General features: G+C 57.0%; 165 protein-coding genes and 4 pseudogenes. 73 read left to right on the top strand and 96 right to left on the bottom strand.

Translation table 11 applies throughout. The annotated features are described in order from the left end of the window. The 9 genes from EKN38_RS18150 to fkpA form a co-directional block, all read right to left on the bottom strand. Positions 1-111: GTP-binding protein (locus EKN38_RS18150; protein ID WP_001336758.1), on the bottom strand; the 111-nt coding region annotated here is incomplete at its 3' end. Between the two features lie 69 nt (positions 112-180). Continuing rightward, positions 181-2,295 carry an elongation factor G gene (gene fusA, locus EKN38_RS18145; RefSeq protein WP_013099032.1) on the bottom strand — a complete coding sequence of 705 codons (2,115 nt, stop codon included), beginning with the start codon at positions 2,293-2,295 and terminating at the stop codon, positions 181-183. A gap of 96 nt (positions 2,296-2,391) precedes the next feature. After that, a complete protein-coding gene (gene rpsG / locus EKN38_RS18140) occupies positions 2,392-2,862 on the bottom strand; it encodes a 30S ribosomal protein S7 (RefSeq protein WP_003861706.1) in 471 nt (156 codons plus the stop codon). Positions 2,863-2,958: 96 nt separating this feature from the next. Next, the gene (gene rpsL, locus EKN38_RS18135; protein ID WP_126522502.1) at positions 2,959-3,333 is read right to left on the bottom strand and encodes a 30S ribosomal protein S12; all 375 of its coding nucleotides are present in this window, start codon (positions 3,331-3,333) and stop codon (positions 2,959-2,961) included. Between the two features lie 124 nt (positions 3,334-3,457). Then, positions 3,458-3,745: a sulfurtransferase complex subunit TusB gene (tusB, locus tag EKN38_RS18130; protein ID WP_013099033.1), complete on the bottom strand. Its 288-nt coding sequence runs from the start codon at positions 3,743-3,745 to the stop codon at positions 3,458-3,460. 7 nt (positions 3,746-3,752) lie between these two features. Then, positions 3,753-4,112 carry a sulfurtransferase complex subunit TusC gene (gene tusC / locus EKN38_RS18125; RefSeq protein ID WP_014833519.1) on the bottom strand — a complete coding sequence of 120 codons (360 nt, stop codon included), beginning with the start codon at positions 4,110-4,112 and terminating at the stop codon, positions 3,753-3,755. Then, the gene (tusD, locus tag EKN38_RS18120) at positions 4,112-4,498 is read right to left on the bottom strand and encodes a sulfurtransferase complex subunit TusD (RefSeq protein WP_014833520.1); all 387 of its coding nucleotides are present in this window, start codon (positions 4,496-4,498) and stop codon (positions 4,112-4,114) included. Before tusD ends, tusC begins: the two co-directional genes overlap by 1 nt. After that, entirely contained in the window at positions 4,498-5,220 is a 723-nt protein-coding gene (locus tag EKN38_RS18115) for a transcriptional regulator (protein WP_003861697.1), read from the bottom strand. The genes tusD and EKN38_RS18115 overlap by 1 nt, the downstream gene beginning before the upstream one ends. A 165-nt stretch (positions 5,221-5,385) precedes the next feature. Further along, complete coding sequence (gene fkpA, locus EKN38_RS18110; RefSeq protein WP_013099036.1) at positions 5,386-6,207, bottom strand: FKBP-type peptidyl-prolyl cis-trans isomerase; 822 nt, start codon at positions 6,205-6,207, stop codon at positions 5,386-5,388. 238 nt (positions 6,208-6,445) lie between these two features. On the opposite strand from fkpA, the gene EKN38_RS18105 reads away from it, so the two are divergent. Next, positions 6,446-6,664 (top strand): protein SlyX, encoded by a 219-nt coding sequence (locus tag EKN38_RS18105; protein ID WP_003861693.1) that lies wholly within the window; start codon positions 6,446-6,448, stop codon positions 6,662-6,664. 51 nt (positions 6,665-6,715) lie between these two features. Here the strand turns inward: EKN38_RS18105 and slyD are convergent, their stop codons facing one another. The 4 genes from slyD to kefG form a co-directional block, all read right to left on the bottom strand. Next, entirely contained in the window at positions 6,716-7,306 is a 591-nt protein-coding gene (gene slyD, locus EKN38_RS18100; protein ID WP_014833521.1) for a peptidylprolyl isomerase, read from the bottom strand. Between the two features lie 94 nt (positions 7,307-7,400). After that, positions 7,401-7,601: a YheV family putative zinc ribbon protein gene (locus tag EKN38_RS18095; protein ID WP_010436300.1), complete on the bottom strand. Its 201-nt coding sequence runs from the start codon at positions 7,599-7,601 to the stop codon at positions 7,401-7,403. Between the two features lie 13 nt (positions 7,602-7,614). Then, a complete protein-coding gene (kefB, locus tag EKN38_RS18090) occupies positions 7,615-9,420 on the bottom strand; it encodes a glutathione-regulated potassium-efflux system protein KefB (protein WP_014833522.1) in 1,806 nt (601 codons plus the stop codon). After that, the gene (kefG, locus tag EKN38_RS18085; protein WP_014833523.1) at positions 9,420-9,971 is read right to left on the bottom strand and encodes a glutathione-regulated potassium-efflux system ancillary protein KefG; all 552 of its coding nucleotides are present in this window, start codon (positions 9,969-9,971) and stop codon (positions 9,420-9,422) included. The genes kefB and kefG overlap by 1 nt, the downstream gene beginning before the upstream one ends. A 138-nt stretch (positions 9,972-10,109) precedes the next feature. Here kefG and EKN38_RS18080 point away from each other — a divergent pair, with 138 nt between their 5' ends. After that, positions 10,110-12,014, top strand: coding sequence for an ABC transporter ATP-binding protein (locus EKN38_RS18080; RefSeq protein ID WP_014833524.1), 1,905 nt, complete (start codon positions 10,110-10,112; stop codon positions 12,012-12,014). Between the two features lie 14 nt (positions 12,015-12,028). Then, on the top strand, positions 12,029-12,961 hold the full coding sequence (locus tag EKN38_RS18075; protein WP_014833525.1) for a LysR substrate-binding domain-containing protein: 933 nt from the start codon (positions 12,029-12,031) through the stop codon (positions 12,959-12,961). 39 nt (positions 12,962-13,000) lie between these two features. On the opposite strand, the gene mdcH is transcribed toward EKN38_RS18075, so the two are convergent. The 8 genes from mdcH to mdcA all read right to left on the bottom strand — a co-directional run bounded on the left by mdcH (position 13,001) and on the right by mdcA (position 20,047). Continuing rightward, the gene (gene mdcH / locus EKN38_RS18070; RefSeq protein WP_014833526.1) at positions 13,001-13,897 is read right to left on the bottom strand and encodes a malonate decarboxylase subunit epsilon; all 897 of its coding nucleotides are present in this window, start codon (positions 13,895-13,897) and stop codon (positions 13,001-13,003) included. Beyond that, the gene (locus EKN38_RS18065; RefSeq protein WP_014833527.1) at positions 13,897-14,514 is read right to left on the bottom strand and encodes a malonate decarboxylase holo-ACP synthase; all 618 of its coding nucleotides are present in this window, start codon (positions 14,512-14,514) and stop codon (positions 13,897-13,899) included. Before EKN38_RS18065 ends, mdcH begins: the two co-directional genes overlap by 1 nt. Positions 14,515-14,516: 2 nt before the next feature. After that, the gene (locus EKN38_RS18060; protein WP_014833528.1) at positions 14,517-15,476 is read right to left on the bottom strand and encodes an AEC family transporter; all 960 of its coding nucleotides are present in this window, start codon (positions 15,474-15,476) and stop codon (positions 14,517-14,519) included. Positions 15,477-15,599: 123 nt separating this feature from the next. Next, a complete protein-coding gene (gene mdcE, locus EKN38_RS18055) occupies positions 15,600-16,400 on the bottom strand; it encodes a biotin-independent malonate decarboxylase subunit gamma (protein ID WP_014833529.1) in 801 nt (266 codons plus the stop codon). Next, complete coding sequence (locus tag EKN38_RS18050) at positions 16,400-17,233, bottom strand: biotin-independent malonate decarboxylase subunit beta (protein WP_014833530.1); 834 nt, start codon at positions 17,231-17,233, stop codon at positions 16,400-16,402. The genes mdcE and EKN38_RS18050 overlap by 1 nt, the downstream gene beginning before the upstream one ends. Then, positions 17,226-17,525: a malonate decarboxylase acyl carrier protein gene (gene mdcC / locus EKN38_RS18045; RefSeq protein WP_014833531.1), complete on the bottom strand. Its 300-nt coding sequence runs from the start codon at positions 17,523-17,525 to the stop codon at positions 17,226-17,228. Before mdcC ends, EKN38_RS18050 begins: the two co-directional genes overlap by 8 nt. Positions 17,526-17,534: 9 nt before the next feature. Continuing rightward, a complete protein-coding gene (locus EKN38_RS18040) occupies positions 17,535-18,392 on the bottom strand; it encodes a triphosphoribosyl-dephospho-CoA synthase (RefSeq protein WP_013099049.1) in 858 nt (285 codons plus the stop codon). Next, a complete protein-coding gene (mdcA, locus tag EKN38_RS18035; protein ID WP_013099050.1) occupies positions 18,392-20,047 on the bottom strand; it encodes a malonate decarboxylase subunit alpha in 1,656 nt (551 codons plus the stop codon). The genes EKN38_RS18040 and mdcA overlap by 1 nt, the downstream gene beginning before the upstream one ends. 228 nt (positions 20,048-20,275) lie before the next feature. On the opposite strand from mdcA, the gene EKN38_RS18030 reads away from it, so the two are divergent. The 3 genes from EKN38_RS18030 to EKN38_RS18020 are packed head-to-tail and all read left to right on the top strand — an operon-like array spanning position 20,276 to position 22,413. Then, positions 20,276-21,298 carry a hydrolase gene (locus EKN38_RS18030; RefSeq protein ID WP_014833532.1) on the top strand — a complete coding sequence of 341 codons (1,023 nt, stop codon included), beginning with the start codon at positions 20,276-20,278 and terminating at the stop codon, positions 21,296-21,298. After that, entirely contained in the window at positions 21,295-21,513 is a 219-nt protein-coding gene (locus tag EKN38_RS18025; protein WP_014833533.1) for a YheU family protein, read from the top strand. Before EKN38_RS18030 ends, EKN38_RS18025 begins: the two co-directional genes overlap by 4 nt. Positions 21,514-21,543: 30 nt before the next feature. Then, the gene (locus EKN38_RS18020; protein ID WP_013099054.1) at positions 21,544-22,413 is read left to right on the top strand and encodes a phosphoribulokinase; all 870 of its coding nucleotides are present in this window, start codon (positions 21,544-21,546) and stop codon (positions 22,411-22,413) included. Between the two features lie 66 nt (positions 22,414-22,479). Here the strand turns inward: EKN38_RS18020 and EKN38_RS18015 are convergent, their stop codons facing one another. After that, positions 22,480-22,884 (bottom strand): OsmC family protein, encoded by a 405-nt coding sequence (locus tag EKN38_RS18015; RefSeq protein ID WP_010436331.1) that lies wholly within the window; start codon positions 22,882-22,884, stop codon positions 22,480-22,482. Positions 22,885-23,194: 310 nt separating this feature from the next. Here EKN38_RS18015 and crp point away from each other — a divergent pair, with 310 nt between their 5' ends. Further along, the gene (gene crp, locus EKN38_RS18010) at positions 23,195-23,827 is read left to right on the top strand and encodes a cAMP-activated global transcriptional regulator CRP (protein WP_000242758.1); all 633 of its coding nucleotides are present in this window, start codon (positions 23,195-23,197) and stop codon (positions 23,825-23,827) included. Between the two features lie 57 nt (positions 23,828-23,884). Then, entirely contained in the window at positions 23,885-25,972 is a 2,088-nt protein-coding gene (locus EKN38_RS18005; RefSeq protein ID WP_014833534.1) for a YccS/YhfK family putative transporter, read from the top strand. Here EKN38_RS18005 and EKN38_RS18000 read toward each other — a convergent pair. The 4 genes from EKN38_RS18000 to ppiA all read right to left on the bottom strand — a co-directional run bounded on the left by EKN38_RS18000 (position 25,969) and on the right by ppiA (position 29,132). Continuing rightward, a complete protein-coding gene (locus tag EKN38_RS18000) occupies positions 25,969-27,189 on the bottom strand; it encodes an aspartate aminotransferase family protein (protein ID WP_014833535.1) in 1,221 nt (406 codons plus the stop codon). The two genes, EKN38_RS18005 and EKN38_RS18000, sit on opposite strands and share 4 nt — an antisense overlap. Positions 27,190-27,275: 86 nt before the next feature. Beyond that, positions 27,276-27,839, bottom strand: a complete 564-nt coding sequence (gene pabA / locus EKN38_RS17995) for an aminodeoxychorismate synthase component 2 (protein WP_014833536.1) — start codon at positions 27,837-27,839, stop codon at positions 27,276-27,278. A gap of 30 nt (positions 27,840-27,869) precedes the next feature. Next, on the bottom strand, positions 27,870-28,454 hold the full coding sequence (locus tag EKN38_RS17990; RefSeq protein ID WP_014833537.1) for a putative adenosine monophosphate-protein transferase Fic: 585 nt from the start codon (positions 28,452-28,454) through the stop codon (positions 27,870-27,872). A gap of 105 nt (positions 28,455-28,559) precedes the next feature. Next, the gene (gene ppiA, locus EKN38_RS17985) at positions 28,560-29,132 is read right to left on the bottom strand and encodes a peptidylprolyl isomerase A (protein WP_014833538.1); all 573 of its coding nucleotides are present in this window, start codon (positions 29,130-29,132) and stop codon (positions 28,560-28,562) included. Positions 29,133-29,410: 278 nt separating this feature from the next. On the opposite strand from ppiA, the gene tsgA reads away from it, so the two are divergent. Continuing rightward, positions 29,411-30,595: an MFS transporter TsgA gene (tsgA, locus tag EKN38_RS17980; RefSeq protein WP_014833539.1), complete on the top strand. Its 1,185-nt coding sequence runs from the start codon at positions 29,411-29,413 to the stop codon at positions 30,593-30,595. Positions 30,596-30,598: 3 nt separating this feature from the next. Here the strand turns inward: tsgA and EKN38_RS17975 are convergent, their stop codons facing one another. After that, a complete protein-coding gene (locus EKN38_RS17975) occupies positions 30,599-31,915 on the bottom strand; it encodes a cytosine deaminase (protein ID WP_014833540.1) in 1,317 nt (438 codons plus the stop codon). Positions 31,916-32,156: 241 nt separating this feature from the next. Between EKN38_RS17975 and nirB the strand changes: the two genes are divergently transcribed. The 4 genes from nirB to EKN38_RS17955 all read left to right on the top strand — a co-directional run bounded on the left by nirB (position 32,157) and on the right by EKN38_RS17955 (position 36,848). Then, positions 32,157-34,700 carry a nitrite reductase large subunit NirB gene (nirB, locus tag EKN38_RS17970; protein WP_014833541.1) on the top strand — a complete coding sequence of 848 codons (2,544 nt, stop codon included), beginning with the start codon at positions 32,157-32,159 and terminating at the stop codon, positions 34,698-34,700. After that, positions 34,697-35,023, top strand: coding sequence for a nitrite reductase small subunit NirD (gene nirD, locus EKN38_RS17965; protein WP_014833542.1), 327 nt, complete (start codon positions 34,697-34,699; stop codon positions 35,021-35,023). The genes nirB and nirD overlap by 4 nt, the downstream gene beginning before the upstream one ends. 135 nt (positions 35,024-35,158) lie before the next feature. Continuing rightward, positions 35,159-36,532 (top strand): siroheme synthase CysG, encoded by a 1,374-nt coding sequence (gene cysG / locus EKN38_RS17960; RefSeq protein ID WP_013099066.1) that lies wholly within the window; start codon positions 35,159-35,161, stop codon positions 36,530-36,532. Between the two features lie 145 nt (positions 36,533-36,677). Next, positions 36,678-36,848, top strand: coding sequence for a YhfL family protein (locus tag EKN38_RS17955; protein ID WP_008503029.1), 171 nt, complete (start codon positions 36,678-36,680; stop codon positions 36,846-36,848). 144 nt (positions 36,849-36,992) lie between these two features. Here EKN38_RS17955 and trpS read toward each other — a convergent pair whose 3' ends face one another. The 12 genes from trpS to EKN38_RS17890 form a co-directional block, all read right to left on the bottom strand. Beyond that, positions 36,993-37,997, bottom strand: a complete 1,005-nt coding sequence (trpS, locus tag EKN38_RS17950) for a tryptophan--tRNA ligase (protein WP_013099067.1) — start codon at positions 37,995-37,997, stop codon at positions 36,993-36,995. After that, positions 37,990-38,751 carry a phosphoglycolate phosphatase gene (gene gph, locus EKN38_RS17945; protein ID WP_014833543.1) on the bottom strand — a complete coding sequence of 254 codons (762 nt, stop codon included), beginning with the start codon at positions 38,749-38,751 and terminating at the stop codon, positions 37,990-37,992. Before gph ends, trpS begins: the two co-directional genes overlap by 8 nt. Continuing rightward, positions 38,744-39,421, bottom strand: coding sequence for a ribulose-phosphate 3-epimerase (rpe, locus tag EKN38_RS17940; RefSeq protein WP_008503032.1), 678 nt, complete (start codon positions 39,419-39,421; stop codon positions 38,744-38,746). The genes gph and rpe overlap by 8 nt, the downstream gene beginning before the upstream one ends. Positions 39,422-39,462: 41 nt before the next feature. Then, positions 39,463-40,275 carry an adenine-specific DNA-methyltransferase gene (gene dam / locus EKN38_RS17935; RefSeq protein WP_013099069.1) on the bottom strand — a complete coding sequence of 271 codons (813 nt, stop codon included), beginning with the start codon at positions 40,273-40,275 and terminating at the stop codon, positions 39,463-39,465. Positions 40,276-40,342: 67 nt separating this feature from the next. Next, positions 40,343-41,650, bottom strand: a complete 1,308-nt coding sequence (gene damX / locus EKN38_RS17930; RefSeq protein ID WP_014833544.1) for a cell division protein DamX — start codon at positions 41,648-41,650, stop codon at positions 40,343-40,345. 92 nt (positions 41,651-41,742) lie between these two features. Next, positions 41,743-42,831: a 3-dehydroquinate synthase gene (gene aroB, locus EKN38_RS17925; RefSeq protein ID WP_014833545.1), complete on the bottom strand. Its 1,089-nt coding sequence runs from the start codon at positions 42,829-42,831 to the stop codon at positions 41,743-41,745. 57 nt (positions 42,832-42,888) lie between these two features. Further along, positions 42,889-43,410, bottom strand: coding sequence for a shikimate kinase AroK (gene aroK / locus EKN38_RS17920; RefSeq protein WP_003861630.1), 522 nt, complete (start codon positions 43,408-43,410; stop codon positions 42,889-42,891). A 286-nt stretch (positions 43,411-43,696) separates the two neighbouring features. Then, complete coding sequence (hofQ, locus tag EKN38_RS17910; protein WP_043951704.1) at positions 43,697-44,932, bottom strand: DNA uptake porin HofQ; 1,236 nt, start codon at positions 44,930-44,932, stop codon at positions 43,697-43,699. Continuing rightward, positions 44,847-45,239 carry a HofP DNA utilization family protein gene (locus EKN38_RS17905; RefSeq protein ID WP_014833547.1) on the bottom strand — a complete coding sequence of 131 codons (393 nt, stop codon included), beginning with the start codon at positions 45,237-45,239 and terminating at the stop codon, positions 44,847-44,849. The genes hofQ and EKN38_RS17905 overlap by 86 nt, the downstream gene beginning before the upstream one ends. Further along, complete coding sequence (locus EKN38_RS17900; protein ID WP_052314913.1) at positions 45,229-45,684, bottom strand: hypothetical protein; 456 nt, start codon at positions 45,682-45,684, stop codon at positions 45,229-45,231. The genes EKN38_RS17905 and EKN38_RS17900 overlap by 11 nt, the downstream gene beginning before the upstream one ends. A gap of 9 nt (positions 45,685-45,693) precedes the next feature. After that, a complete protein-coding gene (locus tag EKN38_RS17895; protein WP_014833549.1) occupies positions 45,694-46,182 on the bottom strand; it encodes a PilN domain-containing protein in 489 nt (162 codons plus the stop codon). Next, complete coding sequence (locus EKN38_RS17890; protein WP_014833550.1) at positions 46,179-46,955, bottom strand: hypothetical protein; 777 nt, start codon at positions 46,953-46,955, stop codon at positions 46,179-46,181. The genes EKN38_RS17895 and EKN38_RS17890 overlap by 4 nt, the downstream gene beginning before the upstream one ends. Before the next feature lie 120 nt (positions 46,956-47,075). Here EKN38_RS17890 and mrcA point away from each other — a divergent pair, with 120 nt between their 5' ends. Next, positions 47,076-49,628, top strand: coding sequence for a peptidoglycan glycosyltransferase/peptidoglycan DD-transpeptidase MrcA (mrcA, locus tag EKN38_RS17885; protein WP_014833551.1), 2,553 nt, complete (start codon positions 47,076-47,078; stop codon positions 49,626-49,628). 88 nt (positions 49,629-49,716) lie between these two features. On the opposite strand, the gene nudE is transcribed toward mrcA, so the two are convergent. After that, positions 49,717-50,277, bottom strand: a complete 561-nt coding sequence (nudE, locus tag EKN38_RS17880; protein WP_014833552.1) for an ADP compounds hydrolase NudE — start codon at positions 50,275-50,277, stop codon at positions 49,717-49,719. 326 nt (positions 50,278-50,603) lie between these two features. Between nudE and EKN38_RS17870 the strand changes: the two genes are divergently transcribed. From EKN38_RS17870 to hslO, 4 genes are all read left to right on the top strand, one after another. Then, positions 50,604-52,742 carry an intracellular growth attenuator family protein gene (locus EKN38_RS17870; protein WP_014833553.1) on the top strand — a complete coding sequence of 713 codons (2,139 nt, stop codon included), beginning with the start codon at positions 50,604-50,606 and terminating at the stop codon, positions 52,740-52,742. A 62-nt stretch (positions 52,743-52,804) separates the two neighbouring features. Then, positions 52,805-53,488 carry a GMP/IMP nucleotidase gene (yrfG, locus tag EKN38_RS17865; protein ID WP_014833554.1) on the top strand — a complete coding sequence of 228 codons (684 nt, stop codon included), beginning with the start codon at positions 52,805-52,807 and terminating at the stop codon, positions 53,486-53,488. Then, positions 53,485-53,886 (top strand): ribosome-associated heat shock protein Hsp15, encoded by a 402-nt coding sequence (hslR, locus tag EKN38_RS17860; RefSeq protein ID WP_013099083.1) that lies wholly within the window; start codon positions 53,485-53,487, stop codon positions 53,884-53,886. The genes yrfG and hslR overlap by 4 nt, the downstream gene beginning before the upstream one ends. A 24-nt stretch (positions 53,887-53,910) precedes the next feature. Beyond that, positions 53,911-54,789: an Hsp33 family molecular chaperone HslO gene (gene hslO / locus EKN38_RS17855; RefSeq protein WP_014833555.1), complete on the top strand. Its 879-nt coding sequence runs from the start codon at positions 53,911-53,913 to the stop codon at positions 54,787-54,789. Between the two features lie 34 nt (positions 54,790-54,823). On the opposite strand, the gene EKN38_RS17850 is transcribed toward hslO, so the two are convergent. Then, positions 54,824-56,572: a DUF4153 domain-containing protein gene (locus EKN38_RS17850; RefSeq protein ID WP_014833556.1), complete on the bottom strand. Its 1,749-nt coding sequence runs from the start codon at positions 56,570-56,572 to the stop codon at positions 54,824-54,826. 335 nt (positions 56,573-56,907) lie between these two features. Here EKN38_RS17850 and pckA point away from each other — a divergent pair, with 335 nt between their 5' ends. Then, the gene (pckA, locus tag EKN38_RS17845) at positions 56,908-58,527 is read left to right on the top strand and encodes a phosphoenolpyruvate carboxykinase (ATP) (RefSeq protein WP_014833557.1); all 1,620 of its coding nucleotides are present in this window, start codon (positions 56,908-56,910) and stop codon (positions 58,525-58,527) included. Positions 58,528-58,623: 96 nt separating this feature from the next. Here pckA and envZ read toward each other — a convergent pair whose 3' ends face one another. Beyond that, entirely contained in the window at positions 58,624-59,970 is a 1,347-nt protein-coding gene (gene envZ / locus EKN38_RS17840; protein ID WP_014833558.1) for a two-component system sensor histidine kinase EnvZ, read from the bottom strand. Next, on the bottom strand, positions 59,967-60,686 hold the full coding sequence (gene ompR / locus EKN38_RS17835; RefSeq protein ID WP_006177890.1) for a two-component system response regulator OmpR: 720 nt from the start codon (positions 60,684-60,686) through the stop codon (positions 59,967-59,969). The genes envZ and ompR overlap by 4 nt, the downstream gene beginning before the upstream one ends. Positions 60,687-60,918: 232 nt before the next feature. Here ompR and greB point away from each other — a divergent pair, with 232 nt between their 5' ends. The 5 genes from greB to feoC all read left to right on the top strand — a co-directional run bounded on the left by greB (position 60,919) and on the right by feoC (position 66,935). Next, a complete protein-coding gene (greB, locus tag EKN38_RS17830) occupies positions 60,919-61,392 on the top strand; it encodes a transcription elongation factor GreB (protein ID WP_013099090.1) in 474 nt (157 codons plus the stop codon). An 86-nt stretch (positions 61,393-61,478) separates the two neighbouring features. Next, the gene (locus tag EKN38_RS17825) at positions 61,479-63,809 is read left to right on the top strand and encodes a Tex family protein (RefSeq protein WP_014833559.1); all 2,331 of its coding nucleotides are present in this window, start codon (positions 61,479-61,481) and stop codon (positions 63,807-63,809) included. 301 nt (positions 63,810-64,110) lie between these two features. After that, entirely contained in the window at positions 64,111-64,338 is a 228-nt protein-coding gene (gene feoA, locus EKN38_RS17820) for a ferrous iron transporter A (protein ID WP_010436417.1), read from the top strand. A 30-nt stretch (positions 64,339-64,368) separates the two neighbouring features. After that, positions 64,369-66,687, top strand: coding sequence for a Fe(2+) transporter permease subunit FeoB (gene feoB / locus EKN38_RS17815; protein WP_014833560.1), 2,319 nt, complete (start codon positions 64,369-64,371; stop codon positions 66,685-66,687). A gap of 8 nt (positions 66,688-66,695) precedes the next feature. Beyond that, on the top strand, positions 66,696-66,935 hold the full coding sequence (gene feoC / locus EKN38_RS17810; protein ID WP_013099093.1) for a [Fe-S]-dependent transcriptional repressor FeoC: 240 nt from the start codon (positions 66,696-66,698) through the stop codon (positions 66,933-66,935). On the opposite strand, the gene bioH is transcribed toward feoC, so the two are convergent. After that, complete coding sequence (gene bioH, locus EKN38_RS17805; protein WP_014833561.1) at positions 66,907-67,689, bottom strand: pimeloyl-ACP methyl ester esterase BioH; 783 nt, start codon at positions 67,687-67,689, stop codon at positions 66,907-66,909. The genes feoC and bioH overlap by 29 nt on opposite strands. Before the next feature lie 35 nt (positions 67,690-67,724). On the opposite strand from bioH, the gene gntX reads away from it, so the two are divergent. From gntX to gntT, 3 genes are all read left to right on the top strand, one after another. After that, positions 67,725-68,408: a DNA utilization protein GntX gene (gntX, locus tag EKN38_RS17800; RefSeq protein WP_014833562.1), complete on the top strand. Its 684-nt coding sequence runs from the start codon at positions 67,725-67,727 to the stop codon at positions 68,406-68,408. A gap of 61 nt (positions 68,409-68,469) precedes the next feature. Continuing rightward, positions 68,470-69,045, top strand: a complete 576-nt coding sequence (gene nfuA, locus EKN38_RS17795; RefSeq protein ID WP_013099096.1) for a Fe-S biogenesis protein NfuA — start codon at positions 68,470-68,472, stop codon at positions 69,043-69,045. A gap of 389 nt (positions 69,046-69,434) precedes the next feature. Further along, positions 69,435-70,751 (top strand): gluconate transporter, encoded by a 1,317-nt coding sequence (gntT, locus tag EKN38_RS17790; RefSeq protein ID WP_013099097.1) that lies wholly within the window; start codon positions 69,435-69,437, stop codon positions 70,749-70,751. A gap of 86 nt (positions 70,752-70,837) precedes the next feature. Here the strand turns inward: gntT and malQ are convergent, their stop codons facing one another. Then, complete coding sequence (gene malQ / locus EKN38_RS17785) at positions 70,838-72,919, bottom strand: 4-alpha-glucanotransferase (protein WP_126522500.1); 2,082 nt, start codon at positions 72,917-72,919, stop codon at positions 70,838-70,840. 9 nt (positions 72,920-72,928) lie between these two features. Then, the gene (gene malP / locus EKN38_RS17780; RefSeq protein WP_014833565.1) at positions 72,929-75,322 is read right to left on the bottom strand and encodes a maltodextrin phosphorylase; all 2,394 of its coding nucleotides are present in this window, start codon (positions 75,320-75,322) and stop codon (positions 72,929-72,931) included. A 585-nt stretch (positions 75,323-75,907) separates the two neighbouring features. Between malP and malT the strand changes: the two genes are divergently transcribed. Beyond that, positions 75,908-78,613, top strand: a complete 2,706-nt coding sequence (gene malT / locus EKN38_RS17775) for an HTH-type transcriptional regulator MalT (protein ID WP_046889450.1) — start codon at positions 75,908-75,910, stop codon at positions 78,611-78,613. A 62-nt stretch (positions 78,614-78,675) separates the two neighbouring features. On the opposite strand, the gene EKN38_RS17770 is transcribed toward malT, so the two are convergent. The 3 genes from EKN38_RS17770 to glpE are packed head-to-tail and all read right to left on the bottom strand — an operon-like array spanning position 78,676 to position 80,661. Then, on the bottom strand, positions 78,676-79,434 hold the full coding sequence (locus tag EKN38_RS17770; protein ID WP_014833567.1) for a DeoR/GlpR family transcriptional regulator: 759 nt from the start codon (positions 79,432-79,434) through the stop codon (positions 78,676-78,678). Between the two features lie 16 nt (positions 79,435-79,450). Continuing rightward, positions 79,451-80,281: a rhomboid family intramembrane serine protease GlpG gene (gene glpG, locus EKN38_RS17765; RefSeq protein ID WP_014833568.1), complete on the bottom strand. Its 831-nt coding sequence runs from the start codon at positions 80,279-80,281 to the stop codon at positions 79,451-79,453. Positions 80,282-80,328: 47 nt separating this feature from the next. After that, a complete protein-coding gene (glpE, locus tag EKN38_RS17760; protein WP_014833569.1) occupies positions 80,329-80,661 on the bottom strand; it encodes a thiosulfate sulfurtransferase GlpE in 333 nt (110 codons plus the stop codon). A gap of 250 nt (positions 80,662-80,911) precedes the next feature. Between glpE and glpD the strand changes: the two genes are divergently transcribed. Continuing rightward, positions 80,912-82,420: a glycerol-3-phosphate dehydrogenase gene (glpD, locus tag EKN38_RS17755; protein ID WP_014833570.1), complete on the top strand. Its 1,509-nt coding sequence runs from the start codon at positions 80,912-80,914 to the stop codon at positions 82,418-82,420. 95 nt (positions 82,421-82,515) lie between these two features. Here glpD and glgP read toward each other — a convergent pair whose 3' ends face one another. From glgP to asd, 6 genes are all read right to left on the bottom strand, one after another. Next, positions 82,516-84,963, bottom strand: coding sequence for a glycogen phosphorylase (gene glgP / locus EKN38_RS17750; protein ID WP_014833571.1), 2,448 nt, complete (start codon positions 84,961-84,963; stop codon positions 82,516-82,518). An 18-nt stretch (positions 84,964-84,981) separates the two neighbouring features. Beyond that, the gene (gene glgA / locus EKN38_RS17745) at positions 84,982-86,415 is read right to left on the bottom strand and encodes a glycogen synthase GlgA (RefSeq protein ID WP_014833572.1); all 1,434 of its coding nucleotides are present in this window, start codon (positions 86,413-86,415) and stop codon (positions 84,982-84,984) included. Beyond that, complete coding sequence (glgC, locus tag EKN38_RS17740) at positions 86,415-87,710, bottom strand: glucose-1-phosphate adenylyltransferase (RefSeq protein ID WP_013099110.1); 1,296 nt, start codon at positions 87,708-87,710, stop codon at positions 86,415-86,417. Before glgC ends, glgA begins: the two co-directional genes overlap by 1 nt. Before the next feature lie 17 nt (positions 87,711-87,727). Beyond that, positions 87,728-89,701 carry a glycogen debranching protein GlgX gene (glgX, locus tag EKN38_RS17735; protein WP_014833573.1) on the bottom strand — a complete coding sequence of 658 codons (1,974 nt, stop codon included), beginning with the start codon at positions 89,699-89,701 and terminating at the stop codon, positions 87,728-87,730. Continuing rightward, complete coding sequence (glgB, locus tag EKN38_RS17730; RefSeq protein WP_014833574.1) at positions 89,698-91,884, bottom strand: 1,4-alpha-glucan branching enzyme; 2,187 nt, start codon at positions 91,882-91,884, stop codon at positions 89,698-89,700. The genes glgX and glgB overlap by 4 nt, the downstream gene beginning before the upstream one ends. Before the next feature lie 231 nt (positions 91,885-92,115). Then, positions 92,116-93,219 (bottom strand): aspartate-semialdehyde dehydrogenase, encoded by a 1,104-nt coding sequence (gene asd, locus EKN38_RS17725; protein ID WP_014833575.1) that lies wholly within the window; start codon positions 93,217-93,219, stop codon positions 92,116-92,118. Positions 93,220-93,396: 177 nt separating this feature from the next. Between asd and yhgN the strand changes: the two genes are divergently transcribed. Continuing rightward, positions 93,397-93,990: an NAAT family transporter YhgN gene (gene yhgN / locus EKN38_RS17720; protein WP_014833576.1), complete on the top strand. Its 594-nt coding sequence runs from the start codon at positions 93,397-93,399 to the stop codon at positions 93,988-93,990. A 79-nt stretch (positions 93,991-94,069) separates the two neighbouring features. On the opposite strand, the gene gntU is transcribed toward yhgN, so the two are convergent. From gntU to EKN38_RS17695, 5 genes and pseudogenes are all read right to left on the bottom strand, one after another. Next, positions 94,070-95,410, bottom strand: a complete 1,341-nt coding sequence (gntU, locus tag EKN38_RS17715; RefSeq protein ID WP_014833577.1) for a gluconate transporter — start codon at positions 95,408-95,410, stop codon at positions 94,070-94,072. A gap of 3 nt (positions 95,411-95,413) precedes the next feature. Beyond that, positions 95,414-95,941, bottom strand: coding sequence for a gluconokinase (gene gntK, locus EKN38_RS17710; RefSeq protein ID WP_014833578.1), 528 nt, complete (start codon positions 95,939-95,941; stop codon positions 95,414-95,416). A gap of 126 nt (positions 95,942-96,067) precedes the next feature. Next, a complete protein-coding gene (gene gntR, locus EKN38_RS17705) occupies positions 96,068-97,063 on the bottom strand; it encodes a gluconate operon transcriptional repressor GntR (RefSeq protein WP_014833579.1) in 996 nt (331 codons plus the stop codon). 101 nt (positions 97,064-97,164) lie between these two features. After that, entirely contained in the window at positions 97,165-97,860 is a 696-nt protein-coding gene (locus EKN38_RS17700; RefSeq protein ID WP_014833580.1) for a pirin family protein, read from the bottom strand. A gap of 123 nt (positions 97,861-97,983) precedes the next feature. Next, positions 97,984-99,007: pseudogene (locus EKN38_RS17695) on the bottom strand (oxidoreductase). A 256-nt stretch (positions 99,008-99,263) separates the two neighbouring features. On the opposite strand from EKN38_RS17695, the gene yhhY reads away from it, so the two are divergent. Further along, positions 99,264-99,752: an N-acetyltransferase gene (gene yhhY, locus EKN38_RS17690; protein ID WP_014833581.1), complete on the top strand. Its 489-nt coding sequence runs from the start codon at positions 99,264-99,266 to the stop codon at positions 99,750-99,752. A gap of 54 nt (positions 99,753-99,806) precedes the next feature. Here the strand turns inward: yhhY and ggt are convergent, their stop codons facing one another. Next, a complete protein-coding gene (gene ggt, locus EKN38_RS17685) occupies positions 99,807-101,552 on the bottom strand; it encodes a gamma-glutamyltransferase (protein ID WP_014833582.1) in 1,746 nt (581 codons plus the stop codon). Positions 101,553-101,674: 122 nt separating this feature from the next. Here ggt and EKN38_RS17680 point away from each other — a divergent pair, with 122 nt between their 5' ends. Next, complete coding sequence (locus tag EKN38_RS17680) at positions 101,675-102,052, top strand: DUF2756 family protein (protein WP_014833583.1); 378 nt, start codon at positions 101,675-101,677, stop codon at positions 102,050-102,052. Here EKN38_RS17680 and ugpQ read toward each other — a convergent pair. The 10 genes from ugpQ to livK all read right to left on the bottom strand — a co-directional run bounded on the left by ugpQ (position 102,036) and on the right by livK (position 112,113). After that, on the bottom strand, positions 102,036-102,782 hold the full coding sequence (ugpQ, locus tag EKN38_RS17675; protein ID WP_014833584.1) for a glycerophosphodiester phosphodiesterase: 747 nt from the start codon (positions 102,780-102,782) through the stop codon (positions 102,036-102,038). The genes EKN38_RS17680 and ugpQ overlap by 17 nt on opposite strands. Beyond that, the gene (locus EKN38_RS17670) at positions 102,779-103,849 is read right to left on the bottom strand and encodes a sn-glycerol-3-phosphate import ATP-binding protein UgpC (protein WP_014833585.1); all 1,071 of its coding nucleotides are present in this window, start codon (positions 103,847-103,849) and stop codon (positions 102,779-102,781) included. Before EKN38_RS17670 ends, ugpQ begins: the two co-directional genes overlap by 4 nt. A gap of 1 nt (position 103,850) precedes the next feature. After that, positions 103,851-104,696, bottom strand: a complete 846-nt coding sequence (ugpE, locus tag EKN38_RS17665) for a sn-glycerol-3-phosphate ABC transporter permease UgpE (RefSeq protein ID WP_013099125.1) — start codon at positions 104,694-104,696, stop codon at positions 103,851-103,853. Then, a complete protein-coding gene (gene ugpA, locus EKN38_RS17660; protein WP_014833586.1) occupies positions 104,693-105,580 on the bottom strand; it encodes a sn-glycerol-3-phosphate ABC transporter permease UgpA in 888 nt (295 codons plus the stop codon). The genes ugpE and ugpA overlap by 4 nt, the downstream gene beginning before the upstream one ends. A gap of 114 nt (positions 105,581-105,694) precedes the next feature. Further along, entirely contained in the window at positions 105,695-107,011 is a 1,317-nt protein-coding gene (gene ugpB, locus EKN38_RS17655) for a sn-glycerol-3-phosphate ABC transporter substrate-binding protein UgpB (protein WP_014833587.1), read from the bottom strand. Positions 107,012-107,277: 266 nt separating this feature from the next. Continuing rightward, positions 107,278-107,991 carry a high-affinity branched-chain amino acid ABC transporter ATP-binding protein LivF gene (gene livF / locus EKN38_RS17650; RefSeq protein ID WP_043951706.1) on the bottom strand — a complete coding sequence of 238 codons (714 nt, stop codon included), beginning with the start codon at positions 107,989-107,991 and terminating at the stop codon, positions 107,278-107,280. A gap of 1 nt (position 107,992) precedes the next feature. Beyond that, positions 107,993-108,760, bottom strand: a complete 768-nt coding sequence (gene livG / locus EKN38_RS17645; protein WP_014833589.1) for a high-affinity branched-chain amino acid ABC transporter ATP-binding protein LivG — start codon at positions 108,758-108,760, stop codon at positions 107,993-107,995. Beyond that, entirely contained in the window at positions 108,757-110,034 is a 1,278-nt protein-coding gene (gene livM, locus EKN38_RS17640; RefSeq protein ID WP_014833590.1) for a branched chain amino acid ABC transporter permease LivM, read from the bottom strand. Before livM ends, livG begins: the two co-directional genes overlap by 4 nt. Continuing rightward, entirely contained in the window at positions 110,031-110,957 is a 927-nt protein-coding gene (livH, locus tag EKN38_RS17635) for a high-affinity branched-chain amino acid ABC transporter permease LivH (protein WP_013099131.1), read from the bottom strand. The genes livM and livH overlap by 4 nt, the downstream gene beginning before the upstream one ends. Positions 110,958-111,003: 46 nt before the next feature. Then, on the bottom strand, positions 111,004-112,113 hold the full coding sequence (gene livK, locus EKN38_RS17630) for a high-affinity branched-chain amino acid ABC transporter substrate-binding protein LivK (protein ID WP_014833591.1): 1,110 nt from the start codon (positions 112,111-112,113) through the stop codon (positions 111,004-111,006). A gap of 424 nt (positions 112,114-112,537) precedes the next feature. On the opposite strand from livK, the gene panM reads away from it, so the two are divergent. Next, positions 112,538-112,921 carry an aspartate 1-decarboxylase autocleavage activator PanM gene (panM, locus tag EKN38_RS17620; protein ID WP_014833592.1) on the top strand — a complete coding sequence of 128 codons (384 nt, stop codon included), beginning with the start codon at positions 112,538-112,540 and terminating at the stop codon, positions 112,919-112,921. A gap of 117 nt (positions 112,922-113,038) precedes the next feature. On the opposite strand, the gene livJ is transcribed toward panM, so the two are convergent. From livJ to ftsY, 6 genes are all read right to left on the bottom strand, one after another. Next, positions 113,039-114,139: a branched chain amino acid ABC transporter substrate-binding protein LivJ gene (gene livJ, locus EKN38_RS17615; RefSeq protein WP_014833593.1), complete on the bottom strand. Its 1,101-nt coding sequence runs from the start codon at positions 114,137-114,139 to the stop codon at positions 113,039-113,041. Between the two features lie 196 nt (positions 114,140-114,335). Then, positions 114,336-115,601 (bottom strand): 4-aminobutyrate--2-oxoglutarate transaminase, encoded by a 1,266-nt coding sequence (locus EKN38_RS17610; RefSeq protein ID WP_014833594.1) that lies wholly within the window; start codon positions 115,599-115,601, stop codon positions 114,336-114,338. A 136-nt stretch (positions 115,602-115,737) separates the two neighbouring features. Beyond that, complete coding sequence (gene rpoH / locus EKN38_RS17605) at positions 115,738-116,595, bottom strand: RNA polymerase sigma factor RpoH (protein WP_008500093.1); 858 nt, start codon at positions 116,593-116,595, stop codon at positions 115,738-115,740. A 251-nt stretch (positions 116,596-116,846) separates the two neighbouring features. Then, positions 116,847-117,902, bottom strand: a complete 1,056-nt coding sequence (ftsX, locus tag EKN38_RS17600) for a permease-like cell division protein FtsX (protein ID WP_126522497.1) — start codon at positions 117,900-117,902, stop codon at positions 116,847-116,849. Next, a complete protein-coding gene (gene ftsE / locus EKN38_RS17595) occupies positions 117,889-118,560 on the bottom strand; it encodes a cell division ATP-binding protein FtsE (RefSeq protein WP_008500091.1) in 672 nt (223 codons plus the stop codon). The genes ftsX and ftsE overlap by 14 nt, the downstream gene beginning before the upstream one ends. Before the next feature lie 2 nt (positions 118,561-118,562). Further along, positions 118,563-120,020, bottom strand: coding sequence for a signal recognition particle-docking protein FtsY (ftsY, locus tag EKN38_RS17590; protein ID WP_014833596.1), 1,458 nt, complete (start codon positions 120,018-120,020; stop codon positions 118,563-118,565). Between the two features lie 127 nt (positions 120,021-120,147). Between ftsY and rsmD the strand changes: the two genes are divergently transcribed. Both rsmD and EKN38_RS17580 read left to right on the top strand, forming a co-directional pair. Beyond that, a complete protein-coding gene (gene rsmD / locus EKN38_RS17585; protein ID WP_014833597.1) occupies positions 120,148-120,750 on the top strand; it encodes a 16S rRNA (guanine(966)-N(2))-methyltransferase in 603 nt (200 codons plus the stop codon). Beyond that, complete coding sequence (locus tag EKN38_RS17580; protein ID WP_013099143.1) at positions 120,734-121,015, top strand: DUF1145 family protein; 282 nt, start codon at positions 120,734-120,736, stop codon at positions 121,013-121,015. The genes rsmD and EKN38_RS17580 overlap by 17 nt, the downstream gene beginning before the upstream one ends. 54 nt (positions 121,016-121,069) lie before the next feature. Here EKN38_RS17580 and EKN38_RS17575 read toward each other — a convergent pair whose 3' ends face one another. Further along, the gene (locus tag EKN38_RS17575; RefSeq protein ID WP_014833598.1) at positions 121,070-121,426 is read right to left on the bottom strand and encodes a DUF2500 domain-containing protein; all 357 of its coding nucleotides are present in this window, start codon (positions 121,424-121,426) and stop codon (positions 121,070-121,072) included. A gap of 129 nt (positions 121,427-121,555) precedes the next feature. Here EKN38_RS17575 and EKN38_RS17570 point away from each other — a divergent pair, with 129 nt between their 5' ends. The 5 genes from EKN38_RS17570 to EKN38_RS17550 all read left to right on the top strand — a co-directional run bounded on the left by EKN38_RS17570 (position 121,556) and on the right by EKN38_RS17550 (position 127,419). Beyond that, complete coding sequence (locus EKN38_RS17570; RefSeq protein ID WP_014833599.1) at positions 121,556-122,182, top strand: lysoplasmalogenase; 627 nt, start codon at positions 121,556-121,558, stop codon at positions 122,180-122,182. A 76-nt stretch (positions 122,183-122,258) separates the two neighbouring features. Next, on the top strand, positions 122,259-124,433 hold the full coding sequence (gene zntA, locus EKN38_RS17565) for a Zn(II)/Cd(II)/Pb(II) translocating P-type ATPase ZntA (protein WP_014833600.1): 2,175 nt from the start codon (positions 122,259-122,261) through the stop codon (positions 124,431-124,433). Positions 124,434-124,629: 196 nt separating this feature from the next. Continuing rightward, complete coding sequence (locus EKN38_RS17560; protein ID WP_014833601.1) at positions 124,630-125,601, top strand: TRAP transporter substrate-binding protein; 972 nt, start codon at positions 124,630-124,632, stop codon at positions 125,599-125,601. 11 nt (positions 125,602-125,612) lie between these two features. Continuing rightward, complete coding sequence (locus EKN38_RS17555; RefSeq protein WP_013099148.1) at positions 125,613-126,122, top strand: TRAP transporter small permease; 510 nt, start codon at positions 125,613-125,615, stop codon at positions 126,120-126,122. A 10-nt stretch (positions 126,123-126,132) separates the two neighbouring features. After that, positions 126,133-127,419, top strand: coding sequence for a TRAP transporter large permease (locus EKN38_RS17550; RefSeq protein WP_014833602.1), 1,287 nt, complete (start codon positions 126,133-126,135; stop codon positions 127,417-127,419). A gap of 5 nt (positions 127,420-127,424) precedes the next feature. On the opposite strand, the gene tusA is transcribed toward EKN38_RS17550, so the two are convergent. Beyond that, positions 127,425-127,667 (bottom strand): sulfurtransferase TusA, encoded by a 243-nt coding sequence (tusA, locus tag EKN38_RS17545; RefSeq protein WP_014833603.1) that lies wholly within the window; start codon positions 127,665-127,667, stop codon positions 127,425-127,427. A 167-nt stretch (positions 127,668-127,834) separates the two neighbouring features. Here tusA and EKN38_RS17540 point away from each other — a divergent pair, with 167 nt between their 5' ends. Together EKN38_RS17540 and EKN38_RS17535 are read left to right on the top strand one after the other, a co-directional pair. Next, on the top strand, positions 127,835-128,500 hold the full coding sequence (locus EKN38_RS17540) for a 7-cyano-7-deazaguanine/7-aminomethyl-7-deazaguanine transporter (RefSeq protein WP_013099151.1): 666 nt from the start codon (positions 127,835-127,837) through the stop codon (positions 128,498-128,500). A 72-nt stretch (positions 128,501-128,572) separates the two neighbouring features. Then, positions 128,573-129,130, top strand: a complete 558-nt coding sequence (locus EKN38_RS17535; protein WP_013099152.1) for a DcrB family lipoprotein — start codon at positions 128,573-128,575, stop codon at positions 129,128-129,130. Between the two features lie 4 nt (positions 129,131-129,134). Here EKN38_RS17535 and EKN38_RS17530 read toward each other — a convergent pair. Then, positions 129,135-130,387: pseudogene (locus EKN38_RS17530) on the bottom strand (MFS transporter). A gap of 109 nt (positions 130,388-130,496) precedes the next feature. Between EKN38_RS17530 and EKN38_RS17525 the strand changes: the two are divergent. The 18 genes from EKN38_RS17525 (at position 130,497) to acpT (ending at position 145,776) form a co-directional block, all read left to right on the top strand. Beyond that, positions 130,497-131,546 (top strand): AI-2E family transporter, encoded by a 1,050-nt coding sequence (locus tag EKN38_RS17525; RefSeq protein WP_013099154.1) that lies wholly within the window; start codon positions 130,497-130,499, stop codon positions 131,544-131,546. A gap of 150 nt (positions 131,547-131,696) precedes the next feature. Continuing rightward, entirely contained in the window at positions 131,697-132,419 is a 723-nt protein-coding gene (locus EKN38_RS17520; RefSeq protein WP_014833605.1) for a beta-ketoacyl synthase chain length factor, read from the top strand. Continuing rightward, a complete protein-coding gene (locus EKN38_RS17515) occupies positions 132,416-133,231 on the top strand; it encodes a lysophospholipid acyltransferase family protein (RefSeq protein ID WP_014833606.1) in 816 nt (271 codons plus the stop codon). The genes EKN38_RS17520 and EKN38_RS17515 overlap by 4 nt, the downstream gene beginning before the upstream one ends. Next, a complete protein-coding gene (locus EKN38_RS17510) occupies positions 133,212-133,469 on the top strand; it encodes a phosphopantetheine-binding protein (protein ID WP_010436544.1) in 258 nt (85 codons plus the stop codon). Before EKN38_RS17515 ends, EKN38_RS17510 begins: the two co-directional genes overlap by 20 nt. Positions 133,470-133,481: 12 nt before the next feature. Beyond that, a complete protein-coding gene (locus tag EKN38_RS17505) occupies positions 133,482-133,733 on the top strand; it encodes an acyl carrier protein (RefSeq protein ID WP_014833607.1) in 252 nt (83 codons plus the stop codon). Further along, the gene (locus EKN38_RS17500; RefSeq protein ID WP_046889474.1) at positions 133,705-134,301 is read left to right on the top strand and encodes a hypothetical protein; all 597 of its coding nucleotides are present in this window, start codon (positions 133,705-133,707) and stop codon (positions 134,299-134,301) included. Before EKN38_RS17505 ends, EKN38_RS17500 begins: the two co-directional genes overlap by 29 nt. Further along, complete coding sequence (locus EKN38_RS17495) at positions 134,294-135,643, top strand: acyl-CoA synthetase (protein WP_126522495.1); 1,350 nt, start codon at positions 134,294-134,296, stop codon at positions 135,641-135,643. Before EKN38_RS17500 ends, EKN38_RS17495 begins: the two co-directional genes overlap by 8 nt. After that, positions 135,630-135,983: a hydroxymyristoyl-ACP dehydratase gene (locus EKN38_RS17490; RefSeq protein ID WP_014833610.1), complete on the top strand. Its 354-nt coding sequence runs from the start codon at positions 135,630-135,632 to the stop codon at positions 135,981-135,983. The genes EKN38_RS17495 and EKN38_RS17490 overlap by 14 nt, the downstream gene beginning before the upstream one ends. Continuing rightward, the gene (locus tag EKN38_RS17485; protein WP_014833611.1) at positions 135,974-137,665 is read left to right on the top strand and encodes a glycosyltransferase family 2 protein; all 1,692 of its coding nucleotides are present in this window, start codon (positions 135,974-135,976) and stop codon (positions 137,663-137,665) included. The genes EKN38_RS17490 and EKN38_RS17485 overlap by 10 nt, the downstream gene beginning before the upstream one ends. A gap of 3 nt (positions 137,666-137,668) precedes the next feature. Next, complete coding sequence (locus tag EKN38_RS17480) at positions 137,669-138,091, top strand: acyl-CoA thioesterase (RefSeq protein ID WP_014833612.1); 423 nt, start codon at positions 137,669-137,671, stop codon at positions 138,089-138,091. Then, on the top strand, positions 138,088-138,693 hold the full coding sequence (locus tag EKN38_RS17475; protein WP_014833613.1) for an outer membrane lipoprotein carrier protein LolA: 606 nt from the start codon (positions 138,088-138,090) through the stop codon (positions 138,691-138,693). The genes EKN38_RS17480 and EKN38_RS17475 overlap by 4 nt, the downstream gene beginning before the upstream one ends. Next, a complete protein-coding gene (locus EKN38_RS17470) occupies positions 138,662-140,983 on the top strand; it encodes an MMPL family transporter (RefSeq protein ID WP_043951707.1) in 2,322 nt (773 codons plus the stop codon). Before EKN38_RS17475 ends, EKN38_RS17470 begins: the two co-directional genes overlap by 32 nt. Continuing rightward, entirely contained in the window at positions 140,983-141,561 is a 579-nt protein-coding gene (locus EKN38_RS17465; protein ID WP_126522492.1) for a DUF3261 domain-containing protein, read from the top strand. Before EKN38_RS17470 ends, EKN38_RS17465 begins: the two co-directional genes overlap by 1 nt. 1 nt (position 141,562) lies before the next feature. Further along, the gene (locus EKN38_RS17460; protein ID WP_014833616.1) at positions 141,563-142,732 is read left to right on the top strand and encodes a beta-ketoacyl-[acyl-carrier-protein] synthase family protein; all 1,170 of its coding nucleotides are present in this window, start codon (positions 141,563-141,565) and stop codon (positions 142,730-142,732) included. Further along, the gene (locus tag EKN38_RS17455) at positions 142,729-143,202 is read left to right on the top strand and encodes a 3-hydroxy-fatty acyl-ACP dehydratase (protein WP_014833617.1); all 474 of its coding nucleotides are present in this window, start codon (positions 142,729-142,731) and stop codon (positions 143,200-143,202) included. The genes EKN38_RS17460 and EKN38_RS17455 overlap by 4 nt, the downstream gene beginning before the upstream one ends. Then, positions 143,199-143,930: a 3-ketoacyl-ACP reductase FabG2 gene (locus EKN38_RS17450; protein WP_014833618.1), complete on the top strand. Its 732-nt coding sequence runs from the start codon at positions 143,199-143,201 to the stop codon at positions 143,928-143,930. The genes EKN38_RS17455 and EKN38_RS17450 overlap by 4 nt, the downstream gene beginning before the upstream one ends. Beyond that, positions 143,927-145,156: a beta-ketoacyl-ACP synthase gene (locus EKN38_RS17445; protein ID WP_014833619.1), complete on the top strand. Its 1,230-nt coding sequence runs from the start codon at positions 143,927-143,929 to the stop codon at positions 145,154-145,156. The genes EKN38_RS17450 and EKN38_RS17445 overlap by 4 nt, the downstream gene beginning before the upstream one ends. A 2-nt stretch (positions 145,157-145,158) precedes the next feature. Next, the gene (gene acpT / locus EKN38_RS17440) at positions 145,159-145,776 is read left to right on the top strand and encodes a 4'-phosphopantetheinyl transferase AcpT (RefSeq protein WP_014833620.1); all 618 of its coding nucleotides are present in this window, start codon (positions 145,159-145,161) and stop codon (positions 145,774-145,776) included. On the opposite strand, the gene arnF is transcribed toward acpT, so the two are convergent. The 8 genes from arnF to EKN38_RS17400 all read right to left on the bottom strand — a co-directional run bounded on the left by arnF (position 145,709) and on the right by EKN38_RS17400 (position 153,931). Further along, a complete protein-coding gene (gene arnF / locus EKN38_RS17435) occupies positions 145,709-146,113 on the bottom strand; it encodes a 4-amino-4-deoxy-L-arabinose-phosphoundecaprenol flippase subunit ArnF (protein WP_043951708.1) in 405 nt (134 codons plus the stop codon). The two genes, acpT and arnF, sit on opposite strands and share 68 nt — an antisense overlap. Then, a complete protein-coding gene (gene arnE, locus EKN38_RS17430; protein ID WP_043951709.1) occupies positions 146,110-146,448 on the bottom strand; it encodes a 4-amino-4-deoxy-L-arabinose-phosphoundecaprenol flippase subunit ArnE in 339 nt (112 codons plus the stop codon). The genes arnF and arnE overlap by 4 nt, the downstream gene beginning before the upstream one ends. After that, positions 146,445-148,100 carry a lipid IV(A) 4-amino-4-deoxy-L-arabinosyltransferase gene (gene arnT / locus EKN38_RS17425; RefSeq protein ID WP_014833623.1) on the bottom strand — a complete coding sequence of 552 codons (1,656 nt, stop codon included), beginning with the start codon at positions 148,098-148,100 and terminating at the stop codon, positions 146,445-146,447. Before arnT ends, arnE begins: the two co-directional genes overlap by 4 nt. Beyond that, complete coding sequence (arnD, locus tag EKN38_RS17420) at positions 148,097-148,999, bottom strand: 4-deoxy-4-formamido-L-arabinose-phosphoundecaprenol deformylase (RefSeq protein WP_014833624.1); 903 nt, start codon at positions 148,997-148,999, stop codon at positions 148,097-148,099. Before arnD ends, arnT begins: the two co-directional genes overlap by 4 nt. Next, complete coding sequence (gene arnA / locus EKN38_RS17415; protein ID WP_014833625.1) at positions 148,996-150,978, bottom strand: bifunctional UDP-4-amino-4-deoxy-L-arabinose formyltransferase/UDP-glucuronic acid oxidase ArnA; 1,983 nt, start codon at positions 150,976-150,978, stop codon at positions 148,996-148,998. Before arnA ends, arnD begins: the two co-directional genes overlap by 4 nt. Beyond that, the gene (gene arnC / locus EKN38_RS17410; protein WP_014833626.1) at positions 150,975-151,958 is read right to left on the bottom strand and encodes an undecaprenyl-phosphate 4-deoxy-4-formamido-L-arabinose transferase; all 984 of its coding nucleotides are present in this window, start codon (positions 151,956-151,958) and stop codon (positions 150,975-150,977) included. Before arnC ends, arnA begins: the two co-directional genes overlap by 4 nt. Position 151,959: 1 nt before the next feature. Continuing rightward, positions 151,960-153,099, bottom strand: coding sequence for a UDP-4-amino-4-deoxy-L-arabinose aminotransferase (gene arnB, locus EKN38_RS17405; protein WP_014833627.1), 1,140 nt, complete (start codon positions 153,097-153,099; stop codon positions 151,960-151,962). Between the two features lie 325 nt (positions 153,100-153,424). Next, a complete protein-coding gene (locus tag EKN38_RS17400) occupies positions 153,425-153,931 on the bottom strand; it encodes a phenolic acid decarboxylase (RefSeq protein WP_014833628.1) in 507 nt (168 codons plus the stop codon). A gap of 99 nt (positions 153,932-154,030) precedes the next feature. On the opposite strand from EKN38_RS17400, the gene EKN38_RS17395 reads away from it, so the two are divergent. Both EKN38_RS17395 and EKN38_RS17390 read left to right on the top strand, forming a co-directional pair. Beyond that, positions 154,031-154,912, top strand: coding sequence for a LysR family transcriptional regulator (locus EKN38_RS17395; protein WP_043951710.1), 882 nt, complete (start codon positions 154,031-154,033; stop codon positions 154,910-154,912). Between the two features lie 32 nt (positions 154,913-154,944). Continuing rightward, positions 154,945-155,739 carry an SDR family NAD(P)-dependent oxidoreductase gene (locus EKN38_RS17390; protein WP_014833630.1) on the top strand — a complete coding sequence of 265 codons (795 nt, stop codon included), beginning with the start codon at positions 154,945-154,947 and terminating at the stop codon, positions 155,737-155,739. 4 nt (positions 155,740-155,743) lie between these two features. Here EKN38_RS17390 and EKN38_RS17385 read toward each other — a convergent pair whose 3' ends face one another. Beyond that, positions 155,744-156,271: an NlpC/P60 family protein gene (locus EKN38_RS17385; RefSeq protein WP_043951711.1), complete on the bottom strand. Its 528-nt coding sequence runs from the start codon at positions 156,269-156,271 to the stop codon at positions 155,744-155,746. Positions 156,272-156,511: 240 nt separating this feature from the next. Between EKN38_RS17385 and EKN38_RS17380 the strand changes: the two genes are divergently transcribed. After that, positions 156,512-157,174 (top strand): HAD family hydrolase, encoded by a 663-nt coding sequence (locus EKN38_RS17380; protein ID WP_014833632.1) that lies wholly within the window; start codon positions 156,512-156,514, stop codon positions 157,172-157,174. Between the two features lie 60 nt (positions 157,175-157,234). Here EKN38_RS17380 and EKN38_RS17375 read toward each other — a convergent pair whose 3' ends face one another. Further along, positions 157,235-158,260 carry a TerC/Alx family metal homeostasis membrane protein gene (locus tag EKN38_RS17375; protein ID WP_014833633.1) on the bottom strand — a complete coding sequence of 342 codons (1,026 nt, stop codon included), beginning with the start codon at positions 158,258-158,260 and terminating at the stop codon, positions 157,235-157,237. Between the two features lie 329 nt (positions 158,261-158,589). Between EKN38_RS17375 and EKN38_RS17370 the strand changes: the two genes are divergently transcribed. Then, entirely contained in the window at positions 158,590-159,924 is a 1,335-nt protein-coding gene (locus tag EKN38_RS17370; RefSeq protein WP_043951712.1) for an MFS transporter, read from the top strand. A 35-nt stretch (positions 159,925-159,959) separates the two neighbouring features. On the opposite strand, the gene EKN38_RS17365 is transcribed toward EKN38_RS17370, so the two are convergent. Continuing rightward, positions 159,960-160,697 carry an IclR family transcriptional regulator gene (locus tag EKN38_RS17365; RefSeq protein WP_014833635.1) on the bottom strand — a complete coding sequence of 246 codons (738 nt, stop codon included), beginning with the start codon at positions 160,695-160,697 and terminating at the stop codon, positions 159,960-159,962. 169 nt (positions 160,698-160,866) lie between these two features. Between EKN38_RS17365 and EKN38_RS17360 the strand changes: the two genes are divergently transcribed. Together EKN38_RS17360 and EKN38_RS17355 are read left to right on the top strand one after the other, a co-directional pair. Continuing rightward, on the top strand, positions 160,867-161,559 hold the full coding sequence (locus EKN38_RS17360) for an RraA family protein (protein ID WP_014833636.1): 693 nt from the start codon (positions 160,867-160,869) through the stop codon (positions 161,557-161,559). Next, complete coding sequence (locus tag EKN38_RS17355; protein ID WP_014833637.1) at positions 161,559-162,512, top strand: hydroxyacid dehydrogenase; 954 nt, start codon at positions 161,559-161,561, stop codon at positions 162,510-162,512. The genes EKN38_RS17360 and EKN38_RS17355 overlap by 1 nt, the downstream gene beginning before the upstream one ends. 16 nt (positions 162,513-162,528) lie before the next feature. Here EKN38_RS17355 and EKN38_RS17350 read toward each other — a convergent pair whose 3' ends face one another. Beyond that, entirely contained in the window at positions 162,529-163,725 is a 1,197-nt protein-coding gene (locus EKN38_RS17350; RefSeq protein ID WP_014833638.1) for an NAD(P)/FAD-dependent oxidoreductase, read from the bottom strand. Between the two features lie 228 nt (positions 163,726-163,953). On the opposite strand from EKN38_RS17350, the gene pitA reads away from it, so the two are divergent. Next, positions 163,954-165,453 (top strand): inorganic phosphate transporter PitA, encoded by a 1,500-nt coding sequence (gene pitA, locus EKN38_RS17345; RefSeq protein WP_014833639.1) that lies wholly within the window; start codon positions 163,954-163,956, stop codon positions 165,451-165,453. 54 nt (positions 165,454-165,507) lie between these two features. On the opposite strand, the gene uspB is transcribed toward pitA, so the two are convergent. Next, complete coding sequence (gene uspB, locus EKN38_RS17340) at positions 165,508-165,843, bottom strand: universal stress protein UspB (protein ID WP_003861224.1); 336 nt, start codon at positions 165,841-165,843, stop codon at positions 165,508-165,510. 282 nt (positions 165,844-166,125) lie between these two features. Between uspB and uspA the strand changes: the two genes are divergently transcribed. Beyond that, positions 166,126-166,563 (top strand): universal stress protein UspA, encoded by a 438-nt coding sequence (uspA, locus tag EKN38_RS17335; RefSeq protein ID WP_003861223.1) that lies wholly within the window; start codon positions 166,126-166,128, stop codon positions 166,561-166,563. Positions 166,564-166,629: 66 nt separating this feature from the next. Here the strand turns inward: uspA and rsmJ are convergent, their stop codons facing one another. Continuing rightward, entirely contained in the window at positions 166,630-167,394 is a 765-nt protein-coding gene (gene rsmJ, locus EKN38_RS17330; protein WP_043951713.1) for a 16S rRNA (guanine(1516)-N(2))-methyltransferase RsmJ, read from the bottom strand. A gap of 7 nt (positions 167,395-167,401) precedes the next feature. After that, the gene (prlC, locus tag EKN38_RS17325) at positions 167,402-169,444 is read right to left on the bottom strand and encodes an oligopeptidase A (protein ID WP_014833641.1); all 2,043 of its coding nucleotides are present in this window, start codon (positions 169,442-169,444) and stop codon (positions 167,402-167,404) included. A gap of 213 nt (positions 169,445-169,657) precedes the next feature. Here prlC and EKN38_RS17320 point away from each other — a divergent pair, with 213 nt between their 5' ends. The 3 genes and pseudogenes from EKN38_RS17320 to EKN38_RS17310 all read left to right on the top strand — a co-directional run. Beyond that, a complete protein-coding gene (locus EKN38_RS17320) occupies positions 169,658-170,500 on the top strand; it encodes a 23S rRNA (adenine(2030)-N(6))-methyltransferase RlmJ (protein WP_014833642.1) in 843 nt (280 codons plus the stop codon). A gap of 71 nt (positions 170,501-170,571) precedes the next feature. Continuing rightward, complete coding sequence (gorA, locus tag EKN38_RS17315; protein ID WP_126522489.1) at positions 170,572-171,927, top strand: glutathione-disulfide reductase; 1,356 nt, start codon at positions 170,572-170,574, stop codon at positions 171,925-171,927. A 294-nt stretch (positions 171,928-172,221) separates the two neighbouring features. Further along, positions 172,222-172,358: pseudogene (locus EKN38_RS17310) on the top strand (IS3 family transposase); the annotation flags it as partial. Between the two features lie 16 nt (positions 172,359-172,374). Here EKN38_RS17310 and EKN38_RS17305 read toward each other — a convergent pair. Next, a pseudogene (locus tag EKN38_RS17305) lies at positions 172,375-172,530 on the bottom strand (IS3 family transposase); the annotation flags it as partial. An 81-nt stretch (positions 172,531-172,611) separates the two neighbouring features. Here EKN38_RS17305 and tnpA point away from each other — a divergent pair. Together tnpA and tnpB are read left to right on the top strand one after the other, a co-directional pair. Next, positions 172,612-173,019, top strand: a complete 408-nt coding sequence (gene tnpA / locus EKN38_RS17300; protein WP_126522487.1) for an IS66-like element accessory protein TnpA — start codon at positions 172,612-172,614, stop codon at positions 173,017-173,019. After that, the gene (tnpB, locus tag EKN38_RS17295) at positions 173,016-173,366 is read left to right on the top strand and encodes an IS66 family insertion sequence element accessory protein TnpB (RefSeq protein WP_126522484.1); all 351 of its coding nucleotides are present in this window, start codon (positions 173,016-173,018) and stop codon (positions 173,364-173,366) included. Before tnpA ends, tnpB begins: the two co-directional genes overlap by 4 nt. Positions 173,367-173,447 lie beyond the last annotated feature (81 nt).

Below are 173,447 nucleotides of genomic sequence, written 5' to 3'. Positions count from 1 at the left end.
AGCCAGAACGGTAGTGATTGCAGCAGTCAGGGTAGTTTTACCATGGTCAACGTGGCCGATAGTACCAACGTTGACGTGCGGTTTTGTACGTTCAAATTTTTCTTTAGACACGGCTATATTCCTTACTATAGTGCTCTCCCCTCAGGAGAGAGCACGGGACTTAGGTTTTAATCCTGTGGATTACTTACCACGGGCTTCAATAACGGCCTGAGCAACGTTGTTAGGCGCATCATCATACTTCAGGAATTCCATGGTGTATGATGCACGACCTTTGGTCAGAGAACGCAGCTGAGTTGCATATCCGAACATTTCAGACAGCGGAACTTCAGCATGGATCTTAACGCCAGTTACTTCGGATTCCTGACCGCGCAGCATACCGCGACGACGGCTCAAGTCACCGATAACGTCACCGGTGTTCTCTTCAGGAGTTTCTACTTCAACCTTCATGATTGGCTCAAGCAGAACTGGTTTTGCTTTCTTAAAGCCTTCTTTAAAGGCAATAGACGCAGCCAGTTTAAACGCCAGTTCAGAGGAGTCAACGTCGTGGTAAGAACCGAAGTGCAGACGGATACCCATGTCAACAACCGGATAGCCAGCCAGAGGGCCCGCTTTCAGCTGTTCCTGGATGCCTTTATCAACGGCAGGGATGTATTCGCCAGGAATTACACCACCTTTGATGTCGTTGATGAACTCGTAACCTTTCGGGTTAGAGCCCGGCTCCAGTGGGTACATGTCGATCACAACGTGACCGTACTGACCGCGACCACCAGACTGCTTAGCGTGTTTACCTTCAATATCGGTAACTTTCGCGCGAATCGCTTCGCGGTAAGCAACCTGAGGTTTACCCACGTTCGCTTCAACGTTGAATTCGCGTTTCATACGGTCAACGATGATGTCCAGGTGCAGTTCACCCATACCTGCGATGATGGTCTGGTTAGATTCTTCATCAGTCCATACGCGGAATGATGGGTCTTCTTTCGCCAGACGACCCAGAGCCAGACCCATTTTTTCCTGGTCAGCTTTGGTTTTTGGTTCAACCGCGATGGAGATTACCGGCTCAGGGAATTCCATACGCTCCAGAATGATCGGGTGATCCGGGTCACACAGGGTGTCACCAGTGGTCACGTCTTTCAGACCGATAGCTGCAGCGATGTCGCCCGCACGAACTTCTTTGATCTCTTCACGTTTGTTAGCGTGCATCTGTACGATACGGCCAAAACGTTCACGCGCCGCTTTCACGGAGTTCAGGATGGTGTCACCGGAGTTAACCACACCAGAGTATACGCGGAAGAAGGTCAGGTTACCCACGAATGGGTCGGTAGCAATTTTGAACGCCAGTGCAGAGAACGGCTCGTCGTCGCTTGCGTGACGCTCAGCCGGAGTATCTTTACCGTCGTCCAGGATGCCGTTGATCGCAGGAACGTCAACCGGGGATGGCAGGTAGTCAACTACCGCATCCAGCATCGCCTGAACACCTTTGTTCTTGAACGCAGAACCACAGGTTACCAGGATGATTTCGTTGTTCAGAACACGCTGACGCAGAGCTTTTTTGATCTCTTCTTCAGTCAGTTCTTCACCACCCAGGTATTTCTCCATCAGCTCTTCAGAAGCTTCAGCAGCGGATTCGATCAGGTTCTGGTGCCATTCGTCAGCCAGGTCCTGCATCTCAGCCGGGATATCTTCGTATTCGAAGGTAACGCCCTGGTCTGCATCGTTCCAGTTGATGGCTTTCATTTTCACCAGGTCGATAACGCCGGTGAAGCCTTCTTCAGCACCAATTGCCAGCTGCAGCGGAACAGGGTTCGCGCCCAGACGGGTTTTGATCTGACCAACAACTTTCAGGAAGTTAGCACCCATACGGTCCATTTTGTTAACGAACGCGATGCGTGGAACTTTATATTTGTTCGCCTGACGCCATACGGTTTCAGACTGTGGCTGAACACCACCAACTGCGCAATAAACCATTACCGCGCCGTCAAGAACACGCATGGAACGTTCTACTTCGATGGTGAAGTCAACGTGCCCTGGGGTGTCGATGATGTTTACGCGATGCGGTTCGTACTGCTTAGCCATACCTGACCAGAATGCAGTAGTCGCTGCGGAGGTGATAGTAATACCACGCTCCTGCTCCTGTTCCATCCAGTCCATGGTGGCTGCGCCGTCATGAACTTCACCGATTTTGTGGTTTACACCGGTGTAGAACAGAATACGTTCGGTAGTAGTGGTCTTACCGGCGTCGATGTGCGCACTGATACCGATGTTACGGTAGCGTGCGATGGGTGTTGTACGAGCCATTTGATTCCTCGTTTGTTTCTTTAGGCGTTCAGTTAAGTAACCCAGAGCGGGCGGCTTCTCTGAAGCGCCCGCCTGGTGACTAATACTCCGAAGGGATTACCAACGGTAGTGTGCGAACGCCTTGTTGGCTTCTGCCATACGGTGAACGTCTTCACGTTTCTTAACTGCAGTACCTTTGTTTTCTGCAGCATCAGAAAGTTCGTTCGCCAGACGCAGAGCCATGGATTTATCACCGCGTTTACGAGCAGCTTCAACGATCCAACGCATTGCCAGGGCATTACGACGAACCGGACGAACTTCAACTGGAACCTGATAAGTAGAACCACCAACGCGGCGGGACTTAACTTCTACAGTTGGGCGAACGTTGTCGAGAGCGACTTCGAAAGCTTCCAGTTCATTTTTACCAGAACGCTGAGCCAGGGTCTCCAGCGCGCTGTATACGATTGCTTCTGCAGTAGATTTTTTACCATCTACCATCAGGATATTTACAAATTTTGCCAGCAGTTCTGATCCGAATTTCGGATCTGGAAGAATTTTACGCTGACCAATGACGCGACGACGTGGCATGGGAATACTCCGTTGTTAATTCAGGATTGTCCAAAACTCTACGAGTTTAGTTTGACATTAAGATAAATCAGTTTGGCCTTACTTAACGGAGAACCATTAAGCCTTAGGACGCTTCACGCCGTACTTGGAGCGAGCCTGCTTACGGTCTTTAACACCTGAGCAGTCCAGCGCACCACGAACGGTGTGGTAACGAACACCCGGAAGGTCTTTAACACGACCGCCACGGATCAGGATCACGGAGTGCTCATGCAGGTTGTGACCTTCACCACCGATGTAGGAAGTCACTTCGAAACCGTTAGTCAAACGCACACGGCATACTTTACGCAGTGCGGAGTTTGGTTTTTTAGGAGTGGTGGTATACACACGAGTACATACACCACGTTTCTGCGGGCATGCTTCCAGCGCAGGCACGTTGCTCTTTGCAACTTTGCGTGCACGTGGTTTGCGTACCAGCTGGTTAACTGTTGCCATTAAATAGCTCCTGGTTTTAGCTTTTGCTTCGTAAACACGTAATAAAACGACCTCATACAATATGAGGACGCGAAATTTTAGGGCTACGTCGAAAAGGTGTCAAGAAATATACAGCGATCTCAAATCACCAGTTCATTTGACTGGCGTGCGTCACAGTAAGATTGACGAAATCAGTATAGCCAACCACGTCAATTTTGGCTGAAATTTGACCAGAAAGACCCCGCGCATCCAGATCGTCCTTTAGCGCAGAGACAGTTATGGGGGCATTCGTGAGGATTTCAACGAAACGGCTGCCTTCCAGCGCAGCAAGTACGCCATCCTGAATCAGCAGCAGGTCATCACCTTCGCGCAGCATGCTCAGTAACGTGTCGATATCACATTGCCACGGTGAGCGGCTCAGGGTATGGAGCATGGTGGCCTCAGAAAGTCAGAACAGTGTCGTAGTGGGAGAGTTGTTCGCGCAGCGCAGCAGAAGGTAAGATCGTCACGTCCAGCACGAAAGGGGTCTTATCGCTCAAACCGCGCGCAGTTAAAGAGTCGGCACAGACATAGCAGTTTTCAATATCGTAAAGCGGAAGCACTTTGAAGGTTGCGATATAGTCGCGCGCCAGAATGGCTTGCGGCTGTTGCCCCGCCAGCAGTTGAAACACACCGTCCCCTAAAAAGAAGACGCCGATATCTTCTGTTAATGCCGATGTTGCAAGCAGCGCATCCAGACCTTCGCGGCCTGAGGCGCTTCCGTGCGGCGCAGAAGTAAAAACAAATGCCACACGCTTCATCAGAATTGCACCACTCTGTCGCAGGTTAACGCCGCCTGGGCCAGCGCGCCAAGACCACTCAACGAAAAACCAGGCTGCAGGTTAGCGCCCGGCAAACCCAGGCGTTCAGCTTCGGCTGCATCCGTCACACCGCGACGCAGGGCCGCTGCCACACAGATATGCAGTTCAACACCCTGCGCCTCATTTAACGCCTGCCAGGCGCGCACCAGATCAAATTCATCGCTTGCCGGTGACGTAAACTGGTTCGCGTTATAGACCCCTTCCCGATAGAAGAAGACGCTCACCAGTTCATGTCCGGCTTGTAGCAGCGCCTGGGCAAACTGCAGCGCGCTGCTGGCCTGCTGAGTACCATACGCCGGGCCTGTCACCATTAACGCAAAACGCATTACTTATCTTGTCCCAGGAAATCACCGCTTTTGAACTGGCGAATGTAGAGATAAACCGTATGTTTGGAGATGTTCAGACGATCGGCCACCTGGTTAATCGCGTCTTTGATATCAAAAATGCCTTTTTCATAGAGATTCAGCACGATCTGACGGTTCTTGGCGTTGTTCGATACGTTGCGATCGGCATTCACTTCTTCAATCGTGAACTCGAGAGTCTGCGTCACGAGATCTTCAACAGAGGAGGCAAAGTTAACAGAAGAGCCCACGTCTGGCGTTTCTGGCGGAATAAAGGTGCTCATGATTTGCGAGAATGGCACATCAAGGTTCATGTTGATGCACAGCAGTCCAATCACACGGTGCTCGCGGTTTCGAATAGCAATGGTTTCTGATTTCATCAGCACGCCGCTTTTGGCGCGAGTGAAATAACATTTGGAGACGCTGCTGTCCGCGCCGGTCATGTCATGCAACATGCGCAATGCAAGGTCGGTGATTGGCGAACCAATTTTACGGCCAGTATGCTCACCATTAGCAATGCGGATGGCGGAACACTTCAGATCTTGCAGGGAGTGCAATACGATTTCGCAGTGGGACCCAATGAGCATCGCTAACCCGTCCACCACCGCTTCGTAGGATTTCAGAATATCGAAGTCGGTCTGGTCGAAAGGACGTTGATCCAGCAAATCAAGTTCACTGGTTTCGTTGGTTAAAAGCGACCTGGACATGAAAAAAACACTCCTTTTCAGGAGCCTGTCGTTAGGTTTTCAGGGCAGGCTCATTATCTACACGGACAACTAAATTAATACAGCGTGCCTAACGCTTTCCAGTGTTAATTATATCTGCCCCACAATAAAAAAACCGCCGCCTTAAAGGCGGCGGTTTTCATACGATTACTTCTTCGCGTCTGCGGCAGCTTTCTGATCTGCCTGCGCTTCTGGTTTCGCATCGGCTTTCGGTGCCGGTTTGATGTCCAGCAGCTCTACGTCAAACACCAGCGTAGAGTTGGCAGGGATACCCGGAACGCCGGTTTTGCCATAGGCCAGATCCGGTGGAATAACCAGCTTGATCTTACCGCCTTTCTTGATGTTTTTCAGGCCTTCGGTCCAGCCTGGGATCACACCATCCAGACGGAAGGAGAGCGGCTCACCACGGGTGTAAGAGTTATCGAACTCTTTACCGTCAATCAGCGTACCTTTGTAGTTCACCACGACAGTATCGCTGTCTTTCGGTGCGTCACCGGTACCTTCTTTCTCAACTTTGTATACCAGACCGGTAGAAGAGGTTTTTACGCCCTTCTCTTTAGCAAAGGTATCGCGGTAGGCTTTGCCTTTCGCTTCGTTGTCTTTAGCGTCCGCTTCCATCTTCGTCTGAGCGGCACCTTTCACACGCGCTTCAAACGCCTGCAGAGTCTGTTCAATTTCCTGGTCAGACAGTTTGCTCTTATCAGCAAATGCATCCTGAACACCCGCGATCAGCTGAGCTTTGTCCAGTTTGATACCCAGTTTCTCTTGTTCTTTCAGAGAGTTTTCCATGTAACGACCCAGAGATGCGCCCAGTGCGTAGGCAGATTTCTGGTCGTCATTTTTGAACGCCGCTTTGCTGTCTGCAGTTGCAGCAGGCTTCGCAGCAGTATCAGCAGCGAAGGACAGCGGCGCGTTCAGCGCAACAGCCATCGTCGTCGCCAGCAGCGTTACTTTAAACAGTGATTTCATCCATATCTCCAGGGCCTGGGGACTCTCACCCCAGCATTAAACGTAAATGAGCTACGTACTATAAAACGTTGTGGAAGAAATCTACAGACAGACTCTCCCGATTCTCGCCACTTTTCAGACTATTTTTGTTTAAATAAGTTTCTTGCCAAAGGGATGGATACTGCACGAAGGGACAAACTCAGTTAAACTTCGCCGCCGCTGGCCCACTATGGCGAATCAGAAACAGACGAGGTGAATGATGAAGGACACAACGATTGAAGCGAGACTGGCTGAACTGGAAAGCCGCCTGGCTTTTCAGGACATCACCATCGAAGAGCTTAACCAGACCGTGACCGCGCATGAACTCGAAATGGCGAAACTGCGGGATCATATGCGCCTGCTGACGGAAAAGCTGAAGGCAACGCAGCCGTCAAACATCGCCTCACAGTCTGAAGAGACGCCACCGCCTCATTATTGAGGCGTAAAAAAAGCGGGATTATCCCGCTTTTTTATTTTCCGTCATACGGAATCAGTGGCAACCGCAGCCGCCGTTACCGCAACCACCTTTACCGTGGTCGTGACCATGGTCGTGGTCGTGGCCGTGACCACCGCAGCAGCCGTCGTGGCCGTGATCGTGGTCATGGTCGTGACCGTGCGCACCGTGAACGTGGCCATGAGCCAGCTCTTCTTCCGTTGCTTCACGGATAGCGACAACTTCTACGTTGAACTTCAGGTTCTGGCCAGCCAGCATGTGGTTGCCATCAACCACAACGTGGTCGTCTTCAACTTCAGTAATTTCAACCGGAACCGGGCCCTGGTCAGTTTCAGCCAGGAAGCGCATGCCAACCTGCAGCTCGTCAACGCCCATGAACACGTCTTTAGGAACGCGCTGAACCAGGTTGTCGTCATACTGACCGTAAGCGTCGTTCGCGCCTACAGCAACGTCAAATTTATCGCCAACTTCATGACCTTCCAGCGCGTTTTCCAGGCCGGAAATCAGGGAACCGTGACCATGCAGGTAGTCCAGCGGCGCACTCACCGGAGACTCATCAACCAACACACCGTCTTCTGTACGTACCTGATAGGCCAGGCTGACCACCAGGTCTTTTGCTACTTTCATGATATCTCCTGAGCGTGGGAAAATTGCTGGCGCAGATTGTAGCGGAAATCTGCACCCGTGTACCCTTTAGCTTAAAAAAACTCAGGGCATATCGCTAGTCCGGATGAAAAATGCCGATCACTTGCTCTTCTTTGCGCACGTGATCGCGTGCTTCTTTGTCGGCCTCACGCATCTGGTGACCGCACTTAACGCACTCAACAACATCAATATTATTCTCACGCCACATCGCCAGGGTATCTTGTGCCTGGCAGGTCGGGCATTTTGCGCCCGCGATAAAGCGTTTACGTACAGCCATATTTGGTTACCCTTTATTCAAATTCGTCCCAGCCGTCCAGCTGGCGTCGTTCCTGCTGCATCTCGCGCTGGAAAATCTCCTCCAGCTCACGACGCGCTTCCCGCACGCGGGAGATCTGCGCCATATCCGTGTGCACGGGCATCAGCTCGCGCAGCATACGCATATCCAGCCGGCGGAAGTGCATCTGGGCACGCTGCGCCTGATGCGGGTGCATGCCCAGCGAAATCAGCGCTTTTCGCCCTAACTCAAGCGCACTGGAAAACGTCTCACGCGAGAAGTGTTTCACCCCCGCCTGCAACAGTTCGTGCGCTTCCACACGTCCCCGCGCACGCGCCAGGATATGCAGATGCGGGAAATGCTGCTGACAAAGTTCTACCAGCTTCATCGTGTCTTCCGGATCGTTACAGGTAATGACGATCGACTCCGCCGCCTCCGCGCCTGCGGATCGCAGCAGTTCGAGCTGCGTCGCATCACCGTAATAAACCTTATAACCGTATTTGCGCATCAGGTTGACCGCGCTGATATCCCGCTCCAGCACCGTGATGCGCATTTTGTTCGCCATCAGCAGACGACCAATCACCTGCCCGAAGCGGCCAAACCCCACCACAATCACCTGCGGCTTATCGTCTTCCACCCACGGGGCTTCATCTTCATCGTCAGCCGGGTTTAAGCGGCGCGACAGCAGTTTATCCACCAGCTTCATCAGCAGCGGCGTGGTCATCATCGACAGCGTGACCGTCACCAGCAGAAGCGCCATCTGATCGTCTTTGAACAGTTTCTGGGACGACGCCGTAGAGAACAGCACAAACGCGAACTCTCCCCCCTGGCTAAGCACGCTGGCAAACTGCATGCGTTCCGAACTGCGCAGCCCGGATATACGCGCCATGACGTACAGCACCAGGGTTTTCACCGCCACCAGCACAGCCACGCTCACAATAACCCACAGCAGATGGGTATAGAGCACACCGAGATTGAGCGCCATGCCGACCGAAATAAAGAACAGCCCTAACAGCAGCCCTTTAAAGGGTTCGATCGCAATTTCCAGTTCGTGGCGGTATTCGCTCTCGGCGAGCAGCACCCCGGCGATGAACGTACCGAGCGCCATCGACAGCCCCAGCGCGTCCATAAACAGCGCAGAGCCCAGTACCAGCAGCAGCGTTGCGGCGGTAAACACCTCACGCACGCCTGACGCGGCGATAAAGCGGAACACCGGGCGCAGCAGGAAACGCCCCCCAATCAGCATGCCCGCAAAGGCCAGCACCTTCATGGAGACTTTTGCCCAGTCGAAATGATCGTCACCGGGCCCGGCCAACAGCGGCACCAGCGCCAACGCCGGGATCACCGCTAAATCCTGAAACAGCAGCACCGAAAAGCCCAGTTGCCCCGACTCACTGCGGTTCATGCCCTTGTCACGCATCAGCTGCAATGCCATCGCCGTTGAGGACATGGCAAGGCCAATACCGCCGATGGTCGCCGCCTGCCACGAAAAGTCAGTGAGCATCAGCAGCCCGGCCAGAATGGCTGCGCTGAACACCACCTGCGCCGCGCCAACGCCAAAGATTGAGCGCCGGAGCTGCCAGAGCTTTGACGGGTTTAGCTCCAGGCCAATGATGAACATCAGGAACACCACGCCCAGCTCGGAGAAATGGAGAATTTCATCGACATCGCTGATGAATCCCAGCCCCCAGGGGCCAATTGCAATCCCCGCCAGCAGATACCCGAGCACCGCGCCAATACCGATCCGTGCGGCCAACGGTACCGCCACCACCGCGGCAAACAAAAACAGCACCCCGGCGAGGAGTAAATTCGATCCTTCCATTAACGTCCTCCTGCCGGAATCGGTGATGCCAGCCATTCACCATACGCTCTGGCGTGGCTCGCCAGCTCCTTCGGATCCTGACGCCGCGCCCAGTAGATAATAATTGGGCTCATCCAGTGCATACGGCACATCGCCGCCGTCAGCTCGAAGGGCCGCAGGATATCGCTCATCGGATAACGGTTAAGGCCATCGTAGCGGTAAGCGCTCTCCGGCTCACCGGTGGTAATCACGCTACGCCAGTACTTTCCCGCCAGTTGGTTGCCCCCCACCCCGCTGGAAAATCCCCGACTCAGCACCCGATCCAGCCACTCTTTCAGCAGGGCCGGACAGCTATAGGTATAGAGCGGATGCTGGAACACAATCACGTCATGCTGACGCAGCAATTCCTGCTCGTACGGAATATCGATAAAGAAATCAGGGTAGTGCGCGTAGAGATCGTGCACCGTCACGTTACTGAGCTGAGTAGCCGGCTTAAGCAGGACGCGGTTTGCCACCGAGTCCTGAGATTCCGGATGGGCATACAGCAGCAGCACTTTTGCTGTCTGAGACATCACTCCCCTCCCGGTTCTGTTTCTGTTTTTGTGTATCGTCGTTGTTTTGGGCTACCATGGCGGCCCGGTGCGGAAAATGGCCCACACCTTACATTATCATAATGACAAATTAACATAGTCGGAACATACGGCGCTTCTATGATTGTTTTCTCCTCGTTACAAATTCGTCGCGGCGTGCGCGTCCTGCTGGATAACGCCACCGCCACCATTAATCCAGGTCAAAAAGTGGGTCTGGTCGGCAAAAACGGCTGCGGTAAATCCACCCTGCTGGCGCTGCTGAAAAACGAGATTAGCGCGGATGGCGGTAACTTTACGTATCCGGGAAACTGGCAGCTCGCCTGGGTAAACCAGGAGACGCCCGCCCTGAGTGAGCCGGCGCTCGACTATGTTATTGATGGCGATCGTGAATACCGTAAGCTGGAAGCGGAACTGAACGCCGCCAACGAGCGCAACGATGGCCACGCCATCGCCACCGTCCACGGCAAGCTGGACGCCATCGACGCGTGGACCATTCGCTCCCGCGCCTCCAGCCTGCTCCACGGCCTGGGGTTCAGCAACGAACAGCTTGAACGTCCCGTCAGCGACTTCTCCGGTGGCTGGCGTATGCGTCTTAACCTGGCGCAGGCGCTGATCTGCCGCTCCGATTTGCTGTTGCTCGATGAACCGACGAACCACCTCGATCTCGATGCGGTCATTTGGCTGGAGAAGTGGCTCAAGAGCTATCAGGGCACTCTGATTCTGATCTCCCACGACCGCGACTTCCTCGATCCGGTGGTGGATAAAATCATTCATATCGAACAGCAAAATATGTTCGAGTACACCGGTAACTACAGCTCTTTCGAACGCCAGCGCGCAACGCGCCTCGCTCAACAACAGGCGATGTACGAAAGCCAGCAGCAGCGCGTGGCGCATCTGCAGAGTTTTGTTGACCGCTTCAAGGCCAAAGCCTCGAAGGCCAAGCAGGCCCAGAGCCGCATCAAGATGCTGGAACGCATGGAGATGATTGCCCCGGCGCATGTGGATAACCCGTTCCACTTCAGCTTCCGCGCGCCGGAAAGCCTGCCAAACCCGCTGCTGAAGATGGAAAAAGTGAGCGCCGGATACGGCGATCGCATCATCCTCGACTCCATCAAACTCAACCTGGTGCCGGGTTCGCGCATTGGTCTGCTGGGACGTAATGGCGCCGGTAAATCAACACTCATCAAACTGCTGGCGGGCGAGCTTAACCCGGTAAGCGGCGAGATCGGCCTGGCAAAAGGTATCAAGCTTGGCTACTTCGCCCAGCATCAGCTGGAATTTTTACGCGCGGATGAATCCCCTATCCAGCACCTGGCGCGTCTGGCACCGCAGGAGATGGAGCAAAAGCTACGCGACTACCTCGGCGGCTTTGGCTTCCAGGGCGATAAGGTCACCGAAAACACCGAGCGTTTCTCTGGCGGCGAAAAAGCCCGTCTGGTGCTGGCGCTGATTGTCTGGCAGCGCCCTAACCTGCTGCTGCTCGATGAACCGACCAACCACCTCGATCTCGACATGCGTCAGGCGCTGACCGAAGCGCTGATTGAGTTTGAGGGCGCGCTGGTTGTGGTCTCGCACGACCGCCACCTGATCCGCTCCACCACGGACGATCTCTATCTGGTACACGACGGTAAAGTCGAGCCGTTTGACGGTGACCTGGAAGACTATCAGCAGTGGCTGACGGACGTGCAGAAGCAGGAAAACCAGCCGGAAGAGTCGGCGAAAGAGAACGCCAACAGCGCCCAGGCGCGTAAAGATCAGAAGCGCCGTGAAGCTGAACTGCGTACGCAGACTCAGCCACTGCGTAAAGAGATTGCCCGTCTCGAAAAAGAGATGGAGAAACTCAACGCCACGCTTGCAGACGTTGAAGAAAAACTGGGCGACAGCGGTCTGTACGACCAGAGCCGTAAAGCGGAGCTGACCGACTGCCTGCAAACCCAGGCGAAGACCAAATCCAGCCTCGAAGAGTGCGAAATGGCATGGCTGGATGCCCAGGAACAGCTGGAAGCGATGCTGCAGGCTGACTGACCGCCGGGAGGGTTATGGGGTTCGATATCACGAGCGAAATTACATTCCGTAAGCTCAGCATCTTCATGACGTTTATGGAGAAGGGCAATATCGCGCGTACCGCCGAAACGCTGGGTCTGAGCGGTGTCAGCGTGCATCGTGCGCTGCATACTCTGGAAGAGAACGTCCGCTGTCCGCTCTTTACCCATAAGGGACGTAACCTGATTGCCCTTCCGTCCGCCTGGACGCTGCTGGAGTATTGTCAGGAAGTTATGCAGGTGATGGAGCGCGGGCTGGAAGAGTCCCGTAAAATCGCCGGTATTGGTCAGGGGCGGTTGCGCGTCGGCACGCTCTACTCGCTGACGCTGGAAACCGTGCCGCGCCTGATCATGGGCATGAAGCTGCGTCGCCCGGATCTGGAGATGGACCTGACCATGGGCTCCAACGATACGTTGCTGCATATGCTGGACGAGGGTTCGCTGGATGCGATCCTCATCTCGATTTCCGAAAGCGACATCGACCGCAACAGCCTTGAAGTCCTGCCCCTGTTTCATGATGACATATTCCTGGCCGCACCTGCCTCTGCCACGCTGAATACCAGCGGGCTGGCAGATTTACGCGATTATAAAGATCAGAAATTTGTCTCGCTGGCAGAAGGGTTTGCCACCTATGCGGGGTTCCAGGAAGCATTTCATATCGCCGGATTTGAACCGGAAATTGTCACCCGCGTGAATGACATTTTCTCAATGCTCAGCCTGGTTCAGGCGGGCGTCGGCTTTACGCTGATGCCGGGCAGGATGAAGAAGGTGTATGAGAACTCGGTGCAGCTGTTAAAGCTGGCGCAGCCGTACCAGATGCAGCAGTTAATCGCGATTGTCTTTGCCCGCAACCGCGAACAGGACCCGAGTCTGCGGGCGCTGGCCGCCGAAGGGCGAATGTATGCCCGCAGCCTGCAGGACGGAGTCTGATGTATTGCCCGGTGGCGCTACGCTTACCGGGCTAAAAACTCACGCACGAAGCCTTCCTGCCAGATGCACCGCCACATCCACCCCGCTGCGTTCCAGTGAAAGGGTCTCCCCTTCCCACGCCGCCTGTCGCGTCAGACAGGTCAGTACGCCGCCGGGCGGCATTTCGATCGCCAGCCGGGCTTCGCGTTCGTTCGCGGAAATCATCGCCTCCTGCCAGCGCACGGTGCGCGCCATGTTCATGGCAAGATCGTCCGCGATTCTCTCCGGTTGCCAGAGCACGCGCCCGGTGCTGCCGCTCAGATACGCACAGCGCGGTCGGGAAAGGGTGACCGCTTCAAACGCCGAGACCAGCTTTCGTGCCGGCTCCGCCAGCAGTTCACAATGGGATGGCACGCTGACTGCCAGCCTTTGCGCTTTGCTCGCCCCCTTTTCCAGGGCGCGTTTTGCCACCTGCGCCATCCCTTCATCGGATCCGGCAATGACGATCTGCGTTTCGGCATTCAGGTTAGCAATATACGTTCCGGTGCCTTCGATAAGCTGCTCCACCTGCGGCAGGGTTAAGCCCATGATGGCCGTCAGGCCATAGCCGTGGGGCCAGGCCTGTTCCATCAGATCGCCACGCAGCGCCACCAGCTTAAGGGCGTCCGTAAATTCCAGCGCGCCAGCCACGACCGCCGCGGGATAGGCACCAATCGATAAACCGCTCACAATGTCAGGCGACACGCCACGTCGCTCCAGCTCGTGCGCCCATGCGACGCCAGCAATGAGCAGGGAAAGCTGAACCGCACGGGTATGGATTAACGAGGCGGCACTGTCCAGCGTATCAACTTCGGCACCCAGCACCTCACGCGCCTGAGCCAGTTCCGTTCCCGGCAGGTTTTGCAGCATACCTTCATGCTGCGCACCCTGCCCCGGAAAGGTAAACAGTATTTTCATCACTCCTCCCTGCGCCATGGGTCTGCCACCAGGCGTGGCCCACGGCGGGTTTTCAGCAGCGTTTTGCCATCGCGCAGCCACTCCGCCAGCGCGAATCCACCCTCTGGCGTATCCACCTGGGTATCAGCCCGGCACAGCGCACCACTTAACTGCGACTGCCAGGCGGTAAACGCGTCGGGTGATATCGGCTGCGGGGCGCGGATCAGCAGATCAAGATCGCTGTCGGCATGGATCACCGGAATACCGGTCGCCAGCGCATAGCCGGTGCTGCCGGTAATGCCCCACGTCCACGGCCACGACTGCTGCGCAAGCTGTAACGCCACCTGAACCGGTGGCTGAGTGACAAACGGCGAACGCAGCAGACCGGCGGTGACGCACAGCTCTTCAGGTGACACCACGCGGCGTACGTTTTCCTTCTTCACCCATCCGGCCGCCCGCTGGTCGCGGCGCAGTCCGCGAACGCCAACCGGGATTCGGCCATCGTTATCAACATCACGCCGCACCACCACCGGCAGGCCGGTATGCCAGGCGGCATCCACCCAGGTTTCAGTGATCCCTTCCAGCGCGTCGCGCGAGGTAAGCCAGATGAGGTCGTGGGGGCGTAATGTTGTGGTCATGATTACATTCCTGACGTCAATGAGATAAACAGCGGCAGCGACAGGATACACAGGACTGAGCTTAACAGCAGTACCGCTTCTGCATCCGGTGACTGCACGCCAAAGCGGTTACCAAACACTACCCCGAAGAAACCCGCGGACAGCGCAATCATCAGGATAGCGGTGATCGCCACGGAGCCGTGCAGACCGAAGATTAAAACGATACCCCAGGCAATGGCTGGCTGGATAAGCAGTTTGGCGATGGTCGAGGTGATCACCATGGTGTTGATCTGCAGCTTACGGGCAGAGAGGATCACCCCGGTCAGGAACAGCGCGGCGGCGGTGGCGGACAGTCCCAGCGGTTTAATCGCAGCGAGGACCAGATCCGGCATTTTGATGCCGATAGCGGATAAAATCACACCGAGCAGCGGACCCATCACGATCGGTTTTTTAATGGATCGCCACATCAGCACCGGCAGCATAGAGAGGGTTGAGCCGGAGGTATTGCCTTCGGAACGCGCTTTTTCTCGCTCCAGAATAAGCAGACAGAACGGCGTCATCAGCACGGAACCGCAGGCAATAGAGACCGCCACAGACAGCGAGGTGGATGAGCCTTCTCCCAGCACGCTGCCCAGGATCGGCAGACCAAGCGCCGCATAGTTTGGCAGCGCGACGGTGAGTGTCAGCACGGCCGCATCCTGAGGGGATTTTTTAAAGACCTTCGTGGCAAGGAAATAGATGGCTGCGTAGGTGATCCACATCGCCAGAGTCAGTACCAGGATTAGCGGCGACTGCGCCACGATACCGGTCCACGGGGTTTGCACGGTCGCGCTGAACAGCGCGGCAGGCAGGGCAAAATCCATCACGAAGATATTGAGCAGGGAAACGTTTTTGTTATCGACCATCTTTGCCTTACCGGCCCAGAATCCCAGCAGCATGATGACGAAAATCGGTGCGAGAGCATGAACAATTACGTAAGTCATAAATCACCTGTGATTAAAAAGAAGTAGCACTGGCGCGATGATTATTATTTTCAGGATGCAGCTTCCCGCACGGGCGTAACGGATACGCCCGCGAGGTTGTGCATCTGGCAGGTCTCTTTTTACTTACCAGCTGGCGCGCATACGTTCGCGTACGAGCGCCGAGCTGCGGCGATTGTCAGCACCCAGACGGTTTTTCAGCGTGGTGTCCTGACGAGCGTCACTGATGGCCTGTTGCAGGGTGGTTTTCACCAGCGTCAGGTCGTTATCGGATGGGGCATCCGGGTTGCTGATGTCCAGCAGACTGGAGAGCAGCCCCAGCGTGGCGTAGTTGCTGATGTCATAGGCCATTGGCGGAATGGTTGCCGCCAGTTTTTCCAAGGCCTCCACGGTACGCAGCGTAATGCGCGCCGCAGACTCTTTGCCCATGGCGTGGATGAGCACGCCTTTGTCGTTAAAGGCAATCAGGCGGTTGGCCTGGTAGCCGTGCGCCAGGAATGCGCCGGACATCGCCTTGCCGACGATAAGCCCAATCACCGGGTGACCGGCCAGACGCGCGTTCGCATACGCGGCAGCGGCTCCCGCCAGCGCCTGATGAATACCAAACGCCTCCTCACGACGGCCATAGGCCTGGCTTGGGACGTCAATCACCGCCACAATCGGGCGCTTAACGGCCTTATCGACATCCGCCGCGACGGTTTCGCTGACCACTTTCGCCAGGGTCCAGCCTTCCAGCAGACCGACTTCACCTTTCGCGGCGCGCGGGAAGTGGTTGTTGGCATCCGGCACCACGGCCACAAAGCGCACCGCTTCACCATTAAGCTCGCCGTCTGCCGCCTGCACGGACGGGCACAGCCCCTCAATACGTTTGGCGTTCGGGGCGAGGGTTTCCAGCCAGCGTTCGCCACGGCTCATTGCGTTACTCATCATTTCACCTCCCGGGCAAAAAGCGCGTTAATCTGTTCGGCATCGGCCTGCTTGCGGGTGTCGAAATTCATCAGGCGGTTCAGGTAATCGTCGTAGTTATCGGTACGATGTTTTGCCGGTACGCCTTTGGCGATGGCCTCGTTCATCGCGGCTTTCACCGCATTCACGCCGTCGCCGACCAGCGCGTCCACCAGCCCGCTCTTATAGCGCACCTCACCGCCGGTCATGCTCCAGATAAACGGACGGTCGCGGGAGTCGTACTCTTCAATGCCCGCTTCCTGCTCAATTACCTGTGGACCGTTTAGCCCCAGACGCGCTTCGCGGGTCACAATCAGGTAGCTGCAAAGCGCCGCCGCGATGGACATCCCGCCGAAGCAGCCCACGGTCCCGGCCACAATCCCGATAACGGGCGTGTAGCGACGCAGGTCAACAATCGCCGCGTGGATATCGGCAATCGCCGCCAGGCCGAGGTTGGCTTCCTGCAGGCGTACGCCGCCGGTTTCGAGGCACAGCACCGCCTGAGTCGGAATGCCGTTGCGGTTATCTTCCGCCGCCAGCTCCAGCGCTGCTGCCATTTTCGCGCCGGAGACCTCGCCCATGCTGCCCCCCTGGAACGCGCCTTCAATCGCCACGACGACCGCAGGCTGACCGTTGATAGTCCCTTTCGCGACCACCATGCCATCATCGGCCTGCGGCACAATGCCCTGTGGCCCCAACCACGGAGAGATAATGCCTGCAAACGGATCCAGCAGTTCGCGGTAGCTGCCCTCGTCGAGCAGCGCCTGCGCACGCTGGCGCGCTTTTAATTCGATAAAGCTGCTGTCATCACGCATGGCTCACCCCTTCAAAAACCTGTTCGATACGAATGCGTGCCACGCCCGGCGTCGCGCCAAAGTCGTGGATGGTCAGTTTGCCTGCGGGCAGACTGCTGACGGTCTCCAGGCGGTTGAATAACGCCTCCCAGCGCCCACGACTGTTGTCGACGGAGGTGGTGATATCAATGGTTAAGGTCTGGCCCGGTTCGGCGGTGAACAGCACCTCCATATCCCCGGATCCAACTACCCCTGCCAGCGCCCGGCCGCTTAACGTGCGGCTGGCTGGCATAGTCAATGTGATTTTTTCCATAACATCCTCTTAATGCTTTGAATAGGGCGTTTCGACACGGTCAAGAAACAGCGTGGCGGCGAGCAGGTCGGCGGCACCGCCCGGTGAGGCATTGAGCGTCAGCATCTGGCGATCTAACCGCGCCAGCGCCTGCTGCCCCGCGAGCGTTGCGCATCCTCCGGCGTTCAGTACCGCCCGGGCGCCGTTCTGCATAGCGTCCAGCCCCTCCATTCCGGCGCGCGACAGCACGCAGGTATCGGTGAGTGAGGTCATGATTGCCATCAGCGCGTCGAGTCTGGCGTTCGTTTCGCTGCTGCCGTTGAGACGGCTCAGGCGAAGCTGCGGCAGCGCGCGCTGCATGATGTGCGGAAACGCCTGCTGAGCCTCTTCCCGCGCGCCCGGCACGCGGTAGCGGTGCGTGGCGCGTAACCCCTTGCTGAACACCTTCGGTGCAGCGTCGTCCGGGAGTTTCGCCAGCTGTGCAGCGGTGTTAGCGACGGTTTGCGCGCGGGCGTCGCCGCCCAGCATCGCCACCGCGCTCACCAGCAGCCCCAGCGCCCAGATTGCGCCACGGTGCGTATTCACGCCGTCGGTGGCGATCATCATCTGCCGTTCACCTTCGCGGCCAAGGCGGCCAACGGTTTGCCTGAGGGCAATATCCGCCGGACGCTGCCAGCTCTGCTGCGCCAGCGCCTGAAACGTGGAGGTCAGGCTGTGCGCAGAGCGCTCCATCAGCGCAAGCGATAAATCGTGGTGCGCGCCGTTTCCCCGACTGTCCACCAGACCGGGTTTCGGGCTTAAGCGTGCTTCGTCAATCAGACACTGCGTGGCGGTTCGCGCCAGCCATTCGGCACCGCCTTCAACCTGAATCTGGGGCAGAAGTGTCATTACCAGCTCCGGAATTTCGCAGGTGGGTTGTAGAGACCGCCGGACCACTCAACGAGGTCAGCCACGCTGCCCGCCGCCAGCAGAGAGCGGGTGGCATCGGTACGACGAATCCCCATGTCTTCCGGGTACACGACTTTGCCGCTCTGGCGCAGTTCCGCCACGCGTCTGGCATCCACGCCCAGACCGATATCGGTGATACCGGCCACGGCCGCGACCATGGCGCGACGCTCTTCCAGATCTTTTGCCCGGTAGAGGTAGGCAATCCCCTCTTCCGTCAGCACGTGGGTGACGTCATCACCGTAAATCATCACCGGTGCCAGCGGCATGCCGGAGGCTTTCGCCACGTCAACGGCGTCCAGTTTTTCCACGAAGGTAGGCTTCACGCCCGCCTGGAAGGTTTCCACCATCTGCACAACCAGTTTTTTACCACGCTGCATCGGGTCGGGTTCGGTGATCATGTTCAGCCAGGCCGGGGTGGCGTGGCGACGGCCGTGTGGATCATGGCCCATGTTTGGCGCGCCGCCGAAGCCGGAGAGACGACCGCGGGTCACCGTTGAGGAGTTGGCGTAACCATCCACCTGCAGGGTGGAGCCGATAAACATATCCACGGCGTACTGGCCCGCCAGCTGGCAGAAGGCGCGGTTGGAGCGCATGGAGCCGTCAGCACCGGTGAAGAACACGTCCGGACGGGCGCGGATGTACTCTTCCATCCCCAGTTCGCCGCCGAAGCAGTGCACACTCTCCACCCAGCCGCTTTCAATCGCCGGGATCAGTGTCGGATGTGGGTTCAGCGTCCAGTGTTTACAGATTTTGCCCTTCAGGCCGAGCTGTTCACCGTAGGTGGGCAGCAGCAGTTCAATTGCCGCGGTGTTAAACCCGATCCCGTGGTTCAGGGACTGCACCTGATGTTCAGCGTAGATGCCTTTGATCGCCATCATCGCCATCAGGATATGTTCCTGTTTGATCAGGCGCGGGTCGCGGGTAAACAGCGGTTCAATAAAGAATGGCTTGTCGGCCACCACCACGTAGTCAATCCAGGAGCCAGGGATATCGACGCGCGGCAGGTCGCATTCGTCGTCCACCAGCTCGTTAACCTGTGCGATGACGATGCCATCGTGGAACGCGGCGGCCTCCACCAGCGCCGGGGTATCTTCGGTACTTGCCCCAGTGTAGAGATTGCCTTTGCGGTCTGCTTTAAACCCGGCGATCAGCGCCACGTTTGGTGAAAGGTCGACGTAGAGACGTGAATACAGTTCGATATAGGTATGAATGGCGCCGATTTCGAGTTGACCATCCTCCAGCAGTTGGGAGATGCGCAGGCTCTGCGTGCCGGAGAAGGAGAAGTCCAGCTTACGGGCAATGCCCTTCTCAAAGATATCCAGATGTTCACTGCGGCCAACGCTTGGCATGATCATGTGCAGGTCATGCACAATTTGCGGGTTCACTTCGGCCAGCGAGCGGGAAAGAAAATCCGCCTGCTTCTGGTTGTTGCCTTCCAGAACGACCTTATCGCCTGGTGCGATCAGCTTTTCCAGCATGGCGACAAGGTCGCCGGTTGGCAGAACCTTGCCCTGCACCGGTACGGAGGCCAGACGACGCGCTTTTTCGCTGCGTCGGGTGTTCCATTGCCGGGTGGGTATTTGCCCAGATAACATTATTAACCTCCTGATTCAGCACATCATTTTGATTTGCTTAACGCTGAGTAAAGTCTGCACCCAGGCGAGAAAGGCATCAATTAAGCGTAGAGTGGAATCATTAGCCTGAGAGTAATAATCAAGGTAAATATTTGTGATCGGGATCAGTTCATGGTTCGGCAAACCAGGCTAAACGGGGTACAATTCGGAAAGTATCGTAAATTTCCGACAAGAATCAGCATCACCCTTATGACCCAAATCATTCCATCAGACTTCGACCTCACCGCCGAAGACAGCACAGAGTTCGTGCCCATGCGCGGCGTGGCCAACTGCCACCTGCAGACCATGCTGCCGCGCCTGATCCGCCGCAAGGTGCAGTTCACCCCGCACTGGCAGCGGCTGGATTTGCCGGACGGTGACTTTCTGGATCTCGCCTGGAGCGAAGCTCCCGAACAGGCGCGCCACAAACCCCGTCTGGTGGTGTTTCACGGTCTGGAAGGCAGTCTGCACAGCCCGTATGCACATGGGTTAATTCAGGCAGCAAAAGCGCGCGGCTGGCTGGGCGTGGTGATGCACTTTCGGGGATGCAGCGGCGAGCCGAATCGCCAGAAACGCATCTATCACTCCGGCGAAACTGAAGATGGCACCTGGTTTTTGCACTGGCTGCGGGAGAATTTCGGTACCGTGCCGACGGCGGCGGTGGGCTATTCGCTCGGCGGAAATATGCTGGCCTGTCTGCTGGCTAAAGAGGGTGACGCGGTGCCGCTGAATGCTGCGGTGATTGTCTCTGCCCCCTTTATGCTGGAGCAGTGCAGCTACCACATGGAGAAAGGCTTTTCCCGGGTCTATCAGCGCTACCTGCTCAACCTGCTGAAAGCCAATGCGGCGCGTAAGCTGAAGGCCTATCCGGATACCCTTCCGGTGAGCCTGCGTCAGTTGAAAAAGGTCCGCCGCATTCGTGAGTTCGACGACCTGATCACCGCCAAAATTCATGGGTTCGCCGATGCCATTGACTACTATCGTCAGTGCAGCGCCATGCCGCTGCTCAGCAAGATCACTCAGCCAACGCTGATCATTCACGCGAAAGATGACCCGTTTATGGATCATCACTCCATCCCTGCACAGGAATTTCTGCCCGACAACGTTCACTATCAGCTGACCGAGCACGGCGGCCACGTGGGGTTTGTCGGCGGAACGCTGCGTCGCCCGAAAATGTGGCTGGAGACGCGCATTCCTGACTGGTTAACCCCTTACCTGGACGGTGCAACATGATTATCCCCTGGCAGGATCTGGCGCCCGACACGCTCGATAATCTGATTGAAAGCTTTGTCTTGCGTGAAGGCACCGATTATGGTGAACATGAACGCTCGCTTGAGCAAAAGGTCAACGATGTTAAACGCCAGCTTAAAAGCGGCGACGTGGTGCTGGTGTGGTCTGAACTGCATGAGACGGTCAATATCATGCCCCGCAACGCGTTTCACGGCTGATCTTTCAACCTTTCCAGTCAGGGAGTTGCTATGTCTGCCAGACATCCGGTTATTGCCGTTACGGGGTCGAGTGGTGCGGGAACCACCACCACCAGCCTCGCGTTTCGCAAGATTTTCGCCCAGTTGAATCTCCGTGCGGCGGAGGTCGAAGGCGACAGCTTTCACCGCTATACGCGCCCGGAGATGGACATGGCCATCCGCAAAGCGCGCGATTTGGGCAAACACATCAGCTACTTCGGCCCGGAGGCCAATGACTTCGGCCTGCTGGAGCAAACGTTTCAGGAGTACGGCCTAAGCGGCAAAGGCCAGTCCCGCAAATATCTGCACACCTACGACGAAGCCGTTCCCTGGAACCAGGTCCCGGGCACCTTTACTCCCTGGCAGCCGCTGCCGGAACCTACCGACGTGCTGTTTTACGAAGGATTGCACGGCGGCGTGGTGACGCCGCATCACGACGTGGCGCGACATGTGGATCTGCTGGTCGGCGTGGTGCCAATCGTTAACCTGGAGTGGATCCAGAAGCTGACGCGTGATATCAGCGAGCGCGGCCATTCGCGTGAGGCGGTGATGGATTCGGTTGTGCGCTCAATGGAAGATTACATCAATTATCTGACGCCACAGTTTTCCCGCACCCACATCAACTTCCAGCGTGTGCCGACGGTGGACACCTCCAACCCGTTCGCGGCCAAAAGTATCCCGTCGCTGGATGAGAGCTTTGTGGTGATCCATTTCCGTAATCTTGACGGCATCGATTACCCCTGGCTGCTGGCGATGCTGCAGGGTTCGTTTATTTCTCACATGAATACGTTAGTGGTGCCCGGCGGAAAAATGGGGCTGGCGATGGAGTTGATCATGACGCCGCTGGTGCAGCGGTTGATGGAAGGGAAACAGATCGCATAATCATATTCCCTCTCCCGGTGGGAGAGGGTTAGGATGAGGGCATCAACACGCACGATGCCCCATCAATCACGCCTCGATCACTTCATACGAATGGGTAATTTTTACCGCCTTCTCCAGCATCAATGCCACAGAGCAGTATTTCTCCGCTGACAGATCGACCGCGCGTGAAACGGCCGCATCTTTCAGTTCTTTCCCGGTGACAATAAAGTGCAGGTTGATGTGGGTGAACAGGCGTGGCGCCTCTTCGCGACGTTCAGACGTGAGCTTAACTTCGCAATCCGTCACATCATGACGGCCCTTTTGCAGAATCGACACCACGTCAATCGCGCTGCATCCCCCAGCCGCCATCAGCACCATCTCCATTGGGCTGGGTGCTTTATCGCCGGAGTTACCGTCCATCAAAATCTGGTGTCCTGAAGCGGACTCGCCCAGGAACGTTAAACCTTCTACCCATTTCACGCGCGCTTGCATATTCATTAACTCCAACGTTGCATTTTTGGTGACAGATTACGCGTGCGTTACATTTCTCGCAATGGAAGGCGACCTGCGTCATGCTGAAGCGAGACACCAGGAGACACGCGGCGAAAGCTATGCTAAAACACTCTGGATGCTACAGTAATACATTGACGTTACACATGTATGCAGAGGACATCAAACTTTACTGGCTGCGAAACGTTACGACAGCCGACTTCCCAGGTATGGGTAAGAATTCGATTGCAACCCCAGAGTCCGGATGCATCTTATGACTCTGGTGACAGCTTATAACAGAGGATAACAGCGCATGGTGCTTGGCAAACCGCAAACAGACCCGACTCTCGAATGGTTCTTGTCTCATTGCCACATTCATAAGTACCCATCGAAGAGCACGCTGATTCACCAGGGTGAAAAAGCGGAAACGTTGTATTACATCGTCAAAGGCTCGGTGGCAGTGCTGATCAAAGATGAAGAAGGGAAAGAGATGATCCTTTCTTATCTGAACCAGGGCGATTTCATCGGCGAACTGGGCCTGTTTGAAGAAGGCCAGGAACGTAGCGCCTGGGTTCGTGCAAAGACAGCATGTGAAGTGGCTGAAATTTCCTACAAGAAATTCCGTCAGTTGATTCAGGTTAACCCTGATATCCTGATGCGTCTTTCTTCGCAGATGGCTCGCCGTCTGCAGGTCACATCAGAGAAAGTGGGTAACCTCGCCTTCCTGGACGTGACCGGCCGTATCGCGCAAACGCTGCTGAACCTGGCGAAACAGCCAGACGCCATGACCCACCCTGACGGCATGCAAATTAAAATTACCCGCCAGGAAATTGGTCAGATCGTCGGTTGCTCCCGTGAAACAGTGGGCCGTATCCTGAAAATGCTGGAAGATCAGAACCTGATCTCCGCCCACGGTAAAACCATCGTGGTTTACGGAACCCGTTAATCCCGATAAAACGGCGTGCCATCGCAAGGTGTCACGCCGTTTTTGTCTCTACTCCTCATGTGGCGCAGGCTGATTTATCACCCGGAAGTTAACTACGCACTGCGACAAACGCTGGTGTTGTGCCTTCCTGTGGCCGTGGGCCTGATCCTTGGACATCTTCAACAAGGGCTGCTGTTCTCTCTCGTACCTGCCTGCTGCAATATTGCCGGTCTCGACACCCCGCATAAGCGTTTTTTCAAACGACTGATTATTGGCGGTTCGCTGTTTGCCGGGTGTAGCCTCGCCGTGCAACTGTTGCTGGCCCGCGATATTCCGCTGCCGCTGATCCTGAGCGTGCTGGCGATGACGCTGGGGGTGACCGCCGAAATCAGTTCGCTGCACGCGCGTTTACTGCCCGCCTCACTCATTGCGGCCATCTTTACCCTCAGTCTCGCAGGTAACATGCCGGTATGGGAGCCGCTGCTGATCTACGCCCTCGGTACGCTATGGTATGGCCTGTTTAACTGGTTCTGGTTCTGGCTGTGGCGGGAACAGCCGCTGCGTGAATCCCTGAGCCTGCTCTATGTCCAGCTCGCAGAGTACTGCGAAGCCAAATACACGCTGCTGACTCAGCATACCGACCCGGAAAAATCGCTGCCGCCGCTGCTGACGCGCCAGCAGAAGGTGGTGGATCTGATAAGCCAGTGCTACCAGCAACTGCACATGCTGGCCGCCAACAAGAACCACGAATACAAACGGCTGCTGCGCACCTTCCAGGTGGGGCTGGATCTGCAGGAGCATATCTCTGTGAGCCTGCACCACCCGCAGGAGGTGCAAAAGCTGGTGGAGCGCAGCCATGCCGAAGCGGTGATCCGCTGGAACGCGCAGACCGTGTCCGCACGTCTGCGGGTACTGGCCGACGACATCCTTTATCACCGCTACCCCACGCGCTTTAACATGGACAAACAGCTCGGCGCACTGGAGAAGATCGCCCGCCAGCACGAGGATAACCCGGTAGGTCAGTTTGCCGCCTGGCACTTCAGCCGTATTGCCCGCGTGCTGCGAACCCAGCGCCCGCTCTATCCCCGTGACCTGATGGCGGATAAGCAAAAGCGCCTACCGCTGCTGCCTGCGCTTAAAAGCTATCTCTCGTTTAAATCTTCCGCCCTGCGCAACGCCGCCCGGATTAGCGTGATGCTGAGCATCGCCAGCCTGATGGGCATGGCGCTGCATCTGCCCAAACCCTACTGGATATTAATGACGGTTCTGTTTGTTACTCAGAACGGCTACGGCGCCACGCGGGTGCGTATTCTGCACCGGGCGGGCGGAACCATGGCGGGGTTGATTATCGCGGGCGTAACGCTGCACTTCCACGTGCCGGAAGGCTATACGCTGGCAGGCATGCTATTGATTACCCTGGTGAGCTACCTGATCATCCGCAAGAACTACGGCTGGGCGATGGTGGGCTTTACGGTCACGGCGGTATACACCCTGCAGTTGCTTACGCTCAATGGCGAACAATTTATTGTCGCCAGGCTTATCGATACCCTGATTGGCTGCCTGATTGCCTTTGGTGGAATGGTCTGGCTGTGGCCACAATGGCAAAGCGGCCTGCTCAGGCAGAACGCCCACGACGCGCTGGAGGCCGACCAGCAGGCTATCCGCCTGATCCTGAGCGACGATCCGCAGCCCTCCCCGCTGGCGTATCAGCGGATGAAGGTCAACCAGGCGCATAACGCCCTGTTCAACTCGCTGAATCAGGCGATGCAGGAGCCCGGCTTTAACTCGCACTATCTGGCGGATATGAAGCTCTGGGTGACGCACAGCCAGTTCATCGTCGAACATATTAACGCGATGACCACGCTGGCGCGTGAACATACCATGCTGACACCAGACCTGGCGCAGCGCTATTTGCAGTCGTGTGAGATTGCCCTGCAGCGGTGTCAGCAGCGTCTGGAGTATGACGCACCGGGTGAATCGGGGGATTCGAACATTCTGGAAGCGCCGGAAACGCTCACCCACGGGCCAATGAGCACCCTGGAGCAGCATCTGCAGCGTATTCTGGGGCATCTGAACACCATGCACACCATTTCGTCGGTGGCATGGCGTCAGCGTCCGCATCACGGCATCTGGTTAACGCGGCGGTTAAAGCGAACCGAATATTAGCCTTTAACGATCTTCGCCACCGCCGCGGCAAAGCGGGTTAATCCATCTTCAATATCGTTCTCTTCGACCACCAGCGACGGCGCAAAGCGCATCACGTCCGGGCCAGCGTTGAGCACCATCACCCCTTCGTGAGCAGCGGCGTGCAGGAAATCGCGTGCGCGGCCTTTGTACTGCGGCTTCAGCTCTGCACCAATCAGCAGTCCCATACCACGGATCTCGCTGAAGACGTCGTACGTTTCGTCGATCTGCTGCAGATGTTTCACGAACAGCTCGCGCTTCGCCTGAACGCCGCTTAACACCTCCGGCGTATTGATGATATCAAACGCCGCACCGGCGATGGCGCAGGCCAGCGGGTTTCCGCCGTAGGTGGAGCCGTGAGAGCCAACGTGGAAGGCGGAGGCGATCTCCTGGGTGGTGAGCACCGCGCTGACCGGGAAGCCGCCGCCGAGCGCTTTGGCGCTGGTGAGAATATCCGGCGTCACGCCGTAGTGCATGTAGGCGAACAGGGAGCCTGTACGCCCCATCCCGCTCTGGACCTCATCAAACACCAGCAGCGCCTGATGCTGATCGCACAGCGCGCGCAGCCCTTTGAGGAATTCCGGCGTTGCCGCCGTCACGCCGCCTTCCCCCTGAATCGGCTCAACCACGACCGCGCAGGTATGGTCATCCATCACTGCTTTCACCGCATGCAGATCGTTAAACGGTACATGAATGATATCGGCGGGTTTCGGACCAAAACCGTCGGAATACTTCGGCTGGCCGCCAACGGAAACGGTAAACAGCGAACGACCGTGGAAAGCGTTATGGAAAGCGATGATTTTGGTTTTGTACGGGCTGTGGCGCGTTGAGGCGTAGTAACGCGCCAGCTTGAAGGCGGTTTCGTTGGCTTCCGTACCGGAGTTCATAAACAGCACGCGCTCGGCGAAAGTCGCGTCAATGATCTTGCGCCCCAGGCGCAACGCCGGTTCGTTGGTAAAGACGTTGCTGGTGTGCCACAGGGTTTCGCCCTGGGTTTTCAGCGCCTCGACCAGTGCAGGATGGCAATGCCCCAGCGCCGTCACCGCAATCCCCCCGGCGAAATCCACGTACTCTTTCCCCTGCTGATCCCAGACGCGGCTGCCTTTTCCCTTTACCGGGATAAACTCGGCCGGTGCATAAATCGGCAGAATGACTTCATCGAATGTCGCGCGGGTAATTGCAGATTGTTCAGTTGCCATGTCATGACCATCCATTTTATGTCACAGTGATTGTGAAAATATAATCACAAAATATGCATAAAAAATCACAACAAGGCAACAGATATTCAGCGATTGAGGAAATTAGCCAGCAGTTGGTGTCCCTGTTCGCTGAGAATACTCTCCGGGTGGAACTGCACCCCTTCGAGATCCCATTCACGATGGCGAATGCCCATGATCTCCTGCGTCTCGCTCCAGGCGGTCACCTCAAAGCAGTCGGGCAGCGTCGGCGGGTCAATCACCAGAGAGTGATAGCGCGTGACGGTTAACGGGTTATTTAACCCACTAAACACGCCCGTGCCGGTGTGGGTAACCGGTGAGGTTTTACCGTGCATCACCCTGGCAGCACGGACGATGGTGGCGCCAAACACCTGCCCGATGGCCTGATGGCCAAGGCAGACGCCAAGGATCGGCAGCCTGCCGGCGTAGTGGCGGATCACATCCAGAGAGATGCCCGATTCCGATGGAGTACACGGCCCCGGCGAGATAACGATTTTCTTTGGGGCCAGCGCGTCAATCCCGGTCAGGCTGATGTCGTCGTTACGGCGGACAACCACCTTTGCACCCAGCTCACAAAAATACTGGTAAAGGTTCCAGGTGAAGGAATCGTAGTTATCAATCAGCAGAATCATGGCGGCTCCCGAAAAAAATGCCGCCCTATTCTACTCAGATTCCCGCGCTTCGCTCACTACTTTGGCAAAGATAGCGTTCAGGGCGGACAAACCTCCCGTTGCGCCGCTCTGGTTAGCCGCGACCCACTGCTCAGGATCGATATCGCGCCAGTCCAGCAGGTAACCCGCATGGATCGCCAGCTGTTCAAAGAAAACGCGCTGCGCAATGCCATTACCACTCGCAAAAGGATGCAGCATATTGATTTCACAATAGTAATGGCTTATCCGCTCGATAAACTCCTCTTTCTGAAGACCCACCAGGTACCGGTCGCTTTCCAGTGCCGACATCAATTCATTGCCCATCTTCTCAATGTATTCGAAATGGCAAAAAGGGATGTCCCCTTTGAAAATATCGTCCGTACGGTATTCACCTGCCCGTTTCATCTCTCTGCGATACAGATGGCGGTGGATAAGGCGCAGATGGGGCAACCCAGGCGCTGAAGGCCCAAGTTCCAGTGTCTCAATCTGGGGATCTGAAGGGCCATGACCCTTTTCAAGGAGACAACTGGCCTGAAAATTGACGTTACGCTGCTGCTCCCAGAGACGGGATTTTTGCTTATCGGTGAGTTTTTTCACTTAACGCCTCCCTGAATATGTCCGTTTGCCAAAGTATAAGCAGCAAAACGCGCTTTCGCAGGGAGGGCTAACAACACGGGCGAGACACGCCCGTGTCAAAGAGGATTACGGCAGTACTTTTGCAGAGAGGATCACGACCGGTTTGGATGGCACATTCTGGTATGGCCCAACGTCGTGGGTCTGTACCTGAGAAATCTTGTCCGCCACGTCCATCCCTTTTACCACTTTACCAAACACCGCATAGCCGAAGTCACGCTGGCCGTGGTCGAGGAAGGCGTTATCCGCCACGTTGATAAAGAACTGGCTGGTGGCGCTGTCTTTATCCGCCGTACGCGCCATGGCGATGGTGCCGCGGGTGTTCAGCAGGCCGTTGTCCGCTTCGTTTTTGATCGGGGGGTTCGGCTGTTTCTGCTGCATCTGCTCGTTGAAACCGCCGCCCTGCACCATAAAGCCTGGGATCACGCGGTGGAAGGTGGTGTTGTTATAAAAGCCGCTGTTTACGTAGTCGAGGAAGTTTTTCACAGAAACCGGGGCTTTCTGGCTATTCAGTTCCAGCTCAATATTCCCTGCGGAGGTGGTCAGCAGAACATGAGGGTCCCCTTTTGCTGCCAGCGCGGCCGGGGAAACGGCAGAAAAAGCAAACACAGCTGCGACAGCCGCCAGTGTTGATTTGAGCATGAGAATTCCTTAACAAAGCGCAGTATAAAAAGCGAATGGCTTGATTCTAAAGAGCAGTATGAACGGAGACCAGCCTTTTACCTAATTTTACGAAATTGAAACAGTTGTTACCGCGCAAACGATTGGTTACGGCGCTATTTTATGTGATCGTTATCACATAAAACCCTGCAATGAAGCCCATATTTTCTTTAAAAGATATGAATGGATCACTTTCGCGACTAAAATCTGCCCGCTCTCAGCGCCCATCCGGCGCTTTTCTTTTCCTGAACAGGCCAGACATGACTAACAGCAATCGTATCAAGCTCACATGGATCAGCTTTTTCTCCTACGCCCTGACCGGCGCGTTGGTGATCGTCACCGGGATGGTGATGGGAAATATCGCAGACTACTTCCATCTGCCCGTTTCCAGCATGAGTAACACCTTCACCTTCCTCAACGCGGGGATCCTGATCTCCATTTTCCTGAATGCCTGGCTGATGGAAATTGTTCCGCTGAAAACGCAGCTGCGTTTTGGTTTTGTGCTGATGGTCGCCGCCGTGGCGGGTCTGATGCTGAGCCACAGCATCGCCCTGTTCTCCGCCGCCATGTTCGTGCTCGGTCTGGTCAGCGGGATCACCATGTCGATTGGTACCTTCCTGATTACCCATATGTATGAAGGCCGTCAGCGCGGCGCGCGCCTGCTGTTTACCGACTCCTTCTTCAGCATGGCCGGGATGATTTTCCCGATGGTCGCGGCCGTTCTGCTGGCGCGCAGCATTGAGTGGTACTGGGTCTACGCCTGTATCGGCCTGGTTTACGTGGCCATCTTCATCCTGACCTTCGGCTGCGAATTCCCGGTTCTGGGTAAAAAAGCACAGACCACGGCAGAGCCTGTGGTGAAAGAGAAATGGGGTATCGGCGTACTGTTCCTCTCCATTGCCGCGCTGTGCTACATCCTGGGTCAGCTGGGCTTTATCTCCTGGGTGCCGGAATACGCCAAAGGTCTGGGCATGAGCCTGAACGACGCGGGCAAACTGGTGAGCGATTTCTGGATGTCTTACATGTTCGGCATGTGGGCGTTTAGCTTCATCCTGCGCTTCTTCGATCTGCAGCGCATTCTGACCGTGCTGGCAGGCCTGGCTACCGTGTTGATGTATATGTTCATCAACGGTTCCCCGGAGCATATGCCGTGGTTCATTCTGACCCTGGGCTTCTTCTCCAGCGCCATTTACACATCGATCATCACCCTGGGCTCCCTGCAGACCAAAGTGGCCTCGCCGAAGCTGGTGAACTTCGTCCTGACCTGCGGCACCATCGGCACCATGCTGACCTTTGTGGTGACGGGGCCGATCGTCGCCCACAGCGGTCCGCTGGCGGCGCTGCACACCGCTAACGGTCTGTACGCTGTGGTGTTCATTATGTGCTTCATCCTGGGCTTTGTGACCCGCCACCGCCAGCATAACGCGGCAGCGGCGTCTCATTAATCCCTACGCCCCTTTGCGCTCGGCAGAGGGGCTGTTTCTGGCAAAGCTCACCTCTTCTCCCCCGATATCCATCTGGATCCAGGTCTGCGCCAGCTGCGTGGTGGCAATCACGCGCCCCTGCCGAATGGACCAGCGCACCGGCACCTGACAGCGTACCGCCTCAAACCCACTTTCTGCAGGCAAAATCACCAGGTTCGCCGGGTTACCCGTCTCAATACCGTAATCGCTCAGGCCAAACGTGCGGGCGCTGTTATGGGTGATCAGGTTCAGGCCGCTGTCAATTTGCGGGTAGCCCATCATCTGACAAACGTGCAGCCCCATATGCAGCACCTGCAGCATATTGCCGGTACCGAGCGGATACCATGGATCAAACACATCATCATGTCCAAAGCAGACGTTAATGCCCGCCGCCTGCAGTTCCTTCACGCGGGTGATGCCCCGACGCTTCGGATAGTCGTCAAAACGCCCCTGCAGGTGGATATTCACCAGCGGATTCGCCACGAAGTTAATGCCCGACATCTTCAGCAGGCGGAACAGCCGGGAGGTATACGCGCCGTTGTAAGAGTGCATGGCGGTGGTGTGGCTGGCCGTGACCCGCGCGCCAATGCCAGCTTCATACGCCAGCGTGGCGACCGTCTCCACAAAGCGGGACTGCTCATCGTCGATTTCATCGCAATGAATATCCAGCGGACGGTCGTATTTCTTCGCCAGGTCAAAGGCGATATGCAGGGACTGCACGCCGTATTCCCGGGTGAATTCGAAGTGCGGGATGGCACCCACCACATCCGCGCCCAGCGTTAATGCCTCTTCCAGCAGCGCCGCGCCGTTCGGGTAAGAGAGAATGCCTTCCTGCGGGAATGCCACGATTTGCAGCGTCACCCACGGCGCGACCTCCTGTTTAACCTCCAGCATCGCCTTCAGGGCGGTAAGCCTCGGGTCGGAGACATCCACGTGGGTGCGGACAAACTGGATCCCGTTGGCAATTTGCCACTTCAGCGTTTTCCATGCGCGCGCTTTGACATCGTCATAGCTGAGCAGCGCCTTACGCTCCGCCCAACGTTCAATCCCTTCAAACAGCGTGCCGGACTGGTTCCAGTTGGGTTCGCCCGCTGTCTGGGTGGTATCCAGATGAATGTGCGGCTCGATAAACGGTGGAATGGCCAGTCCGCCGCGGGCATTTAAGACCTCATAGCTTTCGCTGTGGGTCTCGTCCATGGGCGAGATATCACCAAAACGACCGTTCTCGATGGCGATCTGCCACAGCCCTTCGCGATCCGGTAAACGAACATTCTGCACAAGCCAAAGCGGTGTTGTAGACATACCTTTCCCCTGAAAAACGTGGCTGAAATTAAGGAGTACCTGTTTTTCCAAAAATAGCCACTTTTTTTGTACATAAAATCGACGACAACGAAAAGCCAGCGATTTCCATAACTTATAAAAATCCTGACAAATCATACATCTACCACCTAGGGAGTAGGCGAAGGCGTATTTGATTTGCATCAATAAGTGCCCCTGCTGAATCGTTAAGGTAGGCAGTAATAGAAAAGAAATCGAGGCAAAAATGAGCAAAGTCAGACTCGCTATCATCGGTAACGGCATGGTCGGCCACCGCTTTATTGAGGATCTTCTCGATAAAGCCAGCGCTGAGCAGTTCGATATTACCGTGTTCTGTGAAGAACCCCGCAAGGCGTACGACCGTGTGCACTTGTCTTCCTACTTCTCCCATCATACCGCCGAAGAGCTCTCTCTGGTGCGTGAAGGTTTCTATGAGAAGCATGGCGTAAAAGTGCTGGTGGGCGAACGCGCTATCACCATCAACCGTCAGGAGAAAGTGATCCACTCCAGCGCTGGCCGTACGGTTTTTTACGACAAGCTGATCATGGCGACTGGCTCATATCCGTGGATCCCGCCTATCAAAGGTTCGGAAACGCAGGATTGCTTCGTTTACCGTACCATTGAAGATCTCAACGCCATCGAATCCTGCGCACGTCGCAGTAAACGCGGCGCGGTGGTCGGGGGCGGCCTGCTGGGTCTGGAAGCAGCCGGAGCGTTGAAAAACCTCGGCGTTGAAACGCACGTCATCGAATTTGCCCCGATGCTGATGGCCGAACAGCTGGACCACATGGGTGGCGATCAGCTGCGCCGTAAGATTGAAAGCATGGGTGTGAAAGTCCACACCAGCAAAAACACCAAAGAGATTGTGCAGGAAGGCACCGAAGCGCGTAAAACCATGCGCTTTGCCGACGGCAGCGAGCTCGAAGTCGACTTTATCGTCTTCTCCACCGGTATTCGTCCACGCGACAAGCTGGCCACCCAGTGCGGTCTGGCGGTTGCCCAGCGCGGCGGGATCATGGTGAACGATACCTGCCAGACCTCCGACCCGGATATCTATGCTATCGGCGAATGCGCCAGCTGGAATAACCGCGTATACGGTCTGGTGGCGCCGGGCTACAAAATGGCGCAGGTCGCCGTTGACCATATCCTCGGTAACGAAAACGCCTTCGAAGGCGCGGACTTAAGCGCCAAGCTGAAGCTGCTGGGCGTGGACGTGGGCGGCATTGGCGATGCGCATGGCCGCACGCCGGGCGCACGCAGCTACGTTTATCTCGACGAAAGCAAAGAGATCTATAAACGCCTGATCGTCAGCCAGGACAACAAAACCCTGCTCGGCGCGGTGCTGGTGGGCGACACCAGCGACTACGGCAACCTCCTGCAACTGGTGCTGAACGCCATCGAACTGCCGGAGAACCCGGACGCGCTGATCGTCCCGGCGCACGCCTCCAGCGGCAAGCCGTCTATCGGCGTCGATAAACTGCCAGACAGCGCGCAGATCTGCTCCTGCTTCGACGTCACCAAAGGCATGCTGATCGCCGCCATTAACAAAGGCTGCCACACCGTTGCGGCGCTGAAAGCGGAAACCAAAGCCGGGACCGGCTGCGGCGGCTGTATTCCTCTGGTCACTCAGGTGCTGAACGCCGAACTGGCGAAACAGGGCATCGAAGTGAACAACAACCTGTGCGAGCACTTCGCGTACTCTCGTCAGGAGCTGTACCACCTGATCCGCGTGGAAGGCATCAAATCCTTCGACGAACTGCTGGCCAAGCACGGCCAGGGCTATGGCTGCGAAGTGTGTAAACCGACCGTCGGCTCCCTGCTGGCCTCCTGCTGGAATGAGTACATCCTCAAACCCGAACATACGCCGCTGCAGGATACCAACGACAACTTCCTGGCGAATATCCAGAAAGACGGGACTTACTCCGTTATCCCACGCTCCGCGGGCGGTGAAATCACCCCGGAAGGGCTGGTGGCCGTGGGCCGTATCGCGCGTGAATTTAACCTCTACACCAAAATCACCGGTTCCCAGCGTATCGGCCTGTTTGGTGCGCAGAAAGATGACCTGCCGGAAATCTGGCGTCAGCTGATTGAGGCGGGCTTCGAAACCGGTCACGCGTATGCCAAAGCGCTGCGCATGGCGAAAACCTGCGTGGGCAGCACCTGGTGTCGCTACGGCGTGGGCGACAGCGTGGGCTTCGGCGTCGAGCTGGAAAACCGCTACAAAGGCATCCGTACCCCGCACAAAATGAAGTTCGGCGTCTCCGGCTGTACCCGTGAATGTGCCGAAGCGCAGGGGAAAGACGTGGGGATCATCGCCACCGAGAAAGGCTGGAACCTGTACGTCTGCGGTAACGGCGGGATGAAACCACGCCACGCTGACCTGCTGGCGGCCGATCTTGACCACGACACGCTGATTCAGTATCTCGACCGCTTCATGATGTTCTACATCCGTACCGCCGACAAACTGACCCGTACCGCTTCCTGGCTGGATAATCTGGAGGGCGGCATCGACTACCTGAAATCGGTCATCATCGACGACAAGCTGGGGCTTAACGAACATCTGGAAGCCGAGATGGCGCGCCTGCGCGCGGCGGTGATTTGCGAGTGGACGGAAACCGTCAACACGTCAGCGGCACAGACCCGCTTCAAACACTTCATCAACAGCACCCAGCGCGACCCGAACGTGCAGGTAGTAGCAGAGCGCGAACAGCATCGTCCGGCGACACCTTATGAACGTATTCCGGTGACGCTGGTGGAGGAAAACGCATGAGCCAGTGGGTAAACATCTGCAACATTAACGACATTCTGCCGGCAACCGGCGTCTGTGCGCTGCTGGGAAACGAGCAGGTCGCGATTTTCCGCCCTCGCCACGACGAACAGGTTTTTGCCATCAGCAATATTGACCCTTTTTTTGAGGCCAGCGTCCTCTCCCGCGGGCTGATTGCCGAGCATCAGGGTGAACTGTGGGTCGCCAGTCCGCTGAAAAAACAGCGTTTCCGTTTAAGCGACGGACTGTGCATGGAAGATGAAAGCTACTCGGTGAAGCACTACGACGTTCGCGTGAAGGACGGCCTGGTGCAGTTAAAAGCCTAACCCCCCGCCTTTCCTATAGGAAAGGCTTATGACCCCTTATGGGTAACGGCAGGAAAAACCGTATGTTTCCGGCGATTCCTGCTGTTATTCTGACGTCAATTCTTACCCCCTCCATGAATGCTGTGAGGTAATGTCGTGGACCACCTGCCGATTTTCTGTCAATTACGCCATCGCGACTGCCTGCTTGTGGGTGGCGGCGATGTGGCTGAACGTAAAGCCCGCTTGCTGTTAGAGGCTGGTGCCCGTCTTACGGTTAACGCCCTCGCCTTCGCACCACAGTTTGAAGCCTGGGCGAAAGAAGGGATGCTCACGCTGAATCAGGGAGAGTTTAACGAGTCCCTGCTGGATACCTGCTGGCTGACTATTGCCGCGACGGATGACGATGAAGTGAATCAGCGCGTCAGCGATGCCTGCGAAGCGCGCCGTATATTCTGCAACGTGGTGGATGCGCCGAAAGAAGCCAGCTTTATCATGCCGTCGATTATCGACCGGTCACCGTTGATGATTGCGGTGTCGTCAGGTGGCCGCTCACCGGTTCTCGCCCGCCTGCTGCGGGAAAAACTGGAAGCGCTGCTGCCGCAACATCTTGGGCAAATTGCCCACTATGCAGGGCAATTGCGTTCCCGGGTGAAGCAAACCTTCGCGACCGTGGGCGAGCGCCGTCGCTTCTGGGAAAAATTCTTCGTCAATGACCGGCTGGCCCAGTCGCTGGCCAATCAGGACGTGAAGGCGGTTGAAGAGACGACCGAGCAGTTGCTCTCTGAACCGCTGGATCATCGTGGCGAGGTGGTGCTGGTAGGCGCAGGCCCCGGCGATGCGGGATTACTGACGCTGAAAGGTCTCCAGCAGATCCAGCAGGCCGATACCGTTGTCTATGACCGTCTGGTCTCCGATGAGATCATGAATCTGGTACGTCGCGATGCGGACCGTGTGTTTGTGGGTAAACGTGCGGGTTATCACTGCGTGCCGCAGGAAGAGATTAACCAGATCCTGCTGAGAGAAGCGCAAAAAGGAAAACGCGTGGTGCGCCTGAAGGGCGGGGATCCGTTTATCTTTGGTCGCGGCGGCGAGGAACTGGAAACCCTGTGCAACGCAGGTATTCCATTCTCTGTGGTGCCTGGCATTACGGCAGCATCCGGCTGTTCGGCATACTCCGGTATTCCATTGACCCATCGTGATTACGCGCAGAGCGTGCGTCTGGTGACGGGGCACCTGAAAACTGGCAGCGAACTGGACTGGCATAATCTGGCCGCCGAAAAGCAGACGCTGGTCTTCTATATGGGGCTGAATCAGGCCGCTACGATCCAGGCGAAATTACTGGAACACGGCATGGAAGCGGATATGCCCGTCGCGCTGGTGGAAAACGGCACCTCCATTAAGCAGCGCGTGGTAAATGGCGTGCTGACACAGCTGGGTGAGCTGGCGCAGCAGGTTGAAAGCCCGGCGCTGATTATTGTCGGCCGCGTGGTTGAACTGCGCGATAAACTCAACTGGTTCTCAAATCACTAGCGCATATTCTCCCTTCTTCGAGTAGTCCTTAACCGGACTACTCCCCTGTTACTGCTGTCGATAACATACCTCCCGCGAAATGGAACTTTTCCATTTATTCCCTCGTGTTACATCCAATTTAGTTTTTTTAAGACAAGGAATGCGTATGTTCAAACTGGCTAAAGCTGCCGTTCTGGTAGGCCTGTTATCGACTCTGACGGCCTGCACCGGCCACGTGCAAAACACCAAAAACAACTGCAGCTACGATTACCTGCTGCACCCGGCGATCTCCATTTCGAAGATCATCGGGGGTTGTGGCCCGGCGGCACAGCAGTAAGCGTTTTACAGGCGTAAAAAAACCGGGGATTCCCCGGTTTTTTTGTTTTGAAAAGTGCGGCGTGATGCCCTCACCCTGGCCCTCTCCCACAGGGAGAGGGTACAAATCCTAAAAACGGTAACGCCGTTACCGTTTTGCTTTTACCTACGGCTTACCCACAAACCCAATTGCTTCGTACACCGCCTTCAGGGTTTCTGACGCGCGCGCGCTGGCTTTTTCAGCGCCCTCTTTCATCACCTTCTGCAGGAAGGCTTCATCGTTACGGTAGCGGTGATAACGCTCCTGCAGCTCGGTCAGCATACCGGAAACGGCATCCGCCACTTCGCCTTTCAGGTGGCCGTACATCTTGCCTTCAAAGTGCTGTTCCAGCTCAGGAATGCTCTGGCCGGTCACACCGGAGAGGATATCCAGCAGGTTGGAAACCCCCGCTTTGTTCTGCACATCGTAGCGCACAACAGGCGGCTCGTCGGAGTCGGTCACGGCACGCTTGAGCTTTTTAACCACCGATTTCGGATCTTCCAGCAGGCCGATAACGTTGTTGCGGTTATCGTCAGACTTGGACATCTTTTTGGTCGGCTCCAGTAGCGACATCACACGCGCACCGGATTTCGGAATAAATGGCTCTGGCACTTTGAACACTTCGCCATAAAGCGCGTTAAAGCGCTGGGCGATATCGCGGCTCAGTTCAAGATGTTGCTTCTGGTCTTCACCCACCGGCACCTGGTTAGTCTGATACAGCAGAATGTCAGCCGCCATCAGCACCGGATAGTCAAACAGACCGGCGTTGATGTTTTCAGAGTAGCGCGCGGATTTGTCCTTGAACTGCGTCATGCGGCTCAGTTCACCAAAGTAGGTGTAGCAGTTCAGCGCCCAGCCAAGCTGCGCGTGCTCCGGCACATGGGACTGAACGAAGATGGTGCTCTTTTCAGGATCGATCCCACATGCCAGATACAGCGCCAGAGTGTCCAGCGTGGCTTTACGCAGCTTCTCAGGATCCTGACGGGCGGTAATAGCATGCAGATCCACGATGCAGTAAATGCAATGGTAGTCATCCTGCATGCTAACCCACTGACGTAACGCACCCATGTAGTTACCAATGGTCAATTCACCTGACGGCTGGGCGCCACTAAAAACGATGGGCTTAGTCATTTTTCAATTCCTGATGTTCACTGTATGAAAGCCCGAGTGCGGGCAACAAATCTTTGAAGCGATCGAACACGACGTCCGGCTCACTCAGGGTAATGGCCTCACCGTAGTTGTAGCCATAAGTTAACCCCACGGAGGGACAACCCGCCGCTCTGGCAGCCAGAATATCATTGCGTGAATCACCGACAAAGAGCAGCTCCGCAGGTGTTAAGGATAATTTTCCTGCCACCAGCAACAGCGGTTCCGGGTGCGGCTTTTTATTCTGTACGTCATCACCACCCACTATCACGGTGAAGTATTTCGCGATATCCAGCGCCTCCAGCAATGGCGCAACGAACGGCGTCGGCTTGTTAGTAACCAGCCCCAGCGGAATGCCTTTCGCATGCAGCGCGCTCAGCGTTTCCGCGACATCCGGGAACAGGAAGCTGCCTTCTTCAACGGTTTCTTCGTAGAAACGGTCAAACAGTTTGCGTAGAATACGCAGCTGTTCTTCCTGCGGGATATCCGCGTGATCAACGCTCGGTTTACCCTGTGCGGAACGTTGTGACGCACGCTCCTGGCGAGCCCACGTCAGGGCGCGCTCCATCAGGACATCTGCGCCATTACCAATCCACGTCACGACGCGATCTTCGCCCGCGACGGGCAGTTCAAGGGCGTACAGCGCCTGGTCGACGGCGCTCGTTAAGCCCGGCGCGCTGTCAACCAGCGTGCCATCGAGGTCAAATGCAATACCCCGGGTTGCCTGCAATTTATCCATGACTTACCTTCGCCAGTTCGCGGCGCATTTCATCTATAACTTTTTTGTAATCCGGTTGGTCGAAAATTGCCGAACCTGCAACAAACATATCCGCGCCCGCAGCCGCAATTTCGCCAATGTTATTCACCTTCACGCCGCCATCCACTTCCAGACGAATGTCGTAGCCTGACTCATCAATACGACGGCGCACTTCACGCAGTTTATCCAGGGTGTGAGGGATGAAAGACTGTCCGCCAAAGCCCGGGTTAACGGACATCAGCAAAATAACGTCCAGCTTATCCATCACATAGTCGAGATAGCTCAGGGGCGTTGCCGGGTTAAAGACCAGACCCGCTTTACAGCCGTTCTCTTTGATCAGCTGGAGCGTGCGGTCAACGTGTTCCGACGCTTCCGGATGGAAGGTGATGATACTGGCGCCCGCCGCGGCAAAATCAGGCACGATGCGGTCAACCGGTTTCACCATCAGATGGACGTCAATGGGCGCGGTAATACCGTAGTTACGCAGCGCCTTAAGCACCATCGGGCCGATGGTCAGATTGGGAACGTAGTGGTTATCCATAACGTCGAAATGGACGACATCCGCACCCGCGGCGAGCGCGTTAGCAGTGTCTTCGCCCAGGCGGGCAAAATCGGCCGACAGAATTGAGGGAGCAATCAAAAACTGTTTCATCCGCATCTCCTTGAAATGTGTTTACCGGCGGGCAAAACGGCTCAGGGGCGATAAAGAGCCAGGAGTTCGTCCACCTTTTTACGTGTGCCGCCGTTGCTGCTAATGCTACGCCGCACTTTGACCTGAAAATGCTTCGCGGCTTTGTACCATTCGCGCGTATCAGGGGTATCGTGATTCGAAATTAACACCGGAATTCTTTTGCTGACCAGCTTTTCCGCCATCTCCGCCAGACGGGCCTGCTCGGCCGGGCTGAAGCTGTTGGTGTGATAGGCGGTAAAATTCGCCGTCGCCGACAGCGGGGCGTACGGCGGATCGCAGTAAACCACCGAGTCTACGCCCGCCAGCTCCATACACTCTTCATATGAGAGACAGTGGAATTCGGCATTCTGCGCTTTTTCAGCAAAGTGATACAGCTCGTCCTGCGGGAAATAGGGGCGCTTATAGCGGCCAAACGGCACGTTAAATTCCCCACGCAGATTATACCGGCACAGGCCGTTGTAGCCATGGCGGTTGAGATAGAGGAACAACAGTGCCCGGCGGAACGGATCCTGGCTCTGGTTAAACTCAGTGCGCAGCTGGTAGTAAACATCCGGGTGATTGTTCTCGGGCGTAAACAGCTTGCGCGCCTCTTCCACATACTCATCGGTACGCAGTTTGACGATGTTATAGAGGCTGATGAGATCGCTGTTGATATCCGCCAGGATATAACGAGAAAAATCGGTGTTCAGGAACACCGATCCTGCGCCCACAAAGGGCTCGATAAGACACTCGCCTTTTGGCAGGTGCTTTTTAATATCATCGAGCAGGGGGTATTTCCCCCCTGCCCATTTCAGAAAAGCGCGATTTTTTTTCATGCTGACTAACTGATTACACCTTCTCCGGCTGTGGAGAAAGCTCCGACAGCATCCTGCGCTTTAAACATTACTTAAGATCGGCCTGAACCTGATGAATGGGCTTCGCCCACGGGTTTTTCGCCTGAACGTCTGCTGGCAGTGTCGCCACGGCACGTTTCGCTTCATCTTTGGAAGCATACACACCGCTCACCAGCACATACCACGGCTGTCCGTTACGGGTCGTCTGATAAACTACGTAGTTTTTCAGATTCGATTTCTTCGCCCAACCGTTGAGGTTGTCATAGTTAGACGAACTGCTCAGTTGCAGCGTGTAATTACTGGACGGTGCAGATTTCAGTGAACCGACATTACCCGTCGTTTTACCCGCTGTGGTAGCCGGTGCTGTGGCGGTTGCAGCTGGAGCCGTTGTCGCCGCAGGCGCCGTGGTGGTCGCCGTGGCCTTCGGTGCAGTCTGCGTCACTGGCGCTTTTGCGGGCTCGCTTGCCGCAGCGGTTTCAGTGCGTTTCGGCTGCGCCGGTGCAGCTTTGACTTCAGGCGCTTTTACCACGGCCTGAGGTTTGGTCTCACGCTTAGGTTCAATGACCGCCTGCTTACGTTCCTGACGTGGTGCCGTCTGGGTCTGGGTCTGACGCGGTTTGGTTTCCGTTGCCGCGGTTTGTGGCTGAGCGTTGCCACCGCGAACAGGCGCAACGGTTGCAGGTTCAGTTGGCAGCGTAGAGTTAACCACCACGTTATCCACCTGCTGCTGGTTTTGCGGCTGCATCAGCGCGTTGTTCAGATCGCCCTGAACCTCTACACGCTGCTGGCCTTCTGGCGTGACAGGTGCCTGATTCTGAGCAGGCGTGGAAGAAACTGGCGGCAGGGAAACATCCTGCGGCGTCGTTGTGTTACTGGCGGTCTGCTCTGCGGAGGTCGTACCCGGCGCTGGCTGTGCGCCATTTGCCTGGTCTGTCGCATCGTTACCGGAGAGGTTGATGCTCTTCTCAGCGGAAGCCGTTTGCTCGCCAGAATTCGTTGAAGGTGCTTTCAGCGCGGAGCCAATGCCGACAATCAGCAGCACAAGCACCAGAACGCCGAGTCCCATCATGATGTACTGGCGGGAGGCCGGTTTCTGCGCGGCCGCTTTTTTACGTTTACGCGGGCGACGCTCTACTGGCTGTTCGTCCATTGAATCTTCTTCGGACTCATAATCCTCTTCTTCTCGCTCATCACGCGCATTACGGCTACGTGAAGGGCGACGATCGTCTGCATCCAGATCAACATCGTCAAAGTTGATCTGCGGCTCGTTATCACGTTCTGAAGATTGACGAGAACGACCAGTACGACGATCGCTGGGATCGGGTTTCAGCTCGTCTTCTGGTTTGAATTCATCCATTTAACACCCCACTCAAAGGCTTATGCCAACGACTTTGCATTTCGCCTGAAGCTAAACGACCACCGGTACCAGTGGCCTGACCTTTCTAGTTGTTACGCCTGCTGACAATCAGCGATAGCGCCAAGAACGACATCGTGCGGCACTCCGCCGCGCACTTCACTCTTCCCTATTGCAAGCGGGAGTACAAGACGCATCTCACCTGCCAATACTTTTTTATCGCGCATCATGTGGGGTAAATACGCTTGCGCCGACATCTCCTGCGGCCCGGTTACCGGCAAGCCTGCACGTTCCAGCAGTGCGATGATACGCGCCGTCTCTTCTGGTTTGAACTGACCCAGACGTTCGGAGGTGCGGGCAGCCATCACCATACCAGCCGCGACAGCTTCACCGTGGAGCCAGTTTCCGTAACCCATTTCGGCTTCAATCGCGTGGCCAAACGTATGCCCAAGATTCAGTAAAGCACGTAAGCCCGTTTCACGCTCGTCTGCTGCAACAACTTCTGCTTTCAGCTCACAACAACGGCGAATGCAGTATGCCAGTTTAGCCTCATCCAGGCGCACCAACGCATCCATATTCTCTTCCAGCCAGTTAAAGAACTCGCCATCAAGAATAATGCCGTATTTGATCACTTCAGCCAGGCCAGAAGCCAGTTCGCGTGGTGGCAGGGTTTTCAGACAGTCGAGATCCACCACCACCGAAGCGGGCTGGTAGAACGCGCCAATCATGTTTTTGCCGAGCGGATGGTTGACTGCAGTTTTGCCGCCAACGGAAGAGTCGACCTGAGACAGTAACGTGGTTGGAATCTGAATAAAACGGACGCCACGTTGATAACTTGCCGCCGCAAACCCCGTCAGATCGCCCACAACACCGCCGCCCAGGGCAAGCAGTGTCGTATCGCGACCGTGCGGTTTTTGCAGTAATGCGGTAAAGACGGTATCCAGTACCGTCAGGCTTTTATACTGCTCGCCATCGGGCAGAATCACACTGTCGACCTTCACGCCGGCCTGCTCAAGCAGGTGGCGAACGCGGTCAAGATAAAGCGGAGCCAGCGTCTCATTGGTGACCAGCATCGCCTGATCACCCGCTTTCAGTGGTAAAAAGGAAGCTGGGTCGTTAAACAAACCAGCCGCGATGGTGATAGGGTAACTACGTTCCCCGAGAGTAACTGTAATCCTCTCCATGACGCGACATCCACCTTTAATGCTTTTACCCGCAGGCGAGTGTATATAAAGCCAGAATCAGTTGCTTTCCAGCATATGAATAATCTGGTTTGCAACCACTTTAGCGCTCTGATCATCAGTACGAATGGTCACATCAGCAATCTCTTCGTACAGAGGATTGCGTTCATCGGCCAACGCTTCCAGAACTTCCCGTGGTGGCGTTTCAACCTGCAGCAGCGGGCGCTTTTTATCGCGCTGCGTACGTGCCAGCTGTTTTTCGATGGTCGTCTCAAGATAGACCACTACGCCACGGGCGGAGAGACGGTTGCGGGTTTCGCGAGATTTTACAGAACCGCCGCCGGTCGCCAGCACGATGCCCTGTTTTTCCGTGAGTTCGTTGATCACTTTTTCTTCTCGGTCACGGAAACCTTCTTCGCCTTCTACATCGAAGACCCAGCCCACATCAGCTCCGGTTCGTTTCTCAATCTCTTGATCAGAATCGTAAAATTCCATATTGAGTTGTTGAGCTAACTGACGCCCAATAGTGCTTTTGCCGGCACCCATAGGCCCAACCAGAAAGATATTGCGTTTCTCTGCCATTTTTTCGGTACTACTAAGACTATTCGTTAATGGTAATCCCCGCTTCGCAGACACCCGGCGTAGCAGGACATGAACTGAAACCTCATATGCAATAGAGCGAGAGTCAGACTAAAAATTATCTCAATACTCCGGCTTGTTTGGCAACTGATTAAATCGCCGCGCCAGACGCATAAGACAACAAGACGTCAGTCCAACTCAAATCGGTACTCCTTGTATGCTAATTCATGCCCCACGTCAAACATCTGCAACAAACTGAATGCAAAATCATTGCGGGGATCGTTACCCGTCAGCGAATAGCCACCAGACGTGGCGTAATAAACACCACTAACTCACGCCGTTCGTTGTCTTTTCCATCATGGCGAAAAAGCTGCCCAAGCCAGGGGATTTTACCGAGCCCGGGTACGCTATCACTCCCGGTTTTATTCTTTTGCGAGAAAATCCCGCCCAGCGCCAGCGTTTCTCCACTTTTTACCTCCACCTGGGTTTCTATCTCCTGTTTGTCGATAGCCAGCGTTTCGCCATCGGCCTGTTGCAACACCTGCCCCGGCATATTTTCGCTGATGTGTAATTTCAGGCGCACGCGACCGCCCGGTAGCACCACCGGCGTGACCTCCATGCCTAATACCGCCTCTTTGAACTCCACAGAGGTTGCCCCACTCTCACCGCTGGAGACCTGATAAGGGATTTCGCTGCCCTGTTTGATACTGGCCGGTTGCATATGTGAGGCCAGCAATCGCGGGCTGGCGATGATGTCGACCTGCTGTTTTTGCTCCAGCGCCGACAACTCCAGATCCAGCAGCCTGCCGTTAATCCGCCCGATATTAAACCCCACGTGGGTAGTGGCGCTGGCAACGGACAGATCGCTGCCAAGGGCAGTCACCTGCCCCACCTTGCCCGTCTCCGTGGCCTCGGCGAGGCTCCATTTCACGCCCAACTCCCGCAGGCTTTTTTCATTGATGGTCACGATATGCGCCGCCAGTTCGACCTGCTCGACGGGAATATCCATCTGTGTTGCCCAGTGCTGTAGCGTCTCCAGTACGGCCTTATTATCCCGGACCAGCAGGCGGTTGGTGCGCTTATCGAGCGATAAACTGCCCTTCGGACTGAGCAGTTTTTCCGCAGTTTTTTGCAGTTCCCCAGCATCGGCGTAAGAAAACGCTATGCTCTGCGAGAGCAGCGGAGCATCCAGTTCACGGCGGGCCCGAGCCTGCGCTTTACGCTCCTGCTGTTCGCGCTGCCAGGCCGCCGTATGGACATAAAAAATGCCACCCTCTTCATGCAGCACGAGCCCTGCACTGGTGATAACCGTCTGCAGCGCCTGTCGCCACGGAACATGTGTCAGATTGAGCGACAGCGTGCCGCTCACGTCGGGTGACACCACCAGATTACGGTTCGCCTGAGCAACCAGCGCCTGCAGAACCTGGACCACAGGAACATCATCCACCACCAGCGTGACCGGTTTCGGTGCGGCGGCCAGCGGAGTGACGATCGTTAGTAACAGCAGCGTTATCCTTAAATTCATTTTTCTTCGTTCCTTCTCGTTGCCACGACCATTGCGTTGGCTCACAGGTTTCACCAACATCTACGACGAGTTGCGTCTCATTCATTGCGCTGATCCGCCAGCCCGCCGGTAAACGTTCCTCTAAGTGCAGGCGATACCAGCGCTGTTTCCCGTCCTGCAACAGGCCAACCCCGCCGACCATGCCGCGATAGTGCCACTGCGTCAGCTCGCCAACGGCACAGGGATCGTCGGGCGGATGAAACGGATCGCGCATCCCGGTGAGTAACAGCACTGAGCAAACCAGCAGGTAGCGCAGGCTATTTCGCATGGTCTTGCTCCAGCTGCACTCGCAGACGTAACGCCGCGCCCTGGGGCGCAAGCGTAAAGGCGGCAATCCGGACATCTTGCTGCGCCAGCCGGGTGAATACCGTCAGGATTGCCGGCCAGTCGGCATCCAGCGCCAGCTCCCCACCGCCCGGAAGGGGTTTCCAGTGCACCAGCGTTGCGCCATCAGCCTGAAAGTCCAGCGGGGAAAAGCGCACCACCGTGCGTACGTCAGACTCTGGTGTCCGGCGAGGCCCGTTGCTGGCGACACGCCACAGCGCCGCATGGCGCTGTACGGCGTCGGCCATTTGCATCTGAAGTGCAGCAAGCTGTGAATTAAGCGGCCTCAGGAATACGCCCCATGCGGTCCCCCACAGAAAGGCAACGCCCAGCCCACCGCACAGGACCCGGTACCGGCGACGGCTCTCACACCAGCGTTCCAGTATCATGTTCACGCGTTACCCCTGGTCTGTGAGCTGAAAAGTGAACATCCAGCGCCCGTGACCATCCTGCCGTATCTCTCCTGCTGGCCCGGAGGTAAACCCCGCTATGTGCCGGAGAACATCACCCATTGCCGACAGGGCGGGCAGTGCTGAGGCATAGCCGCTGATTGTCACAGAAGGGTGTTGATAACGAAGCTCCGTGAACCAGGCCTGCGCCGGAATGGCATCGGAAAGAGACGTCAGCACCGGCTGCCACGCCCTACGCCGGGGCTGGCGCGTGGGCGCCGGTGTGGCAAGAGGCAGACGTGAAGACAGCACGCGCTGCACGGTCTGCATGCCCGCCAGTTCAGCCTGCAGGGCGTGCTGTTTCAGGTTGGCGTGCATTCTCAGGCTGAAAACCGTTATCAGCGTCAGAACAGACGCGGCTGCAGACAGCCCTCCCCAGAATCGCAGGCGGCGCGCGCGTCGTTGCTGTCGCCACGGAAGAAGATTGGTCATGCTCATTCAGGCACCTCGCTCATGGCCAGCGCCAGCGCGACGGTATAATCGGCACCGCATTCCGGCAGCGGGGGCTGAGTGCGAGAGAGGGTCTCCCACGGATCGCGCTGGCTATCAAACAGCACGATATCGTCCGGCGCGAGGGCCAACAGTGCCGCCAGTTCAGCCACGCTTTTGGCCTCGGTAGCAAAGCGGCGCCCCCACTGGTGGCGCATTGCCCACAACCACTGATGCTCGTCTCGCCACGCGACACACTGCGCCGGCGCCACCGCAGGAAGAAGGTTTGCCAGCGCGCTGGCATCCGGGGTAATCGTCACCAAACGTAAATGCAGCGTTTTCGCGAGCGTCAGAAGTGTTTCAACCTCTTTGTTTTGCGCTGCGGTGACATGAAATGTGTTGCTGAACGTGTCCTGTGCGTAATCGAAGCACAGCGCGTCAGGGGACATCTCCAGTTCACGCGAGAGCGTAGCCCCCAGCCAGGAGAGCTGTTCGCTGTCGCAAAGGGCGATAGCCGGGCGGGGCAGCGATCGTTGCAGGGTACGCGCGGCCGGAAATGAGAGGAACACCCGGTGCTGATGCGGCAATGTACGCCGCCAGTCGCGTAATGCGTCAACCAGTTGTTCTGGCTGACAAATTTTCCCGTCGAGGATGATGCCTTCCGTCAGCGGTATCGCCCACCAGCGGCGCAGACACCAGCTGAGACGCTCGCGAACCAGCGCGACAATCAGCACCCTATCTTGTTGAATATGAACGCCCGTTTGCCATGTTTTGAAAGCCATGCTTCACGATCTCCTTATCGCCCGTCGCCGTGACGGCTATATCAATGAATCAGGCTTGCCTTTATACTACCGCGCGATTGTTTAGAAACTGCCCAAGTGAAACCAGATGGGAAATCTCCGGTGAAGTTCGTAAAGTATTTATTAATCCTTGCAGTGTGTTGCATTCTGCTGGGAGCAGGCTCGATTTATGGTTTGTACAAATATATTGAGCCGCAGCTACCTGATGTCGCTACGCTTCGTGATGTGCGACTCCAGATCCCAATGCAGGTCTACAGCGCCGACGGCGAGCTGATGGCGCAGTACGGCGAAAAGCGCCGTATCCCGCTGACCTTAAATCAAATTCCCCCGGTGATGGTGAAGGCCTTCATCGCCACTGAGGACAGCCGTTTTTACGAGCACCACGGTGTTGATCCGGTGGGGATTTTCCGCGCCGCAAGCGTCGCGATGTTCTCCGGGCATGCCTCTCAGGGGGCAAGTACCATCACGCAGCAGCTGGCACGTAACTTCTTCCTCAGCCCAGAAAAGACGCTGACACGTAAGATAAAAGAGGTGTTCCTCGCGATCCGCATTGAGCAGTTGCTGAGTAAAGACGAAATCCTTGAGCTTTACCTCAACAAGATCTATCTCGGTTATCGCGCCTATGGCGTGGGTGCCGCGGCTCAGGTGTACTTCGGTAAACCCGTGGAGCAGCTGACCTTAAGCGAAATGGCGACCATTGCTGGCCTGCCTAAAGCCCCGTCCACGTTTAACCCGCTCTACTCACTCGATCGCGCCACCGCACGTCGCAATGTCGTCCTGTCACGTATGCTGAGCGAAGGCTACATCAGTCAGAGTGAATATGAGCAGGCACGCAACGATGTCATCGACGCCAACTACCATGCGCCGGAGATCGCCTTCTCTGCCCCGTATCTGACCGAAATGGTGCGCCAGGAAATGGTCAGCCGGTATGGCGATAAGGCCTATGAAGATGGTTATCGCGTGTACACCACGGTCACCCGCAAAGTGCAGCAGGCGGCACAGGAAGCGGTGAGAAATAACGTGATGGACTACGATATGCGCCACGGCTATCGCGGCCCATCCAACGTACTCTGGAAGGTGGGTGAAAGCGCCTGGGACAGTAAAAAAATCACCAGTACGCTGAAAGCGCTGCCAACCTATGGCCCGTTGCTGCCTGCAGTGGTCACGCAAGCCGACCCTCAGGAAGCCATTGCGACACTGGCAGACGGCACATCAGTCTCCCTGCGCATGGAGGGTATCCGCTGGGCGCGTCCGTATCGCTCTGACACCCTGCAAGGGCCAACACCACGCAAGGTGACCGATGTAGTACAGACCGGACAGCAAATCTGGGTGCGTCAGGTGGGCGATGCCTGGTGGCTGGCGCAGGTGCCAGACGTGAACTCCGCGCTGGTCTCCATTAACCCGCAAAACGGTGCCGTGCTGGCGCTGGTCGGTGGGTTTGATTTCAACCAGAGCAAATTTAACCGCGCCACTCAGGCGCTGCGTCAGGTCGGCTCTAATATCAAACCGTTCCTCTACACGGCGGCGATGGATAAAGGGCTGACCCTTGCCAGTATCCTCAACGACGTGCCGATCTCTCGCTGGGATGCCGGTGCCGGTTCCGACTGGCAGCCGAAGAACTCCCCTGCGGAATATGCTGGCCCTATTCGTCTTCGTCAGGGTCTGGGACAGTCGAAAAACGTGGTGATGGTGCGTGCGATGCGTGCCATGGGCGTCGACTACGCGGCAGAGTATCTGCAACGCTTTGGCTTCCCGGCACAGAATATCGTGCGTACCGAATCGCTGGCGTTAGGCTCGGCTTCGTTCACGCCGCTGCAGGTGGCGCGTGGGTATTCGGTCATGGCTAACGGCGGCTTCCTGATTGACCCGTACTTCATCAGTAAAATCGAGAATGACCAGGGCGGTGTGCTGTTCGAAGCGAAGCCTAAAATCGCCTGCGCGGAGTGCGATATTCCGGTAATTTACGGCAATACGCCGAAATCTGAGGTGCTTGAGAACAAGGACATGGAAGACGTTGCCGTGTCGCAGGAGCAGCAGAACGGTGTGGTGCCACAGCCACAGCTGGAACAGGCAAACCAGGCGCTGGTCGCACAGACCGGTGCGCAGGAATATGCCCCGCATGTGATCAACACCCCGCTCTCTTTCCTGATTAAGAGCGCACTGAACACCAACATCTTCGGTGAACCGGGCTGGCAGGGTACCGGCTGGCGTGCAGGGCGTGATTTACAGCGCCATGACATCGGCGGTAAAACCGGGACCACCAACAGCTCGAAAGATGCCTGGTTCTCCGGCTACGGTCCGGGCGTGGTGACTTCGGTCTGGATCGGCTTTGACGATCACCGCCGCGATTTAGGCCGCACCACGGCGTCTGGCGCGATTAAAGATCAGATTTCCGGCTACGAAGGCGGGGCGAAGAGTGCGCAACCGGCCTGGGATGCCTATATGAAATCCGTTCTTGAGGGCGTGCCGGAACAACCACTGACGCCGCCTCCAGGTGTGGTCACGGTCAATATCGACCGCAGCACCGGACAGTTAGCTAACGGTGGCAATAGTCGTGAGGAGTATTTCATCGAAGGTACGCAGCCTACCACGCAGGCGGTACATGAGGTGGGTACAGAGATTATTGATAACGGCGAGACGCACGAGCTGTTCTGACAAAAAAGCAAAACGGCAACCTCGGGTTGCCGTTTTTGTGTTTGCTCCCTCTCCCGTGTGAGAGGGTTGGGGTGAGGGCATCAGGCCACTACAGTCGCCCCTGCCCCTTCAGCCATTCCCGTACCAGGAACAGCGCGCTCACGTTACGCGCCTCGTTGAAGTCAGGATCTTCCAGCAAATCCATCAGGTGCGCCAGCGGCCAGCGAACCTGTGGCAGCGGCTCCGGCTCGTCCCCTTCCAGTGATTCAGGATAGAGATCTTCAGCCACCACAATGTTCATTTTGCTGGAAAAATAGGAGGGAGCCATGCTCAGTTTTTTCAGGAACGACAGCTCATTCGCGCCAAAACCGACCTCTTCTTTCAGCTCGCGGTTTGCCGCTTCAAAGACCGTTTCACCCGGGTCGATAAGGCCTTTCGAGAAACCCAGTTCATAAGATTCCGTGCCCACTGCATATTCGCGGATCAAAATCAGATGGTCGTCGACGATGGGGATAATCATCACCGCTTCGCGCGACGAGGGGCGCATACGCTCATAAACGCGACGCACACCGTTGCTGAACTCCAGGTCCACACTTTCGACATTAAACAGCCGCGATTTCGCGACAGTTTCAACATTGAGAATGGTGGGTTTTTGTAGTGGTTTGCTCATCTTGATGGGTCTTTGCAGTGTGAACTGACTTTATTGTGCGATACGCCGCACGGTTTCGGCAATGTCAATTGTTCTTTATTTACATTTGTGCAACCTGACAGGAATCAATCCTCAATTCAAAACAAATGTCAAGAGGTTGAAATGTTTCCAGGAATTTGCTGATATCGCGCCATCACAGGCTTTGCTATCATCATCGGTCACTGGGATGCGCTGCAGAATGCTCAAGTTCGACTCCATGCTTGCCGATAGCCAACCACAGACTCTCATTCATTGTTAAAGGTGCTACTGACTACACCTGTAAGAAGATAAAGTAAGATGGGGAAAGCATGAGCACCATTTTGATCGTTCTCGCTGCTATGCTGGCCGGCGCGTTGGTTGCAGGGTGGTTATACAGGCGTCGCGTACAGCGGCGTTTTCGGCTGCCCTTTTTAAATGCCTTTGCTGGCGCCACAACGCGTAAACTCACGCAAGAAGAGCGTGATGCCGTTGAAAACTACCTTGAGACCCTCAACCGTTCCCAGTTAACGCCTGGGCCAACGGGGGCCACTGCTGCGCCGGTAATCCTCAATCTGAACGCGCAAAGCGACACGGTGCTCTGCGTGACGCGCTCCATTACCCGCTATGGCATCACCACTGACGATCCCAATAAGTGGCGTTACTATCTGGATTCCGTCGAAGTGCATCTGCCTCCGTCCTGGGAACAGTACATTAACGATGAAAACAGCGTCGAGCTGATCCATACCGATTCGCTGCCGCTGGTTATCTCGCTAAACGGCCATACTCTGGGCGAATACCTTCAGGAAGCGCCGCGCTTTGCTCTGGAACGCGCGAGTTCAAAGCAGGCTTCCATCCGTGGCGAAGAGACCGAGCAAATTGAACTGCTGAACATTCGTCAGGAGACGCATGAAGAGCACGCCCTGAGTCGCCCGGATGGCATTCGCGAGGCGGTCCTGATTGTGGCCGCCTTCCTGCTCTTTTTCTTCTGCCTGCTGACGCCGGATGTCTTTGTCCCCTGGCTTGCTGGCGGTGCAGTGCTGCTGTTGGCCGCCGGGCTGTGGGGGCTGTTTGCGCCTCCTGCCAAAACCTCTTTGCGTGAAATTCACTGCCTGCGCGGTACGCCAAAACGCTGGGGCCTGTTTGGTGAGAACGATCAGGAACATATCAACAACATCTCCCTCGGGATTATCGACCTGATCTATCCGCGCCACTGGCAGCCGTGGATCGCCCAGGATTTAGGGCATAAAACCGATATTGATATCTATCTTGACCGCCACGTTGTACGTCAGGGACGCTACCTGTCCCTGCACGATGAAGTGAAGAACTTCCCGCTTCAGCACTGGCTACGCAGCACGGTTATCGCCGGGGGCGCAGCGCTGGTCTTTGCCCTGTTGCTGCTGTTCGTGCCGCTGGATATGCCCATCAAATTCACCCTGTCGTGGATCAAAGGGGCGCAAACCGTTGAAGCCACCAGCGTTAAGCAACTGGATGAAGCCGGCGTACGGGTGGGGGATACGCTCCGTCTGAAGGGAACCGGGATGTGTAACATCCACACACCGGGAGCCTGGAATACCCGTCAGAACTCACCGTTCATGCCGTTCGATTGCTCGCAAATCGTCTGGAACGATGCACCGCCGCTACCGCTACCGGAGTCGGATGTCGTCAATAAAGCCACCGCGCTTACCCAGACGCTTAACCGCCAGCTGCACCCGAAAACCGATGATGATTCACGCGTCAGCCCTGCCCTGCGTTCTGCCATTCAGAAATCCGGAATGGTACTGCTGGATGACTTTGGCGAAATCGTGCTGAAAACGCAGGATTTATGTTCCGCGCAGGACGAATGTGTTCGTCTTAAAAACGCGCTCGTCAACCTGGGTAACAGCAAGGACTGGGACTCGCTGGTGAAGCGCGCCGAAGCAGGTCGACTGGACGGCGTAAATGTACTGCTGCGTCCGGTCAGCGCCGAATCGCTGGATAACCTGGTGGCCACCTCTACCGCGCCGTTTGTGATGCGTGAAACCACCCGTGCGGCCCAGGCGCTGAATAGTCCGGCGCCTGGCGGCTTTGTGATTGTCAGCGATGAAGGGAGCGACCTGGTCGATCAGCCTTACCCGCAGACCGCGCTGTATGACTACCCGGCACAGGAGCAATGGGGGCAGTTCCAGCGTCTGGCGCAGATGCTGATGCAGACCCCGTTCAGCGCCGAAGGGATTGTGACCAGTATCTTTACCGACGCCAACGGCACGCGCCATATCGGCCTGCACCGGATGCCGGACAGCGCGGGGTTATGGCGTTACATCGGTACATCGTTGCTGATGTTTGCGATGCTGGCATCCATTTTCTGGAATGGTTTCATGGCCCTGCGTCGCTACCAGCGTTCACGCACCCGGCTTGCCGAGATCCAGCAATACTACGAAAATTGCCTCAATCCTAAGCTGGTCCCCTCCTCTGAGAGCCTGATCGGATAACATCCCTGCGCGACAAGTTGTGCTACCCTGTCGCGCACGTTTCTTCTGGCTGGAGTTCCCCTATGCATCTTGATATCGCCTGGCAGGAGGTTGATACCGTCCTGCTGGATATGGACGGCACGCTGCTCGATCTCGCCTTCGATAATTACTTCTGGCAAAAGCTGGTCCCGGAAACCTATGGCGAACAGCAGGGTATCTCCCCGGCAGAAGCGCAGGAATTCATTCGTTCGCAATATAGCGCGGTGCAACATACGCTAAACTGGTACTGTCTGGACTACTGGAGCGAACGACTCGGTTTGGATATTTGTGCCATGACCACCGCCCAGGGCCCGCGCGCCGTACTGCGTGAGGACACCGTGCCCTTCCTGGATGCGCTGAAAGCAAGCGGCAAGCGCCGTATTTTGCTGACCAACGCCCATCCGCATAATCTGGCCGTGAAGCTGGAACATACGGGTCTTGCGTCACACCTTGATTTATTACTTTCCACCCACACATTTGGTTATCCGAAAGAGGATCAGCGGTTGTGGCATGCGGTGAAGGAAGAGACCGGTTTACAGCCGGAACGCACGCTGTTCATTGATGACAGCGAGCCCATTCTGGATTCCGCCGCGGCGTTTGGCATTCGCTACTGCCTGGGCGTGACCAATCCTGACTCCGGCCTGGCGGACAAAAGCTATCTGCGGCATCCGGGGCTGGGTGACTATCGTCAGATGATCCCCTCACTGACCGTGAAGGAGATGCCATGAAAGAAAAACCCTCTGATGGGGTAAGACTGGATAAATGGCTGTGGGCAGCCCGTTTTTATAAAACGCGCGCCCTTGCCCGCGAGATGATCGACGGCGGAAAGGTGCATTACAACGGCCAGCGTAGCAAGCCGAGTAAGCTGGTTGAACTGAATGCCACCTTAACGCTGCGTCAGGGCAACGATGAACGAACGGTGGTGATTAAAGCCATTACCGAACAACGACGGCCCGCATCTGAAGCCGTACAGCTTTATGAAGAGACGGCTGAGAGCATTGAAAAGCGCGAGAAGACCGCGCTGGCGCGCAAAATGAATGCGCTGACCATGCCCCACCCGGACCGGCGACCGGATAAAAAAGAGCGCCGCGATCTGATGAAATTTAAACACGGTGAGACCGAGTAACCCTCACCTGCACGAGAGACTATTATGGCCCAACACGACCAATTACACCGCTATCTGTTTGAACAATTCGCCGTGCGTGGCGAGCTGGTCACCGTATCCGAAACCTGGAAACAGATTCTGGAAAACCACAACTACCCGCTGCCGGTGAAAACCCTGTTGGGCGAACTGCTGGTTGCCACCAGCCTGCTGACCGCCACGCTGAAGTTTGCCGGTGATATCACCGTGCAGCTGCAGGGTGATGGCCCTATGTCGCTGGCCGTGATCAATGGTAACAATCAGCAGCAGATGCGCGGTGTCGCGCGCGTTCAGGGCGACATTCCTGACAATGCCGACCTGAAAACGCTGGTGGGGAATGGCTACCTGGTGATCACCATCTCCCCGGAAGAAGGTGAACGCTATCAGGGCGTGGTCGGTCTGGAAGGCGATACCCTGGCCGCCTGCCTGGAAGATTACTTCATGCGTTCCGAACAGCTGCCAACTCGCCTGTTCATCCGTACCGGCGAAGTAGACGGTCAACCCGCTGCAGGCGGTATGCTGCTGCAGGTTCTGCCTGCACAGGATGCGCAGACCAATGATTTTGAGCACCTGGCGACGCTGACCGAAACCATCAAGGCAGAAGAGCTGTTCAACCTGTCGGCGACCGATGTGCTGTGGCGTCTGTATCATGAAGAAGAGGTGACGGTTTACGATCCGCAGGCCGTGGAGTTTAAGTGTACCTGCTCGCGCGAACGCTGCGCTGGCGCACTGAAAACCCTGCCGGATGAAGAGATCGACAGCATTATGGCTGAAGACGGTGAAATCGATATGCACTGTGACTACTGCGGTACGCACTATGTGTTCAATTCGATGGATATCGCTGAGATCCGCAACAACGCCTCTCCGGCGGATCCGCAGGTTCACTGATCATAAAGCAACGGCTCCGCAAGGAGCCGTTTTGTTAACGCACCAGTGCATTATCGTAATTTATCTCTACGCGTTCACCGAAGATCTGAATATCTGCCCACGGCTTCACAACAGGTTTCACCTTCCCCTGCTGCACTGCGCGTTCCAGCTCTTCCCGTGATAAACCATCAGGCATTTTCCAGGTATCGCCTGCCAGCTTCCAGCCGGTACGGGTTTGCGTGTACACCACAATCGTGCGGTCGCTAAACTGATAAATCACCGCTTCAGGCTTGCCGTCGCCGTTCAGATCCAGCGACATCAGTAAACAGGTTTTCCGCTCGCGGCTGCAGGAATCAAATCGGTACTGGTTATTCAGCATCGCCTGCCACAACCCCTTGTCGGGTCGAGACGTACCCGGTGCGAGCTGGATCTGTTTCTCAAGCACTGCGACTGTCATCTTCCCTGCTCCGTCCCGATTTCCGCTGAGAAGGCCGTACAGCTCACGCTGGCGCTTTGGCTCAGCCATAAACTGCCGATCGTATTGCAGCGTCTGCATGGCCTCGCGTCCCTTACGCCCGCTGTTGCTGAGCATATACAGGCTGACCTGATCCGCGTTGATGCGCCCGTCATGATAGCGGGACATGTGGCTTTCAACGCTGATACGCCACGGATCAAGCACCGGCGTATGAACCAGAATAAGAAGAGTAAGCGCAAGTAATCCCGTTACCGGGATAACGTAAGCCTGCAGCTTTTGCGCTTCGCGGCGGGTGAAGACAACGCTTATGCAAAATCCTACCGCCCAGACCAGCGCCACCAGCGTAATGAGCACGCCATAGAGACGTTCCGGTGACCAGCCATATTGCGAAATGCGCAGCCATAACGCCCACCCTGCTAACACCGGATAGGCGGGAACGATAGCGATGGCGAGACGAACCATCCCGTTGAGAAGCGCATAGTAAGGTAGCGTCTGACGCTGCGGATGCCAGACAATCGTCACCAGAAAAAGGAGCAGTAGCGCTAAGGCGGTCAGCAGGCCCGCCGCAGATATCCGTGCGGAAATGGCCTCAAAGCCCATCATGGGCAATGCGCCAATAAACAGCAGCGCTAAGGCCGCCATCAGAGGCAACAGGCCGGTGGCGATCAGGGTAAGCAGGTTTTGTAATGCGCGCATCAAGCGCACCTGCATGCGCGCCAGTACGGCGACACTGGCAGAAACCACGCCAATCGCTACTGAAATAAACCAGTCAGACTGGAAGAAAAGGCGATCAAAAAACTGAATGCCAATGAGTTTGAAAAGTTCAGCCCAGAGGAAAAGCACCAGCCAGAAGAGGCCGTTGGAGATAAAAATAGTCAGTACAGTCAGCGCGTTGTGCCAGTGCTTATCGTAAAAATCACTGTAGAACGAGGCCGTCGTCTCAGGCGACAGACGCCTTTGCAGCCATGGCAACATCAATAGCATCATCAACAGAAGATGAAAGCCCCAGACGAGTACGGCTTCTTTGATTTCCCAGTGTTCAAGCCCCGATACGCTCCACTTAAGCCAGGCGCCCATCCCGGCGACAACAGCGCCAACGATCGCGAGCGCCAGCCAGAGTAACGGTTTTCTGAATGACGTCACGGAAAGCGCGACAGTGGCAGTCATCGCCACCGTTGCAGGCATCACGCACAACGACCACACCGTATCGGATGGCAATTTCGCATACGCGATGTACTCACTGATCCCGTAGCAGATTAGTCCCTGTAAAGCACCCACCAGCACGACGGCCAGGCGCGTTGAAGGGGATAACGTTTCACTGTTTTCCATCTCTCATCCCTTTTCCAGAAAAGCGTATTGTTTCATCAATCCGCGAATGACATGAATCGTTTTCATACTGTAACCCTTACGTAATTTTCTTACGTGTATGCGATTACATTCACATTCTTTCCGATAAAATCACCAGCCATTAACCTTTTCGGAACATTTTCCCCAACAAAAAAGTGATTCCTGCGATAATCCGCCTGCCCTGTGACTGGAGTCGCAGCGTTTTCCGTTAGTAAGGGTTTTGACCAGATACGTAAATCTATGAGCCCCGTCGCGGTTAACAACCTCAGAAAAACCCTACAATTTCAGGCAGTACATATTGGCTAAGGAGCAGTGATATGCGTGTTACTGGTTTAACCCCGCAAGATCTCAAGGCTTATGGTATTCACGACGTCCAGGAAATCGTCTACAACCCCGATTACGATACGCTGTATCAGGAAGAGCTCAATCCAGCACTGGAAGGATACGAGCGAGGTGTGTTGACTAACCTTGGTGCTATCGCCGTCGATACCGGTATCTTTACCGGTCGTTCGCCGAAAGATAAGTATATCGTCCGAGACGAAACCACCCGCGACACGCTGTGGTGGGCTGACAAGGGCAAAGGGAAGAACGATAACAAACCGCTCTCCCCGGAAACCTGGCAGCATCTGAAAGGGCTCGTCACCCAGCAACTTTCCGGCAAGCGTCTGTTCATTGTCGACGCTTTCTGCGGCGCTAACGCCGACACCCGTCTTTCCGTGCGTTTTATCACCGAAGTGGCCTGGCAGGCGCATTTCGTGAAAAACATGTTTATTCGTCCAACCGACGAAGAGCTGCAGACGTTCAAACCCGATTTCATCGTGATGAACGGTGCCAAATGCACCAACCCACAGTGGCAAGAGCAGGGCCTGAACTCCGAGAACTTTATCGCCTTTAACCTGACCGAGCGTATCCAGCTGATTGGCGGTACCTGGTACGGCGGCGAGATGAAGAAAGGCATGTTCTCGGTCATGAACTACCTGCTGCCGCTGCGCGGTATCGCCTCCATGCACTGCTCAGCGAACGTCGGTGAAAAAGGGGATGTAGCGGTGTTCTTCGGCCTGTCCGGCACCGGTAAAACCACCCTGTCTACCGATCCAAAACGTCGTCTGATTGGGGATGACGAGCACGGCTGGGATGACGACGGCGTGTTTAACTTCGAAGGCGGTTGCTACGCGAAGACCATTCGTCTGTCTGAAGAAGCTGAGCCGGATATCTTCCATGCCATCCGCCGCGATGCGCTGCTGGAAAACGTCACCGTACGTGCCGACGGATCTATCGACTTCGACGACGCATCCAAAACCGAAAACACCCGCGTTTCCTACCCGATCTACCACATCGACAACATTGTGAAGCCGGTGTCGAAAGCGGGTCATGCGACGAAGGTGATTTTCCTGACGGCGGATGCGTTCGGCGTGCTGCCTCCGGTTTCCCGCCTGACCGCCAGCCAGACGCAGTATCACTTCCTCTCCGGTTTTACCGCCAAACTGGCGGGCACCGAGCGCGGCGTGACGGAGCCAACCCCAACTTTCTCCGCCTGCTTCGGCGCGGCCTTCCTGTCGCTGCACCCGACGCAGTACGCAGAAGTGCTGGTAAAACGCATGCAGGCCTCCGGCGCGCAGGCGTACCTGGTTAACACCGGCTGGAACGGTACCGGCAAGCGTATCTCCATCAAAGATACCCGCGCCATTATCGACGCCATTCTGGATGGTTCTCTGGATAACGCTGAAACCTTCACCCTGCCGATGTTTGATCTGGCTATTCCAACGGCGCTGCCGGGCGTGGATACGCATATCCTTGACCCGCGTAACACCTATGGATCCCCGGAACAGTGGCGTGAGAAAGCGGAAACGCTGGCGAAGCTGTTTATTGAGAACTTCGAGAAGTATACCGATACCCCGGCGGGTGAAGCGCTGGTGAGTGCGGGACCGAAGCTGTAGGTAAAAGCAAAAAGGCAACGAAAGTTGCCTTTTTTAATGGTTTCTCCCTCTCCCCGTGGGAGAGGGCCGGGGTGAGGGCATCAGGCTGCACCCCGATTAACCCTCTTTCACCTGCCCCCGCGTCACCGGCACCGGCAACCAGGCGCGAATGCTCAATCCACCCCGCTCGCTGGTACCAATCTCTAGCAATCCGTTATGGTTATCGATAATACGCTGCACAATCGCCAGGCCTAAGCCGGTTCCGCTGGTGCTGCGCGCGCTGTCGCCGCGCACAAATGGCTGGAACAGATGCTTACGCTGCTCAGGCTTGATACCCGGACCGTCATCTTCCACCTGGAACCAGGCGCGGTTAAGTTCCGATCCGCTGCTGACTTTAATCCAGCCATTACCGTAGCGGGCCGCATTCACCACCATGTTCGCCACCGCGCGCTTGATGGAGAGCGGGTGCATGCGAACCTGAATTTCACCGGCCTGAAGGTCAGTCTCAATCTCGCGCTCGTAGCCGCTCTCTGCCGCCACCACTTCGCCCAGCACCGCGTTCAGGTCTGCCATCTCCATCGGCATCTCCTGGCCGGTACGCAGGTAGTCAATAAACTGCTCAATGATAGCGTTACACTCTTCGATATCCTTGTTGATGGACTCGGCGAGATAACCGTCCTCTTCGCCCATCATCTCCGTCGCCAGGCGGATACGCGTGAGTGGCGTACGCAGATCATGGCTAACGCCCGCCATCAGCAGCGTACGGTCATCCGCCAGCTGTTTGACGCCAGCCGCCATATGATTAAACGCGCGCGTCACCGAACGCACCTCCGATGCGCCATATTCACGCAGCGGCGGAGGAATAATGCCTTTACCGACCTGCAGCGCTGCGTGCTCCAGGTCGACCAGCGGTCGGTTCTGTATACGGATAAACAGCCACGCGCCGCCTATCGCTAACAGCATGATGGCAAGGGTGTAGCGGAACAGCGGCGAGAAGTCGCCCTGGTGGATTTCTGTCAGCGGAACGCGCACCCAGATATTGGGTGACAGCCAGGTTTTCAGCCAGACGACCGGTGAGCTTTTGTTGACCTCAACACGCACTTCCGTCGGGCCACCCAGCTGCTGCGCCATCTGCTGGCTGAGGAATTCATAGTGCTGTGCCCAGCGCAGACCCGCGTCTTCCGCCGCTTCATTCGAGTAGAGCGAAATGCCCAGTTCACGGTAGATTTCACGGCGAAACGCCGGAGGAACCACTAACTGCGTGCCGTCCTCCAGCTGCAGTTTATCGGTCATTAGCATACGTACTTCGTACGCCAGGACCTTATTAAACTGCTGAAGGCTCGGCAGGATCGCAAAGTTCAGCACCACCAGGTAGGTTGTCACCAGGCTGACAAACAGCAGGGTGACAATCAAAAGCAGGGTACGGGCAAACGAGCTTCGCGGTGAGAAGCGCATTCGCCTCATGCTTTAGCGCCGTCCGGGACGAACACGTAGCCCAGACCCCACACGGTCTGAATATAACGAGGATGCGCCGGATCTTCTTCCACCATGCGGCGCAGACGAGAGATCTGCACGTCGATGGAACGTTCCATTGCCGAGTATTCACGACCACGCGCCAGGTTCATCAGCTTGTCACGGGAAAGGGGCTCACGCGGGTGGCTGACCAGCGCTTTCAGTACCGCGAACTCACCGCTGGTGAGCGGCATTGGCTCGTCTTCACGGAACATCTCACGCGTACCGAGGTTCAGCTTGAACTTCCCAAACGCAATCACCGCTTCTTCCTGCGACGGTGCGCCTGGCAGTTCGTTCGCCTGACGGCGCAGCACGGCACGAATACGCGCCAGCAGTTCACGCGGGTTAAACGGTTTAGGAATGTAGTCGTCAGCGCCAATTTCGAGGCCCACGATACGGTCAACCTCTTCCCCTTTCGCCGTCACCATAATGATTGGCATGGGGTTGCTCTGGCTGCGCAGTCGGCGGCAAATAGAGAGCCCGTCTTCGCCCGGCAGCATCAGGTCGAGGACCATCAGATGGAAGGATTCACGGGTCAGCAGGCGGTCCATCTGCTCAGCGTTCGCGACGCTACGAACCTGGAAGCCCTGCTCGGTCAGATAACGTTCCAGCAGCGCACGCAGGCGCATGTCGTCATCCACGACCAGAATTTTGTAGTTCTCTTGCATTGTGTGTACTCCCAAAGGTTCGGATAGTCTAATAACAGCGTATTCTAAAAAAGTGCACGGGTTCGACCAGCGAATTCTGGTATAAATTCTAGTCGAAATTGTTACAAAGCATATTTAACAGCAGCTTATCTGCACAATTCATCACATAAATGATTATTAACGCTGTCTGATAGACTACGTGATACGTAATGTGCGCAATGTTTGCAATGAAGTCGAGTCTGAAGGTCACAGTATGAAAACGCCCCTGATCACCCGCGAAGGGTACGAAAAACTCAAAAAAGAGATGGATTACCTGTGGCGCGAAGAGCGTCCGGAAGTGACCAAAAAAGTGACCTGGGCGGCAAGCCTGGGCGACCGCAGCGAAAATGCTGACTACCAGTACAACAAGAAGCGGCTGCGTGAGATCGACCGCCGGGTACGCTATCTGACCAAATGTCTCGAAAATCTTAAAATTGTCGATTATTCGCCGCAGCAGGAGGGCAAAGTGTTCTTCGGCGCGTGGGTTGAGATCGAGAATGATGATGGCAATACCCTGCGCTTTCGCATTGTCGGGTACGACGAAATTTTTGGCCGTAAGGATTATATCTCCATCGACTCGCCGATGGCCCGCGCGCTGCTGAAAAAGGAGGTGGGTGATTTAGCCGTCGTCCAGACGCCTGCCGGAGAAGCGAGCTGGTACGTGAACGAGATCACCTACGTAAAATAGTCCGAGAGCGCCCTCCACGGCTGGCATTTTACCGTGTCAGCCCGTATAACTATCCCCTGATTTTTGACCCACAAGATGATAAAGCCATGATGAAAGATTCGCTCTGCCGCATTATTGCGGGTGAACTTCAGGCCAGAGCCGAACAGGTAGAAGCTGCCGTTCGCCTGCTTGATGAAGGGAACACCGTGCCGTTTATTGCACGTTATCGTAAGGAAGTCACCGGCGGTCTGGATGACACGCAGCTGCGTAACCTGGAGACCCGTCTGGGCTACCTCCGCGAACTGGAAGACCGCCGTCAGGCAATCCTCAAATCCATCGGCGAACAGGGCAAACTGACCAGCGATCTGGAAAAGGCCATTAACGGCACCCTGAGCAAAACTGAACTCGAAGACCTCTATCTGCCCTATAAACCGAAGCGCCGTACGCGCGGGCAGATTGCAATTGAAGCAGGTCTGGAGCCGCTGGCCGAGTTGTTGTGGAACGAACCGTCACACGACCCGGAAACCGAAGCGGCCAAATTTATCGACGCTGACAAAGGCGTGGCAGACACCAAAGCGGCCCTTGATGGCGCACGCTACATTCTGATGGAGCGCTTCTCCGAGGATGCCGCCCTGCTCTCCCGTGTGCGTGATTATCTGTGGAAGAACGCCCACATCGTCTCTACCGTGGTGGCAGGCAAAGAAGAGGAAGGCGCGAAATTCCGCGACTACTTCGATCACCACGAACCGATTTCAACCGTGCCTTCTCACCGTGCACTGGCCATGTTCCGCGGCCGTAATGAAGGCGTGCTGCAGCTCTCTCTCAACGCCGACCCGCAGTTTGATGAGCCGCCAAAAGAGAGCCACTGCGAGCAGATCATCACCGACCACCTCGGCCTGCGCCTGAATAACGCCCCGGCAGACAGCTGGCGTAAAGGCGTGGTGAGCTGGACGTGGCGCATTAAGGTGCTGATGCACCTCGAAACCGAACTGATGGGCACCGTGCGCGAGCGCGCTGAAGACGAAGCAATCAACGTCTTTGCCCGTAACCTGCATGACCTGCTGATGGCCGCACCTGCTGGCCTGCGTGCGACCATGGGTCTCGATCCGGGTTTGCGTACCGGCGTAAAAGTGGCAGTGGTTGACGGTACCGGCAAGCTGGTGGCAACCGACACCATTTACCCGCATACCGGTCAGGCGGCGAAAGCGGCGGTTGTGGTGGCCGCGCTGTGCGAGAAATATAACGTCGAGCTGGTGGCCATCGGCAACGGTACGGCCTCCCGCGAAACCGAACGTTTCTACCTCGACGTGCAAAAACAGTTCCCGAAAGTGACGGCGCAGAAAGTGATCGTCAGCGAGGCCGGTGCGTCCGTCTATTCTGCGTCTGAGCTGGCGGCCCAGGAGTTCCCGGACCTGGACGTCTCCCTGCGCGGTGCGGTCTCTATCGCCCGTCGTCTGCAGGATCCGCTGGCGGAGCTGGTGAAGATCGACCCGAAATCCATCGGTGTGGGCCAGTATCAGCACGACGTGAGCCAGACGCAGCTGGCGCGTAAGCTGGATGCGGTGGTGGAAGATTGCGTAAACGCCGTGGGCGTGGACCTGAACACCGCCTCCGTTCCTCTGCTGACCCGCGTGGCAGGCTTAACCCGCATGATGGCGCAGAACATCGTTGCCTGGCGTGATGAGAACGGCCAGTTCCAGAACCGCCAGCAGTTGCTGAAGGTAAGCCGTCTGGGGCCGAAAGCGTTTGAGCAGTGTGCGGGCTTCCTGCGCATCAACCACGGCGATAACCCGCTGGATGCGTCAACCGTTCACCCGGAAGCCTACCCGGTGGTTGAGCGCATTCTGGCAGCGACCCAGCAGGCACTCAAAGACCTGATGGGCGACAGCAACGCACTGCGCAACCTGAAAGCGGTCGATTTCACCGACGAGCAGTTCGGCGTGCCGACCGTGACCGACATCATCAAAGAGCTGGAAAAACCGGGCCGCGATCCGCGTCCTGAGTTTAAAACCGCGACCTTTGCTGACGGCGTGGAGACCATGAACGACCTGCTGCCCGGCATGGTGCTGGAAGGTGCGGTCACCAACGTCACCAACTTTGGCGCGTTTGTGGATATCGGCGTGCATCAGGACGGTCTGGTCCATATCTCTTCCCTCGCCGACAAGTTTGTTGAAGACCCGCATACCGTGGTCAAAGCGGGCGACATCGTGAAGGTGAAAGTGCTGGAAGTGGACCTGCAGCGCAAGCGCATCGCGCTGACCATGCGTCTGGACGAACAGCCAGGTGAAACCAACGCGCGCCGCGGCAGTAACGGCGGTGGCCGTGAGCAGCAGTGCCCGGCCGCCAAAGGCGCGAAGCCACGCGGACGTCATGCCCAGCCGGCGGGCAACAGCGCGATGATGGATGCGCTGGCGGCCGCGATGGGTAAGAAACGCTAAGGTTGTAAATGCCCCTCACCCTAACCCTCTCCCTTGGGGAGAGGGCCGGGGTGAGAGGACAAATTATATCGCAAGAGATGAAACCGATTGCATATCCATATTTAAACCACCCTTTATCACTCCGTTAACAAATACATTTATTATTCCCTGCCCCGTAATTCAGCAAATATTGAGCAAGGTCAAACAGGCCGTAAATTAATACGCTTAACAACATTCCGTCACAGTTTTCATATTGCTGATAAAAACTATTCTCATTATCATCCCATAGTAGATAATTTAACCTTCCGTGGAATCAGGCATTATGCAATTCACTCCAGACAGTGCATGGAAAATTACCGGTTTTACCCGCGAAATTAGCCCGGCCTATCGGCAAAAGCTGCTGTCGCTGGGCATGCTGCCCGGCTCGTCATTCCAGGTGGTGCGCGTGGCCCCGTTAGGGGATCCTGTTCATATCGAAACCCGGCGTGTGAATCTGGTACTGCGTAAAAAAGACCTCGCATTAATTGAAGTCGAAGCCTTATCCCAATAACAAGCCAGCGGTTTCAGTGAGTCGAAAACAATGAAAAAATTAACTATTGGCTTAATTGGCAATCCTAATTCCGGCAAGACAACGTTATTTAACCAGCTCACCGGTGCACGCCAGCGTGTGGGTAACTGGGCGGGCGTAACGGTAGAACGTAAAGAAGGCCAGTTCACCACGACAGACAATCAGGTCACGCTGGTGGATCTGCCCGGCACCTACTCCTTAACCACCATTTCGTCACAAACCTCGCTCGATGAGCAGATTGCCTGTCACTATATTCTGAGTGGCGATGCGGACCTGTTAATCAACGTGGTCGATGCGTCTAACCTGGAGCGTAACCTCTATCTGACGCTGCAATTGCTTGAGCTGGGGATCCCCTGCATTGTGGCGCTCAACATGCTCGACATCGCAGAGAAACAAAAGCTGCGTATCGACGTCGACGCCCTCTCCGCGCGTCTGGGTTGCCCGGTGGTGCCGCTGGTTTCTACCCGTGCCCGCGGAATTGACGCGCTGAAGCTGGCCATTGACCGTCACGCGGGCAACGCCGACGTTGAGCTGGTGCACTATGCGCAACCGCTGCTGCGCGAGGCCGGTCTGCTGGCGCAGGAGATGGACAACAGCATGCCCGCCAGACAGCGCCTGTGGCTCGGCCTGCAGATGCTGGAAGGCGATATCTACAGCCGCGCCTATGCGGGCCATGCTGCAGACAAACTGGACGTGGCGCTGGCGCGTCTGAGCGATGAGCTCGATGACCCGGCCCTGCACATCGCCGACGCGCGCTATCAGGCCATCGCCGCCATTTGCGACGTGGTCAGTAACGCCCTGACGGCCGAGCCAAGCCGCTTTACGGCCGCCGTGGACAAGATTGTACTCAACCGCTTCCTCGGTTTGCCGATCTTTTTACTGGTGATGTACCTGATGTTCCTGCTCGCCATTAACATCGGCGGCGCACTACAGCCTGTGTTCGATGCCGGTTCGGTGGCGATATTTGTCCACGGCATTCAGTGGCTGGGTTACACCCTGCACTTCCCGGAATGGCTGACCATTTTCCTAGCCCAGGGGATCGGTGGTGGTATCAACACCGTTCTGCCGCTGGTACCGCAAATCGGCATGATGTACCTGTTCCTGTCGTTCCTTGAGGACTCCGGGTACATGGCCCGCGCGGCCTTCGTGATGGATCGCCTGATGCAGGCCCTGGGCCTGCCGGGTAAATCCTTCGTCCCGCTGATTGTCGGCTTCGGCTGTAACGTGCCGTCGGTAATGGGTGCGCGCACGCTTGATGCCCCCCGCGAACGTCTGATGACCATCATGATGGCGCCATTTATGTCCTGCGGAGCGCGACTGGCTATCTTTGCGGTCTTCGCCGCGGCCTTCTTTGGTCAGCAAGGAGCACTGGCGGTCTTCTCGCTGTATGTGCTGGGCATCGTGATGGCGATCCTGACCGGGCTCATGCTTAAACACACCATCATGCGCGGGGAAGCGTCACCGTTTGTGATGGAACTGCCGGTGTATCACGTGCCGCATCTGAAAAGCCTGGCGATCCAGACCTGGCAGCGCCTGAAAGGTTTTGTGCTGCGCGCCGGTAAAGTGATTGTCATCGTCAGCATCTTCCTGAGCGCGCTGAACAGCTTCACCCTGAGCGGGCAGGCGGCGGATAACATCAACGACTCCGCCCTCGCCTCCGTCAGCCGCGTCATTACCCCGGTGTTTAAACCCATTGGCGTGCATGAGGATAACTGGCAGGCGACCGTTGGCCTGTTCACCGGAGCGATGGCAAAAGAGGTGGTGGTCGGCACCCTGAACACGCTGTACACCGCAGAGAATATCCAGGAAGAAGCGTTTAACCCGGCAGCGTTCCACCTCGGTGATGAACTGCTCGGCGCGGTGGAAGAGACCTGGCAGAGCCTGAAAGACACCTTCAGCCTGAGCGTACTGGCGAACCCGATTGAAGCCAGCAAAGGCGACGGCGAAATGGCCACCGGTGCCATGGGCGTGATGAGCGAGAAATTTGACAGCGCGTCAGCGGCCTACAGCTACCTCATCTTTGTCCTGCTCTATATTCCGTGCATCTCGGTGATGGGGGCGATAGCCCGTGAGTCCAGCCGCGGCTGGATGGGGTTCTCCATCCTGTGGGGATTAAACATCGCCTACTCGCTGGCGACGCTCTTTTACCAGACCGTTAACTTCAGCCAGCATCCGCGCTACAGCCTGGTCTGCATCCTGGCGGTTGTGCTGTTTAACGTGCTCGTTCTCGGTCTGCTACGCCGGGCACGCAGCCGCGTCGATATCAACCTGCTGGCAAACCGTAAAACCGCCGCGACCTGCTGCAACAGCCCGGCGGGCGATTGTCACTAGGGGGAGCCATGGCATCGTTGATTCAGGTTCGTGATTTACTGGCGTTGCAGGGGCGTATGGAGGCAAAACAGCTGAGCCTCAGCCTGCATACGCCGCAGCCAATGATCGATGCCATGCTGGAAAGACTGGAAGCGATGGGGAAAGCCATACGTATTCAGGAAGAGCCGGACGGTTGTCTGTCCGGCAGTTGTAAACATTGCCCGGAAGGGAAAGCCTGTCTCAGGGAGTGGTGGGCACTTCGTGACTGAAGGCGATCAACGCTGAACAAAACTCGGCAGGATGCGAGATAAACGGCGCATGGGCCGCTTTGGCGATTGTCAGCGATTGACTCTCTGGCCACAGTTCATCCAGCAGTGGTACCACTTTGCGTGGAACCAGCCCATCCAGATAACCATAAATGCGCAGGTGGGGCACCGCCAGCGCGGTCAGCGGCTCACGCAGGTCGACCGTTTTCAGTAACTCGAGTCCCCCGTTCAGCACCTCCACGTCCGGCATCGGCAGCGACAGCACGGTCTGCTTCAGCAGACGAGCATCCTTACGGGCGCTCTCCGTCCCCATCGTCTGCAGAGCCAGGAAGCGTTCTACTGTTCGCTGGTAATCTTCGCTCAACTGCCGCTGGAAGTTGCTCAGTACATCCGGCTTAATACCCGGCCACTCCTCCTGCGCACTGAAGTTCGGCGACGAGGCCACCGTTACCAGCGCCTGCACGCGTTCAGGGTTCGTTAATGCAACCTCACTTGCCACCAGCCCGCCCAGACTCCAGCCGAGCCAGATGGCCTGTTGCGGTGCGGCGGCCAGAACCTGCTGCGCCATCTCTTCAAGCGACATCGCCCCATAGCCGCGGCTGCGGCCAAAACCGGGTAAATCCACCAGATGCAGCGTGAAATGCGAGGCAAGTTCCTCATTTACGCAATGCCATACTTCCGCATTCAGTCCCCATCCGTGCAGCAGCACAAGATGGCGATTTCCCGTCCCGACGGTCTGCCACCACAGCGTGTTCATCAGTTACTGTTCTCTTTTTTACATGGAGGTTGCCTATGCTAACAGTGCCCGGCTTGTGCTGGCTATGCCGAATGCCGCTTGCGCTGAGCACGTGGGGAGTCTGTTCTGTCTGCACGCGTTCGCTGGCAAGCAGCATCACAACGTGTCCACAGTGCGGTTTACCGGCGTACAGCCCACAGTTTCCCTGCGGTCGTTGCCTGAAAAAACCACCGCCGTGGAGCGCTCTGGTGGCGGTTGATGATTACGTTCCACCGTTAAGCAGGCTTATCCACGCGCTGAAGTTTTCCGGCCAGAGTGCGCTGGCTCGCCCTCTCGCCCGCCTGTTATTGCTGGCGGTGTTGCAGGCACGGCGCACCCGCGCGCTGCCGAAAGTGGATATGGTGGTGAATGTGCCCTTATACCAACGCCGTCACTGGCGGCGTGGCTACAACCAGAGCGACCTGCTCTGCCGTCCGCTCGCCCGGTGGCTCGGCTGTCAGTACCCCGCCGCTGCGCTGACACGCCGCTATGCCACCGCCATTCAGCATCAGCTGAATGCCCGGCTTCGCAAAAGGAACCTCAAAAACGCCTTTCGCCTTGAATTCGCCGTCAAAGGGCTCCATATCGCGATTGTGGATGATGTCGTCACCACAGGCAGTACCGTTGCTGAACTTTCCCGACTGCTTTTGCAAAGCGGCGCCGCGTCGGTTCAGGTATGGTGTCTGTGCCGTACCTTGTAGCCCTTCTCCAATGGGCGTATGATTATACCCAGGTAATTTAGTCAACTATTAGGCCAAAGCTATGATCCGTATTTCCGATTCTGCACAAGCGCACTTTGCCAAACTGCTGGCAAATCAGGAAGAAGGGACGCAGATCCGCGTGTTTGTGATCAATCCAGGCACTCCGAATGCAGAATGTGGTGTCTCCTATTGTCCGCCAGACGCGGTGGAAGCAACTGACACTGCCCTTAAATTTGACCAGCTCACCGCCTATGTTGATGAGCTGAGCGCGCCGTATCTTGAAGATGCGGAGATCGACTTCGTCACCGATCAACTGGGCTCGCAGCTGACGCTGAAAGCGCCAAACGCCAAAATGCGCAAGGTCTCTGACGATGCCCCGCTGATGGAGCGCGTAGAGTATCTGCTGCAATCCCAGATCAACCCGCAGCTGGCCGGCCACGGTGGTCGCGTTTCCCTGATGGAAATCACTGACGAAGGCTACGCAATTCTGCAGTTTGGCGGCGGCTGTAACGGTTGTTCCATGGTCGATGTAACCCTGAAAGAAGGGATCGAGAAGCAGCTGCTGAACGAGTTCCCTGAACTGAAAGGCGTGCGTGACCTGACCGAACACCAGCGCGGCGAGCACTCTTACTACTGATTCATTGCCCGTCTGTATTGCCCGGTGGCGCTGCGCTTACCGGGCCTACAAGTACAATGCGGTCTGATGCCCTCACCCCGGCCCTCTCCCGCGGGAGAGGGTGAAAACATAAAAAACGGTAACCTCATGGTTACCGTTTTGCGTTTACCTCTATATGTTGACCTGCGTCTCATAATTTAAATTTTGCCCTCCAAGGTGATTCTCAATCACGCCATGTTACCCGTATCATTCTCATGGGCACTAAACACACTCATAACAGCCGACTAAACTAAATAGTTTCCAAGGTATCAGTATTAGTGCCGTTAACCACTCTGTTCCCAGTTGGGACAACCGGAACGTGTCGTTGAAACAATGACGTTACCCATAACAATTCAAAGGCCAGGTAAATCATGCCATTAGTCATCGTTGCTATCGGTGTTGTGTTATTACTGCTCTTGATGATCCGTTTCAAAATGAACGGGTTTATCGCTCTGGTTCTGGTGGCACTTGCAGTCGGTCTGATGCAAGGGATGCCGCTGGTCAAAGTTATTAGTTCCATTAAAGCGGGTGTCGGCGGCACGCTCGGCAGCCTTGCGTTGATCATGGGCTTTGGCGCCATGCTCGGCAAAATGCTGGCAGACTGCGGTGGCGCACAGCGTATTGCCACCACGCTTATCGACAAATTTGGTAAGAAGAACATCCAGTGGGCAGTTGTGTTAACCGGTTTTACCGTCGGTTTCGCACTGTTCTATGAAGTGGGCTTCGTGCTGATGCTGCCGCTGGTCTTCACCATTGCGGCGGCGGCGAGCATCCCGCTGCTGTATGTGGGTGTCCCGATGGCTGCGGCGCTGTCCGTAACGCACGGCTTCCTGCCACCGCACCCGGGCCCAACCGCTATTGCCACCATTTTCCATGCCGATATGGGTAAAACCTTGCTGTTCGGTACGATTCTGGCGATCCCAACCGTGATTCTGGCTGGCCCTGTTTATGCCCGCTTCCTGAAAGGCATTGATAAGCCGATTCCGGAAGGTCTGTACAGCGCGAAAACCTTCACCGAAGAAGAGATGCCTGGCTTTGGCGTCAGCGTCTGGACCTCTCTGGTCCCGGTGATCCTGATGGCGATGCGCGCCGTGGCAGAGATGGTTCTGCCGAAAGGTCACGCGTTCCTGTCCGTTGCTGAGTTCCTCGGCGACCCGGTGATGGCCACGCTGATTGCGGTGCTGATTGCGATGTTCACCTTCGGCCTGAACCGCGGTCGTTCCATGGATCAGATCAACGACACGCTGACCTCTTCCATCAAAATCATTGCCATGATGCTGTTGATCATCGGCGGTGGCGGTGCGTTCAAGCAGGTCCTGGTCGATAGCGGTGTGGATAAATACATCGCGGCCATGATGCATGAAACCAACGTGTCGCCGCTTCTGATGGCCTGGTCTATCGCCGCAGTTCTGCGTATCGCGCTGGGTTCTGCAACCGTTGCGGCAATCACCGCAGGCGGTATCGTTGCGCCACTGATTGCCACCACGGGCGTCAGCCCTGAGCTGATGGTTATTGCCGTCGGTTCCGGTAGCGTGATTTTCTCTCACGTGAACGATCCGGGCTTCTGGCTGTTCAAGGAGTACTTCAACCTGACTATCGGTGAAACCATCAAGTCCTGGTCCGCGCTGGAAACCATTATTTCGGTGTGCGGTCTGGTCGGGGTGCTGCTGTTGAATATGGTGGTTTGATGTAAAAAAGCCGGGTGGCGCTGACGCTTACCCGGCCTACGTTCTATTCCCTCTCCCTCTGGGAGAGGGTTAGGGTGAGGGTGAAACTACCGCTTCTTACCCACCGCCCTTCTGCGCTTATCCAAATCCTTAATCAGCCTGTTCACCCCGTCATCGGCAAACATCGTCTCAAGCGTGGTGGATAACTTGCGGCGCCAGTTCTTGTACTGATAGCTGGTGCCCGGGATGTTCACCGGCTCCGCCATATCAATCCAGTCTTCCGGCTGCAGGCCCAGCAGGGCGCTGTTGCTGTCGGCAATGTAGCGCTGCAATCCGCGATTGAGCGTCGGCGTCATCGCCATCAGCGACGCTTTATGCCCGGCGCGTTTCGGCAGACAGCCGTGCTTATGCAGTGCATCCAGCAGACCCTGCTTCGCCAGCTCGCGATCCTGATACAGGCCGCGAAGCACATCTTCATCCGGATAGAGACCCAGGGTTTTACCGAGCGTCAGATCACCGTTTTCCCAATAGCCACGAAGCGTAGGAAGGTCATGCGTCGTCGCGACTGCCATTGACTGTTCAGGGTACGCTTGCGGCGCGCGGAAGGTTTTCTCATGGTCGTTTTCAAAATAGAGCACTTTATAGGAGTAAACGCCGCTGTCGCGAAGCTTACTGACGATTTCCACCGGCACGGTACCGAGATCTTCGCCGATGACCATGCACTGATGACGTTTACTTTCCAGCGCCAGGATCGACAGCAGATCGTCAACCGGATACTGAACATACGCCCCGTGATCGGCCGTTTCACCGTAGGGGATCCACCACAGGCGCAGCACGGACATCACGTGGTCGATACGCAGCGCACCACAGTTCTGCATGTTGGCGCGCAGCAGGTCGATAAACGGCTCATAGGCACGCGCCGCCATTACGTGCGGATCCATCGGTGGCAGGCCCCAGTTCTGGCCGAGCGGGCCCAGAATATCCGGTGGTGCGCCTACGGAGGCCTTCAGGCAGTACAGCTCACGGTCACACCAGGTTTCCGCCCCGCCCTCTGCCACACCGACGGCCAGGTCGCGATACAGACCGATCGGCATCTTATAGCCCTGACTCACCTGCCAGCAGGCGGCAAACTGGCTGTACGCCAGCCACTGCAGCCACAGGTAGAAGTCCACTTCATCGGCATATTTTTTACAGAACGCTTTGACTTCAGGCGTGTCGACGGATTGATACGCTTCCGGCCAGACCGGCCAGCCCCAGCGCATTTCGTCCTCTTTCACCTGATACGCATGCAGCGCATCGAACGCCGCCTGCCAGTAGAGGCTCTCGCCCTCCTGCGCCACAAACTGACGGAAGGCGGCCATCTCTTCATCATCACGCTGAGAAAAGCCTTTCCACGCCAGACGCAGGGCAGCCATCTTCAGCGCCGTCACGGTGGAATAGTCCACCCAGTCTGCTTCACGCGCCTGCTTCAGCGCCTGCTGAGTGGTACTCAGTGCCCACCACGCCTGCGCTTCCGGGCTGTTTTTAAAATCCTCTAACGCATTCACGTCGATGTAAATCACGTTAAGCCAGCGACGGGACGACGGGCTGTACGGGCTGGCGCTCTCCGGGTTAGCCGGATAGAGGGCGTGGATCGGGTTGAGGCCGATAAACGCGCCACCGCGCTCCCCCACCGATGCCAGCATCTTTTTCAGGTCACCAAAATCGCCGATGCCCCAGTTGCTGTCAGAGCGCAGGGTGTAGAGTTGCACGCAGGCCCCCCACAGCTTTTTGCCTTCGAGCAACGCCTGCGGCTCATAACAACGTTTTGGCGCCACGATCAACCGGCAGTGAAAGCGCAGTTCGTCCTGGGTGAGCGTTAGGGTGTGGTAACCCTCCGGCAGCTTCGCCGGAAGGGTGAGTGCTTTGCCGCCGGTGGCGTGGCCCTTGTGCTGATGTCCCTCTTCGGTGGTCAGCAGCCAGGTAAACTCGCCACGTCCTTCCACCGCCAGCGACATCTTCTTGCCCGCAGTGAAGACTTTGACGTTCGGTACCGGCGTGGCCGACGCTTTCGCGTCGGTTTTGTGCATGGCATCCAGCAAACGTCTTTTGGTGTCGGCGCCAATAGACTGTGGTTTGCCGTGAGCATTAATGTAACTGAGGCTGATCCCCGCCGCCTGCGCGGCACTGTCCAGACGTTTACTCTCCATCGCGCTTCCTTAGCGTTTTGCCTGCCAGATACGAGCCTGATAATCACGGATTGAACGGTCAGAGCTGAACATTCCGCAGCGGGCTGTGTTCAGAATGCACGCCCGGGTCCACGCCTCCTGGTCACGGTACAGCACGTCGACCTGTTTTTGCGCTTCCACGTAGGCCGTGAAGTCCGCCATCACCAGATACGGGTCGCCGCCGTGTTTGTTCATGCTGTGCAGCATCTGGTCAAACGCGTGCTTATCGCCATCGCTGTATTTACCGCTTTCCAGCTCTTTCAGCACCGCATCCAGCACTTTGTCCTTCTTACGCCATTTCACCGGATCGTAGCCTTTGGCCTTGAGGGCTTTCACCTCTTCAACCGTATGACCAAAGATAAAGATGTTCTCTTCTCCGACCTTCTCGGCAATCTCTACATTCGCACCGTCGAGCGTACCGACAGTCAGCGCGCCGTTCAGCGCCAGCTTCATGTTGCCGGTACCGGACGCTTCTTTACCCGCGGTCGAGATCTGCTCGGAGATATCCGCCGCCGGGATCAGCATCTCTGCGGCAGAGACGCAGTAGTCCGGCAGGAACACCACCTTCAGCTTGTCGCCCACTTTCGGATCGTTGTTGATAGCCTCCGCCACTTTATTAATGGCGAGGATAATGTTTTTCGCCAGGTAGTATCCCGGTGCCGCCTTCGCGCCGAACAGGAACACGCGCGGCACGCGGTCAGCCTGCGGATTCTCGCGGATCTCTTTGTACAGCGCGAGGATATGCAGCAGGTTCAGGTGCTGACGTTTATATTCGTGCAAACGCTTAATCTGGATGTCGAAAATGGCGTTCGGGTTAATCTCTATACCGGTACGCGCTTTCACAAACGCCGCCAGACGCACTTTGTTATCCCGCTTGATGGCGCGGTACTGCTCGCGGAACTTCGCGTCGTCCGCGTATTTTTCCAGATTGATCAGCTGGTCCAGATCGTTGGCCCACTCTTTCTTCAGCGTTTTGTCCAGCAGACCGGCCAGCAGCGGGTTGCACTGTTTGATCCAGCGACGCGGCGTGATGCCGTTGGTCACGTTATGGAATTTGGTCGGCCACAGCTGGTGATATTCCGGGAACAGATCTTTCACCACCAGATCCGAGTGCAGCGCCGCCACACCGTTCACCGCAAAGCCGCTCACCACGCACATATTTGCCATGCGCACCTGTTTGTCATGTACCACGGCCAGCTTCGCCCAGACCGCTTTGTTGCCCGGCCAGGTTTTATCCACCAGCGTTTTAAACTGGTCATTGATCTTATTGATGATCTGCATATGGCGCGGCAGCAGCGTTTTCACCAGCTTCTCGTCCCAGCACTCCAGCGCTTCTGGCATCAGGGTGTGGTTGGTGTAAGCAAAGGTGCGGCTGGTGATCGCCCAGGCGTCATCCCAGCTCAGCTGGTGCTCGTCGATCAGCACACGCAGCAGTTCCGGGATCGCAATGGTTGGGTGCGTATCGTTAAGCTGAATCACTTCAAAGTCAGGCAGCTGTGTCAGCTTGCGGCCCGCCAGGTGGTGACGACGCAGAATATCCGCCACGGAGCAGGCGCACTGGAAGTACTGCTGCATCAGACGCAGTTTCTTGCCCGCCAGATGGTTGTCGTTCGGGTAGAGCACTTTGGTCAGCTTCTCGGCGTCGATGCCCTGCTGTTCGGCACGCAGGAAATCGCCGTCGTTAAATTTGGTCAGGTTAAACGGATGCGCATGCTTCGCCTGCCACAGACGCAGCGGTTGCGCCACGCCGTTACGGTAACCGAGCACCGGCAGGTCCCAGGCTTCGCCGATAAACGTAAATGCCGGTTCCCAGAGACCCTGTTTTGATACTTTGCCGCCAATGTTCACCTGCACATCCAGCTGCGCGTTGTGGCGGAACCACGGGTAGGTGTTACGGTGCCAGTCGTCCGGCGCTTCCATCTGATGCCCGTCTGCAAATGACTGACGGAACAGACCGTATTGATAGTTCAGGCCGTAACCAATGGCCGACTGCCCAACCGTTGCCATCGAATCGAGGAAACAGGCCGCCAGACGTCCCAGACCGCCATTGCCCAGCGCCGGGTCAATCTCTTCTTCCAGCAGATCGGTCAGGTTAATGTCGTGTTCTTTCAGCACATCCCCTACCTCCTGATACCAGCCGAGGTTCAGCAGGTTGTTGCCGGTCAGACGACCGATCAGGAATTCCATCGAGATGTAGTTGACGTGGCGCTGACCTTTTACCGGTTTTGCCAGAGGTTGAGCATCCAGCTGCTCTGCGAGCGCACCGCTCACCGCCTGCCACCACTGGTGAGGCGTCATCTCGTTTGCAGCATGAAGGCCAAAACGCTGCCACTGACGCGTCAGGGCAGCCTGGAATTGAGCTTTGTTGAAGGTAGGCTGTGACATAGGGGATCGGCATCCTTTAGAAAGAAAACACAAGTTGGCGCTAGTGTGCCTGGCTCATTTCTCCTCTTCCTCCTCCTGCAGGGGATTAGGCAGGGAGGAGTAGCGGGGATGAGCATAAAAGTGTGATCGAGGCCACTCTGAGAGCATAGTCGGAGTGTGTCAGGAAGATAAAAAGATAACCGGGAAGCGTGTCAGGAAAATGAAATGCAGTTTCGGGTGAAATTAAAACGCGCTGAAATGATTACTTACGTAGAATAATATTTCTGCAATCGGGTCAGAACGAAGAAGATTATTAATTTCACTAAACTTTACCCCGCGTTTATTAAATTTGACGTCACTATACCTTTCTGAAACCAGTTTCAGCGTAGCCGCAGCACAGCCATACAAGCCAGCATTGACGCGGCATCACAGCCCTTTCCAGAAAGTTCCATCATCTGTCTGAATGTTTTGTGACAGAGTGCAAATTCAGAGCCACCAAATCCAGACATAACTTGCAATAGTTCTCTTTCTGGCCGACCTTATATCTATTAATTACGAAGCGCAAAAAAAATAAATTCTCTCGTTCCCCACAGTGAAGTGAAACCTATGTTGATTCCGTCTAAATTAAGTCGCCCGGTTCGTCTTGACCATACAGTGGTCCGCGAGCGTCTGCTGGCTAAACTTTCCGGCGCGCATAATTTCCGACTGGCGCTGGTTACGAGCCCTGCAGGTTATGGAAAAACAACGCTCATTTCGCAATGGGCCGCGGGTAAGAGCGATCTTGGCTGGTACTCTCTTGACGAGGGTGACAACCAGCAAGAACGTTTTGCCAGCTATCTGATTGCTGCTATTCAGCAGGCCACCAACGGGCACTGCGTGGCCAGCGAAGTGATGGTGCAAAAGCGCCAGTACGCCAGCCTGTCCTCCCTTTTCTCTCAGCTGTTTATCGAACTGGCCGAGTGGCATCGCCCGCTTTACGTGGTCATTGATGATTACCATCTGATCACCAACCCGGTTATCCATGAGTCCATGCGCTTTTTCCTGCGTCATCAGCCGGAAAACCTGACCCTGGTGGTGCTGTCGCGTAACCTGCCGCAGCTGGGCATTGCCAACCTGCGCGTGCGCGACCAGCTGCTGGAAGTCGGTAGCCAACAGCTGGCCTTTACCCATCAGGAAGCCAAACAGTTCTTCGACTGCCGCCTTAACTCACCGATTGAGGCCGCCGAAAGCAGCCGCCTGTGCGATGATGTCGCCGGCTGGGCGACAGCGCTGCAGCTGATTGCCCTCTCCGCCCGGCAAAACAACAGCCCGGCGCATCAGTCTGCACGTCGTCTTGCGGGGATCAACGCCAGCCACCTTTCTGACTACCTGGTGGATGAGGTGCTGAACAGTGTCGATCCTTCGACCCGTAATTTCCTGCTGAAAAGCTCCCTGCTGCGTTCCATGAACGACGCCCTGATTGTGCGCGTGACCGGCTGCGAAAACGGGCAGCTGCAGCTTGAAGAGATTGAACGCCAGGGGCTGTTCCTGACGCGGATGGACGATCCCGGCGAATGGTTCAGCTATCACCCGCTGTTTGGCAGTTTCCTGCGCCAGCGTTGCCAGTGGGAGCTGGCGACTGAGCTGCCGGAAATCCACCGTGCCGCCGCCGAGAGCTGGATGGCGCAGGGCTTCCCGAGTGAGGCCATTCACCATGCGCTCGCCGCCGGTGATGCCAGCATGCTGCGCGATATCCTCCTCAACCACGCGTGGGGATTGTTTAACCACAGCGAACTGACGCTGCTGGAAGAGTCGCTGAAAGCGCTGCCGTGGGAGAGCCTGCTGGAGAACCCACGTCTGGTGCTGCTGCAGGCCTGGCTGATGCAAAGCCAGCACCGCTACAGCGAAGTGAATACCCTGCTGGCGCGTGCCGAGCAGGAGATGGAAAGCGATATGGATACCACCCTGCATGGCGAATTTAACGCCCTGCGGGCACAGGTTGCGATCAACGATGGCGATCCGGAAGAGGCTGAGCGGCTGGCGATGGTCGCGCTGGATGAGCTGCCGCTGGCCAACTTCTACAGCCGCATTGTGGCGACCTCGGTACATGGCGAGGTACTCCACTGCAAGGGTGAGCTGACGCGCTCCCTGTCGTTGATGCAACAAACCGAACAGATGGCCCGCCGTCATGATGTCTGGCATTACGCCCTGTGGAGCCTGATCCAGCAAAGCGAAATCTTATTTGCTCAGGGGTTCCTGCAGGCAGCCTGGGAGAATCAGGAAAAAGCGTTCCAGCTGATCCGCGAGCAGCATCTGGAACAACTGCCAATGCACGAGTTCCTGTTGCGTATTCGCGCCCAGCTTCTGTGGGCGTGGTCGCGCCTGGATGAGGCCGAGAGCTGTGCCCGTCAGGGTGTGGAAGTGCTCTCTGGCTTCCAGCCGCAGCAACAGCTGCAGTGCCTGGCGCTGCTGGTACAGTGCTCGCTGGCGCGCGGGGATCTGGATAATGCCCGCAATCACCTGAACCGTCTGGAAAATCTGCTTGGCAATGGTCAGTACCACAGCGACTGGGTTTCAAACGCCGATAAGGTGCGGGTGATTTACTGGCAGATGACGGGTGATAAGAAATCCGCCGCCAACTGGCTACGCCAGACGCCAAAACCGGAGTTTGCCAATAACCACTTCCTGCAAAGCCAGTGGCGGAATATTGCCCGCGCGCAGATCCTGCTGGGTGAGTTCGAGCCTGCTGAGATTGTGCTGGAAGAGCTGAACGAGAACGCCCGCAGTCTGCGCCTGATGAGCGATCTCAACCGTAACCTGCTGCTGCTTAACCAGCTCTACTGGCAGGCCGGGCGTAAAAATGATGCCCAGCGCGTGCTGCTGGAGGCGTTGCAGCTGGCGAACCGCACCGGGTTTATCAGTCACTTTGTGATTGAGGGCGAAGTGATGGCCCAGCAGCTGCGTCAGCTTATTCAGCTCAACACGCTGCCGGAGCTGGATCAGCACCGCGCCCAGCGCATTCTGCGCGAGATTAACCAGCACCATCGCCACAAGTTCGCCCACTTCGACGAGAACTTCGTTGAACGCTTGCTGAATCATCCGGAAGTGCCTGAGCTTATTCGTACCAGCCCGCTGACGCAGCGCGAATGGCAAGTGCTGGGGCTTATCTATTCAGGCTACAGCAATGAGCAGATTGCCGGTGAGCTGGCGGTGGCGGCAACCACCATCAAAACGCATATTCGTAATCTGTATCAGAAGCTGGGCGTGGCGCACCGTCAGGATGCAGTGCAGCATGCACAGCAGCTGTTGAAGATGATGGGGTATGGGGTGTAAGTCCTCTGCGGTCTGATGCCCTCACCCCGGCCCTCTCCCACAGGGAGAGGGAGAATGGCTTCTCAACATAACTCTAACTGCAAATTATTATCCTTAATCACCTGCAGCACCCCCGCCGGCGGCATCACGTCGGTGTAGACCGCATCCACCATGCTGATACTGCCCATGTTCACCATCGCGTTACGGCCAAATTTGGAGTGGTCCACCACCAGCATCACGTGACGTGAATTTTCAATGATCGCGCGCTTGGTGCGCACCTCGTGATAATCAAACTCCAGCAACGACCCGTCGCTGTCGATGCCGCTGATCCCCAGAATGCCGAAGTCGAGACGGAACTGAGAGATAAAATCGAGCGTCGCTTCGCCAATGATGCCGCCGTCGCGGCTGCGCAGTTCGCCCCCGGCGAGGATGATGCGGAAATCGTCTTTCTGCATCAGGGTATTGGCCACGTTCAGGTTGTTGGTCACGATGCGCAGGTTTTCGTGATCCAGCAGCGCATGGGCGACCGCTTCTGGCGTGGTGCCGATATCAATAAACAGCGTCGCCCCGTTGGGGATCTGGGTGGCGACTTTGCGGGCGATGCGCTCTTTCTCTGCCGTTTGCGTGGCTTTGCGGTCATGCCACGAGGTGTTGACCGAGCTGGACGGCAGCGCCGCGCCGCCATGGTGGCGCAAAATACGGTTTTGATCGGCAAGATCGTTCAGGTCGCGGCGGATGGTTTGTGGGCTGACGGCAAACTGTTCCACCAGCTCTTCAGTGCTGACGTATCCCTGTTTTTTTACCAGTTCGATAATGGCGTCATGACGTTGTGTTTGTTTCATGAAATATCCCTGGGAATTATGTTCGTTTTCGCGCATGGAGCGTGTCGGCAAACGCCATTGCCAGCCCGACGGCCAGCCCGGTGACGTGCGCACCATTGGCGATAGACATACCAAACAGATCAAACCATCCGGCAATTAGCCATATTAACGCAAAGGTTATCAATCCGCGCTGCAGATAGATGCCACTTTCGGGGTCGCGCTCGCCTCTGAGCCAGACATAGCCCATCAGGGCATACACCACGCCGGATAAACCACCGAACCACGGGCCGCTGAATTTGTGCTGCACATAGCCGCTCAGCAGGGCGCTAATGATGGTGATAACAATCAGCTTGCCGCTGCCCAGACGCTTCTCCACGGCCCCGCCGAGATACCACCACCACAGCAGGTTGAAGAGAATATGCATCACCGAGAAGTGCATCAGCGCGTGGGTGAAATAGCGCCAGACGTCAAAATCCAGAGACGGGTCGTACGGCCACGCGAGGGCGATCATCACGCTCTGGTCGCCCACCACGTTCATAATGATGAAGACGATAATGCAGGCCGCCATCAGCAGCAGCGTAAACGGACCTGCGCGTTCGCGAATGGTGGCAAGAAAAGGGAAGCGCCGGTAATGCAATCCGCTCCCCGTCTGCCCGGATTGCCAGCTCGCGGCCAGGTAGCGGGGATCGGCGGGGTTCTCAAGAAAGCGGGTCAGTTCCGCATTCACGCGATCCGCCTGGCTTTCATCCGCCAGCCAGACATCGGTTTTCGTGTGCTGCTGAACGGTCAGGATGATGCCCTGGGTTGCCATATAGTCGACAAACGCCTGGGCGACGCGCGGATTGGTAAAAGAGGTGATCATCAACATGGGCGGCGGTCGCTTATTTCCACACAAAAGGGGACAGTATAGCGGGATCAGCGCTCAAAAGCGTATTCCACTTCTGCCGGGAAATGACGATGCCAGGCATCGAAACCGCCGTCGACGCTGTAGACCGCATCATAGCCCTGCTGGATAAGATACTGCGCCGCACCTTTGCTGCTGTTGCCGTGATAGCACATCACCATCACCGGCGTATCGAAGTCGTTATCGCGCATAAACGCGCCCAGCGTATCGTTGGTGAGGTGGAACGCCCCCGGGGTGTGGCCCATCGCAAAACTCTGCGGATCGCGGATATCCACCAGCACCGCCGTTCCCTGGTGCATCTTCTGGTGGGCTTCTTCTACGTTAATACATTCAAACTGATCCATGGTGTTCTCTTTCTGTTGTTCAGGTTGGGTGCGCTCTGATGCCCTCACCCCAGCCCTCTCCCACGGGGAGAGGGAGAAAAGTTAGTCGCACTATTTTATCCCGTAGTGTACGTCCTGGCGGCGGGTAAACGCCATTATGTTATCCATATCACTCTAAATTGTTTTTTTGATGTTACCAAAAGCGCGTTCCTTTGCTATCATGAGCGATATCGAACATTTCTGAGCTTTAACGAAAGTGCGTGAGGGTGTTATGGAAACCAAAGATCTGATTGTGATAGGCGGTGGCATCAACGGTGCCGGTATTGCGGCAGACGCCGCAGGACGCGGATTATCCGTACTGATGCTGGAAGCTAACGACCTCGCCTGCGCGACGTCGTCCGCCAGCTCCAAACTGATTCACGGTGGCCTGCGCTACCTGGAGCACTACGAATTCCGCCTGGTCAGTGAAGCGCTGGCCGAACGTGAAGTGCTGCTGAAGATGGCACCGCACCTGGCCATCCCGATGCGCTTCCGCCTGCCCCATCGCCCGCATCTGCGTCCGGCGTGGATGATTCGAATCGGTCTGTTTATGTACGATCATCTGGGTAAACGCACCAGCCTCCCGGGTTCAACCGGTTTGCGTTTTGGCTCAGAATCGGTCCTTAAGCCTGAAATCGTGCGCGGTTTCGAATATTCCGACTGCTGGGTGGACGATGCGCGTCTGGTGCTGGCCAACGCACAGATGGTTGAGAAGAAAGGCGGGGAAGTGAAAACCCGTACCCGCGCCACCGCTGCGCGCCGTGAAAACGGCCTGTGGATCGTCGAAGCGGAAGACGTGGATACCGGCGAGAAGTTCAGCTGGAAAGCGCGCGGTCTGGTCAACGCCACCGGCCCATGGGTGAAACAGTTCTTCGACGAGGGGATGCATCTGCCTTCTCCGTACGGTATCCGCCTGATCAAAGGCAGCCACATTGTGGTACCACGCGTGCACACCCAGAAGCAGGCCTACATTCTGCAGAACGAAGACAAGCGCATCGTGTTTGTGATCCCATGGATGGACGAATTCTCCATCATCGGCACCACCGACGTGGAGTACAAAGGCGATCCGAAAAACGTCGAGATCGACGAGAGCGAAGTGAGCTACCTTCTGAAGGTGTATAACGCGCACTTCAAGAAACAGCTGTCCCGCGATGACGTGGTCTGGACTTACTCCGGCGTGCGTCCGCTGTGCGATGACGAATCTGACTCACCGCAGGCGATTACCCGCGACTATACGCTCGATATTCACGACGTGGACGGTCAGGCACCGCTGCTCTCCGTGTTTGGTGGCAAGCTCACCACCTACCGTAAGCTGGCTGAGCACGCGCTGGAAAAACTGGCGCCGTACTACAAAGGCATTGGCCCGGCGTGGACCAAAGGCGCGGTACTGCCTGGCGGGGAAATTGCCGGTAACCGCGATGATTACGCTGCGAAACTGCGTCGTCGCTACCCGTTCATCACCGAAGGCATGGCGCGCCACTATGCCCGTACCTACGGCAGCAACACGGAATTGATCCTGGGTGACGCGAAAGAGATTGCCGACCTGGGCGAACATTTTGGCCACGAGTTGTACGAAGCCGAACTGCGCTATCTGGTGGAACATGAGTGGGTTCGCCGTCTGGATGATGCCATCTGGCGTCGTACCAAAGAGGGAATGTGGCTGAACGCCGAACAGCAGTCGCGTGTGGCGCAGTGGTTGCTGCAGCATGCGGGAAAGCGTGAGCTGTCGTTGGCGTCGTAATGCGATCGGTGCGGGCTGATGCCCGCACCCTGCCCCTCTCCCACCGGGAGAGGGAACAAACACTAAAAACGGCAACCAGGGTTGCCGTTTTGCTTTTATAACCGCACCGGATCGATATGCCAGATCGTCTCGGCATACTCCTTGATGGTCCTGTCTGACGAGAAATACCCCATATTGGCGATGTTACGCATCGCGACGCTGGTCCACTTCTCCTGCTGACGATAAAGCTCGTCCACCCTGTCCTGACAATCCACGTAGCTGCGGTAATCCGCCAGCACCTGATAGTGGTCGCCAAAGTTAATCAGCGAATCCACCAGGTCCCGATAGCGCCCAGGCTCGTCTGGGCTAAACACCCCGGTGGCGATTTGCGTCAGCACCTGACGTAGCTCCTCATCCTCTTCGTAATACTCACGCGGCGAGTAGCCCTTCTTGCGCAGCGCCTCCACCTCTTCCGTGGTATTCCCGAAGATAAAGATATTCTCCGCCCCCACGTGCTCCAGCATTTCGACGTTGGCCCCGTCCAGCGTACCGATGGTCAGCGCACCGTTAAGGGCAAACTTCATGTTACTGGTGCCGGACGCTTCCGTCCCGGCGGTGGAGATCTGCTCAGAGAGATCGGCCGCCGGAATGATCAGCTGCGCGAGGCTGACGCTGTAGTTCGGAACAAAGACCACCTTCAGCTTGTCGCCAATATCCGGATCGTTGTTGACCACCTTCGCCACATCGTTGATGAGGTGAATAATGTGCTTCGCCATGTAGTAGGCGGACGCCGCCTTACCGGCAAAGATCTTCACGCGCGGTACCCACTCCGCCGTCGGATCGGCCTTGATGCGGTTATAGTGGGTGATCACATGCAGCACGTTCATCAGCTGGCGCTTGTACTCGTGAATACGCTTGATCTGCACGTCGAACAGCGCTTTCGGGTTCGCCACCACGTTCAGATGCAGCGCCAGCCAGACTGACAGACGTTTTTTGTTCAACAGTTTGGCTTCCCGTACGGCCTTGTTCACCGCCGGGAAATCAATATGCTGTTCAAGCTCGCTCAGTTGGCTGAGATCGGTTCGCCAGGTGCGGCCAATGTGTTCATCCAGCACCTCAGAAAGCGGCTGGTTTGCCAGCGCCAGCCAGCGACGCGGCGTAACCCCGTTGGTCACGTTGCAGAAACGCGTCGGGAAGATCTTCGCAAAGTCCGCAAACAGCGACTGCACCATCAGGTTCGAGTGCAGCTCTGACACCCCGTTCACCTTGTGGCTGATCACCACCGCCAGCCAGGCCATGCGTACGCGGCGACCGTTCGATTCATCGATGATAGAAGCGCGACTCAGCAGGCCGGTATCGTTCGGATACTGCTCCTGCAACGTCTTGAGGAAGTAGTCGTTGATCTCGAAGATAATCTGCAAGTGACGCGGCAAAATTTTGCCGAGCATATCCACCGGCCAGGTTTCCAGCGCTTCGCTCATCAGCGTGTGGTTGGTGTAGGAGAAGACCTGACAGGTCACCTCGAACGCGTCGTCCCAGCTGAACTTATGCTCGTCGATAAGCAGACGCATCAGCTCCGGGATCGACAGCACCGGATGGGTATCGTTGAGGTGAATGGCGGTTTTTTCCGCCAGATTGGCGTAGGTCTTGTGCAGCTGATAGTGACGGCTGAGGATGTCCTGAATCGTCGCGGAGACGAGGAAATACTCCTGACGCAGGCGCAGCTCACGCCCGGAATAGGTCGAGTCGTCCGGGTAGAGCACGCGGGAGACGTTCTCGGAGTGGTTTTTATCTTCCACCGCCGCGAAGTAGTCGCCCTGGTTAAATTTACCCAGGTTGATCTCGCTACTGGCCTGCGCGTTCCACAGACGCAGCGTATTGGTCGCGTCGGTGTCATAACCGGGAATGATCTGGTCATAGGCGACAGCGAGGATCTCTTCGGTTTCCACCCAGCGGGACTTTTTCCCTTCCTGCTGAATACGCCCGCCAAACCGCACCTTGTAGCGCGTATTGTGGCGTTTAAACTCCCACGGGTTACCGTATTCCAGCCAGTAATCCGGGGACTCTTTCTGACGCCCGTCAACGATGTTCTGTTTGAACATACCGTAGTCGTAGCGAATACCGTAGCCACGGCCCGGCAGGGCCAGCGTCGCCAGTGAATCCAGGAAGCAGGCGGCAAGTCGCCCCAGACCACCATTACCGAGGCCAGGGTCGTTCTCTTCGTCAATCAGCTCTTCTAAATCCAGCCCCATCTCCTCCAGCGCGCTTTTTACATCGTCATAAATACCCAGCGACAACAGCGCGTTAGACAGAGTGCGGCCAATCAAAAATTCCATCGACAGGTAATAAACCTGACGCGTTTCCTGTGAGAGCTGGGCGCGGTTGGAGCGCAGCCAGCGTTCGACCATGCGGTCACGCACCGCAAACAGGGTGGCGTTCAGCCACTCGTGCTTGTTGGCGATAACCGGATCTTTCCCGATGGTGAACATCAGCTTATAGGCGATAGAGTGCTTTAACGCCTCAACGCTGAGCGTGGGTGAAGAGTAGCTAAAAGGAGCGTTCATATCAGTAACTTCGCCTCGTTACATCAAGCGTTGATAGAGATCGCGGTATGACTGCGCCGCAACGTGCCAGCTAAAGTCCATGGACATCGCCTGGCGTTGAACGTAACGCCACAGCGACGGACGGGACCACAAGACGAAAGCACGCCGAATCGCCCGTAGCAGCGACCAGGCATTACTGTCCTCAAAGACAAACCCGCTGGCGATACCGTCCGCCAGGTTTTCCAGCGAGCTGTCAGATACGGTATCCGCCAGCCCGCCCGTACGGCGTACCAGCGGCAGGGTGCCGTATTTCAGGCCGTAGAGCTGCGTCAGGCCGCAGGGCTCGAAACGGCTTGGTACCAGGATGACGTCCGCGCCGCCCATGATCCGGTGCGAGAAGGCTTCGTGATAGCCAATCTGCACGCCCACCTGCCCCGGGTGTTCCGCCGCGGCCGCCAGGAATCCTTCCTGCAATACCGGGTCGCCCGCGCCGAGTAGCGCCAGCTGTCCGCCCTGCTCCAGCAGACCCGGCAACGCCTCCAGCACCAGATCCAGCCCTTTCTGGCTGGTCAGACGGCTCACCACCGCGAATAACGGCACTTTGTCGTTAACCTTCAGCCCCATCGCAATCTGTAGCTGGCGTTTGTTTTCCGCTTTATCTTCCACGGAATCACGGCCATAGCGGGCCGCCAGCAGCAGATCGGTCTCGGGGCTCCAGATCTGTTCATCGACACCGTTGAGGATACCCGACAGACGCCCTTCACGATGGCGCTGACGGAGCAACCCTTCCAGGCCGTAACCAAACTCAGGCTGCGTGATTTCACGGGCGTAGGTCGGGCTGACGGCCGTGATGTGATCGGCATAATAAAGCCCGGCTTTCAGGAACGAGATCTGCCCGTTAAACTCCAGCCCATGCATGTTATAGAACGACCATGGCAGATCGATTTCATTCATGTGATGGGCGTAGTACATGCCCTGATACGCCAGGTTATGCACCGTAAAGACCGACTTCGCCGGGTGGCCCCGCGCCGCCAGGTACGCCGGAGCGAGCCCCGCATGCCAGTCGTGGGCGTGCACAATGTCCGGGCGCCAGAACGGATCCAGCCCTACCGCCATTTCAGCCCCAACCCAACCGAGCAGCGCAAAACGCAGCACGTTGTCGGTATAGGCAAACAGGTTCGTATCGTGATACGGGCTACCTGGCCGGTCATATAAGTGCGGCGCGTCGATCAGGTAAATGCCCACGCCATTGTAATGTCCATACAGCAGGGTGATGCGTCCGGCAAAGGTGTCACGGCGCGTCACCACCTTTGCATCGGGAATGCCGCGCCGGATATCCGGGAAGGCGGGCAGCAGGACTCGGGTATCGACTCCGCCGGCGATTTGCGCCGCGGGTAATGCACCAAGAACATCCGCCAGGCCGCCCGTTTTTAACAACGGGAACATCTCAGAACATACGTGTAAAACCTGCATCATCGCTCCTGTTTGATCTGCAGCTTCCGCAACATTTCCCGTGTGACTAACACGATCCCCTCTTCAGAACGGTAGAAGCGACGTGCATCTTCTTCCGCGTTTTCACCAATCACCATTCCTTCAGGAATGACGCAGGCACGGTCGATCACGCAGCGACGCAGACGACACGAACGCCCGACCCAGACATCCGGCAGCAGCACCGCCGAATCGATATTACAGAATGAGTTTATACGCACGCGCGGGAACAGCACCGACTGCACCACCACCGAGCCGGAGATAATGCACCCGCCGGAGACCAGCGAGTTCAGCGTCATGCCGTGGCTGCCGGAGCGGTCCTGCACGAATTTCGCTGGCGGCAGGGATTCCATATGGGTACGGATCGGCCAGTTCTGGTCGTACATATCCAGCTCAGGCGTGACGGAGGCCAGATCGAGGTTGGCTTTCCAGTACGCTTCCAGCGTTCCCACATCGCGCCAGTAAGGTTCCGCATTCGGATCTGACTGCACGCAGGACAACGGGAAAGGATGTGCATAGGCCATGCCAGCTTTGGTAATTTTTGGAATGATGTCTTTGCCGAAATCGTGGCTGGAGTGTTCGTCTTTATCGTCTTCTTCCAGCAGCTCATAAAGGTAATCTGCATCAAAGACATAGATCCCCATACTGGCGAGCGATTTGGTGTCATCTCCCGGCATGGTGGGCGGGTTGGCCGGTTTTTCAACGAAGTCGATAATTTTATCGTCCGCGTCCACGTGCATCACGCCAAACGCCGTCGCTTCAGCAACGGGCACCGGCAGACACGCCACGGTGCAGCGCGCCCCTTTCTCGACGTGGTCAATGAGCATGTGGGAGTAGTCTTGCTTGTAGATGTGGTCCCCGGCGAGGATCACGATGTACTCCGCGTTGTAGCGGCGAATGATATCGAGGTTCTGGGTCACCGCATCAGCGGTGCCGCGGTACCAGTTTTCACCGTGAACACGCTGCTGGGCAGGCAGGAGATCGACAAACTCATTCATCTCTTCGCTGAAGAATGACCAGCCGCGCTGAATATGCTGCACCAGGGTGTGCGACTGATACTGCGTAATGACGCCAATGCGGCGAATACCGGAGTTCAGGCAGTTGGACAGTGCAAAATCGATAATCCGGAACTTACCACCAAAGTGAACAGCCGGCTTGGCGCGCTTGATGGTCAAATCTTTCAGACGGGTTCCGCGCCCGCCAGCGAGGATCAGGGCAACCGTTTTTAAGGGGAGCTGGCGTGCCAACATTAAGGGATCGTTCTTCTCTAATCTAACCATGACTAACTCCTTTTTTATCATCTTTGGAATACGCACACTCCGTGCGCAGGCCCGTGCCAGACAGCCATTACTACCGGATTATCCGCTCCGGCAAAGGGGGGAACGGCGCGCCATTCCCCGTCAGGTAAAACAATCTCTGCGACGTCATCCGTCGCGTTCAGCGTAACCAGCCAGCGATCCGAAAGCAGGATCTGCAGGCGCGGTATGCCGTGTTGCCACTCTTGCGCGCTTAACGGTTGCGCGTCTTGATTCAGCCAGCGAACGTTGCCGTCGCCCTCCTCCCACCAGCGGTTGGCGGTGAGCGCGGGGATCTGCTGGCGAAGATGGATCAGCGCCGCGGTAAAGTGAATCAAACCACTGTTCGCTTCTCCCCAGTCGAGCCAGGTTAAGGTGTTGTCCTGGCAATACGCATTGTTGTTACCGTGCTGGCTGTGGCCATGTTCATCCCCTGCCAGCAGCATCGGCGTGCCCTGCGACAACAGCAGCGTGGTCAGCAGCGCATGCACGCTGGCACGTCGCCGTTCGATAACGTCAAGGCTTCCGCCTAACCCTTCTATACCATGATTAAAGCTATGGTTATTGTTAGTGCCATCGCGATTCTCCTCGCCATTTGCCTCATTGTGTTTCTGATTGAAACAAACGCAGTCCCGGAGCGTAAAACCGTCGTGCGCGGTCACCAGGTTGACGGTGGCAGAAGGTCGTTTGCCATCGCGTTTAAACAGATCGCTGGAAGCGGCAAAGCGTCCGGCGAACTCCCCCAGAGACAGATTTCGCGCCAGCCAGAATCGGCGTACGGCATCGCGATAATGGTCGTTCCACTCGGCAAACAGCGGCGGGAAATTGCCCACCTGGTAGCCGCCTTCACCAATATCCCACGGCTCGGCAATCAGCTTCACCTGCGAGAGCACCGGACAGTTTCTTATCGCCTCAAACAGCGGCGCCTGCTGGCTGAACGCCGGCGTGCGTCCCATCACCGGAGCCAGGTCGAAACGAAAACCGTCAACATGGAACGTTTCCACCCAATATTTCAGGCATTCGTAAGCAAAATGCGTCACCGCCGGATGGCTGAGGTTGAGCGTGTTACCGCAACCGGTCCAGTTGTGGTAATCACCATCCTCTCTGATCCAATAATAGCTACGGTTATCAATTCCGCGCATGGAGAGCGTCGGGCCGTCGAGATCGCTTTCCGCGCTGTGGTTCAGTACCACGTCCAGAATCACTTCGATACCCGCCGCATGAAGCGCCTTCACCGCATCGCGAAACTCATCCCGCGCCTTGTCCGGGTTGACGGCATAGCGCGGGTCGAGCGCAAACATTGCCAGCGGGTTGTAGCCCCAGTAGTTGCTCAGCCCCAGCCGCTGCAGGCGAGGCTCGCTGGCGAAATGGGCGATGGGCAACAACTCCAGAGCAGTGATCCCGAGGTGTTTCAGATAGGCGATCATGGTCGGATGGCCGAGCGCCTTATAGGTGCCGCGCATCTCTTTGGGGATAGACGGATGGAGGTAGGTCAGCCCTTTTACATGGGCCTCATATATAACGGTGTTGCCCCACGGCGTGCCCGGCGGGGCATCGTCTTCCCAGTCGTAGTGGTCACCCACCACCACGCTTTTCGGGACGATATGGGCGCTGTCGCGGTGGTCGGGTTCCCCATAGCCGACGTGGAAAATCGGGTCATCTTTAAATTCGCCCTCCACGCGGTGGGCACAAGGATCAATCAGCAGCTTCGCCGGGTTAAACCAGTGCCCCTGAGAAGGCTCCCAGGGACCATGAACGCGAAAACCGTAGTGCATTCCAGGCCGCCCGCCGGCCAGGTAGCCGTGCCAGGTATCCCCGGTGCGTGCCGGTAAATCGTAACGATGTTCGTTACCTTCACCGTCAAACACACAGAGTTCGACCCGCTCCGCGTGAGCAGAAAAGAGGGTGAAATTGACCCCCTTTCCGTCATAACTCGCCCCGAGCGGTTCGGGTTTACCTGCCGTAAGCTGCGTCATTCGCCCTCCCGCACCAGCCAGATGGTACCGAGCGGCGGCAGCGTCAGGCTCAGGGAGTTGGGGCGCCCGTGGCTTTCAAGAGCATCGCTCTGCACCAGACCGCCGTTACCGGCATTGCTGCCGTGGTAATGCATGGAATCGGTGTTGAGGATTTCGCGCCACTTACCGGCCTGATTAATGCCAAAGCGGTAATGATGACGGGGTACCGGCGTAAAGTTGCTGGCGACAATAATCTCGTTGCCCGCTTTATCCCGGCGCACAAAGACAAACACCGAGCGTTCGTTGTCGTCCACCACCAGCCACTCAAAACCGTAGGGATCGAAGTCCAGCTCGTGCAGCGCTTTATGGTGGCGGTAGGTCAGGTTAAGGTCACGCACCAGTCGCTGTACGCCGTGATGCCAGTTATCGCCCCCTTCCAGCAGATGCCAGTCGAGACTGGTATCGTGGTTCCACTCGCGCCCCTGGGCGAACTCATTGCCCATAAACAGCAGTTTTTTGCCCGGGAAGGCGAACATCCAGCCGTAGTAGGCGCGCAGGTTGGCGAACTTCTGCCACGCGTCGCCCGGCATCCGGTCGAGGATGGATTTTTTACCGTGCACCACTTCATCGTGCGACAGCGGCAGCATGAAGTTTTCGGTGTAGTTGTAGAGCAGCCCGAAGGTGAGTTTGTCGTGATGGTACTGACGATAGACCGGGTCGAGCTTCATATAGTCGAGCGTGTCGTGCATCCAGCCCAGGTTCCACTTGTACCAGAAGCCCAGGCCCCCCATGGACGGTGGACGCGAAACACCGGCAAAGTCAGTCGACTCTTCCGCCATCGTCACCGCACCCTCAACCTGCTCGCCAATAATGCGGTTGGTGCTGCGCAAAAATTCGATGGCTTCCAGGTTTTCACGGCCGCCATATTCGTTCGGGATCCACTCCCCCTCTTTACGGCTGTAGTCGCGGTAAATCATCGATGCCACCGCATCCACGCGCAGGGCATCAATGCCAAAACGTTCGATCCAGTACAGCGCATTCCCGACGAGGTAGTTCGCGACTTCACGGCGACCGTAGTTGTAGATAAGCGTGTTCCAGTCCTGGTGATAGCCTTCGCGCGGGTCGCTGTGCTCATACAGCTTCGTACCGTCAAACTCGGACAGACCAAAGTCATCAGACGGGAAATGGCCTGGCACCCAGTCGAGGATCACGTTCAGCCCGGCGGCGTGTGCGGCATTGATAAAATAACGAAAGTCGTCGCGCGTGCCGAAACGGCGCGTCGGGGCATACAACCCGGTTGGCTGGTAGCCCCAGCTTCCGTCAAATGGATGCTCATTGACTGGCAGCAGCTCAAGGTGGGTAAAGCCCATCCATTTGGCATACGGCACCAGCTGATCGGCAAGCTCCCGGTAGCTGAGCCAGAAGTTGTTATCGGTGTGGCGTCGCCAGGATCCGAGATGCACTTCATACACGGAGATGGGGGAATCGAAACGGTTGGCCTGTTTGCGCTCCTCGCTCTGCACCACTTTTTCCGGCAACCCGCAAATCAGCGAGGCGGTATCCGGGCGCATCTGCGCTTCGAACGCGTACGGGTCCGCTTTAATGCGCAGCTTTCCGTGGGCGTCGATCATCTCAAATTTATAGAGCTGACCGTTTTGCGCGCCGGGGATGAACAGTTCCCAGATGCCCGTTTCCCGACGCAGGCGCATCGGATGACGGCGACCATCCCAGTAGTTGAACTGCCCGACAACGGAGACGCGCCGGGCGTTAGGTGCCCACACGGCAAACCGCGTGCCGGTGATGCCGTCCATCGTATCCGCATGGGCGCCCAGCGTTTCGTACGGGCGTAAATGGGTACCTTCAGACAGCAGCCAGGCATCCATCTCCTGTAACAGCGGACCAAAACTGTAGGGATCGTCGATCAGGTTTTGCTGACCGTGCCAGATGACGGCGAGTTGATAACGAAAAGGGTTTTTACGACGGGGCATGACGCCCGAGAAGAAGCCACGCGAGTCGAGGCATTCCAGATTGCCTACCTTGCGGCCGGTTTTAGGTTCGATAACCCACACTTCTGTGGCATCCGGTAACAGCGCACGGACTTCCAGTCCCGCCTCTGTTTGGTGCATCCCCAGCACAGAAAAGGGGTCGGCAAAATGACCCGCAATAAGCGCATTAATCACGTCTCTATCCACACGATCGGACATGGTATTCATCCTGTTTTTTATGTCGCCCTTTTTAAGCGCCTGGGACGACTTTAATGTGACCTGAACGGGCTTCCACTTAGTCCCGTCCTAACCTCAGGTAAGAAATGACTCTTCCTTAAAGCATAGCCAACGCTCTACATGACTCCTGATAAAAAATAAGACATACGCGTTTTACTCCATGTAGTACGCAAAAAAAGGGGGTGAAAATCACCCCCGGTAGTTAACAAATTATTACGCCAGTTGGCGCAGCATGCGGCGTAGCGGCTCGGCGGCGCCCCACAGGAGCTGGTCACCCACGGTGAACGCGGAGAGGAACTCTGGCCCCATGTTCAGCTTACGCAGACGCCCTACCGGCGTGGTCAGCGTGCCGGTGACGGCCGCTGGCGTCAGTTCGCGCATGGTGATATCGCGATCGTTTGGCACCACTTTCGCCCACGGGTTGTGCGCGGCGAGCAGCTCTTCCACGGTCGGAATAGACACATCTTTTTTCAGTTTAATGGTGAAGGCCTGGCTATGGCAGCGCAGCGCGCCGATACGTACGCACAGACCGTCAACCGGAATGGTGTTCGCGGTATTGAGGATTTTGTTGGTCTCCGCCTGACCCTTCCACTCTTCACGGGTCTGGCCGTTATCCAGCTGTTTGTCGATCCACGGGATCAGGCCACCGGCCAGCGGTACGCCAAAGTTATCCACCGGCAGTTCGCCGCTGCGGGTCAACTCGGTGACTTTACGCTCGATATCGAGGATTGCGGACGCCGGGTTTGCCAGCTCGGCCGCAACGCTGTGGTGCAGCTGGCCCATCTGGGTCAGCAGTTCACGCATATGACGCGCACCGCCGCCGGACGCGGCCTGGTAGGTCGCCACGGAGACCCACTCCACCAGGTCCTGCGCGAACAGGCCGCCGAGGGACATCAGCATCAGGCTGACGGTACAGTTACCGCCGACAAAGGTTTTCACGCCGTTGTTGAGGCCTTTGGTGATCACGTCCTGGTTCACCGGGTCGAGAATGATGATGGCATCGTCTTTCATGCGCAGCGAAGAGGCTGCGTCAATCCAGTAGCCCTGCCAGCCGCTTTCACGCAGCTTTGGATAGATTTCGTTGGTATAATCGCCGCCCTGGCAGGTCACAATAATGTCGAGTGCCTTCAGCGCTTCCAGATCGTAAGCATCCTGCAACGTCCCTGTGGTACCACCAAAGGACGGTGCAGCCTGGCCGAGCTGGGAAGTGGAGAAGAAGACCGGGCGGATAGCGTCGAAATCGCGCTCTTCAACCATGCGTTGCATGAGTACAGAGCCGACCATACCGCGCCAGCCGATAAAACCAACGTTTTTCATAGCATTTGTTTCCTGCAGAGGGTGTGTGCTGATTGTGCAAGCCAGTATTGAACTGGGATATGCTTCACATTACAAAATGCTGCCAAAGTCGCAAGCGAAATTAATCGATGATTGCCCGGCAATCAGAAAAAGAGCTAATCATCCTAATAACCATAGAGAAATTCAGGGCTAATTTACATGAGTGAAATCATTTCTGCGGCGGTTTTATTGATCCTGATAATGGATCCTCTGGGAAACCTGCCGATCTTCATGTCGGTGCTGAAGCACACCGAACCCAAGCGCCGACGGGCGATCATGATCCGCGAGCTGCTTATCGCCCTGCTGGTGATGTTTATCTTCCTGTTTGCCGGGGAAAAAATTCTCGCCTTCCTGAATCTGCGCGCCGAAACCGTTTCGATTTCCGGCGGGATTATTCTGTTCCTGATTGCCATTAAGATGATTTTCCCGAGTGCCGAAGGGGGCAGCAGCGGCCTGCCGGCGGGTGAAGAGCCGTTTATCGTACCGCTGGCGATCCCGCTGGTCGCCGGGCCGACCATTCTGGCCACATTGATGCTCCTGTCGCATCAGTATCCCAACCAGATGAGCCATCTGGTGATTGCCCTGCTGATTGCCTGGGGCGGAACGTTCATCATCCTGCTGCAGTCGTCGCTGTTCCTGCGCCTGCTGGGCGAGAAAGGGGTCAATGCGCTGGAACGTTTGATGGGGCTGATTCTGGTGATGATGGCGACGCAGATGTTCCTGGACGGGATCCGGGCGTGGATGAAGGGCTAGGTAAAAGCAAAACGGCAATCCTTGATTGCCGTTTTTAGTGTTTGCTCCCTCTCCCCGTGGGAGAGGGCGAAAATCGGGGTTAGCTCAGCAGCGTAAACGCAATCATCCCGACAATCGCGCCCGTGGTGCCGAGGATAGTTTCCATCAGCGTCCAGGTTTTCAGGGTTTGCGCTTCAGTGGCACCGGTAAATTTACCGAACAGCCAGAAGCCTGCGTCGTTCACGTGCGACACCACAATCGAGCCACCCGCGATACAGATAGACAGCGCCGCCATCTGCGCACCGGAGTAGTTAAGCTGTTCAATCACCGGCATCACCAGGCCAACCGCCGTTAAACAGGCAACAGTCGCAGAGCCCTGAATGATACGCACCGCCGCCGCCAGCACGAAGCAGGTCACCGCGATGGGCAGACCCATTCCGGTCAGCGCTTCACCCAGTGCCGGACCAACACCGGAATCCACCAGCACCTGTTTGAACACACCGCCCGCACCGATCACCAGCAGGATAATACCCGCTGGCTGCAGCGCAGCGCCGCAGATTTCCATCACGCGGTCTTTCGGCATCCCCTGACGCATCGCCAGGCCATAAATCGCCACCAGGCACGCCACCAGGATCGCGGTGAACGGGTGACCGATAAATTCGAACCATTCGTACGCGGTAGAGCCCACCGGTACAAAGCGCGCGGCAATGGTTTTCAGACCCACCAGCACCAGCGGCAGCAGGATCAGAGACAGGCTGAAGCCGAAGGACGGCATTTTACCTTCGCCCAGGTGCGGCTCGGTAATATCATCAGGAATATGCAGTTCAACGTAGCGGCTGATGAAGTTGCCCCACAGCGGACCGGCGATAATCATTCCCGGGATTGCCGCGCACAGGCCAATCAGGATCATCCAGCCAAAGTCAGCGTGCATCTGGGAAGCCAGCAGCATCGGTGCCGGTCCCGGCAGGAGAAACGCCGCCGCCGCCGCCACGCCCGCAAACAGCGGAATAACCAGCTTCACAAGGTTAGTACCGGTATGGCGCGCCATGGAGAACGCCACGCTAATCAGCAGCACCACGGCCACTTCAAAGAACAACGGTAGCGCGCAGATCAGACCGGCCAGGCCAATCGCATAGTGTGCACGACTGTGACCAAACGATTTCAGCATCTTGACGGCAATCTGGTCGACCGCGCCCGTCTCATGCAGGATCTTGCCAAACATCGCGCCCAGCGCGACCACAATAGCCAGGAAGCCCAGTGTGCCCCCCATCCCTTTTTCCATCGTCGCAGCGATCTTGTCGAGCGGCATACCGGAAAAGAGACCTGCACCAATAGAAACCACCATCAAAGCAACAAAAGCATGCATACGCGCTTTCATCACTAAAAACAGCAGCAGCAATACCGAACCCACTGCTGTCAACACTAGCGTTAATGTACTCAAAACTTACTGCCTTTTGTTAATGACCTCTATGGTGCTGGCAACAACACCCTCCAGTGACTGATCGATATCAACCACTAAGACGTCTTTTTCATCTTCACCCGGCTCCTGCAGCGCTTCGAACTGTGTGACCAGCATCTGGGTTTTGAAGAAGTGGCCTTTACGCGCCTTGAGACGGCTTTCAATGACCTCGAAATCGCCTTTCAGGTAGATGAAAGAGAGGTTCGGGTTGCCGTCGCGCAGCAGGTCGCGGTAGGTTTTTTTCAGCGCAGAGCAGACGATCAGGGAAACTTTATTGGTGCGCTGCATGGCAAACGCGGCATCGTTCAGCGCCTGTAACCACGGTTTACGATCGTCGTCGTTCAGCGGCTCGCCGGAAGCCATCTTCATGATGTTGCTGCGCGGATGGAGGAAGTCGCCATCAAGAAACGCCGCATTAAGTTGATGCGCCACTTCGCTTGCCACGGCAGATTTACCGCTACCGGAAACGCCCATCAGGACGTAAACGTGGTGATCATGATTAGTCGTGCTCAAAGGGTGTCCCTCAGTCAATTGTTACGGGTAACAGTTATCGGTAACATTGTCCTGCCGGGGCAAAAGAGAAGCAATATCCAAACGTGCGCGAAGTGAATAAGTGTGAGCTACTTCAAATTTGTCGGATTAAATAGATCCACCCGGTGACAAGGTGAAACCTAAATCTAACATTTTCGGGGTCACTGCTTCACCACGAATGCGCGCCAGCAAGCGTTCTGCGCCAATGCGGCCCATGCGTTCACGCGGTGTCAGGACGCTCGCCAGACGCGGCTCCATCACCTGACCGATGTCATGGCCGTGGAAACCGGCAATCGCCATATCATCGGGGATCTTCAGCCCCAGACGCTGGCATTCGAACGCTGCACCGACCGCAAGGTCATCGTTGGTACAGAAAATACCGTCCAGTTGTGGATACTCGCGCCGTGCCTGCCGCATCAGCTCAATACCCGACGTATAGGACGAGGACTGCTCCACCATCACGCTGTACGGGGTCAGATTTGCGTCAAGCATCGCCTGCTCGTATCCCTTCTGTTTGATGATAGTACGTTCATCAAGACGCGCACCCAGGTAGGCGATATGACGATGACCGCGCGCGATGATCGCCGCCGTCATCTGCCGTGCCGCTTCGAAGTTGTCAAACCCCACGGCAATATCAAGGCACGGCGACTGGCTGTCCATCAGTTCCACCACCGGAATACCAGCCACTTCAATCATCTTCAGCGTACGGGGGGTATGAGTACGTTCAGTTAAAATCAGGCCATCGATGTTCCAGGAAAGCATCGATTCAAGACGTTCTTCTTCCAGTTCCGGTTTGTAGCCGTAGTGCGCCAGCATGGTCTGGTAACCAAACGCATCCGTGACGCTTTCAATACCGCGCAGCACTTCGGCAAAGACCTGGTTGGTCAAAGAAGGCAGGAGGACGCCCACCGCACGACTGGTGGCATTGGAGAGAATATCGGGTGCGCGGTTGGGGATATAACCCAGTTCATCGAGAGCAGCGGCAATCTTGCCACGCAACGCTACGGAAACCTGTTCCGGGTTACGTAAAAAACGGCTGACCGTCATTTTGGTCACACCAACACGATCGGCGACATCCTGAAGTACGGGGCGTTTCTTTTTCATCGTCCTGAGAAATCTTGAAGAGAGAGATTTGCTCAGTTTATCACGGACAAAGCCCATCCTTCCCCTGTCAAAGGGAAGGATGGGCATTTATTTATGATTTATTACACCGGTGGCAGATCAAACAGCAGAATTTCACTTTCGCTGTCGGCATGCACGGAGAGCGCTTGCTCATCCCAGATGGCCAGACCATCCGCCGTTGTCGCTTTGGTGCCGTTGATGGACACGTCACCTTTCACCACCTGGATCCAGACGCGGCGGTTTGCGGCGATCTGGTGTACAGACTGTTCGTCTTTCGCCAGTGCCCAGCGGTAAAGCTCCATATCCTGATGCACTTTCAGCGAACCTTCACGCGCATCCGGTGAGAGCACCAGCTGTTTGCCCTGTTTGGCGTCAAAGCGGCGCTGTTCGTAGCGCGGCGTGATGCCGGTCTCTTCTGGAATGATCCAGATTTGATACAGGTGCAGTTTTTCCGTTTTGCTCGGGTTGTACTCGGAGTGACGTACACCGGTACCCGCGCTCATGATCTGGAACTCGCCCGCCGGAACCTGCTCTTTATTGCCCATGCTGTCCTGGTGCTCAACCGCCCCTTCCAGCACATAAGTCAGGATTTCCATGTCTTTATGCGGGTGGGTACCGAAGCCCTGGCCTGCATCAATCACGTCATCGTTAATCACGCGCAGTGCGGAGAAGCCCATGAAGTTCGGGTCGTAGTAGTCGGCAAACGAGAATGAATGCCATGAGTCCAGCCAGCCATGATTCGCGTGACCACGTTCGTTTGCTTTGCGTAAGTAGATCATTGTTTTCACCCTCAGTTCGTTTCGATGGAGTAAGTGTGGACGCAAACCGCCTGGGATCATAGAGGGTGAAAATTGACTCCTCTGTTCAAAAATTATGAACAAGTACAGAGGAGCCTTTTTTGCTTATTTCGCAAGGGTTACCGTGGCAGGAGAAGCCTGTTCGAAGGCCCGTTCAAGGATTTCGAGATTAGTCAGAACGTCAGATTCCTTGACGTAATTTGCCGCACCGCGGGTAAGGGTTGCATACAGCGCGTCGTAGACGCGGCCATAGTCGCCGGTTTCTGGCGTAAGCTCTTCTCTGACCGTCACACCTTCTGCGTTCACATACTCCAGTACGCCAACCGAATCATCCGCCGCAAAGCCCGGCTCACCCGGCATGATATTGGCCTTCAGGCTGGTCTCCTGCTGATCGATACCGTACTTGATAAACGAACCTTTCGTGCCGTGAACGATAAATTTCGGGTAGTCGATTTTCACCAGATGGCTGGTTTTGACGATGGCTTTCAGGTCGCCGTAGAACAGCTGCGCTTCAAAAGTATCGTCCGGGTTGGCTTTGTTACGCAGGCTACGGATGTCATACGCCACGTGGTCCGGGCATGATCTGATCCATGGTGTGCACGCCCAGGCCATAAAAAGAGCCATCCTGCGGCAGGCCGGGTTTGGTTTCCGCCACCGGGCGGTAGTAGTCGAAGTGGCTTTCCATTTCCACGATGTCGCCGAGCTTGCCGCTTTCTATCGCCTTTTTCGCCGTCAGGAAACAGCTGTCAAAGCGGCGGTTCTGATACGGCGTGACGGTCAGCCCTTTGCTCTTCGCCAGCGCGAACAAGGTTTTCGCTTCGGCAATGGTCGGGGTGAAAGGTTTTTCGACCAGCACGTTTTTACCCGCGTCGAGCGCGCGTTTCGCATAGTCAAAATGGCTGTCGGCATGGGTACAGACGATGACCAGTTTAACCTGCGGGTCGTTAAGCACCTCATCCAGATCGCTGGTGAAATGGATGTGGGAATACTGCGGGGACTGCTCTTCTGGCTTCGCGCGGCGACGGTAGATATGCGCCACATGCCAGCTGTCTTTACGGTTGAGAACATACGGAAGGTGATAGCGGGTCGTACTTTTACCAAATCCAATAAATGCGCAATGTAGTGTCATGGCTCAGCCCTTTTGGAAGGTTACTGGGTCTTACCATAACAAAAAAAAAGCCAGCTAAAAGCTGGCTAAAGTAATACTGGAAGCAATGTGAGCAATGTCGTGCTTTCAGGTTCCCGTAGTGGTCTTCCTGAATGCAGAGCAATAATAATAATTCTCATTCGCACTTGTCCAATACTTTTTGCAAAAAATAGCGGTTGACTCAAATTTCAAAGTCACTGATGTTGGAAGGGATGTTTAACTGACTGAGGAACAAGGAATGAGTGAGATAGTGATACGCCATGCGGAACCGAAAGATTATGACGCCATTCGTCAGATCCACGCCCAACCGGAGGTGTACCACAACACACTACAGGTTCCTCATCCGTCTGAGCAAATGTGGCAAGAACGACTCACCGACCAGCCCGGCATTAAGCAGCTGGTCGCCTGTATAGACGGTAATGTCACCGGGCATCTGTGCATCGCTGTCGCGCAACGCCCACGCCGCAGCCATGTGGCTGATTTTGGGATTTGTGTAGGCGCGCAGTGGCAAAACCGGGGCGTTGCCAGCGCACTGATGCGCACCATGATTGATATGTGCGATAACTGGCTGCGCGTTGACCGCATTGAGCTGACGGTGTTTGTCGATAACGAGCCGGCGATTGCGGTGTACAAAAAACACGGATTTGAGATTGAAGGCACAGGCAAGCGTTATGCCCTGCGCAACGGCGAGTATGTGGATGCGTATTATATGGCGCGAATGAAGTAGTTTGTTGCCCTCACCCTAACCCTCTCCCACCGGGAGAGGGAATTACACAACAGATTAATACCCCGCCGTTAAATCATCCACCGACCGCGGGTCTGATGCGCCAAACAGCGCCCCATCCGGCCCCACCATAATGCTCTGGGTGCTGCCCATCGCCTCTTTTACCGCTACCTTCTGTCCGCGCTGCTCCAGCAGTTTGAGGGTGTCCGGGCTAAAGCCCTTCTCGACGCGCAGCTCATCCGGCAGCCACTGGTGATGGAAGCGTGGGGCGTTGGTCGCCTCCGCCACGTTCATACCAAAGTCGATACTGTTCACCACCATCTGCAGCACGGTGGTGATAATCCGGCTGCCGCCCGGGCTACCGGTCACCAGCCAGGTTTTACCATCTTTCACCACAATGGTCGGTGACATCGACGACAGCGGACGTTTCTTCGGCCCCACCGCGTTGGCATCGCCACCGACCAGCCCGTAGACGTTCGGCACACCCGGTTTGGCAGAGAAGTCATCCATCTCGTTGTTCAGCAGAATGCCGCTGTTGCCCGCCACAATCCCGGTTCCAAAGGTGGTATTGAGCGTATAGGTCACCGCCACCGCGTTACCATCTTTATCCACCACCGAGAAGTGGGTGGTCTGGTTACTTTCATACGGTGCCAGCTTGCCAGGGCGGATCTCGCTCGACGGCTTAGCCTTATTGATGTCGATCTGATCGGCAATGGATTTGGCATACGCTTTGTTGGTCAGCGCCTGCCACGGCACCTTCACAAAGTCCGGGTCGCCAAGGTATTCCGAGCGGTCGGCATAGGCGCGTTTTTCCGCCTCGGCCATCACCTGCATGGCATCGGCACTGCCGAAGCCAAACTTGTGCATATCGAAGTTTTCCAGAATGTTGAGGATCTGCACAATGTGGATCCCGCCGGAGGACGGCGGCGGCATGGAGAAGACCTCATAGCCGCGGTAGGTGCCGCTAATCGGCTCGCGCTCCACCGCCTTATACTCCGCCAGATCCGCTTTGGTGATCAGCCCGCCGTTTTTTTGCATCTCTTCGGCGATCTGGTCGGCAATCGCCCCTTTGTAGAAGGCGTCCGGGCCATGCTCCGCAATCAGCTCCAGGCTTTTGGCAAGGTTCTTCTGCACCAGCTTATCGCCCTTCTTCAGCGGCTCTCCGCCTTTCCAGAAGATCGCCTTGCTGTTTTCATGGTTCGGAATGACTTCACTGCCGTAGGTTTTAAGGTCATCGGCCAGGGCGTCATTCACCACAAAGCCGTCGCGCGCCAGCTTAATGGCAGGCTGGACCACTTTGTTCAGCGGCATCGTGCCGTATTTTTCCAGCGCCAGCGAGAAGCCCGCAACGGTGCCCGGCGTGCCGGACGCAAGGTGCGAGGTCAGCGATTTTTTACTGTCCGGGTTGCCCTGATCGTCAAGGAACATATCGCGGGAGGCCTGAGCAGGCGCCATTTCGCGGAAGTCGATAGCCGTCGTCTTTCCGTCTTTGGTGCGCAGCATCATAAAGCCGCCACCGCCGAGATTCCCCGCCTGCGGGTGTGTTACCGCCAGCGCATAGCCGACCGCCACCGCGGCATCCACCGCATTACCGCCCTGTTTGAGAATATCGACGCCCACTTTCGTTGCCAGCGCATCCACCGAGGCCACCATCCCGTGGGTTGCCCGCACGGGATGAAACACATCTTCCTCCACGCCATAAGAGACCGGAGGTGCCGCTGGCGGGTTAGCCGCCACGCTAAATGTACCGCCTGCCATCAGCGCAGCGATGGCGACCCAGCGCAAAAGGGTTGGTTTCATCATTATTGTTCTCCAGGTGAAGGGAGCCATATTCCCCGCTTAAGCCTGGTTCACAACTCCTAAAAAATCATCGTCATGGTGAATTCAGGGTAAACTTAAGAGAAACCTCACAGAAGGAGATGACAATGAAACGCTTACTTATTCTGACGGCGTTGCTCCCGTTTGCCGCACTTGCACAGCCACTCAATACGATGAATAACCCTAACCAGCCGGGCTATGTCATTCCGAGCCAGCAGCGTATGCAGACAGAGATGATGAGCCAGCAGCAACAGCAAAAAGGGATGCTGAATCAGCAGTTGAACACGCAGACCCGACTGCAGCAGCAGAGCCTGCAAAATCAGATGAACACTAACACCCAGCGCGTGCAGCAGGGGCAAATGCGCGAGCAGCCGCTGCCGAATAAAAACGGCGGGATGTTAGGGGGGATGAGTTCTTCAGGCAGCGGACAGCAGCATATGCTGCCGTCGCAGTCGAATGGCAGTATGCTTAATCCGCAGAACTAAAGTCCGGGCCGATCAGGTCAATCGCATCGGTACAGATGCTGTCCACCCCCCAGCGCAGCAGCTCAGCCGCACGCTGGGGTTTGTTGACGGTATACACCAGAATATGCAGCCCCGCCGCTTTCAGCATCTTCACCCGCGCCTCATCCAGCAGCTTATGATTGAGATGAATAGAGACACACGCTAAGCGGGTGGTCAGCTCACGCCAGTCCTCGCGCCACTCGTCCAGCAGCAGCCCGCGCGGCAGCTCCGGCACCGCAGCCTGTGCCGCTTCAAGGGCATCAATGTCAAATGACGACAGCAGCGGTGGCGTCATGCCTTCCCACAGCTCGCGTGCGGCCAGCGCAATCACGTTGCCCGTGAGCGGCCCGGTACCGGTCGTCGGTTTGATTTCGATGTTGGCCATCATCCCGTGTTGACGACAACGGTCGGCCACTTCCGCCAGCAGCGGCAGCGGTTCGCCTTTGTACTCGCCGCTGAACCAGCTTCCGGCATCCACCTTCAGCAGATCGCGCCACGGCAGTTCCCCCGCCACGCCCCAGCCGTTGCTGGTGCGTTCGAGGTTGTCATCATGCAGCAGGAAAATTTCGCCGTCTTTCGACAGCTTGGCGTCGAACTCAATCATCGTGTGGCCGTAGCGTGCGCCAACATCAATTGCCGCCAGGGTATTTTCCGGCGCCAGTTTACCGCCGCCACGGTGGGCGACGATGTGGGGATAAGGCCAGTTGCTCATACTCGTTGTCCTGTTTCACCGTCAAATAAGTGCAGGTGATTTTCCGGCAGATGCAGCCACAGCGTGCTGCCTGCTTTCGGGCGTTCCTGATGCGGCAGACGCACCACCATTTTTTGCTCGCCCCAGCGTCCGTGCGCCAGGTTATCTGCACCCAACATCTCCAGCGTGTCCATCACCAGCGGCACGCCGCCGTCCGCCTGAGAGGTTAAACCGATATGCTCCGGGCGGATACCGAGCGTCATCTTACGCCCGGCGTAGCCACGATAGTACCAGTTGATGGGTAATGCCATCCCGCTTTCCAGCTCAAAGTGGGTGCCCGCGCTGCTGATCCGCCCTTCCAGCAGGTTCATTGCCGGGCTGCCGATAAAACTCGCCACAAAACGGCTGGCCGGTTTTTCGTACACCTCCACCGGCGTGCCAATCTGCTCGGCAACGCCTTTGTTCATCACCATCACCCGCTGGGCGAGGGTCATGGCTTCGACCTGATCGTGGGTCACGTACAGGGAGGTGGTTTTCAGACGGCGATGCAGTTGCTGCAGCTCCAGACGCATCTGCACGCGCAGCTTGGCGTCGAGGTTAGAGAGCGGTTCATCGAACAGGAACACCGCCGGATCGCGCACAATGGCACGCCCCATCGCCACGCGCTGGCGCTGGCCGCCGGAGAGCTCGCGCGGACGGCGCTTAAGCAGGCCATCCAGCTCCAGAATGCGCGCCGCCTCTTTCACCCGCTCCTCGATATGCCCCTTGCCCATGCCTCGGATTTTCAGCCCCCAGGCCATGTTCTCTTCCACGCTCATGTGCGGATAGAGGGCGTAGTTCTGGAACACCATCGCGATGCCGCGGTCTTTGGGCTCCATCTCGGTCACGCGCTGGCGGTCAATCCAGATATCGCCGGACGTCACGCGCTCAAGCCCGGCCACCATGCGCAGCAGCGTGGATTTGCCGCAGCCGGACGGGCCGACCATGACGATGAACTCCCCGTCCGCCACGTCGAGGGTGAGCGGCTGAATCACCTGGGTTTTGCCATCCCAGCTTTTGGTCACTGCCTGTAGTTTTAAACCTGCCATCTTATTTCTCACTGTCTACTAAACCACGCACAAACGCACGCTGCATGGCTAAAACGATAACGACCGGGGGGATAAGGGTGAGCAGCATCGCCGCCATCACCTGGTTCCAGAGGGTGGTGCCTTCGCCGGTGGCGATCATGCCCTTGATGCCCGCCACGGCGGTGCCGAGGTTGACGTCCTGAATAATCAGCAGCGGCCACAGGTACTGGTTCCAGCCGTAGATAAAGGTGATCACAAACAGCGCCGCGAGGTTGGTTTTCGACAGCGGCAGCACGATGTCGCGGAAAAAGCGCATCGGTGAGGCGCCGTCAATGCGCGCGGCTTCAATCAGCTCGTCCGGCAGCGTCATAAAGAACTGGCGGAACAGGAAGGTGGCGGTCGCAGACGCCATCAGCGGCAGGGTTAAGCCCGCGTAGCTGTCGAGCATTTTCAGGTTGGCGATCACTTCCACCGTCGGGAAGATACGCACCTCCACCGGCAGCATCAGGGTGATGAAAATCATCCAGAAGAAGAGGTTGCGCAGCGGAAAGCGGAACCAGACGATGGCGAAGGCAGAGAGCATCGACACCGTGATTTTGCCTACCGTAATGCCGAACGCCATGATGAAGCTGTTGAGCATCATCAGCCAGAACGGCGCGCTGTTGGCCCCCACGCCCTGGGTCCAGATGGTTTTCATGTTCTCGAACAGATGCGTGCCTGGGATCAGCGTCATCGGCGTATCAAACACCGCTTTGGTGTCCAGCGTGGCGGCGACAAAGGCCACGTACAGCGGAAAGAGGATGACGATAATCCCCAGAATCAGCATGGTATGGCTGAAAATCGTCAGCCCGCGACGGTTCTCAATCATTGGTAGCGCACCTTACTTTCGACATAGCGGAACTGCACCACCGTGAGGATGATGACGAGGAACATCAGCACAACGGACTGCGCGGCGGAAGCCGAGAGATCCAGACCGGCAAACCCTTCGCGGTAGATTTTATAAATCAGCGTCGTCGTGGCCTGCACCGGGCCACCGGCGGTGGCCGCGTCGATGACCGGGAAGGTGTCGAAAAAGGCATACACCAGGTTCACCACCAGCAGGAAGAAACTCACCGGAGCAATCAGCGGCAGCGACAGCCTGAAGAAGCGGCGGATCGGGCCTGCGCCATCAATCGCGGCGGCTTCCACCAGCGAACGAGGAATGGACTGCAGCGCGGCAAAGAAGAACAGGAAGTTGTAGCTGATCTGCTTCCACACCGAGGCGAACACCACCAGGAACATCGCCTGGCCGCTGTTCTGGGCGTGGTTCCAGTCGTAGCCCAGTTCGGCCAGGAAATGGGTAATCAACCCGCGACCGGGGTTAAACAGGAAGATCCACAGCACGGCGGCGACCGCTGGCGCCACGGCGTAGGGCAGCAGCATCAGGGTCTGATACAGACGGCTGCCGCGCACCACGTAATCCACCAGCGCGGCGAAGAACAGCGAGGCGACAAGGCCGCTCACGGTGACCAGTGCGCTGAACTTCATCGTCGTCCAGAAGGAGTCCAGGTAGTAGCTGTCGTGGAACAGCGCGGTAAAGTTGTCCAGCCCGACAAACTGGCTGGAGAGCCCGAAGGGATCAACGCTTTGTACCGAATACCACAGCGCTTCGCCCGCAGGCCAGATAAAGAAGATAACGGTGATGACCAGCTGAGGCGCGACCAGCAGGTACGGCAGCCAGCGGGAACGAAACACCGGACGGGATGATGACATAGGTTTGCTCGGGTTGGTTTCCCCTCACCCTAACCCTCTCCCCCAAAGGGGCGAGGGGATTATTACACCCTCTCCCCTTTGGGGAGAGGGCCGGGGTGAGGGGTAAGGTTTTAATTACGATTTGGTCGACTGCTCAAAGCGGCGCAGCAGCTGATTCCCGCGCTCTACCGCTGAATCCAGCGCCTGCTGTGGTGTTTTCTTCCCGGTCCACACGCTTTCCAGCTCTTCATCGACGATGGTACGGATCTGCGGCATGTTGCCCAGACGCAGCCCTTTGGTGAACGGCAATGGTGGCTTGTTCAGCATCTGACGCGTCGCGATATCCGCGCCCGGATTCTTGCTGTAGAAGCCCTGCTCGCGGGTCAGGTCATAGGCAGCTTTGGTGATCGGCAGGTAGCCGGTTTTCTGGTGCCATTCGGCGGCGTTTTCAGGTTTCGCCAGGAAGTCGAGGAATTCGGCCACCCCTTTGTAGGTGCCGGCGTCTTTACCCTGCATCACCCACAGGCTCGCCCCGCCGATGATGGCGTTCTGCGGCGCGCCTTTCACGTCTGCGTCGTACGGCATCATGCCCACGCCGTAGTTGAATTTGGCATAGTGACGGATATCCGCCAGCGAGCCGGACGAGGCGGTGGTAATGGCGCAGTCACCGTTGTAGAACTTCTCGGTGGATTCGTCTTTACGTCCGAAGTAGCTGAAATCACCCTTCTTGTTCAACTCTTCCAGCAGTGTGATGTGCTTCACCTGCTCTGGCTTGTTGAACTCCAGTACCGCGTCGGTGCCGTCGAAACCGTTGTTTTTGGTGGCCACCGGCAGGCCGTGCCAGGCGCTGAAGTTTTCAATCTGGATCCAGCCCTGCCAGCCGCTGGCGTAGCCGCACTTCATTCCCGCCGCTTTCAGCTTCGCGGTGTACTCCGCCAGATCCTGCCAGGTTTTTGGCGGCTGCTCCGGGTCTAAACCGGCTTTCTTAAAGGCGTCTTTGTTGTAGTACAGCACCGGCGTCGAGCTGTTAAACGGCTGAGACAGCAGGTGACCGGTTTTAGAATCGGTGTAATAACCCGCTACGGTCGGTACAAACTGGGATTCGTCGAAGTTGATCCCCGCCTCTTTGAACACTTCATAGACCGGTTTGATGGCTTTGGAGGCCATCATGGTCGCGGTACCCACTTCATAAACCTGTAACAACGCAGGGGCGTTACCGGTACGGAAGGCGGCAATGCCCGCGCTCAGGCTTTGCTCGTAGTTACCTTTGTACACCGGCACAATTTTGTAATCCGGATGGGTGTCGTTGAAACGCTGCGCCAGGGAGTCAACCTCTTTACCCAACTCCCCTTCCATGGAATGCCAGAACGGAATGGTCGTCACAGCCATTGCGTTCGTCGCAAAAGCCAGACCCAGTGCCAGACCCAAAGCTGTGTGTCGTAACGATGTCATTGTCATCTCTCTTATTGTGCCGGATGCGCGATATCACGCGTTTTATGCTCGCGAGGTAACATGACATGCTCGAATGACAGAAAAATAACTTTTTGTTTACAGATAAGTGACAACAAAAGGTCAGCGGGATGATGGTTGTGTGAAGGGGTTTGGGTGGGTGGTTGGGTGTGGTGGGGTGCGGTCTGATGCCCTCACCCCGGCCCTCTCCCACAGGGAGAGGGAGAAAACACTAAAAATGGCAACGTGCGTTGCCATTTTGCTTTTACCTATCCGCCTAAATACGCACTCCGCACCGCTTCATTCGCCAGCAGCGCATCGCCGGTATCCTCAAGCACCACGTGGCCGTTCTCCAGCACGTAACCGCGATCGGCGAGCTTCAGCGCCTGGTTGGCGTTCTGCTCGACGAGGAAGATGGTCATCCCCTCTTTACGCAACTGCTCGATGGTGTCGAAGATCTGCTGAATGATGATTGGCGCAAGACCCAGCGACGGTTCATCCAGCAGCAGCAGGCGCGGCTGGCTCATCAGCGCGCGGCCGATCGCCAGCATCTGCTGCTCACCGCCGGACATGGTGCCCGCACGCTGAATACGACGCTCCCACAGGCGCGGGAAGAGTTCGTACACCCACTTGATACGGGACTGATACTGGTCGCGGTCAGCAAAGAAGCCGCCCATCGCCAGGTTCTCTTCCACCGTCATGCGCGAGAAGACGCGACGCCCTTCAGGGACTATCGCCACCGCTTCACGCATGATCCTGGCGGTCTGCCAGTCGGTGATGTCTTTACCATCAAACACAATCCGCCCGCTGGTGGCGCGCGGGTCGCCGCACAGGGTACCGAGCAGCGTGGTTTTGCCCGCGCCGTTAGCCCCAATCAGGGTGACGATTTCGCCCTGATTGATATGCAGGCTGACGTCGTGCAGCGCCTGGATCTTGCCGTAGTGGGCGTTGACCTTGTCAAACGTTAACATCGCTTTTTCCATCTTATGCCTCACCCAGGTATGCGCGGATCACGTCCGGATTGTTGCGGATCTCTTCCGGCGTGCCGTTTGCCAGCGGCGTACCCTGGTTCACCACGTAGATACGGTCTGAAATGCCCATCACCAGCTTCATATCGTGCTCAATCAGCAGGATAGTGGTGTCGTGATGATCGCGAAGCTCAGCAATCAGCTCGTCCAGCTCTTTGGTCTCTTTCGGGTTGAGGCCCGCAGCGGGTTCATCGAGCATCAGGATTTCCGGCTGCGTTACCATGCAGCGCACGATCTCAAGGCGACGCTGATCACCGTAGGCGAGGTTACTTGCCTGACGGTTGGCGTGCGGCAGCAGGCCGATACGGTCTAGCCAGGTCGCCGCACGATCCAGCGCTTCGCTCTGCGCCCGGCGAAAGGCCGGCGTTTTCAGCAGGCCGGAGAACAGACCGGTTTTCAGCTGCTGGTGTTGCGCCACCAGCAGGTTCTCAATCACCGTCATCTCGCGGAACAGACGCACGTGCTGGAAAGTACGCACCACGCCCATGCGGGCAATCTGCTGGCCCGGCAGCCCTTCCAGGTGCTGGTCGCGCAGCATGATGGTGCCGCCCGTCGGCTTGTAGAAACCGGTCAGGCAGTTAAAGACCGTGGTTTTTCCCGCGCCGTTCGGGCCAATCAGGGAGACGATCTCTTTCTTGTGCAGATCCAGATTCACATTGTTGACCGCCAGCAGGCCGCCAAAACGCATCATCAGACCGTTAACGGATAATAATGGCTGACTCATGCCTGCTCTCCTTTCGCTTGCCCGTTCTTCAGCTTCAGCTGTGGACGGGTCATCGGCAGCAGACCCTGCGGACGCCAGATCATCATCAGCACCATCAAACCACCCAGCATCAGCATGCTGTATTCGTTAAAGTCGCGCATCAGTTCGCGCGAGACCACCAGCAGAATGGCAGCGAGGATCACGGCAAACTGCGAACCCATCCCGCCGAGTACCACAATCGCCAGCACAAAGGCGGATTCGGCAAAGGTGAACGATTCCGGGCTGACAAAGCCCTGACGCGCGGCAAACAGCGTGCCGGCAAAACCGGCGAACGCGGCGCTGATGGTGAACGCGGTCAGCTTAATGCGGGTCGGGTTGAGGCCCAGGGAGCGGCAGGCGATCTCATCTTCACGCAGCGCTTCCCACGCACGGCCCAGCGGCATACGCAGCAGGCGGTTAATCACGAACAGCGTGATGACCACCAGCAGCAGCGCCACCATGTAGAGCCAGATAACGCGGTCGGACGGATCATACTTCACGCCAAAGAAGTTGCTGAAGGTATCCCAGCCGCCTTCACGGGCGGTACGGCTGAACTCCAGACCAAAGAAGGTTGGTTTCGGGATCTGGCTGATGCCGTTCGGGCCGCCGGTCACCTCGGTATTGTTGAGCAGCAGGATACGGACGATTTCGCCGAAGCCTAAGGTCACAATCGCCAGGTAGTCACCGCGCAGGCGCAGCACCGGGAAGCCAAGCAGGAAACCTGCAGCGGCAGAGACCAGCCCCGCCAGCGGCAGGCACGTCCAGAAGCCGAGGCCGTAATAGTGGTTGAGCAGCGCAAAGGTATACGCGCCGATGGCGTAGAAACCGCCGTAGCCCAGTACCAGCAGGCCAGAGAGCCCTACTACCACGTTCAGGCCCAGACCCAGAATAACGTAGATCATGGTCAGGGTGGCGATATCTACCGTGCCGCGCGAGACCACGAACGGCCACGCCACCGCAGCCACCAGCAGCGCCACAAGGAACAGCTTCTGCTTCACGGTGGAGCCGTCGATAGCCGGCAGGACAAACTTCGGTCCCGAGACGCCTTTCAGCGTTTTCTGGAACAGCGGACGCAGCAGCTGGAACAGGAACACCACGGCGGTGCCGATAAAGACCCACTGCCAGCGAATGTCAGCGGCGGTGTCGACCACAAGCTTTGTGCCGTTCAGCTCTAACTGAACGCCCATAAAGACGCCCGCCAGCACGAAGAACATGGCGGCAGAGAGCAGCGCCATTGCAAAATGCATCGGTTTCATACTTTCTCTACCTCCGGACGACCCAGAATACCGGTAGGCATCACCAGCAGAACCAGAATCAGCAGGGCAAACGAGACCACATCTTTATACTCGGTACTCAGATACGCTGAGGAGAGCGCTTCTGCCACGCCCAGAATCAGGCCGCCAATCATCGCGCCAGGAATACTGCCAATACCGCCCAGAACTGCCGCGGTAAAGGCTTTCATCCCGGCCATAAAGCCGATGTACGGGTTAATCACGCCGTAGAACTGGCCGAGCAGAACACCCGCCACCGCCGCCATCGCTGCGCCGATCACAAAGGTCAGGGCAATTACCCGGTCAGTGTTGATCCCGAGCAGGCTCGCCATCTTCAGATCTTCCGCGCAGGCGCGGCAGGCACGTCCCATGCGGGAGTAGCGGATGAAGAGCGTCAGGGCGAGCATCGCAATAAAGGTCACCACCCAAATAACCAGCTGCATGGTGGTGATGGAGGCAGAGAAGTTTTCGCTGGCGCCGACGATCCACTGGCCGTTAAACAGGCTTGGCAACGCCACGTCGCGCGAGCCTTCGGTCAGGCTGACGTAGTTTTGCAGGAAGATAGACATCCCAATCGCGGAGATGAGGGCAATCAGACGTTTGGAGCTGCGTACCGGCCGGTAGGCCACCCGCTCGATGCTCCAGCCGTAGGCGCTGGCAATCACAATCGCGCCGACAAAACCGGCGGCGACCAGCAGCCAGCTGCTGTCGATACCCATCATCATCAGCGCGGCGATGATCATAAAGGAGACGTAGCTACCGATCATGTACACCTCGCCGTGGGCGAAGTTGATCATGCCGATAATGCCGTACACCATCGTATAGCCAATGGCAATCAGCGCGTAGGTGCTTCCCAGCGTGACGCCGTTAAACATCTGCTGCAGGAAATAGAGAAACTGCTCGGACATATGCAAACCTTTTTATACCCGCCCGGCGGTCCGGGCGGTGGGATAATTATTTGGCGGCCGAAGACGAACCGTCGGCGTGCCACTTAAAGACACCAAATTCAAATCCCTTCAGATCGCCTTTCTCATCCCAGTTCAGCGGCCCAATCACGGTGTTCGCCCCGTGTGCTTTTAAATCTTTCACCAGATCCAGCGGCTCTTTGCTGCCGGTACGATCCAGCGCGGTGGCCAGAGACTGCACGGCCGCGTAGGTGATCCAGACATACGGACCACTTGGATCTTTCTTCTGCGCCTTGAGCGCCTCTACGATAGCTTTGTTCGCCGGATCCTGGTCATAGCGTTTTGGCATCGTCACCAGCATGCCTTCAGCGGCATCACCGGCGATGTTAGACAGGGAGGCGTTACCCACGCCTTCTGGCCCCATGAACTGGGTTTTCAGACCGACCGAGCGCGCCTGGCGCAGCATCTGGCCCATTTCCGGGTAATAACCACCGTAGTAAACAAAGTCGATATTCTCTTTTTGCAGACGGGCGATCAGCGCGGAGAAATCTTTCTCACCCGCGGTAATCCCGTCGAAGAAGACAATATTTGCGCCACCTTTTTTCAGCCCGTCCTGAACAGAACGCGCCAGGCCTTCGCCGTACTGCTGTTTGTCATGAATAATGGCAATGCGCTGCGGTTTAACCGTCTCGAGGATGTATTTCGCCGCGGTTGGCCCCTGGGAGGAGTCCAGACCGGCTGTACGCATAATGTGCTGGTAGCCGCGCTGGGTCAGCTCCGGGTTGGTGGCACCGGGGGTAATCATCAGAATACCTTCGTCTTCGTAGATATCAGACGCTGGCTGAGTGGATGATGAGCACAGATGGCCGATCACATACTGGATGCCATCGTTCACGATTTTGTTCGCCACCGCGACGGCCTGTTTTGGATCGCAGGCGTCGTCGTACTCCACGCCCACCAGCTTGTCGCCTTTGATGCCGCCTTTGGCGTTGATGTCTTTAATTGCCTGACGTGCGCCGTTGAACTCCATGTCCCCCCACTGGGCAACAGGCCCGGACATGGCACCGACCACCGCAACTTTAATCTCTTCCGCCATAGCTGCATGCGAGAGAGACAATGCAACCATGCCCGCGATTAACGTCTTCGCGTTCCTTTTCATCTCTGAATCCCCATTCGTGATGTCGTGTATATATTTTGTTTTATTATGGTTAAAAAGCATTCTGTACTTTTAATGCACAACGCTATTTTTACCAGTGCCTTTAATGGTTTAGCGCAGGTTTTTATCAAAAACCAGACTAAAATCTCTATTTTTCAGGCGATTAAGCAAAGATAATATTCTGAAATCAGGCAGAGATAAACAAATAAAAGTGCAGTTTGCAGCATAAAATAACGGTACAAAGCGCCGAATAAATCACTGCCATTCAGGTTAAAATTCTGCTTATTTTTCGATCCATGTGTTTTCAAACTGCACTTCGCGCTGGCAAAAAACTAATCCCCTGGCAAACGGGAATAAAAAGAGGAAGCCGCTGAGCGATTAAATTGAGTACACTGCCTCTACTCAATTTGATTTGGACAAGCAGCTAATGAAACTGACTATCGTTCGTCTGGTGACCTTTAGCGACCAGGATCATATCGACCTGGGCAAGATCTGGCCGGAATATTCCCCTTCGTCGCTCAACGTTGACGAGACCCACCGTATTTACGCCGCGCGCTTCAACGAGCGCCTGCTGGCGGCTGTGCGCGTGACGCTGAGCGGCGCGGAAGGAGCGCTGGACTCTCTACGCGTGCGTGACGTCACCCGTCGTCGCGGCGTAGGACAGTACCTGATTGAAGAAGTGATCCGTGAAAACCCCAGCATTACCTCCTGGTGGATGGCCGACGTAGGCGTGGAGGACCGTAGCGTGATGGCGGCGTTTATGCAGGCGTTAGGGTTTACGGCGCAGAAAAATGGATGGGAGAAGCGCTAGATTTGTGCGTCCTGATACCCTCACCCCGGCCCTCTCCCTAAGGGAGAGGGAGAAAACCGGGTAATCCCCTCTCCCCGTGGGAGAGGGTTAGGGTGAGGGCATCAACCCGCACCAGCATTATTTTGCGTCAGTAGCAGTACCGTTGGCATGCCAGTCAAACACGCCGAACTCGAAGCCCTTCAGATCGCCCTTCTCATCCCAGGAGAGCGGCCCCATCACGGTATCAACAGAGTTCGCTTTCAGCCAGGTGGCAATCTCAGCCGGATCGGCTGACTGGTTCAGACCCGCCTGCAGAGACTGCAGTGCCGCGTAGGTGGTCCAGACGAACGCGCCGCTTGGATCCTGTTTCTTCGCCTTGATAGCATCTACGATAGGTTTGTTCGCAGGAACCTGGTCGTAGTTCTTCGGCTTGGTCACCAGCAGGCCTTCCGCAGACTCACCGGCGATGTTAGACAGGGAAACGTTCGCCACCCCTTCCGGCCCCATGAACTGGGTTTTCAGACCCGCAGCACGAGCCTGACGCAGGATCTGGCCCATTTCCGGGTGGTAGCCACCGTAGTATACGAAGTCGATATTCTCTTTCTTCAGACGCGCCACCAGGGTGGAGAAGTCTTTCTCACCGGCGGTGATACCATCAAAGAACACGACGTCAGCATTCGCTTTCTTCAGGTTATCCTGTACGGAGCGCGCCAGCCCCTCACCGTACTGCTGTTTGTCATGCACAATCGCGATACGCTTCGGCTTCACTTTTTCGACAATGTATTTGGCGGCCGTTGGGCCCTGATCGGAGTCCAGACCGGTGGTACGCAGGATCAGCTTATAGCCGCGTGACGTCAGCTCCGGTGCCGTTGCCGCCGGGGTAATCATCAGAATGCCTTCGTCTTCGTAGATATCAGACGCAGGCTGGGTGGAAGAGGAACACAGGTGACCGATAACGTATTTGATGCCGTCGTTCACCACTTTGTTCGCCACGGCAACCGCTTGTTTCGGGTCACAGGCATCATCATATTTTACGATCTGCAGTTTTTCGCCCTTGATACCGCCCTTCGCATTAATATCGGCAACCGCCTGCTCTGCGCCCGTAAACTCCTGGTCGCCGTACTGTGCTACCGGACCGGACATCGCGCCCACCACGGCCACTTTAATATCGGCCTGCGCCATGGTGCTGAATGCCAACGCGATACATCCTGCCAGTAACGCTTTACCCTTCATGTTCATCCTGAGATTCCCCATTATTATGGTTATTACGATTATTGTGATGTTGTTGTGTAGCGCTTTATTTCAGTTATAGGTATACCAGTCGCGCTTTTTCAGCATACTCTGCTAAAACATACCCCATTTTTATGATTTTGGAATAGCAAATTTGAAATGAATATATGATAAGCCCGGCAGGAATTTCACCGGGCTTCCGGCTTTAACGAGTCAGCGACGCAGAAATAATGTCCAGCGCTTTACGGAACTGCACTTCAGGGATTGTGAGCGGGTAAAGGAAGCGGATGACGTTACCGTACACGCCGCAACTCAGAAGCAGAAGGCCTTCCTGCAGGGCTCGCTCCTGCACCTGACGGGTAAATTCCGGCGACGGTTGTCCGGATTGCGGATCGTTAAACTCCACCGCCACCATTGAGCCCTGCGCGCGGATATCCGCGATATACGGGCAGTGTTCCTTCGCTTTGTTCAGCACTTCCACCAGGTGATGACCCAGATGCGCCGAGCGGGTGCAGAGGTCTTCTTCATCAATCACGTCCAGCACGGCATGTGCGGCGGCGATCGCCAGTGGGTTACCGGCATAGGTACCGCCCAGTCCGCCAGGTGCAGGTGCATCCATCACCTCGGCGCGGCCCGATACCGCCGAGAGCGGCATCCCACCCGCCAGACTTTTCGCCATGGTGATTAGATCCGGCTTCACGCAGTGGTGTTCCATCGAGAACAGTTTCCCGGTACGTGCAAAACCGCTTTGCACCTCGTCGGCGATCAGCAAAATACCGTGGGTATCGCACAGGGCGCGCAGGGCCTGCATAAAATCCGCCGGTGCGATATTGAAACCGCCCTCGCCCTGAACCGGTTCAAGAATGATGGCTGCCACCTGGTCCGGGGCAATGTCCGCTTTGAAGATACGCTCCAGGCTTTTTAATGCCTCAGCCGTACTGACACCGTGCAGTTCATTGGGGTATTGGGCGTGATATACCGAGCCAGGAAACGGCCCGAAGCCCAGCTTGTAGGGTGCGACTTTCCCGGTCAGTGCCATGGTCATAAAGGTGCGCCCATGGAAGGCGCCACCAAAGGTAATCAGGCCAGGGCGTCTGGTGTACGCACGGGCAATTTTTACCGCGTTTTCGACGGCTTCAGCCCCCGTTGAGAAGAAAGCGGTTTTTGCCGGGCCGTCAATCGGCACGCGCCCGTTGATGCGCTCGGCAAGCGACACATAACCTTCGTACGGCACAATCTGGTACGCCGTATGGGTGAAGGCGTGAAGTTGCTTTTCAATGGCGGAAATGATTTTTGGATGGCGATGCCCGGTGTTCAGCACCGCTATTCCGGCGGCGAAGTCGATATACTCGTTGCCCTCGACGTCCCACACCGTGGCGTTTTCAGCTTTATCGGCATAGAAGTTACACATCACGCCGATGCCGCGCGGCGTCGCCTGTAAACGCCGGTCGTTCAGTTCGTTATTTTTCACCCTGTCCCCCTGAGAAAGTCGCCTGCTTAGCGCATCAGTAAGTGTTTGCCAGGGGGGAGAAATTCGCCAGAGTGGGTGTTAAAAAAACAAAACCCCCGGATTCGCATCCAGGGGCTCTCGTCATACTTCGCGGAAATTACGCTTCAATCGCGGCGCGAAGTTTTTTCATGGCGTTCTTTTCAAGCTGACGCACACGTTCAGCGGAGACGCCGTAGCGGTCGGCCAGCTCCTGCAGGGTGGACTTGTTGTCTTCGTCCAGCCAGCGGGCACGGATAATATCCTGGCTACGCTCGTCAAGGCCTTCCATCGCATAGCTCAGCTTGTTCGCGGCCTGATCTTCCCAGTTGTCCTCTTCAATGCCGTCAGCAAAGTTAGAGGTCTTATCCTGCAGATACAGCACCGGCGCCATCGGCTGGCTGTCGGACGCATCGTCGTCAGATGACATGTCAAAGGTCATGTCCTGCGCGGCCATACGGGATTCCATCTCACGCACGTCTTTGCTGGAAACACCCAGCTCGCGCGCCACCATTTCCACTTCATCCTGATTGAACCAGCCCAGACGCTGCTTGGTTTTACGCAGGTTAAAGAACAGTTTGCGTTGCGCTTTTGTCGTGGCGACTTTCACGATACGCCAGTTACGCAGCACGTATTCGTGAATCTCTGCTTTGATCCAGTGCACAGCGAAGGAGACCAGTCGTACACCCACTTCCGGGTTAAAGCGACGTACAGCCTTCATCAGGCCGATGTTACCTTCCTGAATCAAGTCCGCCTGCGGCAGGCCATAGCCCGCATAATTACGAGCAATGTGAACAACAAAGCGCAGGTGAGACAGGATCAGCTTTTTCGCTGCTTCCAGATCGCCCTGGTAATGCAGCTTTTCAGCAAGCTCCTTTTCTTCCTCGGCCGTTAACATCGGCCAGGTGTTCGCAGCCCGGATATACGATTCCAGGTTACCAACAGGGGCTAAAGCTAAAGTTTGCATTTCTTTGGTCATTCATTCCTCTCAATGTTTCTTCTGGTCCAGGTTGTCCCCATCAGGCAACAACCATGCCAAAGCGTTTGAGCAACGAGATTAGCATTCACTCTTTTATCAGACAGTGATTTTATCCACAAGTTCCAGGTGCAACGGTGAATAAATTACGCACAAAATGTGACATGGAGATGATAACAGGGGAAGAGACAACAGGGACGCTTTCCCTGCAGAGCGAACATCTCGGTGCAGGGAAAGATTATATCACGCTTTTCTTAGTCGGGAGTAAAGTGGCGTAAATGTTGAACCATCGCCAGCCATGCTGCCACCCAGCCAATCATGGAGCAAACCAGCAGCAGTAACAGGCACTCATCGAACCCTAAACCACTGATATCAAACTTAGTTCCGAAGACCTGCGCCACCTCGGTCACGGCGGAGGAGAGCCGCATCACCAAAATTTCTGACAATATCAGTGAAAGAAATGCGCCGGAAAAACCGAGCAATGCGCCGCCGTAGAGGAACGGACGCAGGATGAAGCCATCCGTCGCACCAATCAGCTTTTGCACGTTGATGGTGTCGCGGCGGGCGAAAATGCTCAGGCGCACGCTGTTACCGATGACGAGGAACACCGCCGCCACCATCAGCACACCAATCATCGCCGCCACACGACCCACCAGCCCGGTCAGGGCGGCAAGACGCGCAAACCAGCTGTCATCCATGCGCACTTCATCAATGCCTTTAATGGTAGAGATGCGGTCGCGCAGCGTATTAAGCGAATCCGTCCCCTGGAAGTCGAGCTTCGGGATCACCACCGCCACGGCTGGCAGCGGGTTCTCTTCGAGCATATCCAGCGCACCGCCAAAGCCTGACCAGTTACGGAACTCACCCAGCGCTTCTTCGCGGGAAAGGTAGTTCACCTTCTCCACGCCCTTCTCGGCCTGGATTTGCCCGACCGCCTGCGCCGCCGCGTTATCGTCGAGCGCTTTGTCCAGATAGACCGTGATCTGCGGAGACGGATAATACTGCGACGCCGCCTGATTCACGTTCTTATAGACCATGTAGCAGACGCTTGGCAGCGTCAGCGAGATGGCGATAACCATCACCGTCAGGAACGTCGCCAGCGGTTTACTTTTCAGATCCTGCAACGCGCCGTGGAAGGCGTAGCGTACCTGTTCATTGAACACGTTGGTTTTGCGGGAGTTTGGCTTCGGCGCGGCTTTTGCCCGCTTCGGCGCATTACGGTTACCGTCACCGCCACCCTGCGGCTTACGGAAACGGTCAAACCGGTTCCCGAACTGCCGAATCTGGTTCATTGCATCACGCTTGTTCACCGTGGCCTCCGTGCAAATGCCCGTCGCTCAGGGTCAGCATGCGGTACGAACGGCGGGAAATCAGCCCGATGTCGTGCGTCGCCATCAATACCGTCACCCCAACGCGGTTGAATTCCTCAAACAGACGCAAAATCCCTTCAGAGAGGGCGTCGTCCAGGTTACCGGTCGGTTCATCCGCCAGCAGTACCGCAGGTTTGTTCACCACCGCACGGGCAATGCCCACACGCTGCTGTTCACCGCCGGAGAGCTGGATCGGGAAGTTCTTCGCTTTGTCCAGCAGCCCGACCTTATCCAGCGCCGCAGAGACGCGACGGCGGATATCATCATAGCTGGCACCGGCAATAATCAGCGGGATCGCCACGTTATCGAAAACGGTGCGATCCATCAGCAGGTGGTGATCCTGGAAAATCATCCCGATCTGACGACGCAGGAACGGCACCTCACGGTTTTTCAGACGGCTTATCTCATGGCCGCTGAAAAAGATCTTCCCGGCGCTTGGCCGTTCAATCCCACAGATAAGCTTGAGCAGGGTACTTTTCCCCGCGCCGGAATGGCCGGTCAGGAATGCCATCTCGCCTGGCTGCAGGTGGAAGGTCACCCCCTGCAGCGCTTGTCTCCCACCGAGATAGGCCTTGCTGACGTGTTCAAAGCGAATCATTGTTAGTCCTCTCGGGCAAATAGTGCCTCAATAAAGTCGTCCGCTTTAAACGGACGCAAATCCTCAATACGCTCGCCCACACCGATGTAACGAATAGGAATGCCGAACTGATCGGCCACAGAGAAGATCACCCCGCCTTTCGCGGTGCCGTCCAGTTTGGTCAGCGTGATCCCGGTCAGTCCTACCGCTTCATGGAACAGCTTCGCCTGGCTGACGGCGTTCTGTCCGGTGCTGGCATCGATGGTCAGCATAATTTCATGCGGTGCGTCTTCGTCCAGCTTCTTCATGACGCGGACGATTTTCTTCAACTCTTCCATCAGGTGCGATTTGTTCTGCAAACGCCCTGCGGTATCGGCAATCAGGACATCCACATTACGCGACTTCGCCGCCTGGATGGCGTCAAAGATCACGGACGCGGAATCCGCACCGGTGTGCTGCGCAATCACCGGAATGTTGTTGCGCTGGCCCCACACCTGCAGCTGTTCAACCGCCGCCGCGCGGAAGGTATCACCCGCCGCCAGCATTACCGATTTACCCTGCTGCTCGAACTGACGCGCCAGTTTGCCGATGGTGGTGGTTTTCCCGACACCGTTAACGCCAACCATCAGAATAACAAATGGCGTTTTGCCTTCAATATTAAGCGGTTCGTCAACTTTTGCGAGAATTTCACCCATCTCGTCTTTCAGCAGGCCATACAGCGCTTCGGCGTCGCGCAGCTGTTTGCGGCTCGCCCCTTCGGTCAGGTTGGTAATGATCTTACGGGTGGTTTCCACCCCAACGTCCGCGATCAGCAGTTGCTCTTCCAGCTCTTCAAACAGATCGTCGTCGATCTTTTTACCGCGGAACAGACTGATAAATCCGGAACCTAAGTTTTCTTTGGTTTTTAACAGGCTGCGTTTCAGGCGGGCAAAGAAACCTTCTTTGGTCGGTTTTTCCTGCTCCTGAACGATCTCCTCTTCGGCCTGTTCTTCCACCGGCACGACGATAACCGCTTCTTCAGCCGCCTGAGCGGCCAGCGCCTGGGCTTCCAGCTCTTCGTCGGTCAGCTCCGGCTCATGTGCCGCTTCTTCTTCCACCGCGTCGACAATTTCCACGGTTTCCGCTTCGGCCTGCCACTCTTCAGGGGAAACGTCCTCCGCTTTTACCTCTTCCGGCAGCGGCAACGCTTCATGTTCGATAACGGCCTGCGGCGCTTCAGTAACCGCTTCAACAACAGGTTCGGGCTTTTCGCTCTCCTGAACCTGTTCGGTGACCTCAACCACCTCTTCAGCAAAGGCTTCAGTCTCTTCTTTGCTGTGCGCATGCTCTTCCGCTTCAACAACCGCGGCGGTTTCTACAGGCGTTTCAGGCTGAGGCTGCTCTTCAACGGCTTGTTGTTCTTCGGTTTTCTGTTCTGTTTCTTGCTCTTTTTCACCGAAACCCAGCCAGGAAAAGAAGCCACGTTTTTTTTGTTTTGCCATCTGCGACTACACTCCTCGCGGCGCTATATACATGGAAGCTAAAAAAATGATGAAATAGTCTAACACTTTACTTAATTGACATCACCGCCCGCAATCGCAGGCCAATTGTTAACAGAGCTTTCCTGAGATGAAGAAACCCAACCGCGCCCCAGCCGGTCAAATTCGTATTATCGGTGGCCAGTGGCGAGGCCGGAAACTCCCGGTGCCGGACAGCCCCGGTTTACGCCCAACCACTGACCGCGTGCGAGAAACGCTGTTTAACTGGCTGGCCCCGTCAATGGTAGACGCCCACTGCCTCGACTGCTTTGCGGGCAGCGGCGCATTAGGGCTGGAAGCCCTCTCGCGCTACGCCGCCAGCGCCACGCTGCTGGAGATGGAGCGCGGCGTCGCGCAGACGCTGCAGCAAAATCTGGCGACGCTGAAAGCCAGCAACGCCAAAGTGGTGAACACCAATACGCTCAGCTTCCTCGCGCAGCCAGGCACGCCGCACAACGTGGTGTTTGTCGATCCGCCGTTCCGTAAGGGGCTGCTGGAAGAGACGTTATCCCTGCTGGAAAGCAACGGCTGGCTGGCGGATGACGCGCTGATTTACGTTGAAAGCGAAGTGGAAAACGGGCTACCGCCAGTGCCGGTTCACTGGGATTTACACCGCGAAAAAGTGGCGGGTCAGGTCGCTTATCGTCTGTATCATCGTCAGGCACAAGGAGAATCCAATGCCAGTACTGATTAATCTGGGACGTTTGCTGATGCTGTGCGTCTGGGCGTTTTTGCTGCTCAATCTGGTGCATCCGTTCCCGCGCCCGATGAATATCTTTGTGAACGTGGCGTTTATCTTTACCACGTTCATGCACGCCCTGCAGATGGTGATGCTGAAAAATGGCCTGCCAAAAGACGGCCCGCAGATGACCGGCTGGCAGCAGCTGCGCGTGTTTATTTTCGGCGTGTTTGAACTGCTGGTGTGGATGAAGAAGTTTAAGGCGCAGGTGAAGAAGTAAGGTGCGGTCTGGTGCCCTCTCCCTAACCCTCTCCCACAGGGAGAGGGGACCGTATTATTCAGCCCTGAACCCCTCAAACCGCGACCCTTTGTAACTCAGCATCCCTTTCTCACCGACCGTCAGCTGATGGTACTGCTGCGCCTCCAGGCGGAAGGTCATCTCCAGGCCGCCCGTTTCCGGCTTAAAGCTCGCTTCATAGCGCATGGTCGTTCCCGCAGGGGTGACCTGTTGCTGGCGCGAACGCCGTTCGTTAAGCGGTTTCTCGCGTTTGTTGCTGACCACCACGCGTTTTTGCATCAACGGCGCGGCGTCGTTATCCGCCTTCTCGCGGCGCTGCTGCACAAAACGGAACGAGGCGGCAATGACGATAATCGCCACCACGATAATGAAAAACAGCGGCATCTTGCTCATTCAACAATCCCATAAGATTATGCGGAATTCAGGATACCCTGACTCCCCCGGCATTGCCAAACGCCTGCCCGCATCACTACACTGAAGATGAAACTGATTATTCAGCCTTAACAGATACAGGGAGTTAATATGCTTTGGTCATTTATCGCTGTCTGTTTTTCCGCATGGCTTTATGTCGATGCGTCGTACCGCGGTCCGGCCTGGCAGCGCTGGTTGTTTAAACCCGTCACGCTGTTGCTGCTCCTGCTGCTTGCCTGGCAAGCGCCGATGTTTAACGCCGTCAGCTATCTGGTCCTCGCCGGGCTGTGTGCTTCCCTGATTGGCGATGCCTTAACCCTGCTGCCGCGTCAGCGTCTGCTGTATGCCGTGGGGGCGTTCTTCCTGTCGCATCTGCTCTACACCATCTACTTCGCCAGCCAGATGACGCTGTCCTTCTTCTGGCCGCTCCCGCTGGTGCTGCTGGTGATTGGCGCCCTGCTGATTGCGGTGATCTGGTCGCGGCTGGAAGAGATGCGTCTGCCTGTCTGCACGTTTATCGCCATGACGCTGGTGATGGTGTGGCTGGCCGGTGAACTGTGGTTCTTCCGTCCAACGGCCCCGGCGATGTCCGCCTTCTTCGGCGCGGCCCTGCTGTTAATCGGGAATATCGTCTGGCTGGGCAGCCACTATCGCCGTCGTTTCCGGGCTGATAACGCGATTGCCGCCGCCTGCTACTTTGCCGGGCACTTCCTGATTGTGCGTTCGCTGTATATCTAAATAAGCCTTGACTCTGGAGTCGACTCCAGAGTGTATGCTGCGGTTAATGAGAAAATTATCATTACCGGAGACTGCCATGTCGACTCCAGAAACACCTAAAAAAGTCCCTCAATTTTCCGCACTTAAGCTCAGTCCGGTTCCGGCGAAGGACGACTGCTGCTGTGAAGGGACGTGCGAAACACAAAACGCGCAGCCGCTGCCTGAAAGTGGAAACCGCTACAGCTGGGTGGTTAACGGCATGGACTGCGCGGCCTGCGCCCGCAAAGTCGAAAATGCGGTAAAACAGATCCCGGGCGTCAGCCACGTTCAGGTGCTCTTTGCCACCGAAAAACTGCTGGTCAGCGCCGATAATGACGTCAGCCAGCAGGTAATGTCCGCCGTCAGCAAGGCCGGTTACTCCCTGCGTAGCGAAACGGCCCCCGCCGAAAAAACCGCTCCGCTGCGTGAAAATCTGCCCCTTATCGCGCTCGTGATTATGATGGCCCTGAGCTGGGGTCTGGAGCAGATCAACCACCCGTCCGGCAATCTGGCGTTTATCGCCACCACGCTTGTCGGGCTGTATCCCATTGCCCGCCAGGCGCTGCGGCTGATGAAAAGCGGCAGCTGGTTCGCTATCGAAACGCTGATGAGCGTGGCGGCTATCGGCGCGCTGTTCATTGGTGCCACAGCGGAAGCGGCCATGGTGCTGCTGCTGTTCTTAATTGGCGAACGTCTTGAAGGCTGGGCGGCAAGCCGTGCGCGTAAAGGGGTCAGCGCCCTGATGGCACTGAAGCCCGAAACCGCCACGCGAGTGACCGGAAGCGAACGCCAGACGGTGGCCATTAACGCGCTGCGTCCGGGCGATGTGATTGAAGTCGCTGCCGGAGGGCGCCTGCCTGCGGACGGTACCCTGCTCACCGCCACCGCGAGCTTCGACGAAAGCGCCCTCACCGGGGAGTCGATTCCGGTTGAACGCGCGGCCGGTGAAAAAGTGCCTGCGGGCGCCACCAGCGTCGACCGTCTGGTCCAGCTCACGGTGCTTTCCGAACCGGGTGACAGCGCCATCGACCGTATCCTGAAGCTGATCGAAGAGGCCGAGGAGCGTCGCGCCCCCGTCGAGCGATTTATCGACCGCTTCAGCCGGATTTACACCCCCGCCATCATGCTGGTTGCCCTGCTGGTCACGATCGTCCCGCCGCTGTTCTTTGGCGCGCCGTGGGAAGGCTGGATTTATAAAGGTCTGACCCTGCTGCTGATTGGCTGCCCGTGCGCGCTGGTGATCTCCACGCCTGCGGCGATTACCTCCGGGCTGGCAGCGGCGGCACGTCGCGGGGCGCTGATTAAGGGCGGCGCGGCGCTGGAGCAGCTGAGCCAGGTTCAGCATATCGCGTTCGATAAAACCGGCACGCTGACCGTCGGCAAGCCGCAGGTCACTGGCGTGTATCCGCAGGATATCGGTGAAGATGAACTGCTTACGCTGGCCGCCGCCGTTGAGCAGGGTTCCACTCACCCGCTGGCGCAGGCGATTGTGCGTGAAGCGCAGTCGCGCGGGCTGGCCATTCCGACGGCAACGGCACAGCGGGCGCTGGTCGGGTCCGGGATTGAGGCCGACATCGACGGTAAAAAGGTGCTGATTGTCGCGGCGGGTAAGTCTTCTAACCCAGAGGTTGAGGCGCTAGAACAGACCGGACAAACTGTCGTGACCGTCATGCAGGACGGCGTCGCGAAAGGGATGCTAGCGCTGCGCGACACCCTGCGCGATGACGCCAAAGAGGCCGTGACGGCGCTGCATCAGCTTGGCGTACAGGGCGTGATCCTGACCGGCGATAATCCGCGCGCGGCGGCGGCAATTGCCGGTGAGCTGGGGCTGGAATTCAAGGCCGGATTGCTGCCCGCGGATAAAGTCAGCGCGGTCACGGAACTGAACGCATTCGCCCCGCTGGCGATGGTCGGCGACGGGATCAACGATGCACCGGCGATGAAAGCGTCCACCATCGGCATTGCCATGGGCAGCGGCACCGACGTGGCGCTGGAGACCGCCGATGCCGCGCTCACCCATAACCGCCTGACCGGGCTGGCGCAGATGATTTCCCTGGCCCGCGCCACGCGCGCCAATATTCGCCAGAACATCAGCATCGCCCTGGGGCTTAAGGGGATTTTTCTCGTCACCACCCTGCTCGGTATCACCGGGCTGTGGCTGGCGGTGCTGGCGGATACCGGCGCGACGGTGCTGGTGACGGCCAACGCGCTCCGCTTACTGCGACGCAAATAACACGCAATGCACGCCTGGCCGGGTAAGGTGTAACAGCCACCCGGCCGTCCTTTCCCACAAATCTAAACCATCGTTTCATAAATTTGCGCTTTTGTGAGGCGCTTCACCTCCGCTTTCCAGGCCATGGTCTAATTTTTAAGCGTACAAAAATAAAACACTGTTTTAACGCTTACCTCACTACCCTGGAGTTGACTCGATGAAAACGACCTTCAAGCCGTTACTGGCTGCCCTGTGTCTGTCTGCTTTTGCCTGCTCTGTCTCTGCACAAACCATTAAAGCCGCCGACGTACATCCTGAAGGCTACCCGAACGTAGTGGCCGTGCAGCACATGGGGGAGAAACTCAAACAACAAACCGACGGCAAGCTGGAGATCAAGGTCTTTCCCGGCGGCGTGCTCGGGGATGAAAAGCAGATGATTGAACAGGCGCAGATGGGGGCGATCGACATGATCCGTGTCTCCATGGCTCCGGTGGCGGCGATCCTGCCCGATATCGAAGTCTTTACCCTGCCCTATGTGTTCCGCGATGAAGACCACATGCACAACGTCATCGACGGCGATATCGGCAAGCAGATTGGCGACAAACTGACCGCCAATCCCAAATCACGGCTGGTGTTTCTTGGCTGGATGGACTCCGGCACCCGTAACCTGATCACCAAAACGCCGATCGTCAAACCGGAGGATCTGAAAGGCAAAAAAATCCGCGTTCAGGGAAGCCCGGTGGCGCTGGCGACACTGAAAGACATGGGGGCTAACTCGGTGGCGATGGGGGTCAGTGAGGTCTACAGCGGCATGCAGACCGGCGTAATCGACGGCGCTGAGAATAATCCGCCGACCTTCATCGCCCATAACTATATGCCGATCGCCAAAAACTATACCCTCAGCGGCCACTTCATTACCCCGGAAATGCTGCTCTACTCGAAAGTGAAATGGGACAAGCTCAGCGCAGACGAACAGCAGAAAATCCTGACCCTGGCGCGTGAAGCGCAGTTCGAACAGCGCAAGCTGTGGCAGGCCTATAACGCCGAGGCGCTGGCGAAGATGAAAGCCGGTGGCGTGCAGTTCCACGAGATCGACAAATCGGTATTTATCAAAGCCACAGAGCCGGTGCGCGCGCAGTATGGCGAAAAGCATCAGGATCTGATGAAAGCCATTGCTGACGTTCAGTAAACGGAGAGCGTATGTCCGAACTCTACCTGAAGTGGATGGACCGGCTGTATCTGCTCGCCATGGGCGTAGCGGGATGCGCGCTGCTGGTCATGACGGTGGTGATCCCGATTGGCATCTTCTCGCGCTATGTCCTGAATCGCGGTGAATCCTGGCCGGAACCGATTGCCATCATCTGCATGGTGACCTTTACGTTTATCGGCGCGGCGGTGAGCTATCGCGCAGGGTCACACATCGCGGTGAACATGCTGACCGACCGACTGCCGGACATGCTGAAAACAGCGTGTGCGCGCGTGGTGGATCTGCTGATGCTGCTGATCTCGCTGATTATGTTCTGGTACAGCTACTGGCTGTGTGTCGAGCTCTGGGAGCAGCCGGTCGCCGAGTTTCCGATCCTGACGTCAGGGGAGAGTTATCTGCCGCTGCCGATTGGTTCGGCGGTGCTGATCCTGTTTGTCATTGAACGTCTGCTGTTTGGCTCACAGGAAAACCGTCCTGTGGTGCTGATCGGCAACCACAGTTAAGGGGTGAACAATGGATGCATTCGTTTTGTTATTCACCCTCGCCATTTTGCTGGCGCTGGGTATGCCGGTGGCGTTTGCCGTCGGCTTAAGCGCCGTTGCGGGCGCGTTGTGGATCGAGTTACCGCTCGAGGCGCTGATGATCCAGATCACCAGCGGGGTTAATAAATTTACCCTGCTGGCGATCCCGTTTTTCATCCTGGCGGGGGCGATCATGGCGGAAGGCGGCATCGCCCGGCGGCTGGTGAATTTCGCGTATGTCTTTGTCGGTTTTATTCGCGGCGGGCTGTCGCTGGTGAATATTGTGGCCTCCACCTTTTTCGGCGCGATTTCCGGGTCATCGGTGGCGGATACCGCCTCCATCGGCAGTGTGATGATCCCGGAGATGGAGAGAAAGGGGTATCCCCGCGAGTACGCGGCGGCGGTCACCGCCAGCGGGTCGGTGCAGGCGATTTTAATCCCGCCCAGCCACAACTCGGTGATCTACTCGCTGGCCGCAGGCGGTACGGTCTCCATCGCCACGCTGTTTATCGCAGGCGTGCTGCCGGGGCTGCTGCTGGGGCTGTGCCTGATGGCGCTGTGTCTGTGCTTTGCCCATAAGCGCGGCTATCCAAAAGGCGAAAAGATCCCCTTTAAACAGGCGCTGAAGATATTTCTCGATGCCCTGTGGGGGCTGATGACGGTGGTGATTATCCTCGGCGGCATATTGTCCGGGATATTTACCGCCACCGAATCGGCGGCAGTCGCCTGCCTGTGGGCGTTCTTTGTCACCATGTTTATCTACCGCGACTATAAGTGGAGCGAACTGCCGAAGCTGATGTGCCGGACGGTGAAAACGGTCACTATCGTGATGATCTTGATTGGCTTTGCGGCGGCGTTTGGCGCGGTGATGACCTACATGCAGTTGCCCGTGCGCATCACGGCGTTCTTCACCTCGCTCTCGGATAACAAGTACGTGATCCTGATGTACCTCAACATCATGCTGCTGCTGATTGGCACCCTGATGGATATGGCGCCGATCATTCTGATCCTGACGCCGGTGCTGTTGCCGGTGACCAATGCGTTGGGGATCGACCCGGTGCATTTCGGGATGATCATGATGGTGAATCTGGGGATCGGGCTTATCACGCCGCCGGTGGGATCGGTGCTGTTTGTGGCCAGTGCGGTGAGCAAGCAGAAAATCGAACATGTGGTGCGCGCAATGCTACCGTTTTACGGCATGCTGCTGGTGGTGCTGGGAATGGTAACGTACATCCCGGCGATTTCGCTGTGGCTGCCGGGATTGCTGGGCATGCAGTAAGGGGGTTACCCCTTACGGATCAAATACCGGTACGGCAGCGCTTCGGTCTGCTGTGCCACCAGTTCATGCTCCATAAAGGTACAAAAACCGGGGATATCGCGGGTGGTTGCCGGATCGTCAGCGATGATCAGCAGCGTTTCGCCGGTTTGCATATTGCGCACGGTTTTGCGCACCATCATTACCGGCTCAGGGCAGCGGAGGCCCTGCGCATCAAGGGTGTGGTCTGGAGTGGAAAACAGATCGGTCATGGTGTTCTCGGTCAGATAAAAACGGCTGTAGTTTACGCCCCGTAGCCGGCAATGCAAACCAGGTTAACGGTTGCGTAAAAACTAACCATTGCAAAGTCCCGTCAAAGCAGTATCATGCTGCGGTTTTTATTGGGTTCCCTCACCCCAACGTATAAAAAGGTCACAATATGACGCCGTTTTCTGAATCGCAGCGCGTAAAAGCGTTGTTCTGGCTTTCGCTTTTTCATCTGCTGGTGATCACCTCCAGTAACTATCTGGTGCAGTTGCCGATCGCCATCTTTGGTTTCCATACCACCTGGGGCGCGTTCAGCTTCCCGTTTATTTTTCTCGCCACCGATCTGACCGTGCGAATTTTTGGCGCACCGCTGGCTCGCCGCATTATTTTTGCGGTCATGCTGCCGGCGCTGTTCGTGTCGTACGTCATTTCCTCCCTGTTTTACATGGGAAGCTGGCAGGGCTTTGAAGCGTTAACCCACTTCAACCTGTTTGTCGCCCGTATCGCCACCGCAAGCTTTATGGCCTATGCGCTGGGGCAGATCCTCGACGTGCATGTGTTTAACCGCCTGCGTCAGAATCACCGCTGGTGGATGGCGCCCACCGCCTCGACGCTGTTCGGCAACGTCAGCGATACGCTGGCCTTCTTCTTTATCGCTTTCTGGCACAGCCCGGATGCGTTTATGGCCGAACACTGGATGGAAATTGCGCTGGTGGACTACTGCTTCAAGGTGCTTATCAGCATTGTGTTCTTCCTGCCGATGTACGGCGTGTTGCTGAATATGCTGCTGAAAAGACTGGCAGATAAATCTGAAATCACAGCATTGCAGGCTGGTTAAGGGTTCGCTTTATCAGTTGTGATAAGATGGACAAATGAGCCGTTATGGCCGTTTATCGAAAGGAAGAAGTCAATGCGCAATCTGGTTAAATATGTCGGGATTGGCCTGCTGGTTGTCGGCCTTGCAGCCTGTGATAACAGCGACACGAAAACGCCTGCTCAGGGCGCGTCTGCAGAGAGCAACGCAACCGGTCAGCCGGTGAACCTGCTGGACGGTAAACTCAGCTTCTCTCTGCCAGCGGATATGACTGACCAGAGCGGCAAGCTGGGGACCCAGGCGAACAACATGCACGTCTATTCCGATGCAACCGGGCAGAAAGCGGTGATTGTGATTGTAGGCGACGACACCAGCGAAGACCTGGCCGTACTGTCCAAACGTCTGGAAGATCAGCAGCGCAGCCGCGACCCGCAGCTGCAGGTGGTGACCAACAAGTCCATCGAACTGAAAGGCCACACGCTGCAGCAGCTGGACAGCATTATCTCTGCAAAAGGTCAGACGGCTTACTCTTCCGTGGTGCTGGGTAAGGTGGATAACAAACTGCTGACCCTGCAGATCACCCTGCCAGCGGAAGATCAGCAGAAAGCGCAGACTGCCGCTGAAAACATCATCAACACCATCGTGATTCAGTAACGCGTCAGGATGATGACGTGGCCTCCGGTGCCTGCACCGGGGGCCATTTTTTTAGCCGCCACGTGAGCATCAGGGCCATCACCACCAGACCCGCAGCCGCAAGATAGATAACCGGCACGCCTGCCCAGGCCATGACCAGCCCTGCCAGCGGCCCGGTAATGCCCAACGACATATCCATAAACACCGTGTAGGTTGCCAGCGCCGCCCCCTGATTCTGCGGCGGCACGGCTTTCACCGCCACCACGCCCAGCGCCGGGAAGACCAGCGAAAAACCGGCTCCGGCGAAGAACACGCCAACTTTTGCCATCCACGGCGCGGTAGCGATACCGGTCAGCAGCAGCCCGACAATCTCAACGGCAAAGCAGATCATCGCCACATTCAGCCCGCCCAGGCGGTTAATACCGTTCGGGAAGAGCAAACGGGCACCCACGAACGCACAGCTGAACAGGGTTAACGCAAAGGCCGCCCCGTCCCAGCCTTTGGCGTCATAAAACAGGGTGATAAAGGTGGCGATCACCCCAAAGCCGGTGGTTGCCAGCGCCAGTGCCATACCATACGGCCAGACGCGCCCCAGCACTGCCCGGAACGGCAGCGGTTTGCCTTTGCTGGCCTTCACTTTCGGACGCGGCAGGGCAAACAGGATCGCCACCAGCGCGACCACCATAATGGTGCCCGCCAGGCCGTACAGTCCGCCATACGCATAGCACATCACCCCAAGCGGGGCGCCAAGCGCCATTGCCCCGTAGGTGACAATGCCGTTCCAGGAGATCACCCGGCCAATGTGCGGTGCCCCGACCACGCCTACCCCCCACAGCGTCGAACCGGTTCCTGCCAGGCTTTGCCCAATCCCCAGGATCACCCGGCCCAGGCACAGCAGCACCAGGCTGACCAACGGCCAGTGGCTGGTCGTTGCCGCCAGCAGGTAGCTCAGGCCACTGAGAAAACAGCCGCATAATCCCGTAATCACAATGCTCTTCGGCCCGAACAGATCCGCGTAGCGACCCGCATGTGGGCGGCTCAACAGCGTGGCGAAGTACTGCAGGCTAATCACCAGCCCCGCCCAGAATGCGCTAAATCCCATCACGTCATGGACGTAGCCCGGCAAGACCGCCAGCGGCAGGCCAATCGTCAGGTAACTGGCAAAGTTAAAAATCACAACGGAGACAATGCGCAGATTAAGGCGCAATCCGCTTAATGCCGGTTCGGCGGCAGGTTCGGGCATGGGGTTTTACCTGGATTTTTGCAACAGTGTTTCACTATTACCACGACGCCAGCAGAAAATCAGCAGCGACTTTCAGATTAACGGTGCCAGACGAAGCGGATCCCGCGCACTACACTTAACGGGCAATCACATTAAGGAACACGCATGACCCCTAACCCGCCCGACAAAGCAGGACTCCACATCCTGTTAAAACTCGCCTCTCTGGTGGTGATCCTCGCCGGTATCCATGCTGCCGCCGATATTATTGTCCAGCTTCTGCTGGCGCTCTTTTTTGCCATTGTGCTTAACCCGCTGGTGACCTGGTTTTTGCGCCGGGGTATCAGCCGCCCGGTGGCCATAACCATTGTGGTTATCGTGATGCTGATTGCCCTCACCGCCCTTTTCGGCGTGCTGGCCGCCTCGCTGAGCGAGTTCTCCACGATGCTGCCGCAATACAACAAAGAGCTGACGCGCAAGATCGTGGCGCTTCAGGAGATGATGCCGTTTCTGAACCTGCATATTTCGCCGGAACGGATGTTGCGCCGGATGGATTCCGAAAAAATCATGACCTACGCCACCACGCTGATGACCGGCCTGTCCGGCGCCATGGCCAGCATTTTGCTGCTGGTCATGACGGTGGTGTTTATGCTGTTCGAAGTGCGCCACGTGCCCTATAAGCTGCGCTTTGCGCTGAATAATCCGCAAATTCACATCGCCGGTTTACACCGCGCGTTAAAGGGCGTCTCCAAATATCTGGCATTAAAAACCTTGTTGAGCGTCTGGACCGGCGTGATTGTCTGGCTGGGGCTGATGCTGATGGGCGTGCAGTTCGCGCTGATGTGGGGAGTGCTGGCGTTTTTGCTGAACTACGTGCCCAACATTGGCGCGGTCCTCTCCGCCGTGCCGCCCATGATTCAGGCGTTTCTGTTTAATGGCTTCTATGAGTGCATGCTGGTGGGGGCGCTGTTTCTCGTGGTGCATATGGTGCTGGGGAATATTCTTGAGCCACGGATGATGGGCCACCGGCTGGGGATGTCGACACTGGTGGTGTTCTTATCCTTACTGATTTGGGGATGGCTGCTGGGCCCGGTTGGGATGCTGCTGTCGGTACCGCTCACCAGCGTCTGTAAAATCTGGATGGAGACCACCAAAGGCGGCAGCAAACTGGCGATACTGCTGGGGCCGGGCCGACCCAAGAGTCGGCTTCCCGGTTAATCGTCTGGGGTGAGACGGAACATGACTCTACGGGAAATTTTTAGGAGAAACGTTATTCGCAAGCCTGCGACAACACTGTACGATGTACGCTGTAACATCGCGCTTGCGAAGTAAAAATCACAGAAACAGGTTTATCGCGGACGCGCGTAGATGAAATTTACCCTCACCATTATCGACTGGCAGGCCAGAGCGCCAGGACTCAGCGATGCCGGCGCATGGCAGGCATGGTCGCGCCAGTCTGACGCCATCGATCCCGCCGCACCGCTTGCGAAACTGACCGAACTGCCGATGATGACCGCCCGCCGCCTCAATTCGGGCAGTAAGCTGGCGGTGGATATTGGCCTTGCGATGCTGCGCAAACATCGTATCGATGCCGTGGTCTACAGCAGCCGCCATGGCGAGCTGGAACGCAACTACCGTATTCTGCAAGCGCTGGCGACGGAGCAACCCGTCTCCCCCACCGATTTTGCAATGTCTGTGCATAACGCCGCGGTCGGCAATCTTACGATCACCGCGGGTCAGCCGATTGTCTCATCCTCAGTCTCCGCCGGGATGGACACCTTCCAGCAAAGTTTGTGCGAAGTGTTGAGTCTGCTTCACGCGGGCTACTCCCGCGTTTTGCTGGTGGATTTTGACGGCGTTCTGCCCGCGTTTTATCACGCCGGGCTCCCGCCGCAGATGCCCGTCTGGCCTTACGCCCTTGCGCTGGTGATTGAAGCCGGCGACGCGCTCTGCTGTGAAACCCATCGCGAAAGCACAGGGGAAGAGCCCGCACTGCCGCAAAGCCTTCAGTTCCTGCGACATTACCTGAGCGACGCGCGGCAATTTGCCCTGGCGGGCGAGCGTTTGCAGTGGCAGTGGACGCGCCAATGAGCCAGATCCTCTCCCGCCTCGATCGGTTTTGGCGCATGCTGATGACCGGGTTCTGCTTCGCCCTGTTTGGCCTCGGCGGGCTGCTGCTGTCGCTGGTCTGGTTTAACCTGCTGCTGATTTTTCAGCGCGATCGCACGGCACGCCGTCGACTGGCGCGACGCAGCATTTCCGCCAGTTTTCGGCTGTTCCTGGCGGTCGTTCGCGGAACCGGCGTGCTGGATTACCGCTTTAACAATCTGGACGTGCTGCGCGCCGAGCGCGGCTGCCTGGTGATAGCGAACCATCCTTCGCTGCTGGACTATGTGATCCTCGCCTCGGTGATGAACGAAACCGACTGTCTGGTGAAAAGCGCGCTGCTGCGTAACCCCTTTGTCAGCGGCGTGATCCGTGCAGCCGATTACCTGATCAACAGCGAAGCAGAAACGCTGCTTCGTGCCAGCCAGCAGCGTCTGGCACAGGGCGACACCTTGCTTATCTTTCCGGAAGGCACCCGCACCCGCGTGGGCGAAGCCATTACCCTGCAGCGGGGGGCGGCGAATATTGCCGTGCGGTGCAACAGCTCTCTGCGCGTGGTGGTGATCCACTGTAGCGAACGCATGCTGGATAAACAGAGTCGCTGGTACAATGTGCCGCCTAATAAACCCATTTTTACCGTGGATGTTCGCGAACGCATCAACATTCATGATTTTTACGATGCGAGCCAGCACGAACCTGCGCTGGCGGCAAGGCAGTTAAACCGGCATATGCAGCAGCAATTAACATCCGGTCTTCAATCTTTGTCAGGAATGAAAGATGCAAGCGCTCTATCTTGAAATTAAGAATCTCATTATCTCTACGCTGAATCTGGAAGAACTTACCCCAGAGGATATCGACACCGACGCTCCGCTGTTTGGTGACGGACTGGGTCTGGACTCAATTGATGCCCTGGAGCTGGGGCTGGCTGTGAAAAATCAGTACGGCGTAGTGCTTTCTGCCGAGAGCGACGAGATGCGTCAGCACTTCTATTCCGTTGCCACGCTCGCCGCTTTTATTCATCAACAACGCGCCTGAGAATGACCCGCTATGACAGAACAAGAAACCATTTATCAGGAAGTCTCTGCGCTTCTTATTAAACTTTTTGAACTCGACCCTGAGCTCATTACGCCGCAGGCCCGGCTTTACGAAGATCTGGATCTCGACAGCATTGATGCCGTGGATATGGTGGTTAACCTGCAGAAGAAGACGGGTCATAAAATTAAGCCTGAAACCTTCAAAGCGGTGCGTACCGTTCAGGACATCGTCGACGTTGTGGAACAACTCCAGCGCGACGCCTGACGTGCCTGCCATTCCACTCATCCCGATACTGACGGGGCTGATGCTGCTGGCCTGGCCATTTTTGATTGGCTATGGCCTTGCAAGCCACCATTTGCCGTGGATATTGCCCCTGATGGCGCTGGTGTTGCTGCTGCGTGTCTGGCAGACGCGCCAGCAGCGCGGCCCCTTACGCTACGTTTTCCTGAGCGTGACGCTGGCCGGGGCAGTGCTGTGCGTGGCGAGCCTTTTCCACGCTCACCTGTGGGTGCTGTTTTATCCGGTGGTCGTTAATCTGGTGATGCTGGTGGTCTTTGGGGGCTCGCTGTGGACGTCCATGCCGATGGTGGAACGGCTGGCGCGGATACGGGAGCCCCACCTGTCTCCTGCCGGGGTGCGTTACACGCGTAAAGTGACGAAAGTCTGGTGCGGCTTTTTTATCGGCAACGGCGCAGTCGCGCTGTTTACCGTGCTGTACGCCGACCTGCGCCTGTGGACACTGTGGAACGGGATGCTTTCCTACATCCTGATGGGAACGTTAATGGCGGGTGAATGGCTGGTGCGACAACGGGTAATAAAAAACGATGGATAAACCGCTTCCTCTGAGCCAGTGGCTAAACGCCCCGCGTCCTGATGAGACGCCTGTCGCCTGGCTTGACGATCGTATCTGGACGCTGGGCGTTCTGCGCCACGATGTTACGCAGCTGGTCGACGCGCTGCGTCAGGAAGAGGGCGAGCGCTGGGCGCTCTGTTTTGAAAACGGCTATCTTTTTATCGTCGCCCTGCTGGCGGCGCTTCATGCGGGTAAAACCCCCGTGCTCCCCGGTCACAGCCGGGCGGCGCAGCTTAACGAACAGCGGGCCATGTTCAGCGGCGTCCTGAGCGACACCACGCTCGAGTTTTCAGGGCGACTGCGGTTGGTCACCGCCACTGCGCCGACAAACACCCCCTTTTCCCCCTTGCCTGCCATTGACGAGACGCGCGTTATCGAGCTTTTCACCTCTGGCTCCACCGGCGCGCCGCAGCGGGTGATTAAGCCGGTGATCGGCCTGGATCGGGAAGCCCGTCTGCTCGCTGATCGGTTTGGCGAACGGCTGGCAGGCTGTCACGTCGTGGCCTCCGTGGTGTTGCATCATCTGTATGGCCTGACGTTTCGGGTTGTATTACCCATGGCGCTTGGCCTGCCGCTGCACGCCTTCCTGCTGCAGTACGCGGAACAGCTGTCAGCGCTGCCGCAGGACAAACGGTACCTCTTTATCAGCAGCCCGGCATTCCTCAAGCGGCTCGACACCTCGCTGGTGCCGCCTCCGGTTGCCCTGCTGCTCTCGGCCGGGGGCGAACTGCCCTGGCGCGACATCATTCCTTGTCATGACTGGCTGAACGTCTGGCCCGACGAAATTTACGGCAGCACCGAAACGGGCGTTATGGCCTGGCGTCACCGTCTGGATGAGACAACGCTCTGGCAGCCGTTTCCTGGCGTGACGTTCCACGGCGATCGGGTGACGTCGCCACTGATCCGCGAGGCTGAAGGAATCGTGCTGGATGATATCCTGCATTTCGCGGCTGACGGGCAGTTCAACATCGTTGGACGCCGTGGCCGGGTAGTCAAAATTGAAGATAAACGCATTTCGCTTGATGAGATTGAGCAGCGGTTACTGGCGCTGGACGGCATCTGTGACGCCGCCGCGCTGGCGGTCACTCGCCGTGGTCGTCAGGCCATTGGCGTGCTGCTGGTACTCAGTGACGCGGCGCGTTTGCACAGAGACAACGGGGGTAAAAATGCCCAGGAATCCGCGTGGCGTCGCGCCCTTCGCCCCTGCCTTGAACCGGTTGCCGTGCCCCGCTACTGGCGGATCGTCGATGAAATCCCGGTCAACAGCATGAACAAGCGCGTGACTGCACAGCTACAGGAGTTATTTCATGAAGATTCATGAAATCGAACGCCACCAGACTCATCCGGAGCATCTGGAGATCACGCTTTATCTTGATCCTGACCTGCTCTGGTTTAAGGGGCATTTTGCCGTCCAGCCGCTGCTCCCTGGCGTTGCACAACTCGACTGGGTGATGCATTACGCCATCACCCTGATGGCTCCGGGCTACCGTTTTCACAGCATTCAGAATGTGAAGTTTGCGGCCCCGCTGTTGCCGGACAACACGGTGACGCTGATCCTTGACTGGCACCCTGCCCGTCAGATGCTCAGCTTCAGCTACCAGCGCCATGCGGGCAGTGAACGCCATACCGCCAGCAGCGGGAAGATTCGCCTATGTCAGTAACGTTCCGCCCCTGCGTGTTGATCCCCTGCTACAACCACGGTGCGATGATGGCCGCGGTGCTCGCACGTCTGGCACCGTTTGACCTCCCGTGCCTGGTGGTTGACGATGGCAGCGAAGAGAGCACGCGCCACACCCTGGCGCAGTTAGCAGAGCAGCATCCGCAGGTTACACTGCTGCGTCTGGCGAAAAACAGCGGCAAAGGCTCGGCAGTGATGGCAGGGCTGAAAGCCTGCGCAGAGCGCGGCTTCACTCATGCAATCCAGGTGGACGCCGACGGCCAGCACGCCATTGAAGATCTCCCCCGCTTTCTGGCGCTGGCGCAACGTCACCCCGAGGCGCTGATTTCCGGTCAGCCCGTTTACGATGACTCCATACCCCGTTCGCGTCTCTACGGTCGCTGGATAACGCACGTCTGGGTCTGGATTGAAACGTTGTCCCTGCAGCTTAAAGACAGCATGTGCGGCTTTCGGGTCTACCCGATTGCGCCGGTGATGCAGCTTGCCGCACGTACCCCGCTCGGCAAGCGCATGGACTTTGATACTGAAGTCATGGTCCGCCTCTACTGGCAGGGCACGCCCAGCTATTTTCTGCCCACCCGCGTCACCTACCCGGCAGACGGTGTATCCCACTTCGATGCGCTAAAAGACAACGTGCGCATCTCGCTGATGCATACCCGTCTGTTCCTGGGGATGTTGCCGCGCATCCCTTCCCTGCTGATGCGCCGTCGCCCGCAGCACTGGGCGCAACAGCAGGAGGTCAAAGGGCTATGGGGTATGCGCCTGATGTTACGCGTCTGGCAACTGCTTGGGCGCAAGGCCTTCACCCTCCTGCTGTGGCCGGTCACCGCCGTTTACTGGCTTACCGCCCGTTCGGCGCGTCAGGCGTCGCGGCAATGGCTGAGGCGGGTTAAAGAGGTCATGGCACAGCGACAGATCCCACCGCCCCCCCGGCTGAACAGCTTTTTTCACTTCCTGCGTTTTGGTCATGCCATGCTGAACAAGGTGGCCAGCTGGCGCGGCGAGATGAAGCTGCATCGCGATCTGGTGTTTGCACCGGGTGCCCGCGAGGCGCTGGGGCTGGACGATCCACAGGGTAAACTGCTGCTGGCCTCGCATCTTGGCGACGTGGAAGCCTGCCGGGCGCTGGCACAGCGTGAAGGGGGGAAAACCATCAACGCCCTGGTCTTTAGCGATAACGCCCAACGCTTTAAGCAGATTATGGAAGAGATGGCTCCGCAAGCGGGCATTCACCTGATGCCCGTCACTGACATCGGCCCGGAGACCGCTATCCTGATCAAAGAAAAGCTGGATCGCGGCGAATGGGTGGCCATCGTGGGCGATCGTATCGCCGTCACGCCACAGCGCGGCGGCAGCTGGCGCGTGATCTGGAGCGAGTTTATGGGCCAGCCCGCGCCGTTCCCGCAGGGGCCGTTTATCCTGGCCTCCATTCTGCGCTGTCCGGTGGTGCTGATTTTTGCCCTCAGCCAGCAGGGGACGCTGACCCTGCACTGCGAACCGTTTGCCGACCCGCTGCTGCTGCCGCGCGGTGAACGCCAGCAGGCGCTGCAACATACCGTCGATCGCTACGCGCAGCGGCTGGAACATTACGCCCTGCTGTCACCGCTCGACTGGTTTAATTTTTTTGATTTCTGGCAACTGCCCGAAATCAGCGAGAAGGAGTAAAGGGTGCTGACCGATCCCCGCTTTACGACGGAAGTTGAAATCACCGTCCCGTTCCACGACGTCGACATGATGGGCGTGGTCTGGCACGGCAACTATTTCCGCTACTTTGAAATAGCCCGCGAAGCGCTGCTCAATCAGTTCGACTACGGCTATCGCCAGATGAAAGCCTCCGGCTATGTCTGGCCGGTGGTCGATACGCGGGTGAAATACCGCGATGCGGTGACGTTTGAGCAACGCATCCGGGTCCGGGCGCACATTGAAGAGTATGAAAACCGCCTGCGCATTGCCTATCAAATCTTCGACGCGCAGACCGGTAAACGCACCACCACCGGTTACACCATCCAGGTGGCGGTCGACGAGTCCACCCGCGAAATGTGCTTTGTCAGCCCGGGGATCTTGTTTGAACGTATGGGAGTCACGCCATGAAATGGTTGCCTTTGCTGGCACTGATATTCAGCCCGCTGGTCAGCGCCGTGACGCTGGATGAACTGCAACAGCGGTTCGCAGAGCAACCTGTGGTGCGCGCGCACTTCGAACAGGTTCGCACGATTAAAGACATGCCGCAGCCACTGCGCTCGCAGGGCGAGATGGTGATCGCCCGTGACAGCGGCCTGCTGTGGGATCAAAAGGCCCCGTTTCCCATGACGCTGCTGCTGGATGACAAACGGATGGTGCAGACCATCAACGGCCAGCCGCCGCAGACCATTACCGCCGACAATAATCCGCAGATGTTCCAGTTCAACCAACTGCTGCGGGCGTTGTTCCAGGCCGACCGCAAGGTGCTGGAAGACAATTTCCGCATCGATTTTAAAGACCAGGGGGAAGGCCGCTGGTCGCTGGTGCTCACCCCTACAACAACGCCGCTGAATACCCTTTTCACCACCCTCGATTTGGGCGGTGCGACGTATCTGGAGTCTGTTCGTCTCAACGACAAACAGGGCGACCGCACGGATATCACCCTCTCCCGCCACCGACTGACACCCGCCAGCCTGACCGATGACGAACGCCAACGCTTTGCCGCACCGTAAATCGCTGCGCCCGGCGCTGCTGTGGGCCACGGTATGCCTGATCCTGCTGGGCCTGCTGGTATCGCTGCTGCCCGGCGCGCGCCTGAACAGCAGCGTGCTGGCTATGTTGCCGACACAGACGCTGGGGGCGATCCCTCCGGCGCTTAACGACGGGTTTATGCAGCGGCTCGACCGTCAGCTTGTCTGGCTGGTCAGCCCCGGCAAAAAACCCGATCCGCGCGTGGCGCAGCAGTGGCTGACGCTGCTGCAACGCAGCGGTGCGCTGAGCGAAGTTAAAGGGCCCATGGACGCCACCGGGCAAAAAGCCTGGGGCGAGTTCTTCTGGCAGCACCGCAACGGGCTGATTGACCCCGCCACCCGCGCCCGCCTGCAAAACGGCGGTGAAGCGCAGGCGCAGTGGGTGTTATCTCAGCTCTATTCGGCCTTTTCCGGCGTAAGCGGCAAGGAGCTGCAAAACGATCCGCTGATGCTGATGCGCGGCGCGCAGCTCGCGCTGGCGCAAAACGGCCAGAAGCTGCGGCTGATGGACGGCTGGCTGGTGACGCAGGATGACGCCGGAAACTACTGGTATCTGCTGCACGGCGAGCTGGCCGGATCCTCCTTTGATATGCAGCAAACCCACCGGCTGGTGACCACCCTGAACGCGCTGCAGGCGACGCTGAAAACGCATTACCCACAGGCGCAACTGCTGTCTCGCGGCACGGTGTTTTACAGCGATTACGCCAGCCAGCAGGCCAAACGGGATATCTCCACGCTGGGTGTCGCCACCCTTCTGGGGGTGTTCCTGCTGATTGTGGCGACGTTCCGCTCCCTGCGTCCGTTGCTGCTGTGCGCGATCTCCATTGCCATCGGCGCGCTGGCGGGCACGGTCACCACCCTGCTGTTCTTTGGCGAGCTGCATCTGATGACGCTGGTGATGAGCATGAGCATCATCGGGATTTCAGCCGATTACACCCTCTATTACCTGACCGAACGGCTGGTGCACGGTGGCGAAAATTCACCGTGGCAAAGTCTGGATAAAGTGCGTCATGCCCTGCTGCTGGCGCTTCTGACGACCGTCGTGGCGTACCTGATTATGATGCTGGCCCCCTTCCCGGGGATCCGCCAGATGGCGCTGTTTGCCGCCGTGGGGCTGAGCGCCTCCTGTCTGACGGTAATTTTCTGGCACCCCTGGCTGTGCCGTGGAATGCCGGTACGCCCGGTTCCGGCCAGCAGAGCGATGTCGCGCTGGCTGGCCGCCTGGCGACGCAAAAAGACACTCGCGGTTGGCTTGCCCGTCACGCTGGCGCTCCTTTCCGCCGCAGGGATTAGCACCCTGAAGGTGGACGACGATATTGCTCAGCTGCAGGCGCTGCCAAAAACGATTCTGGCGCAGGAGAAGACCATCACCGCCCTGACCGGCCAGCGCGTCGATCAGAAATGGTTTGTGGTTTACGGCGCGTCAGCCCAGCAGACGCTGGAGCGGCTGGAGGCTTTTACCCCGGCGCTGGCGCAGGCGCAAAAAGCGGGTGAGCTGGCAAGCTGGCGAACCCTGCCGCTGAACTCCATGAAGCGGCAAAAAAGCGATCTTGCGCTGCTGCACCACGCTGCGCCTGCGGTAATGAACGTGCTGCACAGCGCCGGACTGAACGCTGTCTCACCGAATCTGACGCCGATGCCTGTCAGCGCGGAGGCCTGGCTTGCCAGCCCGGCCAGCGAAGGCTGGCGTCTGCTCTGGCTGACCCTGCCGGACGGCCAAAGCGGCGTGCTCGTCCCGGTGGACGGCGTCAAAAACAGCGCGGCACTGAGTGAACGGGCGGCGCAACATGAAGGGGTTGTCTGGGTCGATCGCAAGGCCCGTTTTGACAGCCTGTTTGCCCTCTACCGCACGCTGCTGACGGGGCTACTGTGCGTGGCGCTGGCGGTGATCGCCTGCGGCGCGATGCTCCGTCTTGGCTGGCGCCAGGGGCTTATCAGCCTGGTGCCGTCAGTGCTATCGCTCAGCTGCGGGCTGGCGGCGCTGGCCATCGCCGGGCATTCCGTCAATCTGTTTTCACTGCTGGCGCTGGTGCTGGTGCTCGGCATTGGCATCAACTACACGCTGTTTTTCAGTAACCCGCGCGGCACGCCGCTGACGTCGATGCTGGCTATCACCCTGGCGATGATGACCACGCTGCTGACGCTGGGCATGCTGGTGTTCAGCGCGACGCAGGCCATCAGCAGCTTTGGTATCGTGCTGGTAAGCGGTATTTTTACCGCCTTCCTGCTGGCCCCGCTGGCGATGCCGGCCAGGAACGAGAGAAAACCCTGATGAACGCTTTTTACCGCGCCGCCGCGCTGGCTGCGACGCTGCTGCTGGCAGGCTGCAGCCATTCGACCGATACTGAAGAAACTCGCCCGCAGGCCTGGCTGCAGCCGGGCTCGCAGGTGACGCTGCCACCGCCGGGCATTACGCCAGCCATCCGTTCTCAGCAGTTGCTGACCGGCCGGTTTAACGGCCAGACCCAGTCGCTGCTGGTTCTGCTGAACGCTGACGGGCAAAAAGTGACGCTTGCCGGGCTCTCGTCGGTGGGGATCCGCCTGTTCCTCGCAACCTACGATGGCAGCGGGATCCATACCGAGCAGTCGGTTGTTATGCCCCAGCTGCCGCCCGCCAGCCAGGTGCTGGCGGATGTGATGCTCAGCCACTGGCCGCTCAGCGCCTGGCAGTCGCAGTTGCCGAAAGGCTGGACGCTAAACGATACTGGCACCCGACGCGAACTGCGTAACCCTGACGGCAAGCTGGTCACCGAGATTGTCTACCTGCAACGCAACGGTAAGCGCGAGCCGATCAGCATTGCGCAGCACGTCTTTAAATACCACATCACCATTCAATATCTGGGTGACTGAGATGATTTTCATTTCCGCTGTTGGCATGGTCAACGCGCTGGGCAACTCGGCCGATGAGATCGCGGCCAACCTGAACGCCGGGGTAGCGCCGGGGATGCGTCATCGCGCCGGATGGCTGCAAGGCTTACCCGATGCCATGCTGGGCGGCGTTGAGGGTGAACTGCCGCCGATACCGGATAGCCTGGCAGCACACCGCAGCCGTAATAATCAGCTGTTGCTGGCGGCGCTGGCACAGATTCAGCCTGCCGTTGAGGCCGCCATCGCCCGCGTGGGCCGCGACCGCGTGGCGGTGGTGCTGGGCACCAGCACCTCAGGGCTGGATGAAGGCGATGAGTACGTGCGCCTCTCCCTGAACGGCGAACGCAGCCCGCAATGGCAGTACCCGCAGCAGGAGCTGGGCGACCCCTCCCGCTTCCTCGCCAACTGGCTGCAGCTGGATGGCCCGGCGTATACCATTTCGACCGCCTGCTCCTCCAGCGCCCGGGCGATCATCAGCGGGCAGCGTCTGATTGAGGCCGGTCTGGTGGACGTCGCCCTTGTGGGCGGCGCAGACAGCTTAAGCCGTATGCCGGTCAATGGTTTTAACAGCCTTGAATCGCTCTCGCCCACGCAGTGCGAACCGTTTGGCCGCGACCGCCGGGGGATCACCATCGGTGAAGCGGCGGCCCTCATGGTGCTGACCCGCGAAGCGGATCAGGTGGCGCTGCTGGGGGCGGGCGAATCGAGCGATGCGTACCATATCTCTGCCCCACATCCCGAGGGGGAAGGCGCCATTCGCGCTATTACTCAGGCGCTGAAGGCGGCAGGCATGACGGCAGACGAGGTGGGCTATATTAATTTGCACGGCACCGCCACTCCCCTCAACGATCGGATTGAGGCGCACGTGATTAACACCCTCTTTGGCGACCGGGTACCGTGCAGCTCCACCAAACACCTCACCGGCCATACGCTTGGCGCGGCCGGGATCACTGAAGCCGCATTAAGCTGGCTGATCCTGACCCGTGACCTGCCGCTGCCGCCGCAGGATTTTTCCCGCTACGCGCCGGACGACACGCTGCCGCCCTGCGGCCTGCTGCATCAGCGTGCGCCCCTGAAAAAACCGGTGATTTTATCGAACTCATTCGCCTTTGGCGGAAACAACGCCAGCCTGCTGCTGGGGAGAGTGTCATGAGCTATTTATCCCCCGCCGACTACCTGCCTCACGATGCGCCGATGATGCTGCTGGAGCGCGTTGAGCGTGTCACCGACAGCAGCGCGGTGTGCAGCGTCACGGTCGACGGGCACGGTGTGCTTGCGCCGTTCCTGAACGCTGACGGCGATCTGCCGGGCTGGTTTGCGCTGGAACTGATGGCCCAGACCGTGGGCGTCTGGTCTGAATGGCACCGTCTGCAAAAAGGGCTGCCCCACAGTCCGCTGGGCATGGTGCTGGGTGCGCGCGAGCTGGTGTGTAGCACGGGCCACTTTGCCGCCGGCACCACGTTAACCATTACCATCGAGCGCCTGATGCAGGACGAACGCTTTGGCAGCTTTGAATGCACGATTCAGGCAGATAACGCCCCTCTTGCCACGGGCCGCGTGAATACGTTCCAGCCCAGCGAAGACGAATTAACCTCACTTTTCACCCAGGGAGCTTCATCATGACACGTTCCGTACTGGTCACGGGCGCCAGCAAAGGCATTGGCCGCGCCATCGCCCGTCAGCTTGCGGCTGACGGTTTCACCGTGGGCGTGCATTACCATCGTGATGCTGACGGTGCGCGCGAGACGCTGGAGAGCATTGTTCAGGCTGGCGGAACGGGCCGTTTACTGACCTTTGACGTGGGTAACCGCGAGCAGTGCCGCGAGGTTCTGGAACAGGAAATCAGCACCTTTGGCGCATGGTATGGCGTGGTCAGCAATGCCGGAATCGCCCGCGATGGCGCGTTTCCGGCGCTCAGCGACGAGGACTGGGACAGCGTCATCCACACCAACCTCGACAGTTTTTATAACGTCATTCATCCCTGCATCATGCCGATGATCGCAACCCGCAAGGGCGGACGAATTATTACCCTGTCGTCCGTGTCAGGCGTGATGGGCAACCGTGGGCAGGTGAACTACAGTGCCGCCAAGGCCGGTATTATCGGCGCCACCAAGGCGCTGGCCATTGAACTGGCAAAGCGCAAAATTACCGTCAACTGCATCGCGCCAGGGCTGATTGATACCGGCATGATCGAGATGGAAGAGGCCGCGCTGAAAGAGGCCATGTCCATGATCCCGATGCAGCGCATGGGACAGGCCGACGAGGTGGCCGGTCTGGCAAGTTATCTGATGTCGGACCGGGCAGGCTATGTGACACGCCAGGTGATCTCGATCAACGGGGGGATGTTATGACGCGTCGGGTGGTGATTACGGGGATGGGGGGCGTGACCGCCTTTGGCGAGGACTGGCCGACCATTGCCCAGCGGCTGCTCGGCTACGAAAATGCCGTACGCACCATGACGGAGTGGCAAGAGTATGCCGGTCTGCAAACCCTGCTGGCCGCCCCTATCGAGGATTTCACCCTCCCGGCACACTATACCCGCAAGCGCATTCGCGCCATGGGTCGCGTGTCGCTGCTCTCTACCCGCGCCACCGAACTGGCACTTGAGCAGGCGGGCCTGATCGATGACCCGGTACTGACGCAGGGGCAAACCGGCATCGCCTATGGGTCGTCCACGGGTAGCACAGGACCGGTCAGCGACTTCGCCTCCATGCTGATGGAAAAACACACCAACAACATCACCGGCACCACCTATGTGCAGATGATGCCGCACACCACCGCGGTCAATACCGGCCTGTTCTTTGGTCTGCGGGGGCGCGTCATTCCCACGTCGAGTGCCTGTACTTCCGGCAGCCAGGCGATTGGTTACGCCTGGGAAGCCATTCGCCATGGTTATCAGACCGTCATGGTCGCCGGGGGCGCCGAGGAGCTTTGTCCGTCAGAAGCGGCGGTATTTGATACGCTGTTCGCCACCAGCCAGCGCAACGACGTGCCGAAAACCACGCCGTCGCCCTTCGATACCGCGCGCGATGGGCTGGTCATCGGCGAAGGGGCAGGCACGCTGATTCTGGAAGAGCTGGAGCACGCCAAAGCGCGCGGGGCGACCATCTACGGCGAAATCGTGGGCTTTGCCACCAACTGCGATGCGGCGCATATTACCCAGCCGCAGCGTGAAACCATGCAGATTTGCATGGCGCAATCGCTGGCGATAGCAGGCTTACGCGCATCGGACATCGGATATATCTCCGCCCACGGCACCGCCACCGATCGCGGTGATATCGCCGAAAGCCAGGCCACTGCGGCCATCTTTGGCGACAACGTCCCCATCTCCTCGCTGAAAAGCTATTTTGGCCATACGTTAGGCGCCTGCGGTGCGCTGGAAGCGTGGATGAGCGTGCAGATGATGCGTGAAGGCTGGTTTGCCCCGACGCTCAATTTAAGACAACCGGATGAGCAATGCGGTGCTTTAGATTATATTATGGGGGAAGCCCGTCAGATTGACTGCGAGTATCTGCAAAGCAATAACTTCGCGTTTGGCGGCATCAATACCTCAATCATTATCAAACGCTGGGCGTAACTATGTACCAGTTTATACTGGGAAAAATCTCCACCCTTAGCGCGGACCCGCTGGCGTCAACGCTCGCAGATATGGCACCTCAGGGTGCGCGACACCGTTCCTGGCTGGCAGGCAGGACGCTGCTCGCCCGGGCATTGTCCCCGTCTCCGCTGCCCGACATTGTGTACGGCGAACAGGGGAAACCCGCCTTTGCGAAAGATCATCGGCTCTGGTTTAACCTGAGCCACAGCGGGGACGACATTGCCCTGCTGGTGAGCGATGAAGGTGAAGTAGGCTGCGATATCGAAGTGATACGCCCGCGTGAAAACTGGCAGGCACTGGCGAACGCGGTGTTCAGCGTGGCGGAGCATGCGGAGCTGGAACGCGAAGCGCAGGAGGCGAAGCTCTCCGCGTTCTGGGGGATCTGGACGCGTAAGGAGGCGATTGTGAAGCAGCGAGGCGGCAGCGCCTGGCAGATTGTCAGCATCGACAGCACCTCACAGACCCACTCGGTCAGCCAGCTTCAGTTTGGCTCCCTGAGTCTCGCCGTCTGCACGCCCACCCCGTTTACCCTTACCCCCGGGGCGATTTTTCACCACCCGATGTCCGGGGCAGAAATATCACCAGCACGCCCAGCATAATCAACCCGACGCCCGCCAGCCCCTGCCACGAGAACGACTCGCCCCAGCCGGGCAGCAGGATCGCCGCGCCCCACACCAGAATATAACTGAGGCTCAGCAAGGCATACGCTTTGCTGAGTGCCATGCGATGCAGCGCCAGATACCAGCAGCCCATAGAGGCCACATAGCCCATCAGCCCCAGCAGTAGCGCGGCGGTACCGGACGAGAAATGCCAGAGGGCCCTGAAAAATGCCAACGCCTCGCCGACGGGCGGAAGCGCCTGCATGGCACTGCGCAGCAGCAGCTGCGCCACGCTGACTAACACCACGCTGCATAAGGCCCAGAACACCCCTTTCACAGGCTTCCTCCCAGCAACACTATCCCGGTGATGATCAACCCAACGCCCAGCCAGTGATGCCAGGCCACCCTCTCATACCAGAGTCCCTTCGCCGCCAGTGTCACCCAGACAAAATTAAGGCTCAGCATCGGATAGGCCACCCCGACGGGAAGACGCTGCAACACCCCCAGCCAGACCAGCATGCCGCAGCCCAGCGCCAGCAAGGCGAGCCCCATCCACAGCATAATATGCGCGCCACGCCGCCCGGTTGTCGCCGGACGGGTCGCCTGCTTCTGGCAGAGCTGTCCCGCGCAGGTCAGCAGACTTGCCAGCACCAGCCACAGCCAGGTCATCATTGCGGGAGATACTGCAGGTAAGCCAGCCGCCCCTGGATATACAGGTGGTCAGGCGCTGGCAGGTTGGCTCGTTTCAGATCGTCGTTCTTCGACAGCAGGATCACCAGCGACACGCTCCCCTGCTGGCGATGCGTCGCCAGCCACTGCGCAAAGTCATCTTTATTGATAAAGCGGTCTTTCACATCCGGGTAATCCAGCCCGTAGCGCAGCTCACCGCTCTGACCAAACAGGATGATGTCGTTACGCTTCAGCTCCCACGCCAGCCCTGCCGCCACGCCGACGTTATCGGCCAGCACGAACCGGCTCTGCTGGAGCGGGTCGCGCACGGTATCCACCAGCGACTGCGGCTGTTTGGAATCCACCACCAGGTTGGGAATGGCAAAGCCAATCAGCAACGCCAGCCCGGCAGGGCACAGCGCCGCCAGCCACCAGCGCTGCTGGCTCCGTCTGAAGCTAAACCAGCCCACCACGGCCCAGACGAGGAAGGCCACCACCGCGCAGAAGACTTTATACAGTTCGACCGACGTCCAGACCGGATGCTTAGCCAGCCCCCACGGAGAGACCACCAGCGCCGCCACCACGCCGATGACGCCAAACGCCAGGTTAATCCCGCCGTTAATGCGTAACGCCCTGGCACCTTTTTCCGCCGCAAGGCAGGCATAGCGCGCCATCAGGATAGCCAGCGGGGCAAAACACGGCAGGATGTAGGTCGGCAGCTTACCTTTGGCGATGCTGAAGAACAAAAATGGCATCACCACCCATCCGAGCAGATAAAGTCCGCCGCCTGCAGGATGTTTTTCACGCCAGCCCAGACGCAGCGCACCGGGCAACAGCGCCAGCCACGGCAGACTGCCCGCGACCAGGAATGGCAGGTAATACCAGAACGGGGCTTTGTGCTGGGCGTCGCTTTGGGCAAAACGCTGAATGTGTTCAACCCAGAAGAAGTAGCGCCAGAAATCGGGTTCACGCCAGGCAATCGCCAGCCCCCAGGGCAGGACAATGAGCACGCAGCTCAGGATGGCGAGCCCGCCAAAAATCAGCACCTCTTTCCAGCGCTTTTGGGCTATCACCCACGGCAGGACGCCAAGCACTGGCACCGCCAGGGCGAGGAAACCTTTGGTCATCACCCCCATGCCGCAGGCCAGCCCCAGCAATATGTAGCCCCCCACTTTGCCAGCCAGGGTGTGCGCCTGCGAGGCCAGCCAGAAACTGCACATCGCCGCCACCAGCCACAGGGTGATGATGGGATCGAGCACGGCATAGGTGCCAATGCCATACACCAGAAACAGCGTCAGGAAGATAAGGCCGGAGAACAGGGCAACGCGTTTATCACGCCAGAGTTGCCAGGCCATCCAGATGACCAGCAGCGCCGTCAGGCCGGTGGAAAAAATGGCCCCGGCGCGCACGGCAAAGTTCGTGTGGCCAAACAGCAGTTGCCCGAGGCTGTTGACCCAGTAACCGGCAATCGGCTTTTCAAAGTAACGCAGCCCCAGAAAATGGGGCACAATCCAGTCGCCGGAGGCGAGCATTTCACGGCTGATTTCCGCATAGCGCGTTTCATCAGGCTGCCATAACAGACGGATATCAACCGGAATGAGGTAGTAAACAATAAACAGGGCGAACAGCACTAAGCCATAACGGGCGACTTTCATGGTACCGGACTCACGGTTTGTTGATAGCCAAGCCAGCCTTCCCGGCCAGCCATGTCATTACGCACAATTTTGCCGACAGGCAGAGTACTAAGATCGTCTGGCAGCAGGTCGATCAACGGGCAGAACTGAATCCCCTCCTGCGCCGCCAGCGTCAGCAGCGCATCGAAATCATGCTGATACGCAATCCCCTCCACCTCGGCGTGAATGGTGTAGACCGGGGTGCCGGTGTCGCGATGCATGCAGTCCAGAATGTAGCGGTTGAAGTCGTCGGCGGTCACCTCGCGCCCCACCACTTCATCCCAGGTGGGCAGTGTGACCGGGATTTGCACCGTGCCAACGCGGTTTTCACCGAGCTGCGGTAAAAACGGTCCGCTACCCCGGCAATCGCTGTTGTAGCGAAACGCGAACGTCTCTTTGGCTTTCACGACGCGTTGATCCGCACGCCATCCCGCCACGGCGGAGCAGCGCACCGGTTGACCGATAATGGCCTCCAGCTCCCGCAGACCACGCTCGATTTCCCGGGCCAGGCGAGGAATATCCCAGACGCCCGCCCAGGCCTGCCAGGCATGGTGATCCCAGGCATGCAGGCCAACCTCATGGTGCTGCGCTGCTTCACGGATGATGGCGTCGTTACCCGCGCCGATACGCCTGCCGGGCCATGCGGTACCGGCCAGCAAAATATCCCAGCCGTAGAGCGATGCTGCGCGCGAGCGCAGCATTTTGAACAGAAATGCCGGTTTAACCAGACGCCATAAATGACGTCCCATGTTGTCTGGCCCCACGCTGAAGAAGATGCTGGCACGCACATCGTGCTTGCTCAGCAGCGTCAGCAGTCCGGGAACGCCGTCACGCGTTCCCCTGAAGGTATCGACATCAATGCGTAAACCGACTTTTTTCATGAGGCCTGTTCCGACAGCTCCACGGTGCGCAGGAAGAAATCGAGCGTCTCATCAATGGTCTGCTCCATCTTCACCGTTGGCGTCCAGTTCAGGCAGCGCTTCGCATTGCGAATGCTCGGTTTGCGATGCTCAACGTCCTGGTAGCCTTTGCCATAGTAGCTGCTGCTTTCCACTTCGCGGAATCCTGCAAACGGCGGGAACTGGTTACGCAGCGGATGGCGCTCAAAGCTGGCCAACAGCATTTCGGCCAGTTCTCGAATGCTCGCTTCGTTATCCGGGTTGCCGATGTTGATGATCTCCCCGTTGCAGCGGCCATCCTTGTTTTCGATGATGCGGAACAGAGCTTCGATGCCATCGCTGATGTCGGTGAAGCAGCGTTTTTGTTTACCGCCTTCAATGAGCTTAATGGGCGAGCCTTCCACCAGGTTCAGGATCAGCTGGGTAATGGCGCGGGAGCTGCCAATGCGCGCCGCGTTCAGGTTATCCAGACGTGGCCCCATCCAGTTAAACGGCCGGAACAGGGTAAAACGCAGCCCTTCTTTCTCGCCGTAGGCCCAAATCACGCGGTCCAGCAGCTGTTTGGAGACGGAGTAAATCCAGCGCTGCTTGTTGATCGGCCCGACCACCAGGTTAGAGGTGTCTTCATCGAAGTTTTTATCGGTACACATGCCGTACACTTCTGAGGTGGACGGGAAGATGATGCGCTTATCGTATTTCACGCAGTCGCGGATAATCTTCAGGTTCTCTTCAAAGTCCAGCTCGAATACGCGCAGCGGGTTGCGGGTGTACTCAATCGGCGTGGCAATGGCGACCAGCGGCAGCACCACGTCGCATTTTTTGATGTGGTACTCGATCCACTCGGAGTGAATGCTGATATCCCCTTCCACGAAATGGAAACGCGGGCAGTCAAGGAAACGGCTGATGGCATCGGAGCCAATGTCGAGGCCATAAATTTCGTAGTTATCGTCTTTCAGCAGACGCTCGGTCAGGTGGTTACCAATAAAACCGTTCACGCCGAGGATCAACACGCGGGTGCGGCGCTTAATTGCCACCACCGGGGCGCTGGTGATCAAGGCGCCGGGAACCAGCCCCAGAGACTGCGCCAGCTGCGCCCCCTGAACATAAACGCCGTTGTCGGTCTGACCGGTCACGATCTCCAGCGCCTGCTCGCCGCAGCTGACAATCAGCGGAGAGACAGAGGCGATGGTGCCCGGTTTCGCGGCCGGGACGTCATCGCGCACGTTGGATTTCCAGACGATGAATTTGCTGACGCCGGCAAAGCTATACGCCCCCGGCCAGGGGTCGGTCACTGCGCGCACCAGGTTGTGCAGCTGGCGGGCGGGCTTGTTCCAGTCCAGACGGCCGTCTTCCGGCGTGCGGCGGCCAAAACAACTCGCCTTGCTCTCGTCCTGAGCGGTCTCGCTGAAGGTGCCGTTCAGGATGGTCGGCAGTGCATCGCGCAGCAAGCTTTGCGCCACCGAGCAGAGTTTCTGATGAAGCTGCAGCGCCGTCTCATCCGCGCCGATGGCCACACGCTGCTGCGCAATGATGGCGCCCGCATCCGCGCGGTGCACCATGCGGTGCAGGGTCACACCGGTTTCAGTTTCACCATTCACCAGCACCCAGTTCAGCGGCGCGCGGCCACGGTAGGCGGGCAGCAATGAGCCGTGAAGGTTAAATGCCCCTTTCGTCGCCAGACGTAAAATATCGTCGCAAATCAGGTTGCGGTAGTAGAACGAGAAGATGACATCCGGCGCGACGGCGCGAATGCGATCCACCCACAGCGGGTGGTTGATATCGTCCGGCGCATAGACCGGAATGCCGCGCTCGGCGGCGATACGCGCCACGGAGCCAAAGAAATTATTCTCTCCCGCGGCATCCGGATGCGTGAAGATGGCAGCGATATCATAACCCGCTTCAAGCAGGGCAAGCAGGCCCGCGCACCCCATATCGTGATAGGCAAAGACAACAGCTTTCATGGGTGTTTTTCCTCTTGAGAGACTTTGTGTTCCTGGCGGACAACACGTTGAATAAAGTAGCGCGGACGTGCGCGAACATCGTTATAGATACGGCCAATGTACTCACCGAGCAGCCCCATCCCGACAAACTGGGCGCCGATGAACATGAACAGCACGGCAAAGAGCATGAAGACCCCTTCCGCCGCCCACTGGGGGCCAAAGACCAGACGCAGGACGACCAGCAAAACGGAAAGCGTAAACCCGGCCAGCGCGATAATGCTGCCGAAGACGCTCAGCAGGCGCAGCGGCGTGGTGGTCAGGCAGGTGATGAGGTCGTACATCAGGTTGATAAGACGCATAAAGCTGTACTTCGATTCCCCGTGCTCACGCTCGGCGTGCAGCACCGGGATCTCCGTCGCCTTACGGGCAAAGGTATTCGCCAGAATCGGAATGAAGGTGCTGCGTTCATGGCAGTGCAGCATGGCGTCGACAATATGGCGGCGATAGGCGCGCAGCATGCAGCCGTAATCGCCCATCGCTTTGCCGGTGGTGCGCTGGATCAGGCGGTTGATGGTGCGGGAAGCCAGCTTGCGGAACAGGCTATCCTGACGATTCTGCCGTACCGTACCCACCACGTCGTACCCTTCATCGGCTTTGGCGACCAGCCGGGGGATCTCCTCCGGCGGGTTTTGCAGATCGGCATCCAGGGTGATGACCAGATCGCCCGTCACGTGGCTGAACCCGGCCATAATGGCCGAGTGCTGGCCGTAGTTGCGGTTAAGCAGCACCGCAACGACATGGCTGCCTTCGGCCTGCGCAGCCTCGGTCAACATCAGGGCGGAGTTATCGCTGCTGCCATCATCCACCAGCAGGATTTCATAGGCTTTGCCCAGCGTCTCACAGGCGGCGGTGGTGCGGCGGATCAGTTCCGGCAGGCTCTCCTGCTCGTTATAAACCGGGATCACCACAGAAACTTTTTGTACAGGTGGTGCACTGAACATATCAATGTCCTGCAAGCTGATGGAGCGCGGTAATGACGCGGGTTGTGTCGTCATGAGTCATGTCCGGGAAAAGTGGGAGAGAACAAATACGCGCGCTGTTCCATTCAGAATGCGGGAGCGATACATCAGGAAAACGCTCGCGGTAGTATTTTTGCGTGTGTGCCGCGCGGAAATGCAGGCCAGTGCCGATGCCCTGCTCTTTCAGGGCCGCCATCAGGTTGTCGCGGGAGATCCCGCAGCGGGCTTCATCCACGCGGATAATAAACAGATGCCAGGCGTGCACATGCGGCCATGACGGAAGCGTTAGCGGCTGGAACGGCGTGTCGGCCAGCTCGCGCAGGTAGCGTTCGGCGATGTCCTGACGGCGTTTGTTGGCCTGTTTCAGTTTGCCCAACTGCACCAGCGCCAGCGCGGCGTTGATGTCCGCGAGGTTGTATTTAAAGCCAGGCGCGATCACCTCGGCCTGCGGCGCGCGGCCGTGGGTCTGGCGGTCATAGGCATCGACGCCCAGACCGTGGAATTTCAGGCTGCGGATTTTTTGTGCCAGCTGTTCGTCATCCGTCACCACCAGACCGCCCTCGGCGCAGGTCATGTTTTTAATGGCGTGGAAGGAGAAAATTGCCGTGCCCTGCCAGCCCACGTGGCGATCTTTGTAGTACGTGCCCGCGGCGTGTGCCGCATCTTCAATCACCGGAATACCGTGACGCTCCCCCACGGCGCGAATGGCGTCGATGTCACATGGCGCGCCGGCGTAATGCACCGGGATAATGGCTTTGCTGCGCGGCGTAATGGCGGCCTCAACCGCGTCCGGGGTGACCATCAGCGTGTCTTTGTCCACATCGATCATCACCGGGGTTGCTCCCAGCAGAACAATCATATTCAGCGTGGAGACCCAGGTCAGGGAGGGGGTAATCACTTCATCGCCAGGGCCAATACCCAGCGCCATCAGGGTGACGTGCATCCCGGCGGTGGCCGAACTGACGGCAATGGCGTGGTGATTCCCGGTCTGTTGGCAGAATGCCTCTTCAAGCGCCTGATTTTTCGGCCCGGTCGTGATCCAGCCAGAGGTTAATACCTCCTGCAACGCCGTTATTTCCTCATTGCCCATGGACGGGCGGGAAAAAGGCAAAAAATCGCTCATCATTAATTTCCTTGCAATAAGAATGGCACGCTTTTGATATTAACCAATTACCGGTTCGTTTATTTCAACGGTTCATAAACTCATATCAAGGTAACGCGCATTTCTTAGGGAAAAATTAAGATGCGTATTTAAAGTGTTAAGGAGTGTATTTAATTAACTTTATAAACAAGAGGTTACATAATTATGAATTTTTTATTTTGTGATCACATTCAATTTTTGCAAAATGTAACGTTTAAACCAACCCTCAACAAACAAAAAAAAATCCCGGTTATTTCTGTAAAAGCAGAAACAACCGGGAACTTTTCTTTTTAGTTAATTGTCGCGCTTATTTTAAATTATTCGGGAAGTCTTTTGGCAATTCACTGGCAGCACACGCAATTACGCTGTCATCGTTGGCTCCGCAGTCGCGCACAAAGGTAATAGTGGCAAACTCATCAATCACTTCCGTTGGATAGGCCGGGCCCGCATCGCGATAGCTGTTCATCAGCGGAATGTGATCGTTCTGGAAACAGACGGTTTTTTCCGGGTTGTTCATGACCCAACGTGGGAAGAAGATGGTGCCATGGAACAGTTTGTCGCCCAGGTTCACAATCAGGCTAACATCGGTGCCGGTGGGTTCGGTCCAGGAGATTTTATAAATACTCTCACCTACGCGAACAATGTATACCCGCTGATCTTTTACCCAACGATTACCCACCAGACCGCTGTGAATACGGTAGTCGATGGTCTTTTCATTCTTGATATAAATCTCGTAGTTCCAGCCGTTATCGTAGGTATAAACCAGATGTTTGCCGATGAAGCCGCTTAAGTCATGTTTGTCGAAGGTGCTCATAAGATGTCTCCTTTGTTTTGATGAGACGATCGTACCCCTTCAAAAAATGAATGAATAACGCTATGTTTGAATCAAATTCATCCAAATTTTAGATTAATTATGCACAAGACGACGCTCGAACAATGGTCTTTGCTGGAGAGAGTGGTGGACGCGGGCAGCTTTGCAAGAGCAGCGGAAGAGACGCACCGCAGCCAGTCTTCCGTCAGCTATAACCTGTCGCTGTTGCAGGAACGGCTGGGGGTGGCGCTTCTGGTGCAGGAAGGGCGCCGGGCGGTGTTGACCCCTGCCGGGGAACTGCTTCTCAACCAGGTCAAACCGCTGCTGAAAGCCTTTGCCTACGTTGAGACGCGGGCGGCTACCCTGCGCAACGGAATGCGCACGCGACTGGATCTGGTGGTGGACAATATCTTCCCCCGCCGGCGTTTGTTCGCCATCCTGCGTCAGTTCCAGCAGTTGTACCCGCAAACGCAGGTGCGCCTCACCGAAGTGCTGGAAAATACCCGCGCCGATGCCATTAACGATGAAGCCGATGTGATGATCCTCACCCGCCGCCAGGATATTACCGGGCTGGGCGAATGGCTGATGAATATCGACTTTGTCGCCGTGGCCCATCACCAGCATCCCCTCTTTCAGCTCGACGCCCCGCTTAATGACGACATGCTCCGCCCGTGGCCGCTGATCCAGATTGCAGACAACCACTCTTCCGCGCGCGCTGCCGGAGGCTCATGGACCTTCTCCACCATTGACGCCGCCATTGAGGCGGTGATGTCGCAGGTGGGTTACGGCTGGCTGCCGGAGGAGCGCATTCAGGCTCAGCTGGATCAAGGGGTGCTGAAGATGCTGCCGCTCAGTCACGGCGTGCGTCGGGCCACGCCGCTGCACCTGATCGTTAAGCGCTCCCTTAACCCGCTGGACGAACAGGTTGAGACCCTGTTGCGCCTTTTTAGCCAGGAGCCGTCATCGTCACCTGCTACGCTTTAAGGTCCGAACGTTAAAACGATAAGGAGCAGAGGATGAAAATCGACTTTACGGGAAAAGTGGCGCTGATTACCGCCTCCACCGGCGGGATCGGCTTCGCCATTGCCAGAGGGCTGGCCGAAAGCGGTGCGGAAGTGATCGTCAATGGCCGTAGTACGGAGTCGGTGAATAAAGGTATTCAGCAGCTGCAGCAGGTGGTGCCGGGCGTGCAGGTGCGTGCCGCGATAGCCGATCTCAGCACGCCGGAAGGGGTCGAGTCGCTGCTGAAGGTGGCGAGCAACGTCGACATTCTGGTCAACAATGCCGGGATTTACGGGCCGCAGGATTTTTACGCCACCGACGATGACACCTGGGAGCGTTACTGGCAGACCAACGTGATGTCCGGCGTGCGTCTCTCACGCGCGCTGCTGCCCGGCATGGTGCAGAAAGGCTGGGGCCGCGTGGTATTTATCTCCTCCGAGTCGGCCTGCAATATCCCGGCGGACATGATCCACTACGGCGTGACCAAAACGGCGCAGCTCTCGCTGGCACGCGGACTGGCGAAGTTCGTGGCGGGCAGCGGCGTGACGGTCAACAGCGTATTGCCGGGGCCGACGATGTCTGACGGATTCGCGGAGATGATGAAAGACGAGATCGAAAAAACCGGTAAATCGCTGGAACAGCTGGCAAAAGAGTTTGTGATGGCCAACCGCCCCAGCTCGGTGATCCAGCGTGCGGCCACGGTTGAAGAGGTGGCCAATATGGTGGTGTATGTCTGCTCAGCGCAGGCCTCCGCCACCTCGGGCGCGGCGTTACGCGTCGACGGTGGCGTGGTGGATGACATTATCTGAGTGGTCAGGTCTCACTGCCTGCAACCCGGCGGGCAGTAATATAGCGCGCCTGCCAGTAGCTATCGTTCAGGGTGGACACCGTCACGCCCTGACTGCTTGAGGCATGAATAAACTGGCTACCGCCAATATAGACGCCCACGTGCTTTTGGTTCGGGCCGGTCCGGAAGAACACCAGATCCCCGGCCCGAAGCCGGTACTGTGCCACCTTCACGCCACGATGGATCTGCTCGCTCGTCGTACGCGGCAGGCTGAGATGCGCGGCATCGCTGAACAGATGTTGCATCAGCGCGGAACAGTCCACCCCGCGATGCGTGGAGCCGCCCCACTGATAGTGCGTGCCTTTCCATTTCTGATACTGGTCAAGAATACGTGAGCGCAGCGGAGCCGCTTGCGGGTGAAGCAGCGCCGATTTCGCCGGCGTTCCCGCGAGGTCGTGGTTCATCGATAGCATGGATGCGGGCAGTTGAAAACTGAACGCGGAAAACGAAGCAAAACTTAACGAGAGTATTGAAATAAGCGATCTGAACGTCATATCAAGAGAGAAAAAGTGAGTGAATTTTTCCTTACCGGTGGAGGCCAACGTTCCTCCCAAATATCTTTCGATGCGGCGATAATATAGACAGCTCACTTTTTACCCAATCTTTATCGGGTCTGTTTTTGGACTCCTCGGTTGGGTCGCAAGAATGAGAAAAAAAAGCGCATGGTTTAAGGACTGTGGCGCCAAAGCAGGTAAACTAATGAGCAGAATGTGTATTTCAGCTAAGACGTATTTATGACCAATATGATTGCCGACGAGGCCGTGGCCAAATCCAACGTGCTCTCTGTCTTCGACTTTGATGGAACGTTAACGCACCACGACAGCTTCATCCCTTTCCTGCGTTTTGCCTTCGGCAAACGTTATTTCGCAGGCCGTCTGGTGCGTATGGCGCTACCGACGCTGCACTGCGTGCGCCGCAAGCTAACGCGCGATGAGCTGAAAGAGGTACTGATTAAGACCTTCCTGACGGGCGTGGATGAGCACTGGCTACGACAGCAGGCGGAAGCGTTTTGCGAAAAATACTGGGACAAGCTGATGCGCCCCGAAGGGGTGCTGGCGGTGGCGGCTGAAGTGAACTCCGGTGCGGAAGTGACGATCTGCTCCGCCTCTCCTGCTCTGGTGCTCCAGCCGTGGGCTGACAAACTCGGCATCAAGCTGATTGGCACGCAACTGGAAGTGAAAAACGGCAAGCTGACCGGGCGCATTACCGGCAACAACTGCCGCTGCGCCCAGAAAGTCGCCAGACTGGAAAAGGTGTATGGCAATCTGAACGCGTACCACCTGCGCGCCTGGGGTGATACCCGTGGCGACCATGAACTGCTGGCGGCTGCGCAGGATCCACACTGGCGGCACTTCCATCATCCGCGCAAGCGCCGCAACTCACCGATTAAGGGTTAGGTGCGGTCTGGTGCCCTCACCCCGGCCCTCTCCCACAGGGAGAGGGAGAAGAGCGGTGCATCAGGCCTCACGTTTCCCAGGGAACATCACGCTCGCAATAATCCCCAGCGCCAGCACGCCTAATACCACGAACAGACTGGTCGTCGCGCCAATGCTGTAGCCGTGGTGCCAGAAGTGGTCCGTCGCATTCAAACCGAGCTTGAACGCCACGAAGAACAGCAGCAGGACCACCGCTTTCTCCAGATGAACCAGATATTGCTTCAGCGCTTCCAGTACGAAATAGAGCGTACGCAGGCCGAGGATGGCAAACATCATGGCGCTGTAGATAATCAGCGGCTCGCGGCTGACGGCGATAATGGCCGGTACGGAGTCAAACGCGAACATCACATCGGACAGCTCCACGACCGCCACGCAAAGCAATAATGGCGTCGCGTAACGCTTCGCTTTTTTGACGCGCCCAACCATCACGTCCTGATTTTCCGGTTTTTCCAGCTCCGCATCCACCTCTTTCTGCGTCAGAATGAAGGCGTGGCTGCTGATTTTCGGCCAGACAGGATAAAAACGCTTCACCAGCCGATAGGCCAGATGCCCGGAGTAATCTTCAACCTCGTCGCTCTCTTCGTTGCGCCTGAGCATCATCACCGCCGTCCAGCCAACAACCAGCGCGAAAATAACCTCCACGTACGGCCCCAGACTCAGCAGGCTGGTCCCAATGGCCACGAAGATACCGCGGAAGACAATGGCCCCCAGTACGCCCCAGTAAAGCACGCGGTGACGGTACTTATCTGGTACACCGAACCAGGCGAAAATCGCCATCATCACAAACAGGTTATCGACCGAGAGCACCTCTTCCAGCGCATAGCCGGTGAGGAACAGGCTAGCCATCTCGGCGCCGTGATGAACATACAGGAACCCGGCAAACGCCATCGCCATCGAGAACCAGAAAACGGACCACATCGCGGCACTTTTCAGCGAGACAGGCTTATCGTGACGGTGCATGAAGAGGTCGATAAACATCGCCCCGACAGCCATCACCACAAAGACAACAACGGTTTCCGTCGGGAAACCGAGATGAGCAGCAGACATACACAACCCTTTTTTAGAGGCAAAACACAAAAACCATGCAGACTGGCATATGCCAGCAGAGAAAAAGATGGAACGGTTTTACACCGGTTCCCCCTTCAAACCGCAGCTCTGTGGCTGCGCAAGGCGTGTACTTTACCTCACAATGTGGGGTGACGCATCTGCCGTTTAGGCGCTTTGCGTAACGCGCCTGATATGTGAGTCACCTCTTATTTACATAATTTAAACCTTCCATTCACTGGATAAAAATAACGCAACGTCGCTATAGTGGTTTTGTTAAATAAAACTGAGTTGTACCTGATAAAACCAAGAACAGACCCTGCGAGGACACAATGACAGAACAAACGCGTTATGGCGCTACCACCAGTGAGGGGATAGAAAAGGAGACGATGCGGAAGGTCATCTGGCGTATCCTGCCGTTTCTCATCGTCAGCTATCTGATCTCCATTATCGATCGCGGGAACATCGGCATGGCATCGCTGCAGATGAATGAGGATCTCGGTCTCAGCAAAGCGGCATTTGGTTTCGCCAGCAGTCTCTACTTTGTGGCCTATTTTTTGTTTGAAGTGCCAAGCAACCTGGCGATGCAAAAAGTCGGCGCACGACTGTGGATCCCGCGCATCATGATTAGCTGGGGCATTGTGTCCATGTGTATGTCGCTGGTCCAGAACACCACGTCGCTCTATATCGTCCGTTTTCTTCTCGGCGCCGCAGAGGCGGGCTTCTTCCCTGGCGTCGTGCTTTATCTGACCTGGTGGATCCCTTCCCGCTATCGCGCACGCATTATTGCCTCCTTTATGGTCGCCATCCCACTCGCCAACTTCATTGGCTCCCCACTCTCCGGGCTGATTCTGTCAATGGATGGCTGGTTGGGTCTTCGCGGCTGGCATCTGCTGTTTATCATTGAAGGTTTGCCCGCCGTACTGCTCGGCATTGCCGCCTGGTTTATTCTCCGCGATCGCCCTCATCAGGCGAACTGGCTCAGCAGTGAACAAAAGCAATGGCTGGAAACCACGCTGGAAAACGAGCGCAATCAGCAAAAGAATATTGGACATCAAACGACGTGGCAGTTATTGAAACATCGCCAAATCTGGCTGCTGGCGCTGATTTACGCTGGCGCATCGTCTGCTGGCACCACCATCAGCGTATGGTCTCCTCAACTGCTGAAATCCTTCCATCTCAATAATCTTGAGACAGGTCTGTTCAACGCCATCCCGTACGGTCTGGCATCCGTACTCATGATTGTATGGGGACGAAGTTCTGACCGAACCAACGAACGCCGCTGGCATACTGCGCTGACGCTTTTCATGATTGCCGCAGGCGTATTTGCCGCATTTGTCAGCGTCTCCCTTGCTGCCACCATTGTTATTCTCAGCATCATGCTCATCGGCGCTTATTCAATGAAAGGGCCTTTCTGGGCGCTGGCGTCCGGCTGGATGAGCAGTACCTCGGCGGCTGCAGGACTCGCCGCAATTGGCGCTATTGCTAACCTGATCGGCGGCGCGGTCATGGTCAATGCATACGGTATTATTAATGAGCGGACGGGCAGCTACACGCTGGCGATGCTTCCGCTGGCGGCGCTGTGTGTGGCGGGAGGTATCGCAGTACTCATTATGGGACGACAGGCCCGTAACGCTCAGCTACACGAAAATCAGGTCACGCATTAGCAATGACAAAAGCGGGACGCGTGTCCCGCTTTTCGTTAACGGTTTTCTTCCGCTGTGTCGCTCGTTTCCCCGTAGAACTGCTGACAGAAGGGCTTACTGGCCCCCATTTTCTGTGACAGGCGGCTGGCGGTGTCGTGCATCAACTGACGAATACCTTGCTCCCTGCGATCTTCCGTCAGTCGTGAGATGGGACCGGTCAGTGCCAGCGCCGCAATCAGTTTGTCATGAACGCCGAAGACGGGCATCGCAAACGCAGCGGTATGGGGATCGCGGGCACCTGCCGTGTAGAGCGGAAGCGCAGGCTCACCGCCCGGCAGGGGCTCATTGAGGCCCCAATGGCGTAGAACCTTACTGATAGCAGAATCGTCCAGCGGGAACTGGGTGCCGGGGAGATTGCTGTGACGGAGCCCATGTGACGCTTCTGCCCTAAACAGGCACAGACGTTGCCCGCCTTCTAATACATACCAGCTGGCGCTCTCCTGGGAAGCCAGAGACAAGGCCTGAAGTTCCGGCTGAACCACCCGGGAAAGATGGAAAGATTGTTCATACAGCTTACCGAGATAAAGCAGACGAGGGCCAAGCGCATAATTGCCGTCATCATGCCTGACGACATAGTTCATCCGTTCAAGAGAGTTCATTAAGCGGTAAACCGTGGTTTTGTGGTAACCCGATAGCTGCGCCAGGGCGGTTAACGTCAGGCTTTCATCGCCAGGACGGAAGCAATCCAGTAAAGCCAGCGCTTTTTCAACCGCTACAACGCCTTCATTCCCCATCATTATCTCCTTTTCAGCCCGGCAGAGAGTGTACCTCAAATTTTGTGAGTCACTTCGTGTTTACATCACAAACCCCTTCTCAGGTCTGGCTAAAAGGAAAGCAACACCGCTATAGTTGTTTTGTATTGTACACCTGCATTGTACACAGTAAAACAATATGGAGAGCGTCATGTCCGTTTCTGAAAAATCATTGATCAATCGCCAGTTCGAACGCGTTTCAGCTGAAGAGGTCCGCCAGGCCGCCGAATATCAGGCTGCCATACTGGCGGATGTCGCCGGGCGCCGCGGTACGCTGCATGGACGAATCAAACCGTTGGCATCGCACATGGCCGTTGCGGGTCCGGCAGTTACCGTTGAGGTGCGTCCCGGGGATAATCTGGCCATTCATGCCGCGATGGCCGTTGCCCAGCCCGGCGATGTGCTGGTCGTCGATGGCAAAGGCGATCTGAGCTGCGCGCTACTGGGTGAAATCATGGCAACCCAGGCTCAGGCGAGCGGTATTGCAGGGATCATTATCGACGGAGCGGTACGTGACGCCGACACACTGAGCAAGGGTAACTATCCCGTTTTCTCTGCGGGTCTGAATCCCTGCGGCCCGACAAAGTCCATTTCTGGCCGGGTGAACCATCCCATTTCCGTTGCCGGGGCGACAGTGCAGGCCGGAGATTTGGTCGTGGCCGATATCGACGGCGTGGTGGTGATCCCACGCGAGGACGTTAAGCAGATAATCCGTCTGGCAAAAGAGAAGCTCGAGATGGAGACCAAACGTCTCGCTGCTATCCGTGAGGGCGATTTACGCCCACACTGGCTCAATGACGCGCTGCGTAAGGCGGGCATGCTGGCAGACGGGGAGACGCTGTAATGACTAATAAGAAGGTAGTCCTGGTAACCGGGAGCGACCTGGCAGAGCAAGCCATGGCGATATTGCACGACTTTGAGGTGGTATTTGCGGGTCGTCAGCCCACGGAGGATGAGCTGATTGCACTGTGTGAACAATATAATCCGGTGGCAATACTGGTACGTTACGGCAAGATTAGCGCGAAAATCATGGATGCAGCACCAGCCCTGCAGGTTATTTCCAAGCACGGAAGCGGGATCGATGTGATAGACCAGGTGGCAGCGGCTGAGCGTAATATCGCCGTCCGCTCTGCACCGGGAGCTAACGCGGCGGCGGTGGCGGAACACACCTGGGCGTTGATTCTCGCCTGCGCCAAATCGGTGGTATCTCTGGACACGCGACTGCGCGAAGGGCACTGGGACAAAGCCACGCATAAATCCATCGAACTGGAGGGGCAAACGCTGGGGCTGATCGGGCTGGGGGCGATTGGCTCGCGGGTGGCGAATATTGGTCACGTCTTTGGTATGCGGGTTCTGGCTTACGATCCCTTCGCTAAAACAATGCCTGACGTGTGCCAGCGCACTGACACCCTGACCGACCTTCTTTCCCGTTCCGATGTGATTTCGTTGCATTGTCCGCTCACCGACGAAAATCGGGGCATGATCAATGCAGAGACGCTCGCATACGTTAAGCGAAACGCTATTCTGGTGAATACGGCACGCGGCGGCTTGATTGACGATCGTTCATTGCTCGCGGCGCTAAAGAATCGAACCTTGCACAGCGCGGGGCTGGACAGCTTTACCCGTGAACCCCTGACCGCCCCGCACCTCTGGCAAGGGGTCGAGAACGTCATTATCTCCCCTCATATTGGCGGCGTCAGCGCAGCGTCGTATATCAAAATGGGTACTGTGGCGGCCAGCAATATTGTAGACGTTGTGCGTGAAGCTGAAGAAACAACGCTTACCGCGAGCCGCTAATCCAAAATGGACTCCCTCAGGGCTTCTCTGCCAGCGCCTGCGCACACGCCCAGGCACTGGCCCACGCCCACTGGAAGTTATACCCACCGAGCCAGCCGGTCACATCCATCACTTCACCGATGAAGTAGAGCCCCGGCACGTTGCGCGCTTCCATGGTGCGAGAGGAGAGCTCATTCGTGTCGACGCCGCCCAGCGTGACCTCCGCCGTGCGGTAGCCTTCGGTGCCGTTGGGCTGCACACGCCAGTTTGTCAGGGTCTCTACCAACGTCTCCTGCTCGCGGCTGTTAAGCTGCTTAAGGGAAACATCCGGGATCTGCCCTAACCCCTGCAAACACTCCACCAGACGCTTTGGCAACGGCATCGCCAGGGTATTTTTCAGGCTCTGATTCGGGTGCGCCGCACGCTGTTCATTGAGGAACGCATCCAGATCGCACTCCGGCAGCAGGTTAACCGTGACGAACTCGCCCGGCTGCCAGTAGCTGGAGATTTGCAGCACCGCCGGTCCCGAGAGGCCACGATGGGTAAAGAGCAGGTTTTCGCGGAACACCGTTCCGTCTTCGGCGGTAATAACGGAAGGTACAGAAACGCCAGAAAGCGTCTGAAGCTGTTCCAGAAGCGGTTTGTGCAGAGTAAAAGGAACCAGTCCCGCACGCGTTGGCAGCACCTTCAGGCCAAACTGCTCGGCAATTTTGTAGCCGAATGGCGAGGCGCCCAGCCCCGGCATCGACAGACCACCGCTGGCAATGACCAGGTTATCGGCGCTGACGGTTTCACCGTTGAGCTGCAGCGTATAGCCCTGCTCGTCGCGCGCCACCTCCAGCACTTCCGTGCGCAGGCGCATCACCACGCCGCCCTTCTCGCACTCGGCCACCAGCATATCGACAATCTGCTGCGCGGAGTCGTCGCAGAACAGCTGTCCCAGCGTCTTCTCATGCCACGCGATGCCGTGCTTACCCACCAGCTCGATAAAGTCCCACTGGGTATAACGCGCCAGCGCAGATTTACAAAAATGGCGGTTCTGGCTCAGATAGGCCGCAGGTTCGACATACAGGTTCGTAAAGTTGCAGCGACCGCCGCCAGACATCAGGATCTTGCGCCCAGGCTTTTTACCGTTATCCAGCAGCAGCACGCGACGACCCGCCTGTCCGGCCATCGCCGCACAAAACATACCCGCCGCACCGGCGCCAATTACCACGGCATCAAACCTTTCCACGTCAAAACCCTCTTTGTTCACTGCCGCGGATTGTAAAGTTTCCTCTGTGGTCACACCAGCGTAAAAAGATATTACAAAGCCATTTCATTGAAATTTAAAGAATATCCTTTCAGGCACTTTTCCCAAATCAGGTGGTATGTCAAAAAAAGTCTATATTTCACTTTGCCCGCCGCGCATTTGTCCTGGATAATGCGCCGCGTTCATGTCCTCAAAATGGCGTAACGTCCTATGCTACATTTGTTTGCCGGCCTGGATTTACATACCGGGCTTTTATTATTGCTTGCTCTGGTTTTTGTACTGTTTTACGAAGCGATCAACGGCTTCCACGACACTGCAAACGCAGTAGCAACGGTTATCTACACTCGCGCAATGCGATCGCAACTGGCGGTCGTGATGGCGGCGGTATTTAACTTTTTTGGTGTCCTTCTGGGTGGACTGAGCGTTGCGTATGCCATTGTGCATATGCTGCCAACGGATCTGCTGCTTAACGTAAGTTCTGGCCATGGCCTCGCTATGGTGTTCTCAATGCTGCTTGCTGCAATTATCTGGAACCTCGGTACCTGGTATTTCGGCCTGCCTGCATCCAGTTCTCACACCCTCATCGGCGCCATTATCGGTATCGGGTTAACCAACGCCCTGATGACCGGCACTTCCGTCGTTGATGCGCTGAATATCCCGAAAGTATTGGGCATTTTCGGCTCTCTGATCATCTCGCCTATCGTCGGTCTGGTGGTTGCAGGTGGGTTAATCTTCATCCTGCGTCGCTACTGGAGCAACACGAAAAAACGTGCGCGTATCCACCTGACGCCAGCAGAGCGTGAGAAGAAAGACGGCAAGAAAAAGCCGCCATTCTGGACACGTATCGCCCTGATCATCTCCGCCATCGGCGTGGCCTTCTCTCACGGTGCGAACGACGGCCAGAAAGGCATTGGTCTGGTGATGCTGGTACTGATTGGTGTTGCGCCAGCGGGCTTCGTGGTCAACATGAATGCTTCCGGATACGAAATCACCCGTACCCGTGATGCCATCAACAACGTTGAAGTTTACTTCCAGCAGCATCCCGATCTGCTGAAGAAAGCAACCGGCGTTGACCAACTGATCCCGTCTCCTGAAGCGGGTGCGACCACCGCACCAGGTGAGTTCCACTGCCATCCGGCTAACGCGATTAACGCGCTGGAACGTGCCAAGGGCATGCTGGGCGATATCGAAAGCTACGACAAACTGGCCGTTGAACAGCGTGGTCAGTTGCGTCGCATTATGCTCTGCATCTCTGACGTGACCGACAAAGTCGCGAAGCTGCCAGACGTGAATGCTGACGACAAGCGTCTGCTGAAGAAACTGAAAAGCGACATGCTCAACACCATTGAGTACGCGCCAATCTGGATCATCATGGCTGTCGCGCTGGCACTGGGTATCGGTACGATGATTGGCTGGCGTCGTGTGGCAACCACCATCGGCGAGAAGATCGGTAAGAAAGGCATGACCTATGCGCAGGGCATGTCCGCGCAGATGACGGCGGCGGTCTCTATCGGTCTGGCAAGCTACACCGGTATGCCGGTCTCCACCACCCACGTACTCTCTTCGTCCGTGGCAGGTACCATGATTGTTGATGGCGGCGGTCTGCAACGCAAAACCGTGACCAACATTCTGATGGCCTGGGTGTTTACGCTTCCGGCATCTATCCTGCTCTCGGGTGGGTTGTACTGGATTGCGCTGAAGCTGATTTAATTGGCTGAAGGCGACAAAAAAGCGGGTCAGGAAACTGACCCGCTTTTTTTATGCTCAGTGCCAAATCATTAAGGCAATCATACTGACGACGACCAGGCCACACAGGGCGCTGGTCAAAATGAACTGGCGACGCAGGCGCTCGCAGCGGCGGATAAACTCTTCATCATGATGATCCCGGTAACGCTGGTAATAGATATATCCCACCAGACGCATCTGCTTGCTGGGCTGTCCATGCGAGGTGAAGAACCCTCCACCGTCCACATACTGATAAAGCAACGGATCGCAACCACGAAGTACCACTAACAGCGCACGTAACGATGAGAAGTAGCGCGCCATATTCACTATGCAAACTACGCATAACGCCCAAAACAATGCGACGGTGCTAATCATACATCCTCCCCGGCGTCCGCCCACGAAGCAAGGCTTCTGAGCTACCGCACCCCAATGCCCTGACAGACAGTTCAGTGAAAGAATGACCAAAAGTCGATCCGGTTCGCGTTTTAATATCCGAACGGCTCATTAAATAGTGTAGGAGATCCGTTAATTTTTTTGCCACAAGGTTAATCGTTATCAACACCAAAGCTTGAAAATTTTGTTTAACTGGGCCGTAATGAAAGCATCAGACGACGGCTTTCTGTTTAGTCATCGATAACTTAAGGAAGGAGTAACACTATGGCTTACAAACACATTCTCATCGCGGTAGACCTCTCTCCGGAGAGCAAAGTGCTGGTTGATAAAGCAGTATCCATGGCACGTCCCTACAACGCGAAAGTTTCGCTGATTCACGTTGATGTGAATTACTCCGACCTTTACACCGGTCTGATCGACGTTAATCTCGGCGATATGCAGAAGCGCATCTCCGAAGAAACTCACCACGCCCTGAGCGAACTGTCCACCAACGCGGGTTACCCGATCACTGAAACCTTAAGCGGTAGCGGCGATCTGGGCCAGGTGCTGGTCGATGCGATCAAGAAATACGATATGGATCTGGTGGTTTGCGGTCACCATCAGGACTTCTGGAGCAAGCTGATGTCCTCAGCGCGTCAGCTGATCAACACCGTTCACGTGGATATGCTGATTGTTCCACTGCGTGATGAAGAAGACGAGTAAGTGCATTAAATTCCCCTCCCCCTAACCCTCTCCCACAGGGAGAGGGAAGGATCGAGCCCCTCGCCCCTATGGGGAGAGGGGTTGGGGTGAGGGGATATAAATATCAAACCGGTGCCCTTTGGTGGTCACCGCGTTGGTCGTCGCAACGTCCGCCAGCGGCGGCGCGTAGTCCGGGCGCTTCACCACCACCCGCTTCGTCGCGAGCTGACGAGCAGGCTCCAGCAGGCCGTCCGCATCCAGATCCGGCCCCACCAGCGACTGAAACACCCGCATCTCTTTTTTCACCAGCGCGCTTTTCTGCTTATGCGGGAACATCGGGTCGAGATAGACCACCTGCGGGCGCGGGGTGATATCGGTCAACGCCGTCAGGCTGGAGACGTGGATCAGCTGTAAACGTTCCTGCAACCACGGGCCGATTTCCGGGTCCGCGTAGCCACGGGTCAGGCCGTCATCCAGCAACGCGGCCACCACCGGATTGCGCTCCAGCATTCGCACATGACAGCCCACCGAGGCCAGCACAAACGCATCACGCCCCAGCCCTGCCGTGGCATCCACCACGTCCGGAAGATAGCTTCCCTTGATACCGACCGCTTTGGCCACCGCTTCACCGCGGCCACCGCCAAACTTGCGCCGGTGTGCCATCGCGCCCCCGACAAAATCGACAAAAATCCCGCCAAGTTTCGGTTCGTCGCGCTTACGTAATTCGAGATGCTCTGGCGTCATCACCAGCGCCATCAGGTTTTCTTCATCGTGCTCCAGCCCCCAGCGGGCCGCCAGAACAGATAAGGCGCCGTCTCCGGCGCCTGTTTCATCCACTAAGCAGATCTTCACGTAGCAATCAGCCTTTGATCCCGTAATGCTCCAGCATCGCATCCAGCTGCGGCTCGCGGCCACGGAAGCGTTTGAACAGCTCCATCGGCTCTTCTGAACCGCCGCGGGTCAGGATGTTATCGAGGAACGACTGACCGGTTTCACGGTTGAAGATCCCTTCCTCTTCGAAGCGAGAGAAGGCATCCGCCGCCAGGACATCGGCCCACAGGTAGCTGTAATAACCTGCCGCATAGCCGCCCGCGAAGATGTGGCTGAACGCGTGTGGGAAGCGACCCCAGGTTGGCCCTGGAATAACCGCGACCTGCTTTTTAATCTCAGCCAGCGTTTCGAGGATTTTTGCCCCCTGCGCCGGGCTAAACTCGGCGTGCAGGCGGAAGTCGAACAGGCCGAACTCCAGCTGGCGCAGAATAAACATTGCCGCCTGGTAGTTCTTGGCAGCCAGCATTTTATCCAGCAGTTCTTTCGGCAGCGGTTCACCGGTCTCGTAGTGGCCGGAGATAAACGCCAGCGCGTCCGGCTCCCAGCACCAGTTTTCCATAAACTGGCTTGGCAGCTCGACCGCATCCCACGGCACACCGCTGATACCGGCCACGCCTGCAGTTTCGATCCGGGTCAGCATATGGTGCAGACCGTGACCGAACTCATGGAACAGGGTGATCACTTCGTCGTGGGTGAACAGCGCAGGCTTGCCGTTTACCGGGCGGTTGAAGTTACAGGTCAGGTAAGCGACCGGCTTCTGCAGGGAACCGTCCGCTTTACGCATCTGGCCGACACAGTCATCCATCCACGCCCCGCCGCGCTTGTTCTCACGGGCGTAGAGGTCGAGGTAGAAGCTGCCACGCAGTTCGTTTTTCTCGTCATACAGCTCGAAGAAACGCACGTCCGGGTGCCAGACGTCGATATCGGTACGCTCTTTGGCGGTGATGCCGTAGATGCGTTTCACCACTTCGAACAGGCCGTTAACGGCTTTGTTTTCCGGGAAGTACGGGCGCAGCTGCTCGTCGCTGATGCTGTAGAGGTGCTGCTTCTGTTTTTCGCTGTAATACGCGATGTCCCACGGCTGCAGCTCATCCACGCCGAACTCCGCTTTGGCGAAGGCGCGCAGCTGGGCCAGCTCTTTTTCACCCTGAGGACGGGCGCGTTTCGCCAGATCCGTCAGGAAATCGAGCACCTGCTGCGGGTTCTCGGCCATTTTGGTGGCGAGGGATTTGTCCGCGTAGCTGTCAAAGCCCAGCAACTGTGCCAGCTCGTGACGCAGGGCGAGGATTTCCGCCATCACCGGGCTGTTATCCCACTTCCCGGCATTCGGCCCCTGATCGGAGGCGCGGGTGCTGTAGGCGCGGTACATCTCTTCACGCAATGCCTGGTTGTCGCAGTAGGTCATCACCGGCAGATAGCTTGGGATATCCAGGGTTAACAGGAAACCGTCCTGCTCTTTCGCTTCGGCCTGGGCTTTTGCCGCCGCCAGTGCGCTTTCCGGCATACCCGCCAGCTCTGCTTCATCGGTGATCAGCTTCGTCCAGCCCATGGTGGCGTCGAGCACGTTGTTGCTGTACTGGTTACCCAGCTCAGACAGACGCGCCGCGATTTCGCCATAGCGAACCTGCTTCTCTTTTGGCAGGCCAATCCCGGACAGTTCAAAATCACGCAGGGCGTTATCGACGGATTTTTTCTGCGCGGTGTTCAGTTCGGCATAGTGGTCGCCGTCGCGCAGATCGCGATACGCCTTGTAAAGCCCCTCGTGCTGGCCGACCCAGGTGCTGTACTCAGAGAGCAGCGGCAGGGTTTGTTCATAGGCTTCACGCAGCTCCGGGCTGTTTTTTACCGAGTTGAGGTGGCTTACCGGGGAGAAGATACGCCCCAGCACGTCATCCACTTCGGCCAGCGGCTGACACAGATTTTCCCAGGTGTACGGCCCGCCCTGCGCGACCACGCTTTCTACCGCCGCGCGGCAGTTGTCCAGCGCTTGCGTAACGGCTGGAACCACATGCTCAGGGAGGATTTTAGAAAACGGTGGCAACGAAAAAGGCGTCAGTAATGGATTGGTCATAAACGCTGTCCTGTTGAATTTGATGAATGAAGCGCGCATCCGGCGCTGTGCATATGGTTCAGTAATGGGGTTAAGTGTAGAGGATTTCAATGCCGGGCGTTGCGCTTTCGCGGCCGTGGAAACTTTTCTGTATACTGTGGCGATACGCTCTATTTTTGCCCGATGGCGCTACGCTTATCGGGCCTACGTTGACTACCCGGAACACATTCATCCATGCTCAGTTATCGCCACAGCTTTCACGCAGGCAACCACGCCGACGTCCTCAAACACACCGTTCAGAGCCTGATCATTGAATCACTCAAAGAGAAAGAGAAGCCGTTTCTCTATCTGGACACCCACGCGGGCGCGGGCCGCTATCAGCTGAGCGGCGAACACGCCGAGCGTACCGGTGAATATCTGGAAGGGATCGCCCGTATCTGGCAGCAGGACGATCTGCCTGCCGAACTGGAGCCATACATTGGTGTGGTGAATCATTTCAACCGCAACGGCCAACTGCGCTACTACCCAGGCTCGCCATTGATTGCCCGTCAGCTGCTGCGTGAGCAGGACAGTCTGCAACTGACCGAGCTGCACCCAAGCGATTTCCCGCTGCTGCGTTCTGAGTTCCAGAAAGACAGCCGCGCCCGTGTGGAAAAAGCCGACGGCTACCAGCAGTTGAAAGCCAAGCTGCCGCCGGTCTCCCGTCGCGGCCTGGTGCTGATCGACCCGCCATACGAAATCAAAACCGACTATCAGGCGGTGGTGACCGGCATTAACGAAGGTTACAAACGTTTTGCGACCGGCACCTATGCCCTGTGGTACCCGGTGGTTCTGCGCGCGCAAATCAAGCGCATGATCAAAGATCTGGAAGCGACCGGCATCCGCAAAATCCTGCAGATTGAGCTGGCCGTCCGTCCGGACAGCGACCAGCGCGGCATGACCGCCTCCGGCATGATTGTCATTAACCCGCCATGGAAGCTCGAAGCGCAGATGAACAACGTTCTGCCGTGGCTGCATAAAACCCTGGTGCCTGCCGGGACAGGTCACGCCACCGTCAGCTGGATCGTGCCAGAGTAATCGCAGCCATCGGTGGAAACTATTGATTTCAGGTATACAATCGCGGCAATTCACGATTAAGGATAAAAGCTATGACTAAGCATTATGACTACATCGCAATCGGCGGCGGTAGCGGCGGCATCGCCTCCATCAACCGTGCGGCCATGTATGGCCAGAAGTGTGCGCTGATTGAAGCCAAAGCGCTGGGCGGCACCTGCGTCAACGTGGGTTGTGTACCGAAAAAGGTGATGTGGCATGCGGCGCAAATCCGTGAAGCCATCCATATGTATGGCCCGGATTACGGCTTTGACACCACGATCAACCACTTCAACTGGGACAAACTGATCGCCAGCCGTACCGCCTACATCGACCGCATTCACACCTCGTACGACAACGTGCTGGGTAAGAACAACGTAGATGTGATCCACGGCTTCGCCCGCTTTGTGGACGCGAAAACGATCGAAGTGAACGGGGAGACGATCACTGCCGATCATATCCTGATCGCCACCGGCGGCCGTCCGAGCCACCCGAACATTCCGGGAGCCGAATACGGCATCGACTCCGACGGGTTCTTCGAGCTGCCTGCCCTGCCTGAGCGCGTTGCCGTGGTGGGCGCGGGCTATATCGCGGTCGAGCTGGCTGGCGTGATTAACGGGCTGGGCGCTGAAGCGCACCTGTTCGTGCGTAAACACGCGCCGCTGCGCAGCTTTGATCCGCTGATCGTCGACACCTTAGTGGAAGTGATGAACACCGAAGGTCCAACCCTGCATACCAACGCCGTGCCAAAAGCGGTGATTAAAAATGCAGACGGCAGCCTGACCCTGGAGCTGGAAGATGGTCGCAGCCAGACCGTCGACTGCCTGATCTGGGCGATTGGCCGTGAACCGGCGAACGATAACTTCAACCTCGGCGTGACAGGCGTGAAAACCGACGAAAAAGGCTATATCGTCGTCGATAAATTCCAGAACACCAGCGTGCCGGGCATTTACGCGGTGGGCGATAACACCGGTGCCGTTGAACTGACCCCGGTAGCCGTTGCGGCAGGCCGTCGCCTTTCCGAGCGCCTGTTCAACAACAAGCCGGACGAGCATCTGGACTACAGCAACATCCCGACCGTGGTCTTCAGCCACCCGCCAATCGGCACCGTCGGCTTGACCGAGCCGCAGGCGCGCGAGCAGTATGGCGACGACCAGGTGAAAGTGTATAAATCGGCGTTTACCGCGATGTATACCGCCGTCACCTCGCACCGTCAGCCGTGCCGCATGAAGCTGGTCTGCGTCGGCCCGGACGAGAAGATTGTCGGTATCCACGGCATTGGCTTTGGCATGGATGAGATCCTGCAGGGCTTTGCGGTGGCGCTGAAGATGGGCGCGACGAAGAAAGACTTCGACAACACCGTGGCGATCCACCCGACGGCGGCGGAAGAGTTTGTTACCCTCACACGTTAGTGTAGAAATTTTAGCTATACATATTTCTCTGGAAAACTGTAAAACTGGCATTACGTGCGTATTTGGTCAGTTTTACATATACCCAGAAGAATGTATGACACTGATAAATATCTTTGCAGCCTCAAATTCAATTTGTGAAGCCTCTATTGATGATTGATTACAACTTTGCCCTGCGGGAAAATCATTTGGAGCGACGCCCCCCTCTGGGACGTCCCCGTAAAATACCAGACAGTAGATGTATCTCAGAATAAGAGATAGGCTTAAATATATGTCTAACTCAGTTCTAATTTAGAGATGACAGGAATACTATTGGGGCAAGAGTTCCGTAAGAGTAAGCCTCGCGAGAGAAGATAGCCATTATTCAGCAGACCATTGAACCAGGTATGTCCGCCTCACATGTTGCTCGTCTGCATGGACTGACCCCATGCCTGTAGACAAATTCTGTCCTCACGACGAGGCCTGTTCGAAGGCCTCCGGACTGACGCAGCCGAGATGACTGTGACGCCGGGCCCTGTTGTAGAGCGCTTCAATGTAATCGAAGATTTCCGCCCGGGCCAGATCCCGGGTTTTGTATATTCTCTTTCTGATGCGTTCTTTTTGTAAGCGTCTAGCCACTGCCTGCTGTGATTCTGGTTCCGGGATCGATAGCTTAGAGCTCCATCTAATTTAGAAAGAGCTCTATTCATGGAAAATACTGCCGACTGGCGAACTGAATCCCGCACTGTTTATTCTAATGACTTTAAACTTCGTATCGTTGAGCTGGCGTCTCAACCTGGTGCCAATGTTGCTAAGATCGCCCGCGAAAACGGTGTTGCTCACAATCTGATTTTTAAGTGGCTGCGTATGTGGCAAAACGAGGGGCGAGTATCACGTCGCCTGCCTGCAACCGTCACCCCGCCTTCAGAGCTTTCACTGCTACCTGTCGAGATCGTATCTGAACCGGCAGCATCAGATACCAGTTCCGGGCAATGCCCGTTGAATGCTTCCTCCTGCTGTGTGGAGTTCCGCCACGGTAAAATAAGCCTCGAAAACCCCTCGCCGGAGCTGCTTGCCGTGTTGTTGCGTGAGCTGACCGGGAGAGCGCCAGGATGATTAACCTTCCAGCAGGTACCCGAATCTGGCTTGTTGCCGGGGTCACCGATATGCGTAAATCCTTCAATGGCCAGGGAGAGCTAGTCCAGCATGTTCTTGATGACAATCCGTTCTCCGGCCACCTGTTTATCTTCCGTGGCCGCAAAGGCGATACCGTAAAAATCCTCTGGGCGGATGCAGATGGCCTGTGCCTGTTGACCAAACGTCTTGAAGAAGGCCAGTTCATCTGGCCTTCTGTACGCGATGGCAAAATCGCGATCACCCGCTCACAGCTTGCCATGCTCCTCGATAAGCTGGACTGGCGTCAGCCAAAAACAGCACGCCTTAACTCACTGACAATGTTGTAAAAAGAACATGACCGCATTATAAATAGGGTCATGAGTCAGGACTATCTCGCCCGTATCGCCGCGCTGGAAGACGCGCTTCGT

This window comes from Enterobacter sp. WCHEn045836, from assembly GCF_003965585.1.
GTDB lineage: Bacteria > Pseudomonadota > Gammaproteobacteria > Enterobacterales > Enterobacteriaceae > Enterobacter > Enterobacter dissolvens.
The sequence above is the reverse complement of the archived record's forward strand: the minus strand, read 5'-3'. Positions and strand labels throughout refer to the sequence as shown.

Bases quoted from the DNA above. Each gene is read 5' to 3' on its own strand.
- fusA (WP_013099032.1), bottom strand. From the start codon at position 2,295: ATGGCTCGTACAACACCCATCGCACGCTACCGTAACATCGGTATCAGT.
- rpsG (WP_003861706.1), bottom strand. From the start codon at position 2,862: ATGCCACGTCGTCGCGTCATTGGTCAGCGTAAAATTCTTCCAGATCCG.
- rpsL (WP_126522502.1), bottom strand. From the start codon at position 3,333: ATGGCAACAGTTAACCAGCTGGTACGCAAACCACGTGCACGCAAAGTT.
- tusB (WP_013099033.1), bottom strand. From the start codon at position 3,745: ATGCTCCATACCCTGAGCCGCTCACCGTGGCAATGTGATATCGACACG.
- tusC (WP_014833519.1), bottom strand. From the start codon at position 4,112: ATGAAGCGTGTGGCATTTGTTTTTACTTCTGCGCCGCACGGAAGCGCC.
- tusD (WP_014833520.1), bottom strand. From the start codon at position 4,498: ATGCGTTTTGCGTTAATGGTGACAGGCCCGGCGTATGGTACTCAGCAG.
- EKN38_RS18115 (WP_003861697.1), bottom strand. From the start codon at position 5,220: ATGTCCAGGTCGCTTTTAACCAACGAAACCAGTGAACTTGATTTGCTG.
- fkpA (WP_013099036.1), bottom strand. From the start codon at position 6,207: ATGAAATCACTGTTTAAAGTAACGCTGCTGGCGACGACGATGGCTGTT.
- EKN38_RS18105 (WP_003861693.1), top strand. From the start codon at position 6,446: ATGAAGGACACAACGATTGAAGCGAGACTGGCTGAACTGGAAAGCCGC.
- slyD (WP_014833521.1), bottom strand. From the start codon at position 7,306: ATGAAAGTAGCAAAAGACCTGGTGGTCAGCCTGGCCTATCAGGTACGT.
- EKN38_RS18095 (WP_010436300.1), bottom strand. From the start codon at position 7,601: ATGGCTGTACGTAAACGCTTTATCGCGGGCGCAAAATGCCCGACCTGC.
- kefB (WP_014833522.1), bottom strand. From the start codon at position 9,420: ATGGAAGGATCGAATTTACTCCTCGCCGGGGTGCTGTTTTTGTTTGCC.
- kefG (WP_014833523.1), bottom strand. From the start codon at position 9,971: ATGTCTCAGACAGCAAAAGTGCTGCTGCTGTATGCCCATCCGGAATCT.
- EKN38_RS18080 (WP_014833524.1), top strand. From the start codon at position 10,110: ATGATTGTTTTCTCCTCGTTACAAATTCGTCGCGGCGTGCGCGTCCTG.
- EKN38_RS18075 (WP_014833525.1), top strand. From the start codon at position 12,029: ATGGGGTTCGATATCACGAGCGAAATTACATTCCGTAAGCTCAGCATC.
- mdcH (WP_014833526.1), bottom strand. From the start codon at position 13,897: ATGAAAATACTGTTTACCTTTCCGGGGCAGGGTGCGCAGCATGAAGGT.
- EKN38_RS18065 (WP_014833527.1), bottom strand. From the start codon at position 14,514: ATGACCACAACATTACGCCCCCACGACCTCATCTGGCTTACCTCGCGC.
- EKN38_RS18060 (WP_014833528.1), bottom strand. From the start codon at position 15,476: ATGACTTACGTAATTGTTCATGCTCTCGCACCGATTTTCGTCATCATG.
- mdcE (WP_014833529.1), bottom strand. From the start codon at position 16,400: ATGAGTAACGCAATGAGCCGTGGCGAACGCTGGCTGGAAACCCTCGCC.
- EKN38_RS18050 (WP_014833530.1), bottom strand. From the start codon at position 17,233: ATGCGTGATGACAGCAGCTTTATCGAATTAAAAGCGCGCCAGCGTGCG.
- mdcC (WP_014833531.1), bottom strand. From the start codon at position 17,525: ATGGAAAAAATCACATTGACTATGCCAGCCAGCCGCACGTTAAGCGGC.
- EKN38_RS18040 (WP_013099049.1), bottom strand. From the start codon at position 18,392: ATGACACTTCTGCCCCAGATTCAGGTTGAAGGCGGTGCCGAATGGCTG.
- mdcA (WP_013099050.1), bottom strand. From the start codon at position 20,047: ATGTTATCTGGGCAAATACCCACCCGGCAATGGAACACCCGACGCAGC.
- EKN38_RS18030 (WP_014833532.1), top strand. From the start codon at position 20,276: ATGACCCAAATCATTCCATCAGACTTCGACCTCACCGCCGAAGACAGC.
- EKN38_RS18025 (WP_014833533.1), top strand. From the start codon at position 21,295: ATGATTATCCCCTGGCAGGATCTGGCGCCCGACACGCTCGATAATCTG.
- EKN38_RS18020 (WP_013099054.1), top strand. From the start codon at position 21,544: ATGTCTGCCAGACATCCGGTTATTGCCGTTACGGGGTCGAGTGGTGCG.
- EKN38_RS18015 (WP_010436331.1), bottom strand. From the start codon at position 22,884: ATGCAAGCGCGCGTGAAATGGGTAGAAGGTTTAACGTTCCTGGGCGAG.
- crp (WP_000242758.1), top strand. From the start codon at position 23,195: ATGGTGCTTGGCAAACCGCAAACAGACCCGACTCTCGAATGGTTCTTG.
- EKN38_RS18005 (WP_014833534.1), top strand. From the start codon at position 23,885: ATGTGGCGCAGGCTGATTTATCACCCGGAAGTTAACTACGCACTGCGA.
- EKN38_RS18000 (WP_014833535.1), bottom strand. From the start codon at position 27,189: ATGGCAACTGAACAATCTGCAATTACCCGCGCGACATTCGATGAAGTC.
- pabA (WP_014833536.1), bottom strand. From the start codon at position 27,839: ATGATTCTGCTGATTGATAACTACGATTCCTTCACCTGGAACCTTTAC.
- ppiA (WP_014833538.1), bottom strand. From the start codon at position 29,132: ATGCTCAAATCAACACTGGCGGCTGTCGCAGCTGTGTTTGCTTTTTCT.
- tsgA (WP_014833539.1), top strand. From the start codon at position 29,411: ATGACTAACAGCAATCGTATCAAGCTCACATGGATCAGCTTTTTCTCC.
- EKN38_RS17975 (WP_014833540.1), bottom strand. From the start codon at position 31,915: ATGTCTACAACACCGCTTTGGCTTGTGCAGAATGTTCGTTTACCGGAT.
- nirB (WP_014833541.1), top strand. From the start codon at position 32,157: ATGAGCAAAGTCAGACTCGCTATCATCGGTAACGGCATGGTCGGCCAC.
- nirD (WP_014833542.1), top strand. From the start codon at position 34,697: ATGAGCCAGTGGGTAAACATCTGCAACATTAACGACATTCTGCCGGCA.
- EKN38_RS17955 (WP_008503029.1), top strand. From the start codon at position 36,678: ATGTTCAAACTGGCTAAAGCTGCCGTTCTGGTAGGCCTGTTATCGACT.
- trpS (WP_013099067.1), bottom strand. From the start codon at position 37,997: ATGACTAAGCCCATCGTTTTTAGTGGCGCCCAGCCGTCAGGTGAATTG.
- gph (WP_014833543.1), bottom strand. From the start codon at position 38,751: ATGGATAAATTGCAGGCAACCCGGGGTATTGCATTTGACCTCGATGGC.
- rpe (WP_008503032.1), bottom strand. From the start codon at position 39,421: ATGAAACAGTTTTTGATTGCTCCCTCAATTCTGTCGGCCGATTTTGCC.
- dam (WP_013099069.1), bottom strand. From the start codon at position 40,275: ATGAAAAAAAATCGCGCTTTTCTGAAATGGGCAGGGGGGAAATACCCC.
- damX (WP_014833544.1), bottom strand. From the start codon at position 41,650: ATGGATGAATTCAAACCAGAAGACGAGCTGAAACCCGATCCCAGCGAT.
- aroB (WP_014833545.1), bottom strand. From the start codon at position 42,831: ATGGAGAGGATTACAGTTACTCTCGGGGAACGTAGTTACCCTATCACC.
- aroK (WP_003861630.1), bottom strand. From the start codon at position 43,410: ATGGCAGAGAAACGCAATATCTTTCTGGTTGGGCCTATGGGTGCCGGC.
- hofQ (WP_043951704.1), bottom strand. From the start codon at position 44,932: ATGAATTTAAGGATAACGCTGCTGTTACTAACGATCGTCACTCCGCTG.
- EKN38_RS17905 (WP_014833547.1), bottom strand. From the start codon at position 45,239: ATGCGAAATAGCCTGCGCTACCTGCTGGTTTGCTCAGTGCTGTTACTC.
- EKN38_RS17900 (WP_052314913.1), bottom strand. From the start codon at position 45,684: ATGATACTGGAACGCTGGTGTGAGAGCCGTCGCCGGTACCGGGTCCTG.
- EKN38_RS17895 (WP_014833549.1), bottom strand. From the start codon at position 46,182: ATGAGCATGACCAATCTTCTTCCGTGGCGACAGCAACGACGCGCGCGC.
- EKN38_RS17890 (WP_014833550.1), bottom strand. From the start codon at position 46,955: ATGGCTTTCAAAACATGGCAAACGGGCGTTCATATTCAACAAGATAGG.
- nudE (WP_014833552.1), bottom strand. From the start codon at position 50,277: ATGAGCAAACCACTACAAAAACCCACCATTCTCAATGTTGAAACTGTC.
- EKN38_RS17870 (WP_014833553.1), top strand. From the start codon at position 50,604: ATGAGCACCATTTTGATCGTTCTCGCTGCTATGCTGGCCGGCGCGTTG.
- yrfG (WP_014833554.1), top strand. From the start codon at position 52,805: ATGCATCTTGATATCGCCTGGCAGGAGGTTGATACCGTCCTGCTGGAT.
- hslR (WP_013099083.1), top strand. From the start codon at position 53,485: ATGAAAGAAAAACCCTCTGATGGGGTAAGACTGGATAAATGGCTGTGG.
- hslO (WP_014833555.1), top strand. From the start codon at position 53,911: ATGGCCCAACACGACCAATTACACCGCTATCTGTTTGAACAATTCGCC.
- EKN38_RS17850 (WP_014833556.1), bottom strand. From the start codon at position 56,572: ATGGAAAACAGTGAAACGTTATCCCCTTCAACGCGCCTGGCCGTCGTG.
- pckA (WP_014833557.1), top strand. From the start codon at position 56,908: ATGCGTGTTACTGGTTTAACCCCGCAAGATCTCAAGGCTTATGGTATT.
- envZ (WP_014833558.1), bottom strand. From the start codon at position 59,970: ATGAGGCGAATGCGCTTCTCACCGCGAAGCTCGTTTGCCCGTACCCTG.
- ompR (WP_006177890.1), bottom strand. From the start codon at position 60,686: ATGCAAGAGAACTACAAAATTCTGGTCGTGGATGACGACATGCGCCTG.
- greB (WP_013099090.1), top strand. From the start codon at position 60,919: ATGAAAACGCCCCTGATCACCCGCGAAGGGTACGAAAAACTCAAAAAA.
- EKN38_RS17825 (WP_014833559.1), top strand. From the start codon at position 61,479: ATGATGAAAGATTCGCTCTGCCGCATTATTGCGGGTGAACTTCAGGCC.
- feoA (WP_010436417.1), top strand. From the start codon at position 64,111: ATGCAATTCACTCCAGACAGTGCATGGAAAATTACCGGTTTTACCCGC.
- feoB (WP_014833560.1), top strand. From the start codon at position 64,369: ATGAAAAAATTAACTATTGGCTTAATTGGCAATCCTAATTCCGGCAAG.
- feoC (WP_013099093.1), top strand. From the start codon at position 66,696: ATGGCATCGTTGATTCAGGTTCGTGATTTACTGGCGTTGCAGGGGCGT.
- bioH (WP_014833561.1), bottom strand. From the start codon at position 67,689: ATGAACACGCTGTGGTGGCAGACCGTCGGGACGGGAAATCGCCATCTT.
- gntX (WP_014833562.1), top strand. From the start codon at position 67,725: ATGCTAACAGTGCCCGGCTTGTGCTGGCTATGCCGAATGCCGCTTGCG.
- nfuA (WP_013099096.1), top strand. From the start codon at position 68,470: ATGATCCGTATTTCCGATTCTGCACAAGCGCACTTTGCCAAACTGCTG.
- gntT (WP_013099097.1), top strand. From the start codon at position 69,435: ATGCCATTAGTCATCGTTGCTATCGGTGTTGTGTTATTACTGCTCTTG.
- malQ (WP_126522500.1), bottom strand. From the start codon at position 72,919: ATGGAGAGTAAACGTCTGGACAGTGCCGCGCAGGCGGCGGGGATCAGC.
- malP (WP_014833565.1), bottom strand. From the start codon at position 75,322: ATGTCACAGCCTACCTTCAACAAAGCTCAATTCCAGGCTGCCCTGACG.
- malT (WP_046889450.1), top strand. From the start codon at position 75,908: ATGTTGATTCCGTCTAAATTAAGTCGCCCGGTTCGTCTTGACCATACA.
- EKN38_RS17770 (WP_014833567.1), bottom strand. From the start codon at position 79,434: ATGAAACAAACACAACGTCATGACGCCATTATCGAACTGGTAAAAAAA.
- glpG (WP_014833568.1), bottom strand. From the start codon at position 80,281: ATGTTGATGATCACCTCTTTTACCAATCCGCGCGTCGCCCAGGCGTTT.
- glpE (WP_014833569.1), bottom strand. From the start codon at position 80,661: ATGGATCAGTTTGAATGTATTAACGTAGAAGAAGCCCACCAGAAGATG.
- glpD (WP_014833570.1), top strand. From the start codon at position 80,912: ATGGAAACCAAAGATCTGATTGTGATAGGCGGTGGCATCAACGGTGCC.
- glgP (WP_014833571.1), bottom strand. From the start codon at position 84,963: ATGAACGCTCCTTTTAGCTACTCTTCACCCACGCTCAGCGTTGAGGCG.
- glgA (WP_014833572.1), bottom strand. From the start codon at position 86,415: ATGCAGGTTTTACACGTATGTTCTGAGATGTTCCCGTTGTTAAAAACG.
- glgC (WP_013099110.1), bottom strand. From the start codon at position 87,710: ATGGTTAGATTAGAGAAGAACGATCCCTTAATGTTGGCACGCCAGCTC.
- glgX (WP_014833573.1), bottom strand. From the start codon at position 89,701: ATGACGCAGCTTACGGCAGGTAAACCCGAACCGCTCGGGGCGAGTTAT.
- glgB (WP_014833574.1), bottom strand. From the start codon at position 91,884: ATGTCCGATCGTGTGGATAGAGACGTGATTAATGCGCTTATTGCGGGT.
- asd (WP_014833575.1), bottom strand. From the start codon at position 93,219: ATGAAAAACGTTGGTTTTATCGGCTGGCGCGGTATGGTCGGCTCTGTA.
- yhgN (WP_014833576.1), top strand. From the start codon at position 93,397: ATGAGTGAAATCATTTCTGCGGCGGTTTTATTGATCCTGATAATGGAT.
- gntR (WP_014833579.1), bottom strand. From the start codon at position 97,063: ATGAAAAAGAAACGCCCCGTACTTCAGGATGTCGCCGATCGTGTTGGT.
- EKN38_RS17700 (WP_014833580.1), bottom strand. From the start codon at position 97,860: ATGATCTACTTACGCAAAGCAAACGAACGTGGTCACGCGAATCATGGC.
- yhhY (WP_014833581.1), top strand. From the start codon at position 99,264: ATGAGTGAGATAGTGATACGCCATGCGGAACCGAAAGATTATGACGCC.
- ggt (WP_014833582.1), bottom strand. From the start codon at position 101,552: ATGATGAAACCAACCCTTTTGCGCTGGGTCGCCATCGCTGCGCTGATG.
- EKN38_RS17680 (WP_014833583.1), top strand. From the start codon at position 101,675: ATGAAACGCTTACTTATTCTGACGGCGTTGCTCCCGTTTGCCGCACTT.
- ugpQ (WP_014833584.1), bottom strand. From the start codon at position 102,782: ATGAGCAACTGGCCTTATCCCCACATCGTCGCCCACCGTGGCGGCGGT.
- EKN38_RS17670 (WP_014833585.1), bottom strand. From the start codon at position 103,849: ATGGCAGGTTTAAAACTACAGGCAGTGACCAAAAGCTGGGATGGCAAA.
- ugpE (WP_013099125.1), bottom strand. From the start codon at position 104,696: ATGATTGAGAACCGTCGCGGGCTGACGATTTTCAGCCATACCATGCTG.
- ugpA (WP_014833586.1), bottom strand. From the start codon at position 105,580: ATGTCATCATCCCGTCCGGTGTTTCGTTCCCGCTGGCTGCCGTACCTG.
- ugpB (WP_014833587.1), bottom strand. From the start codon at position 107,011: ATGACATCGTTACGACACACAGCTTTGGGTCTGGCACTGGGTCTGGCT.
- livF (WP_043951706.1), bottom strand. From the start codon at position 107,991: ATGGAAAAAGCGATGTTAACGTTTGACAAGGTCAACGCCCACTACGGC.
- livG (WP_014833589.1), bottom strand. From the start codon at position 108,760: ATGAGTCAGCCATTATTATCCGTTAACGGTCTGATGATGCGTTTTGGC.
- livM (WP_014833590.1), bottom strand. From the start codon at position 110,034: ATGAAACCGATGCATTTTGCAATGGCGCTGCTCTCTGCCGCCATGTTC.
- livH (WP_013099131.1), bottom strand. From the start codon at position 110,957: ATGTCCGAGCAGTTTCTCTATTTCCTGCAGCAGATGTTTAACGGCGTC.
- livK (WP_014833591.1), bottom strand. From the start codon at position 112,113: ATGAAAAGGAACGCGAAGACGTTAATCGCGGGCATGGTTGCATTGTCT.
- panM (WP_014833592.1), top strand. From the start codon at position 112,538: ATGAAACTGACTATCGTTCGTCTGGTGACCTTTAGCGACCAGGATCAT.
- livJ (WP_014833593.1), bottom strand. From the start codon at position 114,139: ATGAACATGAAGGGTAAAGCGTTACTGGCAGGATGTATCGCGTTGGCA.
- rpoH (WP_008500093.1), bottom strand. From the start codon at position 116,595: ATGACCAAAGAAATGCAAACTTTAGCTTTAGCCCCTGTTGGTAACCTG.
- ftsE (WP_008500091.1), bottom strand. From the start codon at position 118,560: ATGATTCGCTTTGAACACGTCAGCAAGGCCTATCTCGGTGGGAGACAA.
- ftsY (WP_014833596.1), bottom strand. From the start codon at position 120,020: ATGGCAAAACAAAAAAAACGTGGCTTCTTTTCCTGGCTGGGTTTCGGT.
- rsmD (WP_014833597.1), top strand. From the start codon at position 120,148: ATGAAGAAACCCAACCGCGCCCCAGCCGGTCAAATTCGTATTATCGGT.
- EKN38_RS17580 (WP_013099143.1), top strand. From the start codon at position 120,734: ATGCCAGTACTGATTAATCTGGGACGTTTGCTGATGCTGTGCGTCTGG.
- EKN38_RS17575 (WP_014833598.1), bottom strand. From the start codon at position 121,426: ATGAGCAAGATGCCGCTGTTTTTCATTATCGTGGTGGCGATTATCGTC.
- EKN38_RS17570 (WP_014833599.1), top strand. From the start codon at position 121,556: ATGCTTTGGTCATTTATCGCTGTCTGTTTTTCCGCATGGCTTTATGTC.
- zntA (WP_014833600.1), top strand. From the start codon at position 122,259: ATGTCGACTCCAGAAACACCTAAAAAAGTCCCTCAATTTTCCGCACTT.
- EKN38_RS17560 (WP_014833601.1), top strand. From the start codon at position 124,630: ATGAAAACGACCTTCAAGCCGTTACTGGCTGCCCTGTGTCTGTCTGCT.
- EKN38_RS17555 (WP_013099148.1), top strand. From the start codon at position 125,613: ATGTCCGAACTCTACCTGAAGTGGATGGACCGGCTGTATCTGCTCGCC.
- EKN38_RS17550 (WP_014833602.1), top strand. From the start codon at position 126,133: ATGGATGCATTCGTTTTGTTATTCACCCTCGCCATTTTGCTGGCGCTG.
- tusA (WP_014833603.1), bottom strand. From the start codon at position 127,667: ATGACCGATCTGTTTTCCACTCCAGACCACACCCTTGATGCGCAGGGC.
- EKN38_RS17540 (WP_013099151.1), top strand. From the start codon at position 127,835: ATGACGCCGTTTTCTGAATCGCAGCGCGTAAAAGCGTTGTTCTGGCTT.
- EKN38_RS17535 (WP_013099152.1), top strand. From the start codon at position 128,573: ATGCGCAATCTGGTTAAATATGTCGGGATTGGCCTGCTGGTTGTCGGC.
- EKN38_RS17525 (WP_013099154.1), top strand. From the start codon at position 130,497: ATGACCCCTAACCCGCCCGACAAAGCAGGACTCCACATCCTGTTAAAA.
- EKN38_RS17520 (WP_014833605.1), top strand. From the start codon at position 131,697: ATGAAATTTACCCTCACCATTATCGACTGGCAGGCCAGAGCGCCAGGA.
- EKN38_RS17515 (WP_014833606.1), top strand. From the start codon at position 132,416: ATGAGCCAGATCCTCTCCCGCCTCGATCGGTTTTGGCGCATGCTGATG.
- EKN38_RS17510 (WP_010436544.1), top strand. From the start codon at position 133,212: ATGCAAGCGCTCTATCTTGAAATTAAGAATCTCATTATCTCTACGCTG.
- EKN38_RS17505 (WP_014833607.1), top strand. From the start codon at position 133,482: ATGACAGAACAAGAAACCATTTATCAGGAAGTCTCTGCGCTTCTTATT.
- EKN38_RS17495 (WP_126522495.1), top strand. From the start codon at position 134,294: ATGGATAAACCGCTTCCTCTGAGCCAGTGGCTAAACGCCCCGCGTCCT.
- EKN38_RS17490 (WP_014833610.1), top strand. From the start codon at position 135,630: ATGAAGATTCATGAAATCGAACGCCACCAGACTCATCCGGAGCATCTG.
- EKN38_RS17485 (WP_014833611.1), top strand. From the start codon at position 135,974: ATGTCAGTAACGTTCCGCCCCTGCGTGTTGATCCCCTGCTACAACCAC.
- EKN38_RS17475 (WP_014833613.1), top strand. From the start codon at position 138,088: ATGAAATGGTTGCCTTTGCTGGCACTGATATTCAGCCCGCTGGTCAGC.
- EKN38_RS17470 (WP_043951707.1), top strand. From the start codon at position 138,662: ATGACGAACGCCAACGCTTTGCCGCACCGTAAATCGCTGCGCCCGGCG.
- EKN38_RS17465 (WP_126522492.1), top strand. From the start codon at position 140,983: ATGAACGCTTTTTACCGCGCCGCCGCGCTGGCTGCGACGCTGCTGCTG.
- EKN38_RS17460 (WP_014833616.1), top strand. From the start codon at position 141,563: ATGATTTTCATTTCCGCTGTTGGCATGGTCAACGCGCTGGGCAACTCG.
- EKN38_RS17455 (WP_014833617.1), top strand. From the start codon at position 142,729: ATGAGCTATTTATCCCCCGCCGACTACCTGCCTCACGATGCGCCGATG.
- EKN38_RS17450 (WP_014833618.1), top strand. From the start codon at position 143,199: ATGACACGTTCCGTACTGGTCACGGGCGCCAGCAAAGGCATTGGCCGC.
- EKN38_RS17445 (WP_014833619.1), top strand. From the start codon at position 143,927: ATGACGCGTCGGGTGGTGATTACGGGGATGGGGGGCGTGACCGCCTTT.
- acpT (WP_014833620.1), top strand. From the start codon at position 145,159: ATGTACCAGTTTATACTGGGAAAAATCTCCACCCTTAGCGCGGACCCG.
- arnE (WP_043951709.1), bottom strand. From the start codon at position 146,448: ATGATGACCTGGCTGTGGCTGGTGCTGGCAAGTCTGCTGACCTGCGCG.
- arnT (WP_014833623.1), bottom strand. From the start codon at position 148,100: ATGAAAGTCGCCCGTTATGGCTTAGTGCTGTTCGCCCTGTTTATTGTT.
- arnD (WP_014833624.1), bottom strand. From the start codon at position 148,999: ATGAAAAAAGTCGGTTTACGCATTGATGTCGATACCTTCAGGGGAACG.
- arnA (WP_014833625.1), bottom strand. From the start codon at position 150,978: ATGAAAGCTGTTGTCTTTGCCTATCACGATATGGGGTGCGCGGGCCTG.
- arnC (WP_014833626.1), bottom strand. From the start codon at position 151,958: ATGTTCAGTGCACCACCTGTACAAAAAGTTTCTGTGGTGATCCCGGTT.
- arnB (WP_014833627.1), bottom strand. From the start codon at position 153,099: ATGAGCGATTTTTTGCCTTTTTCCCGCCCGTCCATGGGCAATGAGGAA.
- EKN38_RS17400 (WP_014833628.1), bottom strand. From the start codon at position 153,931: ATGAGCACCTTCGACAAACATGACTTAAGCGGCTTCATCGGCAAACAT.
- EKN38_RS17395 (WP_043951710.1), top strand. From the start codon at position 154,031: ATGCACAAGACGACGCTCGAACAATGGTCTTTGCTGGAGAGAGTGGTG.
- EKN38_RS17390 (WP_014833630.1), top strand. From the start codon at position 154,945: ATGAAAATCGACTTTACGGGAAAAGTGGCGCTGATTACCGCCTCCACC.
- EKN38_RS17385 (WP_043951711.1), bottom strand. From the start codon at position 156,271: ATGACGTTCAGATCGCTTATTTCAATACTCTCGTTAAGTTTTGCTTCG.
- EKN38_RS17380 (WP_014833632.1), top strand. From the start codon at position 156,512: ATGACCAATATGATTGCCGACGAGGCCGTGGCCAAATCCAACGTGCTC.
- EKN38_RS17375 (WP_014833633.1), bottom strand. From the start codon at position 158,260: ATGTCTGCTGCTCATCTCGGTTTCCCGACGGAAACCGTTGTTGTCTTT.
- EKN38_RS17370 (WP_043951712.1), top strand. From the start codon at position 158,590: ATGACAGAACAAACGCGTTATGGCGCTACCACCAGTGAGGGGATAGAA.
- EKN38_RS17365 (WP_014833635.1), bottom strand. From the start codon at position 160,697: ATGGGGAATGAAGGCGTTGTAGCGGTTGAAAAAGCGCTGGCTTTACTG.
- EKN38_RS17360 (WP_014833636.1), top strand. From the start codon at position 160,867: ATGTCCGTTTCTGAAAAATCATTGATCAATCGCCAGTTCGAACGCGTT.
- EKN38_RS17355 (WP_014833637.1), top strand. From the start codon at position 161,559: ATGACTAATAAGAAGGTAGTCCTGGTAACCGGGAGCGACCTGGCAGAG.
- pitA (WP_014833639.1), top strand. From the start codon at position 163,954: ATGCTACATTTGTTTGCCGGCCTGGATTTACATACCGGGCTTTTATTA.
- uspB (WP_003861224.1), bottom strand. From the start codon at position 165,843: ATGATTAGCACCGTCGCATTGTTTTGGGCGTTATGCGTAGTTTGCATA.
- uspA (WP_003861223.1), top strand. From the start codon at position 166,126: ATGGCTTACAAACACATTCTCATCGCGGTAGACCTCTCTCCGGAGAGC.
- prlC (WP_014833641.1), bottom strand. From the start codon at position 169,444: ATGACCAATCCATTACTGACGCCTTTTTCGTTGCCACCGTTTTCTAAA.
- EKN38_RS17320 (WP_014833642.1), top strand. From the start codon at position 169,658: ATGCTCAGTTATCGCCACAGCTTTCACGCAGGCAACCACGCCGACGTC.
- gorA (WP_126522489.1), top strand. From the start codon at position 170,572: ATGACTAAGCATTATGACTACATCGCAATCGGCGGCGGTAGCGGCGGC.
- tnpA (WP_126522487.1), top strand. From the start codon at position 172,612: ATGGAAAATACTGCCGACTGGCGAACTGAATCCCGCACTGTTTATTCT.
- tnpB (WP_126522484.1), top strand. From the start codon at position 173,016: ATGATTAACCTTCCAGCAGGTACCCGAATCTGGCTTGTTGCCGGGGTC.